193 protein-coding genes, 1 tRNA gene and 1 pseudogene (2 of these 195 cut by a window edge) are annotated in these 229,839 nt (G+C 67.0%); 103 read left to right on the top strand and 92 right to left on the bottom strand.

All coding sequences use genetic code 11. The features are described from left to right. The 4 genes from P5F91_RS26085 to P5F91_RS26070 form a co-directional block, all read left to right on the top strand. Positions 1 to 116 carry the end of a hypothetical protein gene (locus P5F91_RS26085; RefSeq protein WP_145610126.1) on the top strand. It extends 127 nt beyond the left edge of the window, so the window shows 116 of its 243 coding nt (coding positions 128–243); its start codon lies off the left edge, out of view; it ends in the stop codon at positions 114 to 116. Positions 117 to 389: 273 nt separating this feature from the next. Next, positions 390 to 2,813, top strand: coding sequence for a response regulator (locus P5F91_RS26080; RefSeq protein WP_145610125.1), 2,424 nt, complete (start codon positions 390 to 392; stop codon positions 2,811 to 2,813). Between the two features lie 107 nt (positions 2,814 to 2,920). After that, positions 2,921 to 3,355, top strand: coding sequence for a response regulator (locus P5F91_RS26075; protein WP_145614985.1), 435 nt, complete (start codon positions 2,921 to 2,923; stop codon positions 3,353 to 3,355). Between the two features lie 96 nt (positions 3,356 to 3,451). Then, positions 3,452 to 5,728: a putative bifunctional diguanylate cyclase/phosphodiesterase gene (locus tag P5F91_RS26070; protein ID WP_277908673.1), complete on the top strand. Its 2,277-nt coding sequence runs from the start codon at positions 3,452 to 3,454 to the stop codon at positions 5,726 to 5,728. On the opposite strand, the gene P5F91_RS26065 is transcribed toward P5F91_RS26070, so the two are convergent. The 3 genes from P5F91_RS26065 to ald form a co-directional block, all read right to left on the bottom strand. Further along, positions 5,725 to 6,066: a cupin domain-containing protein gene (locus P5F91_RS26065; protein WP_145610122.1), complete on the bottom strand. Its 342-nt coding sequence runs from the start codon at positions 6,064 to 6,066 to the stop codon at positions 5,725 to 5,727. The two genes, P5F91_RS26070 and P5F91_RS26065, sit on opposite strands and share 4 nt — an antisense overlap. A gap of 28 nt (positions 6,067 to 6,094) precedes the next feature. Further along, the gene (locus tag P5F91_RS26060; RefSeq protein WP_145610121.1) at positions 6,095 to 6,289 is read right to left on the bottom strand and encodes a hypothetical protein; all 195 of its coding nucleotides are present in this window, start codon (positions 6,287 to 6,289) and stop codon (positions 6,095 to 6,097) included. 176 nt (positions 6,290 to 6,465) lie between these two features. Continuing rightward, positions 6,466 to 7,581, bottom strand: coding sequence for an alanine dehydrogenase (ald, locus tag P5F91_RS26055; protein ID WP_088873209.1), 1,116 nt, complete (start codon positions 7,579 to 7,581; stop codon positions 6,466 to 6,468). A gap of 160 nt (positions 7,582 to 7,741) precedes the next feature. On the opposite strand from ald, the gene P5F91_RS26050 reads away from it, so the two are divergent. After that, positions 7,742 to 8,248 (top strand): Lrp/AsnC family transcriptional regulator, encoded by a 507-nt coding sequence (locus tag P5F91_RS26050; protein WP_088873210.1) that lies wholly within the window; start codon positions 7,742 to 7,744, stop codon positions 8,246 to 8,248. A gap of 110 nt (positions 8,249 to 8,358) precedes the next feature. Further along, positions 8,359 to 9,093: an SDR family NAD(P)-dependent oxidoreductase gene (locus P5F91_RS26045; RefSeq protein WP_277908672.1), complete on the top strand. Its 735-nt coding sequence runs from the start codon at positions 8,359 to 8,361 to the stop codon at positions 9,091 to 9,093. 383 nt (positions 9,094 to 9,476) lie between these two features. Here the strand turns inward: P5F91_RS26045 and P5F91_RS26040 are convergent, their stop codons facing one another. Continuing rightward, entirely contained in the window at positions 9,477 to 10,352 is an 876-nt protein-coding gene (locus P5F91_RS26040) for a dienelactone hydrolase family protein (RefSeq protein ID WP_145610119.1), read from the bottom strand. Between the two features lie 71 nt (positions 10,353 to 10,423). Further along, entirely contained in the window at positions 10,424 to 11,689 is a 1,266-nt protein-coding gene (locus P5F91_RS26035; RefSeq protein WP_277908671.1) for a CaiB/BaiF CoA transferase family protein, read from the bottom strand. A gap of 188 nt (positions 11,690 to 11,877) precedes the next feature. On the opposite strand from P5F91_RS26035, the gene P5F91_RS26030 reads away from it, so the two are divergent. The 3 genes from P5F91_RS26030 to P5F91_RS26020 all read left to right on the top strand — a co-directional run bounded on the left by P5F91_RS26030 (position 11,878) and on the right by P5F91_RS26020 (position 14,032). Then, positions 11,878 to 12,276 carry an acyl-CoA thioesterase gene (locus P5F91_RS26030; RefSeq protein ID WP_277908670.1) on the top strand — a complete coding sequence of 133 codons (399 nt, stop codon included), beginning with the start codon at positions 11,878 to 11,880 and terminating at the stop codon, positions 12,274 to 12,276. Positions 12,277 to 12,377: 101 nt separating this feature from the next. After that, positions 12,378 to 12,686: a hypothetical protein gene (locus P5F91_RS26025; RefSeq protein ID WP_145610116.1), complete on the top strand. Its 309-nt coding sequence runs from the start codon at positions 12,378 to 12,380 to the stop codon at positions 12,684 to 12,686. A 257-nt stretch (positions 12,687 to 12,943) separates the two neighbouring features. Then, positions 12,944 to 14,032, top strand: a complete 1,089-nt coding sequence (locus tag P5F91_RS26020) for a GGDEF domain-containing protein (protein WP_186454676.1) — start codon at positions 12,944 to 12,946, stop codon at positions 14,030 to 14,032. 30 nt (positions 14,033 to 14,062) lie between these two features. Here the strand turns inward: P5F91_RS26020 and P5F91_RS26015 are convergent, their stop codons facing one another. The 3 genes from P5F91_RS26015 to P5F91_RS26005 form a co-directional block, all read right to left on the bottom strand. Beyond that, positions 14,063 to 14,749, bottom strand: coding sequence for a TetR/AcrR family transcriptional regulator (locus tag P5F91_RS26015; protein ID WP_145610114.1), 687 nt, complete (start codon positions 14,747 to 14,749; stop codon positions 14,063 to 14,065). A gap of 313 nt (positions 14,750 to 15,062) precedes the next feature. Further along, positions 15,063 to 19,436, bottom strand: coding sequence for a response regulator (locus tag P5F91_RS26010; protein ID WP_145610113.1), 4,374 nt, complete (start codon positions 19,434 to 19,436; stop codon positions 15,063 to 15,065). Between the two features lie 304 nt (positions 19,437 to 19,740). Next, positions 19,741 to 19,899: a DUF3309 family protein gene (locus P5F91_RS26005; RefSeq protein ID WP_040843864.1), complete on the bottom strand. Its 159-nt coding sequence runs from the start codon at positions 19,897 to 19,899 to the stop codon at positions 19,741 to 19,743. 537 nt (positions 19,900 to 20,436) lie between these two features. Here P5F91_RS26005 and P5F91_RS26000 point away from each other — a divergent pair. The 6 genes from P5F91_RS26000 to P5F91_RS25975 all read left to right on the top strand — a co-directional run bounded on the left by P5F91_RS26000 (position 20,437) and on the right by P5F91_RS25975 (position 23,449). Further along, positions 20,437 to 20,637, top strand: a complete 201-nt coding sequence (locus P5F91_RS26000; protein ID WP_088873218.1) for a CsbD family protein — start codon at positions 20,437 to 20,439, stop codon at positions 20,635 to 20,637. Positions 20,638 to 20,860: 223 nt separating this feature from the next. Continuing rightward, positions 20,861 to 21,607, top strand: coding sequence for a lipid-binding SYLF domain-containing protein (locus P5F91_RS25995; protein WP_050898016.1), 747 nt, complete (start codon positions 20,861 to 20,863; stop codon positions 21,605 to 21,607). 306 nt (positions 21,608 to 21,913) lie between these two features. Continuing rightward, complete coding sequence (locus P5F91_RS25990; protein ID WP_145610111.1) at positions 21,914 to 22,396, top strand: ferritin-like domain-containing protein; 483 nt, start codon at positions 21,914 to 21,916, stop codon at positions 22,394 to 22,396. A 111-nt stretch (positions 22,397 to 22,507) separates the two neighbouring features. Beyond that, positions 22,508 to 22,753, top strand: coding sequence for a hypothetical protein (locus tag P5F91_RS25985; RefSeq protein WP_277908669.1), 246 nt, complete (start codon positions 22,508 to 22,510; stop codon positions 22,751 to 22,753). A 49-nt stretch (positions 22,754 to 22,802) separates the two neighbouring features. Continuing rightward, complete coding sequence (locus P5F91_RS25980; protein ID WP_277908668.1) at positions 22,803 to 23,267, top strand: hypothetical protein; 465 nt, start codon at positions 22,803 to 22,805, stop codon at positions 23,265 to 23,267. Between the two features lie 32 nt (positions 23,268 to 23,299). Continuing rightward, positions 23,300 to 23,449, top strand: a complete 150-nt coding sequence (locus tag P5F91_RS25975) for an entericidin A/B family lipoprotein (protein WP_145610108.1) — start codon at positions 23,300 to 23,302, stop codon at positions 23,447 to 23,449. 73 nt (positions 23,450 to 23,522) lie between these two features. Here the strand turns inward: P5F91_RS25975 and P5F91_RS25970 are convergent, their stop codons facing one another. Together P5F91_RS25970 and P5F91_RS25965 are read right to left on the bottom strand one after the other, a co-directional pair. Continuing rightward, entirely contained in the window at positions 23,523 to 24,797 is a 1,275-nt protein-coding gene (locus P5F91_RS25970; RefSeq protein ID WP_277908667.1) for an Hsp70 family protein, read from the bottom strand. 158 nt (positions 24,798 to 24,955) lie between these two features. Next, on the bottom strand, positions 24,956 to 25,990 hold the full coding sequence (locus tag P5F91_RS25965) for a LacI family DNA-binding transcriptional regulator (protein WP_211106904.1): 1,035 nt from the start codon (positions 25,988 to 25,990) through the stop codon (positions 24,956 to 24,958). 648 nt (positions 25,991 to 26,638) lie between these two features. Between P5F91_RS25965 and P5F91_RS25960 the strand changes: the two genes are divergently transcribed. The 6 genes from P5F91_RS25960 (at position 26,639) to P5F91_RS25935 (ending at position 37,743) form a co-directional block, all read left to right on the top strand. Next, positions 26,639 to 28,825 carry a TonB-dependent receptor gene (locus P5F91_RS25960; RefSeq protein ID WP_145610105.1) on the top strand — a complete coding sequence of 729 codons (2,187 nt, stop codon included), beginning with the start codon at positions 26,639 to 26,641 and terminating at the stop codon, positions 28,823 to 28,825. 109 nt (positions 28,826 to 28,934) lie between these two features. Continuing rightward, positions 28,935 to 30,926 carry a glycoside hydrolase family 3 protein gene (locus P5F91_RS25955; RefSeq protein ID WP_246134320.1) on the top strand — a complete coding sequence of 664 codons (1,992 nt, stop codon included), beginning with the start codon at positions 28,935 to 28,937 and terminating at the stop codon, positions 30,924 to 30,926. Further along, on the top strand, positions 30,923 to 32,338 hold the full coding sequence (locus P5F91_RS25950) for a DUF1593 domain-containing protein (RefSeq protein WP_277908666.1): 1,416 nt from the start codon (positions 30,923 to 30,925) through the stop codon (positions 32,336 to 32,338). Before P5F91_RS25955 ends, P5F91_RS25950 begins: the two co-directional genes overlap by 4 nt. 41 nt (positions 32,339 to 32,379) lie before the next feature. Next, positions 32,380 to 34,611 (top strand): beta-glucosidase, encoded by a 2,232-nt coding sequence (locus P5F91_RS25945; RefSeq protein ID WP_277908665.1) that lies wholly within the window; start codon positions 32,380 to 32,382, stop codon positions 34,609 to 34,611. Positions 34,612 to 34,689: 78 nt separating this feature from the next. Continuing rightward, positions 34,690 to 36,285 (top strand): carboxylesterase/lipase family protein, encoded by a 1,596-nt coding sequence (locus tag P5F91_RS25940; protein ID WP_246134319.1) that lies wholly within the window; start codon positions 34,690 to 34,692, stop codon positions 36,283 to 36,285. Between the two features lie 135 nt (positions 36,286 to 36,420). After that, complete coding sequence (locus tag P5F91_RS25935; RefSeq protein WP_277908664.1) at positions 36,421 to 37,743, top strand: sugar MFS transporter; 1,323 nt, start codon at positions 36,421 to 36,423, stop codon at positions 37,741 to 37,743. A gap of 64 nt (positions 37,744 to 37,807) precedes the next feature. Here the strand turns inward: P5F91_RS25935 and P5F91_RS25930 are convergent, their stop codons facing one another. Next, positions 37,808 to 38,734, bottom strand: a complete 927-nt coding sequence (locus P5F91_RS25930; RefSeq protein WP_277908663.1) for an AEC family transporter — start codon at positions 38,732 to 38,734, stop codon at positions 37,808 to 37,810. A 6-nt stretch (positions 38,735 to 38,740) separates the two neighbouring features. Further along, the gene (ruvX, locus tag P5F91_RS25925) at positions 38,741 to 39,319 is read right to left on the bottom strand and encodes a Holliday junction resolvase RuvX (protein WP_145610100.1); all 579 of its coding nucleotides are present in this window, start codon (positions 39,317 to 39,319) and stop codon (positions 38,741 to 38,743) included. Between the two features lie 101 nt (positions 39,320 to 39,420). Here ruvX and gatC point away from each other — a divergent pair, with 101 nt between their 5' ends. Beyond that, positions 39,421 to 39,708, top strand: coding sequence for an Asp-tRNA(Asn)/Glu-tRNA(Gln) amidotransferase subunit GatC (gatC, locus tag P5F91_RS25920; protein WP_040845375.1), 288 nt, complete (start codon positions 39,421 to 39,423; stop codon positions 39,706 to 39,708). Then, positions 39,708 to 41,192, top strand: coding sequence for an Asp-tRNA(Asn)/Glu-tRNA(Gln) amidotransferase subunit GatA (gene gatA, locus P5F91_RS25915; protein ID WP_145610099.1), 1,485 nt, complete (start codon positions 39,708 to 39,710; stop codon positions 41,190 to 41,192). Before gatC ends, gatA begins: the two co-directional genes overlap by 1 nt. Before the next feature lie 120 nt (positions 41,193 to 41,312). Here gatA and P5F91_RS25910 read toward each other — a convergent pair. From P5F91_RS25910 to P5F91_RS25890, 5 genes and pseudogenes are all read right to left on the bottom strand, one after another. Then, a pseudogene (locus tag P5F91_RS25910) lies at positions 41,313 to 42,269 on the bottom strand (IS630 family transposase). Between the two features lie 114 nt (positions 42,270 to 42,383). Further along, positions 42,384 to 43,421 (bottom strand): GTP pyrophosphokinase, encoded by a 1,038-nt coding sequence (locus P5F91_RS25905; RefSeq protein ID WP_145610098.1) that lies wholly within the window; start codon positions 43,419 to 43,421, stop codon positions 42,384 to 42,386. Between the two features lie 93 nt (positions 43,422 to 43,514). Then, positions 43,515 to 44,291 (bottom strand): ribonuclease T2 family protein, encoded by a 777-nt coding sequence (locus tag P5F91_RS25900; RefSeq protein WP_186454675.1) that lies wholly within the window; start codon positions 44,289 to 44,291, stop codon positions 43,515 to 43,517. 146 nt (positions 44,292 to 44,437) lie between these two features. Continuing rightward, positions 44,438 to 44,623 carry a hypothetical protein gene (locus P5F91_RS25895; protein ID WP_040845379.1) on the bottom strand — a complete coding sequence of 62 codons (186 nt, stop codon included), beginning with the start codon at positions 44,621 to 44,623 and terminating at the stop codon, positions 44,438 to 44,440. After that, a complete protein-coding gene (locus P5F91_RS25890; protein WP_145610096.1) occupies positions 44,620 to 44,877 on the bottom strand; it encodes a hypothetical protein in 258 nt (85 codons plus the stop codon). Before P5F91_RS25890 ends, P5F91_RS25895 begins: the two co-directional genes overlap by 4 nt. A 637-nt stretch (positions 44,878 to 45,514) precedes the next feature. Between P5F91_RS25890 and P5F91_RS25885 the strand changes: the two genes are divergently transcribed. The 5 genes from P5F91_RS25885 (at position 45,515) to P5F91_RS25865 (ending at position 54,047) form a co-directional block, all read left to right on the top strand. Beyond that, positions 45,515 to 46,771, top strand: coding sequence for an efflux RND transporter periplasmic adaptor subunit (locus P5F91_RS25885; RefSeq protein WP_145610095.1), 1,257 nt, complete (start codon positions 45,515 to 45,517; stop codon positions 46,769 to 46,771). A 4-nt stretch (positions 46,772 to 46,775) separates the two neighbouring features. After that, positions 46,776 to 49,934, top strand: a complete 3,159-nt coding sequence (locus P5F91_RS25880; protein WP_277908662.1) for an efflux RND transporter permease subunit — start codon at positions 46,776 to 46,778, stop codon at positions 49,932 to 49,934. After that, positions 49,931 to 51,412, top strand: a complete 1,482-nt coding sequence (locus tag P5F91_RS25875) for an efflux transporter outer membrane subunit (protein ID WP_277908661.1) — start codon at positions 49,931 to 49,933, stop codon at positions 51,410 to 51,412. The genes P5F91_RS25880 and P5F91_RS25875 overlap by 4 nt, the downstream gene beginning before the upstream one ends. Before the next feature lie 99 nt (positions 51,413 to 51,511). Beyond that, positions 51,512 to 52,339 carry a transporter gene (locus tag P5F91_RS25870; RefSeq protein ID WP_277908660.1) on the top strand — a complete coding sequence of 276 codons (828 nt, stop codon included), beginning with the start codon at positions 51,512 to 51,514 and terminating at the stop codon, positions 52,337 to 52,339. A gap of 40 nt (positions 52,340 to 52,379) precedes the next feature. Beyond that, complete coding sequence (locus P5F91_RS25865) at positions 52,380 to 54,047, top strand: methyl-accepting chemotaxis protein (RefSeq protein ID WP_277908659.1); 1,668 nt, start codon at positions 52,380 to 52,382, stop codon at positions 54,045 to 54,047. 36 nt (positions 54,048 to 54,083) lie between these two features. Here the strand turns inward: P5F91_RS25865 and P5F91_RS25860 are convergent, their stop codons facing one another. Then, positions 54,084 to 56,483 carry a glycoside hydrolase family 95 protein gene (locus P5F91_RS25860; protein ID WP_277908658.1) on the bottom strand — a complete coding sequence of 800 codons (2,400 nt, stop codon included), beginning with the start codon at positions 56,481 to 56,483 and terminating at the stop codon, positions 54,084 to 54,086. 482 nt (positions 56,484 to 56,965) lie between these two features. Here P5F91_RS25860 and P5F91_RS25855 point away from each other — a divergent pair, with 482 nt between their 5' ends. Both P5F91_RS25855 and P5F91_RS25850 read left to right on the top strand, forming a co-directional pair. Continuing rightward, the gene (locus P5F91_RS25855; RefSeq protein ID WP_277908657.1) at positions 56,966 to 59,440 is read left to right on the top strand and encodes a glycoside hydrolase family 3 protein; all 2,475 of its coding nucleotides are present in this window, start codon (positions 56,966 to 56,968) and stop codon (positions 59,438 to 59,440) included. Positions 59,441 to 59,511: 71 nt separating this feature from the next. Further along, positions 59,512 to 60,261 (top strand): SGNH/GDSL hydrolase family protein, encoded by a 750-nt coding sequence (locus P5F91_RS25850; RefSeq protein ID WP_145610089.1) that lies wholly within the window; start codon positions 59,512 to 59,514, stop codon positions 60,259 to 60,261. Between the two features lie 61 nt (positions 60,262 to 60,322). Here the strand turns inward: P5F91_RS25850 and P5F91_RS25845 are convergent, their stop codons facing one another. From P5F91_RS25845 to P5F91_RS25815, 7 genes are all read right to left on the bottom strand, one after another. Continuing rightward, complete coding sequence (locus P5F91_RS25845; RefSeq protein ID WP_186454672.1) at positions 60,323 to 61,567, bottom strand: DUF418 domain-containing protein; 1,245 nt, start codon at positions 61,565 to 61,567, stop codon at positions 60,323 to 60,325. Positions 61,568 to 61,631: 64 nt separating this feature from the next. Next, positions 61,632 to 63,158 (bottom strand): tryptophan halogenase family protein, encoded by a 1,527-nt coding sequence (locus P5F91_RS25840; protein WP_277908656.1) that lies wholly within the window; start codon positions 63,156 to 63,158, stop codon positions 61,632 to 61,634. Between the two features lie 147 nt (positions 63,159 to 63,305). Continuing rightward, positions 63,306 to 66,239, bottom strand: a complete 2,934-nt coding sequence (locus P5F91_RS25835) for a TonB-dependent receptor (protein ID WP_145610086.1) — start codon at positions 66,237 to 66,239, stop codon at positions 63,306 to 63,308. A gap of 495 nt (positions 66,240 to 66,734) precedes the next feature. After that, positions 66,735 to 68,390: a tryptophan halogenase family protein gene (locus tag P5F91_RS25830; protein ID WP_277908655.1), complete on the bottom strand. Its 1,656-nt coding sequence runs from the start codon at positions 68,388 to 68,390 to the stop codon at positions 66,735 to 66,737. A gap of 123 nt (positions 68,391 to 68,513) precedes the next feature. Next, on the bottom strand, positions 68,514 to 71,384 hold the full coding sequence (locus P5F91_RS25825; protein ID WP_145610084.1) for a TonB-dependent receptor: 2,871 nt from the start codon (positions 71,382 to 71,384) through the stop codon (positions 68,514 to 68,516). 937 nt (positions 71,385 to 72,321) lie between these two features. After that, positions 72,322 to 72,981: an HD domain-containing protein gene (locus P5F91_RS25820; protein ID WP_277908653.1), complete on the bottom strand. Its 660-nt coding sequence runs from the start codon at positions 72,979 to 72,981 to the stop codon at positions 72,322 to 72,324. 153 nt (positions 72,982 to 73,134) lie between these two features. Beyond that, positions 73,135 to 73,662 (bottom strand): isochorismatase family protein, encoded by a 528-nt coding sequence (locus P5F91_RS25815; protein ID WP_277908652.1) that lies wholly within the window; start codon positions 73,660 to 73,662, stop codon positions 73,135 to 73,137. A gap of 296 nt (positions 73,663 to 73,958) precedes the next feature. On the opposite strand from P5F91_RS25815, the gene P5F91_RS25810 reads away from it, so the two are divergent. From P5F91_RS25810 to P5F91_RS25745, 14 genes are all read left to right on the top strand, one after another. Next, on the top strand, positions 73,959 to 75,611 hold the full coding sequence (locus P5F91_RS25810; RefSeq protein ID WP_246134317.1) for a GH35 family beta-galactosidase: 1,653 nt from the start codon (positions 73,959 to 73,961) through the stop codon (positions 75,609 to 75,611). A 75-nt stretch (positions 75,612 to 75,686) separates the two neighbouring features. Continuing rightward, positions 75,687 to 78,605, top strand: a complete 2,919-nt coding sequence (locus P5F91_RS25805; protein WP_246134316.1) for a TIM-barrel domain-containing protein — start codon at positions 75,687 to 75,689, stop codon at positions 78,603 to 78,605. A 312-nt stretch (positions 78,606 to 78,917) separates the two neighbouring features. Next, on the top strand, positions 78,918 to 79,964 hold the full coding sequence (locus P5F91_RS25800) for a LacI family DNA-binding transcriptional regulator (RefSeq protein ID WP_145610081.1): 1,047 nt from the start codon (positions 78,918 to 78,920) through the stop codon (positions 79,962 to 79,964). 83 nt (positions 79,965 to 80,047) lie between these two features. After that, positions 80,048 to 81,013: a metallophosphoesterase family protein gene (locus P5F91_RS25795; protein ID WP_277908651.1), complete on the top strand. Its 966-nt coding sequence runs from the start codon at positions 80,048 to 80,050 to the stop codon at positions 81,011 to 81,013. 12 nt (positions 81,014 to 81,025) lie between these two features. Continuing rightward, complete coding sequence (locus P5F91_RS25790) at positions 81,026 to 81,376, top strand: cupredoxin domain-containing protein (protein ID WP_277908650.1); 351 nt, start codon at positions 81,026 to 81,028, stop codon at positions 81,374 to 81,376. An 11-nt stretch (positions 81,377 to 81,387) separates the two neighbouring features. Next, positions 81,388 to 81,936: a sigma-70 family RNA polymerase sigma factor gene (locus P5F91_RS25785; RefSeq protein ID WP_277908649.1), complete on the top strand. Its 549-nt coding sequence runs from the start codon at positions 81,388 to 81,390 to the stop codon at positions 81,934 to 81,936. Beyond that, positions 81,933 to 82,724, top strand: coding sequence for an anti-sigma factor family protein (locus P5F91_RS25780; protein WP_277908648.1), 792 nt, complete (start codon positions 81,933 to 81,935; stop codon positions 82,722 to 82,724). Before P5F91_RS25785 ends, P5F91_RS25780 begins: the two co-directional genes overlap by 4 nt. Before the next feature lie 138 nt (positions 82,725 to 82,862). Continuing rightward, entirely contained in the window at positions 82,863 to 84,044 is a 1,182-nt protein-coding gene (locus P5F91_RS25775; RefSeq protein WP_277908645.1) for a fumarylacetoacetate hydrolase family protein, read from the top strand. Positions 84,045 to 84,114: 70 nt separating this feature from the next. Further along, complete coding sequence (xylB, locus tag P5F91_RS25770; RefSeq protein WP_145610076.1) at positions 84,115 to 84,876, top strand: D-xylose 1-dehydrogenase; 762 nt, start codon at positions 84,115 to 84,117, stop codon at positions 84,874 to 84,876. 18 nt (positions 84,877 to 84,894) lie between these two features. Then, positions 84,895 to 85,758 carry an SMP-30/gluconolactonase/LRE family protein gene (locus tag P5F91_RS25765; protein WP_186454709.1) on the top strand — a complete coding sequence of 288 codons (864 nt, stop codon included), beginning with the start codon at positions 84,895 to 84,897 and terminating at the stop codon, positions 85,756 to 85,758. Continuing rightward, a complete protein-coding gene (locus P5F91_RS25760; RefSeq protein WP_145610074.1) occupies positions 85,751 to 87,529 on the top strand; it encodes an IlvD/Edd family dehydratase in 1,779 nt (592 codons plus the stop codon). The genes P5F91_RS25765 and P5F91_RS25760 overlap by 8 nt, the downstream gene beginning before the upstream one ends. Positions 87,530 to 87,673: 144 nt before the next feature. Continuing rightward, positions 87,674 to 89,137 (top strand): D-xylose transporter XylE, encoded by a 1,464-nt coding sequence (gene xylE / locus P5F91_RS25755; protein WP_145610073.1) that lies wholly within the window; start codon positions 87,674 to 87,676, stop codon positions 89,135 to 89,137. Next, complete coding sequence (locus tag P5F91_RS25750; RefSeq protein WP_145610072.1) at positions 89,134 to 90,156, top strand: aldose epimerase family protein; 1,023 nt, start codon at positions 89,134 to 89,136, stop codon at positions 90,154 to 90,156. The genes xylE and P5F91_RS25750 overlap by 4 nt, the downstream gene beginning before the upstream one ends. A gap of 55 nt (positions 90,157 to 90,211) precedes the next feature. Beyond that, positions 90,212 to 90,808 (top strand): cadmium resistance transporter, encoded by a 597-nt coding sequence (locus tag P5F91_RS25745; RefSeq protein ID WP_145610071.1) that lies wholly within the window; start codon positions 90,212 to 90,214, stop codon positions 90,806 to 90,808. A gap of 57 nt (positions 90,809 to 90,865) precedes the next feature. Here P5F91_RS25745 and P5F91_RS25740 read toward each other — a convergent pair whose 3' ends face one another. The 4 genes from P5F91_RS25740 to P5F91_RS25725 all read right to left on the bottom strand — a co-directional run bounded on the left by P5F91_RS25740 (position 90,866) and on the right by P5F91_RS25725 (position 96,266). After that, complete coding sequence (locus tag P5F91_RS25740) at positions 90,866 to 92,914, bottom strand: tetratricopeptide repeat protein (RefSeq protein WP_145610070.1); 2,049 nt, start codon at positions 92,912 to 92,914, stop codon at positions 90,866 to 90,868. Continuing rightward, a complete protein-coding gene (locus P5F91_RS25735) occupies positions 92,911 to 93,543 on the bottom strand; it encodes a phosphohydrolase (protein ID WP_145610069.1) in 633 nt (210 codons plus the stop codon). The genes P5F91_RS25740 and P5F91_RS25735 overlap by 4 nt, the downstream gene beginning before the upstream one ends. Positions 93,544 to 93,632: 89 nt before the next feature. Beyond that, positions 93,633 to 94,886 (bottom strand): DUF1501 domain-containing protein, encoded by a 1,254-nt coding sequence (locus P5F91_RS25730; protein WP_145610068.1) that lies wholly within the window; start codon positions 94,884 to 94,886, stop codon positions 93,633 to 93,635. Between the two features lie 12 nt (positions 94,887 to 94,898). Beyond that, the gene (locus P5F91_RS25725) at positions 94,899 to 96,266 is read right to left on the bottom strand and encodes a DUF1800 domain-containing protein (protein ID WP_277908644.1); all 1,368 of its coding nucleotides are present in this window, start codon (positions 96,264 to 96,266) and stop codon (positions 94,899 to 94,901) included. 314 nt (positions 96,267 to 96,580) lie between these two features. Between P5F91_RS25725 and torT the strand changes: the two genes are divergently transcribed. Next, positions 96,581 to 97,756 carry a TMAO reductase system periplasmic protein TorT gene (gene torT, locus P5F91_RS25720; RefSeq protein ID WP_277908643.1) on the top strand — a complete coding sequence of 392 codons (1,176 nt, stop codon included), beginning with the start codon at positions 96,581 to 96,583 and terminating at the stop codon, positions 97,754 to 97,756. A gap of 102 nt (positions 97,757 to 97,858) precedes the next feature. Here torT and P5F91_RS25715 read toward each other — a convergent pair whose 3' ends face one another. Next, positions 97,859 to 98,338 (bottom strand): Ros/MucR family transcriptional regulator, encoded by a 480-nt coding sequence (locus P5F91_RS25715; RefSeq protein WP_145610065.1) that lies wholly within the window; start codon positions 98,336 to 98,338, stop codon positions 97,859 to 97,861. Between the two features lie 304 nt (positions 98,339 to 98,642). Further along, complete coding sequence (locus P5F91_RS25710) at positions 98,643 to 99,545, bottom strand: ATP-binding protein (RefSeq protein ID WP_277908642.1); 903 nt, start codon at positions 99,543 to 99,545, stop codon at positions 98,643 to 98,645. 253 nt (positions 99,546 to 99,798) lie between these two features. Here P5F91_RS25710 and yajC point away from each other — a divergent pair, with 253 nt between their 5' ends. Next, positions 99,799 to 100,149 (top strand): preprotein translocase subunit YajC, encoded by a 351-nt coding sequence (yajC, locus tag P5F91_RS25705; protein WP_040849264.1) that lies wholly within the window; start codon positions 99,799 to 99,801, stop codon positions 100,147 to 100,149. Positions 100,150 to 100,266: 117 nt separating this feature from the next. Continuing rightward, positions 100,267 to 100,644 carry an Mth938-like domain-containing protein gene (locus P5F91_RS25700; RefSeq protein ID WP_186454669.1) on the top strand — a complete coding sequence of 126 codons (378 nt, stop codon included), beginning with the start codon at positions 100,267 to 100,269 and terminating at the stop codon, positions 100,642 to 100,644. A gap of 111 nt (positions 100,645 to 100,755) precedes the next feature. Here P5F91_RS25700 and P5F91_RS25695 read toward each other — a convergent pair whose 3' ends face one another. Then, positions 100,756 to 101,352 carry a superoxide dismutase gene (locus P5F91_RS25695; protein ID WP_004274034.1) on the bottom strand — a complete coding sequence of 199 codons (597 nt, stop codon included), beginning with the start codon at positions 101,350 to 101,352 and terminating at the stop codon, positions 100,756 to 100,758. Between the two features lie 249 nt (positions 101,353 to 101,601). Then, complete coding sequence (locus tag P5F91_RS25690; protein WP_186454668.1) at positions 101,602 to 102,570, bottom strand: squalene/phytoene synthase family protein; 969 nt, start codon at positions 102,568 to 102,570, stop codon at positions 101,602 to 101,604. A gap of 217 nt (positions 102,571 to 102,787) precedes the next feature. Between P5F91_RS25690 and P5F91_RS25685 the strand changes: the two genes are divergently transcribed. The 3 genes from P5F91_RS25685 (at position 102,788) to P5F91_RS25675 (ending at position 105,570) form a co-directional block, all read left to right on the top strand. Further along, positions 102,788 to 103,351: a VOC family protein gene (locus P5F91_RS25685; protein WP_145610061.1), complete on the top strand. Its 564-nt coding sequence runs from the start codon at positions 102,788 to 102,790 to the stop codon at positions 103,349 to 103,351. Positions 103,352 to 103,413: 62 nt separating this feature from the next. After that, positions 103,414 to 104,226: a citryl-CoA lyase gene (locus P5F91_RS25680; RefSeq protein WP_277908641.1), complete on the top strand. Its 813-nt coding sequence runs from the start codon at positions 103,414 to 103,416 to the stop codon at positions 104,224 to 104,226. 189 nt (positions 104,227 to 104,415) lie between these two features. Beyond that, positions 104,416 to 105,570, top strand: coding sequence for a CaiB/BaiF CoA transferase family protein (locus tag P5F91_RS25675; protein ID WP_277908640.1), 1,155 nt, complete (start codon positions 104,416 to 104,418; stop codon positions 105,568 to 105,570). A gap of 14 nt (positions 105,571 to 105,584) precedes the next feature. Here the strand turns inward: P5F91_RS25675 and P5F91_RS25670 are convergent, their stop codons facing one another. Next, positions 105,585 to 106,424 carry an IclR family transcriptional regulator domain-containing protein gene (locus P5F91_RS25670; RefSeq protein WP_186454667.1) on the bottom strand — a complete coding sequence of 280 codons (840 nt, stop codon included), beginning with the start codon at positions 106,422 to 106,424 and terminating at the stop codon, positions 105,585 to 105,587. Between the two features lie 186 nt (positions 106,425 to 106,610). Here P5F91_RS25670 and P5F91_RS25665 point away from each other — a divergent pair, with 186 nt between their 5' ends. Further along, a complete protein-coding gene (locus P5F91_RS25665; RefSeq protein ID WP_145610057.1) occupies positions 106,611 to 107,339 on the top strand; it encodes an alpha/beta fold hydrolase in 729 nt (242 codons plus the stop codon). Positions 107,340 to 107,385: 46 nt separating this feature from the next. Beyond that, on the top strand, positions 107,386 to 107,988 hold the full coding sequence (wrbA, locus tag P5F91_RS25660; RefSeq protein ID WP_145610056.1) for an NAD(P)H:quinone oxidoreductase: 603 nt from the start codon (positions 107,386 to 107,388) through the stop codon (positions 107,986 to 107,988). A gap of 84 nt (positions 107,989 to 108,072) precedes the next feature. Here the strand turns inward: wrbA and P5F91_RS25655 are convergent, their stop codons facing one another. Further along, entirely contained in the window at positions 108,073 to 110,328 is a 2,256-nt protein-coding gene (locus P5F91_RS25655) for a TonB-dependent receptor (RefSeq protein WP_277908639.1), read from the bottom strand. A 212-nt stretch (positions 110,329 to 110,540) separates the two neighbouring features. Between P5F91_RS25655 and P5F91_RS25650 the strand changes: the two genes are divergently transcribed. Further along, positions 110,541 to 111,398 carry a phytoene/squalene synthase family protein gene (locus P5F91_RS25650; RefSeq protein WP_145610055.1) on the top strand — a complete coding sequence of 286 codons (858 nt, stop codon included), beginning with the start codon at positions 110,541 to 110,543 and terminating at the stop codon, positions 111,396 to 111,398. 10 nt (positions 111,399 to 111,408) lie between these two features. Here P5F91_RS25650 and trmFO read toward each other — a convergent pair whose 3' ends face one another. Continuing rightward, positions 111,409 to 112,770, bottom strand: a complete 1,362-nt coding sequence (trmFO, locus tag P5F91_RS25645) for a methylenetetrahydrofolate--tRNA-(uracil(54)-C(5))-methyltransferase (FADH(2)-oxidizing) TrmFO (protein ID WP_145610054.1) — start codon at positions 112,768 to 112,770, stop codon at positions 111,409 to 111,411. A gap of 168 nt (positions 112,771 to 112,938) precedes the next feature. Here trmFO and P5F91_RS25640 point away from each other — a divergent pair, with 168 nt between their 5' ends. The 15 genes from P5F91_RS25640 (at position 112,939) to P5F91_RS25570 (ending at position 128,406) form a co-directional block, all read left to right on the top strand. Continuing rightward, positions 112,939 to 113,253, top strand: coding sequence for an ArsR/SmtB family transcription factor (locus P5F91_RS25640; RefSeq protein ID WP_211106902.1), 315 nt, complete (start codon positions 112,939 to 112,941; stop codon positions 113,251 to 113,253). Positions 113,254 to 113,278: 25 nt separating this feature from the next. Beyond that, a complete protein-coding gene (locus P5F91_RS25635; protein WP_145610053.1) occupies positions 113,279 to 113,536 on the top strand; it encodes a hypothetical protein in 258 nt (85 codons plus the stop codon). A 16-nt stretch (positions 113,537 to 113,552) separates the two neighbouring features. Continuing rightward, complete coding sequence (locus P5F91_RS25630) at positions 113,553 to 113,990, top strand: hypothetical protein (RefSeq protein WP_211106901.1); 438 nt, start codon at positions 113,553 to 113,555, stop codon at positions 113,988 to 113,990. Positions 113,991 to 114,155: 165 nt separating this feature from the next. Then, the gene (locus tag P5F91_RS25625; protein WP_004271790.1) at positions 114,156 to 114,383 is read left to right on the top strand and encodes a Sec-independent protein translocase subunit TatA; all 228 of its coding nucleotides are present in this window, start codon (positions 114,156 to 114,158) and stop codon (positions 114,381 to 114,383) included. Between the two features lie 131 nt (positions 114,384 to 114,514). Next, the gene (gene tatB / locus P5F91_RS25620; RefSeq protein WP_145610052.1) at positions 114,515 to 115,054 is read left to right on the top strand and encodes a Sec-independent protein translocase protein TatB; all 540 of its coding nucleotides are present in this window, start codon (positions 114,515 to 114,517) and stop codon (positions 115,052 to 115,054) included. Between the two features lie 15 nt (positions 115,055 to 115,069). Further along, positions 115,070 to 115,903, top strand: coding sequence for a twin-arginine translocase subunit TatC (tatC, locus tag P5F91_RS25615; protein ID WP_277908638.1), 834 nt, complete (start codon positions 115,070 to 115,072; stop codon positions 115,901 to 115,903). A gap of 111 nt (positions 115,904 to 116,014) precedes the next feature. Further along, positions 116,015 to 117,286: a serine--tRNA ligase gene (gene serS, locus P5F91_RS25610; protein ID WP_145610050.1), complete on the top strand. Its 1,272-nt coding sequence runs from the start codon at positions 116,015 to 116,017 to the stop codon at positions 117,284 to 117,286. Positions 117,287 to 117,296: 10 nt separating this feature from the next. Beyond that, the gene (surE, locus tag P5F91_RS25605) at positions 117,297 to 118,079 is read left to right on the top strand and encodes a 5'/3'-nucleotidase SurE (RefSeq protein WP_145610434.1); all 783 of its coding nucleotides are present in this window, start codon (positions 117,297 to 117,299) and stop codon (positions 118,077 to 118,079) included. Beyond that, on the top strand, positions 118,076 to 118,819 hold the full coding sequence (locus tag P5F91_RS25600) for a protein-L-isoaspartate(D-aspartate) O-methyltransferase (protein ID WP_145610049.1): 744 nt from the start codon (positions 118,076 to 118,078) through the stop codon (positions 118,817 to 118,819). The genes surE and P5F91_RS25600 overlap by 4 nt, the downstream gene beginning before the upstream one ends. A 50-nt stretch (positions 118,820 to 118,869) precedes the next feature. Continuing rightward, entirely contained in the window at positions 118,870 to 120,216 is a 1,347-nt protein-coding gene (locus P5F91_RS25595; protein ID WP_277908637.1) for a LysM peptidoglycan-binding domain-containing M23 family metallopeptidase, read from the top strand. Between the two features lie 210 nt (positions 120,217 to 120,426). After that, positions 120,427 to 121,836, top strand: coding sequence for a flagellar hook-associated protein FlgK (gene flgK, locus P5F91_RS25590; protein WP_145610048.1), 1,410 nt, complete (start codon positions 120,427 to 120,429; stop codon positions 121,834 to 121,836). Next, on the top strand, positions 121,833 to 123,980 hold the full coding sequence (locus P5F91_RS25585; RefSeq protein WP_145610047.1) for a hypothetical protein: 2,148 nt from the start codon (positions 121,833 to 121,835) through the stop codon (positions 123,978 to 123,980). Before flgK ends, P5F91_RS25585 begins: the two co-directional genes overlap by 4 nt. A 12-nt stretch (positions 123,981 to 123,992) precedes the next feature. After that, a complete protein-coding gene (locus P5F91_RS25580) occupies positions 123,993 to 124,274 on the top strand; it encodes a hypothetical protein (protein ID WP_088873280.1) in 282 nt (93 codons plus the stop codon). A gap of 439 nt (positions 124,275 to 124,713) precedes the next feature. Beyond that, complete coding sequence (locus tag P5F91_RS25575; RefSeq protein ID WP_145610046.1) at positions 124,714 to 127,425, top strand: flagellar hook-basal body complex protein; 2,712 nt, start codon at positions 124,714 to 124,716, stop codon at positions 127,423 to 127,425. A gap of 186 nt (positions 127,426 to 127,611) precedes the next feature. Then, on the top strand, positions 127,612 to 128,406 hold the full coding sequence (locus tag P5F91_RS25570) for a putative metalloprotease CJM1_0395 family protein (protein ID WP_277908636.1): 795 nt from the start codon (positions 127,612 to 127,614) through the stop codon (positions 128,404 to 128,406). A gap of 54 nt (positions 128,407 to 128,460) precedes the next feature. On the opposite strand, the gene P5F91_RS25565 is transcribed toward P5F91_RS25570, so the two are convergent. From P5F91_RS25565 to P5F91_RS25515, 11 genes are all read right to left on the bottom strand, one after another. Beyond that, a complete protein-coding gene (locus tag P5F91_RS25565; RefSeq protein WP_277908635.1) occupies positions 128,461 to 128,820 on the bottom strand; it encodes a hypothetical protein in 360 nt (119 codons plus the stop codon). Positions 128,821 to 128,980: 160 nt separating this feature from the next. Then, positions 128,981 to 129,712: a hypothetical protein gene (locus tag P5F91_RS25560; protein WP_145610043.1), complete on the bottom strand. Its 732-nt coding sequence runs from the start codon at positions 129,710 to 129,712 to the stop codon at positions 128,981 to 128,983. 160 nt (positions 129,713 to 129,872) lie between these two features. Continuing rightward, entirely contained in the window at positions 129,873 to 130,385 is a 513-nt protein-coding gene (gene flaF / locus P5F91_RS25555; protein ID WP_145610042.1) for a flagellar biosynthesis regulator FlaF, read from the bottom strand. A 478-nt stretch (positions 130,386 to 130,863) separates the two neighbouring features. Further along, a complete protein-coding gene (locus tag P5F91_RS25550) occupies positions 130,864 to 132,081 on the bottom strand; it encodes an ABC transporter permease (RefSeq protein ID WP_277908634.1) in 1,218 nt (405 codons plus the stop codon). A 25-nt stretch (positions 132,082 to 132,106) separates the two neighbouring features. Further along, positions 132,107 to 133,270, bottom strand: a complete 1,164-nt coding sequence (locus tag P5F91_RS25545; protein WP_277908633.1) for an ABC transporter permease — start codon at positions 133,268 to 133,270, stop codon at positions 132,107 to 132,109. After that, positions 133,267 to 133,962, bottom strand: a complete 696-nt coding sequence (locus P5F91_RS25540; RefSeq protein WP_145610039.1) for an ABC transporter ATP-binding protein — start codon at positions 133,960 to 133,962, stop codon at positions 133,267 to 133,269. The genes P5F91_RS25545 and P5F91_RS25540 overlap by 4 nt, the downstream gene beginning before the upstream one ends. 60 nt (positions 133,963 to 134,022) lie before the next feature. Then, a complete protein-coding gene (locus tag P5F91_RS25535; RefSeq protein ID WP_145610038.1) occupies positions 134,023 to 135,087 on the bottom strand; it encodes an efflux RND transporter periplasmic adaptor subunit in 1,065 nt (354 codons plus the stop codon). A gap of 191 nt (positions 135,088 to 135,278) precedes the next feature. After that, positions 135,279 to 137,216, bottom strand: coding sequence for a sulfate adenylyltransferase subunit CysN (gene cysN, locus P5F91_RS25530; protein ID WP_145610037.1), 1,938 nt, complete (start codon positions 137,214 to 137,216; stop codon positions 135,279 to 135,281). Then, positions 137,216 to 138,109 carry a sulfate adenylyltransferase subunit CysD gene (gene cysD / locus P5F91_RS25525; RefSeq protein WP_145610432.1) on the bottom strand — a complete coding sequence of 298 codons (894 nt, stop codon included), beginning with the start codon at positions 138,107 to 138,109 and terminating at the stop codon, positions 137,216 to 137,218. The genes cysN and cysD overlap by 1 nt, the downstream gene beginning before the upstream one ends. A 376-nt stretch (positions 138,110 to 138,485) precedes the next feature. After that, positions 138,486 to 142,895: a CHASE domain-containing protein gene (locus P5F91_RS25520; protein ID WP_277908632.1), complete on the bottom strand. Its 4,410-nt coding sequence runs from the start codon at positions 142,893 to 142,895 to the stop codon at positions 138,486 to 138,488. Positions 142,896 to 143,057: 162 nt separating this feature from the next. Then, the gene (locus P5F91_RS25515; RefSeq protein ID WP_040847087.1) at positions 143,058 to 145,007 is read right to left on the bottom strand and encodes a CocE/NonD family hydrolase; all 1,950 of its coding nucleotides are present in this window, start codon (positions 145,005 to 145,007) and stop codon (positions 143,058 to 143,060) included. A gap of 221 nt (positions 145,008 to 145,228) precedes the next feature. Here P5F91_RS25515 and P5F91_RS25510 point away from each other — a divergent pair, with 221 nt between their 5' ends. Continuing rightward, positions 145,229 to 145,633, top strand: coding sequence for a spore germination protein GerW family protein (locus P5F91_RS25510; RefSeq protein WP_145610035.1), 405 nt, complete (start codon positions 145,229 to 145,231; stop codon positions 145,631 to 145,633). Positions 145,634 to 145,635: 2 nt separating this feature from the next. Here the strand turns inward: P5F91_RS25510 and P5F91_RS25505 are convergent, their stop codons facing one another. Continuing rightward, on the bottom strand, positions 145,636 to 146,412 hold the full coding sequence (locus tag P5F91_RS25505) for a sulfotransferase domain-containing protein (protein ID WP_145610034.1): 777 nt from the start codon (positions 146,410 to 146,412) through the stop codon (positions 145,636 to 145,638). A 294-nt stretch (positions 146,413 to 146,706) separates the two neighbouring features. Between P5F91_RS25505 and P5F91_RS25500 the strand changes: the two genes are divergently transcribed. Together P5F91_RS25500 and P5F91_RS25495 are read left to right on the top strand one after the other, a co-directional pair. Then, the gene (locus P5F91_RS25500) at positions 146,707 to 147,771 is read left to right on the top strand and encodes an NAD(P)-dependent alcohol dehydrogenase (RefSeq protein ID WP_145610033.1); all 1,065 of its coding nucleotides are present in this window, start codon (positions 146,707 to 146,709) and stop codon (positions 147,769 to 147,771) included. A gap of 166 nt (positions 147,772 to 147,937) precedes the next feature. Further along, the gene (locus P5F91_RS25495; protein WP_145610032.1) at positions 147,938 to 148,333 is read left to right on the top strand and encodes a hypothetical protein; all 396 of its coding nucleotides are present in this window, start codon (positions 147,938 to 147,940) and stop codon (positions 148,331 to 148,333) included. A gap of 61 nt (positions 148,334 to 148,394) precedes the next feature. Here P5F91_RS25495 and P5F91_RS25490 read toward each other — a convergent pair whose 3' ends face one another. From P5F91_RS25490 to P5F91_RS25475, 4 genes are all read right to left on the bottom strand, one after another. Further along, positions 148,395 to 149,675: a DUF3422 family protein gene (locus P5F91_RS25490; RefSeq protein ID WP_145610031.1), complete on the bottom strand. Its 1,281-nt coding sequence runs from the start codon at positions 149,673 to 149,675 to the stop codon at positions 148,395 to 148,397. 136 nt (positions 149,676 to 149,811) lie between these two features. Next, positions 149,812 to 151,962 carry a methylmalonyl-CoA mutase gene (gene scpA / locus P5F91_RS25485; RefSeq protein WP_277908631.1) on the bottom strand — a complete coding sequence of 717 codons (2,151 nt, stop codon included), beginning with the start codon at positions 151,960 to 151,962 and terminating at the stop codon, positions 149,812 to 149,814. 5 nt (positions 151,963 to 151,967) lie between these two features. Continuing rightward, positions 151,968 to 153,974, bottom strand: coding sequence for an acetyl-CoA carboxylase biotin carboxylase subunit (locus P5F91_RS25480; protein ID WP_145610029.1), 2,007 nt, complete (start codon positions 153,972 to 153,974; stop codon positions 151,968 to 151,970). A gap of 11 nt (positions 153,975 to 153,985) precedes the next feature. Beyond that, positions 153,986 to 155,521, bottom strand: a complete 1,536-nt coding sequence (locus P5F91_RS25475; protein ID WP_277908630.1) for an acyl-CoA carboxylase subunit beta — start codon at positions 155,519 to 155,521, stop codon at positions 153,986 to 153,988. Positions 155,522 to 155,724: 203 nt separating this feature from the next. On the opposite strand from P5F91_RS25475, the gene P5F91_RS25470 reads away from it, so the two are divergent. Further along, positions 155,725 to 157,161: a helix-turn-helix domain-containing protein gene (locus P5F91_RS25470; RefSeq protein WP_145610027.1), complete on the top strand. Its 1,437-nt coding sequence runs from the start codon at positions 155,725 to 155,727 to the stop codon at positions 157,159 to 157,161. 42 nt (positions 157,162 to 157,203) lie between these two features. On the opposite strand, the gene P5F91_RS25465 is transcribed toward P5F91_RS25470, so the two are convergent. Then, on the bottom strand, positions 157,204 to 157,920 hold the full coding sequence (locus P5F91_RS25465) for an MgtC/SapB family protein (protein WP_145610026.1): 717 nt from the start codon (positions 157,918 to 157,920) through the stop codon (positions 157,204 to 157,206). Between the two features lie 171 nt (positions 157,921 to 158,091). Here P5F91_RS25465 and msrB point away from each other — a divergent pair, with 171 nt between their 5' ends. Continuing rightward, on the top strand, positions 158,092 to 158,490 hold the full coding sequence (msrB, locus tag P5F91_RS25460) for a peptide-methionine (R)-S-oxide reductase MsrB (RefSeq protein ID WP_040847084.1): 399 nt from the start codon (positions 158,092 to 158,094) through the stop codon (positions 158,488 to 158,490). Between the two features lie 10 nt (positions 158,491 to 158,500). Here msrB and P5F91_RS25455 read toward each other — a convergent pair whose 3' ends face one another. Continuing rightward, positions 158,501 to 158,905 carry a hypothetical protein gene (locus tag P5F91_RS25455; RefSeq protein WP_145610025.1) on the bottom strand — a complete coding sequence of 135 codons (405 nt, stop codon included), beginning with the start codon at positions 158,903 to 158,905 and terminating at the stop codon, positions 158,501 to 158,503. Between the two features lie 281 nt (positions 158,906 to 159,186). On the opposite strand from P5F91_RS25455, the gene P5F91_RS25450 reads away from it, so the two are divergent. From P5F91_RS25450 to P5F91_RS25400, 11 genes are all read left to right on the top strand, one after another. Next, a complete protein-coding gene (locus P5F91_RS25450) occupies positions 159,187 to 161,139 on the top strand; it encodes a methyl-accepting chemotaxis protein (RefSeq protein ID WP_145610024.1) in 1,953 nt (650 codons plus the stop codon). Next, complete coding sequence (locus P5F91_RS25445) at positions 161,139 to 162,686, top strand: chemotaxis protein CheW (protein WP_277908629.1); 1,548 nt, start codon at positions 161,139 to 161,141, stop codon at positions 162,684 to 162,686. The genes P5F91_RS25450 and P5F91_RS25445 overlap by 1 nt, the downstream gene beginning before the upstream one ends. After that, positions 162,683 to 163,834, top strand: a complete 1,152-nt coding sequence (gene cheB / locus P5F91_RS25440) for a chemotaxis-specific protein-glutamate methyltransferase CheB (RefSeq protein ID WP_277908628.1) — start codon at positions 162,683 to 162,685, stop codon at positions 163,832 to 163,834. Before P5F91_RS25445 ends, cheB begins: the two co-directional genes overlap by 4 nt. Then, the gene (locus P5F91_RS25435; RefSeq protein ID WP_277908627.1) at positions 163,831 to 164,736 is read left to right on the top strand and encodes a CheR family methyltransferase; all 906 of its coding nucleotides are present in this window, start codon (positions 163,831 to 163,833) and stop codon (positions 164,734 to 164,736) included. The genes cheB and P5F91_RS25435 overlap by 4 nt, the downstream gene beginning before the upstream one ends. Beyond that, positions 164,729 to 166,738 (top strand): chemotaxis protein CheA, encoded by a 2,010-nt coding sequence (locus P5F91_RS25430; protein WP_277908626.1) that lies wholly within the window; start codon positions 164,729 to 164,731, stop codon positions 166,736 to 166,738. Before P5F91_RS25435 ends, P5F91_RS25430 begins: the two co-directional genes overlap by 8 nt. Further along, the gene (locus P5F91_RS25425) at positions 166,735 to 166,977 is read left to right on the top strand and encodes a hypothetical protein (protein ID WP_145610020.1); all 243 of its coding nucleotides are present in this window, start codon (positions 166,735 to 166,737) and stop codon (positions 166,975 to 166,977) included. Before P5F91_RS25430 ends, P5F91_RS25425 begins: the two co-directional genes overlap by 4 nt. A gap of 126 nt (positions 166,978 to 167,103) precedes the next feature. Next, complete coding sequence (locus tag P5F91_RS25420) at positions 167,104 to 167,487, top strand: response regulator (protein ID WP_145610019.1); 384 nt, start codon at positions 167,104 to 167,106, stop codon at positions 167,485 to 167,487. Continuing rightward, the gene (locus tag P5F91_RS25415) at positions 167,484 to 168,134 is read left to right on the top strand and encodes a chemotaxis protein CheX (protein ID WP_145614889.1); all 651 of its coding nucleotides are present in this window, start codon (positions 167,484 to 167,486) and stop codon (positions 168,132 to 168,134) included. The genes P5F91_RS25420 and P5F91_RS25415 overlap by 4 nt, the downstream gene beginning before the upstream one ends. A gap of 36 nt (positions 168,135 to 168,170) precedes the next feature. Further along, positions 168,171 to 170,999 (top strand): hybrid sensor histidine kinase/response regulator, encoded by a 2,829-nt coding sequence (locus tag P5F91_RS25410; RefSeq protein WP_145610017.1) that lies wholly within the window; start codon positions 168,171 to 168,173, stop codon positions 170,997 to 170,999. 93 nt (positions 171,000 to 171,092) lie between these two features. Beyond that, positions 171,093 to 171,935: a hypothetical protein gene (locus P5F91_RS25405; protein WP_145610016.1), complete on the top strand. Its 843-nt coding sequence runs from the start codon at positions 171,093 to 171,095 to the stop codon at positions 171,933 to 171,935. 20 nt (positions 171,936 to 171,955) lie between these two features. Further along, positions 171,956 to 172,534, top strand: coding sequence for a DUF4269 domain-containing protein (locus P5F91_RS25400; RefSeq protein WP_145610015.1), 579 nt, complete (start codon positions 171,956 to 171,958; stop codon positions 172,532 to 172,534). Here P5F91_RS25400 and P5F91_RS25395 read toward each other — a convergent pair. Further along, positions 172,494 to 173,405: an EamA family transporter gene (locus P5F91_RS25395; RefSeq protein ID WP_145610014.1), complete on the bottom strand. Its 912-nt coding sequence runs from the start codon at positions 173,403 to 173,405 to the stop codon at positions 172,494 to 172,496. The two genes, P5F91_RS25400 and P5F91_RS25395, sit on opposite strands and share 41 nt — an antisense overlap. A 143-nt stretch (positions 173,406 to 173,548) precedes the next feature. On the opposite strand from P5F91_RS25395, the gene P5F91_RS25390 reads away from it, so the two are divergent. Then, a complete protein-coding gene (locus P5F91_RS25390; RefSeq protein ID WP_277908625.1) occupies positions 173,549 to 174,052 on the top strand; it encodes an Lrp/AsnC family transcriptional regulator in 504 nt (167 codons plus the stop codon). A gap of 328 nt (positions 174,053 to 174,380) precedes the next feature. On the opposite strand, the gene P5F91_RS25385 is transcribed toward P5F91_RS25390, so the two are convergent. Together P5F91_RS25385 and P5F91_RS25380 are read right to left on the bottom strand one after the other, a co-directional pair. Next, positions 174,381 to 175,184: a hypothetical protein gene (locus P5F91_RS25385; protein ID WP_145610012.1), complete on the bottom strand. Its 804-nt coding sequence runs from the start codon at positions 175,182 to 175,184 to the stop codon at positions 174,381 to 174,383. 202 nt (positions 175,185 to 175,386) lie between these two features. Beyond that, positions 175,387 to 175,899, bottom strand: coding sequence for a hypothetical protein (locus P5F91_RS25380; protein ID WP_145610011.1), 513 nt, complete (start codon positions 175,897 to 175,899; stop codon positions 175,387 to 175,389). A 199-nt stretch (positions 175,900 to 176,098) separates the two neighbouring features. Between P5F91_RS25380 and P5F91_RS25375 the strand changes: the two genes are divergently transcribed. After that, positions 176,099 to 176,755, top strand: coding sequence for a response regulator transcription factor (locus P5F91_RS25375; protein ID WP_145610010.1), 657 nt, complete (start codon positions 176,099 to 176,101; stop codon positions 176,753 to 176,755). Positions 176,756 to 176,777: 22 nt separating this feature from the next. Here the strand turns inward: P5F91_RS25375 and P5F91_RS25370 are convergent, their stop codons facing one another. Together P5F91_RS25370 and P5F91_RS25365 are read right to left on the bottom strand one after the other, a co-directional pair. Further along, positions 176,778 to 177,257, bottom strand: coding sequence for a hypothetical protein (locus P5F91_RS25370; protein WP_277908624.1), 480 nt, complete (start codon positions 177,255 to 177,257; stop codon positions 176,778 to 176,780). Positions 177,258 to 177,357: 100 nt separating this feature from the next. Further along, positions 177,358 to 178,614 carry a cupin domain-containing protein gene (locus P5F91_RS25365; protein WP_145610008.1) on the bottom strand — a complete coding sequence of 419 codons (1,257 nt, stop codon included), beginning with the start codon at positions 178,612 to 178,614 and terminating at the stop codon, positions 177,358 to 177,360. A gap of 213 nt (positions 178,615 to 178,827) precedes the next feature. Here P5F91_RS25365 and P5F91_RS25360 point away from each other — a divergent pair, with 213 nt between their 5' ends. Beyond that, positions 178,828 to 179,691 (top strand): LysR family transcriptional regulator, encoded by an 864-nt coding sequence (locus tag P5F91_RS25360; RefSeq protein WP_186454707.1) that lies wholly within the window; start codon positions 178,828 to 178,830, stop codon positions 179,689 to 179,691. Here the strand turns inward: P5F91_RS25360 and P5F91_RS25355 are convergent, their stop codons facing one another. Beyond that, the gene (locus P5F91_RS25355; RefSeq protein ID WP_145610006.1) at positions 179,692 to 180,360 is read right to left on the bottom strand and encodes an HAD-IA family hydrolase; all 669 of its coding nucleotides are present in this window, start codon (positions 180,358 to 180,360) and stop codon (positions 179,692 to 179,694) included. Positions 180,361 to 180,464: 104 nt separating this feature from the next. Beyond that, positions 180,465 to 181,466, bottom strand: coding sequence for a glutathione S-transferase family protein (locus P5F91_RS25350; protein WP_145610005.1), 1,002 nt, complete (start codon positions 181,464 to 181,466; stop codon positions 180,465 to 180,467). Between the two features lie 481 nt (positions 181,467 to 181,947). Here P5F91_RS25350 and P5F91_RS25345 point away from each other — a divergent pair, with 481 nt between their 5' ends. Then, on the top strand, positions 181,948 to 183,372 hold the full coding sequence (locus P5F91_RS25345) for a mannose-1-phosphate guanylyltransferase/mannose-6-phosphate isomerase (RefSeq protein ID WP_246134310.1): 1,425 nt from the start codon (positions 181,948 to 181,950) through the stop codon (positions 183,370 to 183,372). 42 nt (positions 183,373 to 183,414) lie between these two features. Here P5F91_RS25345 and P5F91_RS25340 read toward each other — a convergent pair whose 3' ends face one another. Beyond that, positions 183,415 to 184,785 carry a phospholipase gene (locus P5F91_RS25340; protein WP_145610003.1) on the bottom strand — a complete coding sequence of 457 codons (1,371 nt, stop codon included), beginning with the start codon at positions 184,783 to 184,785 and terminating at the stop codon, positions 183,415 to 183,417. Positions 184,786 to 184,939: 154 nt separating this feature from the next. Then, positions 184,940 to 185,887, bottom strand: a complete 948-nt coding sequence (locus P5F91_RS25335; protein ID WP_145610002.1) for a LysR substrate-binding domain-containing protein — start codon at positions 185,885 to 185,887, stop codon at positions 184,940 to 184,942. A gap of 131 nt (positions 185,888 to 186,018) precedes the next feature. Here P5F91_RS25335 and P5F91_RS25330 point away from each other — a divergent pair, with 131 nt between their 5' ends. Continuing rightward, the gene (locus P5F91_RS25330; protein WP_145610001.1) at positions 186,019 to 186,768 is read left to right on the top strand and encodes an SDR family oxidoreductase; all 750 of its coding nucleotides are present in this window, start codon (positions 186,019 to 186,021) and stop codon (positions 186,766 to 186,768) included. A 218-nt stretch (positions 186,769 to 186,986) separates the two neighbouring features. Here P5F91_RS25330 and P5F91_RS25325 read toward each other — a convergent pair whose 3' ends face one another. Continuing rightward, on the bottom strand, positions 186,987 to 188,954 hold the full coding sequence (locus tag P5F91_RS25325; protein ID WP_145610000.1) for an SPFH domain-containing protein: 1,968 nt from the start codon (positions 188,952 to 188,954) through the stop codon (positions 186,987 to 186,989). Positions 188,955 to 189,604: 650 nt separating this feature from the next. On the opposite strand from P5F91_RS25325, the gene P5F91_RS25320 reads away from it, so the two are divergent. Beyond that, positions 189,605 to 191,215, top strand: coding sequence for an OprO/OprP family phosphate-selective porin (locus P5F91_RS25320; RefSeq protein ID WP_277908623.1), 1,611 nt, complete (start codon positions 189,605 to 189,607; stop codon positions 191,213 to 191,215). A 33-nt stretch (positions 191,216 to 191,248) separates the two neighbouring features. On the opposite strand, the gene P5F91_RS25315 is transcribed toward P5F91_RS25320, so the two are convergent. The 9 genes from P5F91_RS25315 to P5F91_RS25275 all read right to left on the bottom strand — a co-directional run bounded on the left by P5F91_RS25315 (position 191,249) and on the right by P5F91_RS25275 (position 200,728). Continuing rightward, positions 191,249 to 192,016 carry an MBL fold metallo-hydrolase gene (locus tag P5F91_RS25315; RefSeq protein WP_277908622.1) on the bottom strand — a complete coding sequence of 256 codons (768 nt, stop codon included), beginning with the start codon at positions 192,014 to 192,016 and terminating at the stop codon, positions 191,249 to 191,251. 8 nt (positions 192,017 to 192,024) lie between these two features. Beyond that, positions 192,025 to 192,870 carry a TatD family hydrolase gene (locus tag P5F91_RS25310; RefSeq protein WP_145609997.1) on the bottom strand — a complete coding sequence of 282 codons (846 nt, stop codon included), beginning with the start codon at positions 192,868 to 192,870 and terminating at the stop codon, positions 192,025 to 192,027. After that, a complete protein-coding gene (gene metG / locus P5F91_RS25305; RefSeq protein ID WP_277908621.1) occupies positions 192,870 to 194,423 on the bottom strand; it encodes a methionine--tRNA ligase in 1,554 nt (517 codons plus the stop codon). Before metG ends, P5F91_RS25310 begins: the two co-directional genes overlap by 1 nt. Before the next feature lie 64 nt (positions 194,424 to 194,487). After that, entirely contained in the window at positions 194,488 to 195,606 is a 1,119-nt protein-coding gene (locus P5F91_RS25300) for a DNA polymerase III subunit delta' (protein ID WP_145609995.1), read from the bottom strand. Beyond that, positions 195,606 to 196,250 carry a dTMP kinase gene (gene tmk, locus P5F91_RS25295; protein WP_145609994.1) on the bottom strand — a complete coding sequence of 215 codons (645 nt, stop codon included), beginning with the start codon at positions 196,248 to 196,250 and terminating at the stop codon, positions 195,606 to 195,608. The genes P5F91_RS25300 and tmk overlap by 1 nt, the downstream gene beginning before the upstream one ends. A gap of 8 nt (positions 196,251 to 196,258) precedes the next feature. Further along, positions 196,259 to 197,431, bottom strand: coding sequence for a D-alanyl-D-alanine carboxypeptidase family protein (locus P5F91_RS25290; protein WP_145609993.1), 1,173 nt, complete (start codon positions 197,429 to 197,431; stop codon positions 196,259 to 196,261). A 188-nt stretch (positions 197,432 to 197,619) separates the two neighbouring features. Then, positions 197,620 to 198,711 carry a septal ring lytic transglycosylase RlpA family protein gene (locus tag P5F91_RS25285; RefSeq protein ID WP_145609992.1) on the bottom strand — a complete coding sequence of 364 codons (1,092 nt, stop codon included), beginning with the start codon at positions 198,709 to 198,711 and terminating at the stop codon, positions 197,620 to 197,622. A gap of 43 nt (positions 198,712 to 198,754) precedes the next feature. Beyond that, positions 198,755 to 199,864: a lytic murein transglycosylase gene (locus tag P5F91_RS25280; protein WP_246134309.1), complete on the bottom strand. Its 1,110-nt coding sequence runs from the start codon at positions 199,862 to 199,864 to the stop codon at positions 198,755 to 198,757. Positions 199,865 to 199,915: 51 nt separating this feature from the next. Further along, positions 199,916 to 200,728 carry a YdcF family protein gene (locus P5F91_RS25275; RefSeq protein ID WP_145609991.1) on the bottom strand — a complete coding sequence of 271 codons (813 nt, stop codon included), beginning with the start codon at positions 200,726 to 200,728 and terminating at the stop codon, positions 199,916 to 199,918. A gap of 292 nt (positions 200,729 to 201,020) precedes the next feature. On the opposite strand from P5F91_RS25275, the gene P5F91_RS25270 reads away from it, so the two are divergent. Next, positions 201,021 to 202,265 carry a putative bifunctional diguanylate cyclase/phosphodiesterase gene (locus P5F91_RS25270; RefSeq protein WP_186454664.1) on the top strand — a complete coding sequence of 415 codons (1,245 nt, stop codon included), beginning with the start codon at positions 201,021 to 201,023 and terminating at the stop codon, positions 202,263 to 202,265. A 64-nt stretch (positions 202,266 to 202,329) separates the two neighbouring features. Here P5F91_RS25270 and P5F91_RS25265 read toward each other — a convergent pair whose 3' ends face one another. From P5F91_RS25265 to P5F91_RS25250, 4 genes are all read right to left on the bottom strand, one after another. Further along, complete coding sequence (locus P5F91_RS25265) at positions 202,330 to 202,683, bottom strand: PilZ domain-containing protein (RefSeq protein ID WP_277908620.1); 354 nt, start codon at positions 202,681 to 202,683, stop codon at positions 202,330 to 202,332. A gap of 244 nt (positions 202,684 to 202,927) precedes the next feature. After that, positions 202,928 to 203,098: a hypothetical protein gene (locus P5F91_RS25260; RefSeq protein WP_277908619.1), complete on the bottom strand. Its 171-nt coding sequence runs from the start codon at positions 203,096 to 203,098 to the stop codon at positions 202,928 to 202,930. 229 nt (positions 203,099 to 203,327) lie between these two features. After that, on the bottom strand, positions 203,328 to 204,095 hold the full coding sequence (locus P5F91_RS25255; RefSeq protein WP_145609988.1) for a phosphatase PAP2 family protein: 768 nt from the start codon (positions 204,093 to 204,095) through the stop codon (positions 203,328 to 203,330). A 264-nt stretch (positions 204,096 to 204,359) separates the two neighbouring features. Next, positions 204,360 to 204,818, bottom strand: coding sequence for a nucleotide triphosphate diphosphatase NUDT15 (locus P5F91_RS25250; RefSeq protein WP_277908618.1), 459 nt, complete (start codon positions 204,816 to 204,818; stop codon positions 204,360 to 204,362). 104 nt (positions 204,819 to 204,922) lie between these two features. Here P5F91_RS25250 and P5F91_RS25245 point away from each other — a divergent pair, with 104 nt between their 5' ends. Continuing rightward, entirely contained in the window at positions 204,923 to 205,615 is a 693-nt protein-coding gene (locus tag P5F91_RS25245) for an SOS response-associated peptidase (protein ID WP_277908617.1), read from the top strand. 2 nt (positions 205,616 to 205,617) lie between these two features. Here P5F91_RS25245 and P5F91_RS25240 read toward each other — a convergent pair whose 3' ends face one another. The 4 genes from P5F91_RS25240 to gyrA all read right to left on the bottom strand — a co-directional run bounded on the left by P5F91_RS25240 (position 205,618) and on the right by gyrA (position 210,441). After that, positions 205,618 to 206,454, bottom strand: coding sequence for a SphA family protein (locus P5F91_RS25240; RefSeq protein ID WP_277908616.1), 837 nt, complete (start codon positions 206,452 to 206,454; stop codon positions 205,618 to 205,620). A 280-nt stretch (positions 206,455 to 206,734) separates the two neighbouring features. After that, positions 206,735 to 206,810: transfer RNA gene (locus P5F91_RS25235), tRNA-Lys, on the bottom strand. A 166-nt stretch (positions 206,811 to 206,976) separates the two neighbouring features. Further along, positions 206,977 to 207,534, bottom strand: a complete 558-nt coding sequence (gene coaD, locus P5F91_RS25230; RefSeq protein WP_088873337.1) for a pantetheine-phosphate adenylyltransferase — start codon at positions 207,532 to 207,534, stop codon at positions 206,977 to 206,979. Positions 207,535 to 207,633: 99 nt separating this feature from the next. Then, complete coding sequence (gene gyrA, locus P5F91_RS25225; RefSeq protein WP_277908615.1) at positions 207,634 to 210,441, bottom strand: DNA gyrase subunit A; 2,808 nt, start codon at positions 210,439 to 210,441, stop codon at positions 207,634 to 207,636. Between the two features lie 232 nt (positions 210,442 to 210,673). Here gyrA and P5F91_RS25220 point away from each other — a divergent pair, with 232 nt between their 5' ends. From P5F91_RS25220 to P5F91_RS25200, 5 genes are all read left to right on the top strand, one after another. Further along, entirely contained in the window at positions 210,674 to 211,081 is a 408-nt protein-coding gene (locus tag P5F91_RS25220) for a VOC family protein (RefSeq protein ID WP_186454662.1), read from the top strand. 82 nt (positions 211,082 to 211,163) lie between these two features. Further along, entirely contained in the window at positions 211,164 to 212,390 is a 1,227-nt protein-coding gene (locus P5F91_RS25215; RefSeq protein WP_277908614.1) for a hypothetical protein, read from the top strand. Continuing rightward, positions 212,387 to 212,974 (top strand): HupE/UreJ family protein, encoded by a 588-nt coding sequence (locus P5F91_RS25210; protein ID WP_277908613.1) that lies wholly within the window; start codon positions 212,387 to 212,389, stop codon positions 212,972 to 212,974. Before P5F91_RS25215 ends, P5F91_RS25210 begins: the two co-directional genes overlap by 4 nt. Next, on the top strand, positions 212,971 to 213,447 hold the full coding sequence (locus P5F91_RS25205) for a hypothetical protein (protein WP_145609979.1): 477 nt from the start codon (positions 212,971 to 212,973) through the stop codon (positions 213,445 to 213,447). The genes P5F91_RS25210 and P5F91_RS25205 overlap by 4 nt, the downstream gene beginning before the upstream one ends. Positions 213,448 to 213,455: 8 nt before the next feature. Continuing rightward, positions 213,456 to 214,268 carry a DUF4198 domain-containing protein gene (locus P5F91_RS25200; protein WP_277908612.1) on the top strand — a complete coding sequence of 271 codons (813 nt, stop codon included), beginning with the start codon at positions 213,456 to 213,458 and terminating at the stop codon, positions 214,266 to 214,268. Between the two features lie 61 nt (positions 214,269 to 214,329). Here the strand turns inward: P5F91_RS25200 and P5F91_RS25195 are convergent, their stop codons facing one another. The 5 genes from P5F91_RS25195 to nadE form a co-directional block, all read right to left on the bottom strand. Further along, positions 214,330 to 214,479 carry a hypothetical protein gene (locus P5F91_RS25195; protein ID WP_277908611.1) on the bottom strand — a complete coding sequence of 50 codons (150 nt, stop codon included), beginning with the start codon at positions 214,477 to 214,479 and terminating at the stop codon, positions 214,330 to 214,332. Positions 214,480 to 214,574: 95 nt separating this feature from the next. After that, positions 214,575 to 215,405 (bottom strand): helix-turn-helix transcriptional regulator, encoded by an 831-nt coding sequence (locus P5F91_RS25190; RefSeq protein ID WP_277908610.1) that lies wholly within the window; start codon positions 215,403 to 215,405, stop codon positions 214,575 to 214,577. A 46-nt stretch (positions 215,406 to 215,451) separates the two neighbouring features. Next, entirely contained in the window at positions 215,452 to 216,900 is a 1,449-nt protein-coding gene (locus tag P5F91_RS25185) for an MATE family efflux transporter (RefSeq protein ID WP_277908609.1), read from the bottom strand. A 115-nt stretch (positions 216,901 to 217,015) separates the two neighbouring features. Next, positions 217,016 to 218,719 carry a ShlB/FhaC/HecB family hemolysin secretion/activation protein gene (locus P5F91_RS25180; RefSeq protein WP_277908608.1) on the bottom strand — a complete coding sequence of 568 codons (1,704 nt, stop codon included), beginning with the start codon at positions 218,717 to 218,719 and terminating at the stop codon, positions 217,016 to 217,018. 115 nt (positions 218,720 to 218,834) lie between these two features. Then, positions 218,835 to 220,595 carry an NAD(+) synthase gene (gene nadE, locus P5F91_RS25175; RefSeq protein WP_277908607.1) on the bottom strand — a complete coding sequence of 587 codons (1,761 nt, stop codon included), beginning with the start codon at positions 220,593 to 220,595 and terminating at the stop codon, positions 218,835 to 218,837. A 259-nt stretch (positions 220,596 to 220,854) separates the two neighbouring features. Between nadE and P5F91_RS25170 the strand changes: the two genes are divergently transcribed. After that, positions 220,855 to 221,205 carry a hypothetical protein gene (locus P5F91_RS25170; protein WP_145609973.1) on the top strand — a complete coding sequence of 117 codons (351 nt, stop codon included), beginning with the start codon at positions 220,855 to 220,857 and terminating at the stop codon, positions 221,203 to 221,205. A gap of 62 nt (positions 221,206 to 221,267) precedes the next feature. On the opposite strand, the gene ssb is transcribed toward P5F91_RS25170, so the two are convergent. Beyond that, positions 221,268 to 221,840, bottom strand: coding sequence for a single-stranded DNA-binding protein (gene ssb / locus P5F91_RS25165; protein WP_145609972.1), 573 nt, complete (start codon positions 221,838 to 221,840; stop codon positions 221,268 to 221,270). Positions 221,841 to 222,159: 319 nt separating this feature from the next. Between ssb and uvrA the strand changes: the two genes are divergently transcribed. From uvrA to P5F91_RS25145, 4 genes are all read left to right on the top strand, one after another. Continuing rightward, positions 222,160 to 225,045, top strand: a complete 2,886-nt coding sequence (gene uvrA, locus P5F91_RS25160; RefSeq protein WP_277908606.1) for an excinuclease ABC subunit UvrA — start codon at positions 222,160 to 222,162, stop codon at positions 225,043 to 225,045. Next, positions 225,042 to 225,734, top strand: a complete 693-nt coding sequence (locus tag P5F91_RS25155) for an alpha/beta fold hydrolase (protein WP_277908605.1) — start codon at positions 225,042 to 225,044, stop codon at positions 225,732 to 225,734. Before uvrA ends, P5F91_RS25155 begins: the two co-directional genes overlap by 4 nt. Positions 225,735 to 225,801: 67 nt before the next feature. Then, positions 225,802 to 226,107, top strand: coding sequence for an antitoxin of toxin-antitoxin stability system (locus P5F91_RS25150; protein WP_145609969.1), 306 nt, complete (start codon positions 225,802 to 225,804; stop codon positions 226,105 to 226,107). Further along, positions 226,097 to 226,372, top strand: a complete 276-nt coding sequence (locus tag P5F91_RS25145) for a type II toxin-antitoxin system RelE/ParE family toxin (protein WP_145609968.1) — start codon at positions 226,097 to 226,099, stop codon at positions 226,370 to 226,372. Before P5F91_RS25150 ends, P5F91_RS25145 begins: the two co-directional genes overlap by 11 nt. 8 nt (positions 226,373 to 226,380) lie before the next feature. Here the strand turns inward: P5F91_RS25145 and P5F91_RS25140 are convergent, their stop codons facing one another. Beyond that, complete coding sequence (locus P5F91_RS25140; RefSeq protein ID WP_145609967.1) at positions 226,381 to 227,022, bottom strand: NrsF family protein; 642 nt, start codon at positions 227,020 to 227,022, stop codon at positions 226,381 to 226,383. Then, positions 227,019 to 227,603 (bottom strand): sigma-70 family RNA polymerase sigma factor, encoded by a 585-nt coding sequence (locus P5F91_RS25135; RefSeq protein ID WP_277908604.1) that lies wholly within the window; start codon positions 227,601 to 227,603, stop codon positions 227,019 to 227,021. Before P5F91_RS25135 ends, P5F91_RS25140 begins: the two co-directional genes overlap by 4 nt. A 160-nt stretch (positions 227,604 to 227,763) precedes the next feature. On the opposite strand from P5F91_RS25135, the gene P5F91_RS25130 reads away from it, so the two are divergent. Continuing rightward, a complete protein-coding gene (locus P5F91_RS25130) occupies positions 227,764 to 228,537 on the top strand; it encodes an alpha/beta hydrolase (RefSeq protein WP_145609965.1) in 774 nt (257 codons plus the stop codon). 18 nt (positions 228,538 to 228,555) lie between these two features. Here P5F91_RS25130 and P5F91_RS25125 read toward each other — a convergent pair whose 3' ends face one another. The 3 genes from P5F91_RS25125 to pyrC form a co-directional block, all read right to left on the bottom strand. Continuing rightward, positions 228,556 to 228,786 carry a hypothetical protein gene (locus P5F91_RS25125; protein ID WP_145609964.1) on the bottom strand — a complete coding sequence of 77 codons (231 nt, stop codon included), beginning with the start codon at positions 228,784 to 228,786 and terminating at the stop codon, positions 228,556 to 228,558. Between the two features lie 72 nt (positions 228,787 to 228,858). Further along, a complete protein-coding gene (plsY, locus tag P5F91_RS25120; RefSeq protein WP_246134308.1) occupies positions 228,859 to 229,545 on the bottom strand; it encodes a glycerol-3-phosphate 1-O-acyltransferase PlsY in 687 nt (228 codons plus the stop codon). Beyond that, positions 229,545 to 229,839 carry the end of a dihydroorotase gene (gene pyrC / locus P5F91_RS25115; protein ID WP_277908603.1) on the bottom strand. It continues 1,004 nt past the right edge of the window, so the window shows 295 of its 1,299 coding nt (coding positions 1,005–1,299); its start codon lies off the right edge, out of view; its stop codon occupies positions 229,545 to 229,547. The genes plsY and pyrC overlap by 1 nt, the downstream gene beginning before the upstream one ends.

Raw genomic sequence — 229,839 nt, 5'->3', positions numbered from 1 at the left:
AAGCCTGCATCGCGCCGCCGCCCCCGCCACCGCCCGAGCCGGTGAAGCGCGGCCGCCGTGGCGCCAAGGCGGCCGCCAAGGCCCCCGGCCGCGGGCGCAAGGCGGCCAGCCGCTAAGGCTGCGCTTTACTCTCGATTCTTTTGGTCCACTGTTGCGGTCCGGTGACGTTACACTCCCGGATCGACCGCCGGATTGTGCGCGGCTGGATTGGCCGGGCCCTGTCATGTACAGTGCGCTGAGCACAAGGGTAGGGCGCGCTTGGCGCCGTGCCCCGATGGGGTCCAATCATCCAGCGGCATAAAGGTGCCGACACGTCGATCCATGGCTGTGACCAGCGGTTCCAAACGACAGCAGGCCGTCACTGCCCACCGCCCTGAAGACGGGCGGCGATGACGTCTGACCTCGATTCCCTGTTCCTGGCGGAGGATGCACCGGCGACGCGCGCGCCGGAACTGCCGCCCTGGCCCATCCTGGTCGTCGATGACGACGAGGAAGTGCACATCATGACCCGGCTGGTGCTCAGCCGGCTGACGTACAAGGGCCGGCCGTTGGAATTGCTGACCGCGCGATCGGCGGCCGAGGCGGCGGGCATCCTGACCAAGCGCGGCGACATCGCCGTGGCCCTGCTGGACATCGTCATGGAAACGGATGATGCCGGCCTGGTGCTGGCACGGCGCATCCGCGAGGAATTCGACAACAACGACGTGCGCATCGTGCTGCGCACCGGCCAGCCCGGCCAGGCGCCGGTGCGCGACGTCATCGTCAATTACGACATCAACGACTACAAGGCGAAGACCGAGCTCACCTCGGAGAAGCTGTTCATCACCATCATCACGGCGCTGCGGTCCTACGACAACATCCGCACCGCGCGCGAGGCGCAGAGCGCCAGCCGGCTGAAGTCCAGCTTCCTGGCCACGATGAGCCATGAGATCCGCACGCCCATGAACGCCGTGCTGGGCATGCTGGAACTGATGTCCCATACGGGTCTGGATGATGATCAGATGGAGATGCTGTTCACCGCGCGGGACGCGGCCGGCACCCTGCTGCGCATCATCGACGACATCCTCGACTTCTCGAAGATCGAGGCCGGGCGCATGGACATCGAGTGCCATCCGGTGGCGCTGGGTCCGCTGGTGGAGGGTGTGGCCGACATGCTGGCGGCCCAGGCGCGCAAGCGCGCGCTGGACCTGCACGTGCACATCGACCCCGCCATCCCCGAGTTGCTGATGGGCGACCCGTTGCGCCTGCGCCAGGTGCTGTACAACCTGACGGGCAACGCCATCAAGTTCACCGAGAAGGGCGGCGTCACCCTGTCGGTGCGTTGCCTGCCCGGCGCGGCGCCGGGCCGGGCGCGGGTGCGGGTGGCGGTGCAGGACACCGGCATCGGCATCGCCGATGATGTGCAGAAGCAGCTGTTCCAGCCCTTCACCCAGGCCGAAAGCTCCACAAGCCGCCGCTTCGGTGGTACCGGCCTGGGCCTGTCCATCAGCCGCCGCCTGATCGATTTGATGCAAGGCAGCATCGGCTTGGACAGCGCGCCGGGCCAGGGGTCCACCTTCTGGTTCGAGATAGACCTGGCCGTTGCCCAGGAACAGCCGGTGGCGGCACCCCAGCCGGCCCTGCCGTCGCTGGCCGGCATCACCGTGCTGGTGGCGGCCGAGACCCAGGCCCTGCGCGACACCGTCGCCTGCTATGTCGAGGCCGCCGGCGGCCGGGTGGCGGGCGAAGGCCAGCCTTGGAACGTGGCCGTGGTCGTTCCCCGGCCTGGCGACGTTTGGCCCGACCTGCCGGCGGGCAAGCCGGCGGTGTTGGTGGCAGCGGCGGATTCGGTGCGGCCGGCGGGCCTGCCGTCGGGCACGGTGCAGATTGGCCGTCCGGTGCGCCGCGTGCCCCTGATCCGCGCCGTGGCCTCTGCAGCGGGGCAGGAGACGGCGGCCCGCGCTGTGGCGTCGCCCTTGCGCCAGGGGCGCGGCGAGCCGCCGCCGGTCGAGGTGGCCATGGCGCAAGGCCGCTTGGTGCTGGTGGCGGAAGACCAGCCCGTCAACCAGATGGTGATCCGCCGGCAGCTCAGCCTGTTGGGCATCGCCGCCGAGGTCACCGAGGATGGGCGCCAGGCCTTGGCCGCTTGGCGCACGGGCCGCTTCGGCCTGGTGCTGACCGACTGCAATATGCCGGAGATGGACGGGTTCGAGCTAACCGCCGCCATCCGAGAAGCGGAAACGGGCACCGGCCTGCGCACCCCCATCATCGCCCTGACGGCCAACGCCATGGCGGGGGAATCCCAGCGCTGCCTGGCGGCGGGCATGGACGGCTTCCTGGCCAAGCCCCTGGAGCTGGACCGGCTGGATCGCTGCCTGGCGCAATGGCTGCCGCCGTTGTCGGACAGCGGTGCGAAGGCCGCGCCGCCGCCGTTGGTTGACACGATGCCAGGGTACGCGGTGCAGCGGGACACGACGCTGGGGGACACGACGCCGGGGGATACGACAGCGGTGCTGAACCTGGCCCGCACCCTGGAATTGTTCAGCGTACTGGATGACGAGGCGCGGGCCTTCCTGAGTGACTTCCTGGGGGCGGCGCGCCCGCTGGCGGACGGCCTGGACCAGGCCTTCGCCCTCGGTGACGCGGGTGCCGCCCGGCGCGAGGCGCATGCCCTGGCCGGCGTGGCGAAAAGCGCCGGGGCCGACGTCCTGGCCCGTGTGGCCGACCGAGTGGAAGAAGCCCTGGTCCAAGGGAAGGTTGATGAGGCGCGGCTGGCGGCAAAGGCTGTTCCGGGCGCGCTGGAACAGGTCGCAGCGGCCATAGCCTCTTTATAAGAAGACGACCACCGACATTTCTGCCTATACTAATCCTGTATTCCCGGGCTTCACGTTCAGGGAGCCGGGATGGGGCGTGTATTCATTCCTCGTTAAAATAAAATTGTTTGGATTTGAAGGCGGCGGCCGTTTGGGGATGGCAGATGGGTGCGATTTCATTCAATTTCCGCAGCTCGCTGGTGATTGAGGATCAAAGTTTCATCCGTGGTGTGGTCGTCCGCATCCTGCGGCAGCTGGACTTCGGCACGGTGATGGAGGCGGAGGACGGGTCGTCCGGCCTGAACGTGGCCATGGAACGCCGGCCGGATGTCATCATCGCCGATATCGACATGGCGCCGGTCGATGGGTTGACCTTCCTGCAGCACCTTCGGGAGCGTGAAACGCAAGGACATCACATTCCTGTGGTTTTTCTGACCAATCGCGCGGACAAGGTAACGGTTTTGAAGGCCAGGGATTTGGGGGTGGACGCGTTCATCGCCAAGCCTGTCACCCTGGTGAACCTGCGGGAGAAGCTGCAGGTGGTGATGGCGCCGCGGCGATAGGCAGGGATAGCGGCGGGGAATGGGAATGGCGATGGCGCGGGGCGAGGGAAACGGGGTGGGGCGGACGCCGGCGGTTTCACCGGCGAAGGGCGTGCCGTGACCAAGCCCCACGCCATCCGTTCCAGTGTGCCGGGCCCCCGGCTGTTGGGCATCCGCCTGCCGCGCTGGGTGTGCGCCTGGCGCGTGCGCCACGCCCGCCGGCAGGAAGCGATGCGCCGCCATCAAATGACCGTGGTCTTCTGGCGATCCCTGGCGGTGCGCCAGGCGGCCCTGGCCCTGCTGTCTGCCCTGGTCATCGGCGCCATCCTGTCGCTGATCCAGGGCATCGCCCAGGCGGAGCGGGAGCGGGCCAAGTTCGCCAACGCCGGCCGCATGGTGCTGGACCTGGTGGAGAACACGGCCAGCGCCGCCGTGTGGAACCTGGATCCCGACCTGGCGTCCGGTCTGGTTCGATCCGTCCTGGCCATCGACGGCGTGCGCGCCGTGCGCCTGGTCGAAATGCCAGACCGGGTGCTGGCCGATGGCGCGCGTGACCTGCCGCCGGCGGAGGAGGGCGGGGCCTTCTGGCGCGGCTGGCTGTCTGGTGCCCGGTTCACCTCTGTCTTCCAGGACCTGGCGCGGACCCAGCGCCTGCTGTACCGCCCCGCCGGCAGCCCCCGCAACAGTCCCATCATTGGCCGGCTGGAGCTGGAGATGGATACCAGCCGGGCGGCGGCCGACTACGCCGCCTTCATCCGCACCACGGTGCTGGGCGGCCTTGTGCGCGACCTGGCGCTGGGCGTGGTGCTGGCTTTGCTGCTGCACACCTTCCTGACCCGGCCGCTGCGCGCCGTGGGCCTGGCCGTGGCCAGCATCGATCCGTCGCGCCCAGGGGCCGCCCGCCTGCCGGACTTCCCCCGTCAGGCGGATAACGAGCTGGGCTATCTGGTACGCCGCTTCAACGAGGTGCTGCGCCTGTTGGACCGCAGCCGCTCGGACATGGAACAACTGGCGACCCATGATGTCCTGACCGGCCTGCCCAACCGCCTGCTGCTGCAACGCCGCCTGGAAGAGGCGCTGAGACGGCGGGAGCGGCGGCTGTACAATCCGGAATTGGCCCGCCAGGAAGACCCCTGCGGCCGCATCGATCGCGCCGGCGGGCGCGGCATTGCCCTGTTCTTCCTGGACCTGGACCGGTTCAAGCATGTGAACGACAGCCTGGGCCACGACGTGGGCGACCGGCTGCTGAAGGCCGTGGCGGGGCGCCTGCGCGACTGCATCGGCGAGGACGACATGCTGGGCCGCCTGGGCGGCGACGAGTTCCTGGTGGTGACGGAAAACGCGCTGGAGCCGGTGGATGCCGCCGTGCTGGCGGAGCGCCTGCTGAAGGCTCTGGAATCGCCATTGATGGTGGAGGGCGGGCACCTGCTGCACGCCGGCGCCTCCATCGGCGTGGCCCTGGCCGGCGAGGGCCCCCCCAATGGCGACGCCGATACCGCCAGCACCCTGCTGCGCCAGGCCGACACGGCCCTCTATGCCGCCAAGGCCGCTGGCCGCGGCCAATACCGCTTCTTCTCCCGCGAGATGAGCGAGCGGGCGGAGAACCGGCTGAGCACCGAGGCCAACCTGCGCCAGGCGCTCAGCATCGGCTCGTTCGAGCTGTACTTCCAGCCCAAGGTGCGCGCCGCCGACCAGGCCCTGGTGGGGGCGGAGGCGCTCGTGCGCTGGAAGCACGACGGCCAGCTGGTGCAGCCCGGCGCCTTCATGACCGTGGCCGAGGATTCGGGCCTGATCATGGAACTGGGCAGCTGGGTGCTGGAACAGGCGGTGCGCGAGGCCACGCACTGGACCAAGCTGCTGCCAGACTTCCACATCGCCGTGAACGTCTCCGCCCGGCAGATCATCGCGCCCGGCTTCGTCGAGCGGGTACGCGACTGCCTGGCGCGCAGCGGCGTGCCCGCCGACCGCATCGAGATCGAGGTGACGGAAAGCGTGATGGTGGACAGCGCCCGCTCGCTGGAGGTGCTGTGGCGCCTGAAGCGTCTGGGCGTGCGCATCGCCGTGGACGATTTCGGCACCGGCTTCTCCTCGCTGTCCTACCTGCGCCAAATGCCCATCGACACGCTCAAGATCGACCGGGCCTTCGTGCAGGACCTGCCGCGCGACAGCGCCATTGCCGCCATGATCCTGACCCTGGGCGCCCGCCTGGGGCTGGAGGTGGTGGCGGAGGGCGTGGAGCGGGAGGAGCAGCTGGCCTGGCTGGTGGCCGAGGGCTGCCCCGTCGTCCAGGGCTTCTTCATCGCCGAGCCCATGCCCGCCCGCCAACTGGAAGCCCGCTTCCTGCACCCGTTGGTCATGGCGCAGGAAGAGAGCCGCGAGGGGCGTAGCGCCTAGGCGGGCTCTCCGCCCTTGGGCCCCCAGAACAGCACCCAGGTGGCGAAGTCGTCGCTGAAGTCTTCGAAGCGATGCTCGGCGCCCGCTTCCACGAACAGCAGGTCGTGCGGTTGGAAGGGCCGGTGCTCGCCGTTCTTCACGAAGGTGCCGGTGCCGCTGATGATCACATAGATTTCATCGCGGACATGGGGGCCTTGCGGGTCGTGTCCGCGCGGGCCGTAGACGCCCACCTTCATGGTGCCGTGTTCCAGCAGGTACTGGAACCGTTCTCCCGCCGGGACATCGGGCAGGGTCGCCAGAGCGGGGGCGGCGGAAAGAAGCCAAGGCGGGGTCTGCATCGCGGGCCTTTCTGTCGGTGTGGGACGATCAGGCGCCGGCCGAGGGCACGGCGGTGTCGTGTTCCTGCTTCATCCGCCGTTCCTCGCGATCATTTTCCAACTTCAGTTTCCGCGTCCGTTCGCGGATTTCCTCTTCCTTGGCCTCAAGTAGGTCAGACAGGTTCCAAAGGCCGAAACCGCCACCGAACAAGAGAAGTAGCAAAAGCCCATCGGTAAGTGTCATTGGCGCCCCCACAAGACAAACACAAATACAACTTAGACGGTGCGTCGCCGGGCTGGCCAGGGAAAATGCTTGAGTTATGGCATCGCAGATCGACTGGGGCAGGGGAGCGGGCAGCGAAAAGGCCCGGCGTCGCCGCCGGGCCTTCGCATTCAACTTAATCGCTGATTCAGAGGGGATCAGGCGATGGCCTTGTCGGCGGCCAGGTAGCGGGCGTCGCCCTCTTCCACCAGGGCGGGGTGGGTCAGCTTGCCGCGGAACACGTTCAGGCCGTTGCGCAGATGCACGTCGTCGGCCAGAGCCTGCTGCCAGCCCTTGTCGGCCAAGGCCAGGACGAAGGGGGAGGTGGCGTTGTTCAGGGCGAAGGTGGAGGTGCGGGCGACCGCGCCCGGCATGTTGGCCACGCAGTAGTGGATGACGCCGTCGACCACATAGGTCGGGTCGGCGTGAGTGGTGGCGTGCGAGGTTTCGAAGCAGCCGCCCTGGTCGATGGACACGTCCACCAGCACGCTGCCGGGGCGCATCTTGGCCACCATCTCCTTGGTGACGACGCGGGGGGCGTTGGCGCCCGGCACCAGCACGGCGCCGATCACCAGGTCGGCGTCCAGCACCGCCTGCTCGATGGTGTCGATGTTGGCGTAGAGCGTGTTCACGCGGCGGCCGTACTGCTGGTCGATCTGGCGCAGCCGATCCAGCGACTTGTCCAGCACGGTCACTTCCGCTTCCAGACCCACGGCCATGCGGGCAGCGTTCAGGCCGACCACGCCGCCGCCGATCACCACCACCTTGGCGGCCGGGGTGCCGGGCACGCCGCCCAGCAGGATGCCGTTGCCGCCGTAGCTCTTCTCCAGGCACTTCGCACCGGCCTGGATGGACATGCGGCCGGCGACCTCGCTCATGGGCGCCAGCAGGGGCAGGCCGCCACGGGCGTCGGTCACGGTCTCATAGGCGATGCAGATGGCGCCGGAAGCCAGCAGCAACTCGGTCTGTTCCGGATCGGGGGCCAGGTGCAGGTAAGTGAACAGGACCTGGCCGGGGCGCAGCATGCGGCACTCGTGCGGCTGCGGCTCCTTCACCTTCACGATCATGTCGGCCTTGGCGAAGATTTCTTCGGCGGTGTCCACCAGGGTGGCGCCGGCGGCGGCGTACTGCTCGTCCGTCAGGCCGATGGCGGTGCCGGCATTCTTCTGCACGATGACCGAGTGGCCATGGGCCACCAGCTGACGCACATTGCCGGGGATCAGACCAACGCGATACTCGTGGTTTTTGATTTCCTTAGGAACGCCGACCAGCATGGTTATCTCCCGGATCATCTGGGTTGGCGCCGCCTGTCCGGTCGCGCAACCGTTGCCTCGATTTCGGAGCCCAAGATAAGGCCGAAGGCCGGTGCATGTCCTTGCGTTGAGGGTTAGGCCTGGCGCACAATGCGCAAGGAATCATCGTTAAAGGCATATTATGCGGCAGAGCCTGCGAACAACGGTGCTGGATAGGATTGATCGTGCCATCCTGGCCCGCCTGCAGGAGCATGGCCGCGTCCCCAATTCGGAACTCGCCGCCCATGTCCACCTGTCGGAAAGCGCCTGCCTGCGCCGGGTCAAGGCGATGGAGGAGGCGGGGATCATCAGCGGCTACACCGCCATCCTGGATCCGGCCTCCTGCGGGCGGCCGGAAAGCGTGTTCGTGCAGGTGACGCTGGAAAAGCAGACGGAGCCCTACCTGCGCGCCTTCGAGGAGGCGCTGGCCACCTGCCCGCAGGTGATGGAGTGCTATCTGATGTCCGGCGACAGCGACTATCTGCTGCGCGTGGTGGTGGCGGGGGCTGCCGATTATGAAGCCCTGCACAACCGCATTCTGACCCGCCTGCCGGGCGTGGCCCGCGTCCATTCCAGCTTCACCCTGCGCACTGTCATGAAGCGCACAGCCCTGCCGTTGGCCGACGTGGTGACCGTGGGCGGCGATTGACGGGCGCGACGCCAGGCCGTAAACCGCAAAGCCAGCCGTTGCGGTGAGGGATGGGCACCTCGCGCCCACCGTGTCGCCACGAAAACCTTTATCCGAGGAAAGCGTCCCGCATGACCGAGCCTGCCTCCAGCCCCCCTACCGGCCGCCTTAAGGGCCGTGTCGCCGTCGTCACCGGCGCCTCGCGCGGCTTGGGCGCCGCCGTGGCCAAGGGGCTGGCGGCGGAGGGCGCGCACGTCGTGCTGATCGCCCGCACTGTGGGCGGGCTGGAGGAGGTGGACGACGCCATCCGCGCCGCTGGCGGCACCGCCACGCTGATCCCCCAGGACATGGCCGCCGACCCCGCCCAGCTGGATGTGCTGGGCCCGGCCTTGCTGGACCGATTCAAGCGGGTGGACATCCTGGTGGCCAACGCCGGCATGCTGGGCGCCATCGGCCCGATGGCCCATGCCGACGTGAAGCAGTGGGACAAGGTGCTGGCCTTGACGCTGACAGCCAACATGCGCCTGATCCGCACGCTGGATCCCCTGCTGCGCGGTTCTGACGCGGGCCGCGCCGTCTTCATTACCGACCGCTATGGCCATGAGCCGGTGGCCTACTGGAACGCCTACGCCGTGGCCAAGGCGGGGCTGGAGATGATGGCGCTGACCTACGCGCAGGAGGTGCTGCAGAGCCCCCTGAAGGTGAACCTGGTGGATCCCGGCCCCATGCCCACTAAGCTGCGAGCCCAAGCGTTTCCTGGGGAAAAGCCGGACACCCAGCCGCCGGTCACCCGCGTCGTACCCACCATCCTCGACCTGGTGGCGCCTGACAACACCCGCCATGGCGAGTGCATCGCCCTGTACTGAAGCGCTTGGGATTTCGGGGCCGTCCATTCAAGGGTGGCACACGCATGGCAGGGCATGCTTACGCTCCGCACCGTAGTGATATTGGTCACAGCCGCAGCGGTTCACCGGGCATAGTCTCCTTCTCGTACCGGGGATGGCCCCAACCTCTCCGGTGCCCGAGACGGCGACCTCGGTCCCGTTTCTGCTTCCCCGTCCGGGTGGGTTGCTCCCCGCGCCCAACCCGGCCTCTTAAAAGGCCCGCCGCTCCCCCGCAGGCGGGCCTTTTTTCTTTGTTCCAGTTCCTCAGGCGCCGGCAGCCGCGTCCTCGATTTCCAGTCCGCTACGCTCCCCGGAAATCTCCGGCGGACGCGGTCGCGTCCTGGGGCCGGAGAGAATGGCCTTGGCTAGGCGTGCGGCACGTAGGGCACGCCGTGCTTCTTGAACCACTCCAGCATCTGCTTCCATGCCACCTTGGCGTCCGCGGGGTTGTAGCTGGGGCGGTAATCGGCGTTGAAGCCGTGGCCGGAATCTTCGAACACCATCAGCTTGCAATCGCTGGCGGCCTTGTCGCCCTGGGCCAGGGCGGCCCGCATCTGATCCACGCTGGCGACGGGGATGCCGTCGTCCTTGGCGCCGTACAGGCCCAGGACCGGAGCATTAAGCTGGTTCACCAGATCGATAGGGTTCTTGGGATGGGCGGCGTCGGTGTTGCCCACCAACCGGCCGTACCAGGCGGCGCCGGCCTTCAGATCGGGATTGTGCGCGGAATAAAGCCAGACGATGCGCCCGCCCCAGCAGAAGCCGGTGATGGCCATGCGCCGGGTGTCGGCCCTCCCATCGGTTTTCACGAAGGCGACGGTGGCATCAAGGTCGGCCATGACCTGCTCATCCGACACCTTGGATACGATGTCGCGCACCAGGGTGGGGATGTCCGGCACCTTGGTGGCATCCCCCTGGCGGAAATACAGGTCGGGGGCGATAGCGTAATAGCCCGATTTGGCCAGGCGCCGGCAGAGGTCGCGGATGTGCTCATGCAGGCCGAAGATTTCCTGCACCACCAGCACCACGGGATGGTGCCCACCCTGGCCCGCCCATTTGGGCACGGCGCGGTATGCGCCCATGGTGGCGCCGCCGGCCACGGGCACCTGCACCATGCCGGCCTCCAGATTGTCGGCGTCGGTGATGATGGTTTCGGCCGATACCGGCAGCACCGCCAGCGCGAATCCCGCTGCCAGGCCGGCCGTGGTGAAGCCGCGTCGGTTGATCACGTTATCTTCCATGGAAGTCGCCCCTTCGTCGTTGTTATGGCTGAACTCTTACCGCAAGCCCCTGCGCGCCGCATCCTTGCCGCTCACAAGGCGCCGGTATGCCGCAGGTGCCGGATTTCCTCCTCATCCAGCCGCAGCCAGTCCTGCAGCACGGCGTCGGTGTGCTGGCCCAGGGTGGGCGGGGCCTGGCGGTAGTTGACCGGCGTGTCGCTGAACTTCATGGGGCTGCCGATCAACTCCACCGTGCCCGGCAGGCCGGCACCCGGCGCTCCCGTCCCGCCCGCCTGGGGGTGGGGCAGGGTGACGCGCATCCCACGGGCGGCCACCTGCGGGTCGGCGAAGACCTTGTCGATGCTGTTGATGGGGCCGCAGGGCACGCCCAGCGGTTCCAGCGCGTCGATCCAGAATTGGCTGCTCTGCCCCTGGATGACGGCGGCGATGGCGGGCACCAGGCTGTCGCGGTTGCCCACCCGCGCCTGGTTGGTGGCATAGCGCGGGTCGCTGGCCCAGGCGGCGTTGCCGGTCAGGTGGCAGAAGCGGGCGAACTGCTCGTCATTGCCGATGGCCAGGATGATCCAGCCGTCACTGGTGGCGAAGGTCTGGTAGGGCACGATGGTGGGATGGGCGTTGCCCACGCGCGGCGCCAAATGGCCGCTGGTCAGGTAATATTGGCCCGGATGGGACAGCCAGGCGACCTGGGTGTCGAACAGCGACAGGTCGATGGCCTGGCCCCGGCCGGTTTGGTCGCGGTGGCGCAGGGCCGCCAGGATGGCGATGACGGCGTAGGTGCCGGTCATCAGATCGGCGATGGCGACGCCGGCCTTCAGTGGCTGGCCCTCCGGCTCTCCCGTCAGGGACATGAAGCCGCCCATGCCCTGCACCAGGTAGTCGTAGCCGGCGCGGGCGGCATAAGGCCCGGTATGGCCGAAGCCGGTGATGGAACAGTAGATCAGCCGGGGGAAGGCGTCGCGCAGATCCTCATAGCCCAGGCCATAACGGCCCAGGGTGCCGGTCTTGTAGTTCTCCACCACCACGTCGGCGTGGCCGATCAGTTGCAGGGCCAGCGCCTTGCCCGCCGGATTGGTGAAGTCCAGGGTCAGCGAGCGCTTGTTGCGGTTGGCCGACAGGTAGTAGGCGCTTTCCCGGGTGTCCTGCCCGGCATCGTCCTTGAGGAAAGGCGGACCCCAGGCACGGGTGTCGTCCCCCTGGCCCGGCCGTTCCACCTTCACCACGTCGGCGCCAAGATCGCCCAGGATCTGCGTGGCGCTGGGCCCCGCCAGCACGCGGCTCATGTCCAGGACCTTCAGGCCGGTCAGCGGGCCGGTGGCGGGGATGGGCGGCTGGGTCATGGGCGCAGGTCTACCTTCTGTCGGGGATGCCTGGCTGTGGGGGATGCCTGATCTGCACGGCGGCGATCTTACACGGCGGACGCGACCAGCGCCTAGATGGCATCGGTGTTGTTAAGCCCAGGCTTCCCCTGCGGGCCGTTTCACGCTCTGATATCCCAATCGTTTACCTGCCGAACCCGAGGCCCCCGATGCTCGATAAGAACGCCAAGATGCCCGACGAGGTCCCCGTCATCCGCACCATCGCCATGCCGGCCGATACCAACCCCGCCGGCGACATCTTCGGCGGCTGGCTGATGTCGCAGATGGACTTGGCGGCGGGCAACGTGGCGGCCCGCACGGCGCGGGGCCGTGCCGCTACGGTGGCGGTGGACGCCATCGCCTTCCTGGGCCCGGTGTTCGTGGGGGATGAGGTCAGCCTGTTCGGCCGCCTGGTATCGCGCGGCCGCACCTCCATGCGCATCGAGGTGGAGGCCTGGCGCCGCAGCCGCGATGCCGACGACACCAACAAGGTAACCGAGGCGGTCTTCACCTTCGTCGCCATTGACGAGAATCGCCGTCCCCGCCCCCTGCCGATCGCGGGGGAATAAGCGGGCGGGAACTGGGGACCCGGACCAAAGTTCCCTCGACACCAGGGGCAAGGCGCGCGCACTCTACCGTCGCCCCTTTTGCTGAAGTCAGAGCTGGTTTCATGGCCGATCCCCGTGACGAACTGCTGCGCCAGATCCGCGCCATCCGGCGGCGGATCGACCCGGACGTCCTGGAAAAGGCGGCCGCGGCGGCGGAGCGCATGCAGACGGCGCGAGCAGCCGCCCCGGCTGAGGAGTCCTCGGACGTTCCCTTTGACCGCCAGGCCGCGCGTGACGTGGTGATGACCTTTCTGCAATCCCGCCATGATGGCGGCCGCTTCGCCATGAAACTGATGGAAGAAATGAAGAAGCCCGAGGCGGCGGCCAAGGCTTACGGGCGGGCGGCGGCAAAGCCGATCCGTAAGACATGAGGTGGGAAATAGTGTTTCCTTAAGGTGATATTAAATTGCTTCGGAGGCGGGGCCAAGGTAGCGCCAGTTAAAATTCGTCCATAGGCTCAGGATGGGATTGTCTATCCTGCCTGGATTAGCCTTATCCTGCGGCATCGTGGCGGCGTGATCATCGAAATACTGGCGTAGTCGGGATGGGCCCGTGCGGTATAATCTGCCTCAGGATAATTCCATCCGGCAGGTGTCGCGCCGGGATGGGGAGACAGGGAACAGACCCGGTGGGCCACCACATCAAACAGGTCGTCTGGCCCGACCGGGCCTATGTCGACTACAAGTTCGATCACCACCGGCTGTTCAGCACCATCATGACGGTGGCGACCTCCATCACCGTCAGCGGCCTGTGGGGATGGGACTACGTCATCGATGCCGAAGGGGCGCGGCGCACCATCGGCTTGCGGTTGGTGATGTCCGTCATCATCGTGCTGCACGCCCTGCTGCTGCATTTCCGGGTGCCACGCCGCCTGACCACGGCCTACGCCTTTATCGGCGCCTTCACGTGCCAGATGCTGTTCATTGAGGTGCTGAACCGCCTGGATCACGGCATGCAGGCCCAATTCTCCGGTTTCCTGTTCTTCACCTTCCTCCCGCTGCTGGTGATGCAGTACGTGCCCTTCACCACCGGTGCCGCCTTCATGGTGCTGATTATTTCCCTGCCGCCGGTGGCAGGGGCCGTGGGCTTCGCCCATGACTTCGAATATGTGAAGTACCCGCTGCTGCTGGGTCCCGTGGGTGCTATGTTCATCTGCGTGCTCTTTGCGTTCGAGCAGATCAACTACACCAATTACGAGAACCAGCGGCTGCTGCGGCTGGTCGCCATCACCGACAGCCTGACGGGCGCCGGCACCCGCCGCTTCATTACCGACACGGCGGCGCGCGAGATGGCGCGTGCCCGGCGCTACGGCGGGCCGCTATCGGTGCTGATGCTCGATATCGATCATTTCAAGCGCATCAATGATACCTGGGGGCACCAGGCCGGCGACCAGGCCATCCGTGCCGTGGTCGACCTCTGCCGAGGTGCCATCCGCGACACCGACGTCATCGGCCGCTTCGGCGGCGAGGAATTCGTGATCCTGCTGCCGCAGACTGACCGGCCGGAGGCGGAGCGGGTGGCGGAGCGCCTGCGCTGCGCCGTGGCGGCCGCATCTGTCGTCCTGGCGCCGGACGTGTCCGTGACTCTGACCTGCAGCCTGGGCGTCACCACGCTGTCCGCCAACGACCACAGCGTGGACACCCTGCTGGGCCGTGCCGACCAGGCCCTCTACGCCGCCAAGAACGCCGGCCGCAATCGTGTCTCGGTGGCGGCATAGACTTTAGCGTTTCAATCGAGCGATCGCACCCTAAGCCGGGTACAGCGCGTCGCTATGGATGCGCAGGGGTTTGGCCACCGGCTGGGGGGCGACCTTCGCCGGGCCCAGCACGGCGGCCACCAGGCGCTGGGTCCAGCCGGGTTCGTCCAGCGGCTGGTGGCGGATCAGCAGGCGGCTGTAAAGGGTGTTGTACAGCAGTTCCACCACCACCGCCTCGTCCAAGTCGGCTGGCAATTCTCCCGAGCGCATGCCCAGGCGCACAATCTCGCGAATGCGTTCCCGGCGGGGCTGCAGGACCTGCGTGCAGTAGGTCTCCAGCACTTCCGGATTGCTTTGCCCTTCCACGATGATGCTGGCGATGACCCGGCCCATGGGACCCGCCATGGTTCCCGCCATGACCGCCAGCAGGCTTTCCAGGTCGCGGCGGGCGGAGCCGGTGGCGCGAATGGGGGCCGCCACCTCCACCACTTCCAATAGCGAGGCGACAGCCAGCGCGCCTTTGGTGGGCCACCAGCGATAAATGGTGGTTTTGGCGCAACCGGACCGGGCGGCCACCGCCTCGATGGTGAAACCGGCCAGGCCCGCTTCCACCAGTAGGTCGTAGGCGCTGCTGAGGATGGCCTGTCGCGACTTGTCACAGCGCGGACGGCCACGGCCGGAACGCTGCTGGGTGGCAGGGCCGGGGCCTGGGGCGTTGGCGAGGGCGGTGGCGGTCATTGGGCGTCTGCGCTTTCACGGCATGGGAATTCGAAAACGGAAAGACGATCCAACCCCAGCGACGGTTTCCAAACGCGGTGGAAAGGGTGCGGCGGCGCTTGGAACGACGGCGTTTCGGGGGACGGCAGCCACTCCCTGGCTTGGCTGCGTGGCGTCTTGTCCCGCCCCTCTTAACGCATCAGATCGCAACAAACAAGATGCGAGCGGGCAACAATGGGTCATATTATTTGCGATTGAGCAGGAAACTGAGCAGGAAACAGTGTCATTGCCCGCTTCCGCTTTCGCCAGTTCGGGCACAGGCTTGGGCGATGGTTCAATCGTCGGTACTGTTGGCGCTGGGTTCCAGGGCAGGGCGGTCATCACCGATGAAACGTTGGCGCAGGGCGGCCCAGGCCGGGGGGCCCTCGCGCACGATGCGGTCGAGGGCCGTCTGGGCGCCGGCCGGGTCGCCGCCCACGCAGGCCTGGTGCAGATCGCGGCCCAGGCGCTGCAGCCGGCGCAGGCCGACATTGCCGGCGGTGGAGACCAGGTCGTGCGCCTCGCCCTGGATGGTGCCGAGGTCTACGCGGGGATCCAGGGCCCGCAGGCGGTCGATGCGGGCCATCCCATTATCCGCGAAGCCGCGCACGAGGCTTTGAAAGGCTGCGGCGGGCACCGCGGCGCCCAGGCCGGACAGCACGCCGGGGTCGAAGGCTGGCTCCAGCCGCTCCGTCGGTTCCGGCGGACCGGCAGCGTCGGGGCCGGCGGCTTCAGGCGGGAGCGGGGCCGGCTGTCCCACCCAATGTTCCACCTTGTGCAGGAACTGCTCCTGATCGAAGGGTTTTGACACATAATCGTTCATGCCCGCCGCCAGGTATTCCTCACGCATGCCCACCATGGCGTTGGCCGTCATGGCGATGATGGGCACCTGGGCGCAGGGTCCACCGGTGCGGATGGCGCGGGTGGCGGCCACACCGTCCATCACCGGCATCTGCACATCCATCAGGATCAGGTCGTAGGCCCGGCCGGCGCAGCGGCCCACGGCCTGCTCCCCGTCCATGGCGTCGTCGACCGCATAGCCTTCCCGTTCCAGCATGATGCGCGCGATGGCGCGGTTGGTCTCATTGTCATCGACCAGCAGGATGCTGTGCCCTTCACCGGGATGGGGGACGATAGTCGGTACCTGGTGTCCCGCCGTGGCCGTCGCCCGTGTCCTGCCACGGGTGGCGGCGCTCGCGCGGCTGGCGGGGGCATTCTGCTGCACCAGGCGGGTCAGCAAGTCCTTCAGCGTGGTCAGGCGCACGGGTTTGGTCAACACGCCATCGAACATGCCCTTCATCTTTCCCAACTCGCCACCGATGGAGGTGACCAGCACCATCTTCACCCCGGCGTAGGCCGGGTCCTGGCGGATTTGGGCGGCGAAGGCCAAGCCGTCCATGATGGGCATGGCTTGGTCGACGAAGATAATGTCGAAGGCGCGGCCTGCCTGGGTGGCCAGCTCCAGCTGGCGCAGGGCCGCATTGCCGCCCGAGGTCGTGACGCACTCAATGCCTAGCCGGTTCAGGTGGCTCTCCATCACCGCCAGGTTCAGGGGCAGGTCATCGACCACCAGGGCGGTTCGGCCGTTCAGCACGGGCGCGCGACCGCCACGGCCCTTGGCCGATACGACCTCCAGCGGGATGGCGAAGCTGAAGGCGGCGCCCTGGCCCGGGCTGCTGGTCACGGCGATGTCGCCGCCCATCAGGCGCACCAGCTGGTGGGAAATGGCCAGGCCTAGGCCGGTGCCGCCGAACTTGCGGTTGATGGAGGTGTCGGCCTGGGTGAACTTCTGGAACAGCCGCGCTTGCTGGTCCTCCGTCATGCCAGGGCCGGTGTCGGTGACGGAGAATTCCAGCAAGCGGCTTTTCTTATCGGCGCCCTTGGCCGCCACGGGCGCGACCTTGATGCCCACCTGGCCCGTGGCCGTGAACTTCACGGCGTTACCCGCCAGGTTCAGCAGGATCTGGCGCAGACGGGTGGGGTCGCCGCGATAGATGCCGGCGGCCTTGGCATCGACCAGGCTGGTCAGGTCCAGCTTTTTCTCCTGCGCCCGGGTGGCCAGGATGGCGACCACACCGTCCACCACGTCGCCCACGTCGAATTCCAGCATCTCCAGCTCGACCTTGCCGGCCTCCAGCTTCGAGATGTCCAGGATGTTGTTGATGATGTTCAGCAGCGCCTCGGCGCTGTCATAGATGGTCTCGGCGTAGGTGCGCTGGTCATAGGTCAGGTCGGTTTCCAGCAGAATCTGAGTCATGCCCATGACGCCGTTCATGGGCGTGCGGATTTCATGGCTCATATTGGCCAGGAACTCCGACTTGGCCTGGTTGGCGGCCTCGGCCGCGTGGCGGGACCGTTCCAGGTCGTCGGCCAGGGCCACCAGTTCGCTGGCCTGCGCCTCCAGCCGGCTGTTGACCTCGGTCATCGTCTCCAAGTGACGCCGCCGTTCCGTCACGTCGCGGGAGGAGGCGACGAAACGCGCGCCCTCCACCGGGTCGGTGATCAGGCGGGCCACCGTCTCCAGCCACACGGTGGAGCCATCGGCCCTGATGACCCGGAACTGGTAGGTGACGGGCTCGCCATTCGGGGCGGCGAGCAGGCGGCGTTGCGCGTCGGCCAGGATGGGAATGTCCATGGGTTCGGTGAACTCCACCGTGCGCCGGCCCATCACCTGGTCCACCCGCCAGCCCAGCACCCGTTCCACCGAAGGCGACATGTACAGGCAGCGGCCGTCGAGGGCGTGGAGGGCCACGATGTCGGTGGCGTTGTCGGCCAGAAGGCGGAAGCGCTGCTCGCTTTCGGCCAGCGCGGCAGCGCGTGCCTTCTCCGCCGTGATATCGGTCAGGGTGACGGCCAGGCCCCTTTCCCAGGGGACGGCAGAGACCCGCAGCCAGGTGCCTTCGCCATCCAGTCCGCTTTGATGGCGGTTCAGATGCTCAAACGTCTCGGGGGCGTTCTGGCTGACGATGCGGGCGTAGCGCTCGAACATGTCTCCCCCCAAGGGGCCCGGCAATTCCTCCCGCAGGCGCTTGCCCACCAGGTAGGCGGCCGGCTGGCCGATCAAGTGCTCCGCCGCCCGGTTCACCAGCGCGAAGCGGAAGTCGATGACGGCGCCGGTCTTCGGGTCGCGCACTGCCGCCAGAGCGAGGATGCTGTCCAGTGAGCTGTTCATGACGCTGTCCAGGAGGGTGCGCTGCGCCTGCAGGTCGATGCGCGCGCTTTCCAGTTCCGCCACCTTGGCGGCCAGGGCATGGGTTGCCTTGACCTCGGCGGTGCGGTCGCGGCCGGAGCCCCGGAAGCCCAGGAACGTGCCATCTTCACCAAAGCGGGGGATGCCGCTGATGGCGATGAAGTGCGTGTTGCCCTGGTGGTCCAGCGCCGCGTAGGTCAGTTCTCGGAAGGGCTGGCGGGCGGCCAGGAAGGCCTCATAGCGGGCGATGGAGGGATCGTTGGGGTTGGCCGACAGTTCCCGCCGGGTGCGCCCCAGCATGTCCGCGGGATCCAGGCCTATGGTGGTGATGCCCTGCGACATGGCGGAGATGCGCCCGGTTCCGTCCGTTTCCCAGAACCAGTCGCTGGAAATCTCGGTCAGGTCGCGGAAGCGGGCCTCCCGCGCCATCAGTTCCCGGTCCTGCCAGGTGATGGCCTCGGCCATGATGTTAAAGGCGTTGGCCAGTTCCCCCAGCTCGCCGGCACCGGACGGCACGTCCGCGCGAGTGGTCTTGTCGCCCGCCCCCAGGCGGTTCACCGCCTGCTGAAGGGACGCCAGCCAGCGGAGCACCGTGCCGCTCACTGCCGCCCAGGCCAAGCCCATGGCCACCAGGGTCACGGCCAGGGCCAGCAGGGCGATACGTTCGGAATCCCGGTTCACCTTGGCCAGCACGGCGGCGCGGTCGAAGCCGATGATCACGCGCATGCCGGTGGAGGGCAGGGTGGCGCTGCCCATCAGCTTCTCCCGCCCGTCCAGGTCAAAGGCGCTGCCGGTGCCCTGGTCCCGGTCCAGCGCGAAGCGGATGGTGGGCGTGTCGGCCATCTTCCTGCCGATGACCTCGGGCATGGCGGGCAGGCGGGCCATCACCGCGCCCTCCTTGTCCACCATCAGGAAGATCATGTCGTCCTCGAGGATGACCTTGCTGTTCTGTTCCACCCAATCCAGGTTGAGGCCGGCCAGAACCAACCGATCCACGTCGCCGCCGGGCTTCAGGATGGGATAGGCCAGGCCAATGATGGGCTTGGCGGCGGCTCGGCTTAGCAGGAAGCCGCTGACGGTGGGCTTGCCGCTGCGTGCCGCCTCCTGCAGGAAGGCCCGGTCGGCATAGTTGGGCCAGGGCTGGGGCAGGGAAGAGCAGACGAGTTGGCCGTTGCGGGTGGCGACGTGGATGTTGGCCAGCCAGGGCTGGGCATCCTTCATGATGGCGGCGTCGTCGTTGCAGGCTTCGGGCGGCAATAGCGCGGAATGTGTGGCGAAGCTGGCCGTCAGGTCGCGGACTTGGTCCAGCAGGCGCTGTTCGCTGTTGGCCGCCAGGCGGGCGAAGGACAGGGCGGTGGCTTGCACGCTCGCCACCGCTTCATCCCGGCGCTGCTGAATGTCCCAAGCGAGCAGGAGGATGAAAGGCAGGACCGACAACAGTAGAAACAACAGCAGACGGTGCCGCAAACCGAACCGCATGCATCTCCCCCCGCTCGGAAGCGCCGCCGTCCTCCCCTGTGGGATGGGGCGGGGCCATGGGACGGCCGCGCCATGGTCGGCGTCGCCATCCCCATCAATCAAGCAACCAAATCCCGCGAAATCGACGGGAAATAGGGGGTAGTGCCGACCCCGGCCCCAATTCTACCCCCAATCGGTGCAGCAGGATGAAATCCATAAGGGTATCTCGTCCGCCGGCTGTGAGTGCCGCGTTAGTACCCGCATACGCGAACGGCCCCGGCGCGGGGAAGCGCCGGGGCCGTCCAAGTCCGTCCGGAAGGCTGCGCTACAGTCGGCCGATCAAGATGAGGACAAGCACGATGACGATCAGCGTGCCCAGGCCGCCGGCCGGGTAATACCCCCAGTTGACGCTGTGCGGCCAAGTGGGCAAGGCGCCGATCAGGAACAGTATTAGAATGATCAGGATGATGGTTCCAAGGTTCATAGCGGCCTCTCCATAGAATTCGAAGGCGTACGGATGATGGAAATTCATTGTGACCAAAACATGTTTTTAAAGTCCCGTCGGCATGAAAAACCGTCTATCCGGCAAAGAAAAGGGGCCTACACAATTCGAGCCTAAATGCCTAAGCGCCCGATGTATCCCGGACTGCCGGGTTGGAGCGTAAGTAAAAGGGGTGGCATAGGCAGTAGGTCATATGGGGGCGGGGTGTGGCCATCGTGGCGATGACGAAATAAATAATGTCCTTCTTTTCCAATCGCCTACTTCATTTCCCAACGATAATTGCCGCATGATCCACCTAAACACGCCACATTCCCGCCATAAGGCGTGTCGAACATTGACTGGCTATTGATGGATCAACTCTTGGGAAATCGCCTGCCCATACTCGATCGGGCATCCGCAGGGGTAGATCCACAGGACCCCGTCATTACCGTCCTGGAGCAAGGTATTCCGGGCGTTGGTGGACGGCGGTCCTGCTCTTCAGTCCGACTGGCACTTCAACCCCAAGTGAGGAAGACGACCATGAACAAGAACCGTATCGAGGGTAATGCCAAGATCGCCGGTGGCGCCGTGAAGGAAGCGGCCGGCAAGGTCATCGGTGACGACCAGATGGCGGCGGAAGGCAAGGCCAAGAAGGTCGAAGGCCATGCCCAGAACGCCGCCGGCAAGATTCAGGAAGCCGGCAAGGCCCTGAAGGATACCGCCAAGAAGGCTCTGGACTGATAGGGCGGCGGTGGTCTGCCGCTGTGCCCGCCGCTGGACCGGTGACGGCGTGAACGCCGTCACCCCCCGCACCGCGGCGGGGTCCCTGACCTTATTGACGAGTGCATTGAAACAGCAACGGGAGCGGCCCGTCCGGCCGTACCCGTCCACCATCCCCGCCGGCTGGACCCTCAGCGGCGACGGCTTGGCCGGTGCCCCCGGCCGGCCCAATAACGGAGTGACCATGATGCCTGTGTCGCACATCTCGACGGCGGCCAAGCCGTCCCTGCAGTCCCGAGTCATTCCCGCCGCCCTGTCGGCCCTGATGGTTTTCGGCGCCATGACCGCGACCGCGCCGCACGCGCTGGCCGCCGTCGCCACGCATGGGACCGACCAGAGCAACCTGGTGGAGCGTGCCCGCGTCACCGTTGACGATCTGCGCAAGGACAAGGAATTCGGCAACGCCCGTGAGTTGATGAAGCGTGCCAAGGGCGTGCTGATCGTGCCGCAGCTGATCAAGGGCGGCTTCTTCGTGGGCGGCGAGGGCGGCGACGCCGTGCTGCTGACGCGCGGCCCCAACGGCGAGTTCAGCTATCCCGCCTTCTACACCCTGGGCTCGGCCTCCTTCGGCCTGCAGATCGGCGTGGAGCAGGCGGAGCTGGTGCTGTTCATCATGAGCGACAAGGCCCTGTCGTCCGTCCTGCAGGATGAATTCAAGATCGGTGCCCAGGCGGGCTTGGCCGTGGTGACCTTGGGCTCCACCGCCGAGGCCGCCACCGGCACCTCGATGAGCGGCGACATCATCGTCTGGTCCTCGGCCAGCGGCGCCTATGCGGGCCTGACGCTCAACGGCTCGGTCCTGAAGCCGCGCGACAGCTGGAACGAGGCCTATTACGGCAAGCCGGAATCGGTGTCTGCCATCGTCTCGGCCCGCAGCGTCAAGAATGCTGACGCCGACGGCCTGCGCAAGAACCTGGCAACCATACGCTGACGTTTTGTTCACCAGAAGGGGAGGGGCGGCGTGGAGCCCCTCCTCACCTGGAGCTATACGGATTGCGCCGGGGTATGTCCACAAGCAAGGATTGGCGCGTTCGGTCTAGGCGGAAGGTTTGAAAATAATAGGCCCCCCTCAAAGCTTATATAAAACATTCTATATTATGAAGAACCGGCTAAATTTATTGATAAAGATATAGCAAATAATTTCTGCGCAACGCTCCCTATGCAGAGTTTGTTTATTTACAGCTGGGACAAATAATACGATCCCGGCTTGGCAATCATTCAAGGAGAGGAGCAGACCATGATCCCGCCCACGGTTCCCCCCAGCGTCCCCCCCGCCGCCACCGAGCAGTCCGTCAAGGTGTTGAATGACCTGATCGAGAAGACCCTGGACAGCGCCCTTGGCTACAAGGACGCCGCGGAAGAGGCGACCAACGACAGCTTCAAGACGCTGTTCGCCACCCGCGCCCGCCAGCGTCGCCAGCTGACGACCGCCCTGCAGGCCGAAGTCATCAGTCTGGGCGGCCAGCCGGAAACCGACGGCACGGTGCTGGGGGCTGCCCGTCGCATGTTCGTGAACCTCAAGAATGCCGTCACCGGCAGCGATCAGAGCGTCGTCGCCGCCGTCGAGGCGGGCGAGGACGACATCAAGTCCAGCTTCGAGAAGGCGCTGCAGGGCGACCTGCCCATGCCGGCGCGCGAAGTGGTCGCCACCTGCTACGACAGCATCAAGGCCGACCACGACCAGATGAGCACCCTGAAGCACGCGCTGGAACGCCGTTGACCGGCGGCGCGTGACGCCAGATCCGGCGGGCCCCGTCTGACCCGGGCTCGCCAAATCTGAGGGGGACGCGAGCGCAGATCGACGTCCCCCAACCGACGAAGGAGAAGGACGATGAAGAGCGAAACCATCGACGCCACCGCCACCGCCGCCCGTTCCGTGCGCGATGCCGCGCGGGAGGATGCCGACCACCTGTCCAGCGCCATCAAGGCGGAGGCCAGCGATCTCTACAAGACGCTGGCGGCCAAGGGCGAGGCGGCGGCCAAGGCCGTGGGTACGCAGGTGGAGGCGCAGCCCATCACCAGCCTGCTGCTGGCCTTCTCCGCCGGTTTCATCGCCAGCCGCCTGCTGTCCCGCTGAGGCGGGCGGGCGTGGCTGGACAATAAGCGCCGCATAAGGGGGACCGGTGATGGAAGGCTGGACCAAGCTGGCCGTTATGGCCTTGTCGCAACTGGGGGTGATCCCCTTTGGTCCGGTGCACCGGTCCTCTCCGGCGCCGCTGGTCGACGGTGTCGTCACGGTTGTCATCACCGGGGTGATGGCCATGCTGGCGGTCATCGCGGCGGTGGGCCTGCTCTGCGCCGCGCTGTGGGCCGGACTGGAGCCGCAGATGGGTCCGGTCTGGACGCCCGCGCTGGTGGCGCTGGCCCTGATCGTGCTGTGCCTGGTGCTATTGATGGTGATGCGGCTGCTGGTCAGCCGGCGTGAGCCGCCGGCCCCGCCGGCGTTGCATCCCGCCCTGGATTTGGACCCCGAGGTGCTGCTGACCGAAGCGCAGCGCCTGGTGGTCAAACACAAGGTGCCGGCCCTGCTGGCAGCCGTGGTGGCCGGGTTGATTGTCGGAAGCCCCGGCAGTCGGCCGCCCCGCAAGTGAGTGCAACCCCCAGCCCATCAAGGAGGGCCACGATGACTACGAAACTCCGCGCGCTTGTTCTTTTGTCCATGCTGGGCATGGGGGCGCTGGTCAGCGCCTGCCATACCACCGAGGGCGCCGGCGAGGATATCTCCGCCACCGGCCACGCCATCAGCAAGGAGGCCCACAAGGACACCCCGTGATCGGGCGTTTCCCGCGTGCCTTTAGGAAAAACACCCGCCTGCGACACCGCCGGCGGGTGTTTTTCTGCCTGCCTCAGCGATAGCGCCGATGGGCTTCCAGCGTCAGGCCCAAGCCGACGGAACCGAACTTGTCGCCCTCGACCACCCGGGCCTCCGGCAGTTCCGCCAGGATGCTGGCGCGCACGTTGGGCAGCAGGGTGGACCCGCCGGTCAGGAACACGGCATCGATCTTGTCGCGCGTGAGGCCGCTGTCGTCCATGGCCTTGCGGATCATGCCGGCGATGCCGTCGGTCAGCGGCGTGGTGGCCGTGGCGAAGCCGGGCACGGTGAAGGGGATGGTCAATCCACGCTCGATGAAGTCGAAGGGGATGTCCACCGCCACGTCCGCTCCTCCCGGCTGGGCGGCCGTGGCGCTGAGGCGGATCTTCGTGCGCTCCACCGTCATGGCGACGCGATGGCCGAGGTGCTCCTCCACCACGTGGATCAGCCGGCCGATCAGGTCGGGCTTCGCGGACTCGCGCAGCACCTGGCGCAGTTCCGCCATTACCTTGGGAGCGTAGAGGAAGTTGATCTTGGACCAGGTGGCCAGGTCGTTGAAATAGCTGTTGGGCGCCAGCAGGCCGGCGCGCTTCATCGGCGATTGGTAGCCTAGGTGCGGCATGACGCCGTGCAGCGACAGCAGGCGGTCGAAGTCCGTGCCGCCGATGCGCACGCCGGTGCTGGCCAGGATGTCCTGGCCCCGGTCGGCGGCCTCCCGCCGGTCCGGTCCGATGCGCACGATGGAAAAGTCGGAGGTGCCGCCGCCGATGTCGGCGATCAGCGCGATCTCCTCCGCATTCACCTGGCGCTCGTAATCCAGGGCGGCGGCGATAGGCTCGAACTGGAAGGAGACGTCGGTGTAGCCGATGTCGCGCGCGATTTCCGCCAGGGCTGTTTCCGCCCGGCGGTCGGCCGCGTCGTCACCGTCCACGAAATGCACGGGGCGGCCGTGGACCACCTGGGTCAGGGGGTGGCCGGCCTGCTCCTCCGCCCGGCGCTTGATCTCCGTCAGCAGGATCTTCAGCACGTCGCGGAAGCGGATGCGCCGCCGGTCCAGCTGGGTTTCCATGTCGATCAGGTCGGTACCCAGCACCGACTTCAGGGAGCGCATCAGGCGGCCGTCGGCCCCCTCGGCATAGATTTGGATAGCGGCGCGGCCGAACTCCTCCCGCTTGGCGGCGAAGTCGAAGAACAGCGCGCTGGGCAGGGTGGTCTCCTCCCCCTCCAGCGGCAGCAGGCGGGCCTCGCTATCCTCGACGACGCCCAGGGTGCTGTTCGACGTTCCAAAGTCCAGGCCGCAATAGCCCATGGTGCGCGCTCCAACGACGGCCGAAAGCATCGGTTTTTGAAATGGGGGCGCGGTTTGTAACGGAAATAGCCGGGCGCGGCCAGGAAAAATGGAGTCTTTCCCTTGGCGCCGGGCCCATTTCCGCGGGCTGGTAGGCTACAGCGGCGACGCCGCCGGCTTCACGTCGGCGGGGCGGTGGACTCGCGGACCACCAGGCTGTGGTCGAACACCTTCTTCAGGTAGCTGCCCACCTGGCCGGCGGTGCGGTCGATAATGAAACGGGCGGCGGCGGCGCCCATTTCCATCACCGGCTGGCGCACAGTGGTCAGCGGCGGGCAAACGACGCTGGCGGCCGGCAGGTCGTCGATGCCGGCCACCGACAGGGCGCTCGGCACCGGGATGCCCATTTTGTAGGCCACGGACAGGACGGCCATGGCCATGCTGTCGTTGGCGGCGAAGATGGCGGTGGGGCGCCGCGGTTGTTCCAGCAGGGCGCGGGCGGCCGACAGGCCGCTGTCGAAGGTGAACAGGCCCGGCTGGATCAGACGATCTGGGATGGGCCCGCCGTCGAACAGGGCGTCGCGATAGCCCGCCTCACGCTGAGCCGCCGCCGCGTGCTTGGGGTGGCCCTGAATGAAGCCGATGTCGCGGTGCCCTTGGTCAATCAGGTGGCGCGTCATCTGGAATGCCGCCTGGTAATTGTCGATGTCGACACCCCAGCCCCATTTCTCCTCGGCGCTGCCGTCCAGGGTGGGGGAGATGCGCACGCAGGTGACACCGCGCTGTGCCAGCAGGGACAACAACTGGGGATCGTCGCACAACGGGGGGATCAGGATGACGCCATCGACGCGCAGGGTGGAAACCAGGGTCTCCGTCAGGGCGGTAAAGTCGGACGCGCCCAGGTCGATGTATTCCGTCAGCAGGTGGTAACCGCCGGCGCGGCAGGCCTGGATGGCGCCCATCTGCAGTTCGGTCACGTACAGCATGGCGTTGTCCGACACCCCGCCGGAGGAGACCAGCGCGATCAGGAAGCTGCGCGATCCCGACAGGGCGCGGGCCGACAGGCTGGGCGTGTAGTTCAGGCTGCGCGCCGCCTCCATCACCCGGGCACGCGTCTCCGCGCTGGCCTTGGGTTCCCCGTTCAGCACGCGGGACACCGTCTTGATGGAGACGTTGGCCACGCGGGCGACATCATAAATGGTGGCCTTGCTCAACGCCCCGAACCTCCAACCAGACCGCTGCCCCCTTGCCATTCCGGAGGTTTGTGCCCCGCCTCCTGAAAGCGGCGGGATCATAGCATCGGCGGGCGGCAAAGATAGTGCGTGAAACCGGCGGCGGCGGGCCGGCACTGACACGGTGTGTCCTTGCCGGCGGTTTTTGAGAAACCCTCTTGCGCGCGGTTGTTCTGGATGATAACAAAATAGGGCCAACGAGGCCTCCTTATTTTTTCGACACCAGGGACAGCGCTGTCATTCAGCCCCAGGGTCGAAGGACAACAACAAGGCGGGGCCCAACAAACGGGAGAGACGATCATGCGTGACGCTTGCGCGTTCCAGGACCGGGCCATCCGGTAAGCCGGCCGCCCTTTTTAAAAGAACATCATCGGATATGAGCCATCGCGCCCCCACGTTGCGGCGGTGAACGGCGGGCCTTGCCTTGAGCCGCCACCCCGCGCCACGGACAACGCGATGAAAGCCTGCCGGCTTAGGCACCTGCTTGGGTGCGGCCTGGCCCCTGGATGACCGGGGCCGGGGCAGGCGCCGCTCATCCTCCAGGCAGGCCCGAAAGAGGCTCGGCACAGAAGCCGGGGCCTGTCTTCGCGACGACAAGAACAAAGAAGCAGAATGGGAGTATTGGGAGAGATGCGTACCTACACCCTGTTGGCCGCCACCGCGCTGGCCAGCCTGATCGCCACCCCCGGCCTGGCCCAGACCGCCGCCCCGCAAAACGCCCCCCAGGCCGCGTCGCAGCAGCTGGAGGACATCGTCGTCACCGCCGAGCGGCGGCAGGAAACGACACAGAAGACGCCCATCGCCATCACCGCCTTTTCCGGCGACACCCTGCAGCAGCGCGGCGTTTCCAGCTCCACCGACCTCAACAACATGGTTCCCGGCCTGGCCGTGGGCAATAACGGCAGCGGGTCCGTCCAGATCGCCATCCGCGGCATCGGCAGCACCAACGACACCGAGGTGGGCGACCCCGCCGTGGCCTTCAACGTCGACGGCGTCTACATGGCCCGGTCGCGCGCCGCCATCGGCGCCCTCTATGACATCGATCGCATCGAGGTTCTGCGCGGTCCCCAGGGCACGCTATATGGCCGCAACGCCACCGCCGGCAGCATCAACGTCATCACCAAACGGCCGAGCGACAAGTTCGAGGGGAATGCGTCGCTGGATTACGGCAACTACAACAACCTGCAGACCTCCGGCATGCTGAACGTGCCGCTGACCGACACGCTGGCCGTGCGCGCCGCTTTCCAGACCAGCCGGCACGACGGCTATACCAACAACGGCCGCTCCAGCAATTTTAATGACGAGGATACGCAGGCCGGCCGCCTGCAGGTCCAATTGACCCCCAGTGAGACGTTCAAGGCCCTGCTGTCGGTCGATATCTTCCATGAGGGCGGCGTGGGCTACGCCTCCGCGCCCATCGGCCAGTACGCCAAGTTCGGTTCGCCCTACACCTATCCGGTGTCGGCGGACGGCAGCCTGAACCACACCAACAAGGGTGTGTCGCTGACCACGGACTGGGATTTGGGTTTCGCCACCCTGACCTATGTCGGCGCCTACCGCACGGACACCGACCACACCCATGGCGGTTCCACGCAGAGTTCCACCTGCGCGGCCCCCTCTGGCGCGCTTTGCGCGTCCACCATCTTCCGGTCCGATGAGGACCAGATGTCGCACGAACTGCGCCTGGCCAACAGCGACGGGCCGCTGAAGTGGGTGACCGGCCTCTATTACTTCAAGGAGAACAACGACGTCCTGTTCGCGCTGGACCCCATCGCCGGCATCACCTCGCTGGCCTTCGTCCAGCCGGTGGTGACGGAGGAGTCCAAGGCCGCCTTCGCCCAGGCGACCTACAGCCTCACCGACAGCCTGCGGGTGACGGGCGGCCTGCGCTATACCGAGGACAACAAGGCTCGCACCGGCGCCACCGAGGCCTTCGGCCACATTGTCGGCAACACCTATGTCGGCGGCTCCCCCCTGTACCTCAACGACGCGGACCTGACCTGGCATTCCACCAACTGGAAGGTGGGGGCGGAATACGATCTGGCGCCGGACAGCCTGCTCTATGCCTCCATCGGCACGGGCTACAAGGCCGGCGGCTATGGCGACGGCCAGCCGCCCAACAACAACCCCTACCAGCCGGAAAAGCTGACCGCCTATGAGGTCGGCGTGAAGAACCAGTTCATGGACAAGAAGCTGCAGCTGAACCTGACCGGCTTCTACTACGACTATCAGGACTTCCAGGTCAGCGCCATCGGCCAGGTGGCAGGCCAGGCGTCCACCGTCACGGTCAACGCCGGCACGGCCGAGGTCTACGGCGTGGAGGTGGAAGGGGCAGCCCTGCTGACCCAGAGCGACCGCGTGGACGGCAGCGTCTCCTACATCCATGCCCGCTACACTGATTTCGTCCTGGCGACGGGCGACGTCTTCCACCCCAGCAGCGCCGCCGTCTACACCGGCAACACGCTGGCCAAGTCGCCCGAATGGACCATCAACCTGGGCTACCAGCACATGTGGGACCTGGCGTCCGGCGCCATGATCACGGCCCGCGTCGACAGCGTCTATGTCGGCGACCAGAACCTGGACTACCGCAACTTCGCCGTCACCGAGCAGAAGGCCTACACCAAGACCAACCTGTCGCTGGCCTACGACGACGCCGACCGGCGCTGGCGGGTCATGGCCTATGTCCGCAACCTGGAGAACAACGCCGTGCTGGTCGTGGCTAACCCCGACACCAACGGGTCGGGCAACCGCCTGGCCGGCAGCGGCTCCTACGCCCCGCCCCGCACCTATGGCGTGAGGGTGTCCGCCAACTTCTAACCCGCTTCCTCCGAGGCCTGGTGCCTCACTTCCCCTGGGCGTGCCGCAGGAACATCCTTCCCCGGCGGCACGCCTCTTTTTCCATTTCGCCTCACGGGATGATTAGCCCATGCCTTCGCAGCACCGCCGCCTGACCGCCTTGGTGACCTTGAGCCTGCTGCTGACCGCCGCCGCGGCCGTTCCCGCCGTGGGCGGACCGCCGCAGCCGGTGCTGGGCAGCCGGGTGAAGCCGCTGCTGTCGGTGGACGGGCTGTCTTTCCGCGACCTGAACGGCAACGGCACGCTGGATCCTTATGAGGACTGGCGCCTGCCGATCGATGCCCGCGTGGCCGACCTGCTGGGCCGCATGACGGTGGCGGAGAAGGCCGGCACCCTGCTGCACGGCACGGTTCCGCCCGAAGGCGGCTTCACCTTCGCGACCATGCGCGGGCCCTACGATTTTCCGTTAGCCACCCACATGATCCGGGACTTCGGCATCACCACCCTGATCACCCGCCAGGCGACGCCGCCCCAGCAGTTGGCGGAGCAGGACAACCGCCTGCAGGCGGTGGCGGAGGGTGGACGCCTGGGTATCCCCCTGACGCTCAGCACCGATCCGCGCAACCACTTCCAGGTGACGGCCGGCGCCAGCCAGTTGTCCGCCGGCTTCTCGCAATGGCCGGAGACGTTGGGCTTGGGCGCTATCGGCGACCCCGCCCTGGTGCGCCGCTTCGCCGACATCGCGCGCCAAGAATACCGGGCGGTGGGCATCCACCAGACCCTGTCGCCTCAGGCCGACGTGGCGACGGAGCCGCGTTGGTCCCGCATCAACGGCACCTTTGGCGAGGATCCCGTCTTGGACGGCCGCCTGGTCCAGGCCTATGTCGAGGGCTTCCAGGGCGGTGACGACGGCCCCGGTGTCAGCGGCGTCTCGGCAGTGGTCAAGCACTGGGTGGGCTATGGCGCGGCGGCGGAGGGCTTCGACAGCCACAACAGCTATGGCCGCTATTCTCTGGTGCGACCCGCGCACTTCGACCAGCACGTCCTTCCCTTCAAGGGCGCCTTCGCCGCCCATGTCGCGGGCGTCATGCCCACCTATTCCATCCTGAAAGAGATGGTGGTGGACGGGAAGCCGGTGGAGCAGGTGGGGGCGGGCTTCAATCATTGGCTCCTGACCGACCTGCTGCGCGGCACCTATGGCTTCCAGGGCATCATCCTGTCCGACTGGGCCATCGCCAATGATTGCAACGCGGTGTGCCGCAACGGCTTCCCCGCGGGTGAGCGGCCTACCTTCAAGGATTTCTCCACCGCCTGGGGTGTCGAGGATTTGTCCACCCCGGCGCGCTTCGCCAAGGGACTGGAGGCCGGGCTGGACCAGTTCGGCGGCGTGGACGATCCCGCGCCCCTGCTGGCGGCGGTGAAGCAGGGCCTAGTGACCGAGGCGCGGCTGGACCAGTCGGTGCGCCGCATCCTGGCCCTGAAGTTCCAGCAAGGCCTGTTCGAGAACCCCTATGTGGATGCCGACGCCGCCGCCAAGGTTGTGGGCACGCCGCAGTTCCTGGCCGAGGGGCTGGCGGCGCAATCGCGCTCCATGGTTTTGCTGGAGGCGGGCGAGGGGCCTGTGGCCCTGGCGGGCCGCAAGGTCTACCTGCGCGGCGTGTCGGCGGAGGCCGCCAAGGCCGCCGGCCTGACGGTGGTGGACGACCCCAAACAGGCGGAAGTCGCCGTTCTGCGCCTGTCCGCGCCCTTCCAGACCCTGCACCCCAACTACACCTTCGGCAGCCTGCAGCATGAGGGCGATTTGGGCTTCAATGATGGAAACGCGGACTATGAGGCGCTGAAGGCCGTGGCCGCCGCCAAGGTGCCGGCGGTGGTCAGTGTCTATCTCGACCGCCCGGCCATTCTGACCAACATCCGCGACAAGGCCACCCGCCTCTATGCCGATTTCGGCGTCAGTGACCGGGCCTTCCTGGATGTGGTCACCGGCAAGGTGGCGGCGCAGGGCCACCTGCCGTTCGAGCTGCCGCGCAGCATGGCGGCGGTGGCGGCCCAGGCGTCGGACGTGCCGCACGACAGCAAGGACCCGCTGTACCCCATCGGCAGCGGGGGCGCTGGACGATGATGAACCGGTGGTGGGTGTGGGCGCCGCTTCTGCTGATGGCCCTGCTGGCCTCGGCCCCTGCCGTCCAGGCGGCGCCGGCCAAGCCGCGGGTCTTCGTGCTGACCGACATCGCCAACGAGCCGGATGATGAGGAGTCCTTCGTCCGCTTCCTGCTCTATACCGACCAGATGGACGTGGCCGGCATGGCGGCCACCACCTCCACCTGGCTCCGGGACCAGGTGCACCCGGAGCGGCTGCGGGAACGCATCCAGGCTTATGGTCAGGTGCTACCCAATCTGCGGGCGCATGATCCGGCCTATCCCGATGCCCAGGCGCTGTTGGACCGGGTCACGGCGGGGCCGGCGCTTTACGGCCTGGCCGGCGTGGGGGAGGGGCGGGACAGCGCCGCGTCCGACGCGCTGATCGCCGCCGTGGACGACCCCAATCCTCGGCCGCTCTGGGTTACCATCTGGGGCGGCGCCAACGTGCTGGCGCAGGCGCTGCACCATGTGGCGGCCACCCGCACGCCGGACCAGGTGGCCGCCTTCGTCGCCCGCCTGCGGGTTTATGCCATTTCCGACCAGGACGACAGCGGCCCCTGGATCCGCGCCCGGTATCCCCAGCTGTTCTGGATCGGCAGCGTCCACGCCTTCAGCCACTATTCCACCGCCACCTGGACCGGCATGTCGGGGGAGGATTTCTATCAGTTCCCCGGGCCGGACAGCACCTCCGTCTCGCACGGCTGGATCGACGCCCATATCCGCAAAGGGCCGCTGGGCAGCCTCTATCCCCAATGGAAATTCATCATGGAGGGGGACACGCCGTCCTTCCTCTACTTGGTCGATAACGGCCTGAACGCGCCGGACCATCCCGACTATGGCGGCTGGGGCGGGCGCTATGGCCTGGCGAATGAGGGCATGGGGCTGCATACCGATGTGGTGGATACGGCCGTGGGCGGCGACGGCCGGCCCCATCGTAACGCCCAGGCCACCATCTGGCGCTGGCGCGAGGCCTACCAGAACGACTTCGCCGCCCGCATCGGCTGGACGCTGACGGCGGATCACGCCCAGGCCAGCCATCCGCCCCAGGTGGTGGTGAACGGGCAGGGTGGCAGCGAGCCGCTGCATCTGACCCTGCGCCCGGGGGAAAGCGCCACCCTGGACGCGGACGCCTCCATCAACCCGGATGGCGGCCCGCTGACCTTCCGCTGGTGGCAGTACAAGGAGCCCAGTACCTGGCAGGACGCCCTGGTGGTGGTGCCGGAGCTGGGCATCGCCGGCGCCGACACCGCCAAGGCCACCATCACCGCCCCGACCGCCCGGCCCCTGCTGCCGGGTCCGCAGCAGTTGCACCTGATCCTGGAGGTGACGGGCGGCGGCCCGTTGCCGCTGACCCGCTATCGCCGCGTCATCATCGCGATGCCGCAGTCATGACCCTGAAGCCTGACCAAAACAACCGGATGGAAACGTACCCCATGACCGATCGCACCCGCGTCCTGCTGCTGGGCACGGCCCTGTCGCTCTCGTTCACCGCTCCGTTGGCGACCACCGCCCTGGCCGCTGAGGCGGCGCGGCCGTGGATGGATACCAAGCTGTCGCCGGACCAGCGCGCCGACCTGTTGAACAAGGAATTGACGGTGGACGAGCGCATCGGCCTGGTCCACGGGCCCATGGCCATGCCCTTCCTGGGCGCCAAGCTGCCCGAAGGCGCCATCGGGTCCGCCGGCTACATCCCTGGCGTGCCGCGCCTGGGCATCCCGGCCCTGCAGGAAAGCGACGCCAGCCTGGGCGTCGCCAACCCCATGAACGTGCGGCCGGGCGACCCGTCCACGGCCCTGCCGTCCGGCCTGTCGCTGGCATCCACCTGGAACCCCGAAACCGCTTACAAGGGCGGCGCCATGATCGGGAGGGAGGCTCACGCCAAGGGGCTGAACGTCCTGCTGGCCGGCGGCGTCAACCTGGCGCGCGACCCGCGCAACGGCCGCAACTTCGAATATCTGGGCGAAGATCCCTTGCTGGCCGGCACCCTGGGCGGTGAATCCATCCGGGGCATCCAGGACCAGAACGTCGTTTCCACCATCAAGCACTTCGCGGTGAACGACCAGGAAACCCAGCGCATGACCCTGGATGCCAAGATCGCGGAGGCGGCGGCGCGCGAAAGCGACCTGCTGGCCTTCCAGATCGCCATCGAGAAGGGCAAGCCCGGCTCCGTCATGTGCGCCTACAACAAGGTCAACGGCGCCTATGCCTGCGACAACCCCTTCCTGCTGAACCAGGTGCTGAAGACCGACTGGGCCTATCCCGGCTGGGTCATGTCCGACTGGGGTGCGGTCCATAGCGTGCAGGCGGCTGTGAATGGCCTGGACCAGGAATCGGGTGAGCAGATCGACGTCATGCTGAGCCCCGGAGGCAAGGTCTGGTTCAATGAGCCGCTGAAGTCCGCCGTCCAGGACAAGACGGTGCCGGCGGAGCGCCTGTCCGACATGACGCGGCGCATCCTGCGCTCCATGTTCGCGGCGGGCCTGTTCGACAACCCGGCGGCCAAGGCGCCCATCGATTTCGACGCCCATGCCCAGGTGACCAAGGCGGCCGGGACCGAGGGCATCGTCCTGCTGAAGAACAAGGGCGATCTGCTGCCCCTGGCCACGAAAGGCAAGACCATCACCGTCATCGGCGGCTTCGCCAACGCCGGCGTGCTGTCGGGCGGCGGCTCTTCCCAGGTGGTGTCGGACGCGGGCCCGGGGGCCAGCATTCCTTTGGGTGGCGATGGCATGATGGGCGCCTTCCGCACCGTGGTCTATCACGCGTCCTCTCCCCTGAAGGCCATCCGCGCCAAGGCGGGGGAGAAGGCGGTTCGCTTCAACGACGGCTCCTATCCGGCGGAGGCGGCGGCCGTGGCAAAGACCACGGACGTGGCCATCGTCTTCGCCACCCAGTGGATGAGCGAGGGCGCCGACGCGCCGGACCTCAGCCTGCCCAACGGCCAGGACGCCCTGATCGCCGCCGTGGCCGCCGCCAACCCCAACACCATCGTGGTGCTGGAGACGGGCGGGCCGGTGCACATGCCCTGGCTGGATAAGGTGGCCGGCGTGGTGGAGGCCTGGTATCCCGGCAGCCGGGGGGGCGAGGCCATCGCCGACATCCTGTTCGGTGACGCCAATCCCTCCGGTCGCCTGCCCATCACCTTCCCGGCAAGCGACGCCCAGTTGCTGCGCAAGGACATCCCCGGCGCCGACAAGCCGGAATTCAGCCCGGCCGAGATCACCTATACGGAGGGCGCCGACATCGGCTATCGCCATTACGCCAAGACGGGGGCCAAGCCCCTGTTCCCCTTCGGCTACGGCCTTAGCTACAGCCACTTCAGCTATGGCGACGTGAAGGTGACGGGTGGCGACACCCTGACCGTCAGCTTCGAGGTCACCAACACCGGCAAGCGCCCCGGCCAGGACGTGCCCCAGGTCTATCTGACCAACGCCGCCGGCACCAAGACCCAGCGCCTGATCGGTTGGTCCAAGGTGACCCTGGCCCCGGGGGAAAAGAAGCGCGTGACCGTCACCGCCGACACCCGACTGCTGGGCAGCTTCGATGAGGCCGCGCACGCCTGGCAGGTCAAGGCCGGCGACTATCAGGTGGCCGTGGGGGCTTCGGCCACCGACCTGGATCTCAAGGGCGGGGCGGCCGTCAAGGCCTCCACCCGCCAGCCATAAGCCTTTTTGGAACTTGGATCGCTGCCGGTTCCGGCCAAGCTGCGACCGGTGGCGATGATCCTGACAAGGGGAAATGCGATGTCCAAGATGATGAAGCGGATCGCGGTCGCGGCGCTGTTGCTGACCACTGCCCGGCCGGCGTTCGCGGCGGAAGCGCCGGTGGTGCAGGTGGAACAGGGCCGGGTCTCCGGCGTGGTCAGCGGCGATGTGGCGGCGTTCAAGGGCATCCCCTTCGCCGCCCCGCCGGTGGGCCCCTTGCGCTGGCGCCCGCCGCAGCCGGCCGCCGCCTGGGCCGGCGTGCGCTCCGGCGCCCAGTATGGCGCCGACTGCATGCAGAAACCATTGCCGGGCGATGCGGCCCCCCTGGGTGTCGCCCCGGCGGAGGATTGCCTGTACTTGAACGTCTGGGCACCTGCCGACACCGTCAAGCCGGGTGCCAAGCGGTCGGTGATGGTGTGGATCTACGGGGGCGGATTCGTGAACGGCGGCAGTTCCCCCGCCGTTTATGACGGATCGAACTTCGCCCGTGACGGCGTGGTGCTGGTCAGCTTCAACTACCGCGTCGGCCGCTTCGGCTTCTTCGCCCATCCCGCCCTGGTGGCGGAGGCGGGGCAGGGCCCTGTGGGCAACTATGGCTATCTCGACCAGTTGGCGGCCCTGCAATGGGTGAAGCGCAACATCACCGCCTTCGGCGGCGACCCTGACAATGTCACCATCTTCGGTGAATCCGCGGGCGGCATCTCCGTTCACACCCTGCTGACCTCGCCCATGGCCAAGGGGCTGTTCAACCGGGGCATCGTCCAGTCGGGTGCCGGACGCGAACGCATCCTGCCCACACCGCCCCTGCATGCGGACGGTGACGCGCCATCGGCGGAAAAATCGGGCCTGGCCTATGCCGCCCAGCACGGCATCACCGATACGGGTGCCGCTGGCCTGGCGGCCCTGCGCGCCTTGCCGGCCGAGGCGGTGGTGGACGGCCTGAACATGGCGACCATGAACGTGCCGACCTATTCCGGACCCATGGTGGATGGCGCCGTGGTCCGCTATTCGGCGCCGGTGACGGCCTATGCGGCGGGGGCGGGCGCCGACGTGCCGGTGATGGTGGGCGCCACCGGGGCCGATGGCTTCTTCTTCGGCGGTTCGCTGGACGATGTGCTGGCACCGTTCGGCGCTGACAAGGACAAGGCGCTGGCCCTGTTCGATCCCGACGGGTCGCGCGACGTGAAGCTGATTGGCCACCGTGTTGCCGGCGCCTTCATGTTCATCGAGCCGGCGCGCGAGACCGCCCGCCTGCTGTCGGCCCACAAATCACCCGTCTACCTGTTCCGCTATTCCTATGTGGCGGAGAGCATGCGCAAGGAATGGTGGGGCACGCCGCACGCGACGGAAATCCCCTTCGTCTTCGATACGGTTAAGGCCCGCTACGGCGATGCGCTGACGGCGGCGGACGCGGCGGCGGCCAAGGCGGCGCACGCCTACTGGGTGGCCTTCGCCAAGACGGGCAAGCCGGAGCCCCAGGGATTGCCGGCCTGGACGCCCTTCAAGGCGGGCCAGGATGAACGCCTGATGGACTTCGGCACCAAGGGGCCCGTGCTGGAGGTCGACCCGATGAAGGACCGGCTGGACCTGGCGCAGAAGGTGGCCGAGCAGCGGACCAAGGCGGCGTCGAACTAAATATGCTGCGTTGCGGAAAATTTCATTTCGCAACGCAATAAAATACGAATGTGTCGTAATAGCCATTGAACCCGGGCCCGGCGGATGTCAAACCCCTCGGGCCCGGACTTATCATACCGACTGGACGAACGATCGATGTCGACCGCATCCGCCCACAATAAATCCATGACGTCGCTGGCCCCGATCGTCGTCATGCTGTTCTTCGCCTGGGGCTTCGCCACGTCTATCGTGGACGCCGTGATCCCCAAGCTGAAGGAACAGTTCTCGCTGAACTACACCGAGGCGATGCTGGTGCAGTTCGCCTTCTTCCTGGCCTATTTCGTCGTGTCGGTCCCGGCGGGCGCCCTGCTGGCGCGCCTGGGCTATCTGCGCGGCATCGTCGCCGGTTTGGTCATCATGACCTTGGGCTGCCTGCTGTTCGTGCCCGCCTCCAGCATGGGCCTGTTCGCCGCTTTCCTGCTGGCGCTGTTCGTCATGGCGGGTGGTATTACCGTGCTGCAGGTGGCGGCCAACCCGCTGATGTCGCTGCTGGGCCGGCCGGAAACGGCGTCTAGCCGTCTGAACCTGGCCCAGGCCTTCAATTCCTTCGGCACTACCATCGGCCCCATCCTCGGTTCCGTCTTCATCCTGTCCAAGGCGGCGGACGGGGATGCCAGCACGCGCGGCGTGCACGTGCCCTTCCTGATGATCGCAGCCCTGCTGGTCGTCCTGTCCATGCTGTTCTGGTTCCTGCGGGGCCGTGAGGGGGCCGCCACCGACCAGCAGTCGGGCAGCGGCCTCAGCCTGAAGGTGCTGCGCCACAGCCAGTTGGCCCTGGGTGTGGTTTCCATCTTCGTCTACGTCGGGGCGGAGGTGTCCATCGGCAGCGCCATGGTCAACTACCTGATCCTCGACCGCACGCGGGACGCGGCGTCCGAGCTGGGCACCTGGTTCGCCGGCGTGATCCACCTGCACGACGTGCTGAACACCCCGGAATCCAAGGCCGCCGTGCTGGTCAGCCTGTACTGGGGCGGCGCCATGTTTGGCCGCTTCATCGGTTCCGTGGTGCTGCGCTTCGCCCGGCCCGGCATCGTGCTGATGGCATGTTCGCTGGCCGCCGCCCTGCTGGTCAGCCTGTCCATGGCCAGCAGCGGCACGCTGGCCATGGCCACCATCCTGTCGGTGGGCCTGTGCAACTCCATCATGTTCCCCACCATCTTCACCATCGCCATCGATGGGCTGGAGGAAGAGACAGCCCAGGGTGCCGGCATGCTGTGCCTGGCCATCTTCGGCGGTGCCGTGGTGCCCATGATCACGGGCAAGGTCGCCGACCTGACCAGCCTGGTGCTGGCCTTCATCGTGCCGGTGGTCTGCTACTTGATGATCGCCGGCTACGGCCTGCTGACCGGCCTGCACCTGCTGTCGGGCAAGCCCGCCGCCAAGACCGGCGGCGCCCCCCGCGCGGTGTCCATGCACTGACGCGCGTGGGCGTTTTGACGTGACGATCGGCGGCGTAGGACACCCCTGCGCCGCCGAAGTCGTTTCAGGCGGTCAACATGGCCAGAAGCACCGGTAGGGTGATGGCCGCCGCCAGGGTCTGGATGGTGATGATGCCCGCCATCAGCGGGGCGTCGCCGCCCATCTGGCGGGCCAGGACATAGGCGCTGACGGAGGTGGGCAGGGCGTTGTACAGCACCACGGCGACGAAGGCGTTGCCCTGGACACCCAGCGCCTTGGCCAGCAGTGCGGTGACAACGGGCAGGACGGCCAAACGGGCCACGCTGCTGATGGCCACCGCCACCTTGGCCCCCCGGATGGCGGAAAAGCCCAGGCCGGCGCCGACGGCCAGCAGGCCCAGCGGCAGGCTGGCCTGGCCCAGCACGTTCATGACGGGCGATACCACCGGAATCTGCCGCACGCCGGCCAGATTCAGGGCGGCGCCCACGATGACAGAGCAGACCAGCGGGTTGCTCAGGATCTGCCACAGGGTGCGCAGGGGATGACGCTTCATGCCGGCCGGCATGTCCCCGTGGCGCTGCATTACCAGGATGCTGAGGATGTTCACCGTGGGCATGCAGAACAGCACGCCGATGGCCATCAGGGCCGTGCCGTGCGGGCCCAGCAGCGCGGCGCCCAAGGCCATGGCGACATAGGTGTTGACCCGCACCGCCCCCTGGAAGACGGAGGTGTAGGCCGGATCGCTGCCCGACAGGCGCCGGCAGGTCAACTGCAGGCCGGCGCTCAGCAGCAGGATGCCGCCCACCAGGGCGCCGCCCATGGCCCAGATGTCCATGCCCGACAGGTCGGTCTTGGCGGTGCCGTCGATCAGCAGCGCGGGGAACAGCAGGTAATAGATCAGCCGTTCGGCCGCACCCCAGAAGGCGGCGTCGATCAGCTTGAAATGCCGCAACCCGAAGCCGATCGCGATCAGCAGGAAGGTGGGCGCCAGCGCCGTCAGGACCTGCAGCATGCCTGGTCAGTCGTCCCGGTCGCGATCTTCTTCATCGTGTCTTCCATCCAGGCCCGCCGCGTCACCCTTCGCTTCGTCGCGGGCGGCCAGGGCGGCGCGCGCGGCCTCGGCCGCCATGAAGTCCAGGGCGCCCTGAAGGATGTAGGCCGCGGCCATGCGGTCGACCACCTCGTCCCGGCGTTTGCGGGTCATGTCCCACTCGATCATCATGCGGCTGACGGCCGAGGTGGACAGGCGTTCGTCCCAGAAGGCGATCTCGGGTACCTGGCCGCCCAGCAGGTGGGGCTGTTCGATCAGGTTCTGGGCGAAGCTGCGGGCGGATTGGGCGGCCGGGCCGTCGCTGCCGTCCATGTTGCGGGGCAGGCCGATGACGAAGCCGGCGACGTTGCGGCCGCGCAGCTCCTTGGCCAGATCCTGCACGTCGGTCGTGAACTTGCGCCGCGTGATGGTGCCGACCGGCGAGGCCACGGTCAGGCCGGGATCGGAGATCGCCATGCCTATGGTTTTGGACCCCAGATCCAGGCCCATCAGCCGCCCGCCGGGGGGCAGCTGGGCCTTGAGGTCCCTGATGTTGCGGATCGCCATACCGGGTGTTACCTTCCGCGCCGCCCGGGGGCCGGCGGCATACGACACGCCGCCTGTCATCGCCCCCGTGGCTCCTTATTCCGAAGGAGAGACTTAGCACCATGTCCCTCGACAAGGCCACCGTGGCGAAGATCGCGCATCTCGCCCGCATCAAGGTCCCGGACTCCGATCTGGAGCAGCTGGCCGGCGAACTCAACACCATCATGCATTGGGTGGAGATGTTGGGCGAGGTGGACACCCAAAACGTGGAACCGATGACCAGCGTGGTCGCCGCCAACCTGCGCCGGCGCCCCGATGCCGTGACCGACGGCGGTTATCCGGAAAAGGTGGTCGCCAACGCCACCGACGCCACCGAGAATTTCTTTTCCGTGCCCAAGGTTGTCGAGTGATGACGAAGCTGACCCACCTGACCATGGCCGACGCCTTGGCCGGCCTGGCCGCCAAGGAGTTCACCGCCGTCGAGCTGACCCAGGCGCACCTGGACGCCATGGCAGCGGCCAAGGAGCTGAACGCCTACATCATCGAGACGCCGGACGTGGCGCTGAAGCAGGCGGCCGACGCCGACGCCCGCTACGCCAAGGGTGAGCAGCGGGCCCTGGACGGCCTGCCCCTGGGCATCAAGGACCTGTTCTGCACCGAGGGCGTGCAGACCACGGCCGCCAGCCACATCCTGGACGGCTTCGTCCCGCCGTATGAGAGCACGGTGACCACCCAGCTGTTCCGCGACGGCGCCGTCATGCTGGGCAAGCTGAACCTGGACGAATTCGCCATGGGTTCGGCCAACATCACCAGCCACTACGGCCCGGTGATCAGCCCGTGGTCGCCCAAGGACGAAGCCGGCAACTTCACCCGCAAGCTGGTGCCCGGCGGGTCCTCGGGTGGCTCGGCCGCCGCCGTGGCCGCCCGCCTGGCGCTGGGCGCCACCGGCACCGATACCGGTGGTTCCATCCGCCAGCCGGCCAGCTTCGTCGGCATCGTCGGCATCAAGCCGACCTATGGCCGCTGCTCGCGCTGGGGCATCGTCGCCTTCGCCTCGTCCCTGGACCAGGCAGGCCCCATGACCCGCACGGTGAAGGACGCGGCGCTCATGCTGCGCTCCATGGCCGGTTACGACCCCAAGGACAGCACCTCCATCGATGTGCCGGTGCCGGACTATGCCGCCGCCCTGACCGGCGACATCCGCGGCCTGCGCGTGGGCATTCCCAAGGAATACCGCGTCGATGGCATGCCGGCGGAGATCGAGAAGCTGTGGCAGCAGGGCATCGAATGGCTGAAGGCCGCCGGCGCCACGCCGGTGGAGATCAGCCTGCCGCACACCAAGTACGCCCTGCCGGCCTACTACATCGTGGCCCCGGCCGAGGCCTCCTCCAACCTGGCCCGCTATGACGGCGTGCGCTTCGGCCTGCGCGTCGAGGGTAAGGACCTCAAGGAGATGTACGAGAACACCCGTGCCGAGGGCTTCGGCGCCGAGGTGAAGCGCCGCATTATGATCGGCACCTACGTGCTGTCGGCCGGCTACTACGACGCCTATTACCTGAAGGCGCAGAAGGTGCGCGCCCGCATTGCCGAGGACTTCACCAAGGCGTACGAGCTGTGCGACGTCATCCTGACGCCCACCGCCCCGTCGGCCGCCTTCGGCATCGGCGAGAAGATGGACGATCCCATCGCCATGTACCTGAACGACGTCTTCACCGTTCCGGCCAACCTGGCGGGCCTGCCCGGCCTGTCGGTGCCGGCCGGCCTGAGCGGCGAGGGCCTGCCCCTGGGCCTGCAGGTGCTGGGCCGTCCGTTTAATGAGGCAACCGTGCTGAAGGTCGGCCACGTCATCGAACAGGCTGCGGGCCCGCAGCCCCTGCCGCCGCTGGTGTCGTAAGGGCAGTTCCGGTTACGGAATGATAAAAGGCGGCGTCCTCGCGGGCGTCGCCTTTTTTTATTACATAGCTGAGAGATCACTAATTTGCGCTGATTCTTATTGTATTAGAGCATCGAGCCTTTAATCGGACGCATACCCTGCGGCCTTGAGGTAGTTCCAGCATTCATCTGGATCGTAGAGGTCGCAGATGTTTCCGATGGCCTTCCAGAGATCGTCAATGGTCCTGGCGCCGATGCGCCTGAGGTGAGCCTTGAGCTTGGCAAAGGCCATCTCGATAGGGTTCAGATCAGGGCTGTAAGGCCGCAGGAAGAGGAACCAGGCGCCCGCCTCCTTGAGGATGGCCTTGGCCTTCTCGCTCTTATGGCTGGCCAGGTTGTCGAGGATGACGACGTCGCCCGGACTGAGCGTGGGTGCCAGCTGGGTTTCGACATAAGCCTCGAAGAGAACCCGGTTCATCGGCTGGTTGATGATCCATGGAGCGGTCAGACCATCGCAGGGCAGGGCGGCGATGAAGGTCTGCGTCTTCCAATGGCCGAAGGGGGCTTGGGCCCTGAGGCGCTGTCCCCGCCGTGCTCGGCCGCGCAGGCGAGTCATCTTGGTGGTTGTAGCGGTCTCATCGATGAAGACCAGGCGGTGGGGCTCCTGGCGCATGCGCGGCTGACGGTGCGTCCGCCAAACTTGGCGGCCCTCGCGGATGTCAGCGCGTTCGCACTCGGATGCCAGCAGTGTTTTTTTTGGTGCTGAACCCTGCCTTCAGCAAAGCCCGCGACAGCGAAGCCGGTGCGCGACAACGCCCGTGGTGGCTGCTAGCTTCGCGGCCAACTCCGGCATCGAGATGTCGGCTTGCGCCTCCACCCAAGCGACCAACTGGGGCATATGCTTTGCCAGTTTGCCGTCGCCGGGAGGTCGGCCCTGGCGTCCCGGTTCAATCGACCCAGTAGCCACAACACGCTGCGCCAACTTCACAGCGAAGCTCGCGCTTACACCGAAGTGCCGCGATGCTTCTCGGCGGGAATGACCCGCCGCTATCCGGGCCTCAACCCGTTCCCGAAGGTCCTCTGAATACGGCTTGCCCATGATCCACCTCCGATAAAGATGAATCACATCCAGCGTCTCAAGGGAATCCCCCGATTCCGCGTTGGAGCTCGATGCTCTAGTTGCGAAATATTTTAAGATTAAATGATTTGTTGTTCATTCTGGCTTCACTATTTCGACATTTTTATCTTTTAGAATTGACTGTATTTTTTTGTCTTCGTATTTTCTGGTGAGCGTGTCGTAAGTTCCTTTGTGTATTCTCCCCCAACTGAAATTGACACGGGAAAAATAACGATCGATGTCATGAAAAAGCATCAGTAATCGGATAATGCCGATTACTGATTTGGGGGCTATTTCTTGTTTTAGAGATTCTATGGCGTCATCAGAAATAATACTATTAAGATCTGCGACAGAGTTAAGTCCATATTCATGTAGCTCACTGATGCATGTCGATACGCTTTCGTCGTCTATTTTGCGTTTCGTTTCTATTTTATTCACTGTAAGGAAATTAGTCATGAATTTAACAAATGTTATTGAGTCTATGACTTTATCGTTGAGTTCGACCGGTGATGATTTAGCAATTTCTTTAGCATAAGAATCTATAGAATTTGAGATTTCTTCAAATCCCTTATCCGCAAGCTCGAGGAGACCGGAATATAGGTTAATTTGACGTTCTAAATTCGGGGGAAGCGTGGCCCCAAATTTGTATGAACGGTCATGAGCTAGCTCTGCCCACGCATGCTGAAGCACTGTGCGTATTTGAATTTCGAACTTTAGATCGCATAAACTGCTATATTCGGCAATGCCGGCTCGGGCTTCGCCAAGTGTGCAGACATAATGGACCGAGCGATATCCGATCCGGTCAGTTCCGAGAGAGCCGGCTCTGTCGAGGCTGTTTTCCTTGTCGATTTCAAAAGTTCGTTTAATAATCTCTTCTATTGAATTGACGTCCGAGTTCAAGAATGTAATTATTCTGACTCCAGATATATCTGTAAATTTTTTAGCAAAATCTTTATACTCTTTCCGTCGTTGTTTTCCTATGATGCTTTCTTTTGTTTTTGTTCTTCCTGTAACACTAAGGAAATCTATATCATTTGACCGGAGAATTCCTTCAATTATAGAAATGATCATTGGTGTTAACCGTCGATAATTCATTAAATTATTTCTAATAAAATCCTCTATATTGATATACATTCTCACGTTTCCTTTGGTTTTGGGATTTTTCGGACTTCCAAGGCTTCCTCCGTCCCTCTCTCCCCCCCCCAGTATTTTCTATAATATCGGCTCTTACTTGAACCCCGCCACCTTCAGCGCCTCATCCGGGTTGCCCTTGTCGCAGCGGCCGGCCTGGTCGGCGGGGCTGTCGGTCAGGTGGGCGGCGTCCAGGGCGGTGGTGCCGTCGTCGGCCGCCTTCAGGGTGAAGGTGATCTGGGTCAGGAAGGCGGCCTTGCCCGTGCCCAGCACGGCGGACTGGCGCGCGGCTTCGCCGAAGTCGGCGGCCAGGGCGTCGCAGAGGGCCTTGCGCGTCACGCTCTTGCCCGTGGCCTCGGCCAGCAGGGTACCCGCCTTCGCAGCCCCCAGCGTTTTCACCATGGCGCCGGCCTGGGCATAGTACTGGTCGGCGGACAGGCCGCTGCAATAGCCGTGCTTCTGCCATTCATGCAAGGTGAGGCCGGAGGCGATGCCGGGCATGACCTCCGCCAGCGTACCTTGCACCGCCGGCGACAGGGGCGGCAGCACGCGGTCCTTCCAGGTGGGGTCGTTGTCCTTGGCGGAGAGGGAGCACGCGCTGCTCCACTGCGGCCACAGGCCATGCAGGGTCAGGTGGGTGGCGCCGAAGCTGGTGGCGCGGTCGCCGGCGGCACATTCCGGATGGCCATCGCCGTGCAGGTAGCAGAACTCCGGCTCCCAGCTCAGCACGAACATGTAGGTGTGGTGGCCCGGCGTCTGCTTGTCCCCGGGAACCGACGCGCCCCCAGCGGCGTCAGCAGCCAGGGCGGTGCCGCCGGCCAGACAGGCGGCCATAAACAAAGCCGTGGCGGTGTTCCGAAGACCCTTGCGCATCGCGTGCATCTCCCCTTGCGGTTTGCCCTTATGGAGTGTGGGAACACGCGGTCGCCGTCAAGGGGAAAGAGGTCCAAAAGGGGAACAAAAGGAATAGGCCTGGCGATGGCGGCCAGGCCTATTCGCGTCGTGGAGACCTCAGGGCGTCATGGCGTCCTGCGGAACAGGCCTGCCAAGAACTGCAGCAGGAACAGGAAGACACCGATGCCGACGATGATGCGCAACACCTCTGCCAGGATGGGCGGCAGCAGGGTCACGGCCAAATCCACCAGCATGATGATCAGCAGCAGGCTGAGGATGGCGTAAAGGATGTTGCGAAGGGGGGCGTTCATGGCGCGATCTCTCTCGTCAGGGAGCCGGCACGGGGACCGGTTCCAGTCTTGGGCAGGTGGATGCTGGGCAGGCGCGCGTGCCGGACGGCGGCCACCAGCACCTGGCCCATGAAGGCCAGGAAGACCAGACCCACCAGCAGCGGCGGCAACGCGCCGATGACAGGGGGCAGCACCTGCATGGCCAGGTCCGTCAAGGGAACCAGCAGCAGAAGAACGACGGTGATCGACAAAAGGTTGCGCAAGGCGTTCAGCACAGGCGATCTCCAGACCTTCCTCGATGGCCCCCCAGCGGCGCATCTCATGATCCATTCGGAAGGGCCCATCCGGCCTTTCCCTGGTAACAAATCGGGAAATAGCAGGGCCGGTTGCCGTGGCAACTGGCAGGCGGGCCAAAGCGCTAAGGGCCGCGCCGGAATGCCTATCCACCCACCAGGCGGGTCGAGGATGGGAATATCCGGCCTGCCGGACGGCATGACAAAAGGCGACGGGCGGAGGGGTGCGACCGTGTTCTCAGCCGTTCGGCCTATGACCTGCGTCAAATGGCCCGGCCGGCCGAAGGGCGCCGTCTCAACACTCCACCGCCCGCCCGGGAAAGCCTGCGGGCGGACCGGCTGTACGGGGGCATTCCAAGGAAAACAAGCGTTCCGCCCCGGGCGCGCGCGATGCCGCGTAATCAAATCGACACAGCGATGAGGCGCTAACCATGAATTTCAGGAATGCCTCCAATAAATCCGGCGGTACCTGCGCTGAAATGGCCCATTGCCCCGTTCCTGCAAAGGTGCGATCCCGCGTTTCCTTGATTTTTGCGGTGCACCGTGTGGATGCGTCATCGCGACGCGGCTGTTTTGCCCTTCCGCCGTCTGCCCGCGACTGTGGCGTGGAGTGTTTAAGGTGCCTTCTTTCCGCTTTCTTCCCGGTCCCGGTCGCGGGCTGCAGTGGCTGGGTGCCGCCTTGCTGGTGGCCGCGGTCGTGGGGATGATCGTGATCCGGGAAAGCGATGTGCCTTCTCCTCCTCCGTCCCAGCCGGAGGCGGCCCCCGGCACCTTCCAGGTGACGCCGGGCCAGTGGGCGACGCTGGGCATGGAAACCGTGGCCCCACACCCCTTCCGGACGCACATCGACACCGATGGCCGGGTGACCGCCAATGACGAGGCGACAACGCCGGTCTATTCCCCCGTTTCCGGTCAGGTGGGTACCGTGACCGCCCGCGTCGGCGATCACGTGGCCAAGGACGCTGTCCTCATGACCGTCGACGCCACCGACATGGCGCAGGGACGCAGCGACCTGGCGGCCGCCGCATCGGCCGCCGCTGCGGCCGATGCCCAGCTGCGCCAGGCCCGCGTGACGGTACAGCGCCAGCGTGACCTATACCAGGCCGACGGTAGCGCCCTGAAGGATTGGCAGCAGGCCCAGGTGGACTTGGTGACGGCGGAAACGGCCGCGCGCACGGCGCAGGCGGCCCTGGCCGCCGTCCGCGACCGGCTGCGCGTGCTGGGCCGCACCCCACAAGAGATCGCGGCCCTTACGCATGAGGGGGTCGCCTTGGCACCGACCCCGGTGCGCGCACCCGTCGCCGGCACGGTGCTGCAGCGTCAGGTTTCCCCGGGTCAGTACGTCAACGGGGTGGCCAACGGCGGCACCATGGCCTTCAGCCTGGCCGACCTTTCCACCGTCTGGCTGCTGGCCAATGTGCGCGAGGCCGACGCGGCCGCCGTGGCCGTGGGGCAGGAGGTCGAGGTGCGCGTGCCCGCTTATCCGGCCCGGGTCTTCCGGGGCCGGGTGACGGCGGTGGCCCCGGCCATCGACCCCGCCACCCGGCGCCTGGCGGTGCGCGTCACCCTGGACAACGCCGATGGCGCCCTGAAGCCAGAGATGATGGCGACCGTGCGCCTGTTTACCGACCCTGGGGCCTCCACCCCCACCGGCCCGGCCCCGACCCTGGCCGTGCCGGAACGGGCGGTGATCCATGAGGGTGAGGTGTCGCGCGTCTGGGTGGCCGATGCCGCCCACCACGCCCTGGCGCTGCGCCCCGTGACCCTGGGGCGGCAGCAGGACGGGCTGGTGGAGGTGTTGGGCGGCCTGAAGGCGGGGGACAGCGTGGTGACCAAGGGCGCCCTGTTCATCGACCGCGCGGCGCAGGGCGACTGAGATCATGAACAAGGTCGTCATTTTCGCGTTGCGCCAGCGCGTCCTGATGCTCGCGGCGCTGGCCGTCCTGCTGGTGGTGGGCGTGGGCGCCTTCCTGCGCCTGAACATCGAGGCCTATCCCGATCCGGTCCCGCCCATGGTGGAGATCGTGACCCAGAACAGCGGCCAGTCGGCGGAGGAGATCGAGCGCTACATCACCGTGCCCATCGAGGTGCAGATGGCCGGCATCCCCCACGTCACGGCCATCCGCTCCGTCTCCCTGTTCGGGCTGTCGGACATCAAGATCCAGTTCACCTACGACTTCACCTATGACGAGGCGGTGCAGCGGGTGGTCAACCAGCTGTCGCAGCTGTCCAACCTGCCGTCGGGTGTGCAGCCGGCCATTTCGCCGGAAAGCCCCATCGGCGAGATCCTGCGCTATCAGGTGGTGGGGCCGCCGGGCTATTCCGTCACCGACCTCAAGACCCTGCAGGACTGGGTGCTGCAGCGCCGGTTCAAGGCCGTGCCGGGCGTCATCGACGTGTCCGGCTGGGGCGGCAAGACCAAGGCGTACGAGGTGACGGTGGATCAGCGCAAGCTGACCGCTTATGGCCTGACCATTCCCGGCGTACTGCAGGCACTGAACAACGCCAACATCAATGTCGGCGGCCAGACGGTGAACATCGGCGACCAGGCCATGGTGGTGCGTGGCGTGGGCCAGATCCATTCCCTGGACGACATCCGGGGCACCATGCTGGCGGCCAACAACGGCACGCCGGTGCTGGTGGGCGACGTCGCCACCGTCACGGTGGGCAACCAGCCGCGCCTGGGCATCGCAGGTCGCGACGGCCAGGACGACATCGTCCAGGGCATCGTGCTGATGCGCCGGGGGGCCGAGAGCAAGCCCACGATCCTGGCCGCCAAGGCGGAGATGGAGAAGATCAACACGTCCGGCATCCTGCCGCCGGGCGTCTACCTCAAGACCATCTACGACCGGTCGGACCTGATCGATCTGACCACCCACACCGTGCTGCACAACATGGTCATGGGCATCATCCTGATCTTCTTCGTGCAGTGGCTGTTCCTGGGGGACCTGCGCAGCGCCGTCATCGTGGCCGCCACCGTACCCTTCGCCCTGTTCTTCGCCATCCTGATCATGACCCTGCGCGGGGAGTCGGCCAACCTGCTGTCCGTCGGCGCCATCGACTTCGGCCTGATCGTGGACGCCACCGTCATCATGGTGGAGAACATCTTCCGCCACCTGGCGCAGCCGCCCAAAGAGCGGTTCGCCAAATCCTCCATCATGCACAGCGTGCGGCAGGAGGTGATCCTGCGCGGCCGGTTCGGCGTCATCGCCAACTCCGCCGTCGAGGTCAACCGCGCCATCTTCTTCTCCGCCGCCATCATCATCGCCGGCTTCGTGCCGCTGTTCACCCTGTCGGGGGTGGAGGGACACATCTTCGGCCCCATGGCCAAGACCTACGCCTACGCCATCGCCGGCGGCCTGATCGCCACCTTCACCATCTCCCCCGCCTTGAGCGCCATCCTGCTGCCCGAACAGGTGCGGGAGCATGACACGGTGGTGGTGCGCGTGCTGCATCGCCTGTACCCACCCCTGCTGCGCCTGGCCCTGGCCAACAGGCGCTTGGTGCTGGCCGTGGCCGGCGCGCTGATGGTGCTGGCCATCGTCTGCACCCGTTTCATGGGCATGGAATTCCTGCCGCACCTGGAAGAGGGCAACCTCTGGATCCGCGCCAACCTGCCCCTGTCCATCTCGCTGGAGGCGGGGACGGAGGCGGTGGATGGCATTCGCCGCATCATCAAGGACTATCCGGAGGTGGAGACCGTCATCTCCCAGCACGGGCGCCCCGATGACGGCACCGACGCCACCGGCTTCTTCAATGCCGAATTCTTCGTGCCGCTGAAGCCCTTCGACAGCTGGCCCAAGGGCTGGGACAAGGAACGCCTGACCCGCGACATCGAGGCGAAGCTGACCGAACGCTTCCCCGGCATCGAGTTCAACTTCTCCCAATACATCGAGGACAATGTGGAGGAGGCGGCCAGCGGCGTCAAAGGTGAGAACTCGGTCAAGCTGTTCGGCAACGACCTTGAGACGCTGGAGAAGACTGCCAACCGCATCAAGCAGGTGATGTCCACCGTGCCCGGCGTGACCGACCTGGGTGTGTTCAAGTCGCTGGGCCAGCCCACGATCAAGATCACGGTGGACCGGGCCAAGGCCGCCCGCTACGGCCTGTCCACCGGCGACGTCAACGCCGTTGTCCAGGCCGCCATCGGCGGCCAGGCGGCGGGCAACCTGTACGAGGATGGCAGCGATCGCAACTTCCCCATCATGGTGCGCCTATCGCCCGAGGATCGCGGCAGCCTGGAGGCCATCCGGCACATCACCGTGGGGACGACCGCGCTGGGCACGGGAACGGCACCCATCCCCCTGGCCGACGTGGCCGACATCCGCATGGTTTCCGGCGCGTCCTTCATCTATCGCGAGGGGCAGGGCCGCTACATCCCCATCAAGTTCAGCGTGCGTGGACGCGATCTGGGCAGCGCTGTGCTGGAGGCGCAGCAGAAGGTGGCGGAGCAGGTGCAGCTGCCCGGCGGCTATCGCCTGGAATGGGTGGGGGAATTCGGCAACCTTCAGGATGCGGTGCGCCGCCTGGCGGTGGCCGTCCCGGTCAGCCTGGCGCTGATCTGCGTGCTGCTGTACCTCAACTTCGCCTCCATGACCGACACGCTGCTGGCGGCCAGCGTCATGCCCATGGCGCTGATCGGCGGCATCTTCATCCTGGCCGCCACCGGCACGCCCTTCTCCATCTCCGCCGCCATCGGCTTCATCGGCCTGTTCGGCATCTCGGTGATGGAGGGCATCATCGTCATCTCCTACTTCAACCAGCTGGTCCACGCGGGCATGGAAAGGGCGTCGGCGCTGGTGAAGGCGGCGGAGACGCGCCTGCGTCCCGTCATGATGACCTGCATCGCCGCCTGTGTCGGCCTGCTGCCGGCGGCCCTGTCGCACGGCATTGGCTCCCAGGTGCAGCGGCCGCTGGCCATGGTGGTGGTGGGCGGCATCCTGCTGGCGCCCATCCTGATCCTGGTGGTGCTGCCGGTGCTGATCAGCCTGTTCTCCAGCCGCACGGCCCTGCCTGTCACTCCGGGGGAGGCTGAATGATGCGCCGCGTCCTGCATCTCATCCCCGCCCTGCTGCTCACGGCCTGCGCCGCCGGTCCGGACTACCAGACGCCGGCCGCCCCGCCCAAGACGGCGCTGTCCCCGCCGCCCAAGCTGCCGGATCAGAGCCTGCTCGCCGGCCGCGACATCCCGGCCGACTGGTGGGCGCTGTTCAAGTCGCCGGCCCTGGACGGGCTGGTACGTGAGGCCATGGCACACAACGCCGACGTAGCGGCGGCGCAGGCGGCCCTGCGCGTGGCGCGGGAAAACGCCTACGCCAATGCCGGTTCCTTCCTGCCCGCCATTGACGCCAGCTTCCAGGCCACCCGGCAGAAGGACCCCACCGGCACCGTGGCGCCCACGGCGGCCAACAACGCGCCGCAGCTGAACCTGTTCACCCCGCAGCTGTCGGTGTCCTACAGCCCCGATCTGTGGGGCGGCACCCGGCGGGGGCAGGAGGCGCTGGACGCCACTACCGAGGGCCAGCGCTTCCAGGTCGAGGCGACCTACCTGACCCTGACGTCCAACGTGGTGGTGGCAGCGGTGACGGAAGCCAGCCTGCGCGGCCAGATCGACGCCGCCCAGTCCATCATCGCCGACGCCGGCAAAGCCCTGGCCATCCTGCGCCGCCAGCGTGACCTGGGCCAGGTTTCGGCCGCCGACGTGGCGGCGGGGGAGACGGCGCTGGCGCAGGCGGAGCAGACGCTGCCGCCATTGGAAAAGCAGCTGGAACAGCAGCGCCATCAGCTGAACGCCCTGCTGGGCCGCATGCCAGCCGACCCGACACCGGAAACCTTCCAACTGGGCGACCTGGTCCTGCCGGCGGAGCTGCCCTACAGCCTGCCGGCCCGAGTGGTGGAACAGCGGCCCGACATCCGCCTGGCCGCCGCCAACCTGCATGTCGCCAGCGCCAATGTCGGCGTGGCCGTGGCCAACCGCCTGCCCGACCTGACGCTCAGCGGGGCGGCGGGGTCCAGCGCCTCGGCCTTGAACAGCCTGTTCACCGCCGGCAACGGCTTCTGGAACTTCGGCGCCAGCCTGACCCAGCCGGTGTTCGAAGGGTTCAGCCTGGCGCACAAGGAAAAGGCGGCGCGGGCGGCCCTGGACCAGGCGGCGGCGCAATACCGCTCCACCGTGATACTGGCCTTCCAGAACGTGGCTGATACGCTGTCGGCATTGAAAAGCGATGGCGATGCCCTGGCCGCGGCGCAGCGGGCGGAGGCGGCCGCGTCCCACGCCCTGACCCTGGCCCGGCGCCAGCTGGAGCTGGGGGCGGCGGCGCCCACGGCGGTGCTGGCGGCCCAGCAGGCGGCGGCCCAGGCGCGGCTGGCCTTGGTGCAGGCGCAGGCGGCGCGCCTGATGGACACCGCCGCCCTGTTCCAGGCATTGGGCGGCGGCTGGTGGAATGTGCCACCGAGGGAGCCCGGGGCCGAGCCCGGCCACGCAGCGCCGCCCGATGGGGGCTTCATTACCCGATAAACTTTCGGAGGTTCATTCGGTTAACCATCCGGAAACCCATTCCTGGCACCGTGATGTCGCAGAGACGATTTGTCACAGGCGACACGGGCGGGGCTGGCTTTGCGGACTTTCTACTTCCGGACCGGATTGTTGGCGCTGGCCGTGCTGGCCACGCCGGGTTTGACGTCGGCGCTGGCGGCGGAGGGGGAGCTGCGCGAATTCGCGCCCGACCGGCCCGACAAGACCGACGGCCCCTACACGATCGATCCGGGCCACGTCCAGGTCGAGACGGACATCGTCAGCCACAACCGCGACTTCTATAACGACGACGGCACGCGCAAGCACGAGTCCGTCTTCATGGCGCCCAACATCCGCATCGGCGTCTGGGACGACACCGAATTCGACATAATCGCCCCCGCCTACACCGTCATGGGCCTGTCCGAGCGGGGCGGCGGCCACACCCGGCTTCACGGTTGGTCGGACATGACCGTGCGGGCCAAGATCAACCTGTGGGGTAATGATCGCGAGGGCACGACCGCCCTGGGCCTGATCCCCTTCGTGAAGCTGCCTACGGCCGCCACCGCCTACGGCAATGGCGCGTTCGAGGGCGGCATCGGCGTGCCCTTCGCCATCAAGCTGGGTGGGGAATGGGAACTGGGCACGCAGACCACGCTGGCCGTGAACCGCAACGCCATCGGCGATGGCTATGACCCCGACCTGACCTTTTCCGTCAGCCTCAGCCACCCGTTGGGGGAGGTGCTGGACGGCTATGTCGAGCTGTATGGCGAGCGGCAGACCGGCCCCGACGCCGCCACCGTCGCCACCCTGGACTTAGGCGTGACCTATCAGGTGACGCCGAACTTCTCCGTGGATGGCGGTGTGAACATCGGCCTGAGCAAGGCGGCCGATGATGTGAACCCCTTCATCGGCTTCACCATCCGCTTCTGATTTTTGACTTGGATTTCGTGACCGAACCCGGAGGCCCGCGATGAAACTGGCACACAAACTGACCCTGTCTTCGGCCATGAACGTGCTGATGATCCTGCTGATCGCGGGGGTCTTCACCCTGACCCTCAGCTGGTTGGCCGAGAGCAAGGCGACGCTGACGGGCACGTCCGGCGTGGCTTCCAAGTCGGTGCGCGCCGTATCGGCCGGCAACGACCTCTACGCCATCGTCGCGGACGCGGAAATCAACCACAACCTGGATGAGACGCGCAAGGACTGGGCCGAGAAGAAGCAGGGCATCCTGGCCATGTTCAAGGAACTGCGCGCCGAGGCCGACCTGCCGGAGGAAAAGGCCGCCCTGGATGGTGCTGAGGCGGGCTTACGCGACTACATGGCTATCTTCGAGCAGCAGATGCTGCCGGCACTGGAGAAAACCGATGCCTTGACCCCAGCCATTCGTGAGCTTGACGGCAAGGTGGACGAGGCGCGCGACCAGATGACCCAGAACCTGGAGAAGATGGCGGTGCTGAACCTGAAGCAGTCCGAGGATGCGGAGAAGGCCTTCGACGCCGCCTCTGCCAACGGCCGCGCTCTGGGCTTCACTTTCGCCGGCATCGCCATCGCGCTGAGCCTGGTGCTGTCCTGGGCCACGGGCCGGTCCATCACCCGCCCCGTGGAGCTGCTGCGCGGCGTCATGGAGACCATGGCCGGCGGCGCCCGGCAGGTGGATGTGCCTGGCGTGGCGCGCGGCGATGAGATCGGCGCCATGGCCCGCGCGGTCGAGGTGTTCAAGGAAAGCCTGATCCAGGGCGACGCGCTGGCGGCCGAGCAGGCGACGCTAAAGGCCGAGGCCGAGGCCCAGCGCAAGGCCGCCATGGCCAGCGCGGCCGACCATTTCGAGGCGACGGTGCGCGCGGTTGTGGACAAGGTGGCGACGGCCGCCGCCGACATCCAAACGACGGCTCGCGAGCTGGGCTCCGCCGCCGAGGAGAGCCTGCGGCAGACCACCACCGTGTCGGCCGCCGCCAGCCAGTCCGCCGGCAACGTGCGCACCGTGGCAACGGCCAGCGAGGAACTGTCCTCGTCCATCGGTGAGATCAGCCGGCAGGTGGAGAATTCCGCCGTTGTGGCTCGTGAGGCGGTGGTTCAGGTAGACGCGACGCGCGGCACGGTCGACGGCCTGGCCGACGTGGCCAACCGCATCGGCGCCGTGGTCCAACTGATCAGTGACATCGCTGGGCAGACCAACCTGCTGGCCTTGAACGCCACCATCGAGGCGGCGCGGGCGGGTGAGGCTGGCAAGGGCTTCGCCGTCGTGGCCAGCGAGGTGAAGACCCTGGCGACGCAAACGGCCAAGGCCACCGAGGAGATCGCCGCCCACGTCGGCGCCATCCAGGGGGCCAGCGGCCAGGCGGTGACGGCCATCGGCGACATCGGCGCCACCATCCGGCGCATCGACGAGATCGCCTCCATCATCGCCGCCGCGGTGCAGGAGCAGGGTGCCGCCACCCAGGCCATCGTCAGCAACGTGGGCGAGACGGCGCGGGCGACGGAGGAGATCACCGAGAACATCTACGGTGTCAACGAACGCGCCGGCAAGACGGCCCGCAAGTCGGCGGAGGTCGAGGCCTCCTCCACCGAGCTGACCAGCGAGGCCCAGGTACTGCGCACCCAGGTCGACGCCTTCCTGGCCCAGCTGCGCGCGGCCTGAGCGCAGGGGCATCCATGAGGAGCGGTGGGCTGGTCCTCAGGCGAGGGCCAGCCTGCCGTTTTTCAGGGCCACGCGCTTTTCACCACCGGCCGGCACCGTCACCGCCACCACATCCTCGCCCAATCGCACTTGCCAGCGTTGCGGCTGCGCGCCGGCGTTGCGCAGGGCCGCCTGCGCCAGCGTGCCGTCCTTCCAGACCAAGTCCAGCCGGCCCTGGCCGCGCACCCGCACGCCGCGCAGGCTGCCATGGCCCCAGGCGCGGGGCAGGGCGGGCAGCAGCTCGATATCGTCGCCGATGCTTTGCACCAGCATCTCCACCATGCCGGCCGTGCCGCCGAAGTTGCCGTCGATCTGGAAGGGTGGGTGGGCGTCGAACAGGTTGGGGTAGGTGCGGTCGGGGCCCAGCAGCAACTTCAGGATCGCGTGCGCATGGTCGCCGTCGCCGAGGCGCGCCCACAGGTTCAGGCGCCAGCCCAAGCCCCAGCCGGTGGCGTCGTCCCCCCGGATCTCCAGTGTCTTGCGGGCGGCTTTGATTAGGTCCGGCGTGTCCCGCCGGGTGATCTGGTCGCTGGGATAGACAGCGTAGAGGTGGGAGACGTGGCGGTGGTGGATTTCCGGCGCCTGCATGTCCCAATCCTCCAGCCATTCCTGCAACTGGCCGGCCCCGCCGATGCGGTCGGGCGGCAGGCGCTCGCGCGCGGCCGCCACCTTGGCGCGGAAATCGGCGTCCTTGCCCAGGATTTCGCCGGCCCTGACGATGCTGGCGAACAGGTCGCGTAGGATTTGCCGGTCCATGGCTGGTCCGGCGCACAGCGTGGTGCCCAGGGGATGCACGTTTTCCGGTGACAGCGACGGGTTGGTGACCAGCCAGTCGCTGCCCGGCAGGACCAGGAGCGTATCCAGGAAGAACTGGGAGGCGCCCTTCAGGATGGGGTAGATGTCGGCCAGGAACGCCTTGTCCCGGCCATAGTCGTAATGGTCCCACAGGTGACGACAGAGCCACGCCCCGCCCATGGGCCAGAGGCCCCATTTGGGGCCGTCCGGCGGCCCCACCACCCGCCAGACATCGGTGTTGTGGTGGGCCATCCAGCCGCCGGCACCGTACATGTCCCGTGCCGCCCGCGCGCCGGTTTCCGAAAGGTCCTTCAGCATGCCCACCAAAGGCTGCACACATTCGCCCAGGTCCACCAGCTCCGCCGGCCAGTAGTTCATCTCGGTGTTGATGTTGATGGTCCACTTGGACTCCCAGGGCGGATCCACCTGTTCATTCCAAATGCCCTGCAGGTTGGCAGGCTGGCCGCCGGGGCGGGAACTGCTGATCAGCAGGTAGCGGCCGTAGTTGAAGTAGAGGGCGGCCAGGGCAGGGTCGTCCTGGGGGGCGGCGGCGCGCACACGTTCATCCGTGGGCAGGCCGGCGGCAGGCGTCGTCCCCAGGTCCAGGGCCACGCGGCGGTACAGGCGCTGATGCTCCGCCACGTGGTCGGCCAGCAGCCGGGCATACGGCTTGGCCGCGGCCTGGGCCAGGGTGGCGGCCGTCAGGGCCGCCGGATCGGCGCTGATGTCGTCGTAGCGCCTATAGCCGGTGGCGGCGGTTATCAGCACCACGGCCTCATCCGCGTGGTCGATGACGATGCCGTCGCTGCCGGCCCGCACCGTGCCGCCGCTGGCGATGACCTTCAGGCGCACGGCGAATTTCAGCCGCCCCTCTATACCGAAGCGGCTGGGGCTGATGCCGGTCAGCAGCAGGCCGTCCGGCCCATCCGCCACCAAGGTGGCGTTCTGCGGCGTCAGCAGCGACAGGTTGGCGCTGATCAGGCCCGGCTTGTTGGCCGAGAGCCGGGTGACGATCACCTGGTCCGGCGCGCTGGCGAAAACCTCGCGCGTGTGGGTGGATGACCAGGCGCCGCCGCCGCTGACGAGGCGGGTGGTGGTCACCGCGGTGTCGAGATCCAGCCGGCGGTGATAGTCGTGCACCGTATCCAGGCTTTGGAACAGCAGCACGGCGTCGCCCAGGGTCTGGTAGGGCATCTGCTTCAGGGGTTTGGCCATCAGCTTGGCGCCGGCCAGCGCCTCCGCCTCCCTATACTTGCCCTGGAAGATCAGCTCGCGCACCTGGGGCAGGTTGGTCTTGGCCTCCGGATTAACGTCGTCGTAAGGCCCGCCGGCGTAGAAGGTGTCCTCGTTCAACTGCAGCCGTTCCATGGAAATGCCGCCGAACACCATGGCACCCAGCCGGCCATTCCCCACGGGCAGCGCCTCCACCCACTGCGCCGCGGGCTGGTTGTACCAGAGCGTCTGGGCCGGATCCGGGGTGGGGAGGGGCGCCACCGGGGCGGCGGGCGGTGCCTCCTGCGCCAGGGCGGGCCGCGTGGCGCTGGCCGACAGCAGGGCGGCGGCGCTGGCCATCAGGATTTCCCGGCGCGATATGCTGGACATGGGCAGGCGACCTTCCCCTCGGTGGATCGACAGTCACGACAGGGGATTGGTATTCGGCGGGCCCGTCGGGCCGCCGGCCGCGCTGGGGCGCCCGTTTCCTCCGTCACCGGCGATCAGCGCCGCCGTTGCCGGTGATCCTAATGTGACCGGTATCATGGGGCAAGGCGTGGCTCGCTTGCGGGGGGTGGATGATAGCGTTATCATCCTACTAATTCGCGCCCCTGGAAATCCGCCCATCCCGACGGGAATAGAGGTGGGACGGGGCCCCGCGGATCCACCTGTCCGGCACTAGGGAGGTCCGGGGCGGGTGGCGGCATCGGCTAGCGGCACCCAAGAAGACCTGAGAAGAACAAGGAACACCCATGAAGCACCGCATGGCCCTTCTGGCGTCCGTGACGCCGGCTTTACTGCTTGCGGCCCTGGCGCCGCCCCAGGTTTCAGCCCGGCAAACCTCAAATCCCCCGCAAAAGGCAGCTTCCACCGTGACAGACAGCGCCCGCGGCGTCGCCCACCCTGAGCTGTGGCCGGCCGCCAAGAGCAAGGGCCTGGTGGACGCCAAGACCGAAGCCTTCGTGACCGGCCTGATGGCCAGGATGAGTTTGGAGGACAAGGTCGGCCAGATGATCCAGGCCGACATTTCCACCGTGACCCCGGCCGACCTGGCCGATTACCCCCTGGGCTCCATCCTCGCGGGCGGCGATAGCGCGCCGGCGGGCGGCGACGACCGCGCCGGCCCGGACAAGTGGGTGGAGACGGCGCGCGCCTTCCGCGCGGCCTCGCTGGCGGAACGGCCCGGGCACGTGGCCATTCCCATCATGTTCGGCATCGACGCCGTGCACGGCAACAACAACGTGGTGGGCGCCACGCTGTTCCCCCACAACTCCGCCCTGGGCGCCGCCCACGACCCCGCCCTGATCCGCCGCATCGGCGTCGCCACGGCGCAGGAGACGGCCGCCGCCGGCATCGACTGGGCTTTCGGTCCCACCCTGGCGGTGCCGCAGGACCACCGCTGGGGCCGCACCTATGAGGGCTACTCCGAGGATCCGGAGATAGTGCGCCAGTACGCGGGCGAGATGGTGCTGGGCCTGCAGGGCCAGGCGGGCGCCGGCCAGGCGCTGCAGCACGGCCATGTCGCCGCCTCCGCCAAGCATTTCCTGGGCGACGGCGGCACCACCAACGGCGTGGACCAGGGCGACGCCGCCATCAGCGAACAGGACCTGATCCGCATCCACGCGGCGGGGTATCCGGCGGCGGTGGGCGCCGGCATCATGACGGTGATGGCCAGCTTCTCCAGCTGGCAGGGCGCCAAGATGCACGGCAACAAGTCGCTTCTGACCGACGTGCTGAAGGGGCGCATGGGCTTCGACGGCTTCGTCGTCGGCGACTGGAACGGCCACGGCCAGGTGCCGGGCTGCACGGCGGACTCCTGTCCCGCCGCCGTTCTGGCCGGCCTGGACATGTTCATGGCCCCCAACGACTGGAAGGCGCTGTTCACCAACACCGTCGCCCAGGTGAAGGCGGGCACGATCCCCATGGCGCGCATCGACGATGCCGTGCGCCGCATCCTGCGGGTGAAGACCAAGCTGGGCCTGTTCGACCCCGCCCGCCCGTTCGAGCTGAAGGACGGCGTCATCGGCAATGCCGAGCACCGTGCCCTGGCGCGCGAGGCTGTGCGCAAATCCCTGGTCCTGCTGAAGAACAACGGCCAGGTGCTGCCGTTGAAGGCCAAGTCCCACGTTCTGGTGGTGGGGGAGGCGGCGGACGAGATCGGCCGCCAGACCGGCGGCTGGACCCTGTCGTGGCAAGGCACCGGCAACAAGAACAGCGACTTCCCCGGCGCCACTTCCCTCTATGAGGGCATCCGCCAGGCGGTGACCGCCGGCGGCGGCACCGTGGACCTCAGCGCCGACGGCAGCTACACCACCAAGCCGGACGTGGCCGTGGTGGTGTTCGGCGAGATGCCCTATGCCGAGTTCCAGGGCGACATTCCCAGCCTGGAGTTCCAGGCGGGCGACAAGCAGGATCTGGCGCTGCTGAGGAAGCTGAAGGCCCAAGGTATCCCGGTGGTGTCCGTCTTCCTGTCCGGCCGTCCGCTGTGGGTGAATCCGGAGATCAACGCGTCCGACGCCTTCGTGGCGGCTTGGTTCCCGGGGTCGGAGGGCGGCGGCGTGGCTGACGTGCTGGTGGGCGATATGCTGGGCCGGCCGCGCTACGACTTCACCGGCAAGCTCTCCTACTCCTGGCCCAAGACGGCGGCGCAGGCGACACTGAACCGACTGCGCCAGCCCTATGATCCGCTGTTCCCCTTCGGCTATGGCCTGCGTTACGCCGACGCCAAGCCCGTGACCGTGCCGCAATTGCCGGAGGTGTCAGGTGTGGACGCGGCGGCGGCCAACATCGACACCTATTTCGTGAAGGGCCGCAACCCCGCGCCGTGGAGCTTCGTGCTGCGCCAGGGTGCCGCCAGCGTGCCCGTGCCGGGCGACGGCACGGTGACCGAGGTGGCGGGCGCCCTGGCGCTGAAGCCGGTGGATGCCGGCGGCATACAAGGTGCTGGCCGTCAGCTGAGCTGGACCGGCAAGGGGGAGGCCGCCATCGCCGTGACCGGCGGCAACGGCCTGGACTTGACACGTCAGGCCAACGGCGCCCTGTCCTTGCAGGTGGACTATCGGGTGGATGAGGCGCCGGCCGGCACCGTCTGGCTGATTTCCGGCCCGGGGAGCGGCACCGGGCCTGCCGCGCCGGGCGCTCTGGACCTGACCAGCGTGCTGAAGGCCGCCCCCCTGGGGCAATGGCAGACCCTGAAGGTCAAGCTGTCCTGTTTCAAGCAGGCCGGGGCCGACCTGTCCCGGGTCACCACCCCCTTTGCCCTCAGCACCGGCGGCACCTTGCGCCTGTCGCTGGCCACGGTGCGGCTGTCGGCCGATCCGGCGGGCTCCATCTGCCCGGGCCATTGACGGTCAATTAAATTAAGATGCTTTATTAATTTGGGTCCCGGCTGCGGGGCCGCGTGGGAGGAACCTTGAGAATGAAGAAACGTACCGTCGCCGCTGCCCTGATGCTGGCCGGCCTGATGGCTACCCCGGCGCTGGCCGAGGACAACAAGCCGCCCAGCGCCGAGCAGGTGGCCAAGTGGCACCAGGAAGAGGAAGACCGCCTGCACCACGACTTCGCCTATCTCAACCGCTACGCCGCGGACAATGAGAAGCTGGCGCCCGGTTCGGTCCAGGTGGTGTTCATGGGCGACAGCATCACCCAGCTATGGGTGGACAAGACGCCCGGCTTCTTCACGCCCGGCCGCGTGGGCCGGGGCATCAGCGGCCAGACCACGGCGCAGATGCTGCTGCGCTTCCGCCAGGATGTCATCGACCTGCACCCCAAGGTCGTGCACCTCATGGCCGGTACGAACGACCTGGCCCAGAACTGGGGGCCGGTATCGCCGCAGCAGCTGAAGAACAACATCATGAGCATGGTTGAACTGGCGCAGAAGCACGGCATCACCGTGATCCTGGCCGGCATTCCCCCGGCGCTGGACTTCAAGTGGCGCCATGGCCTGGACCCGGCGCCCAAGATCGCCGCGCACAATGCCTGGCTGAAGGACTACGCGGCCCAGGTGGGCGCCCTGTTCGTCGATTACAAGGACGTGGTGGGCGACGGCAAGGGCGACTTCAAGCCCGGCCTGGCCTCCGACGGCGTGCACCCGACCGAGGCCGGCTATGTCGCGATGGCCCCCCTGGCCGACAAGGTGGTGAAGGAAGCGCTGGCCAAGGCCAAGTAAGTTCGCCGAACGTTGTCGGAGCGACGAACGCCCGGGATCGGCTGGTCCCGGGCGTTTTGATTTACGCCGCCTTCGCCAGCGCCGCCTTCGGGGTGTGGCGCAGGGGCAGGGACAGGGTGCGGAAGGTGGCGGCGCGCCAGACCCATTCCAGGGGGCCGTAGCGGTAGTGGCGCAGCCACCAATGGGCCAGGACGCATTCCAGGATGACGAAGGCGATACCGCTGGTCACACTGTAGAAGGGGCCCATGTAGCGATAGAGCCCCAGGCCGAAGCCGTAGAACAGCGGCACGAAGACCAGCGCCTGGGTGATGTAGCAGGTCAGGCTCATGCGCCCGAAGGAGGCGAGCGCCCGCAGCGGTGCCAGGGACTGGATGCGGGGATACAGCAGGACGAAGCCGCTGGCCCAGACGGCCATCTGCGCCAGGCCGCAATAGGCGCTGGCCAGGTTCGTCACCTCATAGGCCGTCATGGGCGGCAGGCCGGCACCCTCCGCCAGGCGCTTCAGGGGATAGAGCACGGCGAAGGCCAGCGCGCCGCCGGCGAGGACGCCCTGCAGCAGGCGGCGATGCTGGGATGCCCGTTCCAGGATGTGGTTGCGCCCCACCACCAGGCCCACCAAAAACAGGCCCATCATCTGCATATAGCGGCCGGTCTCGATGGTCCAGAAGGTGCGGGCCAGCACGCCCTGCCATAGGTTGGCCTTCACCACGTCCCAGAAGCCGCCGTGGGCGTAGATGGGCATCAGGCCCTCATACACCGTCCAGTGGACGGGGACGGCCGGCGTGGGGGCGGTGCCGCTCAGTAGGCCCGCCACCAGCCACAGGGTGGGCGGCTGGATCAGCAGCGCGGCCGCCAGGGCCAGCAGAACCCGGTCCCCCAGGCGGTGCAGCAGCACCAGGGGCGCGCCCATGACGGCCAGGATGGTCAGGATGTCGCCGCAGTAGATCAGACCGTGCAGATAGCCGATGGCGAATAGCACGGCCAGCCGCCACAGGAAGCGGAGCGACGCGCTGCCCGCCCGCCGCGACCAGCTGCCCAGGATCAGGGAGAAACTGATGCCGAACATCAGGGCGAAGATGCCGTAGGCCTTGCCGGCGAACAGGAAGAAGGCCGTGTCGTGGGCCGCGGTGTCGAACGGCTTCAGCCAGGCCGGCGGCACGGCCACGTCGCTCAGGAAATCGAAATGCTCAATGGTGTGCAGCAGGAACAACCCCACCAGGGCCGTTCCCCGCAAGGCGTCGATGACGGTGATGCGGTCGCCCGATCCGTCGGCACCCGATCCCGATGCGCTCCCCGATGCACTCATATCAGGCCATCCCGTTGTTCTTCTTACCCCCTGGCTGGACATCTTCCCGGGGATGCCAGCGTTGTCATGCTGCCACCGGCCGGTCGGCGCGGCAATGCCGGTTGATGAACTCGGCGTGGGTGGGCAGGGCGTCCGCCATGCGCCGGATGGCCTCCCGGATGCGGGCCAGGCGCGCCGTCACCTCCGCCTCCGGCATGACGTCGGCTACCGGGTCGTAGGAGTGCGGCTGGATGCCCTGGCCCAGGAACACGGCAACCCAGCTGGGCTCGGCGAACAGTTGCTCGTCAAAGCGGGCGATGCGGCCTCGGGCGCGGAACAGGTCGATCTTGTGCCGCAGGCTGTCGGGGATTTCCATGGTGCGGCAGTAATTCCACAGCGGGGAATCATCCCGCTCCACCGCATGGTAATGCAGGATCAGGAAGTCGCGGATCTGTTCGTATTCGATGTTGGTCAGGCGGTTGTACTCATCTACCGTCGCCTGTTCGAACCCGTCGCGGGGCAGCAGCGAGACCATGCGGAACAGGCCGCTTTGCACCAGGTGGATGCTGGTGGATTCCAGCGGTTCCATGAAGCCGGAGGCCAGGCCCAGGGAGATGCAGTTCTTGGTCCAGGAGTTCTTGCGGCGCCCGGTGGTGAAGCGCAGCAGGCGCGGGTCGGCCAGGGGCTTGCCGTCCAGGTTGGCCAGCAGGGTGGCGGTCGCCTCGTCGTCGCTGATGAAGCGGCTGCTGTAGACATGGCCGTTGCCGATACGGTGCTGCAGCGGGATGCGCCATTGCCAGCCGGCCGCCCGCGCGGTGGAGCGGGTGTAGGGCGTGATCGCCGCCACCCCCTCGCACGGCACGGCCACCGCGCGATCGCACGGCAGCCAGTGGGACCAGTCCTCGTACGGGGCCCTCAGCGTCTCCCCGATCAGCAGGCCGCGGAAGCCGGAGCAATCGACGAACAGGTCGCCCTCCACGCGGGTGCCGTTGTCCAGCACCAGGCTATCGATGAAGCCATCGGGCTCGCGTTGCGTCACCTGGACGATCTTGCCCTCGGTGCGCTTCACACCGTTGCGCTCGGCGATGCCCCGCAGGTACTGGGCGTACAGGCCCGCGTCGAAATGGTAGGCGTAGGCAATAACGGGGCCGCCGGGCCGCGCGTCCGGCGCCGGCGGCTGGAACTTGCCCATCCGCGCCGCGACGGTGGAGGGGGAATAGTCGCCGATGTCGCTGGTGTCGCCCTGGGACTGCTGGCGCAGCCAGTAATGATGGAAGGAGACGGCGTCGATGGTGTGGCCATGCGGCCCGAAGGGATGGAAATAGCGGTGGTTCAGCCGCGTCCAATCGACGAATTCGATGCCCAGCTTGAACGTCGCCTGGGTCTTGCGGACGAAGTCGACCTCGTCGATGCCCAGCAGGTGGTTCAGGAACTGGATGGGCGGGATGGTGGCCTCGCCCACGCCGACGGTGCCGATTTCGGCTGATTCCACCAGTTCGATGGCGCCGTATTTGCCCTTCAGCACCCGGGCCAGGACGGCCGCCGCCATCCAGCCGGCGGTGCCGCCGCCCACGATCACGATCCTACGCCCGCTCCGCATCGCCTCGGCCATGGCGGCATCCCCCCACATGATCTTATCGTTGGCCGCCCAGCTTACGGCAGGGAACGGCCTTAAAAAAGGCGGCCCTGCCTCCCCGGCCGCGACCAGCGCGACCGGGAAGAGACAGGGCCAGACAACGAGACTCCCCAGGAGAAAGCGTTACAGGGAGCCGCGGATGACGAAGGCGTAGCGCCGGTCGGCGTCGACCCAGTTGTGGAAGGTCAGGTGGCCGGGGTACCCGACCAGGATGCGGGTCTGCGCGTCGGTCAGGTTGGCCGCTTCCACACCCACCTTCAGGTAGCTGTTGATGGTGTAAAAGAAGGACGCGTCCAACTGGCCGTAGTCGTCGGACCAGGCCGGAATGTTGATGTTGGCCGCCGATGTGGTCAGCAGGTAGCGCTGGCGCCAGTTGTAGGCCAGGCGGAACTCAAACGGGCCCTTCTGGTAGATGCCCGCCAGGTTGTAGCTCCACTTCGACATGCCCTCCAGCGGCAGGCTGGTGTTCGTCGGCGCGGCGTTGGTGACCTGGGTGGCGTCGTAGGGGTTGGCCGCCGCGTTGCGGCCACCCTCGCTTTGCACGAAGGTGACGTTGCCCTGGAAGCCCAGGCCGCTCAGGAGGCCCGGCAGGAAATCATAGAACTGGGTGTAGTCGAACTCGAAGCCCTTCACGCTGCCCTGGCCGGCGTTGTAGGGCTGCACCACCAGGACGTTCCGGGTCACGCCGTTGTTGGTGAAGGCGACGTTCTGCGGCGACGTGGTGATGAAGTCGAACACGTCCTTGTTGAACACCGCGGCGGTGATGCTGCCCGTGGGGGCGAAGTACCACTCGATCGAGGTGTCGAACTGGTTGGACCGCATCGGCTTCAGGTTCGGGTTACCAGCGTAGCCCGTCCACTGGTAGACGCAGTTGCCGGTGGCGCCCGTTCCCAGGCTCTGGCAGTGGCCACTGCTGTCCAGCAGACCGGCGGTCGCACCGATGTTCAAGGACGGCTGCAACTGCGAGAAGTCCGGACGGACGATGGACTGGGCGAAGGCGAAGCGCCACTGCAGGTCGTCCTGCAGCTTCAGACGCAAGTTCACGCTGGGCAGCAGATCGGTGTAGTTGCGGCCGCCGCTGATGACCGTGCGGGCGCCGTTGGCGAAGGCCAGGTCCGACGAGGGCGCGCCGTTGAGGTTGGTCACGGTTACGAAGTTGGCGTTGCCGGTGCCCTTCGCGTCGGTATTGACGACGCGGAAACCGACATTGCCGTCAAACGGCTTGTTGCCGCCGAAGAAGGGCACGTCATGTTCGAAACGCACCAGGGCATATCCGGCCGTGGTCTCTTCCGTCTGGGTGTTCACACCGGCACCGCCGCCGTTGTAGCTGCTGTAGTCGCCGTTGAACGGAACCCAGTTGCCATAGGAGTCCGCTGCCGACAGGGCCTTCAATTGGGCCGCGACCCCATTGTAGAAGCCCTTGCTCAGGGAGGCGCTGGGGATGACGAACTGTGTCGGGACGGTCACGCCGCCGCGATAGAAATTCTGCAGGGGCCACACGCTGGCCGACGATGCGCCGGGCGTGGTCTGGTTCAGCGTCTGGATGCCGTTGGCGCCCCAGCTCTGCACCACGCCGCCCCAGTTGTAGTTGGTTTCACGCGTGATGGACTTGCGGTCGGTGTGACGGACGCCGAAGCGGAAGGACTTCAGCCAATCGGCGTCGTCGAAGCTGTACTCGGCGTCCAGGCGCTCGGCCCACTCATGCGCCTCGTTGTTGTTATGATAGTCCATCGCCGCGTTGTAGTAGTAGTTCGCGGGATTGGAGATGAAGCTGGTGTTGGCCGGGATGCTGATGGTGGGCAGACCGCTGCCGTTCAGCGTCAGCGTTGCCGCCGGCAGGGGGTTGGTCAGCGCTTCGAAAACCGTGAAGTCCAGCTGCTTGCTGGTGGCGTCGATGTACTGGGCGTCGCCGCTGATGTTCCAGTTCTTGGTCGGCGTCCACTTCATGTGCAGGGAATAGTCGGACGTGACCGATTCCTTGATGTCATAGCGGCTGTCGATGACGTCGGGATTGTTGGTCGTGCCACCCACGGTGTCGGCAATGGTGCCGGAGATATAGTTGCCTTGGGCGTCGTACTTGAAGCTGGTACCGGCGGCCGGGCCGTTGCCGGTGCCGGAGTCCAGGCCGATGGCGTTTTCCAGCGACTCTTCCGTGGCTTCCGACCGGATGTACTGCGCCGTGAATTCCAGGTCGCTGCTGGGCCGCCATTGCAGGGCGCCGACGATGCCCTTGCGCTCACGCGTGAATTCCAGGCTGCGGTATCCGAAGCCGGTGGGGACATAGACGGTCTGGCCGGGCACCAGGTCGGTCCGCGCCTGGAAGGGGTCGACCGACACGGTGTCGGTGCGGCTGGCGAACTTGCCGTCCGCCACGTCAATCAGCACGCCCACTTCGCCGATGCCGGTGTTCCAGCGGTCGCTGTAAAGGGCGGAGCCGGACGGCTTGCCCTTGCCCACCAGGTCGCCATAGCTGTAATCGGCGGAGTAGGCGAGGATGCGCTCTTCGCTGTCGAAGGGCAGGCGCGTGCGCAGGTTGATGGTGCCGCCGATGCCACCTTCGACCAAATCGGCCGACGGGTTCTTGTAGACGTCGACGCCGGCCATCAGTTCCGACGGAATGTCGGCGAAGCTCAGCGTGCGGCCGGACTTGGCCGAGAAGCTGTCGCGGCCGTTGAATTCACCGCGGACCCAGCTCAGGCCGCGGACCTGGACACCGTCGCCCTCGACCGAGATGCGGTCGGCGTCGCGCGGATCGGGCGTGCGCTGGATGGTGATGCCGGAGATGCGCTGCAGGGCCTCGGTCACGCTGCGGTCGGGCAAGGCGCCGATGTCCGTCGCGGTGATGGAATCCACCATCTGTTCCGAGTTCTGCTTGATGGCCTGCGAGCTTTCGATGCTCTTGCGAAGGCCGGTGACGACGATTTCCTGCAAATCATCGCCCGCCGCCGGAGAGGCGGTTTGTGCATATGCGAAAGACGTGGCGCCGATCGCGCCAATGGTCAGCGCCGAAGCGCCCGCCAACATGAAATTACGATAGGAGCGATTGGAGCGTCGCATCGCGTTTCCCTTCCCTGATTTATATTATTCCACGGCAGAACCGCGGCTCTTTTTACCAAGGCGCCGCTCTGGGGCGTTAGCCTGTGGTCATATAAATCCATATGGGACTTCTCGCCGGCGTGCAACCAAAGAATGTTAGCGCTCCCATCAAAAATGGTAGCGTTCCTTTACGCAATGTTAGGAAATCGCGGACTTGACCAATATGCAAACGCTCCATAGCGTAGCGAATATTAAAAAAGCGTTTTTGAATCCTATACATAGCGGCCACCTCTGGTAGTGCACTCGCCACGGCGGCTAGGTGTTGCGCGGATGCCGCTATCGGTGACAAAGACGGTGCGGTTTCGGTCCCCACGTCCCGCCACTGCCGCTCCGCGGTCGCTACCATTGTAGGCCTAGGACTCAGGTCGTATTTTTCAGACAAGAGTCAAAAACCGCCGGAAAGGACCTCCGGCGGTTTTATCAGACATGGAGTGAAGACCTGGCTCGGGTGGGCGCTTAACGGGACAGGCCGGCCATGCCGGAGGACAGGCTGGCCCGGCCGGAAGGGGGCCCCCCGAAGGGCGTGCGCGGGCGCAGGCCGTGGCGGTAAATCTGAGTGATCAGGTCGCGGTGCCGGGGCAGGGCGCCCAGGGCCTGCTCCGTGCTGGCGCGGATGGCGGCGAACTGTTGACGGGCCTCATCCATGTGGCGGAAGGCGCCGGCCTGGGCGCTGAGATCGGTGTGGTAACCCATGCCGTACAGCACGAATTGCCAGCTGGCCTCGCTGAAGGTGTCAAGGTTGAGATCGAAGTCCAACCCCTCCGGCGGGCGATGGCGCCAACGGTCCAGCAGGTCGTGCAGCGTGTCGGGCGCGGTGGCGGCGTCGGCGTTGTCGCGCCAGAAGGCGGTATCGGTCCGCCGTGTCAGGCAATAGTGCAGCTTCAGGAAGTCCAGCGCCCGTTCATAGCGCTGGCGCATGATGCGGTTGAACTGCCGCGCCGCCGTGTCCATGTTGCCCGCCCAGGGGAACAGGCTGGTCAGCAGTACGGACGCCACCTCGATCAGGACGATACCGGTCGATTCCAGCGGCTCGAAGAAGCCGCTGGAGAGGCCGATGGCGACGCAGTTGCGCACCCAGGGTTCCGGGCGGTAACCGGCTTCGAAGCGGAAGGTGCGGGCCGTTTTGCCGGCGGCCGCCGGGCCGATATAGTCGCGCAACACCTGCTCGGCCCGCGCGTCGTCGGTATGGTCGGAGGAATAGACGTGGCCGATGCCGCGCCTCGTCTCCAGCCCGATGTCCCAGGTCCAACCGGCCTCATGCGCGGTGGAGATAGTGTAGGAGGGGATGGGGGCGTCCGGCTGGTCGTAGGGCACCTGCAGGGCCACGGCGCGGTCGCAGAACAGCCACTTGCGGCAGGACTGATAGGGGGACTTCAGCGCCTGGCCGATCAGCTGGGCGCGGAAGCCGGTGCAGTCGATGTAGAGGTCGGCTGTCAGGGTGCCGTTCTCGCGCGTGACCACGCCGGCGATGGCGCCTGCTTCGTCCAGGGGCACGGCGTCCACCGTGTCGATCACGTGGCGGACGCCCAGATCCGTGGCGACGACGCGCAACAGGCGCGCGAACTTCACCGCGTCGAAATGATAGGCATAATTCAGTGGCGCCGCATAATCGGCATCGCCAGAGCGCTTGGGCGCCAGGGCCGCGTCAGCCACCCGCTTCTGCATCGTGAGCGCAGTATCCAGCGGCACGCCCTCACCGGCGGCACCCAGCAGCCAATAGGGCACCAGGTCCAGGTCTTGGCGGCTGATGGCGGACTGGAAGGGATGGAAGTAGTGGTCGCGTTCCCCGGACCCCGGGGCATGCTGCCAGTGATCGAAGCGGATGCCTTGCTTGAAGGTCGCCTCGCTCTCGCGCATGAATACCGATTCATCGATGCCGATGCGGCGCAAGGTGCGCTGGATGTTGGGGAAGGTACCTTCGCCCACGCCCAGGATGCCGATGTCGGCCGATTCCACCAGGGTGATGCGCGCGCCGCCCGGCTGGCCGATGGACAGCGTGCGGGCAAGGTAGGCCGCGGCCAGCCAGCCGGCGGTGCCGCCCCCGACGATGAGGACGTTCCTGACCGGTGCGCCGTTGGCGCGGGTGCCATCGGGGGCGTTGGTGTCGGCCATGCCCGTTCTCTCCCATGATGATCCGGGACCCAATAGAGCCTCAGACCTTGGCAAAGGAAAACCCCCGGCCCATGACAGGCCGAGGGTTCCCTTTATCACTACCGTGTCGACCCTGGGGGCCGATCAGTAGGTGAAGCGCACCACCGCGCTGTAGCGGCGGTCGGCCACGAACCAGCTGCGGCCGTATTGCTGGCTGCCATAGCCCATCAGCGTCTTGGTCTCGCTGTTGGTCAGGTTCTGGGCTTCCAGCGTCAGGGTGATGTGGTCGTCGAAGCTATAGGCGATGGACGCATCCAGCGACCCGTAGTCGTCGGAGAAGATGGGCAGGTTGTAGGTGACCGTCTGGCCGGCGGCATTGGTGTAGGTGCCGTTGGTGCCGTTGGCCGTCGGGGTCAGCAGGTACTTGCTGCGCCAGGTGTAGGCGAGGCGGGCCGAGATCGGGCCTTTCTCGTACATGCCGGTGATGTTGTAGTTGTACTTGGACAGCAGATCGACCGGCAGGCCGGTAATGCGGTTGCCCAGCATGTCGTAGGACAGGTCGCCGGGGCTGCGGCTGTTGATGTAGGTGAAGTTGGCGTCGATGCCCAGGCCGTCGAACGGGGCGGGCAGGAAGCTGAAGAACTTCTGCACGCCGAACTCGGCGCCCTTGATGTAGGCGGGCGAGGCGTTGAAATAGCCGCTGGACGACACCGGCATGACCTGCGTCACGCCGCCCGGCAGGGCGATGGGCAGGTTCAGCGGGGTCACGCCATAGGAGATGTAATCCTTGATCTGCTTGTAGAAGCCGGCCAAGTGCACCTGGCCGTCCGGCATGTACCATTCCAGCGAGACGTCCAGGTTGTTGGACAGTTGCGGCTTCAGGTCCGGGTTGCCGGCGTAGGTGGTGGCGCCGGTGATCTGCTGGCTGGCGTTGGTGATCAGGCTGATCTGGCCCGAGGCGTTCAGGGCGTTGAAGCTCGGGTTGGACATCGACTGGTACGCCGCGAAGCGCAGATGGATGTCATCCTGCGGCATGAACTGGATGTTGAACGACGGCAGGGCCATCAGGCTGTTGTGCCCGCCGCTGTTGGCGGTGAAGCCGCCCGGCAGGGTGCCCGAGGCGCCGTTGTAGAACACGGTGCCGGTCGGCTGCTGGATGGAGCCTTCGCTGCTGTTCTCGTTGTTGACGATACGGACACCGAAGTTGCCGTTCATCTTCCAGCCGAACAGGTCGTCCTCACCGAAGCGCGTCATGATGTAGGCGGATTCGGTGCGCGTCTTGGTGTGGGACAGCGTGGCGGCCGTATAGGTCACCGGCTGGGTGTTATCGCCGGGCAGGCCGTAGGCGTGGTGGATGGCCGTCAGGTTTTCCGGATAACCCTCCGCCAAAGCCCAGGACGGGAAGGCGGCGGCGCTGGGCAGGGCCGTGGCGCCCCGGAAGAAGTTGCTGAAGCCGCTGACGGTCACGTCGCCAGGGGCGGCGTTGCTCAGGTACTTGAAGGTAGACGGGTCGTTGAACGACGGCGTCAGGCCCACCCAGTTATAGCCCGAGACGTTGTCCTTCTCCGTCCGGTCGGCGAAGCGGGCGCCGACCTTGATGGCGCGCAGGAAGCTGGACTCCGAGACCTTGTACTCGGCATCCCCCGACCACGACAGCTCGCGGCCGATGTGGTTTTCCAGGTGGTCCATGGTCGCGTACCAGATGGTGCGCGACGGATCCGCCACCTGCGCCGGGTTGCTGACCTTGATGGACGGCAGGTCGCCGGTCAGGTCGATGGCGTAGCTGGGCACCGAAACCTGCGAGAACAGGTCGATGCGCTGCGTCTGCGCCTGGGAGACGGCGTACTGGAAATCAGTGTTGATGGTCCAGTTCGACGTCGGCGTCCACTTCATGCCCTGGGACAGGTCGGTGGTGACGTTGTGCTGGTTGGTCAGGCCGGGGTTGACCGTGGCCAGGCTGCCGCCGGTCTCGGAACCCACCTGCAGCGGATCCCAGCCGGTGGAGCTGAGGTTGTTGGAGGTCAGCAGCCCACCCGAGGGGCCGAAGGTGCTGGTGCTGCCAGGGGACACGGTGACGGCGTTGCCGCCCGTGTTGTAGACGCCCGCCTCGGTCGACTTGCTCCAGTAATCCGAGCGGAAGCCCGTCTGGTAGAAGGTCAGGTCCGGGTTGGGCGACCACTGCAGGGCCTCATAGGCGCCCAGGCGCTTGCGGTCGAAGTTGCCCGAACGCCAGTCGAAGCCGCCCGGAACGTAGACGTTCTTGCCGTTGAAGGTCTGCGGGAAGTAGGGCTCGACCTGAATGGTGTCGTGGCGGGTGCTGATGTCGCTGTAGGCGACGTCGAACATCGCACCGATCTCGCCGATGCTGGTCTGCCAGCGGTTGGCGTACAGGATCGAGGCATCGGGCTTGGTCTGCTGGATGAAGTCGCCGTAGTTCGCGCCGACGGAGCCGCTGATGGTCTCCTTGTCGTAGTCGAACGGCATCTTGGTGCGCAGGTTGACCGAACCGCCGATGCCGCCCTCGATGATGTCGGGGGTGCCGCTCTTGACGACGTCGATGCCGGCCAGAAGTTCCGGCGGCACGTCCTCGAACAGCAGCGCGCGGCCGCCGTTGGCGCTGAAAGCCTCCCGGCCGTTCAGGGTGCTGCTGACCTGGGACAGGCCGCGCACGGTCACACCGGAGCCTTCCACCGAGTAGTGATCAGGGTCGCCCACGGCGGCGAAGTGGGTGATGGACACGCCGGGGACGCGCTGCAGCACTTCGGTCACGCTGTTGTCCGGCAGCTTGCCGGCGTCGTCGGCGGAAATGCTGTCTAGGATCTGGTCAGCGTTGGCCTTGCGCTTGGCGGCGTCGGAAACGGCGAAGCGCTGACCGGTGACGACGATCTCCTGAAGTTCGTCATCGGCGGCGGCGGCCTGGGCCCGCGCCACGGAAGCGGCGGTCAGGGCGCCGAGAACCAGCACGGACGCGCCGGCCAGCACGAAGGAACGATAGGAATTCTGGGGCCAACTCATGGCGTTTCCCTTCCCTGGGTATCTTATTTTCGTGGGTCGAGCCCCACGCGTTTCGGCCCGGAGTGCCGCCGTTCAGCGCGTCACACCGTAGTCATATAAATGCATATGGAGATTCATGGGGGCCTGCAACGAGAGAATGTTAGCGCTCACATGAAAATTGGTACCGGTCCCTTTTCAAGGGCGGTTATTTTGAAAATTATCTAATAAAATCAATGTACTCAACTATAGGTCTGTGTTGCATGAAGGGCACAGCGGCGTCTTTGCAGGGGGTGTTCGTTATCGTGCATTTCGTCGCGGGAAAAAGGGTTTTCTGACCGAACGGCCAGCCAGGTTGTCGGCCGGATATGACTGATTAACCTGGATATATCGGCAGCGCCGTCGGCTGTGCGAACGGTTATGGCAGGCTCAGGCCCCCGCTGTCTGGCTCGATGCCGGCAAGGACAACGGGAACGATGTCGCACGTCGCATCCACTTGGAATCCACACGTCAAGATGGCAATGTTCGTCAACCAAAACTCGTGCAATTCTGCCATCATATTATCGAATGCAGAATGATTTGGTGGGATCTATGGTCACTATCTTGAGTAAATACCACCATCGATTTTCTATTATCGAATATAAGTGCTAATCATTCACCGAAAATCACCTAACCAACACGACGTCATCTAAATATGATAAATATCTAGCCCGATAAATGACACCGTTGTCGGTGCACTTGCCGCCGAGCCCGCCCCGGGTGCGGACGTTTTGTTTGATATAGGTCCGAAAATCGGGTGAATGGGACGTTGGTGATCTCGAAGACGGCCGCCAGTGACGGGATGGCGGGCGCGACGGCGCTGGTGCTCCCCGATCACTGCGACCAGTTGTCCGCTCGTTCAGCGTGCGCCGCACGTTGAGGCTGCGGGAACGTTCAGGGAAGGGGGGCTCGGTCCACGGCCTTAGCCATGCCAGTGCGATCCGCGGATGACGCTGCAGAAGTTGCCCCGGTGGAAATGCGGTTCCTTGTCGGCGATCACGTCGGCCTTGACGTTGCCGAAGGTGGTGTCGGGCTTGTGCTTGATGCCGTCGTAGAAGGCCTGGATGATGTCTTCCTTGAAGGTGGGCGTCCGCGGGAAGGCGGCCACCACGGCGTCGCGGATGTGGTCCGGATACTGGTCGTAGGTCAGCCCCAGCACATCCATCTCCACCCCGGCGGTGGTCAGAGCCACGACGGGATGCATGAATTCAGGAATGCCGGGCGTGGTGTGCAGAGCGATGGCAGTCCACACCGTGTCCAGGTCGGTCGTGGCGATGCCCCGGCTTTTCAGAAAGTCACGGGCGGCGTTGGCGCCATCGACCTCAAAGCGCAGATGGGCGCTGCTGTGCGCCTGCATCAGGCCGGTGTCGTGGAACATCGCGGCGGCGTAGAGCAGTTCCGCATCATAGGTCAGGCCGCGCTGCACGCCGGCCAGCGCGCCGAAGAGATAGACCCGGCTGGAATGGTTGAACAGCAGCTCGGTTTCCGTGTCGCGGATATAGGCGGCGATGTCGCGCGCCAGGGCGCTGTCCGGAATAGCGACACCGCCGATGGCATCGGGTGAGATCAAGGGGGTGGCCATGGGATCCTCCTGGGGTCGGGTGTGCCGGGCCAGGACGGCGCCGGCCACAATTATATGCGCCGGCGGTGTTCGCCGCCGCAACGCGACCCGGGGCGGGATTCCTGCCAATCATGCCCTGTTTCCTGCCAGGGCCCGTTTACCGCCTGGAAGCCCTTATTTGATCAGGGCGATGACCTCGCGGAAGCGGGGATGCTCCGCGCTTTCCAGCCATTCGAACACGGCCATTTCGATGGTGATGATCTCCGCCCCTTCGGCCGCCAGGCGGTGCAGGCCGGCGGCCTTGTTCTCTGCCGTGCGCGAGCCCACGGCGTCCCCCACCACGCAGACGCGGCGTCCCCGCTCCAGCAGCCCCAGCGCCGTCTGCAGCACGCAGACATGCGCCTCGCACCCCGTCAGCACCACGGCATGGTCCGGGGGCAGGCGGTCGATGAGGACGGGCGTGGCGTCAAAGGTCATCTTGGGCAGGACGGATGCAGCATCGGGCGTCAGTTCCGGCACGGTGACGCCCAGGCCGCGCGGGTTCTGTTCGGTGAACAGGGCAGGAATGTCCATCAGCCCCGCGGCGGTCAACAGGCGCCGGGTGTTGGCCACCACGCCGCCGCCATCCTGGAGGGCCGGTATCAGCCGGGCCTGCAGGTCGATCACGGCAAGCGTGCTGCGGCGGGGATCAAGACGGGGCACGGCTAGGCTTTTCGGCTGGGGCGAGGGGCGTGAAACCCACTATGCGAGGGGCCGCCCGCGTCGGCAACAGCGGCGGATCGCCTGGGGTGAGCGCGAACGGCTAGACCGAAAGTAAGGGCGTGTGCCGTCATGGAGGTCTGGTAGCGGTATCAGACATGCGGATTGATTTGATACCGCTAACGCGTATGATCGCGCCCGGGCCGCTATGATCATATAAATGTGGCCAGTGCCGGATGGATGGGGCTGGCGTGACCGGCGCCCTGAATAAAGCGATACGGGCTTGGGAGGGCCTGCCGATGATGCGCATTTCGACCATGACGAAGGCTGGCCGGTCCCTGCTGATGGCCGCCACCATGCTGGCGGGCTTGGCCTCCATGGCGCACACCCCGCAGGCGCAAGCCGCTGATGGGCACAACGCCGAGATGCCGCGCCTGGTGCGCGAGGATGGGCGTTATGCCCTGATGGTGGATGGCGCCCCCTATCTGGTCTTGGGTGCCCAGGCCAACAATTCCAGCAACTGGCCCTCGGTGCTGCCGCAGGTGTGGCCGGCGGTGGAACAGGTGCAGGCCAACACTCTATTCATGCCCATCGCCTGGCAGCAGATCGAGGCCACGGAAGGCAAATTCGACTTCAGCTTTCTCGACACCCTGCTGGCGCAGGCGCGGGAGCACAAGAAGCATCTGGTGCTGCTGTGGTTCGGCACCTGGAAGAATAACGGTCCGTCCTATGCGCCGGATTGGGTGAAGCTGAACAACGACCGCTTCCCCCGTGTCGTGGGCTCCAAGGGGATCATGCGCGGTTCCCTCTCGCCGCTGGCCTCCGCGACGCTGGACGCCGACAGGAAGGCCTTCGTCGCCTTCATGCGCCACCTGAAGCAGGCGGACGGCCAGCAGCATACGGTGCTGATGGTGCAGGTAGAGAATGAGACCGGCACCTATGGCGCCGTCCGCGACTTCACCCCCATGGCGCAGAAGGTGTTCGAGGGCAAGGTGCCCGACGATCTGGTAAAGGCGCTGAAGAAGCAACCCGGCACCTGGAAGGATGTGTTCGGCAAGGACGCTGATGAGTTCTTCCACGCCTATTACATCGCCCGCTTCGTCGACCAGGTGGCGGCGGCCGGCAAGGCGGAATACCCCATCCCCATGTACGTGAACGCCGCCCTGCGCGACCCGTTCAAGGACCAGGACCCCTACAGCTATTCCAGCGGCGGCCCCACCTGGAACGTGCTGGACATCTGGAAGGCGGCGGCCCCCAGCATCGACCTGATCGGGCCGGACATCTACGATCGCGGCTACGATTTCTACATCAAGACGCTGGAGCAGTATAAGCGGCCGGACAACGCCCTGTTCGTAGCCGAGACCGGCAATGACAGCGTCTACGCCCGCTATATCTTCGCCACCCTGGGCCACCAGGGCATCGGCTTCGCGCCCTTCGGCATCGATTACACCCGCTATGTGAATTACCCGCTGGGTGCGGCCAAGATCGACGCGGAGGCGCTTGAGCCCTTCACCATGAACTTCAAGCTGCTGGGCTCCATGAACCGCGAACTGGCGGCGCTCAGCCTGAAGGGGAAGGTCTGGGGGGCGTCGGAGCCGACGGCGGATCACAGCAACACCCTGGACCTGGGGCCGTACAAGGCCACCATCAGCTATGGCCTGCCGCAGTTCGGCGACGCCAAGCCCACTGGCAACGACAAGCCCTGTGGCGGCGTCGTCATCGCCGAGATGGCGCCCAATGAGTACCTGGTGGCGGGATATCACGCCCGCGTCGACTTCGCCCAGACCACCAAGGCCGGCAAGAACGGCTTCATGATGGCCAGCGTGGAGGAGGGGCACTTTGAGAACGGCAAGTGGGTGTTCGAGCGCCTGTGGAACGGTGACCAGACCGACTATGGCCTGAACTTCACCTCCATCCCCCAGATCCTGAAGGTGCGGTTCGCCACCTACTGAGCGGGCTGACGCGGCCTGGATGTAGGTCCAGGCCGGTCGTCCCTTTTTCCCGATCTTCTCCCACGGAGAATCGCCATGAACATTCGTTCCTGGGCCTTGGCTTCTGCCGCCTTGGCGCCCGTGCTGTTGCTCGCCTCCTGCGAGACGGCCAAGTCCCCGTCCGACGTCGCGGCCAAGGCGGCGCCGGCGCCGTCTTTCCAGCAAACCGCCGACGGCGTGGTGGTCACGGTCACCGGCGCCGCTGTCAAGAAGGTACGGCTGCAGGTCATCAACGACCGCATCGTCCACGTCACCGCCGTGCCGGGTGACAGCCTGGATCTGCCCGCCAGCCTGATGGCCGTGGCCAAGCCCGCCACCGGCGGCTTCCAGGTGGCGGAGCACGGCGGTCAAGTCGTCCTGACCACGCCACAGCTGCGGGCCGAGGTCAGTGTCGCCAGCGGCGCCGTCAACGTCTTCGATGCCAAGGGGCAGCCCCTGCTGACGGCGGTGGATGGCGGCAGCTTCAAACCCGCCACCCTGCCCACAGGCGAGACCGGCTTCTTCCAAGTGCGCCAGCAGTTCAACCGCGGCACGGATGAGGGTTTCTACGGGCTGGGCCAGCACCAGAACGCCCAGATGAACTATAATGGCGAGGATGTCGAACTCGCCCAGCACAACATGGACATCGGCATCCCCTTCGTGGTGTCCACGCGCAATTACGGCGTGCTGTGGGACAACAACGGCATCACCCGCTTCGGCGATGCCCGCGAATACCCGCTGATGTCCAAGGAGCTGAAGCTCTTCGATGCCGATGGCAAGGAGGGCGGCCTGACCGCCCGCTACTACCAGGACGGCAAGCTGAAGCTGACCCGCGTCGAAAGCGACATCAATTACCAGTACATCAAGGATCTGGCCGCTTGGCCGGTGGAGGTCGGCGGCAGCCGCGTCAACGCCAAGCAGCGTGCCACCAAGGACAAGTCCGTGGTGTGGGAAGGCAAGATCGAGTCACCGGTGGACGGCGTCCACCGCTTTCAGGTCTATGCCAGCGGCTATTTCAAGGTGACGCTGGACGGCAAGGTGGTCATGGACCGCTGGCGCCAGGACTGGAACCCTTGGTACCACAATTTCGACCTGCCCATGGTGGCGGGCAAGGCTCAGATGCTGAAGGTGGAATGGGTGCCGGAAGGGGGCTTCATCTCCCTGATGCATCAGAATCCATTGCCGGATGGGGAGCGGCATGAGCTGTCGCTGACCTCGGACGTCGCGCGCGCCATCGACTATTACGTCGTTGCGGGGAAGGACATGGACGACGTCATCGCGGGATACCGCCAGCTGACGGGCAAGGCGGTGATGATGCCGCGCTGGGCCTATGGCCTGTGGCAGAGCCGCCAGCGCTACAAGACGGCGGACGAGCTGACCGGTACGGTGGCGGAGTTCCGCAAACGCAAGCTGCCCCTGGATAACATTGTCGAGGATTGGTTCTACTGGCGCGAGGACGACTGGGGCAGCCATAAGTTCGACCCCACCCGTTTCCCCGACCCGCAGGGTCTGGTCGACACTCTGCACGGCCAGAACGCGCACTTCATGATTTCCGTGTGGCCCAAGTTCTACCCCACCACGGACAACTACAAGGAGCTGGACGCCAAGGGCCATATCTACCGCCGCAATGTCGAGGTGCATGAGCACGACTGGGTGGGCAAGGACGGTTATGAGAACGCCTTCTACGACCCCTATTCGGCGGAGGCGCGGCAGATCTATTGGCGCCAGATCAATGAGAACCTGAACAAGCTGGGCATCGACGCCTGGTGGCTGGACGCATCGGAGCCGGACACCCACTCCAACCTCGACATTCCGGAGCGCATGCTGCGCATGGGGCCGACGGCAATGGGACCGTCGGCCGCGTTCTTCAATTCCTACCCGTTGATGCACACCAAGGCGGTGTATGAGGGCAACCGCGCCGCCAACCCGGACAAGCGCGCCTTCATCCTGACCCGCTCCGGCTTCGCTGGGCAGCAGCGCAACGCCGCCGCCAGCTGGAGCGGTGACGTCGCCTCGCGCTGGACCGACCTGCGCAACCAGATCTCGGCCGGCGTCAACTTCTCCCTGTCCGGCGTGCCCAACTGGACGACGGACATCGGCGGCTTCGCCCTGGAAAAGCGCTATTCGGCCAAGAACCCCAAGGCATCGGATGTGGCGGAATGGCGGGAGCTGAACCTGCGCTGGTTCCAGTTCGGCGCCTTCTCCCCCCTGTTCCGCTCGCACGGGGAATTCCCATATCGCGAAATCTATAATCTCGCGCCGAAGGGCTCGGAGGTTTACGACAGCCTGGTCTGGTATGACGAGCTGCGCTACCGCCTGATGCCCTACATCTACACCCTGGCGGCCGACACCTATCACCGCGACGGCACCATCATGCGCGGCCTGGTGATGGACTTCCCCGACGACCGGCAGGTGTGGGGCATCAATGACCAGTACCTGTTCGGCCATGCCTTCCTGGTGGCGCCGGTGACGGACTATCAGGCGCGCAGCCGGGCCGTCTACCTGCCCTCGGGCGCCCAGTGGTACGACTTCCAGACCGGCAAGCTGTATGACGGCGGCCAGCGCATTGCCGCCGACGCGCCGCTGAAGCGCATGCCGCTGTTCGTCCGCGCCGGGTCCATCGTGCCCACGGCGCCGGTGACCCAGTACACGGGACAGATGCCGGATGCGCCGCTGACCATTGTCGTCTACACCGGCGCCGATGGCCATTTCGACCTCTATGAGGACGAGGGCACGACCTATGGCTATGAGCACGGCGCCTTCAGCCGCATCCCGCTGTCCTTCGACCAGGCGGCGGGCACGCTGACCATCGGCGCGCGCGCCGGCAGCTTCCCCGGCATGGTGCAGGAGCGCGTGATCAACGTCCGCTTCATCGGTCCCGGTGCCCAAGCGGCCCCGGCCGACTTCGCCGTCAAGCCGGACCAGACGGTGCGCTACCGCGGTCAGGCCGTGACGGTGGTGCGGGCCAAGTCTTGAAAACGGCCATATAGTCAAGTTCTTACGGGGGAAAGGCCTCGCTGCTTTCCAGGTTTTGCAAAGCGGCGGGGCCCCTTGCCGACTCGCCAGCAGGCCCCGAGTCCAAGTTGCGATCCTTATGAGCCTGTATTTGGCGCCCCTTTAACGCCGTCCACCCATGTAAAGGGCACTCGAACATCCCTGCAGGCCTGCGTCCCAGCCAGTTTTTACACAAAATCGTCAGCAGGCGATTGCGCAAATCCCGATGGTACTGCTATCACCGGTGCAAACCGGCAATGGATGCGCGGATCCGATAAGCGGAGCAGGAAGCGTATGGAAAAGCGGCGTGGGCGGAGTTCGCAGGGGGTCACCATTCGTGAGGTGGCGGCGCGCGCCGGTGTTTCCCCGATGACGGTGTCCCGCGTCATCAACAATGAGAACAACGTCACCCCGGCCACGTCCGCCGCCGTAATGGCTGCCATCCAGGAACTGAAGTACACGCCCAACCCGGCGGCCCGCCGTTTGGCGGGATCGGAAACCTTCCGCATCGGCCTGCTGTACAGCAACCCCAGCGTCGCCTTCCTGAGCGAGTTCCTGCTGGGTGCCCTGGACGAAAGCAGCAAGACCGGCCACCAGCTGGTGGTGGAGAAGTGCGGCGCCACCGCCGCCACGGAAAAGGCGGCCCTCCAGAAGCTGCTGCAGAGCGGCGTCGATGGTGTCGTCCTGCCGCCGCCGTTGTGCGAGGCCAAGAGCATCCTGGCGGAGATCGCAAAGTCCGGGGTGGCCGCCGTGGCCGTGGCCGCCGGTCAGCCGGGTCCCGATGTCGCCACCGTGCGCATCGACAATTACAAGGCCGCCCACCGCATGACCCAGCACCTGTTGTCGCTGGGTCACCGCACCATCGGCTTCATCAAGGGCCACCCTAACCAGACCGTCAGCGACCAGCGCCTGCACGGCTTCCTGGATGCCCTCAGCGAGGCGGGGCTGGATCCCAAGGCGGCCCCGGTGGAGCAGGGCTACTTCAACTACCGGTCCGGCCTGGCGGCGGCGGACAAGCTGCTGGCCCTGAAGGACCGGCCCACCGCCATCTTCGCCGCCAACGACGACATGGCCGCCGCCGTGCTGGCCACGGCCCACCGCCTGGGCCTGAACGTGCCGGTCGATCTGTCCATCGCCGGCTTCGACGACACGCTGATCGCCGGCACCATCTGGCCGGCCCTGACCACCGTGCGCCAGCCCATCGCCGCCATGGGCCGCGCCGCCGTCAGCATGCTGCTTGACGAGGTCAAGCGCCGTCGCGGCGGCGGCACCGGCGCCCCGGCGCAGCAACTGTTGCGCCATACGCTGGTGGAGCGCGAGTCCACGGCGGCCCCCGCCTGAAAATAATTTACGCCGACCGGGAATAAGCCGGGGCACCGGCCGGTCTTGCCCCCTGGAACCACCTTTTCCAGGGGAGCGGCGTCATGGCCAAGCAGTCTTCCGTACCAGAAGATGAGATCGACACGGGGCGCCGCCACGCCCTGAAATGCATGACCTGGGCCGGCACCGGCCTGGTGTGGAGCCTGGCCGGCGGCGTGCCGCTGACGGCCGGCCTGCTGGGGCGTGACGCGCAAGCGGCGCCGGTCAACCCGGCCCTCACCTTCGTCCAGATCAGCGACAGCCATGTCGGCTTCGACAAGCCCGCCAATCCCGACGCGCTGGCGACGTTGCGGGAGGCGGTGGCCGGTGTCCGCAGCCTGCCCACCCGGCCCGCCTTCGTCATCCATACCGGCGACATCAGCCACCTGTCGCGGGATGAGCAATTCGACGCCGCCGACCAGGCGCTGAAGGAACTGGGCGTGCCCGTCTTCTTTGTGCCCGGCGAGCACGATGTGCTGGACGACGGCATGGGCGCCGCCTATCTGGCGCGCTACGGCAAGGGGCCCAATGGCAAGGCACTGGGTGCCGGCTGGTATAGCTTCGACCACGGGGGCGTGCACTTCGTGGCCCTGGTCAATGTCGTGAACCTGAGGGGCGGTGGCCTGGGCAACCTGGGGGAGGACCAGCTGGCTTGGCTGGCCGGCGACCTGCGCGCCCTGTCGGCCAGCACGCCGGTGGTGGTCTTCGCCCATATTCCGCTGTGGACCGTCTACCCGGAATGGGGCTGGGGCACCGACGACGGCGCCCGGGCGCTTGGCCTGCTGGCCCGCTTCGGCAGCGTCACCGTGCTGAATGGCCACATCCACCAGATCCTGCAGAAGGTGGAGGGCAACGTGGCCTTCCACACGGCCCGCTCCACGGCCTTCCCCCAGCCGTCACCAGGCAGCGCCCCGTCGCCGGGGCCCATGAAGCTGCCGGCGGACAAGCTGCGCGGCGCCTTGGGCGTCACCACCGTTACCTACCGCGCCAAGGCCGGCCCCCTGGCCGTCGTCGACGCCACCCTCGGTTAAGCGAGAAAGCCCATGCGTACCCTTATGTTTGCTGCGCGCGTCGCGGCCGTGCTGTTCTGCGCCCTGACGGGACAGGCGCAGGCCGAGACCGTCGAGATCCGCATCGACAATTTCACCTTCAGCCCGGCGGAGGTGCACGTAGCGCCGGGCACCACCATCGTCTGGATCAACGCCGACGACATTCCCCATGCCGTGGCCGCCAACGACAAGTCCTTCAGGTCCAAGGTGCTGGATACGGAGGAGAAGTACAGCCGCACCGTGGCGGGGCTGGGCACGATCGATTACTTTTGTTCCCTGCACCCGCATATGACCGGCCGCATCATCGTGGATGGCAATGGCTCGGGTGGGGCCGGGGGGCATTAGGAGGCGGCGCCTTGAGGGGTGACGAGACGGCGGACAGGACCCGCCGCTTCCAGGACCAGGTGCTGATCCACCTCGACGCCGCCTATGGCCTGGCGCGCTACATGACGCGCGACCCGGTGGCGGCGGAGGATATCGTCCAGGACGCCTTCCTGCGGGCCCACCGCGCCTTCGACGGCTTTCGCGGCGGCGACGCCAGGGCCTGGCTGCTGACCATTGTGCGCAACAATGTCCGCAGCTGGGCCGCCGCCCGCCGTGACCGGGCCGAGCAGGCCCTGGAGTCGCTGTCCGGGCAGGGGGCGGAGATCGCCGACGACGCGGCGCCGACGCCCGAAGCCTGGCTGGCGGCGCAGGAGGATGCGGCCGACCTGCGTGCCCTGATCGAGGGACTGCCGCCCGCCTTTCGTGAAACCCTGCTGCTGCGGGAGATGGAAGAGATGTCCTATCGCGACATCGCCGCCGTGACCGGCGCGCCTGTGGGGACCGTCATGTCGCGGCTGGCCCGCGCACGCGACCTGCTGGCCGCCGCCTGGCGGCGCCGAGAGGCTGGAGAGACGAGATGACGGCATGCCCGGACAAGGCGGAGCTGCTGCACGGCCTGCTGGACAATGAACTGGACGCGGCGCATGCCCGCGAGCTGGAGGTGCACATCGCCACCTGCCCGGCTTGCGCCGAAGCGTTGGTGGAGCTGCGGGCCCTGCGCGCGCTGCTCGCCGATCCCGCCCTGCGGCCCAAGGCGCCCGCAGCCTTGCGCGCCCGCATTCTGGCGGATATCGGCGCTGTCGATCCGTTGCGCCATGTCGGCAAGTCTCAAGGCCGGCCCTGGTCTCGGCAGCTGCGCCGCTGGGGCGGGGTGGGGATGGGGGGCGCCATTGCCGCCAGCCTGCTGTTGCTGATGGTCGCCCCGTTCGGAGGCGATGCGGCGCTGGAACGGGAATTGGTGGCGGGGCATGTCCGCTCCCTCCAGGCGCAGCACCTGCTGGATGTGCCGACAAGCGACCACCACACGGTGAAGCCCTGGTTCGCCGGCAAGCTGGACTATTCCCCGCCGGTGCCGGAACTGGCGGCGGCCGGCTTCCCCCTGCAGGGCGGGCGGCTGGACTATCTGGCCGGCCGGCCGGTGGCGGCCTTGGTCTATCGCCACGGCGCCCATGTCCTGAACCTCTATGTCTGGCCCGGCGATGGTCCCCGCCAGCCCGCCTTCGAGGCCCGTGATGGCTACAATCTGATGCGGTGGCGGGACGGCGGCATGGCCTACTGGGCGGTGAGCGACGTGGGTGTGGAGGAGATGCATGCCTTTGCCACAGCCCTGGCCGGGGCCGTCGCGGCCCAGAATCCTGGCAAACCTTAGCGCGAAACCTTTGTGCGTCCGGCGTCGAATTACGGACTGGTATGGTAACGTCGCCTTGACAGCGCTTCTCCCTGGCCTCTAATGTTAGCGTTAACAAGGGCCGCCTGGCGATAACGCACCTTGGGAGGAGTTCAAGAGATGGGGTACCCGGTCGACACGCCGGTGCAGACTACGCACGACAGCATTTTTCCCGAGGACAGCGCGGACGCCGTTCTGCTGGGCCGTATCGATGCGGGCGAGGGGCCGACGCCCATCCTGATCCGCAACGGCGAGATTTTTGACCTGTCGGGCGTCGCTCCGACCGTGTCCGAACTGATGAATCGCCTTGAGCCCGGCCAGATCCTCGAGGGCAAGTCCATCGGCCGCGTGGCCGACTGGGGGCTGAACCCCACCTGGGCCGGTGGTACTAAAGGCGCCAAGCTGCTGACCCCCATCGACCTGCAGTGCATCAAGGCCGCCGGCGTGACCTTCGCCGTCTCAGCCCTGGAGCGCGTGATCGAGGAACGGGCGCGCGGTGACGCTGGCAAGGCCCTGGAAATCCGCCAGGCCCTGTCGTCCCGCGTCGGCACCGATCTGCGTCTGGTGAAGCCCGGTTCCGAGAACGCCGCCCGCCTGAAAGAGGCGCTGATCGCCGACGGCCTGTGGTCGCAGTACCTGGAAGTGGCCATCGGCCCCGACGCCGAGGTGTTCACCAAGGGCCCGACCCTGTCCGCCATGGGCTGGGGCGTGGAGATCGGCGTGCGCGCCGACAGCCACTGGAACAACCCGGAGCCCGAGGTGGTCATCCTGTGCGACGGCCAGGGCCGCGCGCGCGGCGCCACCCTGGGCAACGATGTGAACCTGCGGGACTTCGAAGGCCGCAGCGCCCTGCTGCTGTCCAAGGCCAAGGACAACAACGCGTCCTGCGCCATCGGGCCCTTCGTTCGCCTGTTCGATGACAAATTCACCATGGACCACGTCCGCGAGGCCGTGGTGCACCTGAACGTGACGGGTGAGGACGGCTTCGTTCTGGACGGCAAGAGCACCATGTCCGAGATCAGCCGCGATCCGCTGGACCTGGTCGGCCAGACCCTGAACAAGAACCACCAGTATCCCGACGGCTTCGCGCTATTCCTGGGGACGCTGTTCGCGCCGGTCGAGGATCGCGACGCGCCGGGCCGCGGCTTCACCCACAAGACCGGCGACATCGTCAGCGTCTCCAGCCCGCGCCTGGGTACCCTGGTCAACAAGGTGGTGCCCTGCCACGAGGCGGCGCCCTGGACCTTCGGCCTGACCGAACTGATGCGCAACCTGGCCCGCCGCGGCCTGCTGAACGGGTGATGCCGCTGGCGTCACCCACCCAAATCCGTTCTTTTGGGCAAACCCTTTTCTGTTGGGCCTGAAATACATCATGACGCACGCCATCTATCCCAGCCTGCGGGGCAAGCGGGTCATTGTCACCGGTGGCGGCTCCGGCATCGGCGCCGCCATCACCGAGGCGTTCGTCCGTCAGGGCGCCCAGGTTTCCTTCCTGGATATCGCGGAAGCCGATAGCCGCGCCCTGGAGCAGTCGCTGGCCGAGGGTGCGGAGCACGCGCCCAAGTTCTATAAGTGCGACCTGACCAACCTGGATCAACTGAAGGCGACGCTGGCGGAAATCCAGAACGCCGGCCCGGTCGACGTGCTGGTGAACAACGCCGCCAACGACGACCGTCACACGATCGAGCAGATCACGCCGGAATACTGGGATAACCGCATGGCGGTGAACCTGCGGCACATGTTCTTCGCCAGCCAGGCCGTGGCCGCCGGCATGAAGCAACAGCGCAGTGGCGCCATCATCAACTTCGGGTCCATCTCCTGGCATGTGGCCTTGCCCGAGTTGCTGATCTACCAGACCGCCAAGGCCGGTATCGAGGGCATGACGCGGGCCCTGGCCCGCGACCTGGGTGAGCACAACATCCGCGTCACCTGTGTGGTGCCGGGCGGCGTGCGGACGGAACGCCAGATGCGTCTGTGGCACAACCCGGAAGAAGAGGCCCGTATCCTGTCGCAGCAGTGCCTGAAGGAACGGGTGGATCCGCCGCACGTCGCTGCCATGGTGCTGTTCCTGGCCTCCGATGATGGCCGCATGTGCACCAGCCACGAATACTTCGTCGACGCCGGCTGGCGCTAAGGATTGGGGCCGGTGACGATGGAGCCGCGCTGCATCTGGGCTTTGGGCGCCACCTTGGGGGAGGGACCGGTGTGGTCCCCCCGGGACCGGGCCCTGTGGTTTGTGGACATCAAGAAGCGGCAAATCCACCGCTTCCGCCCCGCGGATGGTGACACCCGCAGTTTCGATGCGCCGGACCAGCCGGGCTTCGCCCTGCCGCGCGCCGGGGGTGGTTTGATCGTGGGTCTGCCGGGCAAGCTGGCCCGTTTCGATAGCGAAACGGGTATTTTCGAACCCCTGGTGCCCCTGGAATGGGATCGGGCGGGCAACCGCCTGAACGATGGCTTCGTCGATGCCCAGGGCCGGCTGTGGTTCGGCTCCATGGATGATGCGGAAGAGGGGCCGACCGGCGCCCTCTATTCTTGGACCGGGACGCTGAAGCGCCACGTGGACGGCATCGTCATCACCAACGGACCCTGCACCAGTCCGGACGGCCGCACCTTCTATCACACCGATACCCTGGGCAAGACCATCACCGCCTACGACCTGTCGGCCGACGGCACGCTGGACAATGGCCGCCTGCTGATCACCATCGAGGACGGGGCCGGCTGGCCCGACGGAACGGTGGTGGACGCGGAGGGCTGTCTGTGGGTGGGCCTGTTCGGCGGCTGGGCCGCCCGCCGCTATTCCCCGGCAGGGAAGCTGCTGCAGGTCGTGCGCTTCCCCTGCGCCAACATCACCAAGCTTGCCTTCGGCGGCGATGACCGCTTGGATCTCTACGCCACCACCGCCGCCAAGGGCCTGAGCGACGACGATCGCGCCGCCCAGCCGCTGGCTGGCGGCTTGTTCCACTTCAGGGCCACCGTGCCGGGCCTACCCCCGGCGGAGATAGCGTATGGTTGACCGTCCTTCTGTGCGATTCCGCTCCCGCGATTGGTTTGACGCGCCGGACCGGATCGACATGACCGCGCTCTATCTGGAGCGCTTCATGAACTACGGCATCACGCCGCAGGAGTTGCGCTCCGGCAAGCCCATCATCGGCATCGCCCAGACCGGCAGCGACATTTCCCCCTGCAATCGTATTCACCTGGATTTGGCCAAGCGCGTCCGCGACGGTATCCGCGACGCTGGCGGCATTCCCATGGAATTCCCGGTCCACCCCATTTTCGAGAACTGCCGTCGTCCGACGGCGGCCATGGACCGGAACCTCGCCTACATGGGCCTTGTCGAGATCCTGTACGGCTATCCCATCGACGCCGTGGTGCTGACCACCGGCTGCGACAAGACCACGCCGGCCGGCATCATGGCCGCCAGCACTGTCGACATCCCGGCCATCGTCCTCTCGGGCGGCCCCATGCTGGATGGCTGGCACGAGGGCGACCTGGTGGGGTCCGGTACCGTCATCTGGCGCAGCCGCCGCAAGCTCGCCGCTGGCCTGATCGATGAGGAAGAGTTCCTGGACGCGGCCGCCTCCTCGGCGCCGTCCGCCGGCCATTGCAACACCATGGGCACAGCCAGCACCATGAACGCCGTGGCCGAGGGCCTGGGCCTGTCGCTCACCGGATGCTCCGCCATTCCCGCGCCCTACCGTGAGCGCGGGCAAATGGCGTACGAAACCGGCCGGCGCATCGTCGACATGGCCTATGAGGATCTGCGCCCGTCCAAGATCCTGTCGCGCGAAAGCTTCCTGAACGCCATCAAGCTGGTGGGCGCGCTCGGCGGCTCCAGCAACGCGCAGCCGCACATCAACGCCATGGCCCGCCACGCCGGCGTGGACCTGACGGCCGACGATTGGCGCATCCACGGCTATGACGTGCCGCTGCTGGTCAACATGCAGCCGGCCGGCAAATACCTGGGTGAACGCTTCCACCGCGCCGGCGGCGTGCCCGCCGTGATGTGGGAGTTGCAGCAGGCCGGCAAGCTGTTCGACAAGGCCATGTCGGTCACCGGCCGCCCCATCGGTGAGAACCTGGCGGGCCGGGAAAGCACGGACCGGGAGATGATCACGCCCTACAGCCAGCCCCTGAAGGAGCGTGCCGGCTTCCTAGTGCTGAAGGGCAACCTGTTCGACTTCGCCATCATGAAGACCAGCGTGATCTCGGAAGAGTTTCGCCAGCGTTACCTGAGCCAGCCGGGCCGCGAGGGCGTATACGAGGGCCGCGCCATCGTATTCGACGGTCCGGACGATTACCACGAGCGCATCAACGACCCGGCGCTGAACATCGACGAACGCTGCATCCTGGTGGTGCGCGGCGCCGGTCCGCTGGGCTTCCCCGGCTCGGCCGAGGTGGTGAACATGCAGCCGCCGGACGCGCTGCTGAAGGCTGGCATCACCAGCCTGCCCACCATCGGCGACGGCCGCCAGTCCGGCACCTCGGATAGCCCATCGATCCTGAACGCTTCGCCGGAGAGTGCCGCGGGTGGTGGACTGGCCTGGCTGCGCACCGGCGATACCATCCGCATCGACCTGAACCAGGGCACCTGCGACATGCTGGTGGACGATGCCGAGATCCAGAAGCGCAAGGCCGATGGCATCCCGGCCACCCCGCCCAGCTACACGCCGTGGCAGGAGATGTACCGCCAGACCGTGGGCCAGCTGGACAGCGGCGGCTGCATGGAACCGGCGCTGAAGTACCGGGGTGTCGTGGCCCACCCGCCGCGGCACAACCATTGATCTGAAGGATACCGGTGCCTGGCGACGTCTTGTCCGGGGCGCCGGTGGTGATCTGAGGTGCAAGGGCGTCCCCGTTCCAGGTGGAGTGGGGGCGCCTCGCTTTAGGACAAATGGCGGGCGACCTGGCCCGTCGGGGAGGAATGAATGGGCAATAAGCAAGGCGCACTGTCGCTGACGACGGGCCTGACACTGATCGCCACCCTGGGCGGTCTGCTGTTCGGGTATGACACCGCCGTTATCTCCGGCGCGATGGACAGCATCGATATCAATTTCATCCAGCCGTTGAACCTGGCGGAAACGGCGCATGACAGCCTGAAGGGGCTGACCATTTCCAGCGCCTTGGCCGGTTGCGTGCTGGGCGGCTTGGTCGCCGGCAAGATGGCCGACCGTTTCGGCCGCAAGCCGACACTGATCGTCGCCGCCCTGATGTTCCTCATCTGCTCGCTGGGGTCGGCCTGGCCCGAATTCGGCCTCGGCACCATCGGCCAGATGGGCCCGGATGCGCTGACGCCCTTCAACATCTACCGCATCATCGGTGGCATCGGCGTGGGCATCGCCTCGCTGGTTTCTCCCCTCTACATCGCGGAGATCGCGCCGGCCGAATCCCGCGGTCGTCTCATCTCCTTCAACCAGATCGCCATCGTCGGCGGCATGGTGGGCGTCTATTTCGTGAACTGGGCCATCGCCGGCCTCGGGGACGAAACCTGGCTGCACAGCACAGGCTGGCGCTGGATGTTCGCCTCCGAAGGGCTGCCCTCCATCCTGTTCGCCGTCCTGTTGCTGTTTGCCCCGGACACCCCCCGCTACCTGGTTATGCAGCGCCGTGACAACGAGGCCTTGGACGTGCTGAAGCGCCTGGGCGGCGCCACCGACCCCAAGGTCACGCTGGTCGAGATCGAGGAAAGCCTGGTCGTGACCAACGAACGCCTGTTCGCGTTCGGCGGCTTGGTGGTGTTCGTCGGCATCCTGCTGTCGGTCTTCCAGCAGTTCGTGGGCATCAACGCCGTGCTGTACTATGCCCCCCAGATGTTCAAGAACATGGGCATGGATACCAATGCCTCGCTGTGGCAGACGGTCATTGTCGGCATCGCCAACGTGGCCTTCACCCTGGTGGCGACCGTGTCGGTCGATCGCCTGGGCCGTAAGCCCCTGCTCATCGCCGGCGGCTTGGTCATGACCGTTTCAATGTTGGCCCTGGGCACGCTGTTCGCCACCAACCAGTTGGGACTGGTGGCGCTGATCGCCATGCTGGTTTATATCGCTGGCTTCGCCTTCTCTTGGGGCCCGGTGGTTTGGATCCTGCTGGCCGAGATGTTCCCGAACGCCATCAAGGGCAAGGCCCTGGGCATCGCGGTCGCGGCGCAGTGGATCGCCAACCTGGTGGTCACCTGGTCCTTTAACGTCATGGACGGCAATTCCGTGCTGAACGCCCATTTCCATCACGGTTTCGCCTACTGGGTCTACGGGGTGTTCAGCCTGTTGTCCGCCCTGTTCGTCTGGCGCTTCGTGCCGGAAACCAAAGGCCGGAGCCTGGAAGCCATCCAGGAGCTGTGGACCCACAGACCCCTGCACAGCGCCGCCCAGCAGGTGAGGGCCGCGCGGTCATGATCCGATCCTTCGGGACGACCAAGGACGGTGCGCCGGTCCGGGCAGTGACGCTCGGGCCGGCGGACGGCCTACAGGCGGAGGTGCTGACCTTTGGCGGCATCCTGCGGCAGCTGTCAGTGCCTGGCCCCAAGGGCCGGCGCAACCTGGTCCTGGGCCTGCCGGACGTGGCGGCCTATGAGAACGATCCCGCCTATCTGGGATGCCTGGTGGGGCGCTATGGCAACCGTATCGCCAACGCCCGCTACATCTACCAGGGCCGCACCGTGGAGCTGGTGCCGAATGAGGGCGTCAACCAACTGCACGGCGGTCCGGGCGCCTATGGCCGCAAGGTCTGGCGTCTGCAGGATTTCCAGGGTGGGGCGGACTCCTGGCTGGTGCTGGGCCTGACCTCCCCGGATGGGGAGAACGGCTTCCCCGGCACCTTGGAGGTGACGGCGGAAATCACCATCAGCGGCGGTGACCTGACCCTGCGCTTCACCGCCATCGGGGACGCGGACACACCGGTCAGCCTGACCTGGCATCCCTATTTCAACCTGGCGGGCGATCCGCAGGTGGCGGCGGACCGGCAGATGCTGCGCCTACGGTCCCAGCATTTCCTGCCCGTGGGCCCCGGCCTGATTCCCACCGGCGCGCTGGAGCCGGTGGCCGGAACGGCCTTCGACTTCCGCCGGCCGCGCCTGGCGACACCGCGCCACAATCATCCCCAAATCTTCCAGGCCGGCGGCTACGACCATTGCTTCGTCCTGGACCGGGACGACACCTGGGACGAGGCGGTGGACTGGGCCGCCACGCTGTCCTCGCCCGACAGTGGCGTCAGCCTGCGCCTGCATACCGACCAACCGTCGGTGCAATTCTACGGCGGCCAGGGTCTGGCGTCCCAATACCCGGGCCTGGGCACGGGTGTTTGCCTGGAACCCCAGGCCTTCCCCGATGCGCCCAACCAGCCGTCCTTCCCGGACACCATGCTGAAGGCGGGTGACCGCTACAGCAGGATGATGCGTTTCAGCATCAGCTGGTGAGCCGCCTGGCGGCATGTATTGACAAAGGGTGCCCATCAAGGCGTCATCGCCCGCGATGGACACCCTTTTTCTTTGCGCCGCCGCGGCTGTGGCTGTCTTCGCCGCCACCAACATCGATGACCTTTTCATCCTGGTGGCGCTGTTCGCCGGGGGGCGATGGCGTGCCCGGGACATCGCGGCGGGACAATTCCTGGGCATCGCCATCCTGGTGGCCGCCGGATTGACGGGGGCCCTGGCTGCCCTGGTGGTGAATCCGGTCTGGCTGGGATTCCTGGGGGTGGCGCCGATCCTGCTGGGGGTACGTCTGTTGTGGCAGGGCGGTACTGAGGGGGAAAGCGACGCGCCTGCTGCCCAGGGCGGCGCATGGGCTGTCGCCGCTGTCACGGTAGCCGGGGGCGGGGACAATATCGGTGTCTACGTGCCGCTTTTCGCCGCGCAGGACGCCAGCCAGATTGTCGTGACCGTGGCGGTGTTCGCTGTGCTGACGGGCGCCTGGGTGGCCCTGGCCCATTGGCTTGCCACCCACCCGTCGGCCGGGCCGCCGGTACGGCGCTGGGGCGGCCGGCTGCTGCCCTGGGTGTTGATCGGCATCGGCGGCTGGGTGATCGCCGATGCGGGAACGTTTGCGCTGGTCCGGTCCTGGTTGGGCTGAGTTCGCTTTGAGGCGGCCTATGCGGGCGCGCTCAGGAATGTTCGGCGGCGTTTCGGCTTACGGGCAGGGACCGAGGCGGCCCAGATTGGCCGCCGCCTTGTCATAGCCGGGATTGAGGCGCAGAGCGGTGTGCCAGGCCTCCGCCGCCTCAGTCCGCCGTCCCAAGGCGAGCAGCACGGCGCCCAGGCTGTTCCACGCTTCGAAAAAGCCAGGCTCCGTCGCCAACACCTGACGCAGCACGGGCTCCGCCTCCATCGGCCGTTGCACCTGGTGCAGCAGCACGCCCAGCAGGTGCAGGGCGTCGCCCCGCGTCTGGGCGTCCGCCGGCCCATCAGCCAACAGGCGGCGGTAGGCCGCCTCCGCCGCGTCCATCCGGCCGGCCTGGTGCAGGGCCAGCGCGTCGTTCAGGGTTGGCGGCGGCGCTAGTGGCGGGGAGACGGCGGCCGCGTCCACTGCCAAGGCCGCTAGGGCGTGAACCATGCGTTGGATCACGTCGGCCAGGGTCTCTTCCTCCCTGGGCGCGGGGAAGATGCGCATGGCGGGGTACCAAGGGCGGACCATGGTGCCCAGCCCGCTCCAGTCCTGGCTGGGTGTGGAGATGCGCCAAGTGGGCACGCCCAGGCCGGCGGCAATCTCCCCCACCGACGTGGGGGCGGTCAGCACCAGGTCGAGGGTGGAGATGAGGGCGGCCGCCCCCTCCAGGTCGTCGCGCTGGTCCAGGTCCGGCCAGTCGGCGATCTCCAGGCCCCGGGCGCGTGCCTGGGGTATTTCGACGGCGGCGATGTCGCGGTTGTACTGCAGGCTGACCAGGTGGATGCCTGGCACCTGGGCCAGGGGCAGCCAGTCGGCCAGGGTGGTGTAGCTGATGGCCCGCTCCGCCGTCAGCAGGCCGCTGGTCCAGCACAGCCCCACCTTCAGTCCCGGCCCAAGGGCCGACACCCGCCGTGTCCACAGGGCGACACGCTCGGGATCGGGCTTCAGGAAGGGGCGGGCGGCCTGGAAGCTGGCCAAGGTAGGCCGGCAATAGCGGGCCAGGCTGCCGGTGGGCAGTTGCGTCGTGGCCGTGGCGGTGCGCGGATCGGCGGAGGTGTCCCGCGACCCGCTGCGGGCCACCGCCGCCGGGCGGCCCACCACCGTTATGGGGCCGAATGACCGGGCGAACAGCGGCACCAGCCGCTCGTCGCATTCAAGCAGGATGTCGGTGCCGGCGGCGCGCACGGCGGCGCTCAGGCCGGCGGCCAGGTCGGGCACCTGGCTGGCGAACAGGATTTCGTCGCCCAGGCCTTGTTCACCCCACAGCAGCAGCCGCCGGCCCAACAGGCTGTCGCCTTGCCACACCGGCACCGGGAAAGACCGGCGCACGGAGGGAAAGTGGCTAACCTTCCAACGGCTTTCATGCAGGGTCCAGGCCTCTGCCCCCGGTCCCCGCAGCAGCAGCAGGCGGGCCAGGTTGTAGCGGGCGTCGTAGGCTAGCTGTTCGCTTGTCCCAGGCTGGGCCAGCAGACGGCGCAGCTCTTCCACCGCCATCGCTTGCTGTTCCAGCGCCTTGTAGGCCAGCGCCAGATTCATGCGGGCGCCGCCGTTGGCGGGATCCAGGGTGACCGCCTGACGCAGGGCCGCGCGCGCCGCATACATGGCCTGCTGGTCGAACAGCATCTTGCCCAGGTTGGCGTAGGCACCGGCGAAGGTGGGATCCAGGGCGATGGCACGGCGCCAGTGGGCCTCCGCCACCAGGGGCTGGCCATTGTCACAGGCCACCAGGGCCAGTCCGTTCTCCGCATCGGCGGCGAGGTCGGCGGGCAGGCCGGGCAGGGCGGCCAGATGGGCATAAGCGGCGCCGGCCTCCGCCATGCGGCCCGCCTGCCGCCGCTGCTCCGCCACGTTGGCCCAGGCGGGGGCGTGGGCCGGCAGCAGGGACGCCGCCCGCTCGGCGGCGGCCAGCGCGTCGCTCGCCTGGCCCAAGGCGGCTGTGGCCACGCTCAAGGCCAGCCAGCCTGTGCCATCGTGTGGCCATCGGGTCACCACCTCCCGGTATAGGGTGGCCGCGTCCATCATGCGGCCGGCGGCCAGGGCGGCCTGCGCCCGCCCCAGCAGAGGCGTGCTCATACTTGGCCGTCCCGCTTCCGCAGCAGGACGCGCAGAGCGGCCAGGAAGCGCTCCGCCGCCATGTCGGCGGGCCAGGGCTCCCAGGGTATGCCGGCGTATTCCTGATGCAGGGGATCATCGTCCAGGGGTTGGTAGGGAATCTTGAGGGTGCGGCGGATTTCGTCCCGCGACCAGCCGACCACGTGCAGCGCTTCGCTGGCGGCGGCGATGCGATCAGCCCGCTTGTGGTTCTTCTTGGTGGTCAGGTTCCAGGCCGGGATCTGGTACCGCAGGGTGATCGCTCCCTCCAGCCGCGCGGCCAGGGCCTTGTACTCCGGCCCCAGAAAGGGCTTCAGCGGTGAAATGGCGTCGAAACCCAACAGGCCCTCATCGGCGTCGTGCAGCAGTTCCCGCAACTCCGCCGCCGGGCTCAGCGGCTTTTCGGCCTGGGCGCGCGACAGGGCCAGCACGGTCAGGGAATGCTGGGCCACCGACAGGGGCAGGGGCCAGCGGGAGTGCCCACCCCAGCGGTAGGTGCGGGCCAGGCCCATGGCCAGGTCCTCGTCATCCCAGTCCAGGGGCGTGGGCGCCAGCAGGTTCAGATGGCGCCGAGAAGGCAACCTGACCCAGGCCCGTGCCTCACCGCTCATGCCTGCCGCCTCCCTCCGCGCCCATCCTGTAACCGGCCGTCCTGTAACGGGCCATCCTGCAACAGATAGCGCGTCGGATGGGGTCAGGGCTAGGTCCGGATCAAGTCGCGCACGGCGGCGGGGGTGCCCCCGCCCGGGAAGACGGCCTTGTCCAGGGCGCCGGTGTCCAAGCCCAGATGGTCCCGCAGGATGCCTTTCATCACGGCGCGCAGATCCTGCGTGGGCGCCAGGTCGCGGCCCTGGTACAGGCGATCGTCGGCCAGGCCGGGCCAGGTCGCCAGCACGCGCCCGCCCCGCACGGCGCCGCCCGCCAGAAGGGCCGCCGTGGCCGTGCCGTGGTCGGTGCCGCCGGTGCCGTTGGGTCGGGCGGTCCGCCCGAACTCCGTCACCACCGCCACCACCGTCTGCCGCCAGGCGGGGCCCAGGCTGGCGCGCAAGGCCACCAGTACCTTGGACAGGTTGCCCAACGCCCCGGCCAGCCGGCCGGCGGTTGTGCCCTGCTGGGCATGGGTGTCCCAGCCCTGCAGATCCATGACGGCCACGCGCGGGCCGTTCGCGTCGGCCAGCAGGCGGCCGGTGGCGGTCCCCAGCTCAGCCGGATCCAGGTGCACGGCCTTGGGCTTGGGGGCGGCGGCCATCATCGCCCCGTCCATGGCGCCATCGGCGTCGGTATTGAGGGCATGATCGGCCATGCTGGCCGAATCCAAACCGGCCTTCAGCGCGTTCGCCAGCAGGGGGTCGTTGGCGTACAGCGCCGCCACGCGGTCCAGGAAATCCCCGTCCGCCTCCTTCAGCGGTGATGGCGACCAGGAGGCGATGGGGGCGGCCCCGCGCAGCACGAGGGGCACGCCCTGTCCAACGGCCAGGCCCAGGCGCCGCCCGCCGGTATCGCCCCCCAGCTGCGCAAGGGCCCGGTTCAGCCAGCCGCTGGCCACACCGTGCGGCGTCACCGTTCCGTTCTCCAGCAGATCCTGGGCGTCGAAATGGCTGCGGTCGCGGTAGGGGGTGGCGACGGCGTGGGCGACCAGCAACTGGCCTTCCTTGTACCAGGGGTGAATGTCAGCCAGGGCCGGGTTCAGGCCGAAGAAGCCGTCCAAATCCAGCACGCCGCCCTGGGCATTAGGATCCGGCAGGGCCAGGCGGCCGCGCAGGGCCGCATAGTCGCGGTCGGCATAGGGGGCGACGGCGGCCAGGCCGTCCATGCCGCCGCGCAGCACGATCAGGACGAATCGCTGCTCGCCCACCGTGCGGGCGAAGCTTACCTGCGGCAGCAGCGACAGCGCCGCGGCACCGCCCAGGCCGGCCAGCAGGCCGCGGCGGTTAAGGGGGAGAAAGCTGGTCATGATGGCACTCCTTCAGCGCCGCTGGAATTCGGGGGCGGAGATCAGCAGGGCCAGGCCCTCGGCGGCGCTGGGGGCGCGGGCCACGGCCTGGCGGGTGGCGTCACCCGCGAACGATCCCAGCGCCTGCTCCGCGATCTGGCGGGGGTCGATGCGGTCGCCCAGCTTTTCCCCCACGGTCAATGCCCAGTCGATACGCTGCACCATGGCCTCCGGCCCCACCCAGTCGGCGGCCTGGTCCGGCCAGCCGGCGGGCGAGGGGGCGGCGAAGGGCAGCTGCCCCAGCAACGCCAGGGAGCGTAGGGCGGGCTCGGCGCGTGCCGCCTTCATGTCGGTGTCGCCATCGTCCGCCGCAGGGTGGATGTCCGCCCCCAGGGCGCGGCCGGTGGAGACCACCAGCTCTGTCGGCGTCTTCACCTTGCGGGCCTCGGACGCCCAGGCGGCATCCTGATGCAACAGGGTGCGGGTGACCTCTCCCAGATGGCCGTCGCTGTCGCGGTAGCTTTTTTCCAGCGCCGCCACCACGGCTGGCGGCGGATCGTCGGCAATGAAATGCCGCGCCAGCTTGGTGGCCAGATGACGGGCCGTGGCCGGGTGGCGGGCCAGGCGCTGCAGGGCCAGCAGGCCTTCGCCCATGCCATCCTCGCTGTAACGTTGGCCCAGCAGGATTTTGTCGCCCGGCTCGTGCAGGTTGGGGCGAAACAGGAAGGTGCCGGTATCGCGATCCCGCTCCGCCGCAATGCTCCAGCCTGTCAGGATGCGGGCCAGCTCGCGCACGTCGGTCTGGCTGTAGCCGCCATCCACGCCCAGGGTGTGCAATTCCAGCAGTTCGCGGCCCAGATTCTCATTTAGGCCGCGCTGACGCCGGATGCCGGCCAGGCTGTCCGGCCCGACGGACACGGCGTTGTCCAGATAGGCCAGCATCACCGGGTGGCGGGTCGCGGCCAGCAGCATGTCGGCGAACCGGCCGGTGACGTGCGGGCGTATGGCCTCGTTCTCATAGGGAACCACGGCAGCGGCGACGATGGGCCGGCTGGTCGAGACGGTGAAGTGGTTGGACCAGAAATGCACCAGCCGTTCGCGCAGGGGCGTGTCGGTGGCGATCGCGGCCCGGGTGCGCCGCGCGGCGTCGTCGCGGTAGGTGGCGCGCAGCGCCTCGCGGAGGGGTTTGCGCGCCTCCTCGTCCTTTTCCTTGCGGGCGGCGTAGGTCGCGGCCAGGCGGGTTGCGCTGTCCTCCACCCCCCGCAGATCCGGTGGCAAGCCGGGGGCCTGCGCCAGCTGCGCCTCCAGCCAGCCGCGGGGATCGGATTGGGCCGCCGCGATATCGCCGGGGCGGGCGCCCAGGCCGAATCGGTTGGTGGCGATGGCCGCTTGCAGGGTCATGCGGATGTCCTCGAACAAGCCGATTCCACGATCGGCGTCCCGGTGCTTCCACGCCGGTGGCTTTAGGGCCGGCGGCTTCAGGGCCACGTTTGGCGCCAGGGAAACATCCCGTCTTGGCCCTGGTACGACCGATGCCGACCGGACCCTGCAGTGCCCGCGATGGCGGAAGAATGGTGGGCTCACCGGCGCCGTCCGCCTTTCATCGCCGCGCCGGGGGTGTCAGCATTGGGGAAGACTAGGCGGGGGCAGGCATGGCTTGGGGGCGAGGCCGGCATCGGCGGCGGGGGCTGCGTAGCCTTCTCGTGATGACGGGGGTGGTTTTCGGACTGGGAATCGCGCAGGCTGGCGTGCCGCCGGGGACGGAGGCTGGCCAGGCAGCGCCACCGCCGGCCAGTCTGTCGCAAGGCAACGTGTCGCAGAACGACTGGTCGCCGGTATCGGTATCGCGCGACGGGCGGGTGGGCCCCTATGTCCCCCTGGCGCGGACGGCGCATCCCTGGCGGATTTGCGCCCTGCTGCCGGGCACGCAGGACAAGTTCTGGTGGGGCGTGTCCTGGGGACTGGTGCGCGAGGCTGAACGGCTGGGCGTGGTCATCGGCGTCTATCAGGCCGGCGGCTATGACAAGCTGGATGTGCAAAAGGCGCAATTGGACACTTGCCGCACGCTGAAGCCCGACGCTTACATCGTCGCCGCCATCACCAGCGATGGTCTGGACGCGCAGGCTGCCGCCATCGCCGACGGCGGACGGCCACTGATCGACCTTATCAACGGCATGGCATCCCCCTACGTCACCGCGCACATCCTGGGGAATTTCCGCGAGAACGCCCGCTTCGGCGCCAACTACATCCTGGAACACCGCGCGGAATGGGAAAAGGCGGCCGGCCGGCCGCTGAAGGTGGGGTGGCTGCCGGGGCCCAAGGGGGCCGAATGGGCGGATGCCATGGAGGCGTCCGCCCTGGACGTTTTGCGACGCGCGGGCGTGGAGGTCATCCACGGCGGCTATGGCGCCACTGGGATGGCGACGCAGATGGATTTGGTGCGCGCCCTGTTCGACCGGGTGCCGGATGTGGACGTGGTCTTCGGCAACGCCGTGGCGATCCAGGCCGCGGCGAACTACCTGCGCTCCCGTCACGACGGTGGCACCCACCTGGTGGCAACCTACGCCACCGATGGCATCACCGATCTGGTCCGCGACGGCATCATCGAGCTGGCGGTGTCTGATTCCCCCATCGTGCAGGCGCGCATCGCAGTGGATTTGGCCGTGCGCGCGCTGGAGGGCCGACCCCACGGGGTGTGGAACGTCATGACGGTGGACCAGTTGGACCAGGCGCGGCTGGTCGGCTACGACCTGTCCCGCATCGCCGTGCCGGAGGGGGAGCGGTTTCAACTGCGCCCCTTGCCTCCCCTGGAGCCCCGCCGGGGGCCAAGTGTGCCGCCCAGCCCATCGCCGGCCGGCGTGGGCAGCTCGCCACCCGGCTGGGGATCATGAAAAGGCGCTTCACGGTTAAGATTGGGGTGAGAAGGCGCCCAAATGAAAAGGGCGGACGCCAGGGCCCGCCTTCTCCATTACTCAGACACTGAGCGCGGTACCTTACTCGGCGGCGGCGCTGCTGCTGCGGCGGCGCTTGCCGCTGGGCTTGCCCTCGGTGCGGGAGCGCTGGCCCAGGCCGATGGCCTTGGCCAGGCCCGAGCGCTGCTCGGCATAGTTGGGGGCGACCATGGGATAATCGGACGGCAGGCCCCACTTCACGCGGTATTCCTCCGGCGACAGGCCGTAGGCGGTGCGCAGGTGGCGCTTCAACATCTTAAGCTTGCGGCCATCTTCCAGGCACACGATGTAGTCGGGTGTGACAGACTTGCGGATCGGCACGGCCGGGGTCAGCGGCTCTGCCGGTGTGGCGACCACTTCCTCGGGCGTGACCAGACGACGCAGGGTGTCGTGCACCTGCTTGATCAGATCAGGCAGGGCGGCCGGGGCCAGCGTGTTACCGGCAACATAGCTCGTGACGATCTTTCCGGTCAGGGCGATGATCTGCAGGTCGTCATTGGAATCGGATATCGGTTGTGTCATGTCCAGCCCTGGCGTTGTTTGTCACTTGTTGCAGGTTTTGTTGGACGGACTATAACCGAATTTATCTTGTTTGTATTGAAAAGAAGTGGTTTCCCCCTTGGAATTGCAGAAATGAGGGAAAACTTGGGGGGACAGAGTAATGGAAGGTCCAGTTACCCGCCCCATCAAGGCGAAAACCCGAGAGAATCGGAAGCCGTAAACCGTTACATGCCGAGGATGGGAAGTCGCCTTGACGGCGACTCCCAATCCGTTTCAAACGCTTCGCTGGGGAAGTTGAATGAACCGTTAACGGCGGTTCAACGGCTCAGGCGCCGGGCGCGGCTTGCTGTCCGACGGTGTCTTGCCCGGCGATATCCTGGATGAACTGCCAGGCGACGCGGCCGGAACGGTTACCGCGCGTGACGGCCCATTCTACGGCGCGGGCGTGCAATTCCTCCGGGGACAGGGCCAGGCCCAAGGCCGCGGCATAGCCGTCGACCATGGCGAAGTAGGTGTCCTGGTCGCAGTTGTGGAAGCCCAGCCAGAGGCCGAAGCGGTCCGACAGGCTGACCTTCTCCTCCACCGCTTCGGACGGGTTGATGGCCGTCGACCGCTCATTGTCGATCATGTCCCGGGGCATCAGGTGGCGGCGGTTGGAGGTGGCGTAGAAAACCACGTTGGCCGGACGACCCTCCACCCCGCCTTCCAGGACCGCCTTCAGCGATTTGTAATGGGCGTCGTCATTGGTGAAGGACAGGTCGTCGCAGAACAGGACGAAGCGGCGGCCGCTGTCGCGCACGGCGGCCAGCAGGCGGGGCAGGGAGGGGATGTCCTCGCGGTGGATTTCCACCAACGCCAAGGGCCCCCGGCCGGCCGGCTGGCCCGCCGCCTCGTTCACCGCCGCATGCACCGACTTCACCAGCGAGCTCTTGCCCATGCCGCGCGCACCCCATAGCAGGGCGTTGTTGGCGGGCAGGCCCTGGGCGAAGCGGCGGGTGTTTTCCAGCAGGGTGTCACGTTGGCGCTGCACCCCCTGCAGCAGGCTGATGTCCACCTTGGAAACCTCAGGTACCGGCGACAGGCGGTCCCCCTCCGCATGCCAGACGAAGGCGTCGGCGGCGTGGAAGTCGATGGGTGCCGGCGGGGGCGGTGCCAACCGGTCCAGCGCGTCGGCGATGCGGGCCAGAAGCGGCAGCAAGGCGGAATCAGTGCTAGTGGGGGCGGTCACGGGGTTTGTTTCCTTCTGTCCATTTCTTATCGCGCCCATCCCCTTCCTCCCCGCCAGCGGCGGCGGATTTGGGCGGCGGCCTGCCTATTCGACTGTGGGACGGTACGGGGATGGCCGCCGGGCGGCAACCCGCGCCAACGGGGGGGCTGAGATTGGGTTGCAACATGGCCTGCGGTCGGTATAGTCGCGCCCAAACGTGGGCATGCCCGCCCCGTTGGCTTTTGTTATTCCCGCACGCTGGAGCAACCGTCCCATGTTCGTGTCCACCGCCCAGGCCCAGACCACCGGCGGCGCCGGCCCCGTCGATGCCGGCTCGCTGATGCAGATCCTGCCCTTCGTGGCGGTGTTCCTGGTCATGTACTTCTTTCTGATGCGCCCGCAGCAGAAGAAGATGAAGGAACACAAGAACATGCTGGAGTCGCTACGCCGTGGCGACAAGGTCGTCACCGGTGGCGGCATCATCGGCACCGTGGTCAAGGTCGGCGACAACGACGAGGTCACCATTGACGCCGGCGAAGGCGTGAAGTTCCGCGTCCTGCGCAGCACCATCACCACCGTGCTGGCCAAGACCGAGCCTGCCAAGACCGAGACCGATTCCAAGTGAGCCAGGGCGGGGCGGGTTTGAAACCGCCGCCGCCGCACGCCAGGTAAAAGGCCCGGCACCCGCATCCCCCAAGGGGCGAGTGCCAGGCCTTTTTCATTGTGGGAGGGCTGGAAGCCCATGGACATCACCCCTCTGATCCCGGCAGACCGCCAAGTCATCGACGCCTACGGCCCCGGCCGCTTCCGCGTCAGCAACGTGGTCTATGAGACGCCCATCATTGTCTTCCCCGACCGCACCATCCCTTGGACCGTCGATGGGTTCGCCGGCCTCCGGCCGGATGATTTCGCGGCCCTGATCGCCGAACAGCCGCCGCTGGAGATCGTGCTGCTGGGCACCGGGCCCACCATGCAGCTGTTCACCTCCACCTTGCGCCGTGCCGTCAAGGAACGCGGCTTGGGCGGCATCGACGCCATGGACACGGGTGCCGCCTGCCGTACCTATAATGTTCTTCTGGCGGAAGGCCGCCGCGTCGCCGCGGCTTTGCTGCCGGCTTGAGCGCCCCCTAAATTCAGGCGAATAAAAACCCCGGCCCTCGTAAGAAGGCCGGGGTTCGCATTTGAGCTTCCGCCCCGGGCTTTTCAGCCCAGGGTCATCAGCCGAGGTTCGTCAGCCCAAGTTCTGGGCAGCGAATTCCCAGTTGGCCAGCGTGTCGACGAAGGCCTTCAGGAAGTCGGGGCGACGGTTGCGGTAGTCGATGTAGTAGGCGTGTTCCCACACGTCGGCGGTGATCAGCGGCTTCAGGCCGTGGGCCAGCGGCGTGTCGGCGTTGGCCGACTTCGTGATCTTCAGCTTGCCTTCCTTGGTGTCTTCCACCAGCCAGGCCCAGCCGCTGCCGAACTGGCCGATGCCGGCGTCCACGAAGGCCTTCTTGAAGGCCTCGACGCTGCCGAAGTCGGAGACGATGCGCTTCTCCAGCTCACCCGGGATGGCCGAGGCCTTCGGCGTCAGGCTGTTCCAGAAGAAGGTGTGGTTCCAATGCTGGCCGGCGTTGTTGAAGATGGCCTGGGACTCGGCCTTGCCGGCGGTCGCCTTGACGATGTCCTCCAGGCTCTGGCCCTCGAACGCGGTACCGGCGATCAGCTCGTTCAGCTTGGTCACGTAGGCGTTGTGGTGCTTACCGTGGTGGAAATCCAGCGTCTCGGACGACATGTAGGGCTGCAGGGCGTCCTTGGCGTAGGGCAGAGGGGCAAGTTCGAAAGCCATGGTTTTCCTCGTCTTCTACGGGGTTATTCGGGAGTGGGCCGACGCGGCCGTCATGCGGGGGCCGCCAGTCCACCGGGACCGTTATTCTTCAACGAAATCATGCCCTGGCGGAGACGCCCAGGCATGTGGGCGCGATCACATCAGGGCAGCCGCCCGCGCCCTGGTTTGCGCACCCGGAGCAAGGGGGTAACACGAACATTCCCATCCCGGGAAGCGAATAGAACCGGTTTGGGGGCGGAAAGATTAACCTTATTGTTGCGGATGCCGTTCCGGGCCGGGGGGGGCCTGATCACCCTCCTCACCTGGGTCGACGGGCGGGCCGGAGGGTGGGGCCGGCGCCATGCCCGCCATGCTGCGGGCCAGGGCCAGCCGGGCACGCACCACCACCCAGCCGCGGGCGAGCGGGCCCAGGCTGATGCCCTGGGCCAGGGGGTCGCGGCGGCGCAGGCGTCCGGCCATCAGCCGGGCTGCATGCAGCAGGACGGCTGTTTCCATACGCAGACCGGGATCGCGTAATGCGCCCGGCAGGGCCCGGGCATGGTCCAACTGGCGGTCGATGCGGTCCAGCATGCGGTCCAGCACGACCCGCACGGCCGGGGTTGCCCGGTGTTCCACCAGGTGTTCCGGGCTGGCACCCACCGCGTCGAACCAATCCAGAGGGAAATAGCAGCGGCCCAGCCTCACCCAATCGTCCCGGCACTCCTGCACCACCCGCAGTAGGCGGATGGCCGTGCACAGCGCGTCCGTGGCGGCCAGCGCGTCGGCGCTTTCTCCGTAAAGCTCCAGGATATGGTGTCCCACCGGATTGGCCGCGAGCCGGCAGGCCATCAGCACATCACCCCAGGTTCGCGCCCGGTACCCCTCCGCATCGCGGCGGAAGGCCTGCAGCAATTGCCGGGCGTGAAGGGAGGATCCGCCGGTGACGGCCAGGCTGGCCTTCAGTTCCAAGGCAGGGCTGAGCCATGAGGGCACGCCGCCGCCGCTGACCAGCGCCCGTTCCAGCGCGTCCAGCTGGGCGATCTTGGCCTCCGGCTCCAGGTTGGCGTCGCCCGTGATGTCGTGCGCGAGTTTCAGGAACGAGGCGAAGGCCGCCGCGTGGCGCCGCATGGCCTTGGGCACCCGCCGCAGGGCCGAGGCATAGCCGCCCTGGACGGGTGGGCGGCGGGGGGCCGCGCGCGTGCGTCCGAAATGGGCAGTCTTGATACGGAAGTCGGCCATGGGCGGTCTTCTGTCCGGGCAGCGGAAGGACGCGGGATGAATAGGGGCACAGAGTGCCAGAGCTTGGCCGCCGGATGAAGCTTGCGTTTGGCAGAGGCCGAAGTGGGTGGAAGGGGGCAGGCGGCACGGGGCCGCCTTGACGGACCCGATCCGCTTGCCTAATATACGAACATCGAATATATATTCGATATACGAAAATAAAAGAGGGAGGGCGGGCATGACTGTTCAGGCTGGAACGGCGGGGGCCGGGTTGCCGCTGCGGCTGCACCATAACGCCTATGTCACGGCGGATATGGAGGCGACGCGCCGCTTTTATGAGGATCTGGTGGGCATGCCGCTGGTGGCCACATACTGCGAGACCGACCATCTGTTCGGCGCCGATCGGGTCTATTGCCACTGCTTCTTCGCGCTCAGCGATGGTGGCGCCCTGGCCTTCTTCCAGTTCGCCAGCCCCGAGGACCAGACCCTGTTCGGCCCGGCCATGCCGCCCTCGCCCTTCCATCACATCGCGCTCAAGGTCGATGCCGCCACGCAAGCCGCCGTCCACAGCCGCTTCCGCGCCGCCGGCGTGCCCGAGCCGTCGGATGACTGCTATTTCCTGGACCATGGATATTGCCAGTCGCTGTACGTGCGCGACCCCAACGGCCTGATTGTGGAGCTGACGGTGGACGCGCCCGGCATCGAGGACACGGATGAGGAGCGCAAACGCAACGCGCATGCCGACCTTGCCCGCTGGCTGGGCGGCGACCACCGTTCCAACAACCTGTACCGCCCGCAGTAACCGGCGGCGCCCAACCGACGCCAGGGGGACGGCCGTCGCCGCCCTTCAAAGGAAAGTCATTGATGAAGATCGGACCAGACACGACGCCGACCACGGCCATTTCCGGCTCCAATGCCGAGACCATCATCGTCCGGGGCCATGACCTCGTTCAGGATCTGATCGGCACGGTCAGCTTCACGGACCATGTGTGGCTGCTGGTCTGCGGCACGCTGCCCAGCCCGGAGCAGCGGCGGGTGCTGGACGCCACGCTGGTCGCCATCGCCGAGCATGGCCTGGTGCCCAGCGTGCAGGCGGCGCGCATGACCCTGGCGGCCGCGCCGGAAGCTCTGCAAGGCGCCGTTGCCGCCGGCCTGCTGGGCTGCGGCTCCGTCATTCTGGGCAGTGCCGAGGCGGCGGGCCGCTTCCAGAGCCAGGTGTTGGACGTGGCCGGGGGCAACGACGGCGACCTGGATGCCGCCATCACCGGCACCGTACGCGCCTATCGCGCGGAGAAGCGGGCCATTCCAGGGTATGGCCATCCCTTGCACAAGGACGGCGACCCCCGCGCCCTGCGCCTGTTCGCCCTGGCGGAGGAGGCGTCGCTGGCGGGCCCGCACATGGAGGTGGCGCGCCGTGCGGAACACCTGCTGCCCGACCTGGTGGGCAAGCCCCTGAAGATGAACGTGTCGGCCGCCATTCCGGCCGTGCTGCTGGACTCGGGCTTCCCCCTGCTGGCGGTCAAGGGCGTCCCCCTGCTGGCGCGCACCGCCAGCCTGGTGGCCCATTTGCTGGAGGAGCAGCGGCACCCCATCGGCTTCCGCATGTCGCACGCGGCCAGCGGCGCCATCCGCTACGACGGGCCGGCGCCGGACGGCTTCGTCGCCGATGAGAATTAGTGCCAGCGGTACGAGATGTTGAGTCGTCCCCCAGGGCGCGACTGCGCCCGCCGGAGGGGGCGCCGCGGGAGCGGAGCGAGGATAGCCAGGTCAGCGGATGCTGACGCCGGCGCTTGAGGGGGCATTTGAGAGGTCACGGTCAAATGCCGCGCGCATAAGAAGAACGGATAGTCGAAAGGTTGCAGGCTGATGGTTGAGGTGCTGAAAGGCATACGGGTGGTGGAGCAGGGGACCTTCATCACGGGTCCCTGTGCCGCCATGCTGCTGGCGGACCTGGGGGCGGACGTCATCAAGATCGAATCGCCCGAAGGTGGGGACCCCTACCGCACCTTCAAGGACGGGCACTACAGTGCCCACTTTCAGGCCTACAACCATGCCAAGCGCAGCCTGTGCCTGGACCTGAAGAAGGCGGAGGACCGCACGCTGTTCCACGGGCTGGTCAGCAGCGCCGACGTCTATATCCAGAACTTCCGTCCCGGCGTCGCCGGCCGCATCGGTGCCGGCTGGGACGACCTGTCGGCGGTGAATCCCAAGCTGGTCTATTGTTCCATCAGCGGCTTCGGCCCGGACGGGCCCTACAGCCGCCGGCCCAGCTATGACAGCGTGACCCAGGCGCTGAGCGGCTTCCTCAGTGTCGCCATCGACCCCGCCAACCCGCGCCTGCTGGGCCCCGCCCTGGCCGACGCCATCACCGGCCTGTATGCCGCCCTGGGCATTCTGGGCGCGCTGGTGGAACGGGGGCGGACGGGTACGGGTCGCCTGTTGGAAATCTCCATGCTGGAGGCGATGATGCACTTCGCCATCGAGCCGTTCGCCGGCTATTTCGCCCTGGGCGAAGTGCCGACGGGCATGGATCGGCCCCGCCTGGCCCAGGCCATGATCCTGACCTGCGGCGATGGCAAGCATGTGGCCGTGCACATGTCGTCGCTAGAGAAGTTCTGGGACGCGCTGGTGGCCGGGATCGGGGGGCAGGCCCTGACCCAGGATCCGTGCTTCGCCACCCGCCTGGCGCGCATCGACCATTATCCACAGCTGGTGGCCGCGCTGAACGCCATTTTCGCGACCCGGCCGCGGGCGGAGTGGGTGGCGCGGCTGAGCGATACGGACCTGCCCTTCGCCCCCGTGAATTCCATTGCAGACACTGTCGCGGACCCACAGGTGGAGCACCTGCAGATGCTGGTGCCCGTGGCCAGGCGGATCGAGGGGGCAAGCCGCCTGGTACGCTCGCCCTTCGCCTATGGTGGTGCCCGCGACGACGCGGTGGTGGCAGCCCCGCTGCTGGGCCAGCACAGCGCCGGCATCCGCGCGGCCCTGGCCGAGAACCCCGGCGCCTGGCCCGGCTGATTAGCGCCGACCCATCAGCGGCCCAGGGCGACCGTATCGGCCACGGGCAGCAGCCCGTTGCCCGAGGGCAGGCGGCGCAGTTCGCGGGAAATCTGCTCGGCCACGCCGCGCAGATGGTCCAGGCGTTCGGCCACCAGCTGGTCCTTGGCATAGCGTTTGGAGTGGCTGGCGGAATTCAGGGTGGCGATGGTGCGTCCACCCTGATCCTTCAGGGGCACGGCCAGGGAGACAACGCCGTAGGCCAGCTCATCCTCCACCGCGCAGTAGCCATCCTTGCGCACCTGGGTGATCAGGTCGAACAGACGGTCCCGGTCCACCACGGTTTTCTCGGTGATGGGCGCGATGGCCGCCTTGTCCAGGAAGGCGCGCAGCATGGGGTCGGGCAAGGCGGCCAGCAGCACGCGGCCCATGGCGGTGGCGAAGGCGGGGAAGCGGCTGCCGACATGCGCCTCAAGCCGCACCAGGGTGCGGACGGAGGCGCGGGCGACATAGATGATGTCCTCCCCATCCAGCACGCTGATCGACGCGCTGTCCGACGTGGCGTTGGCCAATTCCGTCAGCGGCACGGAGGCCAGGCGCTCGATGTCCAGGGCCTCCAGATAGGCAGCCCCCAGGTCCAGCACCTTGGGGCGCAGGAAGAAGCGGCGCTTGACCGAGCCGACATAACCCAGGGACTGCAGGGTCAGCAGGCAGCGGCGCGCGGTGGCCGGCGCCAGGCCGGTGATGGCGGCGATCTCGCTGAGCGACAGGCTGGGGTGGTCGTGGTTGAAGGCCAGCAGCACGCTGAGGCCTTTGGCCAGCCCGGCCATCTCTTCGCGGCGGCCTTCGCCCTCCGTGCCCGCGTCCTCATCCATGCCGCGCATCCTTCGCTTTTTCAAATCGTGTCAACCAGGCGGCGGGAGGGTCGGCTTGGCCGCTTGTCCTTGTCAAGCGACGGCAGGGGCCGCCAGCGATTGCGCCGCGTGGTGGGTGCTGCTACCATACGATATTAGAAAAATAATTCGATAAACGAATTTAAAGTCGCAGGGAGAGCGATATCCATGGCGTCCGATCCTGTCCCCCCGCCCACCCTGGTCCTGTTGCCCGGCTTGCTGTGCGACCGCACCGTCTGGGAACCGCAGATCGCGGCCCTATCCTCCCGCCGGATGATCCAGGTCGCGGACCTCTGGGGCCAGGACAGCTTCGACGCCATGGCCGACCGGGTGCTGGACGACGCCCCGCTTCGGTTCGCGCTGGCCGGTCATTCCATGGGCGGCCGGGTGGCGCTGGAGATCATGCGCAAGGCGCCGGAGCGGGTGGAGCGGCTGGCCCTGCTGAGCACGGGCGTGCATCCCGTGCTGCCCGGCGAGGCGGCGCAGCGGGAGGAACTGATCCGCTTCGCCTGGGAACAGGGCATGACGGCGCTGGCCCGGCGCTGGCTGCCGCCGGTGCTGCATCCTGATTGCCGCGGGGATGCGGAGCTGGTGGGGCGGTTGGAGGCGATGTGGTGCCGGGCCACCCCTGCCATCCATGAGGGCCAGATCCGGGCGGCGCTGAACCGCCGGGACGCACGTGACGTGCTTTCCACATTGACGTGTCCACCCTTGGCTTGCCCCACCCTGGTCTTGGGGGGGCAGGATGACCCGTGGAGCCCGCCCGCGCAGCAGGCCGCCATCGCCGAGGCCATTCCTGAGGGTCGCCTGGCCATCATCCCCCGTTGCGGCCATATGGTGACGCTGGAGGCGCCCGAGGCCACCACCACCCTATTGGTGGATTGGCTGTCGCGCTGACCGACCCAACCTTGATCCCACCCTCAACACCATGGAGAACGCCGCCATGACCAAGGTCCTGGTCCTCTATTACAGCACCTACGGCCATGTGGAGACGCTGGCCTATGCCATCGCCGATGGGGCCCGCGAGGTGGCCGGCACCGAGGTCACGGTCAAGCGCGTGCCGGAGCTGATGCCGCCGGACGTGGCGGCCAAGGCGCACGCCAAGCTGGACCAGAAGGCCCCCCTGGCCGATCCGGCGGAGTTGGGGCGCTACGATGCCGTGATCATCGGTGCGCCCACCCGCTTCGGCAACATGGCCGCACAGATGCGCAATTTCCTGGATCAGACGGGGCCGTTGTGGGCCCAGGGGGCGCTGGTCGGCAAGGTGGGGGCCGCCTTCACCTCCACCGCCAGCCAGCACGGTGGCCAGGAAACCACCCTGACCTCCATCCACACCACGCTGCTGCATCACGGCATGGTGATCTGTGGCGTACCCTATTCCGAGCCGGGCCTGACGGTGATGGATGAGGTCACGGGCGGCACACCCTACGGCGCCAGCACCATCGCCGGCCCCAAGGGCGAGCGCCAGCCCAGCGCCAACGAACTGGCCATCGCCCGCGCCCAGGGCCGTTTCGTGGCCGGCGTGGCCGCCAAGCAGGCCGCCTGATAAAAAGGAGCCGCCCCGGAACGCGCCCGGGGCGGCCTATCCGCCCGGCCGGCGGATGCTCCGGCCGGGCTGGGAAGCAAGGAGTCAAAACCAGAAGGTGGCCTCTGCCCCGAAGCGGCGGGGCAGGGCCTTGAAGACGAAGCCGCCGGGCGAATATTCGGCGTTGTAGCGCTTGTCGAAGACGTTCTTTGCCCACAGCGCCACGGACCAGTCGTCACGGGTGTAGGTGGTGCGCACATCCACCAGGTCGACGGGGTCGCGCACGGTGGAGTTCTGCGGATCCCAATAGGTGTCGCCGATGCGCTGGTATTCCAGACGGGAGACCAGGGATGAACTTTTATCGAAGTCCCAGGTGTGCTGGAGGGCGGCGTTGATGGTGTACTTGGAAACGCCGGGCGCCTGGTTGCCGATGACGGTGCGGTCAGTGGCTTCCGTGATGTTGCTGTCGGTGTAGCCCGCCCCGATGCTGGCCTGCAGGCTGTCCGTCAGGTGGGCGGTGAGGCCGGCGTCGGCGCCCTTGTATTCCACCAGCCCGAGGTTACCCAGGTTCTGGGTGGAGTTGGCGGCCAGGAAGACGAAGAAATAGGGATTGTGGGAGCGGGTGTAGAAGCCGGCGCCCTCCACCTCCAGCCGCCGGTCGAACAGAGTCTTCTTGAAGCCCAGTTCATAGGTATCCGCCCATTCCGCCTGGAACACGTCGGATACGCCCAGAATGCCGTTGGCCGCGGCCACGGCGCCCACGCCCGTCTGGTTGAAGCCGCCGCTGCGGAAGCCACGCCCCCAGTCGGCATACAGGGTGGTGGTCGTGTCCGGCTTGTAGCGCAGCACGATCTTGGGCTGGGCCCGGTCGAAGGTGCGCTCGCGCACCTCGCCGCTGACCCCCTGGGGGAAGCCCGGGATGTTGGGCAGGAAGGCGGTGGGGGTCAGGGTGGTGTTGCGCCGGTTGTCGCTGTCGTAGCGCAGCGACAGCGCCAGCTCCAGCTGGTCGGTCAGTTCCGCCGTCAGGTCGCCGTACAGCGCCCAGGCCCTGTTGTCCTGGCTGTCGGCCAGGAAGGTGGCTTGCGGGTTCAGCGGGTTGGTGCTGGGGCTGCGGTAGACGGGGAAGACGCCGTTGCCGGTGTCCACCATGTTGCCGGTGGAGATGTAGCGGTCGGTATGGATGAGATAGCCGCCGACGATCCAGCGCAGGAAGCCCTCGTTGGGCGAAGTCAGGCGGAAATCCTCGCTGACCGCCTTTACGTCCAGGAACTGGCTCTGGTTCATGTCGAAGCCCAGCAGTCCCTTGAAGAAGGATTCGTTGATGGGCAGGAAGTCGAAGGCGTCGCCGGTGACGATCTCGCGCACCACGTCATAGGCCGTGACCGAGGTGGCGGTGGCGAAGCCCAGGTTCCAGTCGACCTTGACCGAGGCATCCAGCAGACGGCGGTTGTCGATGCCGGCGTTGTTGACCCGCACCGGCAGGCTGGTGTCGTTCACGTCGCTGACGATGTTGTAGTAGAAGCCGCGCGTATCCAGTTCCGACATGGAAAAGCGCGTGTCCACGGTCAGATCCTCGGTGGGCGTGAACAGCAGCTTCAGCCGGCCTGAGGTCTGCTTGACCGGGTTGGCCTCGGTATCCAGGTAGGTGTTCTTGATGGTGCCGTCGTTGCTGGTGTGGCTGATGGAGCCGATGAACTTCAGCTTGCCGGGGACGATGGCGCCGCTGGCCGTGGCCTGCTCGGTATAGCCCGGGCCGTTCTCCACCCCCGCCTTGACCTTGAACTCATAGCTGTCGGTGGGTTCCTTGGTGGTGATCAGGATGGCGCCGCCGATGGCGTTGCGGCCGTAAAGGCCGCCCTGCGGGCCCTTCAGCACTTCGATCCCTGAAATGTCGAACAGATCCTGGTTGAACTGGGATGGGTTCACCTGCTGCACCCCGTCAACCACCACGGCGGTCGACGGCTCGCTGTTGCGCGCCTGGCCGATGCCGCGCACGACCACGAACGCCGTGCCCACGTTCTGGGTTTCCACCAGCGTGACGTTGGGTGTCATGGCGATGAAGTCGCGGGGCGCGGTGATGCCCGACGCCTCGATCTGCGCCTCGGTGAAAGCCGTCACCGCCGCTGGCACGTCCGTCAGCTTTTCCGAGCGCTTGCGGGCGATGACCAGGATGTCCTCCAGCTGGCCAACGGCGCTGTTGTCGCTCGCGGCGCTGGTCTGACCCAGGGCGCCGCCGCCGGAAAGCAGGGCGGCCGTCAGTGCCAGCCGCGAGGCCGTCCGGGTGAAGGCGGAGTGCGCCTGGCGACGGCGCAGGTGGTGGTCAGGTGTCAGGCGATCCCCGTGCACGGCCGCTGGCGGCATCGTTGTCCTCCCCGTTTTTTTTCGTATAACGAAAATATTTTCTATAAACGTATCTTAGCATTCTGGCGAAGATCGTCAAGACGCCGACCCCGGCGCGGCGGCGGCCGGCTATCGTCCTTTGGGAGAGAGGCGGGGTGATGAAGGTGGCGCTGGTCAGGGGCGGGGCGGGCGGTTCATAAAGGCGGCCTCTTTCCCGCCGGATGCGCAGCGCCATGGCCCCCTCAGCCCAGCCCACCCTGTCCTATTGCCTGGAAACCGTCCGCCGTCAGGATCCGGACCGCTTCCTGACCCTGCTGTTCGTCCCGGCGGACAGGCGGGAGGATTTGGCCGCGCTGTACGCATTCAACCATGAGGTGGCGAAGACGCGTGAAGTGGTGACCGAGCCCATGTTGGGCCAGATCCGTCTGCAATGGTGGCGCGACAGCATCGCCGGCATCTATGAGGGCGAACCCCGCCGGCACGAGGTGGTGCAGCCCCTGGCCCAGGCGGCGCAGCGCCACGGCCTGGATCGCGCGCAGTTGGAATTGCTTGTGGATGCGCGTGAGGCGGACATGGACGACGCGGCGCCGGCGGATCTCGCCTGCCTGGTGAACTATGCCGAGGTGACGTCCGCCCCGCTGGTGCGCCTGGCGTTGCAGATCCTGGGTGTCGCGCCTGAGGGGGCCGCCGCGACGGTGGCGACCCACGTCGGCCGTGGATGGGCCCTGGCCGGCATCCTGCGCGCCGTGCCCTTCCTGGCACGCGCCCACCGCTCGCGCATGCCGGCGGATTTGATGCAAAGGCACGGTGCCGATGAGGCCCAGCTGTTCGAGCTGAAGCCCCACCCCGGTCTGGCCGCCGTGGCCAAGGAGATCGCAGACGCCGCGCGTGCGGAACTGGCCGCCGCCCGGCGTCTGCGTGGCGCGCTGCCCCGCGCCGCCGTGCCGGCCCTGCTGCCGGCCCGTCTGGCCAGCCTATCCCTGGACCGGCTGGCCAAGGCCGGCCACGACCCACTGGCCCCAGAGCTGCTGCGCCCGGACGGCCTGCGGGCTGCGCGGCTGGCTTGGGCGGCATTTAGCGGCAGGTGGTAATAGGGGTCCCTTACCCCAACCAATCTGCCAAGTCGTTGAGCGCGCGCCGCGTGTAGGCCAGCTTGCGTTCCTTGCCGCGCAGCTCGCGGCCGCGGGCATCCCGCTCCTCCGGCGCTGGGAACAGGCCGAAGTTCACGTTCATGGGCTGGAAGGTCTCGGCCTCCGCCCCGCCGGTGATGTGGTTCAGCAAGGCGCCCAGCGCCGTGGTGACGGGCGGGGTGGGCAGGGCGCGACCCAACCGCTCGGCCGCGGCGAAGCGTCCCGCCATCAGGCCTACCGAGGCGCTTTCCACATAGCCCTCGCAGCCGGTGATCTGGCCGGCGAAGCGGAGGCGCGGCGCGGCCTTCAGCTTCAGGGTCGGGTCCAGCAGGCGGGGGCTGTTCAGGAAGGTGTTGCGGTGCAGGCCGCCCAGGCGCGCGAACTCAGCGTTCTCCAGGCCCGGGATCATGCGGAACACCCGTGTCTGGTCGGCATACTTCATCTTGGTCTGGAAACCGACCAGATTGTACAGCGTTCCCAGGGCGTTGTCCTGGCGCAGCTGCACCACGGCATAGGGACGGCGCTCGTCATGCGGGTTGGTCAGGCCCACCGGCTTCATCGGGCCGTAGCGTAGGGTGTCCAGGCCGCGTTCGGCCATGACCTCGATGGGCAGGCAGCCTTCGAAATAGGGCGTGTCCTTTTCCCACTCCTTGAACTCGGTCTTGGGCGCCTCGATCAGGGCCTGGATGAAGGCCTCGTATTGAGCCTTGTCCATGGCGCAGTTGATGTAGTCCTTGCCCGTGCCGCCGGGGCCGACCTTGTCGTAGCGCGACTGGAACCAGGCCTTGCTGAGGTCGATGCTGTCGAAATGGACGATGGGGGCGATGGCGTCGAAGAAGGACAGCTGCGCCTCCCCCGTCAGGTCCAGCACGGCCTGCGCCAGGGCGGGTGAGGTCAACGGGCCGGTGGCGACGATGACGCTGTCCCACTCCTCGGGCGGCAGGCCCGCCACCTCGTCCCGCACCACGGTCACCAGCGGGTGGGCGGTCAGCTTGGCGGTGACCGCCTGGGCGAACGCGTCGCGGTCCACGGCCAGCGCGCCGCCGGCCGGCACCTTGTGCTCATCGGCGCAGGCCAGGATGAGGGAGCCACAGCGCCGCATCTCCTCATGCAGCAGGCCCACCGCATTGTATTCATGATCGTCGGAACGGAAGGAGTTGGAGCAGACAAGCTCGGCGAAATGCTCGGTCTGGTGCGCCTCCGTCCCCCGCACGGGCCGCATCTCATGCAGCACCACGGGCACGCCGGCCTGCACCAGCTGCCAGGCGGCCTCGCTGCCGGCCATGCCGCCGCCGATGACGTGCACAGAAGGGATGGTGGGGGTGTCGCTCATGACCAGACCTTGCCTTCAACAAAACTGAAACCGTGTGGGGCCAGAGACGCCAGCCGGCGCCGTCCGTCAAGCCCTGGGAAGTGGGGGCGATGCGGGTGCCGAAAAAGGCGCTTGCAATTCGCTGACACCTGTAAGAATTTACTGACACATGTTCGATGGGGTTTGCGCTTGTCCATTTCCGGAGACGACCTGCTGACGATGCTGTCGGCGTTGGCCAATCCGCACCGGCTGCGGATCCTGGCCATGCTGAAGGCCGAGGGTCGCAGCTACGTCAGCCAGCTGGCGCGGCAGGTCGGTATCAGCCGGCCGCTGTTGCACCTGCATCTGCAGAAGCTGGAGGAGGCGGGGCTGGTTACCAGCCAGTTGGAGTTGTCGCCGGACGGTAAGGCGCTGAACTTCTTCGCGGTCGCGGATTTTGCAGTGGATCTGACGCCGGACCTGCTGGTCCAGGCGGTGGCGACGCTCAGCGCCAAGACCGATTGAGACTTTGAGCTGAAGGAACAAAGGAATGTCGCCCAGTATCTATCTCCTTACCTTGCTGCTGTTCTTCGGCACCTTCGTGCTGATCTTCGGCTTCAAGTACTTCTCCGCCGCCGTGGCGGCCCGCGCCAAGCTGGAGACCGAGGCCGGCTATCGCGCCCTGGCCGAGCGGGCGGTCGCGGCCCAGGCGGAGACCCAGGCCGCCCTGGCGGCGCTGACGGGCGACATGGCCAAGCTGGCCGCCAGCCTTGCTGCGGTGGAACGCATCCTGCGCGATGTGGAATAGGGCCCGGTCGCCGGGCGTGCCCATCAAAATCAAAACGGGGGACAGGGAAATGACGATATCGGTGTTTCGGCTTTATCTGTTGCGGGCGGGCTATCTGTTGATCGCGTTGGCCATGGGCGGGCTGACCTGGCCCCAGATCCTCGACCCGGCGGCGAACTGGAGCTTCAACCAGGGCGTGGTCCGTTGCATGTTGGGGGCGTTGACGTTGCTGTGCCTGTTGGGCGTGCGCTATCCGCTGCAGATGCTGCCCCTGTTGATGTTCGAATTGACGTGGAAAATGATCTGGCTGGCGCGGGTGGCGCTGCCGGCCTGGATGTCCGGTCACATCGACGACGGCATGGCGGAAAACATCTTCGCGGTGGGTATCGGTGCCATCTACTGGTTCATCATCCCCTGGCGCTATGTCGTCGATCGCTATGTAACCCAGTCCGGTGACCGCTGGGCGTGGCGCTGATGCGACGGGATGACCGGCGCCGGGCGAGGGGGTTACATCGGGCGTCGGTCGTTCCCATCTGAGGGAGGCCAAGCATTGCGGCGGGCGGCACCGCCATGCCATAGTGCCGCGCCTTCACGGGCGTCGTTATCGACCTACACCTTATTCAGGACACGGGACCCACCCATGGGCTCTTTTAGCATCTGGCACTGGCTGATCGTTCTTTTCATCGCCCTGCTGCTGTTCGGCAACCGCCTGCCCCGCATGATGGGCGACTTCGGCAAGGGCATTAAGAACTTCAAGGCCGGCCTGAACGAACAGGAAGAAGGCGGCGCCTCGGCGCCTCGCTCGATCGACGGCCACACGGACGCCGCGACGACCTCCGCGCCCAAGGACACCGTTTCCAAGGGCTGAACCGGCTCGGGGCCAGGCGGTCGCCGGCCCCGCTGGACGGATCCGTCGCGCCGGAACGGCCGGGGCGCAACTGCGCCCGCGCCCGTTGTGTGCCGACGTCGGAGAATTGTCGGGAATAAGGCACGCCGCCCATGTTCGACATCGCATGGTCCGAACTCGCGCTCATCGGTGTGGTGGCGCTGGTCGTCATCGGGCCCAAGGACCTGCCGGTGGCGCTCTATACCGCCGGGAAGTGGATGCGCAAGGCGCGCCTGCTGGCCCGCGACTTCCAGTCCCACCTGGACGATATGGTGCGTCAGGCCGAGCTTGAGGATCTGCGCAAGCAGGCCCAGAAGGTGGCGCAATTCGACCTGACGGCCGAGGTCACCAAGATGGTGGACCCCACCGACAGCGTGCGCCAGGCCCTGGAGATCAACCCTACCGCGTCGCCGACGGCGACGGAGGTCACGCCCGCGCCGACGGCCGCCCCGGAGGGAGCGGTCGAGATGTCGGCCGATGCCAAGCCGGCGGAGCCGGAGTTGCCGGCCATCGGGTCGCCCGCCATGCCCCTGATCCTGCCGGAGTCCACGCCCGAGGCGGCGGTCGAGCCCGTGCCGGTGACGCCCGCCGGGGCCCCGGCGCCGCACGCCGAACACGCTGGCGCCGATGCGCCGGCCCTGACCAAATCCTGATAGGGCCAGCGCCCCATGGCCGACCCCACCCAAGACGAAATCGACGCCTCGCGCATGCCGCTGCTGGATCATCTGATCGAGCTGCGCAACCGCCTGATCATTTCCCTGTCCGCCCTGCTGGTCGCGTTCCTGGTCTGCTACCAGTTCGCCGCCCGCATCTACGGCTGGCTGCTGGTCCCCATGGTCAAGGCCTGGGGTGAACATGCGCCGGAGCATAAGTTGATCTTCACCGCGCCCACCGAGGCCTTCTTCACCTATGTGAAGGTGTCCTTGTGGGCGGCGGCGCTGATCGCCTTCCCCATCATTGCCCAGCAGATCTGGAAGTTCGTGGCGCCCGGGCTGTACAAGCATGAGCGCAAGGCTTTCCTGCCCTTCCTATTGGCGACGCCGGTGCTGTTTTTGCTCGGCACCTGCATGGTTTATTTCTTCGTGATGCCCACGGCGCTCAGCTTCTTCCTCAGCTTTGAGCAGAAGGGCGGGGCAGGGGTTGTTCCCATCGTGGCCGAGACGCGGGTGGAACAATACCTGTCCTTCGCCATGTCGCTGATCTTCGCCTTCGGCATCGCTTTCCAGATGCCGGTGCTGCTCAGCCTGCTGGTGCGCGTCGGCATCCTCAGCGCCGACCAGCTGGCGTCCAAGCGCCGTTACGCCATCGTGCTGATCTTCGTGCTGGCCGCCATCCTGACGCCGCCCGACCCCATCAGCCAGACCACCCTGGCGGCACCCATGATCGTCCTGTACGAGGTGTCGGTGTTCGCCGCCCGCCGTATCGAGCGCAGCCGGGCGCGGGAGCTGGCGAAGGCGGAGGCGGAAGAGAAGGCCGCGAATGGCGGGGGCACGTCCGGCTGATGCCGGGCGTGACGCCGGGGTAGGGCCAAATGGCGGGCGGACTGGACCCCGGTGGGGCTTCCCGCTTATAAGTCGGTGACCAACGTCTAACCGTCTTCCAAGAAGCCTGCCATGCATGACCTCCGCGTTCTCCGCGACAATCCCGAAGCCTTTGACGGCGGCCTGGCCCGCCGCGGGTTGCCGCCCCAGTCCGCCGTCGTGCTGGACCTGGATGCCCGCCGCCGCGCGGCGCAGACGGCGCTGCAGGACATGCAGGCCCGCCGGAACGAGGCGTCGAAGCTGATCGGCGCCTACAAGAAGGACGGCAAGGACGCCCAGCCGCTGATGGACGAGGTCGCCAGCCTGAAGGAAGGCATGGCGGAGGCCGAGGCCACCGAGAAGGCGCTGTCGGAAGAGCTGGACCGCCTGCTGTCGACCATCCCCAACCTGCCGGCCGCCGACGTGCCACAAGGCAAGGACGAGCACGACAATGTGGAGCGCCACCGCGTCGGCACGCCGCCCGTGATCGAAAACGCCAAGGAGCATTTCGACCTGGGGGAGGCCCTGGGCTTCATGGACTTCAGCGGTGCGGCGAAGCTGTCGGGTGCCCGTTTCACGGTGCTGAAGGGTCCGCTGGCCCGGCTGGAGCGCGCGCTGGGCGACTTCATGTTGGACACCCACACCCGTGAGTTCGGCTATACCGAGGTGTCGCCGCCCCTGATGGTGCGGGACGAGGCCGCGTACGGCACCGGCCAGCTGCCTAAGTTCGCCGAGGATCTGTTCCAGACCAACACTGGCCACTGGCTGATCCCAACGGCCGAGGTACCGCTGACCAACCTGGTGGCCGACAGCATCCTGGATGCCGAGGAACTGCCGCTGCGCATGACGGCGCGCACGCCCTGCTTCCGGGCCGAGGCGGGTGCTGCCGGCCGCGACACCCGCGGCATGATTCGCCAGCACCAATTCTACAAGGTGGAAATGGTCAGCGTGACCACGCCCGATCAGTCGGCCGCCGAGCATGAGCGCATGACTGAAGCGGCGGAAACGGTGCTGAAGCGCCTGGGCCTGCCCTTCCGCACCGTCACCCTGTGCACCGGCGACATGGGTTTCAGCGCCGCCAAGACCTACGACATTGAGGTCTGGCTGCCGGGCCAGAACATGTATCGCGAGATCAGCAGCTGCTCCAACTGCGGGGACTTCCAGGCCCGCCGCATGAAGGCCCGCTGGCGCAACAAGGGCGACAAGAACACCCAGTTCGTCCACACCCTGAACGGTTCGGGCGTGGCGGTGGGCCGCGCCTTGCTAGCCGTGATGGAGAATTATCAGGAGGCCGACGGCTCCATCCGCGTGCCCGAGGTTCTGGTCCCCTACATGAACGGGCTGGAGCGCATCGTCCGTGGCTGAGGGCACGCCGATGCGGGCCCCGGGGGAAGCTCGCCCCCTGCGCATCCTGATCAGCAATGACGATGGCATCCACGCCCCCGGCCTGGCGGCACTGGAGCGCATCGCGCGCCAGCTGAGCGACGACGTCTGGGTGGTGGCGCCGGAGGCGGAGCAGTCCGCCGCCAGCCATTCGCTCACCATCCACCGCCCGTTGCGCATGAAGCGGGTGGCCGACCGGCGTTATACTGTCGATGGCACGCCCACCGACTGTGTGCTGCTGGCCGTGAACCAGCTGATGGCCGACCAGCGGCCGGACGTGGTGCTGTCCGGCGTGAACCACGGCCAGAACCTGGGCGAGGACGTGACCTACTCGGGCACCGTCGCTGCCGCCATGGAGGCAACCCTCCTGGGCGTCCGGGCCTTCGCCTTCAGCCTGCGCTTGCGCGACGGCCGCGACCCCGACTGGGCCACGGCCGAGCGCTGGGGGCCGGAGGTGGTGCGTAAGGGCCTGGTCGTCGAGTGGCCGCGCCATGTCCTGCTGAATGTGAACTTCCCGGCGGTGGATCCGGACAAGGTGGCCGGCATCCACGTGGTGCGCCATGCCAACCGCAAGGCCGGCGACGATTTGTTCGAGCGCATGGACCCTCGGGGCCGTCCGTACATCTGGATCGGCGCCGCGCGGGGATTGAACGAGGTGCCGGAAGACACCGACGTCCACGTGGTAGAGGCGCTGGGCGGCATCTCGGTCACGCCTGTCCACCTGGACTTGACGCACTACGAGACCTTGAAGCGGCTGGAGGGGGTATTCGGGTGAGCAGCGTGGCGCGCAAGATCCGTCTGTTGATGCTGTTGCGCCGCAATGGCGTGAACAGCACGGACGTTTTGCGCGCCATGGAGCTGATCCCGCGGGAGGTGTTCGTGCCCCCCACCTTCCACGACCAGGCCTATGAGGACACGGCGTTGCCCATTGGCCATGGGCAGACCATCAGCCAGCCCATGGTGGTGGGGTTGATGACCCAGGCCCTGCAACTGAGCGACCGGCTTAAGGTGCTGGAGATCGGCACCGGGTCCGGCTACCAGGCGGCGGTGCTGGCCAAGATCGCCCGCCGGGTCTACACCATCGAGCGCCACCGACCCTTGCTGGCGGAGGCGGAGGGGCGTTTCCAGGCCCTGCGCCTGCATAACATTACCGCGCGCCATGGTGACGGCATGCGCGGCTGGCCCCAGGCGGCGCCCTTCGAGCGCATCCTGGTGACGGCGGGGGGCGGCATGGATCCGCCACCCGACCTGATGGACCAGCTTGCGGTGGGGGGCATCATGGTCATACCCTTGGGCGCCGACCGCCGCAGCCTGCATGTCGTGCGCCTGCGTAAGACGGAGACGGGGGTGGAGCGTGAGCAGCTGTGGCCGGTACGGTTCGTGCCCCTGCTGCCCGCAGTCCCAGCCGAGCCGGGACAGGCCGTACCGGGGCAGGGGCAGACAGAGCGGGGGGATATGCCTCCGCCGGCCCTAATTCCGCCCGACTTTTCCGACGTAATCCATCAGCGGGCGTGATGCCTTTCCTCGAACGACAAAGCGCGATGGCCTTGAAGACTTTTCACCGGATGACCGGTGCCGACGCCCGTCCGACCATGACCCTCGATTCCGCGAGCGGCTTGTCCCGGCTGTTGATGCAGGGGGCCCTGGCGGGCGTCCTGGCATTCGGCCTGTCGGCCTGCGCCAGCCGGTCGGAGCCGCCGGCGCCGGTGGTCACGCCACCGCCCACGCCGGCCAACGTCATCTTCGTATCCAAGGGGGAGACGATCTATGACGTGGCCAAGCGTTACAACATTCCGCTGCGCGACTTGATCGACGAGAATCGCCTGCAGCCGCCCTACACGGTCACGGCCGGGCAGCGCCTGGTGGTGCCCACGCCGCACACCTACGTCATCAAGCCGGGCGACACCCTGTACGGCATCGCCCGGACCTTCAATGTCGACAGCAGCGAACTGGCGCGCCTGAACAGCTTGGCGCCCCCCTACCTGCTGCGCGTGGGCCAGACCCTGAATCTTCCGCATGCTGGTCCAGCCCCGGCCTGGACGCCACCGGGCGGCGCCCCCACGGTCGCCGAAGCGCCCCCGCCAGCGGCCGCCCCGAGGCCAGGGGTCACCAGCGCCGGCCGCGCGCCTGTCTCGGTCGCCCCCGCGCCGCAAGTATCCGCCGCCCCGCCGCCTGTCACCGTGGCCCCGCGCCGCACGGTGGAAAGCCAGGAGTTGGCTGTCCCGTCGGCCTCGGCGCCGGCGGCGGCTCCGCTGCCCACGGGCAGCACCGGCGCCGCCATCCCGCCGGGCGCCACGGCCGCGCCCGCCGCGCGCTGGGCCCCTGTGACGCCGGGTTCCTCGTCCGAGCCCACCAGCGCCTCTCCCTCGGCCGCACCCGCCGTTTCCTCATCGCCCACCACGCGCACCCCCGGCACCGCCACGCCGCCGGCCGTGGTCGCCGCCGGACCATCGGTACCGCCGCCGTCCGCCATGCCCGCCACGCCGGCACCCGAAGCGCCAGCGCCCGCCCCGAAGGGCGGCGCGCGCTTCTTGTGGCCGGTCACGGGGCAGGTGATCTCCACCCACGGGGCCAAACCCGGCGGCCAGTACAACGACGGCATCAACATCGCCGCCCCCACGGGCACACCGGTGGTGGCCGCCGACGCCGGTGTGGTGAAGTATGCCGGCAACCAGTTGCGTGGCTTCGGCAACCTGGTGCTGATCCAGCACGCCGACGGCATGGTGACGGCCTACGCCCAGCTGGACCAGATTATGGTGGAGGCCAACACCAAGGTGGCGCGTGGCCAACGCATCGGCACCGTGGGCGCCACCGGCAACGTCACCAGCCCGCAGCTGCACTTTGAAGTACGGCAGGGCAATAAGGTCTTGGATCCCATGGATGTTTTGGATCCGGGCAAAGGTGTCCGCTAGCCCGGTCATCCCTGCCTAGCGGAACTCGGGAACAAAGGTGGGGCGGCAGATTTTGCCGCCCTTGCCTTTTCCGGCAGTTTGCAAAAATACGAATAATTCCAATGCCCTAACTTGCTGGTCCAAGTGGCCCGGGGTTTGCGTAGTGGGGGGCGGATCGGCCATGGGGGTCGGTCCCCTGCGCGGAACTCCCCGCCACCGAGGCCCGGTCCCATGAGTTTGTTCAGCGCGCTGAATTCGGCCGCCAACAGCCTGAATGTCATTCAGGCCGGCATCCAGGTCGTTTCAGACAACATGAACAACGCCAACAGCCCGGATCGTACGAAACATACCGTTTCGCAAACGACCGATCCGTTGAGCGGCGTCACCATCTCGCAGTATTCGCGATCGGTGGACGTGGCCCTGCAGGCTCAGCTTCAGGGGACGACGTCAGAGAACGGGATGCAGCAGGTGCTGTCCCAGTACATGAGCCAGATCGGCGGCATGCTGGGCACCACCAACTCCAGCAATTCCAGCGACAGCGCCACGCCCAAGCTGACCAAGGCGTTCCAGGACTTCACCTCCGCCTTGCAGGATCTGTCGGCCTCGCCAGAAAATGCCGTGGCACAGAACCAGGTGGTGCAGAAGGCCCAGGCCCTGGTGCAGACCATCCATACCCTGTCGGCGGGCGTGGACCAGATGGAAGTCCAGGCCAAGGGGGACATCACCCAGACGGTGAAGTCGATCAACACCGATCTGACCCAGATCGACCAGTTGAACGCCACCATCACCCAGCTGAAATCCGCCAACCAGCCAACCGCCGATTTTGAGGACCAGCGCGACGCCACGCTGCGCGACCTGTCCTCCATGATCAACATCCGCACCACGCAGCGCGATGATGGCTCCATCGCCGTCTTCACGCCCACAGGCTCCACGCTGGTGGACGGCACCGCCACCCAGCTGAGCTATGACGGCAAAGTGATCTCGGGCGCCGGTGGCGCCGACATCACCGCCGCCATTAGCGGCGGCAAGCTGGGCGGCCTGCTGGACATGGTGGCCGACAGCTCGCCGGCTCCGGCCAGCGGCGATGCCACCACCGAGGTCTTCCGCAAGCTGAAGTCGCAGCTGGACGCCGTGGCCGGCGCCCTGACCGGCACGACGCAGGCGGGCCAGCCCACCAGCATCACCGACGCCTATAACAAGGCCAGCCCCACCAACGACGGCGAACTGGCCAGCGGCCTGTTCTCGGGCAGCGACGCCGGCACCCTGGCGGTGAACAAGGACCTGCTGAACGGCACCAAGACGATCAAGCAGTCGGCCGTGAACGCCATGGTCAGCGCCATGACCGCGACCGGCCGCACCATGACGGCCGATGGCCTGACCCTCACCAACGTCAGCTACGGCGGCATGGCCGACCAAGTGTCCAGCAACTGGTCCACCATCCAGTCCAACGTCAACACCCAGGCCACCACCACCTCATCCTTCATGACCAGCCTGCAGACGCGCTACGCCAGCTCGACGGGCGTGAACATGGATGAGGAGGTCGCGAACCTGCAGGTCCTCCAGCGCAACTATTCGGCTACCGCCCGCGTGATCTCGGTCATCGGGCAGATGTTCGACACTCTGACGCAGGCCGTGACATGACCATCTCCCGTGTAAGCACCTACGGCAGCTACCTGTCGATGCTGAACGGCATCAATGGGAACTCTTCGTCGCTGGCCGAGCTGCAGCAGCAGTTCAATACCGGTATCAAGTCGCAGGACCTGTCCGCCTACGGTACCCAGGCCAACCAGTTGCTGGCCCTGAAGGCCCAGTATGCCCAGCGCACGGGTTATTCCAGCGCCATCACCGCGGCCACGACCCAGGTGAACGCGACGGAGAAGGCGCTGTCGTCGATGCAGACCGTCGTGGCCAACCTGTTGAGTTCGGCCAACATACCGGCTGGCGCCGGCAGTCCCACCATCTCGGCCGTCACCTCGTCCAACAGCGGCAACCTGGGCCTGTCGGTCGACACGACCAAATCCGTGTTCAACGCCGCCGCCACCTATACGGTCAGCGCCGTCCCCTCCAATTCCGGCAAGCTCGGCAGCTATGACGTGACCGTCAGCGACGGCATGGGTGGCGTGTCGACCAAGACGCTGAACCTCAGCGCCATCCCGCCCGATGACGGCCAACAGACCTTCGAAATGACGGGTGGGCCGGGTGATGGGTCCACCATCGCGCTGGACATCAACCAGTTGAAGGGCACGGGCAGCGCCACGTTCAGCGTGGGCTTCCCGGACCTCGCCGCGCCCAAGGCGCTGTTGCAGGGCGCCCTGACACAGCTGTCCAGCCTGCTGAACACCAAGGCCGGTGACCGCTACATCTTCTCAGGCAGCCGCTACGACACGCAGCCGGTGGGCGACCTGTCGGCGACCAAGCAGGTCACCAAGATGACCTTCAAGGGCACGCTGGGCGTGGCCGGCGACACGTACGAGATGTATGTGGGCGACAAGCGCTACACCTATACCACGACGGGCAGCGAGACCAGCCCGTCCGACATCCTCAACGGCCTGGCGTCGCAGATCAACGGGCCCAACCAGACGGCCATCCTCAACGGTCAGAAGCCGAACCCGCCGGTGGTCGCTTCAGTGTCGGGCAATGTGATGACGCTGACCGGCATGGACGCGGGCTATACCTTCACCGCCCAGTCCAACGTTTACACCCAGCCCGGCTACAACAATACCGAAAGTGGCGCCGCTACGCCGGTCGCGGCCTATACGCCGGCCACGAACGACGGGCAGGACGCCATTTACGCCCAGTTCATGACCCAGCCGGCCATCGCGGCCGATCCCACCGCCGTGCCGCCGGTCACGGGACAGCAGCAGATCGACCAGGTGAACCTGAGCGGCGCCAGCGTGGACGTCGGCGATGTGTTCACCATCACCATGGGCAACCGCAATACCGTCAACGTCACCAGCGACGATGCCAATCCCGCCAACAACATCTCATACGACAAGGTGAGCGGGCCGACGACATACAGCTACGTCATGACGGCGGGCGACATCGCGGCGGCCAAGGCCGATCCGAACGGCCCCATGAACTACGTGGCCAACAAGCTGGCCGGTCTGGTTAATGCCGATCCGCAGCGCTCGGCCGATGCCGCGGTCACGGCCAACCCGCCGCTGGGTGCGCAGCTGACGCTGACCGGCACCGGGACGCAGCGCTTCGCCACCACGGCGACAGTCCAGAACAACACCAACCAGAACAGCTTCACCACCAACACGCTGGACCCGTTCCAGGACCCCAACTCGTTCAGCACCACCATCACCAGCCCGCCCAGCCTGGCGGTCTACGATACGCAGTACAGCAGCGGCGCGCAGAGCACGGCCGCCTTCGCCAGCAGCACGCTGAACGTGGACGACAACACCACCGCGACCTATGGCATCAGTTCCAACGATCCCGCCATTCAGAACCTGATCATCGGCATCAAGCAGATGCTGTCCGCGGTCAGCAACCCCGGCAACTACACGGCGATGATGAGCACCGCGCGCTCCACCCTCGTGCAGGCCCAGGGGCAGATCCGCCAACTGGACGCCAGCACAGTGAACGCGCAGAGCGTCCTGGGCACGGCGGCGTCCAACCATAAGGACGCCATGAACGACATCGAAAACCAGATCGCCAACATTCAGAACGTCGATCCGACGACTGTGGCCGCACAATTGCAAGCGGCTTTGAACCAACAGCAGGGCGCCTACACGGTCGCCGGCAAAATCGCTTCCCTTTCCCTTGTCAACTTCCTGAGCTGAGGAGACCTTGCCATGAACGCCTACACGCCTGCAGAAGCCTTCGCCGTCGCCACCGTCGCCGCCGCTCCGGTGAACGATGAGGCCCAGCGCGCCCGCCTGTTCGACCAGTTCAACGCCTATTGGGTGAACGCCGCCAGCGAGGGCGTGCCCTACGACACCATCGGCACCATGTCCGTGATGGCCTCCATCTACGGAATCCTGGCCAAGTACGGCAAGACCACCACCGCCGAATACCTGGAAATCCTGGCTGAGAGCGTGCGCTCCGGCGAGTTCTCGGTGAAGCAGGGCGCCTGATCCGACAGACGTTCTCCGACGCGTCAGGGTCCAAAAGGGACCCGCAGGAACGGACCAGGAAAAGGCCGGGCCGGTCTCCCCAAAAGGGGGAAGACCAGCCCGGCCTTCCTTGCTTTTAGGCTATGGTTTACCGGCCCCGAACTTAAGCGAAGCCTACCGGGAAGAAACGGCCGGGTTCGGGTAGCCGGTAGGAAAAAACGCCCCGGTCCCCCGCCGCCGCGGCACATCCTGCCAGGCGGTCTGACGAGCGATGTGATGGCGGCGGAGGGGCTGATTTTTCAAAATACAAGGCGATAACAATAACTTACGACGCGACCCTCCCGGAAGGACCCCGCCTGCCCAGAAAATTGTGGGTGCCGAGCCAATCTTCGCAAACTGGCATCCATCTTGCTTTCCTTCGGGTCCAGATACGCAACCGCTCTTCCTGGGAGCCAGCACCATGAGCATTTTCGGCTCGATGTCCGTCGGCATTTCTGGTTTGCAGGCGCAGTCCACCGCGCTCAGCAACATCTCCGACAACATCGCGAACGCCCAGACGACGGGCTTCAAGCGCATCGACACATCGTTCGAATCCCTGGTCATCTCGGCCAGCAACACGCAGTACCAGGCGGGCGGCGTCCAGGCCTCCCCCAACTATATCAACAGCGTGTCGGGCACCATTTCGACCTCGGACACGCCGACCAACATCGCCATCCGCGGCAACGGCTTCTTCAGCGTCAGCAAGCTGACCACGGTGAACGGCACGACCACGGCGTCGACCGAGCGCTACTATACCCGTGACGGCAGCTTCTCGCTGAACTCCACCCGCACCCTGGTCAACAATTCCGGCTTCGCGCTGAATGGCTTCGCCTATGACAGCACCACGGGCTTGTATGCCACCTCCGCCACGCCGGTGCAGGTGCAGTCGGACATTGACAGCCCGGTGCCGACCAAGCAAATCGACCTGAAGGCGAACCTGCCGACCGACCCGTCGGGCGGCATCACCCCCACCCAGATCCAGGTCTATGACAGCGCGGGTACGGCCCACAACCTGAACCTGTCCTGGCGCCAGGGGAACACGGAAGGCACCTGGCAGCTCGGCGTCACCGCCGACGGCAGCCAGGGCTCGCAGCCCATTCAGTCGCTGCTGAGCACCGGTTTCCCCGCCGCCATCACGGAAAGCAGCCTGCTGACCGGAAGGAACGACCGCGCCCAAGTGGACGACGTGACGTTCGCCACCTCGGCCGTGGCGCCGGCGGTTGGCTTCAATATCGGCGATACGTATTCGGTGGTTGTCAACGGCACCACCTACAGCCAGAGCATCACCCAGGCCAACGCCGCGCAGTTCAGCGGCATGAAGGATATCGCCCAGGCCCTTGCCGACAAGATCAACGGCGCCGACACTTCCTCCGGTGTTCTTGCGACGGTGACCACCACCGGCAACCTGCGCCTGACGGCCAAGACGGCCGGCACGCCCTTTACCCTGGACCAGAGCGTTACGGCGGGCGCCATCACCACCCACACGGCGACCGACACCCTGGTGCAGAGCGCGACGGCCACTACGCCGGAAATCCGCACCTCCACCTTCGTCGGCAACTCCATCAACATCGACGACGTTTACAGCATGACTGTGAACGGCAACACGTACTCGGTGACGGTGACGCCGGCGAACATCAATTCGCTGTCGAACATCAACGGCGTGGTGCAAAAGCTGGCGGCGCAGATCGGTGCCGGCGACCCGACGGTAACGGCCACGCCGTCCAACGGGACCATCACTGTCAAGTCGACCACCAATGGCACGCCCATCACCGTCGTGTCCTCGGCCACCGACTCGCCGGGTCTGACCAACACGGCGACCCAGTCGACCTACACCGGCAACATCACCGGTTCGAAAGAGGTCGAGAAGATCAGCCTTACCGGCCAGCCTGGTGACGTGGGGACGACCTACAGCATCACCATCCAGTCACCGCAGGCCAAGACCGTGACGCCGGTCGAGACGCTGAACGCCGGCGCGCCCACCGACTACACTTATGACTTCGCGACCCCCTATGGCGGTACGGCGCCGGCGGTGGGCCAGCTGTACACGATTTCGTTGGGGTCTTCGACCTACAACATCCAGATGACCAATTCCAATATCGCCAACTACCCCGACGTGGCGTCGGTGGTGACCGATTTGGCCGCCAAGGTCCAGGCCGACACCAACTCGCCCTTCACGGTGGTGTCGTCGGCGGGCGGCGTGTTGCAGCTGGCGACCAAGGCCAACGATGCCCAGTTGTCCACGACCCAGGTGGTGCCGCAGAGCTTCTCCCAGGCCATCAGCTATACGACTGACGGTACGGAGACCAGCCTCAGCGACATCAGCGGCAAGCTGGCGGCCAAGGTCAATGCCATCTCCGGTATTCCGGTACAGGCGACCTCGTCGGGTGGCACCATCACCCTGACCGGCAACACCGATGCCTCCGCCTTCTACACCAGCATTCCCGGCGGCTCGACCGCGTCCACACCGGGCGTGGTCGTCGGTAAGACGCCGGGTCATATCAGCCTGACCTTCGGCGGCACCTTGTCCGACGGCACCACGGCGGCGGCGGGCACGCTGAGCCACATGGATACCGCGTCCATCGGCACCGGCAACGCTACCGTCAGCGCCGACCAGAGCGCCAACTCCTCGGCTCAGGTGGGCTTCGACTTCGACTTCGGCTACGGCCTGCAGCACATCGTGTTGAACCTGGGCAACTTCGGCGAGTCCTCCGGTCTGACCCAGTTCGACGGCACCAACATCAACGTCACCTCCAAGGTTCAGGACGGCAGCCCGGCCGGTACCTTCAAGGATGTGCAGATCAACGCCGACGGCACTGTGCTGGCCAACTACGACAACGGCCGCCAGCGCACCATCGCCAAGGTTCCGATCGTGCTGTTCAACAACCCGGACGCCCTGTCGCGCTCCACCGGCAACGTCTTCACCGAGACGGTGGACAGCGGCAAGGCCCGCTTCAACGATACAGGCGTGAACGGTGCCGGCGACATCGCCTCCAGCAGCCTGGAAGGCTCCAACGTCGACATCGCGTCGGAATTCACCCAGCTGATCGTGGCGCAGCGGTCCTACACCGCCAACACCAAGGTCATCACCACCGCCGACGACCTGCTGCAGGACACCATCAACCTGAAGCGGTAAGGCGTAGCGTCCTGACGGCCCGGGCGTGGCAGATTGCCGCTGTCCGGGGCCCGAAGGGCAGACGCATCAGGTGGTTAGGTAGAGCCGTCCCGCGTCCTCGGCAGGATGCGGGCGGCTTTGTCTTGCGCCGGCGGACGGTTGGTGCTGAAGTATTTGCATTATTAAGACTAATGCGACCGCTTCGGCATGTCCGCCCTTGGTGGCATTTCCGCGTCGCCCGTTTGGGCGCGCGCCCTGACGGGCCCAACCCCCGCCGTCGCCGCGGTGGGGCCGGGGGCAGCTGTCCCCGCCGCGGGCCCGTCCGGACAGGCGCTCAACCCCTACAGTGTCCGGGGCCAGGCTCAGGCCAAGCAGTCCGGCGGCGCCCAGGCGGCCGGCAACGGCACGGCCAGCGACGGCACCAAGCTGAGCGATGCCCAGCAGCAGCAGGTTGACAAGCTCAAGACCGTGGACCGGGCGGTGCGGGCGCATGAGGCGGCGCACAAGGCGGCGGGCGGGCCCTATGCGGGATCAGAGTCCTTCACCTTCACCACCGGCCCTGATGGACAGCACTATGCCACGGCGGGTGAGGTTGCCATCGACATCGGCTCGATCCAGGGCGACCCCCAGGCCACCATCACCAAGCTGGAAACGGTGCGCCGCGCCGCCCTGGCGCCGGCTGACCCCTCCGGTCAGGACCGCGCCGTGGCTGCCCAGGCCCAGGCCGGCATTGTCGCCGCCCAGGGGGAGGAGGCTAAGCAGAAAACGCAAGCCGATGGCGGCACGCCCAATAGCGGGACGGCCAATGGCGACGCGGCTGCCAGCGGTGGCGCTTCGGATTCCGGCCGTTCAGCCGGTGCGGAGGCGGGACGGGTGGGGACCGGCGGCGTCACCATTCGGCAGGGGGCCGCCGCCTACCGGAAAAGCCAGGGCGCGCTGGACGCCAGCATTGTGCAAGCCGCCCAGGCCGCCGCCGCCCAGCCCCTGGCGCTGATCGCCTGAAACGCGAACGGCCAGCGACGGGTGTCGCTGGCCGTTTGTCGGAAACGAGCGGTCTTACTTGGCGTCGCTGTACCGCAGGGCGCAGATCTTGGTCGCCATGTCCGCCATGACGGCACCGCCCTCATTCTTGGCGAGCGTGGCGGCGTCGGCGCACTTGTGCTGATCGATCAGGCTGTCCACCCGCTGAGCCACATTGGTCAGGCGCGCCTTGGTCGCGGCGGTCATGCCCTTGGGCTCCACGATTGGCGGATGACCGTAGGGCGTGGAGGCGTCATAACTGAAAGCCGGGTTGACGGCGGCGAGGCCCCCACCGGGGCTCCAGTAGGGAGTGGCGGCACCCGTGGTCGCCGCGGCGGAGGCGGCGCCGGCCAAAATGATAAAGGTCGCCGCCAGCGCGCCGGTCATCGTCTTCATACCAATCTCCCGCCGCTATGATGAAATCTTTCCCCAGGGTGTGCCGATTGCAACCCTTAGGGTGTGTTTATCATCACACCTTTGCCAGGAATTCCAAATTAAAAAGCCGGCCATCATCGATGGCCGGCTTTTTGGCGTTCCTGCAGGCGGAAAGGCCTGTTCAGGCAAACAGATCCATCATGCTGCCCATCAGCTTCTGCGTGCCCGTCTGGCCGATGGTCCAATTCTTCATGGTGGTGATCTGGTCGCTCAGGGCACCGGAGATCGCGGCGGCGCTGGAGGAGATCGCCGCGGTGGAGGAGGCGGCCTTGATCGTCGTGGTGTAATCCTTGGAATAGTCGCCCGCGGCGACCTGGACACCGTAGTTCACCTTCTGGGTCAGCTTGACGCCCGTGGCGCGCGATATCTTCAGCACATAGGTGCCCGAGTCCAGCGACTGCTGGCCGTTGACCATGGCGTTGTAGGCGTCATACGCCTTGCCGGATTTGCTGTCGCTATCCGCCATGACGACGCCGGTCTTGGTCATGACCTGGACCCGTGTCTGATCCAGGTTCAATTGCCCCAGGTTGATGGCGCCTTTACGGGATAGCTTGAAGCTGAGGTAATCGGCCTGGTCCCCGGCGGCAAGGCTACCGAAGGCGTTCACGCGCGTCTGCCCCTTGATCACCGTGCCGATGTCGGTGGCCGAGGCGACGGTGTTGTATTGCGACTTCGACACCGACTTGGTGAAGTCCTGGGGCGTGCCGATGGCATTGGACGTTTGAGCCGAGCCCTGGGCGGCGATGGCATCATTCTGGGCCGCCAACTGCGACTGGATCTGCGCGAGCTGCGCAAACACCGAGGCGTTCGAGCTGGAGCCGGCCGAGGCTGCGGTTGATGCGACGTTGCTCACGGGAACGATCCCCATTGCCGGTTCCCGCGCCCACGCGGGAGAAAGTGGTCCTAACTACCTTGCGGTAGTCTGCGGAATGAAAGCATAAAATGCAAGATATTTGCGACGATAACCTTCGCGGTGTCTCATTTTCAGCGCCCGCTTTGGCGCCGCCGACCGTTTAGATCGATATGTTGAACTTGCCCATACCACCCGCCGCCACGCCAGGGGCCATGCCGGGACGCTGCGCCCCAGGGCCGGCGGCCGGGGGGGCCATCATGGGCGCGCGCGGGGCCGTTCCGGCCGGCGCGGGGGCCGGCGGGGCCGCGGTTGCGTCGGTGGGGCGCTGTGACAGGCCGGCGGCGATGTTGCGGTTGATGTCGATCAGCGAGTGCAGCTTGGTGACGTCCAGGTCGCCCAGCCGTTCGAAGGTCTGGCGGTCGACGATCAGGGACAACACCAGGATCTTCTCACGCAAATCCTTGGGCAGGGGGCAGTCCGGCTCCGCCATCGAGGATTGGAAGATGGTCCACAGGCGCTGGTTCAGGGACAAGGCCTGGCGCAGGGGTTCGGGGTTCTCGGGCGTTTGCGCCGCCAGCATCAGCCGGCGCGCAGCTTCCGTCAGGCCCCAGGCTTCGATGTCGCGGGGATTGTCCGACGCGGGACGGTTGGTATATCCGGCCGAAGGCTTCATCAGATCACGTGATCCCTGGCTAACTCGTTTCCGGGTGGCGGGTCCGCGACACCGTCCGGCGTGCCGACCTGGGGGTATTCCCGCAGGCTGGTTAACGACGGACGGGACGGTGCCGATGCCGCCCTCTACCTTCACCGGAAGGGTCCCATCCTCTAGGGGACGCCTACCGGGCCCTCTTATTCCCGACCGCCTAGCGGGCGGTTCCACATCACCGGCTACCTCTTTGTGGCTACCCTAGGTGGGGCTATGCGCACGCGGCGTATGCCAATAATGCCGACTTGCAAGTATCCCATACTCATTTAGGACCAGCAACCCGGCAACAAATGCCGGCCTGCGCCCCTTCTCGGGCCCTGCACCTGCCAGCGTTGCAAGGGGTGGGCCAGGAATGGGGCGGCAGCCGCTGCGGGTCCGCGAGGACGTGTTTAAGGTAAAAAGGTAAAGATATTTTGAAGCCCGCGCCGGGAGAATGGGCAGCGGCTCAAGGCGTGCCGTAGGCTTCCACGATGGGAATGCGCGCCGCGCGCCAGGCTGGGAACACACCGCCCACCAAGCCCACCACCAGGGCCAGGATGATGCCCTGCACAGCCACCGCTGGTGTCAGGTGGAAGGTGAAGACGATCTGGGAGAAGCTGGCGCCCGACAAGGTGGAGCCTGTCAGCCCGTCGAACAGCACCCAGGTGACCAGCGTGCCGACGATACCGCCCACCAGGGCCAGCACCAGGCTTTCCAGCAGGGTCCCGATGAAAGAGGATGTGCCACTGAAGCCAATGCAGCGCAGGGTGGCGATCTCCTGCGCGCGGGCCGCCACCGAGCTGTACATTGTGTTCAGGGCACCGGCCAGGGCGCCGAAGGCCATGGCGATGGCCAGCGGCCACCCAAGTTTCTGAATGAGGTCGGAGGTGCGGCTGGCCTGCTGCGCGTAGTAGTCGGCCTCCGTCGTCACGTCCAGCTTCAGCTGCGGGTCGTTGGCGGCATAGTCCGACAGGGCCTTCAGGGCGTCGGGCCCAGTCAGGCGGGCGCGGATGGACTGGAAGACGTTCTGACGGTGGAACAGATCCTGCACCTCGGGCGTGTCGGCCCATAGTTCGGATTCAAAGACGCTGCCGCCCAATTCGAAGGCGCCCACCACCAGCCAATTGCTGTTGCCGAGCTTGACGGTGTCCCCGACGTTCAGGCCCGCGAAATCCTTCTGCAGGGCCCGGCCCACCATCAGCTCATTGGTGCCCGGCTTGAACGCCCGGCCTTCCACGATCTTCAGGCCGGGGCGAACGGCGATGCCGGCGGGTCCCAGGCCGCGCAGGGTGAGGTTGGAGCGGGGGGCCTTCTTCAGGTTGCCGTCGGCCGGTACGGCGGTCTTCTTGACGCCATCGACGATGACGTAGAGTTCGGGCGACACCAGGGGCTTGCCGTCCGCGTCCTTCATGACGCCCGGCGCTTCCTCGATCAGACGCGCCTGGTCGCGGGTGACGCCGCTGTTCAGCTCCGCCTGCGATCCCGCCCGCATCAGGATGGCCATGTCCTTGGTGCCCGTGCCACGCAGGGTCTGCTGGAAACCCGCCGCCATGGCCAGGAAGGCCAGCAGCACGGTCACCACCAGCCCCACCGCCACCACCGTGGAGAAGGAGGCCCAGAAGCGTTGCGGGATGCTTTTGATGCCGATGGTGGTGACCACCGCGATCTCGTTGAACACACGCATCACGTTGTTTCCTTCCGAGGGCGGGTCACAGGCGCCCGAGGGCGGTGACGATGTTCAGGCGCAGCGCGTTCCAGGCCGGCAGGAAGCCGGTCACCACCCCGAGAAGCAGCATGAAGGCCACACCCAGGCCGGCGACGGGCAGAGTGAGCGCCAATCCCGGGATGGCGCCCGACGCGGCCTTGGACAGCACTGTCACCAGCAAGCCGGCCACCAAGAGCCCCGGCACGCCGCCCAGCAGGGACAGCAGCACGGATTCCCCCAGCACCTGGCGCCAGATGCGCCACGACGGGAAGCCGAGGGTCTTCAGCACGGCAATCTCCTTGGTGCGCTCGCGCACCGCCATCACCATGGTGTTGCCCACGATCATCAGGATGGTGGCGAGGGCAGCCCCCACCACCAGGGTGATGATCAGGGCGATGTTGCCCAACTGGGCCAGAAAGGCCTTGCCGAACGCCTTTTCCGACTGGGTGTTGGTCTCCGCCGTGGAGTTGGCGAACATGTCGTCGATGGTGGCGGCCACCTTGTCATTCACCGCGGCGCTGTCCGTCTCCAGGGTGATCCAGCCGACCGTATCCTTGCCGAACGTCTTGCTTTCGTTGAAGTTCTCGTACTGGAAGATGATGAAGCTGGTGTTGAAGGATTCCTTCGCCGCATAGGCGATGCCGGCCACGGTCAGCTCCCAGGTGTGGCTGCCGTCGGCCTTGTTGGTGAAGATGTTGGAATTGATGGGAATGCGGTCGCCCACCTTCCAGCCGTACTTCGTGGCGATGGCCTCGCCCACCACCATGCTGGTGCGGTCGTGGATGAAGGTGTCGCGCTGCGCGGGATCGATGCGCAGGTCGTCGCGATAAATCCGCAGATAGCTTTCGGGATCGACGGCAAAGGTGCCGATCTGGTTGCGCGCGTCCTGGTAATAGCCGCCGAACCAGTTGGCAAAGGTGATGTTCTTTACGCCTTTGATGGCCGCGATCTTGCCGACATAGGCATAGGGCAGGGGCTGGATGAAGGTGATCTTGTTCACCACCACCAGCCGGTTGTCGGCCGACGAATCCACGCCATGCTCGAAGGCGTAGTTGATGCTGCCCAGCACGCCATAGATGACGAAGGCCACGAAGATGGCCAGCATCATCAGGAAGGTGCGCAGCTTGCGGCGGAACAGGTTGCGCCAAAGCAGGTAAAGGTCGCTCATGCCACCAGCTCCCGCTCGGTGAAGCGGCCCTTGTCCAGGTGTAGGGTGCGGCGGGCGTACTTGGCCGCCTCCGGATCGTGGGTGACCATGACGATGGTCTTGCCCATCTCCTGGTTCAGCAGCCGCAGCATGGCGAGGATCTCATCCGCCGTGGTGCGGTCCAGGTCGCCCGTGGGCTCGTCGCACAGCAGCAGCTTCGGGTCGGAGATCAGGGCGCGGGCGATGGCCACGCGCTGCTGCTGGCCGCCCGACATTTCCCGCGGGTAATGATCCGCCCGCTCCGCCAAGCCCACCAAGCTCAAGGCCGCCTCCACCCGTCGCTTGCGCTCTGCCCGGCTGAACGAGGTGAGCAGCAGGGGCAATTCAACGTTCCGCGCCGCCGACAGCGTGGGCATCAGGTTGTAGAACTGGAAGATGAAGCCGACATTGTGGGCGCGCCAGCGGGCCAACTGCCCCTCCGTCAGCGTGTCCACGCGACCGCCGTCGAAGGTGATGCTGCCCTCCGTCGGCTGGTCGATGCCGCCCAGCAGGTTCAGCAGCGTGGTCTTGCCCGAGCCGCTGGGCCCCATCACCGCCACGAAGTCGCCGGCGGGGATGCTGAGGCCCAGATGGTCGAAGATGGTGATGGTGTCCTTGCCCTTCACGAACCGCTTGGAAACGTCCTGCAGGTGAATCAGCGTCTGGCCCGTCATGGCCTCAGGCTCCCGATTGTGGTCGTGGGACGATGGGATGGGGTGGGCTGGGTGGCCGGATCAGCCGCCCTTGCCCTCATTCAGGAAGGTCACCTTGGCCGCCATGTTGGGCAGGATGCGGGGATCCTTGACCGCGATGGTCACGCGCACCTTGATGGTGGCCTTTTCCCGGCTGGCGGTGGGGATGATGGCCAGGACCGAGGCTGGCACCTTCCAGTCCGGGTAGGCGTCCAGCGTTGCCTCCACCTTCTGGCCGGGGCGGACGCGGGCGATGTTGGCCTCGTTCACCTCCACCTCGAATTCCAGGCTGTCCATGTCCACCAGGGTGCAGATGCCCGTGCGGGTGAACCCGCCGGACGACATGGGGGAAATGATTTCGCCCGGCTGGGCATTTTTTTCCGTGACCATGCCGGTGAAGGGCGCGCGGACCTGATAGCGGTCCACCATCTCCGCGTCATAGGCGACGGTGGCGCGGGCGGCGTTCACGTCGGCCTTGGACTTCACCAGTTGGGCGCGCAACGAGGCGGCGCGGGCGTCCGCCTTGATCAGGTCCGCCTCGCTGGAGAACTGGCGGCCGGTGAGGGCGCGCGTGCGTTCCAGCGTCTTTTCCGCGTCCACCAGATCCGCCTGGTTGGCGACCACAGCGGCCTCGGCCGAGGCCTGGCGGGCCCGGGCCAGATCCAGGTCGCTGCGGGCCAGAACGTCGTCCAGCGTGGCCAGCACCTGGCCCTTCTGCACCAGCATGCCTTCCTGCACCAGGACCTCGCGCACCCGGCCGGTAACGTCGGCGGAAACCGTGGCCACCCGTCGCGCCACGACATAGCCGGAACCAATGAGATTGCCGCTGCGCACCTCGGAGACCGGGGCGGCGGGCGTTGGCTGGGCCGGGCTGGCGGAGGTGCCGGGCGCAGGCTTGGCGGAAATGGTCGCCGGCGCCGGATCGGCGCCGGCGACGCGGTTGAGCAGGCCGGCGGACCAGGCAACCGCCACGGCGACCGCTACGACGGCCGCGCCAGCACCCAGGCCCAGGAGAAGGCCCCGCCCGCCGCCGCCTTGCCGCGCCGGTGGCGGCGCCGTCCGATCAATGGCGATGGACCGCAAAAGCTCCGCTTTGTCCCGCTGCACCTTGGCCCCCCGACTGGCACAATCCCCAACGGCATCATAGCGCGCCAGGCACGCTGCCGCACCACAAATGGTTGATCTGAAAGGCGGGCTGCACGCGAGGGCCACTTCGGAAGGGCCGAAGGGGGCCAAAAATGGCGAAGGGCCGGCGGATCGCTCCGGCCGGCCCTTTATTCAGGAACAAGCGCCCGCCGTCAGATGGCGGCGCCGTCCACCAGGTCGGCATCCTCATCGAAGCGGGACAGCAGCGTGAAGATGTGGTTGGCCGCCTGCTCGGCGGTCATGGCCTGGGTGTCGATGCGCACGTCGGGCGACTCCGGCGGCTCATAAGGGCTGTCGATGCCGGTGAAGTTCGGGATCTTGCCGGCGCGCGCCTTGGCGTACAGGCCCTTCACATCCCGGCCCTCGGCCACCGCCAGGGGCGTATCCACGAACACTTCCAGGAACTCGCCCGGGCCCAGCAGCTCGCGGGCCATGCGCCGTTCCGCGCGGTAGGGGGAGATGAAGGAGACCAGGACGATCAGGCCGGCGTCGACCATCAGCTTGGACACCTCGGCCACGCGGCGGATGTTCTCCACCCGATCGGCGTCGGTGAAGCCCAGGTCGCGGTTCAGGCCGTGGCGGACATTGTCGCCGTCCAGCAGCATGGTATGGCGGCCATGGGCGTGCAGCTTCTTTTCCACCAAGTTGGCGATGGTGGACTTGCCAGCGCCCGACAGGCCGGTGAACCACAGCACGCGCGGACGCTGGCCCTTCATCTGCGAGCGGGCGCGCCTGTCCACGTCCAGCACCTGCCAGGGCACGGTGCGCACGATGGCGGACCGGATGAGGCCGGCGGCCACCGTCTCGTTGGTCAGGCGGTCGATGAGGATGAAACCGCCTGTGTCGCGGTTGTTGCGATAGACGTCGAAGGCGATGGCCTGGTCCAGGCTCAAGGTCGCCAGCCCCACCTCGTTCAGGCCCAGCGTCTTGGTGGCCAGCTGTTCCAGGGTATTGACGTTGATCTTGTGCTTCAGCGTCGCCACGGTGGCCGGCACCGACTTGGTGCCCAGCTTCAGGATGTAGGGGCGGCCGGGCAGCAGCGGCGCCTCCGACATCCAGACCAGCGTCGCCTCCATCTGGTCGGCCGCCTCGGCGGCCTCATCCAGGGTGGAGAGGATGTCGCCGCGGCTGATGTCGATTTCGTCCGTCAGGGTGAGGGTGACGGATTGGCCGGCCACGGCCAAGGGCAGGTCGCCGTCATGGGTGACGATGCGGGCCACCCGGCTTTCCTGGCCCGAGGGCAGGACGCGGATGCGGTCGCCCGGGCGCACCGTGCCGGCGGCGATGGTGCCGGCATAGCCACGGAAGTCCAGGTTGGGTCGGTTCACCCATTGCACCGGCAGGCGGAACGGCTGGCTGGCGCGCAGGTCCGCGACCTCGACCGTCTCCAGATGCCCGATCAGGGTGGGACCCTGGTACCAAGGCATGGCGTCGGTCAGGGTAGTGACATTGTCGCCCTTCAGCGCCGACAGCGGGATGGCCTGGATGTCGGTCAGGTCCAGCTGGCGGGCGAAGGCGCGGTATTCCGCGACCACGCGGTCGAAGACGGCCTGGTCATAGCCCATCAGGTCCATCTTGTTGACGGCCAGCACGATCTTCCGGATGCCCAGCAGGGAGACCAGGAAGCTGTGGCGCCGCGTCTGGGGCAGCACGCCCTTGCGCGCGTCGATCAGGATGATGGCGAGGTCGGCGGTGGACGCGCCGGTGACCATGTTGCGCGTGTACTGCTCATGTCCGGGCGTGTCGGCCACGATGAACTTGCGCCGGTCGGTGTTGAAGAAGCGGTAGGCGACGTCGATGGTGATGCCCTGCTCCCGCTCCGCCGACAAGCCGTCGACCAGCAGGGCGAAGTCCAGGTCGCCGCCCTGGGTGCCGACCTTGCGGCTGTCGGCCTCCAAGGTCGCCAACTGGTCCTCGAACAGCATCTTGCTGTCGTACAGCAGGCGGCCGATCAGGGTGCTCTTGCCGTCGTCGACGCTGCCGCAGGTGATGAAGCGCAGCAGGCTCTTGGACTGCTGGGCCGCGAGGTAGCGCTCGATCTCGGACACGCCTGGCTCCGGCGTCTCGGGCAGGGGGGTATCGGGGGCCATCAGAAGTACCCTTCCTGCTTCTTCTGTTCCATGGAGGCGCCGCCGTCGCGGTCGATCACGCGGCCCTGGCGCTCCGACGTGCGGGCCAGCAGCATCTCGCGGATGATGGCGGGCAGGCTGTCGGCGTCGCTGTCGATGGCGCCGGTCAGCGGGTAGCAGCCCAGGGTGCGGAAGCGCACGCGGCGCATCTGCGGCGTCTCGCCGGGCTTCATGGGCAGGCGGTCGTCATCAACCATGATCAGGGCGCCGTCACGCTCCACCACCGGGCGTTCGGCGGCGAAATACAGCGGCACGATGGGGATGTTTTCCAGGTAGATGTATTCCCAGATGTCCAGCTCGGTCCAGTTGGACAGGGGGAAAACGCGGATGCTTTCGCCCTTGTTCTTGCGCGCGTTGTACAGCTGCCAGAGTTCTGGGCGCTGGTTCTTGGGGTCCCAGCGGTGCTGCTCATTGCGGAAACTGAAGATGCGCTCCTTGGCGCGGCTCTTCTCTTCGTCGCGGCGAGCACCGCCGAACGCGGCATCGAAGCCGTAACGGTCCAGCGCCTGTTTCAGCGCTTCCGTCTTCATCACCTGGGTATGGATGGCGGAGCCGTGGGTGAAGGGGCCGATGCCGCGCGCCAGGCCTTCCGGGTTGGTGTACACCAGCAGGTCCAGGCCCAGATCCACCGCCCGCTGGTCGCGGAAGGCGATCATCTCGCGGAACTTCCAGGTGGTATCCACGTGCAGCAAGGGAAAGGGCGGCTTGGCCGGATAGAAGGCTTTCATCGCCAGGTGCAGCATCACCGCGCTGTCCTTGCCGATGGAATAGAGCATGACCGGGTTCTGTGTTTCGGCCACCACCTCCCGCAGGATGTGGATGCTTTCAGCCTCAAGCCGCTGGAGATGGGTCAGCCGGGGGGCCGAAAGGGGGCCGGCAAGCGATACGGGAAGGGGGGAGGGGGGCTGTATGATGCTGTCCAACACTGCCGCGTCTTTCACGTCAATCACTCTGTCCGTCACGCCTAGGCCGCCGTCTTATACGGCTAACAGTCTAATCCGCCTGCGGTTGCACGCCAACGGACACGCTGCTGGTCGGCTGATTCCTCAATACCCTGTCAACAGACGTATAAAGGAAACTTTCACAGCGGGCATTGCGATTATGGAATTGCTGTGAGGGCGAAAAATACTTGGATGAACGGGTAATAAATAACACACTAACAGTGTATTTTTCGTTAACGGTCGAAGGCGGGCATAACTCCTAGGAAAACCTGGGTTACGGCCGGCCCGCTCAGTCCGCCGTTTCCAGGAAGCGTCGCCCCAGGGCCCGCCAAGATTGAGGCCCTATGGTGCCGATCAGGTCTCCCAGGGCCCGGGCGCGATCGGTGTCGCCGGCATCGCAGGCGGACTGAAGCTGGCGTGCGGCCTCCTCCAGCCGTCTTAATCCACAATTTCCCGCCGTAGAAATAAGGTCATGGGCCTGTTGCCCCAACGTGTGCAGGTCGGTCCTGTCACCCGCGGCCGCAAGGCTTGCCACCCTGTCCACCCGGGTCGCACCGTTGCCGATGAAATCGCGCACCAGCCGGTCAAAGGCGCCGGGGCCTGCCACCGGTTGCAGGCGGCCCAGGACCCCTTCTTCCAGCAGTGGCAGATCAGTCATGGCGTTCGCTGCCGGCATTGGTTCCGGCACTGCGAGAGGCTCGGGAGTGGGGGCTTCCAGCCGTGTGGCGGCGGAGACTCCGGCGCGGGACCAGTCATCGACCACCTGCAGGATCTGCTGTTGGCGGAAGGGCTTGTAGACGCAATCGTCCATGCCGGCGGCGGCGTAGTCGGCGCTCATCCCGGCCATGGCATTGGCGGTCATGGCCAGGATGGGGGTGCGGGCGCGGCCTTCCGCCGCCTCCGCCGCCCGGATGCGGCGCGTGGCCTCCATACCGTCCATCACCGGCATCTGCACGTCCATGAGCACGATGTCGTAGCGCTCCCGGGCGCAGGCCGCCACCGCCTGCGCGCCGTCCTCCACCACCGTGACCATGTAACCGGCCTTGCGCAGCATCAGGCTCGCCACCGCCTGGTTGGTGGGGTTGTCTTCCACCACCAGCACGCGGCGGCCCTGGCCGCCCGGCGCCGTTTCCGCCGCCGCCGGCCGGGGCGCGCAGGGCGGTACCAGGCAGCCGAAGGCGCGCGCCACAGCCTCGTTCAGGGACAGGCGGCGCACGGGCTTAGCCAGCATGGCGTCGTAGCGGGTGTCGACCGCTGGCTGGTCCGGTTCGATGGAACTGACCAGGATGATGCGCAGGTTCTGGAATCGGGCGTCGGCGCGTACCCTGGCCACCACCTCGGGCCCATTGAGGCCCGGCATGCGGTTGTCGATCAGCAGGATGTCATAAGGGTCGTCGCCACCCGCCGCCGACCACAGCCGCGCCAGCGCGGTTTCCCCGTCCGGCGCCTCATCCACGCGCAGGCCCAGGTCGAAGCTGAGGTTGTGGGTCAGGATCAGGCGGTTCATGGCCAGGTCGTCGACCACCAGGGCGTGCCGGCCGCGCACGCTTTCCAGCGAGGGCAGGGGCGCGTCGGCCGGCTCCGCCGGGGCCAGGGGTAATTCGAACCAGAACAGGGACCCTTGGCCCGGCGTGCTCTCCACCCCGATGTCACCCCCCATCAGCTCCACCAGCTGCTTGCAGATCGCTAGGCCCAGGCCGGTGCCGCCGAAGCGCCGGGTGACGCTGGCGTCTGCCTGAGTGAATTTCTGAAACAGGCGCTGGGCCTGCTCGTCGCTGAGGCCGATGCCGGTGTCCTGCACGGCGAAGCGCAGGCGCCGCGTACCGGGCGCGGTGCCGGCCAGGCAGGTGACGATGACGCTGACCCAGCCGCGGTCGGTGAACTTGACCGCGTTGCCGGCGAGGTTCAGCAGCAGCTGCCGCAGGCGGGTGGGATCGCCGCGCCAGTGCCGCCGCGCCTCTTCCACCACCAACACGCCCAGCTCGATACCCTTGTCGCGGGCGCGGGGCGCCAGGATGGCGGCCACTCCCTCTACCAGATCGCCCAGATCGAAGGACAGGTTCTCCAGGTCGACCTTGCCCGCCTCGAGCTTGGAGATGTCCAGGATATCGTTGATGACGCCCAGCAGGGCATCGGCGCTGTCGCGAATGGTTTCGGCGTAACCACGCTGTTCGGGGGTGAGGCCGCTGGTGTCCAGCAGCAGCTGCACCATGCCCACCACGCCGTTCATGGGCGTGCGCACCTCATGGCTCATATTGGCCAGGAAGTCGTTCTTGGCGCGGTTGGCCTCTTCCGCCCGCCGCTTTTCCGCGGCCAGGGCGCGGGCGCTCTCGCGCGTTGCCGTCACGTCCCAGTTCACGCCCACGATCTTGATGGCCTGGCCCTGGGCGTCGCGCTCCACCAAGCCGTTGGTCTTGATGTGACGGATGGCGCCATCGGGCAGGCGGATGCGGAACTCCGTATCTAGGGGCACTTCGCCACGTACGGCCGCCTGCACCTCCGCCTGCATGCGGCCCAGATCCTCGGCATGGCAGCGGGACTGCCAGGTGGCGAAGGTCAGAGGCCGTGGTGTGTCGGGATCGACGCCGTACATCTGGAACATGCGTTCGTCCCAGACCAGTTCCTGCGTCGCCAGATCGAATTCCCAGACGCCGATGCCGCCGGCCTGCGTCGCCAGGGTCAGGCGTTTGCCGGCGGCCATCAGCTTGGTGTTGATGGCGCTCAATTCCCGTGTCATGCCCTCGGCGATCGCCGTGGCGCGGGCGCGAACCAGGTGCAAATTGGCGGTCAATGCCGCCAGCATAAGCGAAATAAAGGCCAGGCTGGCGGCGGCCAGCGCGGCGCCCGCTTGGCCGGCGGTGGCGAAGCTGGCCGCCCGCGACCAGGCCAAGGTCAAGGCGTGACCGCCCTCATCCACGCGGCTCACCTGGTCCGGAGCACCCAGGCCCGAGGCTTTCAGGCCCACCCGCGCGGCCAGCCGGCCCCCCAAGGTGTCGGGTGTGATCTTGCGGTACAGCAGGGCGTCGGGCCGCGTCTCGCCGCCGTCGTAAACGGCGACGTTGACCTCGTCCACCATGTCGCGCAGCGCTTCGCGGAAGAACACCTCCGAAATAAAGGGGGCGAAGATCCAGCACTGCAGGGCGTGGCGGCGCTGCGCCACCGTATCCAGCGGCTTGCCGCGCGTGTAGACGGGAATGAAATAAAGGAAGCCCGCGCGCCGCTGCGCATCCTGCACCAGGATGATGCGCTTGGTCATGGCGGGCTGGCCGGTATCGCGGGCGCGAAAGGCGGCGTCGCGGCGGTTGGCCTCCGTCGCCACGTTCAGCCCCAGGGCGGCCGCGTTGGCGTCCGCGGGCTCGATATAGGTGATGACGTCGTATTCCAGTGCGTCGGCGAAGTCGTCCAGCACCGGTTCGGTGGAGGCGGCGCGCAGCCTGAAGTCAGGCGCGCCATCGGCCCGGACATGCGCCAGGAAGGCCTCCAGCCCATCGGTGGGCACGGGATAGACGACGCCGATGCCGTTGATGCCGGGATAGCGGCCGTCGATGTTGATGGTGCTGGCGAACGCCCGCCACTGATCGCGGCCCACGGGCAGGCCGGTGGCGTATAGGGCGGCGCCGGACTCCAGCGCGTTGGAATAGACCAGCAGGCGTTCGTGGATGCGCGCCATGGCATTGTCCACGATCTTGCCCAGGTGGGCCTCATCGCGGGAGCGGGCGATGTCCGTCCGGTCCAGGAAGACGCCGGCGGCCACCAGGCAGCCCACCAGGAAGACGACGGATCCCAAGCGCGCCGACTGCGGGGGAATGTCGGAGAAGACGATGGCGGTCAGGGCGAACGTCGCCAGCATGGCCTGCATGTTCAGCAAGCTTTCGTTCAGGGTGGCATCCATGAACGGGCCGATGCCGGCGGCCGTGCCCAGCACATAGACCGTGGCCGCCGCCAACACCACCAGGTGGGCCGCCGCCGGGCCGTAACGGCGGGCGGCCAGCAGGATGGCGGGATACAGCAGGAAGATGCCCAGCGCCGCGGCCGAGCCCAGCAGCGTCCGCGCCACGGGCAGGAAGGGCAGGGTCAGGGCCGCCAACGTCAGCCCCAGCACCGGCATCAGGCCACTGAACAGCGTGGCCCACAAGTGGGCGGGGCGGTAGTCGGCGGCCTTGGCTTCCCGCAGGGCCACCAGCAAGGCGGTGACGATCAGGATGCCCAGCGCATCGCCCGTCCACCAGGTGATCCAGATGGCGCCCAGGTTAACGTCCCAGGACAGGTTGCCCGCCACCAGCAAGGCGCTCACGCCGACGGTGGCGCTGCAGACGGGCGCCACGATGGCGGCCAGGCCATGGGCGGCGGCGCGGGATACCTGCAGCCTTTCCTTGTCGATGCCGTCGATGCGCGTGAACAGCAGGGCGCCCAGCATCGCCTCGCCCGTGTTGCCCAGCGCGATGAAGGCCGCTGTCAGCGGCCCCACGCCCGGGGTGAGCAGGTTGGCGATGAAGGCGCCGATGAGGACGAAGGGCCAGGCGCCCCGGCCGAAGATCAGCAGGCCCGCGACGGCCAGGCCGGAGGCGGGCCACACCGGGCTGGCGCTCTCGCTCAGGCTGGCCAGGGCCAGGCCCAGGCGTGCCGTGCCCAGATATGCCGCCGCCAGGAGCAGGACCTTGAACGAAGTCGCCAGGGCGTGCCCCGGGAGTGGACGCATGACGCCGCCTGTCTTCACGTGCGCGCCCTTGCCCGCACCCCTCACATCCGACAAGTCTACCGGCATGGGCCGGGTGATAGAAGCCGTGCAATCGGGGAGCGAAAAAATAAGCCGGGCGTGTGCCGCCCGGCTTTAAAACATGGGTTCGGCGGATTATTGCGCCTAGTTGGCGGGCACCACCGGCAGGTCGATGAAGCTGGCCTGCGCGCCCTGATGGAAGACGCGCTGCGTCGCCTTGCGATAGTCGCCGGGCTTGGCCAGGAAGATGTTGTCCACGAAGGTCTGCGGGTTGCGGTCGTACAGCGGGAACCAGCTGGACTGCACCTGCACCATGATGCGGTGGCCGGGCAGGAAGACGTGGTTGGCGTTGGGCAGCTCAAAGCGATAGCGCTGCACCTTGTCCGCCGGGATGGCGGTGGGGTGTTCCAGGCTGTCCCGGTAGCGGCCGCGGAAGATGTCCATGCCCACGGCCAGCTGATAGCCGCCCATCTCCGGCTGCGATGGCACCTCGTCGGGATAGACGTCGATCAGCTTCACCACCCAGTCGCTGTCGGTGCCGGAGGTGGAGGCGTAGAGGTTCACCACTGGCGCGCCACTGATCTTCATCGGCGCGGTCAGCACTTCGCTGGTGTAGACCAGCACGTCGGTGCGGTCGGCCACGGCCCGCTGGTCGGTGACCAGCCAGCGCTTCCAGGCGTCGCCATCGCCGAAGCGCACGGGACGCGGCACATAGGGCACAGGCTTGGCCGGGTCCGAGACGTACTCGTCATAGGCGGGGCCGCCCTTGGCCGGGGCCGTGAAGCCCAGGCCGCCGTTAGCCTGCAGGTACAGGGGCTTGGGCGTGGCGGCGCAGCCGGTGGCGCAGGAGGTCGGCCATTTCTGCAGGCGGCGCCAGACGTTGGTGCCGCTTTCGAACACCAGCACCGGCGGTGTGTCGGCCTTGGGCGCGCCGTCCTTCAGGTGTTCATCCAGGAAGGGCAGCATGGTGTTGCGGCGGAAATCCAGGGCGGTGTCGCCCTCGAACTTCAGCGGGCCCAAGGTGCTGCCGTCATAGTTCACGCCGCTGTGCCGCCAGGGGCCCAGCACCAGGTAGTTCAAGGTGTTGCTGGTGTCCTTGGGCTCGATCGCCTCATAGGTGTGGACGGCACCGTACATGTCCTCCTGGTCCCACAGGCTGGCCACGATCATGGTGGGCACGGTGGGGGTACGGGCGCCCAGGATCACGTCCAGCGCCTGGTTCTGCCAATAGGCGTCATAGGCCGGATGCTCGATCAGCTTGTGCCAGAAGGGCAACTGCTCCAGTCCGTATTGCCGGGCGAAGCCATCGGCGGAGCCGGCGCGCAGGAAGGCGTCGTAGTCGTCGTAGATGCCGCGCGGGATGTCGCTGCCTTCGCCCCTTACCGTCGTCTGGTGCTGGAAATAATCGAAGTTGGTCTGGCGGAAGGCGCCGTTGTGGAACCAGTCGTCGCCCTTCCAGCCGTCGACCATGGGGCTCATGGGCACGGCGGCCTTCAGCGCCGGATGCGGGTTCACCAGCGCCATCAGCACCGTGAACCCTTCGTAGGAGGAGCCCACCATGCCGACCTTGCCGTTGCTCTCCGGCACGTTCTTCACCAGCCAGTCGATGGTATCGTAGGCGTCGGTGGCGTGGTCGACCTCGCTGTCGTTCAGGGGGCCGCGCAGGGGCCGGGTCATGACGTAGTCACCCTCCGACCCGTATTTGCCGCGGATGTCCTGAAAGACGCGGATGTAGCCCTCGGCCACGAAGCTTTCGTCCCCCATGGCCAGCGTCGCCTGCATGTGCGGGCTGGTGGATCGTTTGGCGCGCTTGGTGGCGTTGTAGGGCGTGCGCGTCAGCATGATGGGGGCGCCCTTGGCACCCACGGGGATGACGATGACGGTGTGCAGTTTCACGCCGTCGCGCATGGGGATCATGACGTCGCGCTTGATATAGTCGGCGCCCTGGATGGTGCTGTCGACCTTGGCCGGGATGTCGGGCGCCAGGTAGGGGGTGGCCGGCGACGGCTGCGACGCCGTCTGGGCCAGGGCCGTCGTGGCCAGCAGCACGCCGATGCCCACGCCCGCGCCGGCACGGGCCAACCCACCGGCCATTCGTCCCACCTTGAACCACGCCATGAACCTTGCCCCTTTATCCGATATCCCTTTGGCCCATCTGCCGTGGGCGGGATGAACGATACCGGGGTAGGCGCTCTGGTCAAATGGCGTTCGGTAACGGAACTGTTACAGAAAGGGTCTGGGACTCCTTAGGTGGAATTATTCCATGTTGATGCGCGCCATGATAGTGTTGCGCCGCAACAAGGAGGTTCCTCGCCATGCTGCTCAATCCCTTTGCCGACCCCACCAAGACCCTGACCCAGGACCTGCTGACGGAATTCGAGACCATCCTGGGCAAGGGGGTGCTGGGCGCGCCGGTGGAAATCCCCGGCGGCCTGATCGTGCCGGTGAACATTACCACCTTCGGTGTCGGCGTCTACGGCGGCAGCGTCTGGGGTGAGGCCGTAGGCGGCGGGGGCGGGGGTGGCGTCATTCCCGCCGCCGTGCTGGTGGTGCAGGACGGCAAGGTGACCTTCCATCCCATCGCGCCGGAGACCACCAAGGCCGCGGCGGAGCATGTGACCGCCATGGTCAGCAAGATGCGCGGGCCCCGCGCGCCGCAGCAGGGGGAGGATACGCCGGTCGCCCAGGCGGTGCCGGTTCCAGCCGCCGCCGGCGCCTGACGTCAGGCAGTGGCCGTCCTGTCCGGCGGCAGATAATAGGCCGCCAGGAAGGACCAGAAGGCGTTGTCCATCAGGGACTGCGCCCGGTCCGGCAGGGCCTTGTATTTGCCCACCGCGCCATCGCCGATGTGGCTCCTGTGCCAATGGGTGACGGGGTCGTAAAGGTTGGGATGCGCGTCCGTTCCGGCATTTTCCACGAAGCGGCCGGTATCCTCCATCTGGGCCAGGGTCCGCTCCACCGTCCGGGTCTGCAGGCTTTCGTGAATGGCGAGCAATGCCGGGTCCGCTACCGTCACGCCGATAAATTCGGCGATGCGGGCCACCGAGTCCGGATGGTCGTGGAAACCGTCCTCATAGCGGAACAGCAGGGTGCGCCGGCCCTGGGCGACACAGGCCTGCACCCGGCGCACGCTGCGCAGCACATAGGCGAAGGCCTCGTTGAACGGCTGGTCGAAGCGCCGCATCAGCGAGGCGACACAGTCGCGCGGGTCCCGCAGCGTGATGATGGTGGCGATGTCCTCATGCGCGATGCGCAGTTGCATCATGGTGTCGGGGTGATGGGTCTTCAGCACCACCGGCATCCTGGCCTTCTCGCCAATGCCGACATAGTCCGACAAGTCATTGGCATAGTCTGACCTGAAACCGGACTGGCCATAGGCCTGGGACAGCAATTGCCGCACCACATTGAACGACCAGGTGGAGGCACTGCCGGGCAAACCGACGCAAATAATCGCAACATTGTCATCAACAGTGGCGGTCGCGCCATTCTCTTGCATCATTGTAATAACCGAGCTGCCAATATCTTTGTTACTGACTTAGCGATCATGACTTATACGCGTGATGACGGATATTTTGTCGCGTCCGGTCGGGGAATGGGGGCGGCGCATCCGGGGAGGTGCCGTCGGGGGCGTGGCCAAAATTTCTGAAAACACCGCTACCGAGGTGGTTGAACTAAGTCACTTCACTTCCCATTTGCGGCGGGTAGGGCTTCGGGGGTCGGATCGCCCGCACCCGGGGGGGACACCGGGAAGCCCTGCCTCTTATCGGGATCAAGCCATCAGAGAGGGGCTGACGTGATCAAGACCTTGGGATATGCGGCCTATAAGGCCAAGGAAGCCCTGGCGCCGTTCACCTTCGAACGCCGGGACCCGCGTGACCACGATGTGGTCATCGACATCCAGTACTGCGGCATCTGCCATTCGGACGTGCACCAGGCACGGGACGAATGGGGCGGCAGCCTGTTCCCCATGGTGCCGGGGCACGAGATCGCCGGCATCGTCACCCGGGTCGGCCCGGCGGTCACCAAGTACAAGGTTGGCGACCGGGTGGGCGTCGGCTGCTTCGTCGATAGCTGCCGTGAGTGTGACTACTGCAAACAGGGCCTGGAACAATTCTGCATCCAGGGGATGACCGGCACCTACAACGCGATGGAGCGTGACGGCAGGACGCTGAGCCAGGGCGGCTATTCCACCACCATCGTGGTGGACGAGAACTATGTCCTGCGCATTCCGGATACCCTGTCGCTGGATGCCGCTGCGCCGCTGCTGTGCGCCGGCATTACGCTCTATTCCCCGCTGGCCCATTGGAAGGCCGGGCCGGGCAAGAAGGTGGCCATCATCGGCCTGGGCGGCCTGGGCCACATGGGGGTGAAGCTGGCCCACGCCATGGGGGCCGACGTCACGGTACTGAGCCAATCGCTGCGTAAGGAAGCCGACGGCCGGCGCCTGGGCGCCGACCATTTCTACGCCACGTCGGACGAGGCGACCTTCACGAAGCTGGCGGGCACCTTCGACCTGATCATCAACACGGTGTCGGCGCCCATCGACTGGAACGCCTACCTGAGCCTGCTGAAGGTTGATGGTGCCCTGGTCGTGGTGGGCGTGCCGGAGGAACAGGTGCCGGTGGGCGCCTTCTCCCTGATCATGGGCCGCCGCAGCCTGGCCGGTTCCCTGATCGGCGGCATCCAGGAAACGCAGGAGATGTTGGATTTCTGTGCCAAGCACAACATCACCAGCGACATCGAGACCATCGCCATCAACCAGGTGAACGAGGCCTATGACCGCGTTGTCGCCAGCGATGTGCGGTATCGTTTCGTAATCGATATGGCATCGTTGAAGACTCCTGAAGCCGGCTTCTAAGGCCTTAAGGTTAGACGTTGGACGTTGGACGGGCGGCGGGGGCATTCCGCCGCCCGTTTCATTTTACGGAAATGGAATTTAGGTTGCGCCGGGCGCGCATCGGTTGTGGCCATCCCGGATGCGGACTACGCTCAAGGTCATCGAATGGCTCTGAAGCGGTGACCCTATGCGCCCTGGTGTGCTGATCCTTGCCGGCGTGATCGCCGCGTTATCTTCCGGGGCCTGGGCCCAGGGCACCAATAGTTCGGCCACCAGTCCGGCGGCCAACAATCCAGCTGGCAGCCCGGCGGCCGGCCCGGCGGCACCGCCTGCGCTGAAGAGGGACGAGGTGCCCCGTGACATCATCGTCACCCCGCAGGTGCTGCCGACGCCGGAGGAGGAACAGGCCTACCACGATGCGGAATATGCCCGTCTCAAGGCCATGTTCGGTCCGCCGGACCTGCCGCCGATCTCGCGGGGGGACGCCTTGAGCCGGGAAGAGACACAGAACACCGGCACCGTGGCGGGCCCTAAGGCCGTGAATTGTCCTGATGTCGTGGCCTGCTACGCACCGCCGAAATAGGCCCCATCAGGGCCGTGGGGGCCAGGGCCGCCAGACTTCCTTGAACGTCAGGAAAACCGCTTCAATGCGACACGTTGCGCCGCAGCCAGCGGGCGGCGATGGCCACCACGCCGGCGCAGACCGGCACGGCGATGGCCACGATGCGGCTGGTGGAAGGCCAGCCCTCCGTCTCCGGCAGGCCATGCATCACCTTTTCCACCAGGGACACCAGGTAGTAGGTAATGCCCACGATGGACAGGGCCTCCACCGCCTCCTGGATGCGCACGTGCATGCTGGAATTGCGGTCCAGCGAGGTTAGCAGGGTGGCGCTCTGGCTGGACAGGCCGACATCGACACGGGTGCGCAGGCTGGCCTGGGCGCGTTCCATGCCGGCGGCCAGTTCCCCCTGAAGGCGGGCGGCAGCCTCCACCGTTCGGATGCCGGGCCGCAGGCGCCGCTTCAGGAACAGGCCCACGCGCTGCAGGCCGGGGATGCGTTCCTCCCGCAGTTCGTCCAGCCGCTCGCTGACGATCTCGCCATAGGCCAGGCTGGCGCCGAAGCGCCAGCGGTTGCGCGTCACCAGGTGGCCCAGATCGACCGCCAGGTCGGTCAGGCTGTCCAGGATGGCGCGGTCCTCCGCCGGGGTCTTGCTGTCGCGGATGCGCCCGACCGTGTCCTCCAGTCGGCGTTCCATGTCGGTCAGGACTGCCATCGTCTCCCGCGCCTGAGGGAAGGCCAGGAAGGCGGCGGCGCGATAAGTCTCGATCTCCAGGATGCGCTGCACCAGACGGCCCAGCCGATCGTCGGTCAGGCCCCGGTTCTGGATCAGGGCGCGGCTGTAGCCGTCATCGTCGATGTGGAAGTCCAGCGCCACCCAGGCCTCGCCACCGTTCACGACGGCACCAGCGCAGGTGCCGGTGGGGAAGCGGGCGGCCAGCGCCACGGGGTCCGGTTGCCCCTCCGCCTGATCGACCTGCACGTAAACCGCCGCCAGGCGCTGGGCGCCCAGGGGACCGAACACGCCGTCCAGCAAGGTTTCCACCGCCAGGCGGGTCTCCTCCCCGTGAGCGCCGGTAACGGCAACGCTGACGCTGAGGAATTCGGTGTGGTGCTCCCACTTCACCTGGGCCGGCCGGCCGGCGATGGCGGTGGCGATGACGCCATAGCGCGGCGCCTCGGCTTGGGAGGAGGGCAGGGCATCAAGCACCGTCAGCAGGCGGCCGGTGCAGGCCGACCCATCTGCCGGGGTGCAGAGGTAGGTGGCCTGGAAGACCTCCACCGGCGCCTTCACCGGCATGGCCATGCGGGAGTGCAACTCCTGCATCAGCATGCCGCGCAGCGGGTGATCCGCCTCTATGCCCATGATGCCCTACCCCTCACGCCGTAAGCCGAAGTTCCGGGGGAATGCTAACACAGGGTGGGCGCCAAGCCAGGGCGGAGCCCTGTGCGTTGGACGCACAGGGTGTTTCCCCCGCTGCATGGCTTGGGCGAGTTGCCGGTCAGGCTGCGGCTGGGCGCCGTTTCTGCAAAATCTCCAGTATTTCCGCGGCGGCCGTGGGGATGTTGGTGCCTGGGCCGTAGATGGCCGCCGCCCCCGCCTGGTACAGCATGTCATAGTCCTGGGGCGGGATGACGCCGCCGCACACCACCAGGATGTCGCCCGCGCCCTGCGCCTTCAGGCTGCCGATCAGGGCCGGAACCAGGGTCTTGTGCCCCGCCGCCTGCGACGACACGCCGATGACGTGCACGTCGTTCTCCACCGCCTGGCGGGCCGCTTCCTCCGGCGTCTGGAACAGGGGGCCCACGTCGACGTCGAAGCCGATGTCGGCGAAGGCCGTGGCAATGACCTTCGCACCCCGGTCGTGGCCGTCCTGGCCCATCTTCACCACCAGCATGCGCGGCCGGCGACCTTCCGCCTCCGCAAAGGCCTCCACATCCTTGCGGATGCGGTTGAAGCCTTCATCGCCGTCGTAAGCCGAGCCGTAGACCCCGCTGACGGAGCGGATAACGGCGCGGTGGCGGGTGAACACCCGCTCCAGCGCGTCGGAAATCTCGCCCACCGTGGCGCGGGCGCGCGTCGCCTTGATGGCGAGATCCAGCAGGTTTCCGGTGCCGTCGGCAGCACCCTGGGACAGGGCGTCCAGCGCGGCTTTCACCGCCGCGTCGTCGCGGCCGGCGCGGATGGAATTCAGGCGGGCGATCTGGGCCTCGCGCACGGCGGTATTGTCGATGTCCAGCACCTCCACCCGTTCCGGGTTCTGGGGGCGGTACTTGTTGACGCCGACCACCACTTCCTCGCCCCGGTCGATGCGGGCCTGGCGGCGGGCCGCCGCCTCCTCGATCATCAGCTTGGGCAGGCCGCTGTCCACGGCCTTGGTCATGCCGCCCATGCCCTCCACCTGGTCGATCAGCTTCTCGGCCTCGGCCGCCAGGCTGTGGGTCAGGCTTTCCACGTAATAGCTGCCGCCCAGCGGATCGACCACGTGGGGCACGCCCGTCTCTTCCGCGATGATCAGCTGGGTGTTGCGGGCGATGCGGGCGGAGAAGGGCGTGGGCAGGCCCAGCGCCTCGTCAAAGCTATTGGTGTGCAGCGACTGGGTGCCGCCCAGCACGGCGGCCATGGCCTCGATGGTGGTGCGCACCACGTTGTTGTAGGGGTCCTGCTCCGTCAGGCTGACGCCCGAGGTCTGGCAATGGGTGCGCAGCGCCAGCGACCGCGCATCCTGCGGGTCGAAGTGCTTCTTCATCAGCTTGGCCCAAAGCAGGCGGGCCGCACGCAGCTTGGCCACCTCCATGAAGAAGTTCATGCCGATGGCGAAGAAGAAGGACAGGCGGGGGGCGAACTGGTCGACCTTCAGGCCCTTGGACGCCGCCGCCCGCACATACTCCAGACCGTCCGCCAGGGTGAAGGCCAGCTCCTGCACCGCCGTCGCCCCGGCTTCCTGCATGTGGTAGCCGCTGATGGAGATGGAGTTGAACTTGGGCATGTTCAGCGCCGTGTACTCGATGATGTCGGCCACGATGCGCATGCTGGGGCTGGGCGGATAGATGTAGGTGTTGCGGACCATGAACTCCTTCAGGATGTCGTTCTGGATGGTCCCGGACAGCTTGTCCTGGCTGACGCCTTGTTCCTCCGCCGCCACGATGTAGCCGGCCAGGACCGGCAGCACGGCGCCGTTCATGGTCATGGACACGCTCATCTTGTCCAACGGGATGCCGTCGAACAGGATCTTCATGTCTTCCACGCTGTCGATGGCGACGCCGGCCTTGCCCACGTCGCCCACCACGCGGGGGTGGTCGCTGTCATAGCCGCGATGGGTGGCCAGGTCGAAGGCCACTGACAGGCCCATCTGGCCCGCCGCCAGGTTGGCCTTGTAGAAGCGGTTGCTTTCCTCCGCCGTGGAGAAGCCGGCGTACTGCCGAATGGTCCAGGGCCGGTGGCTGTACATGGTGGCCCGGGGACCCCGCGTGTAGGGCGCGAATCCGGGCAGGGTCTGGATCTCCAGACCCTCCAGATCCGCCGCGGTGTAGAGCGGCTTCACCGCGATGCCCTCGGGCGTGGCACGCACCAGGCCTTCGGGGTCGGCACCGAATTCCTTGGCGGCCAGGCGCTGCCAATCGGCCAGGGTCTTCTCGGGGAAGTCGCTCATGATGGTCACTCGAACTCGATGATGATCTGGTCGACGGCCAGGGACGTGCCCTTCTCGGCCGCGATCTTCTTGATGGTGCCGTCGGCCTCGGCGCGCAGGATGTTTTCCATTTTCATGGCCTCCACCACCGCCAGTTCCTGGCCGGCCTTGACCTCGTCGCCCACGGCCACGGCCACGGTGACCAGCAGGCCCGGCATGGGCGACAGCAGGAACTTGGACATGTCCGGCTTGGCCTTGATAGGCATCAGGGCCGCGAACTCCGCCGCCCGGGCGGTCAGCACCTGCACCTCCAGCTCCGCACCGCCGTGGAACAGGCGGTAGCCGATGCCGGTGCCGTCCACCTGCACGGCCAGGGCGTGGCCATCCACCGTGCCGGCCCACAGCGATTGGCCGGGGTGCCAGTCGGCGTTGCGCACCGCATAGGTCCGGCCATCCAGCGTCACGTCATGGCCGTCCTCCACGGCGACGATCTCCGCCGGATGGTTGTCCCGGCCGCAACGCACCACCCAGGTGGCGGGCACCACGCGGTGGTGGCCGGCCATCTGGCCGGAGATGGTCGCGTCCCGTTCCACCCGGGTGCGGTGGAGGCTGGCGGCCATGGCCAGCAGGCGGGTCAGCACCTCGGCCGGCAGTTCGCGACCGTGGAAGCCGTCCGGGAATTCCTCGGCGATGAAGTTGGTGGTCAGGCGCCCTTCACCGAAGCGGCGGGATTCCACCAGGGCCGCGAGGAAGCTGATGTTGTGGCCCACGCCCCGGATCTGGAAGCGGTCCAGCGCGTCGCCCATGGCGGTGATGGCCGTGGCGCGATCAGGGCCGTAGGTGATCAGCTTGGCGATCATGGGATCGTAGAACATGCTGATCTCGCCGCCCTCATGGATGCCGGTATCCACGCGGACGATGCTGCCTTCTTGCGCGCCAGGGCCCTCGGCCGGGGGCCGGTAGCGGGTGACCCGGCCGATGGACGGCAGGAAGTTGCGCGTCGGCTCCTCCGCATACACGCGGGCCTCCAGCGCCCACCCGTTCAGCTTTACGTCATTCTGGGTGATCGGCAGCTTCTCGCCCGCCGCCACCCGGATCATCAGCTCCACCAGATCCAGGCCGGTGATCATCTCGGTTACCGGATGTTCCACCTGCAGGCGGGTGTTCATCTCCAGGAAGTAGAAGTTGCGGTCCTTATCGACGATGAACTCCACCGTGCCGGCGCTGCGGTACTGCACCGCCTGGGCCAGGGCCACGGCCTGCTCACCCATGGCCTTGCGGGTGGCCTCATCCAGGAAGGGGCTGGGCGCCTCCTCGATCACCTTCTGGTGGCGGCGCTGGATGCTGCATTCACGCTCGCCCAGGTAGACGCAGTTGCCATGGGCGTCGGCCATGACCTGGATTTCGATGTGCCGGGGCTCGGTCACGTACTTTTCGATGAACACCCGGTCGTCGGCGAAGCTGGAGCGTGCCTCGTTGCTGGCGCTGCGGAAGCCTTCGCGCGTCTGGGCATCGTCCCAGGCCACGCGCATACCCTTGCCGCCGCCGCCGGCCGACGCCTTGATCATCACGGGATAGCCGATGTCGTGGGCGATGCGCACCGCCTCCTCATCGTCCTTGATGACGCCCAGGTATCCCGGAACGGTGGAAACACCGGCGGCCTTGGCCAGCTTCTTGGACTCGATCTTGTCGCCCATGGCCCCGATGGCGTGGACGTCCGGGCCGATGAAGGCGATGCCAGCGGCCTTTAAGGCCTCGCAGAACGCGGCCTTTTCCGACAGGAAGCCATATCCGGGATGCACGGCCTCGGCCCCCGTTTCCAGGCAGGCCTGGATGATGCGGTCGGCCACCAGATAGCTTTGGGCCGACGGCGCCGGGCCAATGGCCACGGCCTCGTCCGCCATCTGAACGTGCAGGGCGCCGGCGTCCGCCTCGGAATAGACGGCGACGGTCTTGATGCCCATGCGGCGCGCCGTCTTGATGACCCGGCAGGCGATCTCGCCCCGGTTGGCGATCAGGATCTTGGAAAACATCGGGACGGGCCTCAAAGCGGCAGGTTGTCGTGCTTCTTCCAAGGGTTCTCCAGCTTCTTGTTCTTGAGCATGGAGAACGCCTTGATCAGGCGGCGGCGGGTGTTGTGCGGCATGATGATGTCGTCGATGTACCCGCGCGAGGCCGCGACGAAGGGGTTGGCGAACTTCTGCCGGTATTCCTCCGTCCGCGCGTCGATCTTGGCCGCGTCGCCAATGTCGGCGCGGAAGATGATCTCGACGGCGCCCTTCGGCCCCATCACCGCGATCTCGGCCGACGGCCAGGCATAGTTGACGTCGCCGCGCAGGTGCTTGGACGCCATGACGTCATAGGCGCCGCCATAGGCCTTGCGGGTGATCAGCGTGACCTTGGGCACGGTGGCCTCGGCATAGGCGAACAGCAGCTTGGCGCCGTGCTTGATGATGCCGTTGTATTCCTGCGCTGTGCCGGGCAGGAAGCCGGGCACGTCCACCAGGGTGCAGATCGGGATGTTGAAGGCGTCGCAGAAGCGCACGAAGCGCGCCGCCTTGATGGAGCTGTCGATGTCCAGGCAGCCGGCCAGCACCAGCGGCTGGTTGGCGACGAAGCCCACGGTGGACCCGTTCAGGCGGCCGAAACCGATGATGATGTTCTTGGCGTAATCCGGCTGCAGCTCGAAGAAGTCGCCCTCGTCCACGACCTTCAGGATCAGTTCCTTCATGTCGTAGGGCTTGTTGGGGTTGGCCGGCACCAGCGTGCCCAGCGACGGCTCCGGCCGGTCCACCGGGTCGGCGGTCACGCGCACCGGCGCCGGTTCCCGGTTGGACAGGGGCAGGAAGTCGAAGAAGCGCCGGGTGTGCAGCAGCGCCTCGACATCGTTGTTGAAGGCGAGATCGGCCACGCCGGACTTGGCGGTGTGGGTCACGGCCCCGCCCAGCTCCTCCGCTGTCACCACCTCATGCGTCACCGTCTTCACCACGTCCGGGCCGGTGACGAACATGTAGCTGCTGTCCTTCACCATGAAGATGAAGTCGGTCATGGCCGGGCTGTAGACGGCACCGCCGGCGCACGGGCCCATGATCAGCGACAGCTGCGGCACCACGCCGGAGGCGAGGACGTTACGCTGGAACACCTCGGCATATCCGCCCAGGCTGGCCACGCCTTCCTGGATGCGGGCGCCGCCGCTGTCGTTCAGGCCGATGACGGGGGCGCCCACCTTCATCGCCTGATCCATGATCTTGCAGATCTTCTCGGCATGCGCCTCGGAGAGGGAGCCGCCGAAGACCGTGAAGTCCTGGCTGAAGACGAAGACCAGGCGACCGTTGATGGTGCCGTGGCCGGTCACCACGCCGTCGCCCGGCACCTTCTGCTCCGCCATGCCGAAGTCGGCGCAGCGGTGCTCCACGAACATATCCCATTCCTCGAAGGAGCCGGCGTCCAGCAGCAGCTCCAGCCGCTCGCGGGCCGTCAGCTTGCCCTTGGCATGCTGGGCCGCCACACGCTTCTCACCGCCGCCGGCGCGCGCGCCCTGGCGTTTGGCTTCAAGGGTTTCAATGACCGTGAGCGTCAACGCCCGTCTCCTGACCGGTTATGGGTGCGCCGGATGGCGGCTGTTTTTTTTGGTGTGGCGATGGCGGCGGGGGCCGCCTGGATTGACAGCTGCGATGTTTGCAAACAGTTTGATCCCAGTTCAAGCCGATGCCACGCGAAATCGTGCGACGCCGGGGTGGTTAATTTGTGAAGTTTGTGAAATCCAGTGAGGGACGGACGGCCATGGCGGGCAAGATTTTCGCGGGCGAACGGGTGCGGCAGCTGCGCCAGCAGCGGGGCATGGCGCTGTCCGCCCTGGCCCAGGCCAGCCAGCTGTCCATGAGTTATCTAAGCCAGATCGAAAACAATCAACGCCCCCTGAGCACGGCGGCGCTCGCGGCCATCTCCGCCGTGTTCGGGGTGGAACCGCGCCATTTCGCCGACGACAGCGACTTGCGCTTGGGCAGCGAACTGCGCGAGGTGCTGGGCGACCCGCTGTTCGCCGACGACACCTCCAGCCTCAGCGCCATCAGCGACGCGGTACGCGCAGCACCCGGCATCGCCGGCCAGTTCATCAAGCTCTACCGCGCCTACCAGCATTTGATGGAGGAGGGGGCGCGCCACCGCCTGGACCAGGATCTGGAGATGGAAACCGGCGGCACGGCGCCTTTCCCCTACGACGACGTGCGCGATTTCGTGCAGAGCAAGCGCAACCATTTCGCCAGCCTGGACGTGGCGGCGGAAACGCTGTTCGAAGGCCAGGGCTTCACCGCCACCCGCCTGCTGGAAGACCTGATCGACTACCTGCGCGATCGCCACGGCGTCACCTGCGCCGTATCCGCGGCGCTGGGTGGGGAGGGGGTGCTATGGCGCTACGATCCCACCTTGCGCCAGCTGCACCTGGCGGAGAGCGCGCCGCGCGAAAGCCGCGCCTTCTTCCTGGCGCAGCAGATCGGCCGCATGCAGTTTGCCCCCCTGATTGAGGAGGAGGTGCGCAAGGCGCCGCTGAGCAGTCCCGAGGCGCGCGGCCTGGCCTACACGGGCCTGGCCAATTACTTCGCCGGCGCCCTGATCCTGCCCTATGGCCGCTTCCTCACCCAGGCGCGGGCCGTGCGCCATGATATCGAGCGGCTGCAGCACCATTTCGGCACCAGCTTTGAGCAGGTGTGCCACCGGCTCAGCACCATGCAGCGGCCGGGCAATGCCGGCATCCCGTTCTACTTCCTGAAGGTCGATCGCGCGGGCAACATCTTCAAGCGCAGCAGCGCCACCCGTTTCCAGTTCGCCCGCTTCGGCGGCGCCTGCCCCTTGTGGAATGTGCACGAGGCCTTCGCCCAGCCGGGCCGCATCCTGGTGCAGGTGGCGCGCACGCCGGATGGTATCACCTATCTCTGCATCGCCCGCACCGTCACCATGACCGGCGGCGGCCACCTGTCCCGCCCGCGTGAGGCGGCGCTGGGCCTGGGCTGCGAGATCACCCATGCCGGCGACCTGGTCTATTCCGCCGGCCTGGACCTGCAGAACCAGGAAACGGCGGTGCCCATCGGTTCCAGCTGCAAGGTCTGCGACCGCGACGACTGCCGCCACCGCGCCTTCCCCTCCATCGGCCGGGGCCTGGCCATCGCGGGGCACGAGCGCCATGTGGTGCCGTTCAGCATGACGCCGGGCGGGATCAAGTGAAGCCTCGCGGCCGGATGGACGCGCCCGGTGTTGGGGGGGGCCTTAGGTTTCCGGCTCGGCCCGCTCCACTTCCCAGCTGACGGCGTAGACGTAGGGCTCCAGGCTCAGGCGGCCCACCATCTGTTCCAGCGCCGCGTCGTTGCGGGTCGGGGAGACGGCCTTGGCGGTCACGTCCACCTTGGTGCTGTCCGGCACGTCCTGGCTGTCGATGCGGCGCAGGCCCAGGCCGCCGTGGGTCAGGGCATGCATGAGCAGGGAGCGGATGTGCGCCTCCTCCGCCCCCTTGCAGGTGACGGAGACGGTGTAGTGCGTCTCCACGTCCGTGGCGATCAGGATGCGGCGGTTCATGCGGCGCACCAGGGGGCGCAGGATCAAGTTGGTCACCACCACGAACCCGGCCGCCGCCAGGCTGGGCAGCCAGTAGCCGCCGCCGGCGAAGGTGCCGACCATGGCGGAGCACCACAGGGTGGCGGCGGTGTTCAGGCCGTGGACGTTCACGCCCTCGCGCAGGATCACGCCCGCGCCCAGGAAGCCGATGCCCGACACCACCTGTGCCGCCACGCGGGTGGGATCGCCCTGGCCCACCATGGCGGAGAAGATGACGAAGCCGGCGGAACCCAGGGCCACCAGCGCGTTGGTGCGCAACCCCGCCATCTTCTGGTGCAACTGGCGTTCGAAGCCGATGCCCGAGCCCAGGGTCAAGGCCATGGCCAGGCGCAGCACGACTTCCAGGTGGTTGGTCAGGTCGCCGGTTATCATCCTGTATTCTCTTGTCTTTGGCGCCGCGCCGATCGGCACCGTTTATGGCGCCGGCCGAACCATAAGGCAAGCAGGCGGACGGCCACGACCCTGTGGCAATCCGCGCGCCGAAGGCCCATATCGGTAGCGACCCATATCGGTAGCGACTTGGTATAAAAGGAGCGTCAGGCCATGGATGGCGAATACGAAGTGGTGCGCACGGACGAGGAATGGCGCCAGCTGCTGACGCCGGAGCAGTACGCCGTCATGCGCGGCCACGGCACCGAACGGCCGGGCAGTTGCGCCCTGAACCATGAGAAGCGGCCGGGCACCTTCTCCTGCGCCGGCTGCGGCCAGCCGCTGTTCCAGTCCACCCGCAAGTTCGAGAGCGGCACCGGCTGGCCCAGCTTCAACGACCCGGTGGAGGGCTCCGTCGCCACCACGGTGGACCGCAGCTATGGCATGGTACGGACCGAGGTGCATTGCGCCCGCTGCGGCAGCCACCTGGGCCACGTCTTCCCCGACGGCCCGCCGCCCACGCACCTGCGCTATTGCATCAACGGCGTCGCCATGAATTTCGAGGCCGATTGAGATCGCGCGGTTAATGCCGGCCCAGCTTGCCCGCGGCGGGGCCGGCGGCGGCCACGGCCTGTTCCGCGCACTTGGTCAGGGTGTTCTCCTGGCAGGTGACTTCGGTGAACCCCAGCGTCTGGCCTTGGGCGGAGGCGTAGCGGATGGGGAAGGCCAGCTTGTAATGGATGCCCGCGCGCGCCGCCGCGGTGGGGGCCTGCACCACCACGATCAGGGAACTGGCCCGGTGCCCGCTGCTGAGCACGAAGGCGCCGTCGCGGCCGAAGGCCTGAACGACGGCGCCGGCCAGGGCGGCCGTGACGTCGTCATCGCCGCCGCGCAGCACCTCCACCTGGGTGGGCGCGCCGGCCCGGGCAGGGGACCATGCCGGGACGCACAGGACAGCCACGGCCATCGCCGCCGCCACTTTCGTCATCCCGCGCGCATCCATCGCCCTCTCCCTTCCTCAAAGGCCTGCGCGCACAGCTTTACGCGAAACGCTTGTGGGTTTGCCAGAGGTGGCTCCCCATGAAGGGACCGTGCGCCGGCGCCCCTTGACCATACTGCCTATGGCCTTACGTCGCTTGCCGCGGCAAGCGGCTGGCCTGTAGAACGGACTCCGCGCATCGTGACGCCAAGGATACCCGGGATGCCCTCCCGGACGGTTTGGGGCGGGGCCCCCTTCGCAGACGGGGGCTTCGGATTGGGGAAAACATCATGGCATTGGTAAAAACCTCCCGCTTGGCCGGGGCGAAGGGCCGAACCCGCACCCAGGCGGCGGCCGCCGCCACGGCCGAGGCGCCGGTGAAGGCCGCGCCCAAGGCCGTGGCACAGCCAAAGCGCGCGCGCCGGCCCTTGCTGGCCGCTACACGCCAGACGGCGGCGGAACGTATCGCCGCCGCCACCGAGGAATTGGCCGCCGGCGTGGCGGAGGCGTCCGCCGCGGCGGAAGAGCTGCGCCGGTCGCTGGAGCAGATCGCCAGTGCGGCGGAAGAGGCGGCGTCGGCCAGCCACGAATCCCTGGCGGCCGTCGCGGGTATGGCCACCTCGTTCCAGCAGGCGCGGGAGCGGGCGGACAGGGCGCAGACACGCACCCTGGCCCTGCAGACCCAACTGACCGAGGCCGCCGCCCTGATCGAGGCGTCGGTGACGGCGGTGGCTGCCAGCGCTGACCGGCAACTGAAATCGGTCGACATCATTGTCACGCTGGAACGCCACGCCGCCCACATCGGCGACATCACCCGCACGGTGGCGGACATATCCGACCAGACCGGCCTGCTGGCCCTGAACGCCGCCATTGAGGCGGCGCGGGCAGGCGATCACGGCCGGGGCTTCGCCGTGGTGGCGGATGAGGTGCGCGCCTTGTCCGAGACCTCGGAAAAGCGGTCGCGCGACGTCCAGGTCCTGGCCGGCAGCATCACGGATGAGGTGCGCATCGTCGCGGACCGGGTACGCGCGGCGGCGGCCACGGCGACTGCCGAGGCCGCCGAGGGGCGCACCGTCACCACCCAGCTGGAGAGCACCCGCGCCGACCTGGCCGCCCTGGTGGATGGCGCCCAGGCCATCCTGCTGGCGGCGGTGGAGGCGGACGCCGCCGCGCGGGAGGCGCAAAAGGGCGCGGAAAACATCTCCAGCGCGGCGGAGGAACAATCGGCGGCGGCGGCGGAGGCCCAGCGCTCCGTGGCACAGCAGAGCCAGGCGCTGGACCAGAGCCGCCAGGCCGCCGACGCCCTGGCCGCCCTGTCCGAGGGCCTCAGCCTCGAAGGCCAGCGCGACAGCCTGGTGGAAGACGTGGGCGCCATGGCGGAGCAGCTGTCGGCGGCGGTGCAGCAGCTGTCGGGTGCCGCCGGCGAAATCCTGATCGCCATCAACCAGATCAGCCGGGGGGCCCAGATCCAGGCCGCCGCCACCCAGCAGTCCAGCAGCGCCATGGCGCAGATCCAGCGGGCGGCCCAGGCCACCGGCGCCAGCGCCGGTCAGGCGCTGGACCGGATCAGGAACTCGCAAGCCATGCTGGCGCAAGGCCGTGCCACCGTGGGCAGGCTGACCCAGGGCGTGGGCCGGGCCCTGGCCGAAACCCGCGTGGTGATCGACCTGGTCGCCGCGCTGGAGGAAACCGGCCGGCGCATGGAGAAGATCGTGGACGGCATCGCCATCGTGGCGGTGCAGACCACGATGTTGGCCGTCAGCGGATCGGTCGAGGCGGCGCGGGTCGGGGACCAGGGCACGGGCTTCGCCGTTGTTTCCACCGATATCCGCGCCCTAGCACGGGACTCGGGCGAAAACGCCGACCGCGCCAAGGACGTCATCCGCCAGTTCCAGCTGCTGGTGGCGGCCGTGCGCCGCGATCTGGAACAGATCGCCGCCGTGGCCGAGGCCGAGATGCAGAAGAACAAGGAGATCGACGTCCGGCTGGCCGCCATCGCCACCGGCGCGCAGGAGCTGTATGCCGCTGGCAGCGACATCGTCGCCGGCGCCGACGCCATCAGCGGCACGGTACGCGAAGTGTTGGACGGCGTGCAGCAAATCGCCGTGGCGGCGGAACTGGCCGGCGGGGCCGCTATCCAGGCCGCCACCGCCGCCCGGCAGCAAGCCCGCGGCGCGGAAGACTTGGCGGCCGCCATCGAGGAGATCGCGTCGCTGGCCGACGAGTTGCAGAAAGCCGGGTGATGGCTGCTTCCAAAGCGGCCAGGGGCCGCCGCCAGCAAGTGCTGACCTTCCGCGTGGGCGCCAACCGGCTGGCGGCCTCGGCCGCCGACGTGACCGAGGTGCTGCGCCAGGTGCGCGTCACCCGGGTGCCGCACGCGCCGGCCGGCCTGGCCGGCGTCGCCAGCGTGCGCGGCGCCGTCGTGCCCGTGTTGTCGCTGGCCCGCCTGCTGGGTGGAGAGGAGGCCGCGCCCAGCGCCGCCTCCCGCCTTCTGCTGCTGCAGGCGGAGGAGCCCGTGGCGCTGACGGTGGACGAGGTGGGGACGCTGGCCCAGCTTGACGCCGGCGCGGACCAGGCCGCTGGCGGGCTATACGCCCATAAGGACGGCGCCCTGCGCCTGATCGACTTGGCCGAGCTGCTGCGCCGGGAGTTCGCCGGCCTGGTCCGGCGCGGTGCTGGAGCAGGCCCGGCGGAGCCCGCTGCGCCGCGTCGGCAGGCGGCCAAGGATGAGAGCGCCTTCCTGGCCTTCACCCTGGCGGATCAGGCCTACGCCTTGCCTTTGGTGGATGTGGGGGAGGTCATGACCCTGCCGGGCCATCTGGCGACGCTGCCCCGGACCGACGCCGCCATGGTGGGCGCCGTTTCGCTACGGGGCGCCCTTTTGCCCATCGTTTCCCTTCGGGCGCTGCTGGGCCTGGGTATCGCCCCCGGCGATCAGCGCGGCACGCGTGTGGTCGTCGCCCATGTCGGTGGTTCGCGGGTGGGGCTGCTGGTTGACCGGCTGAATTCCATCCTGCGCGTCCCGGCGGACAGTGTGGGCGCCGTGCCGGCGGTGCTGAACCGGGGCCGGGGTGAGGCCCAGATCCAGTCCATCTGCCGTCTGCCGGATGGTCGCGGCCTGGTCTCCATCCTGTCGGGCGCACGGCTGTTCCGGGATGACACGGTAGCGCATATTCTGGCGGAGGGCGGCCCCGACGCGCAGGAGGCAGCTGACATGAACGTACCTGACGCGAACACTGACGGCCGTGCGACGGCGGGTGACCGGGTGGTGGTCTTCCAGCTGGGGGACGAGGAATACGGCCTGCCCGTGGACGCGGTGGAGGAGGTCGTGCGCCTGCCCGACACCTTGACCCGCGTGCCCAAGGCGCCTGGCTTCATCGAGGGGGTCATGAACCTGCGCGGCCAGGTGCTGCCGGTCATCGACCAGCGCCGCCGGTTTGGCGTGGCCGGGCCCGGCACGGGCCGGCGGCGGGTCATCGTGACCCGCATCAACGGCAAGCTGGCCGGATTCGCTGTGGATGGCGTGTCGGAGATCCTGGCCCTGCCGGCTGGCCGGGTGAGTGAGGCGCCGGATTTCACCCGGCCGGGCGACGCCGAGGGCGCGCCGATGTTCAGCCGCGTCGCCAACCTGGAAACGGTGGACGGCGCCGGGCGCATGATCCTGCTGATCGAACCGCAGGCCCTGCTGGACCGGGCGGAGCGTGACCTGTTGGCCGCCCTTGATGCGGCCTTGAAGGGGGACGGTGCCCCGGCGGGGGGCGATGCCATGACCGGTTCGGCCGCCCCGTGACCCGCCTGCTGATCGTCGACGACAGCGCCCTGGTCCGCCGCCTGCTGGGCGACCTGTTCACCGCGGCCGGTGATTTCGAGGTGGCGTTTGCCCGCGATGGGCTGGAGGCGCTGGCCCAGCTGCGGGAGTTCAGTCCCGATGTCATCACCCTGGACGTCCACATGCCGCAGATGGACGGGCTGACCTGCCTGGACCAGATCATGGTGGAACAGCCCCGGCCGGTGGTGATGGTCTCCTCCTTCACCGAGGCGGGGGCCGAGGTGACGCTGGAGGCCATGGCGCTGGGGGCGGTCGATTTCGTCCAGAAGCCGGAGGGGGCCATCTCCCTCAAGATGGACCAATTGGGGCCCGGTCTGGTGGACAAGGTGCGCCAGGCGGCGAGCGCCCGCCTGCGCCGGTCCCACCGCCTGGCCGAGCGCCTGCGCCGGCAGGCGGGCGCCATCGAGGCCAGCGGGCTGGATATCCGCACCATACCCCGGGGCGCCGCCGCCCGGGCCAGGCGCGTCCGGGCGCTGACCGACGCCCCGCCGCAGGAGGCCGAAGGGGCGGCACTGCCTGAAAGGCAGGCGCTGCCCGGCCTGGTGCTCATCGGCTGTTCCACCGGTGGTCCGCCGGCGCTGGATGCCGTGCTGGAGGGATTGCCGGCGGATTTTCCCTGGCCGGTGCTGGTGGCCCAGCACATGCCGGCCACCTTCACCGGCCCGTTGGCGCGCCGCCTGGACCGCCTCTGCGCCCTGACGGTACAGGAAGTGGCGCGCCCCACCCCGCTGGCCCCGGGCAATGTCTACATCGGCCGCGGCGACGCCGACCTGGTCCTGAGCCAGCGCCCCTCCGGCTTGGTGGCGTTGCCTACACCCGCCAAGGAAGAATACCGCTGGCATCCCAGCGTCGACCGCCTGGTCGACAGCGCATTGTCGCTGGTGGAGCCGTGGCGCCTGGTAGGCGTGCTGATGACCGGCATGGGCTATGATGGCGCGGCGGCCATGGCCCGCCTGCATAACGGCGGCGGACGCACCATCGCGGAGTCCGAGGAGAGTGCCGTGGTCTGGGGCATGCCGGGTGAACTGGTCAAGGCGGGTGGCGCGGACGTGGTGGCTCCGCTGGAGGAGATATCCGACCGCCTGGTGCGCATGGTGGCCGGCCGATGAGTCCCGGCCGCCACCAGGGCCCCAACGGCGACGCCCCGCTGCTGAGCGCGTCCGAACTCGCCCGCTTCTGCGAGTTCCTGTATGACCGCACGGGCATGCAGTTCGGAGAGAGCAAGCGGTATTACATCGACCGGCGGGTGGGCCAGCGCATGGCGCTGACGGGGGCCGACAGTTTCACCGACTATTTCAACCGCCTGCACCTGGATCCCGTGGAGTTGGAGCGGCTGATCAACAGCTTCACCATCAACGAAACGTATTTCTACCGCGAAGACCATCAGCTGAAGAGCCTCAGCCGCGACATGCTGCCGGACATCGTTTCCAGGCGGGGGCCGGGCGACAAGCTGCGCTTATGGTCCATCCCCTGCTCGACGGGCGAGGAACCATATTCCATCGCCATCTGGCTGCTGGAGAACTGGGCTATGGTGGACGCCTATCATGTGGAGATCGTCGGGTCGGACATCGACACCCAAGCCTTGGAGGAAGCGCGGCGGGGGCTGTACACAGCCAAGTCGATGGCGCGCTTGCCGCCGGATCTGCGGCGGGACTATTTCCTGGAATCCAAAGGACGGAGTGGGGTTGAGCATTTCCAGATCATCCAGGACTTGCGGGAATCCGTAACCTTCACCAATGCCAACCTGATGGATGGGGATGCGCTGGCCATTCACGGCAGGTTCGATGTCATCTTCTGCCGCAACCTGTTGATCTATTTCGATGACCGATCGCGGCGCCAGGCGGTGCGCAACCTGTACGACCGGTTGGTGCCGGGCGGGTATCTGTGCCTGGGCCATTCGGAGTCGCTGGCCCGCCTGAGCGATAGTTTCGACGTGCAGCGTTTCGCCGACGCCGTGGTCTACCAGCGCCCGCGTGATCCCCGTCCAACCAAGGCGGGCCGCGATGGATGAACTGCTGGAACAGTTCCTGATAGAGGGGCCGGAGCAGGTGCAGCAGGCAGGCGAAGCCTTGCTGGCCCTGGAAGGCCGGCCGGGTGACGCCGCCCTGGTCGACCAAGCCTTTCGCGCCATCCACACGCTCAAGGGCTCGGTCGGCCTGTTCGACCTGCCGGCCATGGGGCGGGTGCTGCACGTGGCGGAGGATCTGCTGGGCGCGTGGCGCGATGGGCGCCGGGCCCTGTCACGGGGCGCCATGGACGCCCTGATCGCGGCCACCGGCCAGACGGAACGCTGGCTGGGCGCCCTGGCGGCGACGGGCGGCGACCTGCCGGCGGACGCCGACGCCGTGGCGGCCGGCTTGGTCAGCCGCCTAAGCCGCGCCCTCGACGGCGACGCGCCGGTATCCGCAGCGGTCCAGGCGACGCACATCGACACCGCCTGGATCGAGACCCTGTTCCGGGACCGCGACTTGGACCCCGCCCGCCACCCCACTGTGACGGCGCTGCGCTATGTCCCCGATGCCGGCTGCTATTTCCGCGGGGAGGATCCTGTCGCCTTGGCGCGGGCGGTGCCGGATCTGCTGGCCTTGCGCATCACCCGGCGGAATGCCGCGGCTCCTGTGGCGGCCGATACCTATGATCCCTACGCCTGCGACCTGGTGATTGAACTGTTGTCGGCTGCGGCGCCGGAGGCGGTAAAGGGCCCCTTCCGTTTCGTGCCCGACCAAATTCAGCTGCTGTCCTGGTCGCCGCCTCCGTCACCATCCGCGCCCGTGGCGCCGCCAGTCCTGGCGGAGGGGCCCCGCAGCCTGAGGGTGGAGGCCGGACGTATCGACGCCCTGGCCCAGCTGGTGGATGAGCTGGTGGTGGCCAAGAACGCGCTGTCCGATCTGGCGGGGCAGATGGCCGACGGATTGGCGCCGCAAGCGGCGGCGCAAATCCTGGGGGACCGCCAGGCGGCGCTGGACCGGCTGGTCGGGCGCCTGCACCGCACGGTGATGGGCATACGCCTGGTGCCCATCCTGCCCTTGCTGCGCCGCTTCCCCCGGGTGGTGCGCGAAACCGCGACCGCCTTGGGCAAGGAGGTCGACCTGGCGGTCGATGGCCAGGATGTCCAGGTCGACAAGGCCATCGCCGAGGGGTTGTTCGAACCCCTGACCCATTTGCTGCGCAACGCCGTCGACCACGGCATCGAGCCGGCGGCGGAGCGTGCGGCGGCGGGCAAGCCCGCCCGCGCCCTGATCAGCCTGGTCGCCCGGCGCGAGGGCGACCACGTCGTCATCGACGTGGCGGACGATGGGCGGGGCATGGACCCGGCCCGCATCCGCCAGGCCGCCGCCGCGCGCGGGCTATTGCCCGACCGCATGCTGGACTCCCTGGCCGACGACCAGGTGCTGGACCTGGTGTTCCGTCCCGGCTTCTCGACCGCCCAGGCGGTGACCGACCTGTCCGGCCGCGGGGTGGGCATGGACGCCGTACGCGCCGCGGTCGGCCGCCTGGGCGGCAGCGTCGGCATCAGCAGTGCCTCCGGCCAAGGTACGACGGTGCGCCTGGTCCTGCCCCTGAACCTGGTGCTGACCAAGGTAATGGTCGTGGCGGTGGCGGAGGAACGCTACGGCATCCCCATGGACGGCATCGTTGAAACGGCGCGCGTGGACCCGGCCCGCGTCCGGCCCATTCGCGCCGGGCGGGCCTTCGTGCTGCGCGACACGGCCGTACCGCTCCTGTCCCTGGCGGCGTTGCTGGGGCTGCCGGAAGAGTCGTGGACGGATGGGGAACCGTGCCGGGCGGTGGTGGCGCGGGTGGGCGGCGACTTGGTGGCGGTTAAGGTTGACGCTTTCGTCGGTCGCCGCGACGTTGTGTTGCGGCCCCTGACCGGCCTGCTATCCGCGATGCCGGGCCTGTTGGGGACAACTCTTTTGGGGGATGGGCACGTGCTGATGATCCTGGACGTGCCCGGCCTGATCGCCGCCGCGCCCGGCGATACGGCGCCGGTGGGGCAGGGGGCGCCATGACGGTGGAGGTGGCGGGGAATGTGATCCGCCTGCGAGGCGTTTGCGCCGCCGAGGACGCGGAAACCTTGCTGTCGCGGCTGCAGGCGGCGCCCGAGTCCGAAATCGACGTCACCGCCTGCCGCCACCTGCACGGCGCCGTTGTCCAGGTTTTGCTCGCTTTTCGGCCTAATGTACGCGGTATGGCCGAAGATATATTTCTCCGCGATTGGGTCATACCCAATTTGGCGGCGCCGCGGTAAGTCTTTCGCAGACAAGATTACTGGGCGCGCGCTATACATATTTGGTCACTGGCCGGGCGCGAAAAGACCGATAACTTGCTGGTGACGATAATAGGCAGATTGGATGACTTGGGCGGGATGGTTGAAATGGGTACTACGGTCTTAATCGTCGATGATAGCAAACTAGCGCGCATCGTCGTGGCCAAGGCTATCGCGGCGCTGCAGCCCGGTTGGACAAAGGTCGAGGCGGGCAATGCCGACGAGGCGTTGGCCATCCTGCGCGATGGTCAAGTCGACCTCGCCATCCTGGACTTCAACATGCCCGGCCGAAATGGATTGGAATTGGCGGAGCATATGCGACATCGCTACCCGGACATGCCCATAGCGCTTGCGACCGCCAATGTGCAGGACGAGGTGATCGCCCGCGCCCGCGCGGCCAACGCCACCTTCGTCAGCAAGCCCATCACCGAAGATGGGATCCGGGACTTCCTGTCCGGCGCGGCCTTGAAGCTGCGCGCGGTGCACGGATGAACCAAACCCCCCATATCCTGGATGAGTTGGAGAACGACGCGCTGACCGAACTGGTCAACATCGGTGTCAGCCGCGCGGCCGTCAGCCTGCGCAAGATGGTGGGCAACCAGGTGACGCTGTCGGTGCCGTCGGTGGAGGTGGTGGGGCGCAAGTTGGCCGCCACCCTGATCCAGGAGCGGGAAAGCGATGAACTGGTGGCCGTTCGCCAGGATTTCACCGGCGCCTTCAACGGCCGCGCCCTGCTGATCTTCCCTGAGTCCAACAGCCTGGAACTGGTCCGCGCCGTCACACAGGATGAGCTGTCTCGAACGGAGATGGTGGACATCGAGGAGGAGGCCCTGGCCGAGACGGGCAATGTCGTTCTGAACGGCTGCCTGGCCACCATGGCCAACATCCTTCAGCGGCCCCTGACCATGTCGTTGCCGCAGGTGCTGCGCGGCGATGGGCAGATCCTGTTCGAACTGGCGGAAAAACACGATGACGATGGCGTCGTCCTGTTCCTGTACATCAATTTCGCCATCAGCGGCCGGGACATCCGGGGCTATATCGCCATGCTGATGGATCTGCCGTCGTTGCAGTCGCTGAAGGAGCTGATCGGCGAATTCATCGCGCGGGTGGTGGGCACGGACGGTGGCGATGCCCACTGACGGTCTTGCCTCTGGCGCCGGGGGGAGGGGACGGGCATGACCGGCCGAGCGGAGGCTGTGATCGTGATGGAGCGGGACGGCGGGGTTTTGCCGGAGGTGCGGGCGCTGTGCGGCCCGCTGCTGGACGCGCTGGTCCAGTCCGGCATGCCCTTGACCATCACCGACCATCGCCGGCCGGGCGAGCCGCTGGTTTTCGCCAATCCCGCGTTCGAACGCCTGACCGGCCACGCCTTTAGCGGCCTGGCCAACCGGCCTTTCGGCTTCCTGGCCGCCGCCGATGCCGACCCCGCCATCCTGGCCGGGATCGAGGAGGCTTTGGCCGCCGACCGGCCGCTGACGGCCGATCTGCGGGTGATGCGCAAGGATGGTACCATTTTTTGGGACCGCCTGCGGCTGACCCCGGTCGTGGATGGTCAGGGCACCACGCCCTATTTCCTGTGGACCCACTGTGACCAGACCGTTGAGCTCGCCCGCATGGAGGTGGAGGCCGAGCTGGCCGCCAGCCGCCAGGCGCTGGCCAACGCCAAGGAACGGGCGCGCCTGGCCCAGGCCGTGGGCGGCACCGCCGGCGCCTGGGAATGGGACGTGGCCGACGGCCGGCTTTATGCCGACGCCCGCTTCGCCGAGCTGTACGGCCTGGATCCGGTGGCCGCCGGCAATGGCCTGTCCACCGACGCCTTCTTCGATTCAATCCATACCGACGACCGCATGCGCATCCGCATCGCCGTGGCCGGGGTGATGCATGGCGCCGACATCTTCGCCAAGGACTACCGGGTGGTGGGCCGTGACGGCACGGTGCGCTGGGTCTCGGCCCGCGGGGGGGCCGACCGCACCGCCGACGGGGCGGCGCGCCGCTTCCGTGGCGTGCTGGCCGACATCACCGAGCAGAAGCGGGTGGAGGAACAGCTGCGCGTGGCCCAGACCGCCGGCGGCGTGGGCACGTTCGAGTATATCAGCGGCTTCGGCACCGTATCCGTGTCCGAGCAGTTCTGTCGCCTGCTGGGCCTGCACCCGACCACGGCCCTGCCGGTACGCACCGTCAATGCCGTAGTGCTGGCCGATGACGCCCCCCTGATCACCAGCCTGGAAGGCGGGGAGACGGCGCCTCCCTACCGCGAGTTTCGCATCCGCAGGCCCGATACGGGGGAGATCCGCTGGCTGGCCCAGCGGGGGGAGCACCGCCGCGACGGCAAGCGCGACCGCGAAGGGCGCCAGGGATCGGGCAGCCGCTTCATCGGCGTGATCTACGACATCACCGCGTCCAAGGATGCGGAGGAAAAGCTGCGCCAGTTCGCGGAGACGCTGGAGGCGCGGGTGGAGGAGCGCACGCGGGAGCGTGACCGCGTCTGGAACAACTCGCGTGACCTGCTGGTCATCATCGGCGCCGATGGCATCTGCCGGGCGGTCAGCCCCTCATGGACCGCCATCCTGGGCCATGAGACGGAAGAGGTCGTGGGCCGCCAAGTGCAGGACTTCGTCCACGCCGACGACATGGTGGGGACGGCGGAGGCGCTGATGGGCGCCCTTCATGACCAGAACCTGACCAATTTTGAGAACCGCCAGTTGCACAAGGACGGCAGTCTGCGCTGGATCTCCTGGAACACGTCCAAGGAAGGTGACCTGGTCTACGCCTACGGTCGCGACATCACCGAGGACAAACAGCGCGCCGACATGCTGCGCCAGACGGAAGAGCAGCTGCGCCAGGCCCAGAAGATGGAGGCCGTGGGCCAGCTGACCGGCGGGTTGGCCCACGACTTCAATAACATGCTGATGGGCGTCATCGGCGGCCTGGACATCGTGCGCCGCCGCATTTCCCAGGGGCGGCTGAACGACCTGGACCGGTTCATGGACGCCTCCATGGCCTCAGCCCAGCGGGCGGCGGCCCTGACCCATCGCCTGCTTGCCTTCTCGCGCCGGCAGTCGCTGGACCCCAAGCCCATCGACGTCAACGGCCTGGTGCGCTCCATGGAAGACCTGCTGCGCCGGACTTTGGGCGAGCAGATCGAGCTGCGCATCACCGTGGCGGAGAACCTGACGGCGGCCCGCAGTGACGTGAACCAACTGGAAAGCGCCATCCTCAACCTGGCGATCAACGCGCGCGACGCCATGCCCGACGGCGGCATCCTGACCATCGAGACCAGCCGCGCCACCCTGGACCGGTCCTACACCAACCGGCACGACGGCCTGTCGCCCGGCGACTATGTCATGATCCGGGTCAGCGATACCGGCATGGGCATGCCGCCCGATGTGGTGGCGAAGGCCTTCGATCCCTTCTTCACCACCAAGCCTATCGGCCAGGGCACGGGCCTGGGCCTGTCCATGATCTATGGTTTCGTGAAGCAGACGGGTGGCCATGTGCGCATCGACAGCGAGCCCTGGCGCGGCACGGCCATCACCCTGTACCTGCCGTGCGACGGTGGCGCCAACGCCCAGGATGGCGGCCTGGCCGGCATGGGCGAGACTCCGGAAGGGGCGGGGGAAATCGTCCTGGTGGTGGAGGACGACGATTCCGTGCGGCTGCTGGTCCTGGATGTGCTGCAGGAACTGGGGTACACCGCCCTGCACGCGGCGGACGGGCGCGGTGCGCTGAGCGTCATCGAATCGTCCAGCCAGATCGACCTGCTGATCACCGATGTCGGCCTGCCGGGCTTGAACGGCCGGCAATTGGCGGAGATCGCGCGCCGGCGGCGGCCCAACCTGCCGGTTCTGTTCGTCACGGGGTACGCCGCCAACGCCGCCGTGCGCGGCGATTTCCTGGAGCCGGGCATGGACATGGTGATGAAGCCCTTCGCCATGGACGAACTGGCGGCCAAGATCCGCGGCATCCTGGAAGAGCGGCAGGTACTGGCGGCCGCTCCTCCTTAACGGGTGTTTTGTTGGATTGAATTCCGTATAGGTTGCGACCCGGCCTGCTTTCCGGCATACCAGGCTCCAGCGGATTAAACCCTGGGGGCTGGGATGCGGACGAATTTGATCATGGGCGCGGTGGCTTTGCTGGTGCTGGCCGGCTGCGCCGCCACGGGACAAGGAACGGGTGGCTCGGGATCGGCCGGGCCGGGCACCAATGCCACGCCGGCCGAGCTTTTCGCCCGCTCCCTGAACGCGGCGGCCGTGGCGCGGCCCGACCTGATCGGGCCGGAACTGGTGCGCATCGTGCCCGATGCCCCCCAGGCATCCTGGGCCAAGCTGATGTGGCGTGATGGACCGCATGGGCGCCAGGTGCTGGTGGCCTCGACCATGGCCACCGCGGCTTATGAGAAATATTATGCCGGGAAGGCCGGCGGCACCTCGCCCGACAGCTGGGGCACCATGTGGGTGACGGCCGTGCCGCAGCTGCAGGAGTTCTGCGCCGGTGCCACCGGTGATGCAGCCGCCAAAACCGAACGGGTGAAACAGTATCTGGGCCTGGACCCATCCCGCGATTATTCCGAGGTGGTGGAGATGTGGGTGGCGCCCGAGGCGTTGGCCCGCCCGTGTCCGGACACCGATGTGACGGCCGCCCACTGCACCCTGGACACCTCTTCCACCGCGGCACGGCCCACCTGCACCGCCGGTGACGCCGCTTGCCTGGAGACGCAGGGCTATTGGGATTGGTTCGCCCGCAACATGCGCGTGAATTATGTCGAGGGCGGCGCGCCCTGGACCCGCCTGGGGTACACCTATGACTGGCATCCCCAGGCTGGCGGGTCCGACGGCGCCGTGCGCTACGGCGCCAGCGAGTTCATCCTGAAGCCCAGCCGCCCCTATGACATCCGCGCCGCCTACACCCTCGCCGACTATTGCCGCAAGCCGGCGGCCTGAGGCCCACGGAGGGCGGCGCCATGTGGCACAATCGCTGGACGGAAAAGCCGTCCTATGAGGAGGCGCTGGCGCTGACCGGCCTCATGAAGACCTTGGCGGCGTTCAACCCGCGCGTCGCGGGCACGCCGCCCCTGGGCCTGGATCTGCCGTCCAGTGACATCGACATCCTGTGCCATGCCCGGGACGCGACCGCCCTTGCCACGGCGCTATGGACTATGGGCGCGGACTGGGAGGATTTCACTCTGCACCAATGGCGGCGGGCGCCGCGGCCGATCATCGCCCGTTTCCGGGCCCACGGCTGGGCCTTCGAGGTTTTCGGAAGCCCCGAGCCGGTGGAGATGCAGGCGGGATGGCGGCACTTCATGGTGGAGGCGCGCTTGCTGTCCCTGGGCGGTCCGGCCCTACGCGCCGCCGTCATGGCGGCCCGGCTGGACGGACTGAAGACCGAACCCGCCTTTGCGCAGGTGCTGAAGCTGCGGGGCGACCCTTATGCCGCCCTTCTGCTGTTGGCGGCCGCGCCCGAAGACCGGCTGTCGGCCCTGGTGGCCGCCGCTGGCTTCATTCCGGCATCACGGGGGTTGCTGACCGGCGGGCGCTGAGCGTGGCGCCGATGGAGGCGACCATGATGGTGGCGATGGCCAGCCAGTGGAGGGGCGACAGCGCCTCGCCCAGAAGCGCCATGGCCATCAGGGCGCCCACCGCCGGCTCCGCACTGGTCAGCGTGCTGAAGGTCTGGGCCGGCAGGCGGCGCATCGCGAACATTTCCAGCGTGTAGGGCAGGGCGCTGGACAGGGCCCCCACCATGACGGCACTGCCCAGGATGGCCGGCTGGAACAGGGTGGCGGCCCCGGTCTGCGCGATCCCGATAGGCAGCACCAGGGTGGCGGCGATCAGCGTGCCCGCCGCTGTCGCCTGGGTGCCATGGGCGCCGCCCACCTTCTTGCCGGCGACGATGTACAGCGCCCAGAACACGCCCGCCCCCAGGGCGCAGGCGATGCCGTACGGGTCCAGCTGCGCCGCCGACCGCTCCAGCGGCAGCAGCAGCGCCAGCCCCGCCACGGCCAACCCTATCCATAGGAAATCGACCCGGCGGCGGGATGACAGCAGCGCCAGGCCCAGCGGCCCCGTGAACTCCACCGCGATGGCGATGCCCACCGGTATGGTCTGCAGCGCCTGGTAGAACAGGAAATTCATCGCCCCCATGGCGCCGCCGTAAACCAGCAGCGGCCGCCAGCTGTTCCGCGTCAGCCGCAGGCGCCAAGGCCGCAGCAGCAGGGTCAGCATAAGGGCCGCCGTCGTCAGGCGCAGGGCCGTGGTGCCCTGCGGGCCCGTCACCGGGAACAGGGTCTTGGCGATGGACGCGCCCGTCGTGACCGATATCATGGCGGCGAACACAGCCACCGTGGGCAGGATCGAGATCAGGCGATCGACCCCCTGGGTGGAGGGGGGAAGGGTGGTGTCGTGGGACATGGGAGAGATCGACGATCAAAAGGCGGTGCCAGGACGCCTGAGGCTCAAGCGTCACGATAGTTTAGTGATGCGGCTGGTCTAAACGTGTCGATTATGGCCGATTCATGATAGTTTTTATCACGCACCATACGCATGGCCCATAAATGATATCGCCTGAGCTGGACGCCATCGATGCCAAGCTGCTGGAGCAGCTGCAGGGCGACGCCCGCCTGCCCATGCCGGCGCTGGCGGAGCGGGTGGGCCTGTCGGGCCCAGCCTGCTACCGCCGTGTCCGGCGCCTGCGCGAGATCGGCGCCATTGAGCGTGAGGTCGCCATCGTCCGACCGCGCACGCTGGGCTGGCCTTTGACCATGGTGGTGTTGGTGACCTTGGAGCGCGACAGCGGCCGCGCCACCGACGCCGGCGGCGGTCACATCATCGACCAGTTCATGCGCAAGATCGCCGCCGTACCGGAGGTGGTGGAGGCCTGGTACGTCACCGGCGACCACGACTTCGCCCTGCGCGTTGTCGCCCGCGACATGGAAGGCTATGACGATCTGACCCGGCGTATGCTGCTGTCTGACGAAAACGTCCGCACTTTCAAGACTTTGGTCGTCATGCGGCAAGCCAAGCCGCTAAGCCCCGTCCCGGCCGACCTGCCGGCTTAGATATAATTTCCATAACGTATCTTATCGGTTTTTGGTATGTAAGCGCAAAGTTAAAATGTCAGGCCTGTGCAAAGTAGAAGTGTCAGTCTCCTGGTTGGGTGGTGCCGGCTGGGAGGTTGGTGATGGGCTGGGTGGTGATGAGCGACCGGGAAGTTCGGCGGGTGGAGGTTCTTGGGGATGTGGTTGGCGGCCGTCTGACGGCGTCGTCCGCTGCGGCTGTTCTGGGCTTGAGCGAGCGGCAGGTATGGCGCTTGCTGCGCCGGTCTCTCGGTTGCGGCGCCATCGCCTCTCCGGCGCCGCCTGTTTCGATCAAGGTTCGCGCCAGATGTCAGCCGGCCGTGGGGAACAGGGCGTGGAGGACGGCGGCCTTCCTCTGCAGATACTGGCCTATGATCCCTTCCAGATCATAGGCCGTCCAGTCAACCTCCATCGCCCGGGCGTAATGCGTCAGGGTGTTCACGGCGTGGAAGAAGTGATTCTTCTCGGTCCCGCCGCAATGCACCGTGATCCAGCGCAGCGGCCGGGCGGTGTCCTCTTCGGTGTAATGGTACTGATCGACCAGCCAGCGCTTGAACAGCGGCAGGATGAACTCGACTTCGCCATGGGTGTAGATCTCGTGCGTCAGCGTGGTCAGCAAGCCCAACGCGATGTCAGGCTCCCGCAGGGACATATGGTCCTTCCACTTCTTGAAATCGGCGGCGGTTGGGTCGATGTGGCGGGTCTGCAGCCAGGCGTCGTCGCCGACGATGCTGGTCGCCATGGTGTGGAACAGCTGCGAATGGAGGACCTTGTGCGTCACCGCCAGGTCTTCATCGATGATGCGATGCAGGGCGACCAGGCTTTGCAGCAGGGCGTGGGAGTCGATCACCGGTTCGCCGCGATACAGCTTCAGGGTCAATCGATTGCTGATGCCGGCGACCGTCATGGCGCTGTTGTTTGTCTGGCTCCAACTGGCGAAGAACCGGCGCAGGACGTCAGGGTCCTGCTTGCCCGCCGTCAGGATACTGAATCCCCTCTCGATGGCGGCGAAGTCGGCCGGGCAGTTCGAAAAGCCCTTCAGCAACGGTTCCCGGAACGGCCCGTCAGGCATGGTCCGCAGCACGGGCAAGATATGAGTGCTCAGGCTTTCCATGAAAGAATCCCCCCAAACAGAATGGTGCGCGCCGTTGGTGGCGCGGAATTGCATTAAGCGGGTAGCAGGAAGGGTGGATTAACATAAATTACGGCAGAAGTCCGCTAGTCATGCCGATTATTATTTGCCATTTATTACGGAGTATTATTTTGATACCGACAATTGTTTCGGCAAACTTGTGTATGATCCGTGTCCTTTATCATCAAATATCGGACTCCCCTCCCCTCAACACCGCCGGGTCATCCTGTAGCGCCTGATGCAGACGGCGGACCGCGACATGGGCGCCGGTGATGGTGATGTCTGGCCCATCCACGCGCACCTCCACCGCACTCTCCCGCCACGCCAACCAACTCAGGCACCAGGGGACGGCCAAGCGGTACAAGATGCGATCGCCGGCGCGTTCGGCCGGCTGGTACTTGATGCCTGCCAGGATGGCCGTGGCCTTGGCGGCCACGATGCCGGGATAAGCCGCTGTCAGCCGCCACCGGAACGGTAGAACCTCATAAGGCGCCCGCAGGGACCCGGCCAAGCTGCCGATCAAGGTGCCGGCAATGACATCCGCATGCAGCGGGCCCTGGCCGGCCAGGCGCAACAGGCCGTTGAAGATCATCAGGCCCACGGTTACACCTGCCAGGGTGCCGACGCTGTGACACAGCAGTTGGCGCAGGGACTGGAAGATCAGGACCTGACGCCATCGGGGCAGAAGGCACTGCATGTTCGACCTGCCGTTCCTTTCAGCCGGTGCTTACGTCATGGATAGCCGAACCTAATAGGTTTTGCAACTATACCGTTTATAGAGGCTTCTAGAACACCTGCCTGATCCCCACCGGGCCATACCTTGATATGATGGTTTTAGCGGGCGCGAGGGGCCATGGATGGCGGCGCGGGCATCACGCCAAACAAGGGGGCGGGCTATGACAGGGTCGGTTGCGGCATCGGCGGAAAGCCTCATCTGCGTCATCGATGATGATGCGGAGGTGCGAGGCTCGCTGGAGAGCTTCTTGAGGTCCTGCGGCTATGCCGTGCGCACCTTTGCCAGCCCCGACGCCTTCCTGACCTGCGACGCCGCCGACGCCGCCGCCTGCCTGGTGCTGGATGTCCAGCTGGGTGACGCCAACGGCCTGGATTTCCAGGAGCAGCTGCTGGGCAGCGACAGCCACCTGCCCGTCATCCTGATCAGCGGCCATGGCGACATTCCCATGACGGTGCGCGCCATGAAGGCCGGCGCCGTCACCTTCCTGCCCAAGCCCTTCGAAGAAGACGACATGCTGCGGGCCATAGCCGAGGCGGTGGCCCGCGATCGCGAGCGGCGGGCCAAGCGGAACGAAAGCGCCCTGCTGCGCGCCCGATATGACGGCCTTACGGGGCGCGAGCGCGATGTTATGGGCCTGGTCACCGCCGGCCTGATGAACAAGCAGATCGCGGGCCGCCTGGCGCTAAGCGAGATCACGGTAAAAATCCATCGCGGCAATCTGATGCGCAAGATGGAGGCGGAATCGCTGGCCGACCTGGTGCGCATGGCGGAGGCGTTGGGCGTGCGCGAGGCCGTGTCCCGCTACAACCACGGCTGACACCTCCGGCACCGCTGAAACGTCAGGCGTTCTTCAAGGCGCGATGCAGGTGCCGCACGGCGATACGGGCGCCGATGATGGTGACGTCAGCGCCATGCACGCGTACCTCCACCCTGCATTCCCGCCAGCGCAGCCAGGGGAGCGATGGGGCGGGAGCGAGGCGATAAAGGATCCGCCCGTCCGCGCGTTCCGCCGGCAGATAGTCGATGCTGGCCAGAAGCACGGCGGCCCTGTCCGCGAACAGGCCGGGATAGGCACTGCTGACGCGCCACTGCACCGGCTGCACCTCATAAGGAACGCGCAGGGAGATGGCGATGGCGAAGGCCAGCGTTCCCGCCAGGACGTCGGGCGGGATGGCACCATGGCCCATCAGCCGCGGCACGCCGATGAACAGGAAAAAGCCGGCCGCGATGGTCGCCAGGGTGCCGGCCCCATGGGAGGCCAGCTGGCGGGGGGACTGGAACAGCAGGATCTGGCGCCAGGCGGGCAGCACGCTATGCATGATGACGCATCCCAAAAGGCCGCCGACGGATCGGGGCGACACGGGGGCCCCTGGATGTCGGCGGCAAGTTTGTGGGAGGGGTAAAGAGGCGCTATCGGCCTCAGGCCGGAAGGATATCCCAGCGGGCCTTGTTGAATTGCCGGATCAGGTTGGGATCCATGTTGGTATGTTGGGCCACCAGTTCCGGCGGGGTACAGGCCAGCCACTGGGCCAGCGAGACCTCCTGGAAGCGGTCGGCCTTGAAGATTTCCAGGAACACCAGATCTTCGGTGCCTGTGTTCTGGACGTAATGGCCGAAGCTTTTCTTCACGTAGCCCAGGTCGCCGGGGCGGAAGTCCGCCGTCTGGGCGCGGGGGCCGGTGTTGAACACTGTCATGCGGCCCTGCCCCTTCAGGTAGTACTGCCACTCGTCGGCGTTGGGGTGCCAGTGCAGTTCCCGCAGGCCACCTGGTTTGATGGTGACCAGGGCGGCGGCGATGGTCTTGCTGACCGGGAAGTTGCGGGTGTCCACCACCTTGACCGAGCCGCCCTTGGTGACGCGGGTGGGCTTCATGGTGCCCATGGAGAAGGTGAACTCGAACTCCGGCTCACCATCCGGCGAGCGCACGGCCTTCTGCACCTCCTCCAGCGGCGGAATGGGATCCTTGGCCTGATAGATCCACAGGTCGTCCACCGGGATGTTCTTGAAGGCGCTCTGCGGCAGGCCGAAATTCTCGGCCAGCACTTCGGGCGGGGTGTGGGCCATCCACTCGGTCAGCAGCAGGGTGTTGAACTCCGACGCGCGGCCGTTGTCGAACACCAGGGTAAATTCGGCCCCGCTGGTGCCGATGCCCTGCAGGGAATGCGGCAGGCCGGGCGGGAAGTACCAGAGATCGCCCTCCTTCACATCACGCACGGCGGGCCGGCCGTCGGCATCGATGACGGTGATGCGGCACTTGCCGTCGGTCATCACCGCCCACTCCGCCTGCTGGTGCCAGTGCAGTTCCCGCACGCCCCCCGGCCCCAGGCGCATGTTCACGCCGGACACCGCCTCGGAAATGGCGAAGTCGGCCTGGGTCACCTCGCGCGCCCAGCCACCGTCCTGGATGCGTTTGTGGGCGTTGTTGAACGAGGCCCAGAACAGGTCCATGCCGGCGACGTCGGTGGCGGGCGGATCCTGGAAGGACGGAAACTGGCTGGCCAGCGCCGGGTTCTGCGGCCCCGGCTCCTGCCCGGCGATGGGGTTGGACAGGTTGACGCGGCCCTGGGCCGGCCGATCGGGATTGCCGAAGGTGGCGGCGCCGGCGGAGTTCGCGGCGGCAGCCGCCGCGGCCACGGCGCCGGCCGCGATGATGTTGCGCCTGGTGAAGTCGGTCATGACGGATACCTCGGGCAAGGCACGGCTGGCCCCTCACCCCGGCTCATACCTGAGGATGATTTTCAAAGAGGGTCGGGGCTGCTGTGATCTTCTGGGACGATTTGCCGCCGGGTGGCCTGCCATTAATTCCAATGACTTGGTCCCGACACACCCAATATGGCTAAGGCACCGGACGATGTGCAGAAATAACAGTTATTATTGGATGCAATGACGGTGTTCGATCTCAATCAACTGCGGACCTTCCTGGCCGTGGCCGACGCGCGGCATTTCACGGCGGCGGGGGCGGCCCTGGGCATCAGCCAGTCCACCGTCAGCCAGCATATCCGCCGGCTGGAGGCCGCCTGCGGCCGGCAATTGTTCGAGCGCGACACCCACACCGTGGTGCTGACGGCCGATGGCACCGTGCTGGCCGAACTGGCGCGCGATATCGTGGGCCTCAGCCGGCAGGCGGCCGATTATTTCACCGACAGCGCACCGCGCGGCCGCGTGCGCCTGGGGGTCTCGGACGACCTGACCCTCACACGCCTGGCCGACCTGCTGCGCGACGTGGGTCGCGCCAATCCGACTTTGAGCGTGGAGCTGACGGTGGGCCTGACCAGCCTGCTGTACCAGAAGCTGGACGCCGGCCGGCTGGACCTGGTGTTCGCCAAGCGCCAGCCGGGCGACGATCGCGGCACGCTGATCCACCGCGAACGTCTGGCCTGGCTGGCCCACCGAGACCTGGCGCTGGGCGCGAACGAAGCCGTGCCCCTGGTGCTCTACCCCAACGCCTCCATCACCAGCACCCTGGCGATGGAGGCCCTGAACGGCGCCCGTCGACCCTGGTTCGTCGCCTGTTCCAGCGAAACGCTGGCCGGCTTGCGCGCGGGTGCGCAGGCGGGCCTGGGCGTGATGGCGCAGTCGCCCCTGCTGATGCGGGCACCGGGATCCGAACTGGTGGAGATCGACGACCGCGCCGCCCTGCCCCCCTTGGGGGAGGTGGAGTTCGTCGTGCTGGGTCGCAGCCGCCGGCTGCAGGGTGCGCCGTCGGCCCTGGCCGACCTGATCATCAGGAAGGGCCCCGGACTTTGGGCCTAGTCAATTGCGTGCGGTGACCCGCAGGCGTCCATCGGCCGCCACCGTCGCTTTCAGCGGCTCATAGTTGGGCACCAGCGGGTGTCTGGTTTCCAGGGGTTGGTGGTGCGTGGCGGTGATGACGGCCACGGCGGCGCCGGCCGCCTCCCCCGCCGTGATACCGGCGGGCGCATCCTCCCACACCAGGCAATCCCGCGGCGCCACTTCCAACTGGCGGGCGGCCAGCAGGAAGGGATCGGGCGCCGGCTTGCCCCGGCTGACATCATCGGCGGTGACCATGACCGGCGGCGGGGTCAGGCCGGCGGCCATGAGGCGCACTTGGGCCAGGGCGCGGGGGGCCGAGGTCACCACCGCCCAGCGCGCGACCGGCAAGTCCGCCACGAAGGCTGGCGCGCCAGGGATGGCTACGGTGCCCGCCACGTCGTCGATCTCGTCCCGCGTCAGCTGGGCCACCTCCGCCTCCACGTCCGTGCCGGGCGGTGCCCAGCGGCGGATGGTCTCCACCGCGCGCACGCCGTGCATGGTTGCCAGCAGGGGTGCCGGGTCCAGACCGTGGCGCAGGGCCCAGCGGGACCATGCCCGGTTGGCGGAGGCGATGCTGTCGATCAGGGTGCCATCCATGTCGAACAGGAAGGCGGCGAAGGTGCGGTCGGCATGGGGAATGGCGGGCATGGGTCCAGCGGCGTGGTCGGGGTGCCGACATCCTGCGATAGGGAGGGCAACCCTGTCGATGCACGCGGACGCAAGGCACCGCCGATGCCGGCGGGCTTGTTTTCTCACATCGGCAGTGGGTTGCCCGGCGACATCCGTTCCCGGCCATGCGGCTTGCCATAGTCCAACGCCGGGCCTACGGGCACGATGCCGGTGGGATTGATGGAGCGGTGGCTTTCGTAATAGTGGCCCTTGATGTGCGTCAGGTTGACCGTCCCGGCCACGCCCGGCAGCTGGTACAGATCGCGCATGTAGGGGGAAAGGTTGGCATAGTCGGCGATGCGGCGGATGTTGCACTTGAAATGGCCGACATAGACGGGGTCGAAGCGCACCAGGGTGGTAAACAGACGAATGTCCGCCTCGGTCACATGGTCGCCGGTCAGGAATCGGCGGCTGGCCAGGCGGTCGTCCAGCCAATCCAGGGTCTCGAACAGGGGGGCGATGGCCTCCTCATAGGCGGCCTGGGTGGTGGCGAAGCCCGCCTTGTAGACGCCGTTGTTGACGGTGTCGTAGATGCGGGCGTTCAGCGCGTCGATCTCCGGCCGCAGCGCCTGGGGATAATAGTCGCCCGGCTTGGCGCCCACCCCGTCGAACGCGCCGTTGAACATGCGGATGATCTCGGAGGACTCGTTGCTCACGATGGTCCGCTGCTGCTTGTCCCACAGTACCGGCACCGTGACCCGGCCGCTGTAGCGTGGATCGGCAGCCTGGTAGACCTGGTACAGCACGCGGGCGTTGTTCACCGTATCGGGCACTGTGCCGGGGCCCTCGGCGAAGGTCCATCCCTCCTCCAGCATGCGCCAATGCACGACGGAGACGCTGATGGCGTCTTCCAGCCCTTTCAGCGTCCGCATGATCAGGGTGCGGTGGGCCCAGGGACAGGCGAGGCTGACATACAGGTGGTAACGGCCGGCTTCCGCCTTGAAGCCCCCGTCCCCGCTGGACCCGGTGGATCCGTCGGCCGTGACCCAGTTGCGGAAGGCGCTGTCCTTGCGCACGAAACGGCCGCCCGTCGACTTGGTCTCATACCAAACGTCGCGCCATTCACCTTCAACCAGCAAACCCATGGTCCGTCTCCTGTGGTCCGGGCCGGCGTTTTGGCACCGGCCGTCGGATGGTAGATAACGCCGACGCGAGCCGGGCGGCAGGCCCTTAATTGTGCGGCTATCATTCAGGAAACCGGAACGGTGCGGCGCGGTTCCGGAGCGCCGCTGCCGCGCGTGCGATCTCATCAATGCGCGCCGCAAGGTGGTTGAGGAATCCTGCCTTAGATTTCCTGGAGACGCCGCTGGATCGAGGCTTGAATCCCGCTGGAACCATCTATGTTGATGGCCATGCCCAACCCCCGTTTCCGCGGATCAGTAATCAAGTAGGCTTTGGCCGTTGGAAAATATGGCCTTCAGATTAGATCATTGTCAGGCTTCAGTTTGACCAAGAATCAATCGGGTCGGAGCCATACACCGTAAATCACGTGCCACCATGGAAATGTAATTATTCGCACCCGGGGTGCGAATGGCGCCGGGTGGCGGGATTTGGCTGGGGGACGTCATGGACAAGGCGCAGATACTTCCGCTGATTCTATCGGGAGGCTCCGGAACGCGGTTGTGGCCGCTGTCGCGCGAACTCTACCCCAAGCAGTTCCTGCCCCTGACCGGCGAGGTGTCGCTGTTGCAGCAGACCCTGCGCCGCTGCCACCAGGCGGGCTTGGGGGCCGCCATGATCATCGCCAGCCATGAGCACCGCTTCGTGGTGGCGGAGCAGGCGCGCGCCATCGACCTGCGACTGGACAGCCTGTTCCTGGAGCCGCTGGCCCGCAACACGGCGCCGGCTATCGCCGCCGCTGCCGTGGTCGCCGCCGCCACCCGGCCCGACCGGCTGATGCTGGTCCTGCCGGCCGACCATTCCATCATGGATGAGGCCGCCTGGCGTGCGGCGCTGGACATCGCCATCCCGGCGGCGGTCGATGGCGCCTTCGTCACCTTCGGCATCGAGGCGACGCGCGCGGAGACGGGCTATGGCTACATCCGCAAGGGTGACGGATTGGCGGGGTGCGCCGGCGGCTTCCGGGTCGCGGAGTTCGTGGAAAAGCCGGATCGCGTCACGGCGGAGCGCTACCTGGCCGGCGGCCAGCACCTGTGGAACAGCGGCATGTTCCTGTTCCGCGCCGACCGCCTGGTGGAGGAACTGGGCCGGTTCGAGCCCAAGCTGATCGAGGCGGTGCGCGCGGCGGTGGAGCGCCGCGCCGGTGATCTGGACTTCCAGCGCCTGGACGCCGACAGCTTCGCCAAGGCGCCTTCCATCTCCATCGACGACGCCCTGTTCGCCCGAACGGCCCATGCCGCGGTGGTGCCCTGCAGCATCGGGTGGAGCGACGTCGGCTCCTGGAAATCCCTGCTGGACGTGCTGCCCGTGGACGACAAGGGCAATTTCCTGCACGGCGACGTGGTGCTGGAGGATACCACGGGCAGTTATGTCCGCACCGACGGCATCCTGACCACCGTGCTGGGCATGGACAACGTCATCGTCGTCACGACGCCGGACGCCGTGCTGGTGGCCAACAAGGATCGCATGGATGGCCTGAAGGGCATTGTCGCCACCCTGAAGAAGGGCAACCGGCGCGAGGCGCTGGCCCGTCCCCGCGTCTACCGCCCCTGGGGCTACTACCAGACCCTGCATGAGGGGGAGCGTTTCCAGGTGAAGCGCCTGACGGTGAAGCCGGGGCACAAGTTGTCCTTGCAGAAGCATTTCCACCGGGCGGAGCACTGGGTGGTGGTCAACGGCACCGCCACCGTCACCCGCGACGGCGAAACCCACATCGTGCGGGAAAACGAGTCCATTTACCTGCCGCTGGGCTGCACCCACCGGCTGGAGAACGCCGGCAAAATTCCGCTGAACCTGATCGAGGTTCAGTCCGGCCCCTACCTGGGGGAGGACGACATCGTCCGCCTGGAAGACAGTTACGGCCGCGTCTGACGGCCGAGGCGGCCATGCAGGAACCAAGCGCAGGCGCCCCTCTCAGCGCTGGGCGGCTTCGGTCCCATCCGGCGCCACCGCGCGGATGACGGCCCGGGTATCTCGGCCGGCTTGGCGCATGCGGTCGGCCACCAGGCCGGCCAGCTTGGCCTGCTCCGCCGCCGGGGCCTGGCTTGACAGCGCATAAAGGTCGGCGTCCTTGCCATCCAGGTTGGTGGCGGCATCCGAGACGTAGCGGGCGGGGAAACTGCGCTCCACCTGGGCGTCCAGCGCGTCGGCTGCGGCCACTGACTGCACGCTGCTGACATCACGCAGGGTGGTGGGCTGCAGCCGCTGCACCGCCGCGTCGCCGCTGGTGTCGCGCAGCGCCGCCAGCAGCGGGTCAGCCTTGTCGCCCCGGGCCAAAGCGGCCGTCATGCGGTTCTTCTGGTAGTTCTCCAGCGCCGTGTGGCGGTTGGTGACGCGGTTCAGGGCCGCGACCCTGGGCCCATGCACCCCCACCTTGTCCAGCACGCTGGTCCATAGCATGGAAATCGTGCCGACCCCCGGCAGGACGCGGGCGTGGTAGGGCTGCGCCATGTCCTGGACATAGTGGGCGGCCCAGCCGGCGAAGCGCCAGCCCCAGTAGGGGTGGCCCTTGGCGAAGGCGAAGCGCGACAGGGTCATGTACAAATGGACCCGCGCCTCCGGGTAGGTGTGCTGAAGAAAGGGGGCGGCCTTATAGAGGATGCCGGCCTCGTGATAGAATCCCATGTGGAAGGGCGCTTGGCTGCCATAGTCCAGCAGCGGATTGCCGAAGGGCTGAGGACCGAAATTGTAGAGCGCACCCTGCTTCTGGCCATTGTCCTGGAACAGGCCGATATCCAGGCCGAAATCGGGCTCGTCGGTGGCGGTGGCGACCACATCGGCCACGCCCAGCACCTCCCCCTCCTCCACCCGCTCCATCCGCTTTTGGTCGACGTCGCCGGCGTCCTTCAGGATACTGAGCGCCGGCCACGTCATCTCCCGGCCCGCCGCCGCGACGGTGCCAGGCTGGCGCTGCACATAGAGCGCGAAGGGCACGTCCTCGTTGACGCGGATGGCATGGACGAAGGCCTGCTTCAGCGCCGCCGGCCCCGCCCCGTCCGCCGCCTTGAACGCCAGGCTGTCCGGCCGGGGCGCGTAAAACGGCACGTTGGTTCGCGCCCACTGCTCCTCCTCCTCCAACACCTTGGGCAAGGCCGCCGCCTCCTTGGCCAGGAAGGTGGTCAGCGCCTCGGCCGGCACGCTACGGCCGGCCACCTGCGGCATCGCCTCCACCGCGTCCCAGGTGCACAGGGCGTGGCCGCTCCATGCCCACGCCGCCGGCTGGGCGGCGAAGAAGAAGGCGGCCGTGAGGCGCAGGCAGCGGCGGACGGAGCGGAGGTAGCGCATCTAAGACCCTGTTTTCTTGGAACATCAAGGATGGTGGGACCATACCCGGGTTCAGAGTCATTTCCGCGACATCGCGCTTCAAGTTTCCGGGCCTGATGCGCAACCCCACACCGAATTCAAGATTGAAGCGGTGACTCTTGTCGAAGAGGGGGCGTCAGCGCGGCCCAGGCGGCCTCCCATCGGTCTCACTCCTGGCCCCTTCCTCGACGAGCCAATCTCTGAATGCAGCGATCATTGGATCATCGAAGTCCTGTGGTCGACAGACCGCATAGTAGGCCAGCGGTGATTCCAGCGTCGGCCCAAAGGGACGCACCAGGCGCCCCTCAACCAAATCCTGGGTAACAAGAGTGGTCCGGCCCAGCGCGACACCGCCCCCGTCAACTGCGAGGCGGTAGGCTGCGGTGGAATCATTGACCCGCAAACCTCGCGAGGTGTCGGGTGCCTTGCGCCCAATATTCTCGAACCAGTCGCGCCAGGTTCTGAAATCAGGCAACAACGCCAGGGACACGTCATGGATGAGCCGAAAATGTGCCAGGTCTTCGGGCGATCGCAGTGGATGGACGCCATCCATCAGGCCCGGACTGCATACCGGGAAAAAGGAATCGCGCGTAATATATGTCGCCGACAGGCCCTGCCAATTTCCGGCGCCGTAGCGTAGACCGACGTCGATATCGCCCTTCGAGAAATCGCTGAGATTCGTATTCATGTCGATGAGCAATTCGCACGCCGGATACCGGCGGCGGAAACCGTCGAGCCGGGGCATGAGCCATCTGTCGCCGAAGGCGAAGGACACGGTAACGGTCAGGCCTTTGCGTCTGCGCCCGCCCGCCGCGCGGAGCCGAGCCATCCCGCTTGCCAGATGCTCGAATCCGGCGCGCAACTCCGGTAGCGCAGCCTGAGCGGCCTCTGTCAGGACAAGCCTGGCTGCGCCCGATTGTGAGCGATGGAACAGCTCGAACCCGATGACCTGCTCAAGGCGCCGCACGAGCTGACCGACAGCTGCCGGCGTCACGTTCAGCTCGTCGGCAGCCATGGCGAAGCTCAGGTGCCGGGCCGCCGCTTCGAAGGCGCGAAGCGCGTTGAGATGCTCTGGGGCTCGCATGCCGCTAAAGATATTCTATTGCGCGAGCCTAGAACATCTCATTTGTCGGGCAGGCCCTCGAAAAGCGATACATCTTCTTACGGAACGCGCGCTCCGACTTCGTAACACATTCGAAAGTCTGGAGAATTCCAATGTCCAAGTTCAATGGCAAAATTGCACTCGTCACCGGGGGCACGTCCGGCATCGGTCTCGCCACAGTTTCTCTTCTCCGCGCAGAGGGTGCCGAGGTCATCGCCGTCGGTACCAATCCTGAGCGTCTGGCAGCGGCCCGAAAGATCGTCGGCGATAATGGCCTCGTCCTCGCGGCCGATCTGCGGAAGCAGGCCGATATCGACGGCGTGATCGAGGCGGTGTCCCGGAGGTACGGCAAGCTCGATATCGTTCATGCCAATGCCGGTCTCGGCCTGGCGGCGCCGCTGGAAGCGGTCACCGAAGAGCAGATCGATGAGCAGTTCGACGTCAATTTCAAAGGCCTTTTCTTCACCATCCAGAAGGCGGCTCCCCTGTTGGTGGAGGGCGGCAGCATCGTTCTCACGACCTCATGGCTGAACGCAGTCGGCACCCCAGGCCTGTCGATCCTCTCGGCGACCAAGGCCGCCGTGCGCTCCTTGACCCGGTCGCTCGCCGCCGAATTCGCCCCGCGCGGCATTCGCGTCAATGCCGTCAGCCCAGGTCCTATCGCCACGCCGTTCGTCAGCAAGGTCGGTCTCGACGAAGCTACGGTGAAGGCCTTCGCCGATGCCATCGTTACCAAGGTTCCGCTGCATCGCTTCGGCGGCGCCGAAGAAGTCGCTCGGGCGGTCCTGTTCCTCGCTGGTTCGGATAGCGCCTATGTCACCGGCACCGAAGTGGTCGTTGATGGTGGTCTATCGCAAATCTAGGACGAACTAAGGTCCCGGGGGCGGCCCATGGCCGCCCCGGCCCCATCAAACGGAGCCGATAATAATGGCTTCCCCCGAAAACATGCCCAAACGGATATCGTTGACCCGGCGCACCACACTCGGCGCAAAGCCATATCGGCGACGAAGAGCCCCGCTTCGCCGCCGACACTGGCAATGTCAGCGAATAACTCGCTTGGCAGTTGAGCTTGGTTCCGACCTTACGCCGCCGTCTCCGGCTGCTTGCCCCGCTGCTTCACCAACTGGTCCAGGCCGCCCTGGGCCATCAGCAGGCTGATCAGGGCGTCCACCAGGGTGCCATGGCCTGCCTCGCCGCCACCCATGGCCACGGTGGGCACTAGCGGCACCTTGGCCTGGGTGATGGCGCCGCTCAGCATGGCGGCCACCTCCTTGGACAGGGCCATCTCCGCACCACCGAAGGCATCGACCTGGGCCTTGGCCGCCTGAGCGTTGGCGTCGCCGATGGCGGCCACGCGGTCGGCCTCGGCGCGGCCCTCGGTGCGGGTGCGCATGGCGGTCGCCTCGGCCATCACCTTGGTCGCCTCCGCCTCCTGCGTCTTGCGGGCCAGTTCGGCGCGGCCGTGGTTCTGCGCCACCTCGATGGACACCGACGACTTGGTCAGGTCGCCCTGCGCCGCCGCCCGGGCCTCGGCCGCGCGCAGCTCCAGTTCCTTGGCGGCCGCCACCTGCTGGCTTTCATAGGTCTCCACCTTCTCCCGGGCGACCTGGCGGGCGCGCAGCTGTTCAAAGATGGTGTCGATGTGGGTGTCGCCCTTGGCCGCGCGGGGCGTGCCGATCATGACCTCCTTCACGTTCAGGCGGTATTTGGCGAAGCGCCCGGTCATGGCGGCCAGGGCCTCGCGCTGCACCTCGGCCCGCTGGTTCACCAGCTCGATCAGGGTGCGGCTTTGCGCGGCGTCCTTGAACCAGGCGCTGACCATGGGGTCCAGGGTCTGCTCCACCAGTTTCTTGATGTCCGCGAACTGCTGCACTACCCAGGGGGCGTCGTCGTAACCGATGTGCACGACGATGGACAGGGGCAGCACCGGTTCGAACGCGTCCTTGGTGATGAGCTTGATCTCCGCCAAATTGTCGTCGAAGCCGTGGGCCTCGCTGCGCCCCTCGATCCAGCGCAGGACGAAGTTGGTGGTCGGCACCGTGCTGACCTTCACGGCATAGGGGTTGATGGCGTACTTGCCGGGGTGCAGGGCCGTTTGCCAGACGCCGCGCTGGCCCTGCTGCACCAGCTCGCCATGTTTATGATCCGTGCCCGACACGTCGGTGCCGCGCGGGCCGGTGAAGCTGACCACCACGCCGACATTGCCGATTTCCACCTGGGTCTTGGGTCGCACCTCGATGGTGGCGAACAGACGGTTGATGTAGTAGGTGCCCTCCACCAGCACCTGTTCCTGCCGGCCCCGGCGGCCGCCAGCGGCCAGGAAGGTCTCCGGATCCTGGAAGGAATTGTGGAAGGTGGCGCCGTCGGCGGCGTGGGTGCCCACCGTGGGGGCGATGATTTCACCATGGTCCAGGGCGGGGCCGTCATGGACGGTGACCACGCCCACCGCGTCCTCATGGTCGCGGATGATCAGGGGGCGGAAGCCGTTACGCTCCTCGATCATCTCGCGCATGGTCTCCACGGCGCGCGCATCGCTGGCATCGCCCAGCACCACGGCGTGGGTGGCCGATTCCGTGAAGACGATGAACTGCGCCGTGTTGATGGCATAGACGCCCTCACGCAGGATGCGACGCTGGGGGCCGCGCTGGCCGCCTTGGCTCACGAAGGCGCGGGCGTTCTCCACCCCCACCCCCGCTGGCCAGCGGGCCAGCGCCTGGGCGTTGGGCAGGGCCTGGCCGCCGCGGGCGAAGATGTAGGCCAGGCTGCCCTGGGGTACCGTCACCAGGTTGGCGCGGTGCACGCGGTATTGCAGCGGCATGAAGAAATGAAAACCGCCGCGCAACGTTTCCGGCCGGAAGCCGGCCTCGCCCGCCAGCGCCAGGAAGCCCTCTTCAACCGAGCCGCCCAGTGCCCAGAGCTTCTCCACGATGCCTACGGCATCGTTGCGGATGTAGACGATGGTACCGGTAAGAAACGCCAGGATGAGCACGCCCAGGACGCCGCCCACCAGATAAAGCGTGGTGAGCGCCCAGGAAGGGAACTCCAGCATGGAAGCCTCGTTCAACGGATCAGGTCGTAGGCGCCCGGTCCGGATCCGTGACGGAATCCGGGCGCAGTACCGCCGTTGCCGACGCCCAAACATAGGGGCATTCCGGCAGGCGGAATAAGGGGAACTGGGGATGTGTCAGGAGGCCGCCGGTGTCAGGGGCGGCGCTGGCTCAAACCGATGTCGATGAAGCCTTAGACACGAGAGCCGATCGCGGCGTGGAAAGGCCGCAGGCGGGAGGGACAGGAACCGGAACGCCGCATTCTTGGGCACCCGAACCGTTTGTCGATGGCAGGGATTTTACCATGACGGCGGTGTGACACAACGCACACTCGCAATGCGGGCATTTTTGCCCAGCACCGCGCGCCGCGCATACCGGTTGCCATGGACAAGGCGGGTGATTGGAGTCCGCCAGGCTGATGGCCGTTGATCCATATCGAAAACAGAGTATTTTGATATGCGCAAGGTATAACTTGCCTCAATATTAGATATTATGATCGAACGATCGTAAAATACTATCAGGCGCATGCAATAAAGATATAAATATAGCGTCTAGAATTGACCCTGCATCCCGATCAGGTGCGATCGAATACAGATGAAGGGTCTCTTAAATGTTCAAGCAAACGCGGACGTCCCCGCATGGGCGAGCCGGCGTGTTCCTGCTCACCGCCGCCTGTGGCCTCATGGCCGGCCTTCCCGCCCATGCCGCCGAAAGCGCTTCCCAAGAAGTCCAGCTCCTGCGCGCCCAACTGGAGGCGCAGATGAAGGTCAGCCAGGCCATCCAGGCTCGATTGGAAGCGCTCGAGGCGCGCGAGGCCGCCGACGCCAAGGCGCAGGCGGAAACCAAGGTCCAGGCGGAACAGGTCGCGGCGCAAGCGGCCACCCAGGCCAAGACCATCGCCAAGCTGGAGGCCAGCAGCGGCGATAACGGCAGCTTCACCATGGCCGGCGGCCGCCCCACCTTCACCGCCTTCGGCGGCAAGGGTACGCTGCAGATCGGCTTGCAGGCGCAGTTCGATGCCGCCGCCTATTTCGAGGACAACGCCAGCGTGAAGCGATCGGGCGTGGATCTGGGCGATGGCGTCAACGCCCGCCGCATCCGCATTCCCTTCGTTTTTCGCTATGGCGATGTCACGGCGACGGTCACGCCCGACTTCGGCGGGTCGCCGGACGGCCGCCAGAACACCCAGTATCTGTATGAGGCCAACCTGGCTTACACGCCCTTCAAGGGATTCACGGCGGCGCTGGGGTACTTGCAGCCCAACATCAGCCTGCAGGACGCGCCCAGTTCCAACGACTTCATGTTCATGGAACGCCCGGCCATCATGGATGTGGAGCGCAATATCGCCGCCGGCGACGCCCGCGCCGCCGTGGGTGCCCGTTATTACCAGGACCGCTTCTTCGTCTCCGGCTTCCTGACAGGCCAGGCGTATGGCGGCCAGTCCACCACCACCGCGACCTCATCCGTCGGCGCCACCGGATCGGTCACCACCGCCATCTCCACCACCCAGCCCTCCAACGGGCAGCAGACGGGTGCCGTGATGCGCGTGGCGGGCCGCCCGGTCTACGGCGAGGACTACGACGTCCACCTGGGCTTCAGCGGGTCCAAGGTGTTCAGCATGAACCAGAACGACAGCAACCGGCTGGCGCAGAACCTGGCCCTGTCGGTTCAGCCGGAATTGAGGGTGGACACCAGCAAGCTGATCAACACCGGTTCCATGCCGGCGACGGGCGTCTACACCTGGAACCCCGAAGTGGGCCTGCGCTACCAGAATTTCCTGGTCCAGGCGGAGTATGTTGAGATCGGTGTGAACCGCCAGCATCAGGCCGGGGCCGGCCTGGGCGGTGCCACCCAGACACCCGACCTCACCTTCCATGGCGCCTATGTGGACGCGTCCTGGGTGCTGACGGGTGAGCCGCGCCTGTACCAGTCGGCCCGCGGCGGCTTCGGCGGGCTCAAGGTTGCCCACCCGTTCAATCCCGAAACGGGTGACTGGGGCGCGTTCGAGGTGGCGGCGCGCTACAGCGATATCAACCTGAACAGCCATGTCCAGCGCTTTCTGGCCCAGTCGGTGACCGGCGGCGTGGCGGGCGGTCAGCAGGATGTCATCCAGTTGGGGCTGAACTGGTATCCCAATGATCACCTGAAGTTCATGGCCGACTACCAGATCGTGGACGTCAGCAAGCTCAGCGGTGCCACGCTGCAGAACCAAGCCGGCCTGCGCTACCAGGCCGTGGGCTTCCGCGCCCAGGTCGCCTACTAAGGCGGCACCTCAGGACGGTCTGGTGCCGGGTGGTCAGGCCATCTCCAGCACCAGGCCGTCATAGGCCGGTTCCACTCCCTGGGGCAGTGTCGCCATCAGGGTGCGGTAGTCCATCTGGTGGTTCATGTGGGTGAGGTAGGCGCGCCGGGGCTTCAGCCGGTCTATCCAACTGAGCGCCAGGTCCAGGTGGGCGTGTACCGGGTGGGGTTCGATGCGCGTGGCGTCCACGATCCAGGTGTCCACGCCCGCCAGCACGCTCCAGGCCCTCTCATCCAGGTGCACCACATCCGTGGAATAGGCGAAGTCGCCGATACGGAATCCCAGGCTGGGGAAGCGGCCGTGGTCCTGGTGGAAGGGAATGAAATCCAGGTCACCGATGCTGAAGGGGCCGGTAATGGTGTGTGGCACCAGGCAGGGGCGCGGGAACCAATCCGGCCTGTCCTGCGGCTTGAAGCAATAGTCGAACCGCTCCTGCAACTGGCCCAGATTGACTGTATCCGCGTAAATGGGCAGCGGCCGGTTATTCATCCAGTTGACCTGGCGCAGGTCGTCGATGCCGTGGGCGTGGTCGGCGTGCGCGTGGGTGTAGACCACGGCGTCGATACGGGTGACCTGCGCGTCGAGCAACTGCTCCCGCATTTCCGGACCGGTATCGATCAGCACGCTGGTGCTGTCCGTCTCCACCAGGATGGACGCGCGGCGGCGGCGGTTGCGCGGCTCATTGGGGTCGCAGTCGCCCCAGACGTTGCCGATCATGGGCACGCCGCCGGACCCGCCGCAGCCCAGGATACGCACCCGCATGCCGTTCCTCACGCCGGGAACCCCGCGACGAGGGTGCCGCACTCGGCGGGGGGGATGCGGTCGAACAGCGTCAGCATGGTGGCGGTGGTGGCCCGGGCCAGGTCCGCCGGATCCATACCCTTCACCTCCGCCAGCAGGCGGGCGGTATGGGCCACGAACGACGGCTCGTTGGTCTTGCCGCGCATGGGCACCGGCGCCAGGAAGGGTGCATCGGTTTCCACCAGCATGCGGTCCAGCGGAACTTCCTTGGCGAATTCCCGCAGTTCGTCCGACTTCTTGAAGGTGACGATGCCGCTGAAGGAGATGTGCAGGCCCATCTCCAGCGCCTGGCGGCCCAATTCGGGGCTGGAGCTGAAGCAGTGCAGCAGGCCGCGCAGCTTGCCCTCGGCCCCGCCCTCCTCCCGCAGGATGCGGATCATGTCCTCATCCGCGTCGCGGGTGTGGATGATGACCGGCAGGCCGGTTTCGCGCGCCACGGTCAGGTGGGCGCGGAAGCTGGCCTCCTGCACCTCTTGCGGGCTCTTGTTGTAGTAATAGTCCAGGCCCGTCTCGCCTAGGCCGACGACCTTGGGGTACGCCGCCAGCTCACGCAGCCTCTCGACGGTGCACAGCTCCTGCTCTTCCAGGGCCTGGTGGGGATGGACGCCCACGGTGCACCAGACGTCGGGATAGGCCTGCGCCACCGCATGCACCTGGGGAAAGCGGCTGAGATGGGTGCAGATGGTCAGCATGGCGCCGACCCCGGCCGCCCGCGCCCGCTCCACCACTGCGTCGCGCTGTTCGGCGAAGTCGGGGAAGTCCAGGTGACAGTGGCTGTCGATCAGGAAGGGCTTCTGGATCAGACCGTCCGGCATCAGGCGGCCCCCTCCGTCTCCTCGACGTGGCGAGGGAACACGCCCTGCGGCGGCGGCAGCGGCGTGCCGGGCACCAGCGCCTGGTCAAGGTGGGCGAAGTCGCGGGCGTCCACCGGCACGGCCAGCAGATCCAGCACCTTGGCCATGGAACCGGGCATGAAGGGCTGGGTCAGGATGGCGACGTGGCGCAGGGCCTCCGCCAGCACGTACAGCACGGTGGCCATCCGCGCCGGATCCGTCTTCTTGAGGGCCCAGGGGGCCTGTTCATCGATGTAGCGGTTGGCGTCGCCTACCACCACCCACAGGGCGTCCAGCGCCTTGTGGAAGGCCTGCACGTCCAGCTCCGCCCGCATGGTGGGCAGCAGGCCGCGCGCTGCGGCCAGCAAGGCGTGGTCCGCCTCGGTGAATTCACCGGGCGTGGGCACCACGGCGCCGCAGTTCTTCTGGATGATGGACAGGAAGCGCTGCGCCAGGTTGCCGTAGCCGTTGGCCAGCTCGCTGTTGATGCGGGTGACCATGGCGCGGCGCGAGAAGTCGCCGTCGTTGCCGAAGGGAATCTCGCGCATCAGGAAATAACGGGTCTGGTCCAGGCCATACTTTTCCAGCAGCTCGGACGGCGCCACCACGTTGCCCAGCGACTTGGACATCTTCTCGCCCTCCACCGTCCACCAGCCGTGGGCGAACACGCGGCGCGGCGGCTGCAGGCCGGCGGACATCAGGAAGGCCGGCCAATAGACGGCGTGGAAGCGCAGGATGTCCTTGCCAACCACATGCAGGGCCGGCCAGTAGCGGGCGTACGGCGTGCCCTCCCCCGTCTCGGGATAGCCGATGGCGGTGGTGTAGTTGGCCAGGGCGTCCAGCCAGACATACATGATGTGCTTCTCATCGCCCGGGACCGGAATGCCCCAGTCGAAGGTGGTGCGGCTGACCGACAGATCCTTCAGGCCGCCCTTCACGAAGCTCATGACCTCGTTGCGCTTGCCGGCGGGCAGGATGAAGTCCGGGTTGGCCTCGTAAAAGGCGATCAGGCGGTCGGTCCAGGCGCTGAGGCGGAAGAAGTAGCTGGGCTCCTCCACCCATTCGCACTCGGCGCCGGTGGGCGCGAACTTGCGGCCGTCGGCCTCGGTGCGCAGCTCATCCTCGCCGTAATAGGCCTCATCGCGGACGGAGTACCAGCCGGCGTAAGAGCCGAGGTAGATGTCGCCGCTGTCCACCAGCTTCTGCCACAGCGCCTGCACGGACTTGATGTGCCGCGGCTCGGTCGTGCGGATGAAATCGTCGTTGGAGATATTCAGCAGGCCCGTCAGGTCGCGGAAGTTCTGCGACACGCGGTCGGTGAAGGCCTGCGGGTCGACGCCGGCCTTCTCGGCCGACTTCTCCACCTTCTGCCCGTGCTCGTCCGTGCCGGTCAGGAACTTGACGTCATAGCCGTCCAGGCGCTTGAAGCGGGCCATCACGTCGCAGGCGATCGTCGTGTAGGCGTGGCCGATGTGCGGCACGTCGTTCACGTAGTAGATCGGCGTGGTGATGTAGAAGGGCGGGCGCCCGGACATGGCAACTCTCCGGCTAACAGGCTGTCGGTTTATTATTTAGGTCTGTGCGACCGCTTTTCAGCGTTCAGGAGGCCGCCGCCTCGATCGTGCGCAGCGCGCTCAACATCACCTGCTTGCGATCGAGATTGGCGCCTTCCGCCTTGGCGAACAGGCGGTTGACGTTGTCCCATACCTCCATCCAGCGATCAAGCGCACGATCCCGGCGTGCCGCGAAGGACAGACGTTCCATCAGGGCCGCTTCGCCCTCCACGATCTCGGCCGCCGCCTGGTCGCGGGCCAGCGCGCGGTTGAAGCGGGCCAGCCACCACAGCAGCAGGTCGGTCGTCGTCTCCCACACCGTGTCCTGGCCGGCGCGGGCCACCTGGTCGGCCAGGGCATGGGCGGCGGCCAGATCCAGGCGCGGCAGGGTATCCAGCACGCCCAGCAGCACGCGGTAGAGGTCCAGTCCGCCGGCGGCGGCCAGGTCCAGGCCCCGGCCGATGCTTCCGTCCGACAGGGTGGTCAGCGCCGCGGCGTCGCCCATCTCCAGATCCGGCATCATGCGGTTGACCAGGCTGCGCACCGTGGTGGTGGGCAAGGGCTCCAGCATCAGGGTGCGGGTACGCGAGCGGATGGTGGGCAGCAGTGCGCCGGGGTTGTCCGCCACCAGAAGGATCAGCGCGCGGGGCGGCGGTTCCTCCAGGATCTTCAGGATGGCGTTTTGGCCGCTGGGGTTCATCTGGTCGGCGCCGTCCACGACCACGATGCGCCAGCCGCCCTCCGCCGCCGTCAGCCGCAGGAAAGGGGCGATGCGCCGCACCTCCTCCACCGGCAGGTCGCGCTTGAAGCGCTTGCGCTTGTCATCCCAGGTGCGCTGGATGGTCAGCAGGTCGCCGTGCGCGCCGGCGGCCACGCGCCGGGCAATGGGGTTCTCGGGCGAGACGTACAGGCTGGTGGGCGGCGGCGGGGCGCCGAACAAGCCATCATCCTGCGGTTCCGCCCCGCCAGACAGCAGGAAGCGGGCGAAACGATAGGCCAGCGTCGCCTTGCCGATGCCGGGCGGCCCGCCGATCAGCCAGGCGTGGTGCAGCCGTCCGCCGGTGGCGGCCTTCAGCAACGTCTGCTCCGCCGCCGCATGGCCCATCAGGTCGTGCGTGGCGATGGGGGCCGGCACGCTTTCCCGGTCGAACGCCGGCGCCGGCATCAGGCGGCCCTCCCGAGCGGGCCCAGGCGCTGCTCCACCACCGCCAGCAGTCGGGCCTGGATGGCGGCGATGTCGCCGGTGGCGTCGATCACGGCGCAGCGGCCGGGGTCGTGGGCGGCGATGTCCAGGAAGCCCTGGCGCAGGCGTTCATGGAAAGCCCGGCCCATGCGCTCATACCGGTCTTCGGCGCCGGGCCGTGATCCAGCACGCGCCAGACCGGCCTCGACCGGCAGATCCAGCACCAAGGTCAGGTCGGGCATAAGGCCGCCGGTGGACAGGCGGTGCAGATCGGCCAGGACGCGCCGGTCCACGCCCATGGCGTAGCCCTGATAGGCCACGGTGCTGTCGACATAGCGGTCGCACAGCACCCAGGCACCCCGGGCCAGGGCCGGGCGCACCAGCGCCTCGACATTTTCATGCCGGGCGGCGTTATGCAGCAGTGCCTCGGTCAGGCGCTGCCAAGGCGTGTCACCGGCCACCAGCAGACCCCGGATGGCGGCGGCGCCGTCGGAACCGCCGCCTGGCTCGCGGGTGGTCACCACCTCCAGCCCCCGGTTGGCCAGGGCCTGGGCCAGCAGGCGGATCTGGGTGGACTTGCCCGCCCCCTCCCCGCCCTCAAGGGTGATGAACCGGCCGGTCGCCATCAGCCGCCTCAGCTGCCGAAGATCATGCGGTGCAGGCCGGCGCCCATGCGGCCGAACAGGCCCAGGCGCGGCACATCGTTGGCCGCCTGCAACGGGATCTCCAGGGTCTGCAGGTCCGGCGCCGTCACCTTCAGGGTGGCGACGGTGGCGCCCTTGGCAACCGGGGCGGCCAGCGGCAGCTGCGTCACCACGGCCACCTTCATGGCACGGCGCTGTTCGGCGGTCAGGGTGATCTTCAGGGCGTCGGGGAGGACCACCGGCACGGTGTCGGCGGTGCCCAGCGACACCGGCAGTGTGTCCACGGTCTCGCCCGCCTTGAATAGGGCATAGTCGTCGAACTCGTGGAAGCCCCATTCCAGGATGCGGGCGGGTTCATCCGCGCGGCTCTGCATGCTGGTCAGGCCGTTGATCACCAGCACCAGGCGGCGGTCGCCGCGCTTGGCCGAGGCGATCAGGCCGTAGCCGCCCGCTTCGGTATGGCCGGTCTTCAGGCCGTCCACGCCCATGTTGCGGTACAGCAGCGGGTTGCGGTTGCCCTGCTTGATCTTGTTGTAGGTGAACTCCAGCTCCGAGAAATAGTGATAGTACTCGGGGAAGTCGTGGATGGTGCGGATGGCCAGGATGGCCAGGTCGTGCGCGGTGGAATAGTGGTTGGCGTCCGGCAGGCCGGCAGCGTTGGTGAAGTTGCTGTCCTTCATGCCCATGTCGTGGGCGCGCTTGGTCATGTTGCGGCAGAAGGCTTCCTCCGTGCCGCCCAGGCCTTCCGCCAGAACGATGGTGGCGTCATTGCCGGACTGCACCAGCACGCCGCGGATCAGATCCTCCACCTTCACGTTGGCGCCCAGCGGCAGGTACATGGTGGAGCCTTCGGTCTTGGCGCCGCCCAGTTCCCAGGCGCGGCGGCTGACCGGCAGACTATCCTCCAGCGACAGCTTGCCGTTCTTCAGCCGGTCGAAGACCATGTACATGGTCATGACCTTGCTCATCGACGACGTCGGCATGTGCTGGTCGGCGTTCTTGGCGAACAGGACGGTGCCGGTGTCGGCATCCATCAGGATGGCCTGGCGCGCCTCGGTATCGATGGTGGCCGCGTGCCCCACGCTGCTCAACAGACCGCCCAGCAGCCCTATAACCAGGGCGGCCTTAACCGCGCCGCGCGACGCCAAAACCTTCAGTTCCATGTCTCTTCTATCCCGACTGCGTGTCCGATAGCTCTAATAGCCTTAAAGCATGCGGGGGCACTGATGCCCCATGAATGGCCGTCCATGCCAGTCTCCAGACGGCCTATGGCCAAAATGTCCCAACCGGCGGCGACCCTGGTGAACAGGGTGCGGCGGCCGGCGGCGACATTTCAAGCTTAACCCGCGCCTTACTCGACGATCACCCGGGCGCCGTTGTTGCCGGCGGCCACCACCTGGTCCAGCACCTGGTCGGCCTGTTCGGGCGTGTCCAGCGGGCCGACGCGGACGCGGAAGAACTGCGTGCCATTGACCATGCTGGGCGCCAGGAAGGACGGGCCGATGCTGGCCAGCCGGGCGCGCAGCTTGTTGGCGTTGTCGAACAGGGTGAAGGACCCGGCCTGTACATAGATGCGCTTCGGCCCCGGGCCGACAGCGACCTGTTGCACCACCGGCGCCGGCAGGAAGCGGCCGTCCGGCTCCGTCGTGCCGGGAACGGTGGTGGGAGCCGGGACGGGCCGCGCCGGGGCCGGATTAGGCCCTTGCGCCGGCGGCAAGGCCTGGCCCTGCACCGTCACGCTAGGGCGCGGGGCGGCCTTGGGCACCGGGCTGCCATCCGCCATGGTGGTGGGCACGGGTGCCGTGCTGCTGGGCGGCGCGTTCAGGGCCACCTGGCCGCCGCCGGCCTGCATGGCCGCCGCCGCGATGGCGCGGCTTTCATCCGCCAGGATCTGCACCCGCACCTTGGCCGTTCCCTGCTGCTCCATGCCCAGCAGCTGGGCGGCACGACGGGACAGGTCGATGATGCGGCCGGCGGCGAAGGGGCCGCGGTCGTTGATGCGCACAACGATGGAACGGCCGTTGTCCAGGTTGGTCACCCGCACCAGGCTGGGCATGGGCAGGGTCTGGTGGGCCGCCGTCAGCTCGTTCTGGTCGAAGGTTTCGCCGTTGGCGGTGCGTTCCTGGTGGAACCCCGGGCCGTACCAACTGGCGATGCCGGTCTGGTCGTAATCATAATCGGCGCGCGGATAGTACCAGATGCCACCGATCTGATAGGGGTTGCCCACCTTGTAAGTGGGCTGGCCCGCGCCGGCGGTCGACGGCGCCTGGGTCTTGATGGTGGCGGCGGGGCCGGGCGCCTCCTGCTTGTGGGCGCAGCCGGTCATCAGCAGCCCCGCCAGCGACGCCCCAGCCAGGGCGGACGCTTTCCAGGGGAACTGCCACGTCGATTCGTTGGCGGCGGCGGCCATCGCCGTCCGCCTCACCAGATTTGCCCGGCTCATCACTTGCACACCGCTATGGATTGTGGCTGCACCCTACAACATCTCACGGCGCCGCGCCAAGTTGATCGGCCAGCAAACCAACGGTGGTCGCGAAATAAGTGGACCGGTTCCAGTTCATGATGGTGCGATAGTTGTCATAGACCAGGAAGGCGCGACCGTCCGGCCCGTCAGGAATGACCAGCGAGGCCGACAGCGCGCGGGCCGGCAGTGGCTTGCCGTCCAGGGATCGCACCCCGGCCTTGGCCCATTCCGTCAGCGTGCGCTTCTTGTCCAGGCCGGCGGCCGCAGCCGCGTCCAGGCCTTTCGCGGGCAGCTTCACCTCACGGCCCCAGGTGGTGCCGGCGTCCCAGCCCACGGTGGACAGGTAGTTGGCGGCCGAGGCCAGCACGTCCGGTGTCCTGGTCCAGATGTCGCGCCGGCCGCAGCCGTCGAAGTCCTGCGCGAACTTGAAGAAGGCGCTGGGCATGAACTGCACCTGGCCCATGGCGCCGGCCCACGACCCCTTCATCGTGGCGGGGTCGACCTTGTCCTCCTCCACGATGCGCAGGGCCTGGATCAGCTCCTTGCGGAAATAAGCCGGGCGGCGGCCATCATGGGCCAGGGTCGCCAGGGCGTCGATGATGCGGAAACCGCCGGTGACACGGCCATAATTGGTCTCCAGCCCCCACAGCGCGACGATATACTGCGGCTGCACATGATACTTGGCGCTGACCTGGGCCAGCAGGGCCGCGTTCTGGCGCATCATGTCCCGCCCGCGCTGGATGCGGTCCTTGGTCAGGACGCGGTCGGCGTAGGTGGCGAAGGTGACCGTGCCTTCCGGCTGCTTGCGGTCCAGGTCGATGACGCGCGGCAGTTCCTGCACATTGGCCAGCGCGAGGTCCAGGGTGGCCTTGGAGATGCCCTGGGCCTGCGCTTCCTGCCGCACGCCGTCCAGCCAGCGCGCGAAGTCCGCCTGCTGTTCCGGCGTGATGACGGTGGGGGCGGGCGCCGGGGGGGCCGGGGGTTGCGCCGGCGCGGGCGGGGGTGCCGGTGGCTGCTGGGCGTTCGCCGCCGCCGGCGGCCCGCCGGCGCACCCTGTCAGCAACAGCGCCGACAGCAGGCCGATGCCGGCGCTGCGGGACAGGAGGGGGCGGCTGGCGGGAAAGCGGGTCACAGGCGAAATCCTCGGGCAAGCGGGAAAGGTGGTCGAAAACTAGAAATGAAATCAGGGCGTTTTGGTGGCGCCGTCCGGCGCCGGGAACAGGCTGTCGGTACGGCCCAGCAGTCGGTAGGCCAGCAGTCCGATGTATTCGTGCACCGACTGCGACAGCAGTTCCAGCCCGCGCAGCAGATCGAAGTCCGGCCGGTACAGCAGGGTCTTGGGCGCCCGGATGTCCACCGGGTAGGCCACCACCGGCCAGCCGACATGGCGGAAGATGCCCACCGAGCGCGGCATATGGAAGGCCGATGTCACCAGTAGCCAGGTCTGACCGGGCTGCGGATGCATCAGGTCACGGCTGAACAGCGCGTTTTCCCAGGTGTTGCGCGACTCCCCCTCGAAGGTCACGCGGGTGATGTCCATACCGATCTCTTCCAGGGCGGCGCGGGCCACCGGCGCCTCCTTCTCATCGGGATCGCGCAGTTCCCCAGAACCGCCGGAGAAGATGATGCGGGCGTCGGGATAGCGGCGGGCCAGGTCGGGGATCACCATCAGCCGCTCCGCCGCGGCGTTCACCTCGGGCTGGCCCGTCTCGGCCGTCGCCACCTGGTCGACGGACCCGCCCAGGACGATGATGCCGTCGACATGGGCGGGCAAGCCCGCAGGCGCCGGAAAGCGCTGCTCCAGCGTGCGCATGCTCCACGCCCCGACGGGCAGCACGGCGATGATGGCCAGCCCCACGGCCGCGGACCGGGCGCAGAGCAGGGACCGGCGCGCCCTGAAGCCGCCGGTTGCAAAAAGGCCAACCAACAAAAACAAAAGCAATAGGTTGCCGGGCGCCGTCAGCGCCCAGAAGATCTTGGACAGGGCAAAACTCAAGGCATTTGCCTCCCATAATCATTGAGCGGGAAAGCCTAGGCCTGGCAGGCCTACTCCTGTAACCGCCCTACCCCTGTAACCGGCGCTTCAGGCCAGAGCTGCCCGGATACCGTCAGATTCCATCGTATTTTTCGAATATTGCATGGATGGCGCAGTTTCCTCATGCGGTCGGGACAGAAAATGGTCTAAGGTCAAACCCAATCGAGAACAAGCCGGCCTAGCCCTGATCGTGACCGATGCCTGCCTGACCGTCGTCGCCAGAACCGACGCTGCACCTCCCGGTGCCGGTGCCATGCAGGATATTTCCGTCTTCACCCGCCGTATCGATGATCATTTGGCCAGCCACAGCGGCCCCTGCGCAGTGCTGGTCATCGAGATCTCCCGCATGGCGGAGCTGTACAAGCTGCTGGGCCAGCAGGCGCTGGACGCGTCCATGGCGGTCATGGCCGAGCGGGTCCTGGGCCTGTGCGGCAGCGCTGACGCCGTCTGCCGAATCGCCCGGGCACAGTTCGCCCTGTTCCTGCCCAACCTCAGCCATGCCAGCAAGGCGCTGTTCACCGCCTCCGCCCTGGCCGCCCGCATTGGGGAGCCCATCCTGGTGGAGGGGCGGCTCCTGTACATGGTGGCCAAGATCGGCGTGGCGGTGTCGCCCGACGACGGCACCAGCGGCCAGGCGCTGCTGCGGAACGCGGCCATCGCCCAGGGTGAGGTGGCGAAGTCCGGCTCCGCCCATTACCTGCACTATACCGAACAGATGCGGGAGCGGCTGCGCCACCAGCTGATCACGGAGACGGAGCTGCGCCAGGCCATCCTGGATGAGGCCTTCGTCCTGCATTACCAGCCCAAGGTGGCCATCGCCGACGGCACCCCCATTGGGGGGGAGGCGCTGATCCGCTGGCGCCATCCCACCCGCGGCCTGATCTATCCCATGGAATTCATTCCCATCGCCGAGGAGACGGGCCTGATGGTCCCCATCGGCGAATGGGCCCTGCGCGCCGCCTGCCGGCAGATCCAGACCTGGATAGAGGCCGGCCGCCAGCCGCTGCAGATCGCCGTCAACGTCTCGGAACGTCAGTTCCGCTGGGGCCACCTGCCTGCGCTGATCGACGTGTTGCTGCGGGAAACCGGCATCCCGCCCCACCTGCTGCAGCTGGAAATCACCGAATCAGTGCTGCCGGAGGATCTGGAGGGGGCCCTGCGCCAGATGGCGTGGATCGCCGATTGCGGCGTGGCCCTGGCGCTGGATGATTTCGGCACCGGTTATTCCTCGCTGTCCTACCTGCGCGAGTTGCCGCTGGATTGTTTGAAGGTCGACCGCAAGTTCGTGCAGGACATGGAACAGGACAGCGGCACCCGCCATATCGTCCAGGCCATCGTGGCCATGGCCAAGGCCATGGGCCTGAAGGTGGTCGCGGAGGGCGTGGAGACGGAAGGGGAGCGCAGCCTGCTGCGCGGGATGGGTGTGGAGGAAGGCCAGGGCTATCTGTTCGCCCGCCCCCTGCCCGTCAAGGAATTCGAGCTGTTCTGCGGGCTGTAGGCGCCGCAGCCGCGCCACCGGCGATCACTGTCATAGTTCGGGGCCAAATCGGGGCCAAGGTCCCTCAAGTGGGGGTGTGCGCGGCATCATCCCGGGCCGCCGAGCCCGTGCCGCTGACGGCGCGAACCCAGCCGGCGACGATGGCGCCCACGCCGTCGCGCAGGAACTCGATGCCCACGCCGTTTTCGGTGCGGCGCACGATGCGGACGGCGGCGGCCACAGGCGCGCCCGGCAGGCGCAACACCCCCTCCGTTCCGATGGGCAGGTCAGGGTCTGGGACAAGAAAGGCACCGCCGGCGGAAACATCGGCGATACGGCAAGATACAAGGACGTCACCGCAACTCAACTGCACCTGGCTGTCAACGGACAGGCGGTCGTAGGTCCGGCGGTTGCTGGGCCGAACCAGATTGGACAGCACGCGTCTGATACCGCCCCAGGCCATTAACCCCTCCCCTGCGAAGTCAGGCGGGCCGACGGTTTCCCGAAAATAGGGTAGCGTAAGCCATACCGTGGCTGAAGTGTGCCGCCAAAGGCGTCGCGATACAAATGCCCGGGCGGAATGCCTTTCCCGCGAGGTTCTTGCACGGCGCGCATCTTTTGGTTCAGCGCCTGGGCCGTTGCTGTTGCGGAATGAGCGGGGTGATTGGGATTGAGCGCCAAGGTCAACCGAGATGCGCCCGCGCGGGGTGGTTCACGGGCCGTCCGTCGACCAGCTCCAGAACATAGGACTCAAGTTCCAGCCGTTCCTCAGGAGTGGCGTCGGCATACGCCCGGGTGCCGCGGATGCCCAGAAGCATTTCCGCTGCCCGTGTCAAGGCGATATCAGCCGCCATGCACGGATGTGCCGATCGGTTCTTGGGGGAGGTGCTCCCTATCGTTGCTGTGGGACCACCCCCGCGACCGTCATGAAGATCGGACATGGTCCACGGTCTCCTAGACAATTGTGGGCACTGATCTACAACGAAAGTTATTTATACAGGCTGCGAAACGGCCATGGAATTGTGACGGGCGGGCTATCTCCAAAGTGGCGCGGGGACGGGACCGCGCAGCAGCGCCGACGCCTCAGTTGGGCCGGGCCGCGGTTTCCACGGGCCCCAGCGCATACGGGGACGGATCGGCGTCGCCGTGATGGGCCTCCAGCACCTTGTGCACGGACTGGCCGATCATGCGGATCTCGTCGAACTGGGTGACCAACTCGAAACAAAACAGGAATGCCAGGGTATAACAGGGGGCGGGAAAGCGCATCATGACCCGCAGGATAGGGGTGGTGTACAGCGGCCGGACGGCGTCGCGGGTCATGACCAGGGTGATCAGCACGCCGATGATGGCGCCACCCAGCACGTCCGTGGGGTAGTGCAGCCCCAGATAAACCCGCACCGTGCAGACGAAGATGGCGGTGTAGGCCATGGCCAGCACACCGATCCGGCGCCAAACCAGGAAGATGCCGGTGGAAACCGCCATCCACAGCATGGCGTGATCGCTGGGAAATGAACTCCAGGTTCGCAGGATGGCTTCGCTGGTGCCGCTCAAGGGAAAGTGGAAGGGCACGGCGGGGTCGTAGATCGGGCGCTCCCGGAAAGGCAGGAAGTGAGCCAGCAGGCGCCCAACGCCCAGGGCCAGCAAGCCGCTGACGAAGGTGGCGATCACCATTTCCTTTTCCCACAGCCCGCGCCGCCCCCCCCGGAACCAGATCCACCAAAGGATGGCCACCGGGAAAAGGCCCTTGAACATCGAGAAGTCGGCGATGGTGCGGATTGCGTGGTTCACCACGTCCGAGGTGAAGGCGTGGGTGGTCAGGAATTCCTGGATGGCACTGTCGAAGCCGTTCATTTGTACGTTCTTCCTCCCTGGCCCCAATCGCCTCCTGCGGCGATCAGGCAAATCTCGGGCGTCGCCGGCCGCGATGACGGCCGGACGCGCGCTATTCCCCCTATTGCCCCGGAAATACCGGCGATGTCGGTCAGGCGACCCCGCGCCACCTCGACTCGCAACTGCCAACAAAATGTAACAAAAACTTTATATGGCGCGCGCAGCGTCGCCAAAGACGTTCTTTGGCAATAGGTCGTGGGTCACAGATTGGTCGCGCCGAACGACCTAGCGCGCCAAGGGCGCCGCCAGGGGCGTGTAGCTGCGCTGGGCGGCCCAGGCGTCCAAGGCCAGTTCCACCGGGCGGAACAGCGGCCGGGGTAGAGCGTCAAAGCCGTACCAGCCCCAATCCGCAATCTTGTGCGGTTCCAGCACCTGGGGCTCGCCCGGTTCCACCTCCTCGGCGATGAACTGGATGTCCACGTAGTGCTTGTCGTAGGCCAGGATGTTGTGCAGGCAAAGGAAGCGGAGGCGCCGCACCACCAGGCCGCACTCCTCCCTCACCTCGCGAATGGCGCATTCCTCAAAGGTCTCGCCATATTCCAGGTGGCCGCCGCACCAGGAATAGCTGCCGTCGCCATGGCTGTTGCGTCGGCGGCCCAGCAGGATGCGGCCCTCACGCTGGATCAGGACCCCGATGCCGACCTTGGGCACGCCCGCAGCGGCGGAGGCTAGGGATTGGGTCATGCTATGGCTCCGGATACTAGCTGTGGCGCATTTGGCTTTGGCAGCGGTATCATGCCGCCGCCCGGGTGCCAAGCGCCCGTCCACATTCCGGAGTCGTTCCCGCCATGTGCGGTCGTTATGCCGCCGTCACCCCGCCGCAGGCTATGGAGGCGCTGTTCCAGACCCTGGGCGCCCTGCCCAATTTCCCGGGCCGCTTCAACATCGCGCCGACGCAATCGGCGCCGGTGGTGCGCTGGAACGCGCAGACGGGGGAACGGCGTCTGGACATGCTGCGCTGGGGCCTGGTGCCGTCGTGGGCAGCGGATATGGCGGGGGGCGCCAAGATGATCAACGCCCGCTCGGAAAGCGTGACGGAAAAACCCACGTTCCGGCAGGCCTTCGCCCGCCGCCGCTGCCTGGTGCCGGTGACCGCCTTCTATGAATGGCGGGTGGAGAACGGTGCCAAGCAGGCCTATGCCATCGCCCCAGCCAACACGGATACCGCCGCTTTCGCCGGGTTGTGGGAGGGTTGGAAGGATCCAGCCAGCGGAGAGTGGGTGCGGACCTACACCATCCTGACCACGGCCGCCAACGATGCCATCGGCCACATCCACCACCGCATGCCGGTCATCCTGACGCCCGGCCACTGGCCCGCCTGGTTGGGCGAGACGGATGCCGATGCTTCCGCTCTGCTGGATTTGCTGCGCCCTTACCCCGCCAATGAGACCCGCTTCTGGGCTGTGGGGCCGCGCGTCGGCAACGTGCGCAATGACGACGCCGATCTCCTGGCCCCACAGGTCGCCGCAACCCTGTTCTAAGATCAGAGCCGCAGGCCCAACTGCATCCACAGGTTCTCGCCCTGGGCGCGGTGCTCGGCCACGAACTCGTGCTGCCAGGTGAAGGTCGCCTGCAGCGGCCCGATATCGTGACTGATGGCCGGTCCCACCGCGAAGGCCTTGCCGCGATAGCCGTGGGTACCGACCTTCAGGCCATCCTGGGTGTCATCCTCATACTGGACGTAGAAATAGCCGGAGACGCCGAAGCGCCAGCCATCGACATTGCGCGCCACGGCGAAATCCAGGTCGAAGTCCGATCCGGAGTGATAACGCGTGGCGTCGTTGGTGGTGTTGAATGCCAGGCGCGGTGAAACCTGCGCCTGCCAGCCCTGCGGATCGATGTAGGCCAGACCCAGCGTCGGCTGGAAGGACCAGACGTTGCGGCCGATGTTGGCCAGGGCGGCGGCGTTGTATTGGCCCACCGGCATGAAGATGTCGGTGCCCCACACCAGGGACAGGTTGGGACCCAGGCGCCAGCCCAGCATCAGCGGCGTGATGCCGACGTCCCCGAAGCCCAGCTTGCTGGTCTTCTGCCCCGCCACCTCGGCATGCAGGTCAACGATGGGCAGGATCACCTCGGACGCCACCTGCGCGCCGAATAGCCGATAGGGCGTGACCACGAAGCCGCGAAAGGTCTGCGAGACGGATTCGACGCTGAACTCCAGGGGCAGCTTGTTGCCCGCGCCATCGTTCATCCGGTCAGCGATGTAATAGTTGGGCTGGAACAGGATGTACTCACCCGGCGGCGGCATCGCGCCGGCCAGATAGATGCTGGCACCCGGCGGATAACTGTTGCCACCACTCTCGGTAGCCTGCGCCAAATTCACATTTGCAAACAAAACCGCGCACAAAAATGATGCACACACCGCCCAGTTCTTCACAGAGCATATCCTCCTCATTTAACAGCCACATAGATGGCCGCTTTTTATTTTGATGAGGAGCAAATCAGCGGAAATATTGCCGGCGGACAAGGTGCTTTATTCAATATGGCTTTATCGGTTTGACCGATACACCGTGCGGTTGCCAACGCGTGGCGCCAATAGAAAGGCGCTACGCACGCACAAGCCCGCCCGGCCAAAACTCGGCTAAGTTATTGAAAATTGGTGATCCCGGTGGGATTCGAACCCACGACCCCATGATTAAAAGTCACGTGCTCTACCGGCTGAGCTACGGGATCGACCGCGGGGAAAACGCGTTGGTTTTCCGCGAACGAAGACGGGGCCTGGGGCCCGTCCCGGTGTGGCGCGCACCATAATGACGGGTATGGGCGCGGTCAATGGAAAGCGGCGGGGCCCGGCACATCAACCGTGCATAGGGCCCCTGTCCGCAAAAAATCTTGGGGCTTATTCGCCGGCGCCGCCGGTGGCAGGCTCGACGCCCCCGCCCACCCCTTGCCGGGCGTCCTGAGCGAAACGCTCAGCCAGGCGATGGGCCACGCGCGGGCTGACGAAGTGGGCGATGTCGCCGCCCAGCCGCCCAATCTCCTTCACGAAGCGGGAGGAGATAAACTGATGCCGGTCCGACGCCATCAGGAACACGGTCTCAACCTGCGGGTTAAGGCGCGCGTTCATGCCGGCCATCTGGAATTCGTATTCGAAGTCCGAGACGGCACGTAGGCCGCGGATGATCACCTGGGCCTGACAGCCCACGGCGAAATTCATCAGCAGGGTGTCGAAGGGCCGCACCTCGACCGAGATGCCCTTGGCGGCCAGCGGCCCCAATTCGTCCTGCACCAGGGCCACGCGCTCCGCCGTGGAGAACAGCGGCCCTTTGCCGGCATTGCTGGCCACCCCGATGATCAGATGATCGACCAGCTTGGCCGCGCGCTGGATGATGTCGAAATGCCCATTGGTGATGGGGTCGAAGGTGCCGGGATAAACCCCGATGCGACGCTCGCTCATCCTCGCCCCCGCTGATCCCATCCACCCATCGTGTCAGCTCCCTCCGCCGGCTTTGCCAAGGCGAGGTTCGAATCCCGGTGGGATTCGAACCTTTGGCCCTCAGTCGCCGGTTCCCTCGTTTGAACCATCCGGGGCCGAACCATCCGCGGCCGGGCCCGCGATGGCTTCAGCCGGCATGGCATCATCCGCCCCGCCGTCCTCGGTGCCGTCGTCCGCCAGCCGCGCGACCGACACCACGCCCTCGTCCGCCGACAGGCGGAACAGGGTGACGCCCTTGCTCTTGCGCGCGGTGATGCGCACGTCGTGCACCGGCATGCGGATGACCTGGCCGCCGTTGCTGACCATCATCACCTGGTCGGTCTCGGCGATGGGGAACACGGCGGCGATGGCCCTGTTGCGGGCCCCCATGTCCATGTTCCAGATGCCCTGGCCGCCACGTCCCGTCAGGCGGTACTCATAGGCCGAGGTGCGTTTGCCGAAACCCTGGACCGATACCGTCAGCAGGAACTCCTCGCGCGCCTTCATCTCGGCATAGAGCTCAGGCGGCAGGGTTCCGACATCCCCGGTGACCTCGGGGTCGACGTCGGCGGCCTCCTCGACCTCCTCACCCTGCTGGCGGCGCTCAGCGCTGGCCTGCTTCAGGTAGGCGGCGCGATCCTCCGCCGTGTACTCGGTGTGGTGCAGGATGGACAGGCCGATGACCTCGTCCCCCTCGGCCAGGCGGATGCCGCGCACGCCGGTGGAGGTGCGGCCGGCGAAGACGCGGACGTCCACCACCGGGAAGCGGATGCAGCGGCCCAGGCGCGTGGCCAACAGCACGTCGTCCGCCTCGCCGCAGGTGCGCGCGGCGATCAGCAGCTCACCCTCTTCCTCCAGCTTCATGGCGATCAGGCCATTGGCGCGGATGTTGGTGAAGTCGGACAGCTTGTTGCGGCGGACGTTGCCGTGACTGGTGACGAACAGCACGTTCAGGTCGCCCCAGCTGGCCTCGTCCTCAGGCATGGGCATCACGGTGGTGATGACCTCGCCATCCTCCAGCGGCAGCAGGTTCACCAGGGCCTTGCCCCGGGTCTGCGGCTGGCCCAGCGGCAGGCGCCAGACCTTCAGCTTGTAGACCATGCCGCGGTTGGTGAAGAGCAGCATGGGCGTGTGGGTGTTGGCGACGAACAGGTCGCTGACCGTATCCTCCGCCTTCAGCTGCATGCCGCTGCGGCCCTTGCCGCCGCGCGCCTGCGCCCGGTAGGTCGAGACCGGCACGCGCTTGATGTAGCCGCCCTGCGTGACGATGACGACCATGTCCTCGCGCTGGATCAGGTCCTCTATGTCCGCTTCGAACTCCAGGTCCTCGATCTTGGTGCGGCGGGGCGTATCGAAGCGCGCCTTCACCTCCACCAGTTCGTTGCGCAGGATGTCCAGCAGCAGCGGCCGGGAGGACAGGATTTCCAGGAAGTGGCGGATCTGCTCCACCACCGCCGTCAGGTCGGCGCCGATCTTGTCGCGCTCCAGCCCGGTCAGGCGGTGCAGGCGCAGTTCCAGGATGGCCTTGGCCTGGGCCTCCGACAGGCGGTAGGTCCCGGCCTCCGACAGGCCGCGGCCCGGCTCGTCGATCAGGGTGATCAGCGGCGCCACGTCGAGGGCCGGCCATTCGCGGGCCACCATTTCCTCGCGCGCCGACTGCGGGTCGGGCGCGCGGCGGATCAGGGCGATCATCTCGTCCAGGTTGGCCACGGCCACGCCCAGGCCCACCAAGGTGTGGGCGCGCTCGCGCGCCTTGCCCAGCTCGAACTCGGTACGGCGGGTGATGACCTGCTCGCGGAACTTCACGAAAGCCGCGATGATGTCCTTCAGGTTCATCAGCTCCGGCCGGCCGCCGTTCAGGGCCAGGGTGTTGACGCCGAAGGAGGTCTGCAGCGGCGTGTGGCGGAACAGCTGGTTCATCACCACGTCGGCCACGGCGTCGCGCTTCAGCTCCACCACCACGCGCACGCCGTCGCGGTCGGACTCGTCACGGACGTCGGAGATGCCCTCGACCAGCTTCTCCTGCACCACCTCAGCGATGCGCTCGATCAGCTTGGCCTTGTTCACCTGGTAGGGGATCTCAGTGAAGACGATGGCCCAGCGGTCCTTGCGGATCTCCTCGATCTCGCTCTTCGCGCGCATGACGACGGAGCCGCGGCCCGTCTCGAACGCGGAGCGGATGCCCGAACGGCCCAGGATCAGGGCGCCGGTGGGGAAGTCCGGGCCGGGGACGATCTCCATCAGCTCCGGGATGGTGATGTCCGGGTTGTCGACATAGGCGCAACAGGCGTCGATCACCTCGCCCAGGTTATGGGGCGGGATGTTGGTGGCCATGCCCACGGCGATGCCGCCGGCGCCGTTGACCAGCAGGTTGGGGAAGCGCGACGGCAGGACGGTCGGTTCATCCTTCGACTCGTCGTAGTTCTTCTGCCAGTCGATCGTGTCCTTATCGATATCGTCCAGCATCGCCTCGGCCGACTTGGCCAGGCGGGCTTCGGTGTATCGCATGGCCGCGGCGCGGTCGCCGTCCATGGAGCCGAAGTTGCCCTGGCCGTCGATCAGCGGCAGGCGCATGGAGAAATCCTGGGCCATGCGGACCATGGCCTCGTAGATCGAGCTGTCGCCATGGGGGTGGTAGTTACCCATGACGTCGCCGACCGCCTTGGCCGATTTGCGGTACGGCTTGGTGCTGTCGTAGCCGCTTTCCTTCATCGCGTAGAGGATGCGGCGGTGCACCGGCTTCAGGCCGTCCCGCACGTCGGGAAGCGCGCGGCTCACGATCACGCTCATGGCGTAATCGAGATAGCTGCTGCGCATCTCCTCTTCGATGGCGATGGGGGTGATGTCGCTGGCGGGAGGGGCCGCGGGGGGCGTCGGAGTCGTGACCAAACCAGAATCCAAAAGCAAGGAAAACCAAGCCTCACGGGTGGCTGCACAGCCACCCGCAGGCGATGGGGATCGGCCGCTTTTCTAGCATCATTCGCGCATGCGAACAATGAAACCGGCACGCCGCGTATCTCTATGGTACCCGCGTACGCGCGCGACTCGGCTGCGGGGTTCCGCAGCCCCCACCCCGGCGCTACAGTGCGCGGGCGTTTCCCCCCGCTCACGGCCCCGCCCCATGACTCCGCCCTTCACCCCGCGCGGCTTCGACCATCTGGCCCTGCCCGTCACCGACATCGCCGCCAGCCTGGCCTTCTACCGCGACATCCTGGGATGCCCGATGACGGCGGAATGGCCGGAGGATGCGCTGGTGCGGCTGCGGGTGGGCGACGCCGACCTGTTCCTGGTGGACGTGACGGTGCCGGAAGGGGCTTGGGCCCAGCCGCCGGCGGGGCCGGGCCGCAACCTGGACCACCTGTGCATCGCCCTGGCCCCCTGCGACGAGGCGGCGGTGCGTGGGCATCTGGCCGCCCATGGCCTGGACATCATCGAGGAGCGTGTGGGCGACAACCGCCATGGGCCCACCCTTTCGCTCTATGTCCGCGACCCCCAGGGCACGCAGGTGGAATTGCTGCTGCCCCGCTGAAAGTCGCTAAAGAATCCGACAGCGCGCCCGTCAGCTTTCCGGCTTGCTTCCACCCACCTGGAGACAAGCTGGAAAGCCCATCATGCGCCCGTTCCCGCGCCTTATCCCGCTGCTGGCGGCCCTATTGCCCCTTGGGCTGCCGCCCCTCAGCGGGCCTGTCCTCGCGTCCGACCACCTGGACACGCCCGCTGTCATCGCCGACCCGCGCGCCGATATCGGTGACCTCTACGCCTGGATGAGCCAGGACGGGCGCCAGCTGAACCTGGTGATGACCATTGTCGGGCACAGCCTGTCCGATCGGCTGGACTACACCTTCCACATCGACAGCGCCCGCCGCTTCGGCAAACCCGGGAACGCCTCGGTAAGAAGCATGGACCTGACCTGCCGCTTCCCCGGCCCGCAGCAGGCGGATTGCCGCCTGGGCGGCATTGACCGCGTCCAGGGCGATGCCAGCTCGACGGAGGGGCTGTGGGGCGAACATCATCGCTTCCGCCTGTACGCCGGCCTGCGCGACGACCCATTCTTCAACAATGTGCGTGGCACCCGCCAGGCCTATCAGGTGGCGGAGGCGGCCCTGGCCCGGGGCGTGGCCAAGGATAAGGCCGGCTGTCCCGCCTTCGACGCCGCCACCTCGGCCGAGATCCTGGACAGGTGGCGCCACACCGACGGCGGTTCGGCCAAGAACCTGCTGGCCGGCTGGACGCCCATGGCCATCGTGGCGTCGGTGGATGTGGACGCGCTGAACCAGGGCGGCCCGCTGCTGGCCGTCTGGGCGGCCACCGCGGAGGCCAAAGGCCAAGTGGACCGTGCCGGCCGGCCGCTGACCGGCAATGCCTTGCTGGGCCAGTTGCGTTCCGATGAGGAGGGCGACCGGTGGAAGGAGGCGTACAACGCCGCGACCCCCGCCGACGGCGCCCGGTTCGAGGCGGAGATCGCCAGGGGCCTTGCCTATTACGACAGCTTCGACGGCCAGTGCGGCAACCAGTGGCTGGCCGATGCCAAAACTTCGTCGACGCGGCGCTATCACCGCCTGGCGGCGACGCTTGCTGATGACAGGCTGTGGGTGAACAGCGCCACCGGCATCTGCACGCAGATGTTCGCCGTGGAGCTGGCGGCCCTGTCGGACGAACGGGCGCTGCGGTCCGACTGCGGCGGCCGGACGCTGACCTACGACGCCTCGAACATCTATCGCTCCTTCCTGGTGAACGGCACCGCCGCCGGTGTGGCCGACGGCCTGACGCGGGATGAACACCCGCCGTCCAACACGATCTTCCCCTTCCTGGTGGCGCCGGAGGTGCCGCCGTCATGAGGCGCCTGGTCCTGGTTCTCGCCGCCGCCGTGGCGTTCAGCGGCCCGGCGGCGGCGCACAGCGGCACCGGCCTGCCGGGTGGAGTCAGACCGGGATTCCTGCATCCCCTCAGCGGTCTGGACCATTTGCTGGCCATGGTGGCGGTGGGCCTGTGGGGCGCCGTTCTGGGCAATCCCCTGCTGCTGGCCCTGCCCATCCTGTTCCCCGCCATGATGGTGGTGGGCGCCATTGCCGGCATGGTGGGGGTGCCCCTGCCGCCGGTGGAGCTGGGCATCGCCTGCTCCGTCCTGGTGCTGGGCGGCTGCGTCGCCGGCGGGATCAAGGCGCCGGTCTGGCTGGCCCTGGCGCTGGTGGCCGTCTTCGCCCTGTTCCACGGCTACGCCCATGGGCGGGAGCTGCCATCGGCCGCCGATCCCGCCGGGTACAGCGCCGGCTTCGTCCTGGCCACCGGCCTGCTGCATCTGGCGGGCGTCGCCATCGGCCATTTGAATAGCCGGCGCGGCGGGATGCGCCTGACTCGGGGGCTGGGCGGGGCCATAGCCCTGTTGGGCATGGGCTTCCTCGCCCGCGCGGTGCTGCCATGAGAAGCGCCCTGCCGCCCCTGTTGCTGCTTTACGCGGCGCTGGCCTTGTCCCTGGCCTCCGCCCCCCGGCGCGCCTGGTGGCTTTGCCTGGGCCTGGTTATCCTGGCGGCGGGTGTTGCGGCCACCTATCCACCCCCTTGGCATGACGGGGTGTTCGTCGGCTGCTGGATCAGCGTGGCTGTAACGGCGGCCGGCGGCCTGGTCTGCCGCACCGACCGGCATCTCGCCTGGGGCCTGGCGGTCAACACCGGCCTGTGGTCCGGCGCGCTCGCCGCCGTGACGGACGCGCCGCTGGATCTGCTGGCGGCATTGCCCGCCCTGGCCCTGCTGCCGGCCGCCGCCTGGGCAATGCGCCACCTGTCCTTCCCCGCCGTTCGGGTCATGTCCAGCTGGCTGGTCGCCATGGCCGTCCTGGCGGTCACCCTGGCCTGCCTGCCAGTGACGCCCGGCTATCTGCCGGATCATCTGGAATGAGGTGCGCAATGATGAGAACGCTAGCCTTGCTGGCGATGCTGGTGGCCCTGTCCGCGTCGGCCCATGACTTCTGGGTGCAGCCACAGAGCTTTCATCCCGCCCCCGGCGCCCTCCTGCCCCTGACCTTGCAGGTGGGGCACGGTCCCTACCGCCAACGCTCCCCCTTGCCCGTGCGCCGCATTGTCCGCTTCCTGGACGTGGCGCCGGATGGGACGGCGTCCGACCTGCGCGCCGCCCTGCACCCCGGCGAGGCTGATGAGGACGGCGCCGTCCGTCTCACCGCCCCCGGCACCCATATCCTGGTGCTGGAGACGGACGATAGGGCGCAGAGTCACCTGCCGGCCCTGCGCTTCAACGACTACCTGACCGTGGAAGGGCTCACGCCCGCCCTCGAACTGCGCCGCGCCGGCCATCGCATGGACGCCGATGGGGCGGAGAATTACAGCCGCCGGGCCAAGGTGCTGGTGCGGGTAGGTGATGGCAGCAGCGGCGCGCCGGTGACTCGTCCCCTGGGCCTGACGCTGGAGATCGTGCCGGAGGTCGACCCCTATGCTCTGCCCCGGCCGGCCGACCTGCCGGTGCGGATCTATTATGAGGGCCGGCCCCTGGCGGGCGCCCTGGTCAAGCTGACGGACCTGGCCCATGACGCGGAGCCGCTGGAAACCCGCCGCACCGACGGCGACGGCCGCGCCCGCTTCCCCCTGCCCGATGCCGGCAATTGGCTGCTGAACGTCATCTGGACCAAGCCGCAGCCGCCCATGGCGGAGACGGATTTCGAAACTGTCTTCTCCAGCCTCAGCTTCGGCTTTCCCCGGCGCTGAGGCGTTTCAAAGAAAAAGGGCGGAGCCGCGAAGCCCCGCCCTTTTTGCCGTCGCCGCCGGTTCAGTCGCCGCTGCCGGCCGCCGCCTGGGCCTCGCGCAGCTTGTCGGCGCATTCCTGGCAGCAGGCCTCCACGGTGCGGCCGCCGATGGTCACGCTGATGGCGTTTTCATCCAGCGGGTAATCGCAGGCGGCGCAGGTCTTCTCACTCATGGTGGTTTTCCTCCGGTCACTCAGGGCCGGTCACTCCGGCCGAGGGGAAGAAGACCACTTGGGTCGGCACCGTCGCTGTCAGAATATTTAGTGATTTACCGGGCGCGGACGGAGCGTTGGAACTCCGCCGGGGTGCGGCCATAGGCCTGGCGGAAGGCGGCGCTGAAATGGCTGTGGCTGGAGAAGCCCAAGTCCATGCTGAGCGTAGTGATGTCGTCGTATTCGCCCAGCAGATCCAGCGCCCGGGCCAACCGCAGGCGTAGCTGATAGCGATAGAGGGGCACCGCCTCCACCTGCTGGAACACCTGGGTGAGGTAGACGGGGGAGACGCCGACCTCGCCCGCGATCTCCGCCAGGGTCCAGCGCCGGGTGAGGTCGCCGCTCAGCGCCAGCTTGGCCCGGTCCACCAGTTTCCGATGGCCGATGCTGGCCTGGGGCGCGTGCGACGTCCGCTCCCCCAGCGCCCGGCGGATCAGCGTCAGGGTCAGCGCCTCCGCCTCCAGCGTCTCGGCGGCACCCTGGGCCAGGCTGTGGCGCAGCAGGGCGGCCAGCACCTGGGCACGCGGATCGATGCGCAGCCGCTGATGGCGGAAGGCCAGGTCGCCCTGGTCACGCACATGCTCACGCGGTGCCAGTTCCTGCAGCAACGCCTCGTCCACGGTGATGGACAGGCAGGCGTCGCCGCCCGTCACCGGATGGCTGACGCTGTATTCATCGCCCTTGTTGAAGAACAGCACCTGGTTGGCCTCGGCCACCGCCTCATCCCGGCCCAGGTGGCGGACATAGATGCCGCGATAGGGAAAGACCAGGGTGGTGGCGCCGGCGCATTCCCCGGCGCTGCGATGCCGGCAAGTGCCGGCGCAGGCCACGTCGCGGATGCGCGCCGTGGCCGTGTCCAGCAGCGCCTGTACCGTCAGTTCCGTCATGACCCGCGGCCTTGGTTTCCTAAGCCGCGAGGATAACAGAAGCGGCTCAGCGCCGCGACAGCAGGTGGAAACGGGTCATCAGCACCGTGACCGCCACGATGCTGGCCACCAGGATGCCCTCGAAGATGCCCATGATGCCATGTCCCAGGTGGAAGGCCGCATAGGCCGCTGTGGGGATCATGACGCCGTAATAGCTGAAGAAATGCAGGGCGGTGGGGATCCAGCTGTCACCTTGGCCGCGCAGCGCACTGGCCATGACCGTCTGTCCGCCGTCCGCCACCACGATCCAGGCCATGAAGGCGATGGCGGGCACCAGCACGCGGATGAGGTCCGGATCGCTGGCGTAGAGGGTGGCGATGCCCTCCGGCACCGACGACAGCACCACGCCGACGACGACCATGATCAGGGCCGTGAGGGTCAGGCCCGTCCACCCGGCCAGCGTCGCCTCACGGCGGTTGCCAGCACCGTGCGCCTGGCCCACCTGCACCGCCGTGGCTGAGGCCAGGCCCAAGGCCGCCATGAAGATGAGGGCCAGCAGGTTCAGCCCCACGGCGTAGGCCCCCAGGCCCAAGGCGCCCAGCCAGCCGGCGAAGATGCCCATGGTGCCGAAGGCGGTGGATTCAGCACCCTGGCTGAGGCCCGCGGCATAGCCCAGGTGGCGGTGGCGCCGTCCCTCCCGCCATTCCAGGAAGGATCCGCGCACGCCGTAGTGGGCGTGGTCGCGCATGGTCCAGACGTACAGGATCAGGCCCAGCGCCGTGAGCCAGCGGATGGTGGTGGTGGCGATGGCCGACCCGACGGCGCCCAGGGCCGGCGCGCCGAAATGCCCGAACACCAGGGTGTAATCCAGGGCGAAGTTCAACAGGTTGGCCACGATCATGGAGACCATGGCCGGGAATGGCCGCTTGATGCCCTCCAGGAAGAAGGAGGTGCTGATCTGCAGCACCGCCGCCGGCATGCCCAGGCCCAGGACGGCGATGACCGGGGCCGCCCCGTGGGCGATCCCGGGCTCCTGCCCCGTCAGCAGGAAGAAGGCCTCGCCGAACTGGCAGAGGATGGCGACGACACTGCCGATCAGCAGAGCGTAGGGCAGCGAGCGGCGCCAGACCGCGCCGGCGTCACGCGGACGCCCCGCCCCCACCGCCTGGGCCACGAGGATGATGGTGCCCATCATCAGGCCGACCACGGTGGCGAAGGCCGTGCCCACCGGGGTGCCGCCCAGGCTGAAATAGGCCAGTTCCTCCGCGCTATGGCGGCCGACCATGGCGGTGTCGACCGTCTGCATGAACAGCTGGCCGATGCGGGTCAGCATTAGAGGCGTGGCCAGCAACACCAGGTCGCGGGCATGGACCAAGATGCGGCGCAGCAGGCGCTCATCGGGGGTCCGGGGCGGCAGCCCGGGACAGGCCTTCTCCACCGCCGCCTCGTCCAGGGGCGGCAGGGGCGTCACCGCCGCCGACAGTTCCGGCGGCACGGGGGTCTCGTACTGGGCCATGGTGAGAGACGCTCTGGCGGCTTTATCGTTGCCCCGACGATCGTCCGGGCGGCCCCCTTGCCTACCGCGCCGCCCCCGGCGCCGCAACCCTCAGGGGTGCACGGCTGCCGGTCGTTCAAAAGCTGCCCGTCACCCGCACCCAGGCGCGGGTATGGCGGCGCAGGCCGTCGCTATCGGCGCCAAGGATGCGCCCCGGGTTGTCGCCCACGACATGGGCCAGGCTGGCGTCGAACAGCAGGGCGTCCACCGGCCGCCAGGAGACGGCGATACCGACGCCCTGCAAGCCGTAATCGTTGGGCACATCCGTGCGCCGGTTCCAGCCGGCCCAAGGGCTGACGAACTGGCGGATCCAGCCGCCGTCCCAGAAGGCTGCCAGCCGAAGGTCATCCACGGGGCGCCAGCGCAGTTCCAGGGTGCCCAAGGCCCCCTCGGCCCCCTGTCCTTCGTTCACGGGATAAGCGCGGATGGCGTCGGGGCCGCCCAGGGCCAAGCGTTCAGAACTGTCGAGGTTGCCGCTGGCCCACTGGCCGGCCAGCCGCGCCACCAGCTCCACCCCCTCGCCCAAGGGTTGGGCGTGGCTGAGGGTAAGAGCCAGCTTGGCGTAGCCGCCCTGGGTGCGGGCGGAGGCATGGTCCACCGCCTGGTTCTCCGGCACGCCCCCCAGGTCGACGTTGCCGGCGGTCAGGGTCCCATCCACCTGGTCGACACCATCCCAACCGTCGCGCGCCACCGCGCTCAAGCCCAGGGTGGCGGCGTCGATGACGTTGATGCCCGTCACGATCTCCGCCGTACGGTTGACCAAACGGCGATGTTCATAGACCAGGCGGCCGTCCAGGGCCGCATCCTCCGTCCGCCACAGCGGCAGGGTGGCCACCGCCCCGCCGGTGGCGCCCCACCCGTCAGGCGTGCCGGCGTTGAAGTCATGGGCGACGCGATAATCGAAGGCGCTGCCATTGACCCCCAGGCGCAGGCCGGAGTAGCCCACGGGCAGGGTTGCGGCCAGGCGACCGTAGGTGCTGCCCAGGCTGCGCACGCCGGTCAGGACGGTCTGCTCTCCAATGCCGGCCAGGTCGTTGGCCGACAGCACGGCGATGCCGCGCCAGCCACCGCTGGCCCGCTGCGCCTGGTTGTCCACCAGGGCGACGCCGCTGAGCCGCGGCCCCTCGGTCAGCTTCAGGCGGATGTCGGTCTGGTCGGCCGCCTGGCCCGCCTCCGCCGTTGCCGTGGCCGTGATGCCCGGCAGCGCGTCCAGCGCCGCGACTCCCCCTTCCAGCGCATCCAAGCGCAGGGCCTCGCCCGCCGCCTGCCGGTCCAGCAGGTAGCCGGCGGCGGTGTCGGCATCCAGGCGCGTGTCGCTGCTGGGGTCGACCACCACGCGGCCCAAGCGGCTTTCCTGCACGGCGATGGTGACGACGCCGTCGCGGATTTCCTGCCGGGGCAGGTAGGCGCGGGCGAGATAGCCGTGCTGGCGGTAATAAGCGCTGACGGCGGCTGCGGCCGACTGCAATTCCCCCAGGGTCAGGTCGCGGTCACGGAAAGGCGCCAGCACCGCCTGCAATTCCGCCTCCGGAAAAAGCGTGGCCGTGACGTGGAAGGCGGTGACATGGACGGTGGGGCCTTGGGCCGGGCGCTCCAATGGCGGCGCCTCCGGCACAACCGGGCGCAAGGGCGCGGGCGGTGCGGTCAGGCGCGGGGTGGTGCGTTCGGTATCGCGCAGGATGCTGCCGGCATCTGGCGTTTGCTGGGCCGAAGCCTGGCCGGGAACCAGGGCAAGGACGGCAAGCGCCGCGGCGGACCACGCTGGAAACGATCGACACATTCGAGACCAGCCTGCAGGCCTGTTTCCGCACCAACAGGTTGCATCCTACTGCGGTAGCGGGCCGGCCGCACCGGCGCGATACCACCGCTACAGAAAGGTCACGGGAGGGGCGCGATCAGCCCGTGAAGCGCGCCGTCAGGGGGAAGCGTCGGTCCTTGGTGGTGGGCGACTTGCGGTGCACCTTGGGGCCGGGCGGGGACTGGAATCGCTTGAACTCCGCCCGGCGGACGCGGCGGCGGATGTCCTGCACGAATTCCAGCGGCTCACCCAGCTTTTCCGCGATCTCCGCGTCGGTCTGGCGCTCCTTGGCGTCCTCCATCTCCCACAACACCGCGTCCAGGCGGGGATAGGGGGGCAGGCTGTCGGTGTCGCGCTGGTTGTGCTTCAGCTCGGCGCTAGGCTCCACATCGATGACGGCGCGCAGCGCGGCCTGGGCCTTGGCGTCATAGGGCTCCAGCGGCCTGCCGAAGGCCCCTTCCCAGATGCGGGCGAACAGCGGGTCCGGGTTTTGCGCCTGGGCCAGGCGCATCTCCAGGATGGGGAAGACATCGATGGCCTTGTACAGGTCCTTCAGCGGGTTGAAGGCGCCGCGCATGTCGCCGTAGAGCGTGCCGTATCCCATCAGGATCTCGCTCTTGTTGCTGGTGCCCAGGATGGCGCGGCGGCCATGGTCGTTGGAGATGGCGGACAGGGTGTTGCCCCGGATCTGCGCCTGCAAGTTTTCGTCGGCCAGGCTGCCCATGTCGCGGCCGAAGGCGTTGCGGAACTTGGCCAGCCCGGCCTCATACTCCACGGTGATGGGCAGGCTGATGGCACTGAAGCCCTCCCCCACGCCCGCCGCGAACTCCGCCGCCCGGGTGTTGGAACCGGAACTGGTGTAGGGCGAGGGCATCATGACGGCATTGACCTTGGCGGGGCCGAACACGTCGGCCGCCAGGGCCGCCACCAGGGTGGAATCGGCGCCACCGGACAGGCCGAAGACCACGTCCTGGAAGCCATTCTTCTCGATGTAGTCGCGCAGGCCCAGGCCCACGACCAGATAGCGTTCCTGCGGGTCGGTCAGTTGGACAGGCGCCTGCGTTTCGGCCAAGCGGAAGCCCTGGCCCTGATCCGCCAGGGTCACGGTGGCGCCCCCTTCCCCGCCGATCGCCATCTCATAAATGGCGCCCGCCGGATCCATGATGGCGGAACAGCCCTCCCACACCAGCTCGTCATTGCCGCCCACCTGGTTGACGTAGACCAGGGGCAGGCCCGTTTCCTGGATGCGCTGGGCGAACAGGCGGCGGCGGAAATTGCCCTTGGCGATGGCGTAGGGGCTGGCGTTGAGGGAGACGATGACCTCCGCGCCCATCTGCCTCAGGTCATGGGTGACGTCGTCGAACCAGATGTCCTCGCAGATGCAGAAGCCCAGGGTGACGGGGCCGCCGGCGGCCTGGAACCGCAGCACGCCCATTTCGGCATCGGCGCCCATCTGTTCCCCCCGCGCCTCGAACCAGCGCACGTCGTCGAAGACGTCATAGTTGGGCAGATGGGTCTTGAACTGGCTCAGCACCGCGCGGCCCCGCTCGAACACCACCAGGCCGTTGCCCATCTTGCGCCCCTGCACCTTGCCGCGCAGGGGGGTGCCCAAGACGATGGTGGTGCCGGCCTGCTCAGACAGCAGGCGGTACTGCTCCGTCCAGTGGACGATGGCCTGCTGGTAGTCGGCCTCCAACAGATAGTCGCCGGCGGCATAGTTGGCCACGGCGCACTCCGGCAGAACATGCAGGTCGGCCTGCCGCTGCGCCAGAATGCTGGCCTTGGTCCGCTCGAAATTCCCCCGGAAATCGCCCGTGGTGTAGTTCATCTGGTGCAGGGCGACCTTCAGCGTGCGCATGGTCTCAGTCTCGCTATGCCGGGCGCCGCCGCTACAAGGCCAGCGCCGCCGTTAACCTGTTGGCGGCCAGCCTACCATTCCCGGACCGGTCGGCGGCAATCCCCCGAAAGCGAAGATGGCCCATGCCCAATCCCCAAACCGGCGCCCCAAACTGGCGCCGAAGCGACCGGGGGAACGAATGTCCGCTCTCGAGCCTTAAGAATGTGCCGGGTAGCCCGGCCGTAGCGAATGAGCCGCACGATGACCGCCGGAGGACAGCATGCCCCAGCATCACCACGACCACGCCCGCCAACAGGCCGCGCAGCCGGACCAGCGCGGCGCCGCGGACAAAAAGCATGATGTGCGCGAGGCCAGCGACCCGCAGCGTCTGAAGGATGAGTGGGCTATGACCGGCCACGCCGCGACCAAGAAGTCGCGCGGGATGGAGGGGCCGATCGCCGGCCATGATGCCCCGCCTAAGACCGGCGGCACCGGCGGCGCCAGCGGGTCAAAGGGGGACTGGGACGCAGCCGGCAGCGGCCAGCGAGGGCCGCAGGGCGACCGGTCGGAAAGCACTGCCGGCACGGCGACGACCGGCAACAGCAGCCGGGGGCGGGGCCGCACGTCCTAATGCTGTTGGAACCTAGCGAAAGGGCCGCGCTGACGCGGCCCTTGGCTCTTATGGTCTGAATGTCAGAACGGGATTTCGTCGTCCAGGTCATCGGCCGGCTTGCCGCCGCCGCCGAAGCCGCCGCGCGAACCACCGCCGGAGGAGGAACCACCCCCACCGTAGCCACCGCCACCGGAAGACCCGCCGCCGTAGCCACCACCCCCGCCGCCGCCGCCGCCGTAGCTGGACCCACCGCCGCCAAAGTCGCCACCCGACTCGTAGCCGCCACCGCCACCGCCGCCGTCACGGCCCTCGAGCATGGTCAGCTCCCCCCGGAAGGGACGCAGAACCACTTCGGTCGTGTACTTCTCCTGGCCGGACTGGTCGGTCCACTTGCGGGTTTCCAGCTGGCCTTCGATGTAGACCTTGGAGCCCTTCTTCAGGAAGCGCTCGGCAACACCGATCAGCGCCTCATTGAAGATCACCACCTGGTGCCACTGGGTGCGTTCCTGCCGCTCCCCACTGTTGCGGTCCTTCCACGTCTCGGACGTGGCGATGCGCAGGTTGCACACCTTGCCGCCGTTCTGCATGGACCTGACCTCGGGCTCCTTGCCCAGGTTGCCGATGAGGATGACTTTGTTGACGCTGCCAGCCATGTCCGATCCGTCCTGAATCCAAATGAGGGCGAAAAACGCCCCGCCGTTGATGGGGAGAGCCTACACCGCCGTCCCTGTCCAATGCCACAGCGATGGTGGTGCGGGCCCTCGGCATACCCAAAATATCGATCAGGACGCCCTTTTGGGGCACCCTGGCCCCGTGTCACCAAATCGTCCATAAGGGGATGCATCCTGCTGTCGCCTTTTGACACAGGCATCCCCATATTAAGGCGCTGTCGCCGGCTGGCCGGTGGGAAGGCGGCCTACCGGCGTATTCCCCTTGCCAGCGCCTGCCCCGATCGATTATTCAGAACATACCATGAACAAATATATCAGCGTCCGCGGCGCGCGGGAACACAATCTGAAGAACGTCGACGTGGATTTGCCGCGCGACAAGCTGGTGGTCATCACCGGGTTGTCGGGGTCAGGCAAATCATCGCTGGCCTTCGACACCATCTACGCCGAAGGGCAGCGGCGCTACGTGGAAAGCTTGTCGGCCTATGCGCGCCAGTTCCTGGAGCTGATGCAGAAACCGGACATGGACAGCATCGAGGGGCTGTCCCCCGCCATCTCCATCGAGCAGAAGACGACCAGCCGCAATCCCCGCTCCACCGTCGGCACGGTGACGGAGATTTACGACTATATGCGCCTGCTCTTTGCCCGGGTCGGCATCCCCTACTCCCCCGCCACCGGCCTGCCCATCGAAAGCCAGACGGTCAGCCAGATGGTGGACCGCATCATGGCCATGCCCGAGGGCACGCGCCTCTACCTGCTGGCTCCGGTCGTGCGCGGCCGCAAGGGTGAGTACAAGAAGGAACTTCAGGAGCTGCGCAAGCGCGGCTTCCAGCGCGTGAAGATCAACGGCGAGATGATGGAGATCGACGAGGCGCCGGCGCTGGACAAAAAGCTGAAGCATGACATCGAGGTGGTGGTCGACCGCATCGTCGTGAAGGAAGGCCTTGGCAACCGCCTGGCGGATTCGATCGAGACGGCGCTGGAACTGGCGGACGGCCTGGTGTTCGCGGAGAACGCGGACGGGGGCGAGCGCACAGTGTTCTCCGCCAAGTTCGCCTGCCCGGTCAGCGGCTTCACCATCGAGGAGATCGAGCCGCGCCTGTTCTCCTTCAACAATCCCTTCGGCGCCTGCCCCGCCTGCGACGGCCTGGGCCAGAAGCTGTATTTCGATCCTGAACTGGTGGTGCCGGACACGCGCCTGTCCCTGAAGGACGGCGCCATCGCTCCCTGGGCGGGCTCCACCTCCCAATACTATGCCCAGACCTTGGAAAGCCTGGCCCGCCACCACAACGCCCGCATGGACACGCCGTGGAGCGACCTGCCGGAGGATTTGAAGAACCTCATCCTGTTCGGCTCCGGCGGCAAGCCGGTGACCCTGCGCTATGACGACGGCTTGCGCTCCTACGAGACCAACAAGCCCTTCGAGGGCGTGGTGCGCAACCTGGAGCGCCGCTGGAAGGAGACGGAAAGCAACTTCATGCGGGAGGAGCTTTCCAAGTATCAGTCGGCCCAGCCCTGCGAGGCCTGCGGCGGCGCGCGCCTGAAGCCGGAGGCGCTGGCCGTCAAGATCAACGGCCTGAACGTCGCCGAGGTCAGCCGCATGTCCATCCAGGAAGCCGGCGCCTGGTTCCTGGGCCTGGACGGCCACCTGACGCAAAAGCAGAAGGACATCGCCAACCGCATCCTGAAGGAAATCAACGAACGGCTGGGTTTCCTGAACAACGTCGGCCTGGAATATCTGGCCATGGACCGCGCCTCCGGCACCCTGTCGGGCGGCGAAAGCCAGCGCATTCGCCTGGCCTCGCAGATCGGCAGCGGCCTGACCGGCGTGCTGTACGTGCTGGACGAACCTTCCATCGGCCTGCACCAGCGCGACAACGACCGCCTTCTGGCCACGCTGAAGCGCCTGCGGGATCTCGGCAACACCGTGCTGGTGGTGGAGCATGACGAGGACGCCATCCGCACCGCCGACTATCTGGTCGACATGGGGCCAGGCGCCGGCGTCCATGGCGGCACGGTGGTGGCCGCCGGCACCCCGGCGGAGGTCATGGCGAACCCGGCCAGCGTCACCGGCGACTACCTGACCGGCCGGCGCCGCATCGCCCTGCCGGACCGCCGCCGGGCCGGCCACAAGGGCCAGTTCCTGGAGGTCATCGGCGCGCGCTCCAACAACCTGAAGGACGTGCACGCCCGCATCCCCCTGGGCACCTTCACCTGCGTCACCGGCGTGTCCGGCGGCGGCAAGTCCACCCTGATCGTCGAGACGCTGTACAAGGCCTTGGCCAAGCGCCTGAACGGCGCGCGGGAACATCCGGGCGCGCATGACGACATCCTGGGCCTGCAGCACCTGGACAAGATCGTCGACATCGACCAGTCGCCCATCGGCCGCACGCCCCGCTCCAACCCCGCGACCTACACCGGCGCCTTCACGCCGATCCGTGACTGGTTCGCCGGCCTGCCGGAGGCCAAGGCCCGGGGCTACGGCGCCGGCCGCTTCAGCTTCAACGTCAAGGGCGGCCGGTGCGAGGCCTGCCAGGGCGACGGCGTCATCAAGATCGAGATGCACTTCCTGCCCGACGTCTACGTCACCTGCGACGTCTGCCACGGCAAGCGCTACAACCGCGAGACGCTGGAGGTCCTGTACAAGGACAAGAGTATCGCCGACGTGCTGGACATGACGGTGGAGGAGGCGGCGTCCTTCTTCCAGGCCGTGCCCGCCATCCGCGACCGCATGCAGACATTGGATGAGGTCGGATTGGGCTACATCCATGTCGGACAACCGGCCACCACCCTGTCGGGCGGCGAGGCCCAGCGCGTGAAGCTGGCCAAGGAACTGTCGCGCCGCGCCACCGGCAGAACCCTCTACATCCTGGACGAGCCCACCACCGGCCTGCACTTCGAGGACGTGCGCAAGCTGCTGGAGGTGCTGCACGCCCTGGTGGACCAGGGCAACACCGTGCTGGTGATCGAGCACAATCTGGAGGTCATCAAGACCGCCGACTGGATCATCGACATGGGGCCGGAGGGCGGCGCCGGCGGCGGCCGTATCGTGGCCGAAGGCACGCCGGAGCATGTGGCAACCGTGCCGGAAAGCCACACCGGCCATTACCTGAAGCCCTACCTGTCGGAAGTGCCGCCGGCGGTGGAGGCCGTGGTGCCCAACAAGAAACGCAAGGCCAAAGGGGCATGACGCCCATCGTCCTGATCCCCGGCCTGCTGTGCACGGCCGAGGTGTTCGCCCCGCAGGTCGCGGCGCTGTGGCCCCACGGCCCCGTCACCGTCGCCAACACCCTGACGGGGGAGACGATGGCGGACATGGCGGCCGCCATCCTGGCTGAGGCCCCGCCCCGCTTCGCCCTGGCGGGCCTGTCCATGGGCGGCTACGTCGCCCTGGAAATCATGCGCCAGGCGCCGGAACGGGTGGTGAAGCTGGCGCTGATCAGCACCCAGGCACTGCCCGACACGCCGGAGCAGTCAGAGCAGCGCCGGACCTTTGTCGCCCTGGCGCGCAAGGCCAAGTTCGCCACCGTGCTGCGCCATGCCATGTCCACCATGCATCATCCCGACCGCCGGGATGACGCGGACTTGGCGGCGGTCAACCTGCGCATGGGCCTGACGGTCGGGGTGGAGGGGCTGGCGCGCCAGACGGCGGCCATCATCGGCCGTCCCGACAGCCGCCCCACCCTGCCCGCCATCCGTGTACCCACCCTGGTGCTGGTGGGGGACAGCGATCCCCTGATGCCGCCGCAACGGTCCCACGACATGGCCGCCGCCATCCCCGGCGCAAGGCTGGTGGTCGTGCCCCAATGCGGCCACGCCACCACCCTGGAACAGCCGGCGGCGGTGAACCAGGCGCTGGTGGAGTGGATTAAGGATTAAGATTCCCGTGGGCTGGTTCTAACGACCCCTGAGGTATATACCTTGTCTATATGATCGGAGGTGCCTCGTGGCCAAGGAAGCAATGTTCACGCTGAAATTGGAAGCGGACCTACGCGACCAATTCATGGCTGAGGCTGAGGCCGTCCATCGTCCGGCCTCACAAATCGTTCGCGATTTCATGCGAGACTTCGTCCGCCAGAGGCAGGAAGCCCGGGAGCATGATGCGTGGTTCCGCGCTCAGGTGGAACAAGGCCTGCGGGAATCGGATGACCCGTCGGTGGCACGAATTCCCCATGAACAGGTCAAAGCCGATTGGCATCTACAGCGGGCTGAGCTGTTGAAGCGTGCCCTGAGGCTGGCGAATGAAGATTGAATGGTTGCCAGCGGCCCAGCGCGAGTTCGGCAATCAGATCATTTATATCGCGGATCGTAATCCCACTGCTGCCGTCAGGATCGGTGATGCGGTGGAAGCCGCGGTGGAGCAGTTGGCGCAGTATCCGCGTAGTGGCCGCCCCGGTCGGGTGGCTGGCACCCAGGAACTGGTCGTCACCGATACGCCGTACATTGTCGTCTATCGAATCAGATCAAATACCGTAGTGATCCTGCGTGTTCTGCACGGCGCTCAGCGATGGCCTTGACCCGCCCCCTACCACCGCAACGCCATACGCCCAGCCACGGCGCCCACCGCCGCCATGATGGCGATGGCGGCGCTGTACCACAGCAGCACAAAGGTGCCGGCGTCGTTCTCGCAGGCCAGCGCATAGGCCATGGCCCCCAGCGCGCCGGCCAGGCCACCGGCCACGGCGGCGGCGCGCACCGGCTCCGTGGGCGCGCCGTGGCGCAGCAGCAGGATCAGGGCGGCCAGGGCCGGCAGGGAGGCCGCGATGATGATGCTCATGCACGTCAGGGCGGAATAGGTGTGCAGGCCCAAATAGGAAAGGCCGGAGCGGTCGGTGGCTGCCCGGAAGGTCATGATCAGGAAGCCGGGCAGCAAAGGGGCCAGGCGCGGTAGTCCCCGCCCCGGCGCCGCCGACCGCAGAACCAGCCAGGCGCCGGCCAGCGCCAAGGCGCCGGTGCCGGCCACCTTGAACAGGAAGGGCGCCTGCGTCGCCGCCGTGCCGATGTCCGGCCGCACACCCGCCAGGGCCAGAACCACGGCAATGGCGATAGCCAGTGACAGGGTCAGCGCCAGGACCAGAACGGCGGGGAAGGCCTCCATGCGCAAGCCGGAACGGCGCCCCGCCTGCCCCGACAGCTGCGCGATCAAGGTCTCGGTCGAGCGGTTCATGGCTTCCTCCCTCTTTCATCCCCAGCGGGCGGATCGGCGGCGTTCCACAGGGCCTTCAGGGCGCGGTGGAACAGCACGCGGACGGAGCCTTCGCTGAGGTTCAGCTGCCGGGCCGTGGCCTGGGGTGAGAGCCCCTCCACGGCCAGGGCCCGCACCACGCCCCGCTGGCCGGCCGGCAACTGGGCGATGTGGCGATCCACGTCCACCAGGGCGCGCTCCCGCTCCTCCTCCGGCGCCGCCAGGGCGTCCGCCAGGTCGTCGATGGTGAGGTCGGCGGTGCCCGACGCCTCCCGCCGCAGCTTGCGGGCCGCGTCCAGGAACTTGTAGCGCGCGATGCCGTGCAGCCAGGGCAAGAGCGGCCGGCCAGGGTCCCAGGTGTGCCGCTTGGTATGCAGGCCGATCAGTATTTCCTGCACGATGTCTTCCGTCTCCGCCGTGCCCAGGCCGAAGCGGCCCAGGCGGTTATGGACCACCCGCCGGAATAGCGTTGCCGCCTCGGCAAGGAAGCGCTGATAGGCGGCGGCATCGCCACGCCGTTCCGCGCGCATCGCCGCCGCCCACCGCTCTTCCAACGGGTCCATATCCATCCTTCGCCAGCGAGGGCCGGGTTGTTACGCGGCGGCTCGAAAAAATTTTCTAAAAAAAATTCCGCGGGCGCTGTTACGCCCGGGGCCGGGCCGCCGAAGACAGGAAAGAGGCCACAGCGCTTCCCCCGTTCGATCCCATGCTAGGAGACCCGCCATGTTTCGCAAGCTGTCCTTTGTCGCCGCCCTCGCCCTGACCGCGTCCACCGTTGCCCTGCCTGCCGCCGCGGCCACCACCCCGGCGGCTCCGGCCCCCGTCCATAACGTCGTGCTGGTGCACGGCGCCTGGGCCGATGGATCCAGCTGGAACGAGGTCATCAAGATCCTGCAGGCGAAGGGACTGCATGTCACGGCCGTGCAGAACCCGTTGACCTCGTTGGCTGAGTCGGACGCCGCCACCCGCGCTGTGCTGGCGCAGCAGGATGGTCCCACCGTGCTGGTGGCCCATTCCTGGGGCGGCACGGTGATCAGCGATGTGGGCACCGACCCCAAGGTCACGGCCCTGGTCTATGTCGCCGCCCGCGCCCCGGATGCGAACGAGGACTTCGTGGCCCTTTCGGCCAAGTTCCCCACCATGCCCGTGCGGGCGGAGGTGCAGAACCATGACGGCATGACCGTCATCTCGGAAAAGGGCTTCCTGGACTACTTCGCCAACGGTGTCGCCCCGGCGCAGGCCAAGGCGCTGTATGCCGAACAGGGCCCGACGGCCGCCAGCATCTTCGCGGGCCGCACCACCGCCGCCGCCTGGCACGACAAGCCCAGCTATTATGCGGTGTCCAAGCAGGACCTGACCATCTCCCCCGACCTGGAGCGTTTCCTGGCCAAGCGCATGAACGCGGACACCATCGAGGTCGACGGCGGCCATCTGACCCTAGTGTCGCACGCGCAGGAAATCGCCGGCCTGATCCTGAAGGCCGCCGGCCAGGGCTGAGGTGTGGATGCCGTGAGGCTAGCGGCTGTGGTGCCCCGGCGCATCCGGCCGCTTCCTCGGGGACTCACGTTCCTCTTCCCGCTTGTCCACCGACGGGGCACCCTCGGGCTGAGGCACCTCGTGCGGGATGGGCGGGAAGATGTCCGGCGTGGGGGAGCGCGCCTCTTCGATCGCCTCCACCACCTCTTCCAGGATGATGTTGCCCAGGATGCTGCCGGTATCGGCGTCCTTGTCCGTCTTCTTGCTCATCACCGTTCCTCCTCAAGGGGACATCCTTGACATAAGGATAGGCGCCCCGGGGTTCAAAGGGGCTGAGCTGGGTCAGCCTTCCTTCTTTTTCCCCTGTCCGATGCGGGGTTCCGTCCCCGCCAGCAGGCGTCGGATGTTGGCGTGATGGCGAATCCACACCAGCACCGCGATGGCAAGCGCCAGGGCGGCTTCCGCTCCACCGGCGCCGAAGTCGGCGGCGTCCGGCCACACCGCCGGCAGGAACCACGCGACCAGCGGCGCCAAGGCCAGGGCCACCAGGGCGGAGAGGGAGGAGATGCGGAACAGGACGGCCACCAGCAGCCAGGTCAGGCAGGCAATGACGCCCACCGGCCAGCAGGTGGCCAGCAGCACGCCCAGCGCCGTGGCCACACCCTTACCGCCCTTGAAGCCCAGCCACACCGGGAAGGTGTGGCCCAGCATGGCGCCGCCGCCGGCCACCAGGGCGGCCAGGTGCGGCGCGTCCGGCGACGGCAGGAAGCTCATGGCCAGGCAGTGGGCGACGCCCACGGCGATGGCGCCCTTGCCGCTGTCCAGCACCAGGGTGGCGGCGGCCAGGGGCTTGTTGCCGGTGCGCAGCACGTTGGTGGCGCCGATGTTGCCGGAGCCGATCTTGCGGATGTCGCCATAGCCGCCCAGATAGGCCAGCACCAGGCCGAAGGGGATGGAGCCCAGCAGGTAGCCGCCGGCCAGCGTCAGCAGCAGGGGCATCAGGGGCAGCGCCGCCGTGTCCATGGGCATCAGGCCGCCAGTTGGAAGACGGTGCGGCCATCCACCAGGGTGCGCAGCACGCGGCCCTGCACCGGGTGCTTGTCGAAGCAGCTGTTCTTGGACTTGCTGTGCAACGCCTCGGCATCCACGCGCCAAGGCCGCTCGGCATCGAAGATGACCAGGTCGGCGGCGGCCCCGGTGCGCAGGCGGCCCAGCCCCAGGCCCAGCACGGCGGCCGGCTTGACCGTGACGGTGGCCAAGGCGTCCAGCAGGCTCAAGTGCCCCTTGTGCACCAGATCCAGCGTCAGGGGCAGCAGCGTCTCC

It is taken from the genome of Nitrospirillum amazonense (genome assembly GCF_029594735.1).
Taxonomy (GTDB): Bacteria; Pseudomonadota; Alphaproteobacteria; order Azospirillales; family Azospirillaceae; genus Nitrospirillum; species Nitrospirillum amazonense.
This window is presented reverse-complemented; position numbering and strand designations above follow the sequence as displayed.

Excerpts from the sequence above, each read along its gene's own strand:
- P5F91_RS25255 (WP_145609988.1), bottom strand. The coding sequence starts at position 204,095 with ATGAACGGCTTCGACAGTGCCATCCAGGAATTCCTGACCACCCACGCC.
- P5F91_RS26045 (WP_277908672.1), top strand. The coding sequence starts at position 8,359 with ATGACCGAGCCTGCCTCCAGCCCCCCTACCGGCCGCCTTAAGGGCCGT.
- P5F91_RS25445 (WP_277908629.1), top strand. The coding sequence starts at position 161,139 with ATGGCTGCTTCCAAAGCGGCCAGGGGCCGCCGCCAGCAAGTGCTGACC.
- P5F91_RS25585 (WP_145610047.1), top strand. The coding sequence starts at position 121,833 with ATGACCATCTCCCGTGTAAGCACCTACGGCAGCTACCTGTCGATGCTG.
- P5F91_RS25375 (WP_145610010.1), top strand. The coding sequence starts at position 176,099 with ATGACAGGGTCGGTTGCGGCATCGGCGGAAAGCCTCATCTGCGTCATC.
- P5F91_RS25480 (WP_145610029.1), bottom strand. The coding sequence starts at position 153,974 with ATGTTTTCCAAGATCCTGATCGCCAACCGGGGCGAGATCGCCTGCCGG.
- P5F91_RS25670 (WP_186454667.1), bottom strand. The coding sequence starts at position 106,424 with ATGGATGAGGACGCGGGCACGGAGGGCGAAGGCCGCCGCGAAGAGATG.
- P5F91_RS25950 (WP_277908666.1), top strand. The coding sequence starts at position 30,923 with ATGATGAACCGGTGGTGGGTGTGGGCGCCGCTTCTGCTGATGGCCCTG.
- coaD (WP_088873337.1), bottom strand. The coding sequence starts at position 207,534 with ATGAGCGAGCGTCGCATCGGGGTTTATCCCGGCACCTTCGACCCCATC.
- P5F91_RS25875 (WP_277908661.1), top strand. The coding sequence starts at position 49,931 with ATGATGCGCCGCGTCCTGCATCTCATCCCCGCCCTGCTGCTCACGGCC.
- P5F91_RS25545 (WP_277908633.1), bottom strand. The coding sequence starts at position 133,270 with ATGAGCGACCTTTACCTGCTTTGGCGCAACCTGTTCCGCCGCAAGCTG.
- P5F91_RS25180 (WP_277908608.1), bottom strand. The coding sequence starts at position 218,719 with ATGTGTCGATCGTTTCCAGCGTGGTCCGCCGCGGCGCTTGCCGTCCTT.
- P5F91_RS25865 (WP_277908659.1), top strand. The coding sequence starts at position 52,380 with ATGAAACTGGCACACAAACTGACCCTGTCTTCGGCCATGAACGTGCTG.
- P5F91_RS25685 (WP_145610061.1), top strand. The coding sequence starts at position 102,788 with ATGACTGTTCAGGCTGGAACGGCGGGGGCCGGGTTGCCGCTGCGGCTG.
- P5F91_RS25680 (WP_277908641.1), top strand. The coding sequence starts at position 103,414 with ATGAAGATCGGACCAGACACGACGCCGACCACGGCCATTTCCGGCTCC.
- plsY (WP_246134308.1), bottom strand. The coding sequence starts at position 229,545 with ATGCCCATGGACACGGCGGCGCTGCCCCTGATGCCCCTGCTGCTGACG.
- P5F91_RS25330 (WP_145610001.1), top strand. The coding sequence starts at position 186,019 with ATGTCCAAGTTCAATGGCAAAATTGCACTCGTCACCGGGGGCACGTCC.
- P5F91_RS25285 (WP_145609992.1), bottom strand. The coding sequence starts at position 198,711 with ATGAGCCGGGCAAATCTGGTGAGGCGGACGGCGATGGCCGCCGCCGCC.
- P5F91_RS25960 (WP_145610105.1), top strand. The coding sequence starts at position 26,639 with ATGCGTACCTACACCCTGTTGGCCGCCACCGCGCTGGCCAGCCTGATC.
- P5F91_RS25810 (WP_246134317.1), top strand. The coding sequence starts at position 73,959 with ATGATGCGCATTTCGACCATGACGAAGGCTGGCCGGTCCCTGCTGATG.
- P5F91_RS26025 (WP_145610116.1), top strand. The coding sequence starts at position 12,378 with ATGGCCGATCCCCGTGACGAACTGCTGCGCCAGATCCGCGCCATCCGG.
- P5F91_RS25130 (WP_145609965.1), top strand. The coding sequence starts at position 227,764 with ATGTTTCGCAAGCTGTCCTTTGTCGCCGCCCTCGCCCTGACCGCGTCC.
- P5F91_RS25290 (WP_145609993.1), bottom strand. The coding sequence starts at position 197,431 with ATGGAACTGAAGGTTTTGGCGTCGCGCGGCGCGGTTAAGGCCGCCCTG.
- P5F91_RS25415 (WP_145614889.1), top strand. The coding sequence starts at position 167,484 with ATGAACCAAACCCCCCATATCCTGGATGAGTTGGAGAACGACGCGCTG.
- P5F91_RS25845 (WP_186454672.1), bottom strand. The coding sequence starts at position 61,567 with ATGAGTGCATCGGGGAGCGCATCGGGATCGGGTGCCGACGGATCGGGC.
- P5F91_RS25625 (WP_004271790.1), top strand. The coding sequence starts at position 114,156 with ATGGGCTCTTTTAGCATCTGGCACTGGCTGATCGTTCTTTTCATCGCC.
- P5F91_RS25565 (WP_277908635.1), bottom strand. The coding sequence starts at position 128,820 with ATGAAGACGATGACCGGCGCGCTGGCGGCGACCTTTATCATTTTGGCC.
- trmFO (WP_145610054.1), bottom strand. The coding sequence starts at position 112,770 with ATGAGCGACACCCCCACCATCCCTTCTGTGCACGTCATCGGCGGCGGC.
- P5F91_RS25185 (WP_277908609.1), bottom strand. The coding sequence starts at position 216,900 with ATGGCCCAGTACGAGACCCCCGTGCCGCCGGAACTGTCGGCGGCGGTG.
- P5F91_RS25655 (WP_277908639.1), bottom strand. The coding sequence starts at position 110,328 with ATGCCGCCAGCGGCCGTGCACGGGGATCGCCTGACACCTGACCACCAC.
- scpA (WP_277908631.1), bottom strand. The coding sequence starts at position 151,962 with ATGAGCGACTTCCCCGAGAAGACCCTGGCCGATTGGCAGCGCCTGGCC.
- P5F91_RS25470 (WP_145610027.1), top strand. The coding sequence starts at position 155,725 with ATGGCGGGCAAGATTTTCGCGGGCGAACGGGTGCGGCAGCTGCGCCAG.
- P5F91_RS25970 (WP_277908667.1), bottom strand. The coding sequence starts at position 24,797 with ATGGGCTATTGCGGCCTGGACTTTGGAACGTCGAACAGCACCCTGGGC.
- P5F91_RS25595 (WP_277908637.1), top strand. The coding sequence starts at position 118,870 with ATGACCGGTGCCGACGCCCGTCCGACCATGACCCTCGATTCCGCGAGC.
- P5F91_RS25775 (WP_277908645.1), top strand. The coding sequence starts at position 82,863 with ATGGGGTACCCGGTCGACACGCCGGTGCAGACTACGCACGACAGCATT.
- P5F91_RS25370 (WP_277908624.1), bottom strand. The coding sequence starts at position 177,257 with ATGCATAGCGTGCTGCCCGCCTGGCGCCAGATCCTGCTGTTCCAGTCC.
- P5F91_RS25215 (WP_277908614.1), top strand. The coding sequence starts at position 211,164 with ATGCGCCCGTTCCCGCGCCTTATCCCGCTGCTGGCGGCCCTATTGCCC.
- P5F91_RS25745 (WP_145610071.1), top strand. The coding sequence starts at position 90,212 with ATGGACACCCTTTTTCTTTGCGCCGCCGCGGCTGTGGCTGTCTTCGCC.
- nadE (WP_277908607.1), bottom strand. The coding sequence starts at position 220,595 with ATGCGCACGCTGAAGGTCGCCCTGCACCAGATGAACTACACCACGGGC.
- P5F91_RS25450 (WP_145610024.1), top strand. The coding sequence starts at position 159,187 with ATGGCATTGGTAAAAACCTCCCGCTTGGCCGGGGCGAAGGGCCGAACC.
- P5F91_RS25210 (WP_277908613.1), top strand. The coding sequence starts at position 212,387 with ATGAGGCGCCTGGTCCTGGTTCTCGCCGCCGCCGTGGCGTTCAGCGGC.
- P5F91_RS25205 (WP_145609979.1), top strand. The coding sequence starts at position 212,971 with ATGAGAAGCGCCCTGCCGCCCCTGTTGCTGCTTTACGCGGCGCTGGCC.
- metG (WP_277908621.1), bottom strand. The coding sequence starts at position 194,423 with ATGTCCGGGCGCCCGCCCTTCTACATCACCACGCCGATCTACTACGTG.
- P5F91_RS25575 (WP_145610046.1), top strand. The coding sequence starts at position 124,714 with ATGAGCATTTTCGGCTCGATGTCCGTCGGCATTTCTGGTTTGCAGGCG.
- xylE (WP_145610073.1), top strand. The coding sequence starts at position 87,674 with ATGGGCAATAAGCAAGGCGCACTGTCGCTGACGACGGGCCTGACACTG.
- P5F91_RS25790 (WP_277908650.1), top strand. The coding sequence starts at position 81,026 with ATGCGTACCCTTATGTTTGCTGCGCGCGTCGCGGCCGTGCTGTTCTGC.
- P5F91_RS25695 (WP_004274034.1), bottom strand. The coding sequence starts at position 101,352 with ATGGCTTTCGAACTTGCCCCTCTGCCCTACGCCAAGGACGCCCTGCAG.
- P5F91_RS25135 (WP_277908604.1), bottom strand. The coding sequence starts at position 227,603 with ATGGACCCGTTGGAAGAGCGGTGGGCGGCGGCGATGCGCGCGGAACGG.
- P5F91_RS25820 (WP_277908653.1), bottom strand. The coding sequence starts at position 72,981 with ATGGCCACCCCCTTGATCTCACCCGATGCCATCGGCGGTGTCGCTATT.
- P5F91_RS25400 (WP_145610015.1), top strand. The coding sequence starts at position 171,956 with ATGTGGCACAATCGCTGGACGGAAAAGCCGTCCTATGAGGAGGCGCTG.
- P5F91_RS25220 (WP_186454662.1), top strand. The coding sequence starts at position 210,674 with ATGACTCCGCCCTTCACCCCGCGCGGCTTCGACCATCTGGCCCTGCCC.
- P5F91_RS25725 (WP_277908644.1), bottom strand. The coding sequence starts at position 96,266 with ATGACCCTGCAAGCGGCCATCGCCACCAACCGATTCGGCCTGGGCGCC.
- P5F91_RS25365 (WP_145610008.1), bottom strand. The coding sequence starts at position 178,614 with ATGACCGACTTCACCAGGCGCAACATCATCGCGGCCGGCGCCGTGGCC.
- P5F91_RS25750 (WP_145610072.1), top strand. The coding sequence starts at position 89,134 with ATGATCCGATCCTTCGGGACGACCAAGGACGGTGCGCCGGTCCGGGCA.
- P5F91_RS25835 (WP_145610086.1), bottom strand. The coding sequence starts at position 66,239 with ATGCGACGCTCCAATCGCTCCTATCGTAATTTCATGTTGGCGGGCGCT.
- P5F91_RS25895 (WP_040845379.1), bottom strand. The coding sequence starts at position 44,623 with ATGAACGCCCCCCTTCGCAACATCCTTTACGCCATCCTCAGCCTGCTG.
- P5F91_RS25390 (WP_277908625.1), top strand. The coding sequence starts at position 173,549 with ATGATATCGCCTGAGCTGGACGCCATCGATGCCAAGCTGCTGGAGCAG.
- tatC (WP_277908638.1), top strand. The coding sequence starts at position 115,070 with ATGGCCGACCCCACCCAAGACGAAATCGACGCCTCGCGCATGCCGCTG.
- P5F91_RS26060 (WP_145610121.1), bottom strand. The coding sequence starts at position 6,289 with ATGACACTTACCGATGGGCTTTTGCTACTTCTCTTGTTCGGTGGCGGT.
- P5F91_RS25825 (WP_145610084.1), bottom strand. The coding sequence starts at position 71,384 with ATGAGTTGGCCCCAGAATTCCTATCGTTCCTTCGTGCTGGCCGGCGCG.
- P5F91_RS25735 (WP_145610069.1), bottom strand. The coding sequence starts at position 93,543 with ATGAGCGGTGAGGCACGGGCCTGGGTCAGGTTGCCTTCTCGGCGCCAT.
- P5F91_RS25850 (WP_145610089.1), top strand. The coding sequence starts at position 59,512 with ATGAAGAAACGTACCGTCGCCGCTGCCCTGATGCTGGCCGGCCTGATG.
- P5F91_RS26065 (WP_145610122.1), bottom strand. The coding sequence starts at position 6,066 with ATGCAGACCCCGCCTTGGCTTCTTTCCGCCGCCCCCGCTCTGGCGACC.
- yajC (WP_040849264.1), top strand. The coding sequence starts at position 99,799 with ATGTTCGTGTCCACCGCCCAGGCCCAGACCACCGGCGGCGCCGGCCCC.
- P5F91_RS25355 (WP_145610006.1), bottom strand. The coding sequence starts at position 180,360 with ATGCCCGCCATTCCCCATGCCGACCGCACCTTCGCCGCCTTCCTGTTC.
- P5F91_RS25800 (WP_145610081.1), top strand. The coding sequence starts at position 78,918 with ATGGAAAAGCGGCGTGGGCGGAGTTCGCAGGGGGTCACCATTCGTGAG.
- P5F91_RS26005 (WP_040843864.1), bottom strand. The coding sequence starts at position 19,899 with ATGAACCTTGGAACCATCATCCTGATCATTCTAATACTGTTCCTGATC.
- P5F91_RS25490 (WP_145610031.1), bottom strand. The coding sequence starts at position 149,675 with ATGGGCATAGAGGCGGATCACCCGCTGCGCGGCATGCTGATGCAGGAG.
- P5F91_RS25405 (WP_145610016.1), top strand. The coding sequence starts at position 171,093 with ATGCGGACGAATTTGATCATGGGCGCGGTGGCTTTGCTGGTGCTGGCC.
- P5F91_RS25250 (WP_277908618.1), bottom strand. The coding sequence starts at position 204,818 with ATGACCCAATCCCTAGCCTCCGCCGCTGCGGGCGTGCCCAAGGTCGGC.
- P5F91_RS26040 (WP_145610119.1), bottom strand. The coding sequence starts at position 10,352 with ATGGAAGATAACGTGATCAACCGACGCGGCTTCACCACGGCCGGCCTG.
- P5F91_RS25345 (WP_246134310.1), top strand. The coding sequence starts at position 181,948 with ATGGACAAGGCGCAGATACTTCCGCTGATTCTATCGGGAGGCTCCGGA.
- P5F91_RS25260 (WP_277908619.1), bottom strand. The coding sequence starts at position 203,098 with ATGGCGGCTGATATCGCCTTGACACGGGCAGCGGAAATGCTTCTGGGC.
- P5F91_RS25245 (WP_277908617.1), top strand. The coding sequence starts at position 204,923 with ATGTGCGGTCGTTATGCCGCCGTCACCCCGCCGCAGGCTATGGAGGCG.
- P5F91_RS25990 (WP_145610111.1), top strand. The coding sequence starts at position 21,914 with ATGATCCCGCCCACGGTTCCCCCCAGCGTCCCCCCCGCCGCCACCGAG.
- P5F91_RS25675 (WP_277908640.1), top strand. The coding sequence starts at position 104,416 with ATGGTTGAGGTGCTGAAAGGCATACGGGTGGTGGAGCAGGGGACCTTC.
- P5F91_RS25140 (WP_145609967.1), bottom strand. The coding sequence starts at position 227,022 with ATGAACCGCTCGACCGAGACCTTGATCGCGCAGCTGTCGGGGCAGGCG.
- P5F91_RS25350 (WP_145610005.1), bottom strand. The coding sequence starts at position 181,466 with ATGGGTTTGCTGGTTGAAGGTGAATGGCGCGACGTTTGGTATGAGACC.
- P5F91_RS25740 (WP_145610070.1), bottom strand. The coding sequence starts at position 92,914 with ATGAGCACGCCTCTGCTGGGGCGGGCGCAGGCCGCCCTGGCCGCCGGC.
- P5F91_RS25795 (WP_277908651.1), top strand. The coding sequence starts at position 80,048 with ATGGCCAAGCAGTCTTCCGTACCAGAAGATGAGATCGACACGGGGCGC.
- P5F91_RS25975 (WP_145610108.1), top strand. The coding sequence starts at position 23,300 with ATGACTACGAAACTCCGCGCGCTTGTTCTTTTGTCCATGCTGGGCATG.
- P5F91_RS25190 (WP_277908610.1), bottom strand. The coding sequence starts at position 215,405 with ATGACGGAACTGACGGTACAGGCGCTGCTGGACACGGCCACGGCGCGC.
- tatB (WP_145610052.1), top strand. The coding sequence starts at position 114,515 with ATGTTCGACATCGCATGGTCCGAACTCGCGCTCATCGGTGTGGTGGCG.
- P5F91_RS25510 (WP_145610035.1), top strand. The coding sequence starts at position 145,229 with ATGCTGCTCAATCCCTTTGCCGACCCCACCAAGACCCTGACCCAGGAC.
- P5F91_RS25700 (WP_186454669.1), top strand. The coding sequence starts at position 100,267 with ATGGACATCACCCCTCTGATCCCGGCAGACCGCCAAGTCATCGACGCC.
- P5F91_RS25665 (WP_145610057.1), top strand. The coding sequence starts at position 106,611 with ATGGCGTCCGATCCTGTCCCCCCGCCCACCCTGGTCCTGTTGCCCGGC.
- P5F91_RS25840 (WP_277908656.1), bottom strand. The coding sequence starts at position 63,158 with ATGGCCGAGGCGATGCGGAGCGGGCGTAGGATCGTGATCGTGGGCGGC.
- P5F91_RS25520 (WP_277908632.1), bottom strand. The coding sequence starts at position 142,895 with ATGCGTCCACTCCCGGGGCACGCCCTGGCGACTTCGTTCAAGGTCCTG.
- P5F91_RS25550 (WP_277908634.1), bottom strand. The coding sequence starts at position 132,081 with ATGCGTGTGTTCAACGAGATCGCGGTGGTCACCACCATCGGCATCAAA.
- P5F91_RS25995 (WP_050898016.1), top strand. The coding sequence starts at position 20,861 with ATGATGCCTGTGTCGCACATCTCGACGGCGGCCAAGCCGTCCCTGCAG.
- P5F91_RS25155 (WP_277908605.1), top strand. The coding sequence starts at position 225,042 with ATGACGCCCATCGTCCTGATCCCCGGCCTGCTGTGCACGGCCGAGGTG.
- P5F91_RS25455 (WP_145610025.1), bottom strand. The coding sequence starts at position 158,905 with ATGACGAAAGTGGCGGCGGCGATGGCCGTGGCTGTCCTGTGCGTCCCG.
- P5F91_RS25340 (WP_145610003.1), bottom strand. The coding sequence starts at position 184,785 with ATGCGCTACCTCCGCTCCGTCCGCCGCTGCCTGCGCCTCACGGCCGCC.
- P5F91_RS26050 (WP_088873210.1), top strand. The coding sequence starts at position 7,742 with ATGCGGCAGAGCCTGCGAACAACGGTGCTGGATAGGATTGATCGTGCC.
- P5F91_RS25300 (WP_145609995.1), bottom strand. The coding sequence starts at position 195,606 with ATGCCGGCGCCGGCGTTCGACCGGGAAAGCGTGCCGGCCCCCATCGCC.
- P5F91_RS26035 (WP_277908671.1), bottom strand. The coding sequence starts at position 11,689 with ATGACCCAGCCGCCCATCCCCGCCACCGGCCCGCTGACCGGCCTGAAG.
- P5F91_RS25505 (WP_145610034.1), bottom strand. The coding sequence starts at position 146,412 with ATGATGCAAGAGAATGGCGCGACCGCCACTGTTGATGACAATGTTGCG.
- P5F91_RS25780 (WP_277908648.1), top strand. The coding sequence starts at position 81,933 with ATGACGGCATGCCCGGACAAGGCGGAGCTGCTGCACGGCCTGCTGGAC.
- P5F91_RS25580 (WP_088873280.1), top strand. The coding sequence starts at position 123,993 with ATGAACGCCTACACGCCTGCAGAAGCCTTCGCCGTCGCCACCGTCGCC.
- gatA (WP_145610099.1), top strand. The coding sequence starts at position 39,708 with ATGACGAAGCTGACCCACCTGACCATGGCCGACGCCTTGGCCGGCCTG.
- P5F91_RS25270 (WP_186454664.1), top strand. The coding sequence starts at position 201,021 with ATGCAGGATATTTCCGTCTTCACCCGCCGTATCGATGATCATTTGGCC.
- P5F91_RS25435 (WP_277908627.1), top strand. The coding sequence starts at position 163,831 with ATGAGTCCCGGCCGCCACCAGGGCCCCAACGGCGACGCCCCGCTGCTG.
- flaF (WP_145610042.1), bottom strand. The coding sequence starts at position 130,385 with ATGAAGCCTTCGGCCGGATATACCAACCGTCCCGCGTCGGACAATCCC.
- P5F91_RS25945 (WP_277908665.1), top strand. The coding sequence starts at position 32,380 with ATGACCGATCGCACCCGCGTCCTGCTGCTGGGCACGGCCCTGTCGCTC.
- P5F91_RS25495 (WP_145610032.1), top strand. The coding sequence starts at position 147,938 with ATGCGCCCTGGTGTGCTGATCCTTGCCGGCGTGATCGCCGCGTTATCT.
- P5F91_RS25380 (WP_145610011.1), bottom strand. The coding sequence starts at position 175,899 with ATGCAGTGCCTTCTGCCCCGATGGCGTCAGGTCCTGATCTTCCAGTCC.
- ald (WP_088873209.1), bottom strand. The coding sequence starts at position 7,581 with ATGCTGGTCGGCGTTCCTAAGGAAATCAAAAACCACGAGTATCGCGTT.
- P5F91_RS25335 (WP_145610002.1), bottom strand. The coding sequence starts at position 185,887 with ATGCGAGCCCCAGAGCATCTCAACGCGCTTCGCGCCTTCGAAGCGGCG.
- cysN (WP_145610037.1), bottom strand. The coding sequence starts at position 137,216 with ATGGCCCCCGATACCCCCCTGCCCGAGACGCCGGAGCCAGGCGTGTCC.
- uvrA (WP_277908606.1), top strand. The coding sequence starts at position 222,160 with ATGAACAAATATATCAGCGTCCGCGGCGCGCGGGAACACAATCTGAAG.
- tmk (WP_145609994.1), bottom strand. The coding sequence starts at position 196,250 with ATGGCGACCGGCCGGTTCATCACCCTTGAGGGCGGGGAGGGGGCGGGC.
- P5F91_RS25315 (WP_277908622.1), bottom strand. The coding sequence starts at position 192,016 with ATGCGGGTGCGTATCCTGGGCTGCGGCGGGTCCGGCGGCGTGCCCATG.
- xylB (WP_145610076.1), top strand. The coding sequence starts at position 84,115 with ATGACGCACGCCATCTATCCCAGCCTGCGGGGCAAGCGGGTCATTGTC.
- flgK (WP_145610048.1), top strand. The coding sequence starts at position 120,427 with ATGAGTTTGTTCAGCGCGCTGAATTCGGCCGCCAACAGCCTGAATGTC.
- P5F91_RS25170 (WP_145609973.1), top strand. The coding sequence starts at position 220,855 with ATGCCCCAGCATCACCACGACCACGCCCGCCAACAGGCCGCGCAGCCG.
- P5F91_RS25410 (WP_145610017.1), top strand. The coding sequence starts at position 168,171 with ATGACCGGCCGAGCGGAGGCTGTGATCGTGATGGAGCGGGACGGCGGG.
- surE (WP_145610434.1), top strand. The coding sequence starts at position 117,297 with ATGCGGGCCCCGGGGGAAGCTCGCCCCCTGCGCATCCTGATCAGCAAT.
- P5F91_RS25985 (WP_277908669.1), top strand. The coding sequence starts at position 22,508 with ATGAAGAGCGAAACCATCGACGCCACCGCCACCGCCGCCCGTTCCGTG.
- P5F91_RS25310 (WP_145609997.1), bottom strand. The coding sequence starts at position 192,870 with ATGCCGGACGGTCTGATCCAGAAGCCCTTCCTGATCGACAGCCACTGT.
- P5F91_RS25940 (WP_246134319.1), top strand. The coding sequence starts at position 34,690 with ATGTCCAAGATGATGAAGCGGATCGCGGTCGCGGCGCTGTTGCTGACC.
- P5F91_RS25830 (WP_277908655.1), bottom strand. The coding sequence starts at position 68,390 with ATGGCCGACACCAACGCCCCCGATGGCACCCGCGCCAACGGCGCACCG.
- P5F91_RS25385 (WP_145610012.1), bottom strand. The coding sequence starts at position 175,184 with ATGGAAAGCCTGAGCACTCATATCTTGCCCGTGCTGCGGACCATGCCT.
- P5F91_RS26015 (WP_145610114.1), bottom strand. The coding sequence starts at position 14,749 with ATGACCGCCACCGCCCTCGCCAACGCCCCAGGCCCCGGCCCTGCCACC.
- P5F91_RS26080 (WP_145610125.1), top strand. The coding sequence starts at position 390 with ATGACGTCTGACCTCGATTCCCTGTTCCTGGCGGAGGATGCACCGGCG.
- P5F91_RS25935 (WP_277908664.1), top strand. The coding sequence starts at position 36,421 with ATGTCGACCGCATCCGCCCACAATAAATCCATGACGTCGCTGGCCCCG.
- ssb (WP_145609972.1), bottom strand. The coding sequence starts at position 221,840 with ATGGCTGGCAGCGTCAACAAAGTCATCCTCATCGGCAACCTGGGCAAG.
- P5F91_RS25905 (WP_145610098.1), bottom strand. The coding sequence starts at position 43,421 with ATGTATATCAATATAGAGGATTTTATTAGAAATAATTTAATGAATTAT.
- gatC (WP_040845375.1), top strand. The coding sequence starts at position 39,421 with ATGTCCCTCGACAAGGCCACCGTGGCGAAGATCGCGCATCTCGCCCGC.
- P5F91_RS25420 (WP_145610019.1), top strand. The coding sequence starts at position 167,104 with ATGGGTACTACGGTCTTAATCGTCGATGATAGCAAACTAGCGCGCATC.
- P5F91_RS26010 (WP_145610113.1), bottom strand. The coding sequence starts at position 19,436 with ATGCGGTTCGGTTTGCGGCACCGTCTGCTGTTGTTTCTACTGTTGTCG.
- P5F91_RS25465 (WP_145610026.1), bottom strand. The coding sequence starts at position 157,920 with ATGATAACCGGCGACCTGACCAACCACCTGGAAGTCGTGCTGCGCCTG.
- P5F91_RS25690 (WP_186454668.1), bottom strand. The coding sequence starts at position 102,570 with ATGGCCGACTTCCGTATCAAGACTGCCCATTTCGGACGCACGCGCGCG.
- P5F91_RS25730 (WP_145610068.1), bottom strand. The coding sequence starts at position 94,886 with ATGACCAGCTTTCTCCCCCTTAACCGCCGCGGCCTGCTGGCCGGCCTG.
- P5F91_RS25325 (WP_145610000.1), bottom strand. The coding sequence starts at position 188,954 with ATGCTGGAGTTCCCTTCCTGGGCGCTCACCACGCTTTATCTGGTGGGC.
- P5F91_RS25650 (WP_145610055.1), top strand. The coding sequence starts at position 110,541 with ATGGCCCCCTCAGCCCAGCCCACCCTGTCCTATTGCCTGGAAACCGTC.
- P5F91_RS25765 (WP_186454709.1), top strand. The coding sequence starts at position 84,895 with ATGGAGCCGCGCTGCATCTGGGCTTTGGGCGCCACCTTGGGGGAGGGA.
- P5F91_RS25540 (WP_145610039.1), bottom strand. The coding sequence starts at position 133,962 with ATGACGGGCCAGACGCTGATTCACCTGCAGGACGTTTCCAAGCGGTTC.
- P5F91_RS25570 (WP_277908636.1), top strand. The coding sequence starts at position 127,612 with ATGTCCGCCCTTGGTGGCATTTCCGCGTCGCCCGTTTGGGCGCGCGCC.
- P5F91_RS26000 (WP_088873218.1), top strand. The coding sequence starts at position 20,437 with ATGAACAAGAACCGTATCGAGGGTAATGCCAAGATCGCCGGTGGCGCC.
- P5F91_RS25195 (WP_277908611.1), bottom strand. The coding sequence starts at position 214,479 with ATGAGTGAGAAGACCTGCGCCGCCTGCGATTACCCGCTGGATGAAAAC.
- P5F91_RS25125 (WP_145609964.1), bottom strand. The coding sequence starts at position 228,786 with ATGAGCAAGAAGACGGACAAGGACGCCGATACCGGCAGCATCCTGGGC.
- P5F91_RS25760 (WP_145610074.1), top strand. The coding sequence starts at position 85,751 with ATGGTTGACCGTCCTTCTGTGCGATTCCGCTCCCGCGATTGGTTTGAC.
- P5F91_RS26030 (WP_277908670.1), top strand. The coding sequence starts at position 11,878 with ATGCTCGATAAGAACGCCAAGATGCCCGACGAGGTCCCCGTCATCCGC.
- serS (WP_145610050.1), top strand. The coding sequence starts at position 116,015 with ATGCATGACCTCCGCGTTCTCCGCGACAATCCCGAAGCCTTTGACGGC.
- P5F91_RS25425 (WP_145610020.1), top strand. The coding sequence starts at position 166,735 with ATGACGGTGGAGGTGGCGGGGAATGTGATCCGCCTGCGAGGCGTTTGC.
- P5F91_RS25395 (WP_145610014.1), bottom strand. The coding sequence starts at position 173,405 with ATGTCCCACGACACCACCCTTCCCCCCTCCACCCAGGGGGTCGATCGC.
- P5F91_RS25955 (WP_246134320.1), top strand. The coding sequence starts at position 28,935 with ATGCCTTCGCAGCACCGCCGCCTGACCGCCTTGGTGACCTTGAGCCTG.
- P5F91_RS25900 (WP_186454675.1), bottom strand. The coding sequence starts at position 44,291 with ATGCGCAAGGGTCTTCGGAACACCGCCACGGCTTTGTTTATGGCCGCC.
- P5F91_RS25430 (WP_277908626.1), top strand. The coding sequence starts at position 164,729 with ATGGATGAACTGCTGGAACAGTTCCTGATAGAGGGGCCGGAGCAGGTG.
- P5F91_RS25930 (WP_277908663.1), bottom strand. The coding sequence starts at position 38,734 with ATGCTGCAGGTCCTGACGGCGCTGGCGCCCACCTTCCTGCTGATCGCG.
- P5F91_RS25980 (WP_277908668.1), top strand. The coding sequence starts at position 22,803 with ATGGAAGGCTGGACCAAGCTGGCCGTTATGGCCTTGTCGCAACTGGGG.
- P5F91_RS25860 (WP_277908658.1), bottom strand. The coding sequence starts at position 56,483 with ATGTCCAGCATATCGCGCCGGGAAATCCTGATGGCCAGCGCCGCCGCC.
- ruvX (WP_145610100.1), bottom strand. The coding sequence starts at position 39,319 with ATGGCGATCCGCAACATCAGGGACCTCAAGGCCCAGCTGCCCCCCGGC.
- wrbA (WP_145610056.1), top strand. The coding sequence starts at position 107,386 with ATGACCAAGGTCCTGGTCCTCTATTACAGCACCTACGGCCATGTGGAG.
- P5F91_RS25145 (WP_145609968.1), top strand. The coding sequence starts at position 226,097 with ATGAAGATTGAATGGTTGCCAGCGGCCCAGCGCGAGTTCGGCAATCAG.
- P5F91_RS25200 (WP_277908612.1), top strand. The coding sequence starts at position 213,456 with ATGATGAGAACGCTAGCCTTGCTGGCGATGCTGGTGGCCCTGTCCGCG.
- P5F91_RS25635 (WP_145610053.1), top strand. The coding sequence starts at position 113,279 with ATGTCGCCCAGTATCTATCTCCTTACCTTGCTGCTGTTCTTCGGCACC.
- P5F91_RS25515 (WP_040847087.1), bottom strand. The coding sequence starts at position 145,007 with ATGGCCGGTGGGTTGGCCCGTGCCGGCGCGGGCGTGGGCATCGGCGTG.
- P5F91_RS25880 (WP_277908662.1), top strand. The coding sequence starts at position 46,776 with ATGAACAAGGTCGTCATTTTCGCGTTGCGCCAGCGCGTCCTGATGCTC.
- P5F91_RS25805 (WP_246134316.1), top strand. The coding sequence starts at position 75,687 with ATGAACATTCGTTCCTGGGCCTTGGCTTCTGCCGCCTTGGCGCCCGTG.
- msrB (WP_040847084.1), top strand. The coding sequence starts at position 158,092 with ATGGATGGCGAATACGAAGTGGTGCGCACGGACGAGGAATGGCGCCAG.
- P5F91_RS25715 (WP_145610065.1), bottom strand. The coding sequence starts at position 98,338 with ATGACACAACCGATATCCGATTCCAATGACGACCTGCAGATCATCGCC.